The 196,413-nt window shown below is 62.6% G+C and carries 164 protein-coding genes and 1 pseudogene; 107 read left to right on the forward strand and 58 right to left on the reverse strand.

The genetic code is table 11. From position 1 onward, the window contains the following. Window positions 1–238 precede the first annotated feature (238 nt). Window positions 239–1,348, forward strand: coding sequence for a tyrosine-type recombinase/integrase (locus tag Q0L25_RS14315; RefSeq protein ID WP_296615345.1), 1,110 nt, complete (start codon window positions 239–241; stop codon window positions 1,346–1,348). A gap of 841 nt (window positions 1,349–2,189) precedes the next feature. Here Q0L25_RS14315 and Q0L25_RS14320 read toward each other — a convergent pair. From Q0L25_RS14320 to Q0L25_RS14340, 6 genes are all read right to left on the reverse strand, one after another. Next, window positions 2,190–2,369 carry an AlpA family transcriptional regulator gene (locus Q0L25_RS14320; RefSeq protein ID WP_296615346.1) on the reverse strand — a complete coding sequence of 60 codons (180 nt, stop codon included), beginning with the start codon at window positions 2,367–2,369 and terminating at the stop codon, window positions 2,190–2,192. Between the two features lie 285 nt (window positions 2,370–2,654). Then, complete coding sequence (locus tag Q0L25_RS21810) at window positions 2,655–3,299, reverse strand: SOS response-associated peptidase family protein (protein ID WP_367184143.1); 645 nt, start codon at window positions 3,297–3,299, stop codon at window positions 2,655–2,657. A 380-nt stretch (window positions 3,300–3,679) separates the two neighbouring features. Then, complete coding sequence (locus Q0L25_RS14325; protein ID WP_367184144.1) at window positions 3,680–4,171, reverse strand: helix-turn-helix transcriptional regulator; 492 nt, start codon at window positions 4,169–4,171, stop codon at window positions 3,680–3,682. A 170-nt stretch (window positions 4,172–4,341) separates the two neighbouring features. Next, window positions 4,342–5,205, reverse strand: coding sequence for a fructosamine kinase family protein (locus Q0L25_RS14330; RefSeq protein WP_296615350.1), 864 nt, complete (start codon window positions 5,203–5,205; stop codon window positions 4,342–4,344). A gap of 92 nt (window positions 5,206–5,297) precedes the next feature. After that, the gene (locus Q0L25_RS14335) at window positions 5,298–6,602 is read right to left on the reverse strand and encodes a TIM barrel protein (protein ID WP_296615351.1); all 1,305 of its coding nucleotides are present in this window, start codon (window positions 6,600–6,602) and stop codon (window positions 5,298–5,300) included. A 57-nt stretch (window positions 6,603–6,659) separates the two neighbouring features. Further along, window positions 6,660–8,774 (reverse strand): bifunctional rhamnulose-1-phosphate aldolase/short-chain dehydrogenase, encoded by a 2,115-nt coding sequence (locus Q0L25_RS14340; protein WP_296615353.1) that lies wholly within the window; start codon window positions 8,772–8,774, stop codon window positions 6,660–6,662. Between the two features lie 138 nt (window positions 8,775–8,912). Here Q0L25_RS14340 and Q0L25_RS14345 point away from each other — a divergent pair, with 138 nt between their 5' ends. The 3 genes from Q0L25_RS14345 (at window position 8,913) to Q0L25_RS14355 (ending at window position 12,408) form a co-directional block, all read left to right on the forward strand. Further along, window positions 8,913–10,337, forward strand: coding sequence for a carbohydrate kinase (locus Q0L25_RS14345; RefSeq protein ID WP_296615355.1), 1,425 nt, complete (start codon window positions 8,913–8,915; stop codon window positions 10,335–10,337). After that, the gene (lldD, locus tag Q0L25_RS14350) at window positions 10,334–11,476 is read left to right on the forward strand and encodes an FMN-dependent L-lactate dehydrogenase LldD (RefSeq protein ID WP_296615356.1); all 1,143 of its coding nucleotides are present in this window, start codon (window positions 10,334–10,336) and stop codon (window positions 11,474–11,476) included. Before Q0L25_RS14345 ends, lldD begins: the two co-directional genes overlap by 4 nt. 143 nt (window positions 11,477–11,619) lie before the next feature. Beyond that, the gene (locus tag Q0L25_RS14355) at window positions 11,620–12,408 is read left to right on the forward strand and encodes a DeoR/GlpR family DNA-binding transcription regulator (protein ID WP_296615358.1); all 789 of its coding nucleotides are present in this window, start codon (window positions 11,620–11,622) and stop codon (window positions 12,406–12,408) included. Window positions 12,409–12,432: 24 nt separating this feature from the next. Here the strand turns inward: Q0L25_RS14355 and Q0L25_RS14360 are convergent, their stop codons facing one another. Beyond that, the gene (locus tag Q0L25_RS14360; protein ID WP_296615360.1) at window positions 12,433–13,593 is read right to left on the reverse strand and encodes a metallophosphoesterase; all 1,161 of its coding nucleotides are present in this window, start codon (window positions 13,591–13,593) and stop codon (window positions 12,433–12,435) included. A gap of 259 nt (window positions 13,594–13,852) precedes the next feature. Here Q0L25_RS14360 and Q0L25_RS14365 point away from each other — a divergent pair, with 259 nt between their 5' ends. The 4 genes from Q0L25_RS14365 (at window position 13,853) to Q0L25_RS14380 (ending at window position 19,911) form a co-directional block, all read left to right on the forward strand. Continuing rightward, window positions 13,853–15,334 (forward strand): leucyl aminopeptidase, encoded by a 1,482-nt coding sequence (locus tag Q0L25_RS14365; protein WP_296615362.1) that lies wholly within the window; start codon window positions 13,853–13,855, stop codon window positions 15,332–15,334. Window positions 15,335–15,563: 229 nt separating this feature from the next. After that, window positions 15,564–18,227, forward strand: a complete 2,664-nt coding sequence (locus Q0L25_RS14370) for a hypothetical protein (RefSeq protein WP_296615364.1) — start codon at window positions 15,564–15,566, stop codon at window positions 18,225–18,227. 183 nt (window positions 18,228–18,410) lie between these two features. Then, window positions 18,411–18,734: a hypothetical protein gene (locus tag Q0L25_RS14375; protein WP_296615366.1), complete on the forward strand. Its 324-nt coding sequence runs from the start codon at window positions 18,411–18,413 to the stop codon at window positions 18,732–18,734. A 304-nt stretch (window positions 18,735–19,038) separates the two neighbouring features. Further along, window positions 19,039–19,911 carry an energy transducer TonB gene (locus Q0L25_RS14380; RefSeq protein WP_296615368.1) on the forward strand — a complete coding sequence of 291 codons (873 nt, stop codon included), beginning with the start codon at window positions 19,039–19,041 and terminating at the stop codon, window positions 19,909–19,911. A gap of 46 nt (window positions 19,912–19,957) precedes the next feature. Here the strand turns inward: Q0L25_RS14380 and Q0L25_RS14385 are convergent, their stop codons facing one another. Next, on the reverse strand, window positions 19,958–20,428 hold the full coding sequence (locus Q0L25_RS14385) for an Lrp/AsnC family transcriptional regulator (RefSeq protein WP_296615370.1): 471 nt from the start codon (window positions 20,426–20,428) through the stop codon (window positions 19,958–19,960). Window positions 20,429–20,767: 339 nt separating this feature from the next. Between Q0L25_RS14385 and Q0L25_RS14390 the strand changes: the two genes are divergently transcribed. Further along, window positions 20,768–21,430, forward strand: a complete 663-nt coding sequence (locus Q0L25_RS14390; protein WP_296615372.1) for an RNA polymerase sigma factor — start codon at window positions 20,768–20,770, stop codon at window positions 21,428–21,430. Here the strand turns inward: Q0L25_RS14390 and Q0L25_RS14395 are convergent, their stop codons facing one another. The 3 genes from Q0L25_RS14395 to Q0L25_RS14405 all read right to left on the reverse strand — a co-directional run bounded on the left by Q0L25_RS14395 (window position 21,431) and on the right by Q0L25_RS14405 (window position 24,159). After that, window positions 21,431–21,916, reverse strand: a complete 486-nt coding sequence (locus tag Q0L25_RS14395) for an Lrp/AsnC family transcriptional regulator (protein WP_296615374.1) — start codon at window positions 21,914–21,916, stop codon at window positions 21,431–21,433. Window positions 21,917–22,031: 115 nt separating this feature from the next. Beyond that, window positions 22,032–23,210, reverse strand: coding sequence for an aldose epimerase family protein (locus Q0L25_RS14400; protein ID WP_296615376.1), 1,179 nt, complete (start codon window positions 23,208–23,210; stop codon window positions 22,032–22,034). Next, on the reverse strand, window positions 23,200–24,159 hold the full coding sequence (locus tag Q0L25_RS14405) for an SMP-30/gluconolactonase/LRE family protein (RefSeq protein WP_296615379.1): 960 nt from the start codon (window positions 24,157–24,159) through the stop codon (window positions 23,200–23,202). The genes Q0L25_RS14400 and Q0L25_RS14405 overlap by 11 nt, the downstream gene beginning before the upstream one ends. A gap of 221 nt (window positions 24,160–24,380) precedes the next feature. Between Q0L25_RS14405 and Q0L25_RS14410 the strand changes: the two genes are divergently transcribed. The 4 genes from Q0L25_RS14410 (at window position 24,381) to Q0L25_RS14425 (ending at window position 28,096) form a co-directional block, all read left to right on the forward strand. Next, window positions 24,381–24,917 (forward strand): sigma-70 family RNA polymerase sigma factor, encoded by a 537-nt coding sequence (locus Q0L25_RS14410; protein WP_296615380.1) that lies wholly within the window; start codon window positions 24,381–24,383, stop codon window positions 24,915–24,917. Between the two features lie 55 nt (window positions 24,918–24,972). Continuing rightward, window positions 24,973–25,911: a FecR domain-containing protein gene (locus Q0L25_RS14415; RefSeq protein ID WP_296615382.1), complete on the forward strand. Its 939-nt coding sequence runs from the start codon at window positions 24,973–24,975 to the stop codon at window positions 25,909–25,911. A gap of 359 nt (window positions 25,912–26,270) precedes the next feature. Next, window positions 26,271–27,017: a LuxR family transcriptional regulator gene (locus tag Q0L25_RS14420; protein WP_296615384.1), complete on the forward strand. Its 747-nt coding sequence runs from the start codon at window positions 26,271–26,273 to the stop codon at window positions 27,015–27,017. Between the two features lie 200 nt (window positions 27,018–27,217). Beyond that, entirely contained in the window at window positions 27,218–28,096 is an 879-nt protein-coding gene (locus tag Q0L25_RS14425) for a phytanoyl-CoA dioxygenase family protein (RefSeq protein WP_296615386.1), read from the forward strand. A gap of 50 nt (window positions 28,097–28,146) precedes the next feature. Here the strand turns inward: Q0L25_RS14425 and Q0L25_RS14430 are convergent, their stop codons facing one another. Beyond that, window positions 28,147–28,389, reverse strand: a complete 243-nt coding sequence (locus Q0L25_RS14430) for a helix-turn-helix transcriptional regulator (RefSeq protein ID WP_296615396.1) — start codon at window positions 28,387–28,389, stop codon at window positions 28,147–28,149. A 536-nt stretch (window positions 28,390–28,925) separates the two neighbouring features. Here Q0L25_RS14430 and Q0L25_RS14435 point away from each other — a divergent pair. Then, complete coding sequence (locus tag Q0L25_RS14435; protein WP_296615398.1) at window positions 28,926–29,666, forward strand: LuxR family transcriptional regulator; 741 nt, start codon at window positions 28,926–28,928, stop codon at window positions 29,664–29,666. Between the two features lie 39 nt (window positions 29,667–29,705). On the opposite strand, the gene Q0L25_RS14440 is transcribed toward Q0L25_RS14435, so the two are convergent. Continuing rightward, the gene (locus Q0L25_RS14440; protein ID WP_296615400.1) at window positions 29,706–29,972 is read right to left on the reverse strand and encodes a helix-turn-helix transcriptional regulator; all 267 of its coding nucleotides are present in this window, start codon (window positions 29,970–29,972) and stop codon (window positions 29,706–29,708) included. Window positions 29,973–30,231: 259 nt separating this feature from the next. On the opposite strand from Q0L25_RS14440, the gene Q0L25_RS14445 reads away from it, so the two are divergent. Both Q0L25_RS14445 and Q0L25_RS14450 read left to right on the forward strand, forming a co-directional pair. Continuing rightward, entirely contained in the window at window positions 30,232–30,594 is a 363-nt protein-coding gene (locus tag Q0L25_RS14445) for a co-chaperone YbbN (RefSeq protein WP_296615402.1), read from the forward strand. 12 nt (window positions 30,595–30,606) lie between these two features. Then, a complete protein-coding gene (locus tag Q0L25_RS14450) occupies window positions 30,607–31,860 on the forward strand; it encodes an aminotransferase class V-fold PLP-dependent enzyme (RefSeq protein ID WP_296615404.1) in 1,254 nt (417 codons plus the stop codon). Window positions 31,861–31,983: 123 nt separating this feature from the next. Here Q0L25_RS14450 and Q0L25_RS14455 read toward each other — a convergent pair whose 3' ends face one another. Continuing rightward, a complete protein-coding gene (locus tag Q0L25_RS14455) occupies window positions 31,984–33,324 on the reverse strand; it encodes a TldD/PmbA family protein (RefSeq protein WP_296615405.1) in 1,341 nt (446 codons plus the stop codon). Window positions 33,325–33,436: 112 nt separating this feature from the next. On the opposite strand from Q0L25_RS14455, the gene Q0L25_RS14460 reads away from it, so the two are divergent. The 32 genes from Q0L25_RS14460 to Q0L25_RS14615 all read left to right on the forward strand — a co-directional run bounded on the left by Q0L25_RS14460 (window position 33,437) and on the right by Q0L25_RS14615 (window position 81,688). Further along, window positions 33,437–34,858: a metallopeptidase TldD-related protein gene (locus Q0L25_RS14460; protein WP_296615407.1), complete on the forward strand. Its 1,422-nt coding sequence runs from the start codon at window positions 33,437–33,439 to the stop codon at window positions 34,856–34,858. A 5-nt stretch (window positions 34,859–34,863) separates the two neighbouring features. Next, on the forward strand, window positions 34,864–35,784 hold the full coding sequence (locus Q0L25_RS14465; protein WP_296615740.1) for an alpha/beta hydrolase: 921 nt from the start codon (window positions 34,864–34,866) through the stop codon (window positions 35,782–35,784). 181 nt (window positions 35,785–35,965) lie between these two features. Next, window positions 35,966–39,640 carry an EDR1-related protein gene (locus Q0L25_RS14470; RefSeq protein WP_296615408.1) on the forward strand — a complete coding sequence of 1,225 codons (3,675 nt, stop codon included), beginning with the start codon at window positions 35,966–35,968 and terminating at the stop codon, window positions 39,638–39,640. Between the two features lie 128 nt (window positions 39,641–39,768). Further along, entirely contained in the window at window positions 39,769–40,395 is a 627-nt protein-coding gene (locus Q0L25_RS14475) for a hypothetical protein (RefSeq protein ID WP_296615409.1), read from the forward strand. A gap of 54 nt (window positions 40,396–40,449) precedes the next feature. Beyond that, a complete protein-coding gene (locus Q0L25_RS14480; RefSeq protein ID WP_296615410.1) occupies window positions 40,450–42,252 on the forward strand; it encodes an ABC transporter ATP-binding protein/permease in 1,803 nt (600 codons plus the stop codon). A 270-nt stretch (window positions 42,253–42,522) separates the two neighbouring features. Continuing rightward, a complete protein-coding gene (locus Q0L25_RS14485) occupies window positions 42,523–43,134 on the forward strand; it encodes an RNA polymerase sigma factor (RefSeq protein WP_296615412.1) in 612 nt (203 codons plus the stop codon). A gap of 308 nt (window positions 43,135–43,442) precedes the next feature. Further along, on the forward strand, window positions 43,443–44,201 hold the full coding sequence (exbB, locus tag Q0L25_RS14490; RefSeq protein ID WP_296615413.1) for a tonB-system energizer ExbB: 759 nt from the start codon (window positions 43,443–43,445) through the stop codon (window positions 44,199–44,201). A gap of 30 nt (window positions 44,202–44,231) precedes the next feature. Then, window positions 44,232–44,660, forward strand: coding sequence for a TonB system transport protein ExbD (exbD, locus tag Q0L25_RS14495; RefSeq protein ID WP_296615415.1), 429 nt, complete (start codon window positions 44,232–44,234; stop codon window positions 44,658–44,660). Next, window positions 44,657–45,403, forward strand: a complete 747-nt coding sequence (locus tag Q0L25_RS14500; protein ID WP_296615416.1) for an energy transducer TonB — start codon at window positions 44,657–44,659, stop codon at window positions 45,401–45,403. Before exbD ends, Q0L25_RS14500 begins: the two co-directional genes overlap by 4 nt. Window positions 45,404–45,556: 153 nt before the next feature. Beyond that, window positions 45,557–46,516: a FecR domain-containing protein gene (locus Q0L25_RS14505; protein ID WP_296615418.1), complete on the forward strand. Its 960-nt coding sequence runs from the start codon at window positions 45,557–45,559 to the stop codon at window positions 46,514–46,516. Window positions 46,517–46,701: 185 nt separating this feature from the next. Beyond that, window positions 46,702–47,040 carry a hypothetical protein gene (locus Q0L25_RS14510; protein ID WP_296615420.1) on the forward strand — a complete coding sequence of 113 codons (339 nt, stop codon included), beginning with the start codon at window positions 46,702–46,704 and terminating at the stop codon, window positions 47,038–47,040. A 2-nt stretch (window positions 47,041–47,042) separates the two neighbouring features. Next, a complete protein-coding gene (locus tag Q0L25_RS14515; RefSeq protein ID WP_296615422.1) occupies window positions 47,043–47,897 on the forward strand; it encodes an SGNH/GDSL hydrolase family protein in 855 nt (284 codons plus the stop codon). A gap of 183 nt (window positions 47,898–48,080) precedes the next feature. Beyond that, window positions 48,081–50,753, forward strand: a complete 2,673-nt coding sequence (locus Q0L25_RS14520) for an alpha-L-rhamnosidase (RefSeq protein WP_296615424.1) — start codon at window positions 48,081–48,083, stop codon at window positions 50,751–50,753. A gap of 72 nt (window positions 50,754–50,825) precedes the next feature. Continuing rightward, the gene (locus Q0L25_RS14525) at window positions 50,826–51,968 is read left to right on the forward strand and encodes a YdcF family protein (protein ID WP_296615426.1); all 1,143 of its coding nucleotides are present in this window, start codon (window positions 50,826–50,828) and stop codon (window positions 51,966–51,968) included. Window positions 51,969–52,261: 293 nt separating this feature from the next. Then, window positions 52,262–55,015 (forward strand): TonB-dependent receptor, encoded by a 2,754-nt coding sequence (locus tag Q0L25_RS14530; RefSeq protein ID WP_296615428.1) that lies wholly within the window; start codon window positions 52,262–52,264, stop codon window positions 55,013–55,015. Window positions 55,016–55,177: 162 nt separating this feature from the next. Further along, window positions 55,178–55,690, forward strand: coding sequence for an RNA polymerase sigma factor (locus tag Q0L25_RS14535; protein WP_296615429.1), 513 nt, complete (start codon window positions 55,178–55,180; stop codon window positions 55,688–55,690). 58 nt (window positions 55,691–55,748) lie between these two features. After that, on the forward strand, window positions 55,749–56,711 hold the full coding sequence (locus Q0L25_RS14540; protein ID WP_296615432.1) for a FecR domain-containing protein: 963 nt from the start codon (window positions 55,749–55,751) through the stop codon (window positions 56,709–56,711). A gap of 118 nt (window positions 56,712–56,829) precedes the next feature. Continuing rightward, the gene (locus Q0L25_RS14545) at window positions 56,830–59,613 is read left to right on the forward strand and encodes a TonB-dependent receptor (RefSeq protein WP_296615434.1); all 2,784 of its coding nucleotides are present in this window, start codon (window positions 56,830–56,832) and stop codon (window positions 59,611–59,613) included. A gap of 505 nt (window positions 59,614–60,118) precedes the next feature. Continuing rightward, window positions 60,119–61,423: an ATP-binding protein gene (locus Q0L25_RS14550; protein ID WP_296615436.1), complete on the forward strand. Its 1,305-nt coding sequence runs from the start codon at window positions 60,119–60,121 to the stop codon at window positions 61,421–61,423. 227 nt (window positions 61,424–61,650) lie between these two features. Further along, window positions 61,651–63,024: an ATP-binding protein gene (locus tag Q0L25_RS14555; RefSeq protein ID WP_296615438.1), complete on the forward strand. Its 1,374-nt coding sequence runs from the start codon at window positions 61,651–61,653 to the stop codon at window positions 63,022–63,024. Between the two features lies 1 nt (window position 63,025). Further along, window positions 63,026–64,606: an AAA family ATPase gene (locus Q0L25_RS14560; protein ID WP_296615439.1), complete on the forward strand. Its 1,581-nt coding sequence runs from the start codon at window positions 63,026–63,028 to the stop codon at window positions 64,604–64,606. Further along, window positions 64,606–66,144, forward strand: coding sequence for an AAA family ATPase (locus Q0L25_RS14565; protein WP_296615441.1), 1,539 nt, complete (start codon window positions 64,606–64,608; stop codon window positions 66,142–66,144). Before Q0L25_RS14560 ends, Q0L25_RS14565 begins: the two co-directional genes overlap by 1 nt. An 85-nt stretch (window positions 66,145–66,229) precedes the next feature. Beyond that, window positions 66,230–67,744, forward strand: coding sequence for an AAA family ATPase (locus tag Q0L25_RS14570; protein WP_296615442.1), 1,515 nt, complete (start codon window positions 66,230–66,232; stop codon window positions 67,742–67,744). 14 nt (window positions 67,745–67,758) lie between these two features. Beyond that, complete coding sequence (locus tag Q0L25_RS14575) at window positions 67,759–69,363, forward strand: ATP-binding protein (protein WP_296615444.1); 1,605 nt, start codon at window positions 67,759–67,761, stop codon at window positions 69,361–69,363. Between the two features lie 99 nt (window positions 69,364–69,462). After that, window positions 69,463–70,011 (forward strand): sigma-70 family RNA polymerase sigma factor, encoded by a 549-nt coding sequence (locus Q0L25_RS14580; RefSeq protein WP_296615446.1) that lies wholly within the window; start codon window positions 69,463–69,465, stop codon window positions 70,009–70,011. A 3-nt stretch (window positions 70,012–70,014) separates the two neighbouring features. Then, complete coding sequence (locus Q0L25_RS14585) at window positions 70,015–70,959, forward strand: FecR family protein (RefSeq protein ID WP_296615448.1); 945 nt, start codon at window positions 70,015–70,017, stop codon at window positions 70,957–70,959. 156 nt (window positions 70,960–71,115) lie between these two features. Beyond that, on the forward strand, window positions 71,116–73,827 hold the full coding sequence (locus Q0L25_RS14590; protein WP_296615449.1) for a TonB-dependent receptor: 2,712 nt from the start codon (window positions 71,116–71,118) through the stop codon (window positions 73,825–73,827). A 219-nt stretch (window positions 73,828–74,046) separates the two neighbouring features. Further along, window positions 74,047–76,533 carry a GH116 family glycosyl hydrolase gene (locus Q0L25_RS14595; RefSeq protein WP_296615451.1) on the forward strand — a complete coding sequence of 829 codons (2,487 nt, stop codon included), beginning with the start codon at window positions 74,047–74,049 and terminating at the stop codon, window positions 76,531–76,533. Between the two features lie 162 nt (window positions 76,534–76,695). Then, window positions 76,696–77,217: a sigma-70 family RNA polymerase sigma factor gene (locus tag Q0L25_RS14600; RefSeq protein WP_296615452.1), complete on the forward strand. Its 522-nt coding sequence runs from the start codon at window positions 76,696–76,698 to the stop codon at window positions 77,215–77,217. A gap of 98 nt (window positions 77,218–77,315) precedes the next feature. Next, a complete protein-coding gene (locus tag Q0L25_RS14605; protein ID WP_296615454.1) occupies window positions 77,316–78,257 on the forward strand; it encodes a FecR domain-containing protein in 942 nt (313 codons plus the stop codon). Between the two features lie 119 nt (window positions 78,258–78,376). After that, on the forward strand, window positions 78,377–81,133 hold the full coding sequence (locus Q0L25_RS14610) for a TonB-dependent receptor (protein WP_296615456.1): 2,757 nt from the start codon (window positions 78,377–78,379) through the stop codon (window positions 81,131–81,133). A gap of 243 nt (window positions 81,134–81,376) precedes the next feature. Then, the gene (locus Q0L25_RS14615) at window positions 81,377–81,688 is read left to right on the forward strand and encodes an RES domain-containing protein (protein WP_296615742.1); all 312 of its coding nucleotides are present in this window, start codon (window positions 81,377–81,379) and stop codon (window positions 81,686–81,688) included. Between the two features lie 51 nt (window positions 81,689–81,739). Here Q0L25_RS14615 and Q0L25_RS14620 read toward each other — a convergent pair whose 3' ends face one another. Then, on the reverse strand, window positions 81,740–83,572 hold the full coding sequence (locus Q0L25_RS14620; RefSeq protein ID WP_296615457.1) for a right-handed parallel beta-helix repeat-containing protein: 1,833 nt from the start codon (window positions 83,570–83,572) through the stop codon (window positions 81,740–81,742). A gap of 191 nt (window positions 83,573–83,763) precedes the next feature. Here Q0L25_RS14620 and Q0L25_RS14625 point away from each other — a divergent pair, with 191 nt between their 5' ends. From Q0L25_RS14625 to Q0L25_RS14650, 6 genes are all read left to right on the forward strand, one after another. Next, the gene (locus tag Q0L25_RS14625; RefSeq protein ID WP_296615459.1) at window positions 83,764–86,454 is read left to right on the forward strand and encodes a glycoside hydrolase family 78 protein; all 2,691 of its coding nucleotides are present in this window, start codon (window positions 83,764–83,766) and stop codon (window positions 86,452–86,454) included. Window positions 86,455–86,668: 214 nt separating this feature from the next. Then, window positions 86,669–86,905, forward strand: coding sequence for a hypothetical protein (locus Q0L25_RS14630; RefSeq protein WP_296615460.1), 237 nt, complete (start codon window positions 86,669–86,671; stop codon window positions 86,903–86,905). A 153-nt stretch (window positions 86,906–87,058) separates the two neighbouring features. Beyond that, window positions 87,059–87,286, forward strand: coding sequence for a hypothetical protein (locus Q0L25_RS14635; protein WP_296615462.1), 228 nt, complete (start codon window positions 87,059–87,061; stop codon window positions 87,284–87,286). Window positions 87,287–87,623: 337 nt separating this feature from the next. Beyond that, the gene (locus Q0L25_RS14640) at window positions 87,624–88,595 is read left to right on the forward strand and encodes a hypothetical protein (RefSeq protein ID WP_296615465.1); all 972 of its coding nucleotides are present in this window, start codon (window positions 87,624–87,626) and stop codon (window positions 88,593–88,595) included. A 164-nt stretch (window positions 88,596–88,759) separates the two neighbouring features. Then, a complete protein-coding gene (locus Q0L25_RS14645; RefSeq protein ID WP_296615466.1) occupies window positions 88,760–89,128 on the forward strand; it encodes a type II toxin-antitoxin system RelE/ParE family toxin in 369 nt (122 codons plus the stop codon). Beyond that, window positions 89,125–89,469: a helix-turn-helix domain-containing protein gene (locus Q0L25_RS14650; protein ID WP_296615468.1), complete on the forward strand. Its 345-nt coding sequence runs from the start codon at window positions 89,125–89,127 to the stop codon at window positions 89,467–89,469. Before Q0L25_RS14645 ends, Q0L25_RS14650 begins: the two co-directional genes overlap by 4 nt. A 231-nt stretch (window positions 89,470–89,700) precedes the next feature. On the opposite strand, the gene Q0L25_RS14655 is transcribed toward Q0L25_RS14650, so the two are convergent. Next, window positions 89,701–89,901, reverse strand: coding sequence for a type II toxin-antitoxin system RelE/ParE family toxin (locus tag Q0L25_RS14655; protein ID WP_296615470.1), 201 nt, complete (start codon window positions 89,899–89,901; stop codon window positions 89,701–89,703). Continuing rightward, window positions 89,898–90,149 (reverse strand): type II toxin-antitoxin system ParD family antitoxin, encoded by a 252-nt coding sequence (locus tag Q0L25_RS14660; RefSeq protein ID WP_296615472.1) that lies wholly within the window; start codon window positions 90,147–90,149, stop codon window positions 89,898–89,900. The genes Q0L25_RS14655 and Q0L25_RS14660 overlap by 4 nt, the downstream gene beginning before the upstream one ends. Window positions 90,150–90,224: 75 nt before the next feature. Here Q0L25_RS14660 and Q0L25_RS14665 point away from each other — a divergent pair, with 75 nt between their 5' ends. Next, window positions 90,225–90,569 carry a DUF1778 domain-containing protein gene (locus Q0L25_RS14665; RefSeq protein WP_296615474.1) on the forward strand — a complete coding sequence of 115 codons (345 nt, stop codon included), beginning with the start codon at window positions 90,225–90,227 and terminating at the stop codon, window positions 90,567–90,569. Beyond that, entirely contained in the window at window positions 90,566–91,093 is a 528-nt protein-coding gene (locus Q0L25_RS14670; RefSeq protein WP_296615476.1) for a GNAT family N-acetyltransferase, read from the forward strand. The genes Q0L25_RS14665 and Q0L25_RS14670 overlap by 4 nt, the downstream gene beginning before the upstream one ends. Window positions 91,094–91,158: 65 nt before the next feature. Here the strand turns inward: Q0L25_RS14670 and Q0L25_RS14675 are convergent, their stop codons facing one another. Continuing rightward, window positions 91,159–91,344, reverse strand: a complete 186-nt coding sequence (locus tag Q0L25_RS14675; RefSeq protein WP_296615478.1) for a hypothetical protein — start codon at window positions 91,342–91,344, stop codon at window positions 91,159–91,161. Window positions 91,345–91,607: 263 nt separating this feature from the next. On the opposite strand from Q0L25_RS14675, the gene Q0L25_RS14680 reads away from it, so the two are divergent. The 3 genes from Q0L25_RS14680 (at window position 91,608) to Q0L25_RS14690 (ending at window position 96,021) form a co-directional block, all read left to right on the forward strand. After that, window positions 91,608–92,117, forward strand: a complete 510-nt coding sequence (locus Q0L25_RS14680) for an RNA polymerase sigma factor (RefSeq protein WP_296615481.1) — start codon at window positions 91,608–91,610, stop codon at window positions 92,115–92,117. A 62-nt stretch (window positions 92,118–92,179) separates the two neighbouring features. Further along, window positions 92,180–93,097, forward strand: coding sequence for a FecR domain-containing protein (locus Q0L25_RS14685; RefSeq protein WP_296615483.1), 918 nt, complete (start codon window positions 92,180–92,182; stop codon window positions 93,095–93,097). Between the two features lie 125 nt (window positions 93,098–93,222). Further along, window positions 93,223–96,021 carry a TonB-dependent receptor gene (locus tag Q0L25_RS14690; RefSeq protein ID WP_296615485.1) on the forward strand — a complete coding sequence of 933 codons (2,799 nt, stop codon included), beginning with the start codon at window positions 93,223–93,225 and terminating at the stop codon, window positions 96,019–96,021. 135 nt (window positions 96,022–96,156) lie between these two features. Here Q0L25_RS14690 and Q0L25_RS14695 read toward each other — a convergent pair whose 3' ends face one another. The 6 genes from Q0L25_RS14695 to Q0L25_RS14720 form a co-directional block, all read right to left on the reverse strand. Next, window positions 96,157–97,119 carry a FecR family protein gene (locus tag Q0L25_RS14695; RefSeq protein WP_296615487.1) on the reverse strand — a complete coding sequence of 321 codons (963 nt, stop codon included), beginning with the start codon at window positions 97,117–97,119 and terminating at the stop codon, window positions 96,157–96,159. 62 nt (window positions 97,120–97,181) lie between these two features. Then, window positions 97,182–97,808 carry an RNA polymerase sigma factor gene (locus tag Q0L25_RS14700; RefSeq protein WP_296615488.1) on the reverse strand — a complete coding sequence of 209 codons (627 nt, stop codon included), beginning with the start codon at window positions 97,806–97,808 and terminating at the stop codon, window positions 97,182–97,184. Between the two features lie 141 nt (window positions 97,809–97,949). Next, on the reverse strand, window positions 97,950–100,733 hold the full coding sequence (locus Q0L25_RS14705) for a TonB-dependent receptor (RefSeq protein ID WP_296615490.1): 2,784 nt from the start codon (window positions 100,731–100,733) through the stop codon (window positions 97,950–97,952). Between the two features lie 103 nt (window positions 100,734–100,836). Further along, complete coding sequence (locus tag Q0L25_RS14710) at window positions 100,837–101,808, reverse strand: FecR family protein (protein ID WP_296615492.1); 972 nt, start codon at window positions 101,806–101,808, stop codon at window positions 100,837–100,839. A gap of 68 nt (window positions 101,809–101,876) precedes the next feature. Beyond that, the gene (locus Q0L25_RS14715; RefSeq protein ID WP_296615494.1) at window positions 101,877–102,467 is read right to left on the reverse strand and encodes an RNA polymerase sigma factor; all 591 of its coding nucleotides are present in this window, start codon (window positions 102,465–102,467) and stop codon (window positions 101,877–101,879) included. Between the two features lie 192 nt (window positions 102,468–102,659). Beyond that, the gene (locus Q0L25_RS14720) at window positions 102,660–105,383 is read right to left on the reverse strand and encodes a TonB-dependent receptor (RefSeq protein WP_296615495.1); all 2,724 of its coding nucleotides are present in this window, start codon (window positions 105,381–105,383) and stop codon (window positions 102,660–102,662) included. Between the two features lie 345 nt (window positions 105,384–105,728). Here Q0L25_RS14720 and Q0L25_RS14725 point away from each other — a divergent pair, with 345 nt between their 5' ends. Beyond that, on the forward strand, window positions 105,729–107,498 hold the full coding sequence (locus Q0L25_RS14725; protein WP_296615497.1) for a glycoside hydrolase family 2 protein: 1,770 nt from the start codon (window positions 105,729–105,731) through the stop codon (window positions 107,496–107,498). A 642-nt stretch (window positions 107,499–108,140) separates the two neighbouring features. Here Q0L25_RS14725 and Q0L25_RS14730 read toward each other — a convergent pair. The 4 genes from Q0L25_RS14730 to Q0L25_RS14745 all read right to left on the reverse strand — a co-directional run bounded on the left by Q0L25_RS14730 (window position 108,141) and on the right by Q0L25_RS14745 (window position 113,919). Continuing rightward, on the reverse strand, window positions 108,141–109,172 hold the full coding sequence (locus Q0L25_RS14730) for a glycoside hydrolase family 172 protein (protein ID WP_296615498.1): 1,032 nt from the start codon (window positions 109,170–109,172) through the stop codon (window positions 108,141–108,143). A gap of 177 nt (window positions 109,173–109,349) precedes the next feature. Continuing rightward, window positions 109,350–112,358, reverse strand: a complete 3,009-nt coding sequence (locus Q0L25_RS14735; protein ID WP_296615500.1) for a hypothetical protein — start codon at window positions 112,356–112,358, stop codon at window positions 109,350–109,352. Then, window positions 112,355–113,335: a CsgG/HfaB family protein gene (locus Q0L25_RS14740; protein ID WP_296615502.1), complete on the reverse strand. Its 981-nt coding sequence runs from the start codon at window positions 113,333–113,335 to the stop codon at window positions 112,355–112,357. The genes Q0L25_RS14735 and Q0L25_RS14740 overlap by 4 nt, the downstream gene beginning before the upstream one ends. Before the next feature lie 14 nt (window positions 113,336–113,349). Continuing rightward, complete coding sequence (locus tag Q0L25_RS14745; protein WP_296615504.1) at window positions 113,350–113,919, reverse strand: hypothetical protein; 570 nt, start codon at window positions 113,917–113,919, stop codon at window positions 113,350–113,352. Between the two features lie 259 nt (window positions 113,920–114,178). Here Q0L25_RS14745 and Q0L25_RS14750 point away from each other — a divergent pair, with 259 nt between their 5' ends. The 4 genes and pseudogenes from Q0L25_RS14750 to Q0L25_RS14760 all read left to right on the forward strand — a co-directional run bounded on the left by Q0L25_RS14750 (window position 114,179) and on the right by Q0L25_RS14760 (window position 116,218). Next, window positions 114,179–114,883 carry an acyl-homoserine-lactone synthase gene (locus Q0L25_RS14750; RefSeq protein WP_296615506.1) on the forward strand — a complete coding sequence of 235 codons (705 nt, stop codon included), beginning with the start codon at window positions 114,179–114,181 and terminating at the stop codon, window positions 114,881–114,883. Next, window positions 114,880–115,041: pseudogene (locus Q0L25_RS21815) on the forward strand (DUF6499 domain-containing protein); the annotation flags it as partial. The gene Q0L25_RS14750 and the pseudogene Q0L25_RS21815, both read left to right, overlap by 4 nt. Then, the gene (locus Q0L25_RS14755) at window positions 114,992–115,654 is read left to right on the forward strand and encodes a DUF2285 domain-containing protein (RefSeq protein WP_296615508.1); all 663 of its coding nucleotides are present in this window, start codon (window positions 114,992–114,994) and stop codon (window positions 115,652–115,654) included. The pseudogene Q0L25_RS21815 and the gene Q0L25_RS14755, both read left to right, overlap by 50 nt. A gap of 210 nt (window positions 115,655–115,864) precedes the next feature. Further along, complete coding sequence (locus Q0L25_RS14760; protein WP_296615509.1) at window positions 115,865–116,218, forward strand: UrcA family protein; 354 nt, start codon at window positions 115,865–115,867, stop codon at window positions 116,216–116,218. 110 nt (window positions 116,219–116,328) lie between these two features. Here Q0L25_RS14760 and Q0L25_RS14765 read toward each other — a convergent pair whose 3' ends face one another. Genes Q0L25_RS14765 through Q0L25_RS14775 form a run of 3 tightly spaced genes read right to left on the reverse strand, consistent with a single transcriptional unit; the run spans window position 116,329 to window position 116,961 of the window. After that, the gene (locus Q0L25_RS14765; protein ID WP_296615511.1) at window positions 116,329–116,508 is read right to left on the reverse strand and encodes a hypothetical protein; all 180 of its coding nucleotides are present in this window, start codon (window positions 116,506–116,508) and stop codon (window positions 116,329–116,331) included. Window positions 116,509–116,531: 23 nt separating this feature from the next. Further along, window positions 116,532–116,819 (reverse strand): hypothetical protein, encoded by a 288-nt coding sequence (locus tag Q0L25_RS14770; protein ID WP_296615513.1) that lies wholly within the window; start codon window positions 116,817–116,819, stop codon window positions 116,532–116,534. After that, complete coding sequence (locus tag Q0L25_RS14775) at window positions 116,809–116,961, reverse strand: hypothetical protein (protein ID WP_296615515.1); 153 nt, start codon at window positions 116,959–116,961, stop codon at window positions 116,809–116,811. Before Q0L25_RS14775 ends, Q0L25_RS14770 begins: the two co-directional genes overlap by 11 nt. A gap of 202 nt (window positions 116,962–117,163) precedes the next feature. Between Q0L25_RS14775 and Q0L25_RS14780 the strand changes: the two genes are divergently transcribed. After that, window positions 117,164–118,015 carry an SGNH/GDSL hydrolase family protein gene (locus tag Q0L25_RS14780; protein ID WP_296615517.1) on the forward strand — a complete coding sequence of 284 codons (852 nt, stop codon included), beginning with the start codon at window positions 117,164–117,166 and terminating at the stop codon, window positions 118,013–118,015. 122 nt (window positions 118,016–118,137) lie between these two features. Here the strand turns inward: Q0L25_RS14780 and Q0L25_RS14785 are convergent, their stop codons facing one another. After that, window positions 118,138–119,925: an ABC transporter ATP-binding protein gene (locus tag Q0L25_RS14785; protein ID WP_296615519.1), complete on the reverse strand. Its 1,788-nt coding sequence runs from the start codon at window positions 119,923–119,925 to the stop codon at window positions 118,138–118,140. Between the two features lie 291 nt (window positions 119,926–120,216). On the opposite strand from Q0L25_RS14785, the gene Q0L25_RS14790 reads away from it, so the two are divergent. The 9 genes from Q0L25_RS14790 to Q0L25_RS14830 all read left to right on the forward strand — a co-directional run bounded on the left by Q0L25_RS14790 (window position 120,217) and on the right by Q0L25_RS14830 (window position 130,330). Beyond that, entirely contained in the window at window positions 120,217–120,771 is a 555-nt protein-coding gene (locus Q0L25_RS14790) for a sigma-70 family RNA polymerase sigma factor (RefSeq protein WP_296615521.1), read from the forward strand. Window positions 120,772–120,784: 13 nt separating this feature from the next. Next, window positions 120,785–121,726 (forward strand): FecR domain-containing protein, encoded by a 942-nt coding sequence (locus tag Q0L25_RS14795; protein WP_296615523.1) that lies wholly within the window; start codon window positions 120,785–120,787, stop codon window positions 121,724–121,726. A 156-nt stretch (window positions 121,727–121,882) separates the two neighbouring features. Next, complete coding sequence (locus Q0L25_RS14800) at window positions 121,883–124,651, forward strand: TonB-dependent receptor (RefSeq protein WP_296615525.1); 2,769 nt, start codon at window positions 121,883–121,885, stop codon at window positions 124,649–124,651. A gap of 264 nt (window positions 124,652–124,915) precedes the next feature. Then, on the forward strand, window positions 124,916–125,098 hold the full coding sequence (locus Q0L25_RS14805) for an antitoxin Xre/MbcA/ParS toxin-binding domain-containing protein (RefSeq protein WP_296615526.1): 183 nt from the start codon (window positions 124,916–124,918) through the stop codon (window positions 125,096–125,098). A gap of 5 nt (window positions 125,099–125,103) precedes the next feature. Further along, complete coding sequence (locus Q0L25_RS14810; RefSeq protein ID WP_296615528.1) at window positions 125,104–125,235, forward strand: RES domain-containing protein; 132 nt, start codon at window positions 125,104–125,106, stop codon at window positions 125,233–125,235. A 52-nt stretch (window positions 125,236–125,287) separates the two neighbouring features. After that, window positions 125,288–125,611: an RES family NAD+ phosphorylase gene (locus tag Q0L25_RS21820; protein ID WP_367184148.1), complete on the forward strand. Its 324-nt coding sequence runs from the start codon at window positions 125,288–125,290 to the stop codon at window positions 125,609–125,611. Between the two features lie 288 nt (window positions 125,612–125,899). Next, complete coding sequence (locus Q0L25_RS14820) at window positions 125,900–126,412, forward strand: sigma-70 family RNA polymerase sigma factor (protein ID WP_296615532.1); 513 nt, start codon at window positions 125,900–125,902, stop codon at window positions 126,410–126,412. Between the two features lie 81 nt (window positions 126,413–126,493). Then, window positions 126,494–127,441 (forward strand): FecR domain-containing protein, encoded by a 948-nt coding sequence (locus tag Q0L25_RS14825; protein WP_296615534.1) that lies wholly within the window; start codon window positions 126,494–126,496, stop codon window positions 127,439–127,441. Window positions 127,442–127,534: 93 nt separating this feature from the next. Then, a complete protein-coding gene (locus Q0L25_RS14830) occupies window positions 127,535–130,330 on the forward strand; it encodes a TonB-dependent receptor (protein WP_296615536.1) in 2,796 nt (931 codons plus the stop codon). A 423-nt stretch (window positions 130,331–130,753) separates the two neighbouring features. On the opposite strand, the gene Q0L25_RS14835 is transcribed toward Q0L25_RS14830, so the two are convergent. Beyond that, window positions 130,754–131,155 (reverse strand): helix-turn-helix transcriptional regulator, encoded by a 402-nt coding sequence (locus Q0L25_RS14835; RefSeq protein WP_296615538.1) that lies wholly within the window; start codon window positions 131,153–131,155, stop codon window positions 130,754–130,756. A gap of 431 nt (window positions 131,156–131,586) precedes the next feature. Beyond that, complete coding sequence (locus Q0L25_RS14840; protein ID WP_367184149.1) at window positions 131,587–132,708, reverse strand: Fic family protein; 1,122 nt, start codon at window positions 132,706–132,708, stop codon at window positions 131,587–131,589. A gap of 919 nt (window positions 132,709–133,627) precedes the next feature. On the opposite strand from Q0L25_RS14840, the gene Q0L25_RS14845 reads away from it, so the two are divergent. Continuing rightward, complete coding sequence (locus Q0L25_RS14845) at window positions 133,628–133,807, forward strand: hypothetical protein (RefSeq protein WP_296615541.1); 180 nt, start codon at window positions 133,628–133,630, stop codon at window positions 133,805–133,807. Further along, a complete protein-coding gene (locus tag Q0L25_RS14850; RefSeq protein WP_296615543.1) occupies window positions 133,804–134,409 on the forward strand; it encodes a hypothetical protein in 606 nt (201 codons plus the stop codon). Before Q0L25_RS14845 ends, Q0L25_RS14850 begins: the two co-directional genes overlap by 4 nt. Before the next feature lie 178 nt (window positions 134,410–134,587). Here Q0L25_RS14850 and Q0L25_RS14855 read toward each other — a convergent pair whose 3' ends face one another. Both Q0L25_RS14855 and Q0L25_RS21825 read right to left on the reverse strand, forming a co-directional pair. Then, window positions 134,588–135,688, reverse strand: a complete 1,101-nt coding sequence (locus Q0L25_RS14855; RefSeq protein WP_296615545.1) for a hypothetical protein — start codon at window positions 135,686–135,688, stop codon at window positions 134,588–134,590. Beyond that, window positions 135,640–135,801: a DUF6471 domain-containing protein gene (locus tag Q0L25_RS21825; RefSeq protein WP_367184151.1), complete on the reverse strand. Its 162-nt coding sequence runs from the start codon at window positions 135,799–135,801 to the stop codon at window positions 135,640–135,642. The genes Q0L25_RS14855 and Q0L25_RS21825 overlap by 49 nt, the downstream gene beginning before the upstream one ends. Before the next feature lie 225 nt (window positions 135,802–136,026). Here Q0L25_RS21825 and Q0L25_RS14860 point away from each other — a divergent pair, with 225 nt between their 5' ends. Further along, complete coding sequence (locus Q0L25_RS14860; RefSeq protein WP_296615547.1) at window positions 136,027–136,347, forward strand: hypothetical protein; 321 nt, start codon at window positions 136,027–136,029, stop codon at window positions 136,345–136,347. A gap of 655 nt (window positions 136,348–137,002) precedes the next feature. Here the strand turns inward: Q0L25_RS14860 and Q0L25_RS14865 are convergent. Next, window positions 137,003–138,163 carry a fumarylacetoacetate hydrolase family protein gene (locus Q0L25_RS14865; RefSeq protein WP_296615549.1) on the reverse strand — a complete coding sequence of 387 codons (1,161 nt, stop codon included), beginning with the start codon at window positions 138,161–138,163 and terminating at the stop codon, window positions 137,003–137,005. A 510-nt stretch (window positions 138,164–138,673) separates the two neighbouring features. On the opposite strand from Q0L25_RS14865, the gene Q0L25_RS14870 reads away from it, so the two are divergent. After that, a complete protein-coding gene (locus tag Q0L25_RS14870) occupies window positions 138,674–139,888 on the forward strand; it encodes a mandelate racemase/muconate lactonizing enzyme family protein (protein WP_296615551.1) in 1,215 nt (404 codons plus the stop codon). Further along, window positions 139,879–140,640, forward strand: coding sequence for an SDR family oxidoreductase (locus tag Q0L25_RS14875; protein ID WP_296615553.1), 762 nt, complete (start codon window positions 139,879–139,881; stop codon window positions 140,638–140,640). Before Q0L25_RS14870 ends, Q0L25_RS14875 begins: the two co-directional genes overlap by 10 nt. 275 nt (window positions 140,641–140,915) lie before the next feature. Here Q0L25_RS14875 and Q0L25_RS14880 read toward each other — a convergent pair whose 3' ends face one another. From Q0L25_RS14880 to Q0L25_RS14890, 3 genes are all read right to left on the reverse strand, one after another. Further along, on the reverse strand, window positions 140,916–141,779 hold the full coding sequence (locus Q0L25_RS14880; protein WP_296615555.1) for a hypothetical protein: 864 nt from the start codon (window positions 141,777–141,779) through the stop codon (window positions 140,916–140,918). A 45-nt stretch (window positions 141,780–141,824) separates the two neighbouring features. Continuing rightward, window positions 141,825–143,033 carry a phospholipase D family protein gene (locus tag Q0L25_RS14885; RefSeq protein ID WP_296615557.1) on the reverse strand — a complete coding sequence of 403 codons (1,209 nt, stop codon included), beginning with the start codon at window positions 143,031–143,033 and terminating at the stop codon, window positions 141,825–141,827. 161 nt (window positions 143,034–143,194) lie between these two features. Beyond that, window positions 143,195–144,103, reverse strand: a complete 909-nt coding sequence (locus Q0L25_RS14890) for a LysR substrate-binding domain-containing protein (protein WP_296615558.1) — start codon at window positions 144,101–144,103, stop codon at window positions 143,195–143,197. A gap of 82 nt (window positions 144,104–144,185) precedes the next feature. On the opposite strand from Q0L25_RS14890, the gene Q0L25_RS14895 reads away from it, so the two are divergent. The 14 genes from Q0L25_RS14895 to Q0L25_RS14960 all read left to right on the forward strand — a co-directional run bounded on the left by Q0L25_RS14895 (window position 144,186) and on the right by Q0L25_RS14960 (window position 159,645). After that, entirely contained in the window at window positions 144,186–144,962 is a 777-nt protein-coding gene (locus Q0L25_RS14895; RefSeq protein WP_296615561.1) for a TSUP family transporter, read from the forward strand. Beyond that, a complete protein-coding gene (locus tag Q0L25_RS14900; RefSeq protein WP_296615563.1) occupies window positions 144,959–146,053 on the forward strand; it encodes a D-cysteine desulfhydrase family protein in 1,095 nt (364 codons plus the stop codon). Before Q0L25_RS14895 ends, Q0L25_RS14900 begins: the two co-directional genes overlap by 4 nt. Then, a complete protein-coding gene (locus Q0L25_RS14905) occupies window positions 146,050–146,958 on the forward strand; it encodes an amino acid ABC transporter substrate-binding protein (RefSeq protein WP_296615567.1) in 909 nt (302 codons plus the stop codon). Before Q0L25_RS14900 ends, Q0L25_RS14905 begins: the two co-directional genes overlap by 4 nt. Before the next feature lie 3 nt (window positions 146,959–146,961). Beyond that, on the forward strand, window positions 146,962–147,699 hold the full coding sequence (locus Q0L25_RS14910) for an amino acid ABC transporter permease (protein WP_296615569.1): 738 nt from the start codon (window positions 146,962–146,964) through the stop codon (window positions 147,697–147,699). Continuing rightward, the gene (locus Q0L25_RS14915) at window positions 147,696–148,391 is read left to right on the forward strand and encodes an amino acid ABC transporter permease (protein WP_296615571.1); all 696 of its coding nucleotides are present in this window, start codon (window positions 147,696–147,698) and stop codon (window positions 148,389–148,391) included. Before Q0L25_RS14910 ends, Q0L25_RS14915 begins: the two co-directional genes overlap by 4 nt. A 62-nt stretch (window positions 148,392–148,453) precedes the next feature. Then, on the forward strand, window positions 148,454–149,179 hold the full coding sequence (locus Q0L25_RS14920) for an amino acid ABC transporter ATP-binding protein (RefSeq protein ID WP_367184154.1): 726 nt from the start codon (window positions 148,454–148,456) through the stop codon (window positions 149,177–149,179). Next, complete coding sequence (locus Q0L25_RS14925; protein WP_296615575.1) at window positions 149,179–150,036, forward strand: kinase; 858 nt, start codon at window positions 149,179–149,181, stop codon at window positions 150,034–150,036. Before Q0L25_RS14920 ends, Q0L25_RS14925 begins: the two co-directional genes overlap by 1 nt. Window positions 150,037–150,048: 12 nt before the next feature. Then, a complete protein-coding gene (locus Q0L25_RS14930) occupies window positions 150,049–150,570 on the forward strand; it encodes an SgcJ/EcaC family oxidoreductase (RefSeq protein WP_296615577.1) in 522 nt (173 codons plus the stop codon). A 312-nt stretch (window positions 150,571–150,882) separates the two neighbouring features. Continuing rightward, the gene (locus tag Q0L25_RS14935) at window positions 150,883–153,039 is read left to right on the forward strand and encodes a TonB-dependent receptor (RefSeq protein ID WP_296615579.1); all 2,157 of its coding nucleotides are present in this window, start codon (window positions 150,883–150,885) and stop codon (window positions 153,037–153,039) included. Between the two features lie 167 nt (window positions 153,040–153,206). Continuing rightward, window positions 153,207–155,033 carry a CocE/NonD family hydrolase gene (locus Q0L25_RS14940; protein WP_296615581.1) on the forward strand — a complete coding sequence of 609 codons (1,827 nt, stop codon included), beginning with the start codon at window positions 153,207–153,209 and terminating at the stop codon, window positions 155,031–155,033. After that, a complete protein-coding gene (locus tag Q0L25_RS14945; protein ID WP_296615583.1) occupies window positions 155,034–156,245 on the forward strand; it encodes an MFS transporter in 1,212 nt (403 codons plus the stop codon). Next, a complete protein-coding gene (gene bla / locus Q0L25_RS14950; RefSeq protein ID WP_296615585.1) occupies window positions 156,242–157,111 on the forward strand; it encodes a class A beta-lactamase in 870 nt (289 codons plus the stop codon). Before Q0L25_RS14945 ends, bla begins: the two co-directional genes overlap by 4 nt. Window positions 157,112–157,139: 28 nt before the next feature. Further along, a complete protein-coding gene (locus Q0L25_RS14955; RefSeq protein WP_296615587.1) occupies window positions 157,140–158,603 on the forward strand; it encodes a M81 family metallopeptidase in 1,464 nt (487 codons plus the stop codon). Between the two features lie 145 nt (window positions 158,604–158,748). Further along, window positions 158,749–159,645, forward strand: coding sequence for a LysR family transcriptional regulator (locus tag Q0L25_RS14960; protein ID WP_296615588.1), 897 nt, complete (start codon window positions 158,749–158,751; stop codon window positions 159,643–159,645). Between the two features lie 4 nt (window positions 159,646–159,649). Here the strand turns inward: Q0L25_RS14960 and Q0L25_RS14965 are convergent, their stop codons facing one another. The 3 genes from Q0L25_RS14965 to Q0L25_RS14975 form a co-directional block, all read right to left on the reverse strand. Beyond that, window positions 159,650–160,456, reverse strand: a complete 807-nt coding sequence (locus Q0L25_RS14965; protein ID WP_296615590.1) for an aspartate dehydrogenase — start codon at window positions 160,454–160,456, stop codon at window positions 159,650–159,652. Between the two features lie 109 nt (window positions 160,457–160,565). Further along, a complete protein-coding gene (locus Q0L25_RS14970) occupies window positions 160,566–161,588 on the reverse strand; it encodes an asparaginase (protein WP_296615591.1) in 1,023 nt (340 codons plus the stop codon). A gap of 5 nt (window positions 161,589–161,593) precedes the next feature. Then, window positions 161,594–162,838, reverse strand: coding sequence for a glutamate carboxypeptidase (locus tag Q0L25_RS14975; protein WP_296615593.1), 1,245 nt, complete (start codon window positions 162,836–162,838; stop codon window positions 161,594–161,596). A gap of 187 nt (window positions 162,839–163,025) precedes the next feature. Between Q0L25_RS14975 and Q0L25_RS14980 the strand changes: the two genes are divergently transcribed. The 4 genes from Q0L25_RS14980 to Q0L25_RS14995 all read left to right on the forward strand — a co-directional run bounded on the left by Q0L25_RS14980 (window position 163,026) and on the right by Q0L25_RS14995 (window position 167,343). Next, the gene (locus tag Q0L25_RS14980) at window positions 163,026–164,330 is read left to right on the forward strand and encodes an MFS transporter (protein ID WP_296615596.1); all 1,305 of its coding nucleotides are present in this window, start codon (window positions 163,026–163,028) and stop codon (window positions 164,328–164,330) included. Window positions 164,331–164,454: 124 nt separating this feature from the next. Next, window positions 164,455–165,708, forward strand: coding sequence for a D-amino acid dehydrogenase (locus Q0L25_RS14985; RefSeq protein ID WP_296615598.1), 1,254 nt, complete (start codon window positions 164,455–164,457; stop codon window positions 165,706–165,708). Window positions 165,709–165,733: 25 nt separating this feature from the next. After that, on the forward strand, window positions 165,734–166,090 hold the full coding sequence (locus tag Q0L25_RS14990) for a RidA family protein (RefSeq protein WP_296615600.1): 357 nt from the start codon (window positions 165,734–165,736) through the stop codon (window positions 166,088–166,090). Beyond that, window positions 166,087–167,343: a D-serine ammonia-lyase gene (locus tag Q0L25_RS14995; RefSeq protein ID WP_296615602.1), complete on the forward strand. Its 1,257-nt coding sequence runs from the start codon at window positions 166,087–166,089 to the stop codon at window positions 167,341–167,343. The genes Q0L25_RS14990 and Q0L25_RS14995 overlap by 4 nt, the downstream gene beginning before the upstream one ends. 16 nt (window positions 167,344–167,359) lie before the next feature. Here the strand turns inward: Q0L25_RS14995 and Q0L25_RS15000 are convergent, their stop codons facing one another. Continuing rightward, window positions 167,360–168,076: a thioredoxin domain-containing protein gene (locus Q0L25_RS15000; protein WP_296615604.1), complete on the reverse strand. Its 717-nt coding sequence runs from the start codon at window positions 168,074–168,076 to the stop codon at window positions 167,360–167,362. Window positions 168,077–168,191: 115 nt separating this feature from the next. Beyond that, window positions 168,192–170,252 (reverse strand): M13 family metallopeptidase, encoded by a 2,061-nt coding sequence (locus Q0L25_RS15005; RefSeq protein ID WP_296615606.1) that lies wholly within the window; start codon window positions 170,250–170,252, stop codon window positions 168,192–168,194. Between the two features lie 88 nt (window positions 170,253–170,340). Between Q0L25_RS15005 and Q0L25_RS15010 the strand changes: the two genes are divergently transcribed. Beyond that, window positions 170,341–170,835 carry a MarR family winged helix-turn-helix transcriptional regulator gene (locus tag Q0L25_RS15010; protein ID WP_296615608.1) on the forward strand — a complete coding sequence of 165 codons (495 nt, stop codon included), beginning with the start codon at window positions 170,341–170,343 and terminating at the stop codon, window positions 170,833–170,835. Window positions 170,836–171,359: 524 nt separating this feature from the next. After that, window positions 171,360–172,217, forward strand: coding sequence for a PAS domain-containing protein (locus tag Q0L25_RS15015; protein ID WP_296615610.1), 858 nt, complete (start codon window positions 171,360–171,362; stop codon window positions 172,215–172,217). Between the two features lie 22 nt (window positions 172,218–172,239). On the opposite strand, the gene Q0L25_RS15020 is transcribed toward Q0L25_RS15015, so the two are convergent. Beyond that, complete coding sequence (locus Q0L25_RS15020) at window positions 172,240–172,779, reverse strand: topology modulation protein (RefSeq protein WP_296615612.1); 540 nt, start codon at window positions 172,777–172,779, stop codon at window positions 172,240–172,242. Window positions 172,780–172,912: 133 nt separating this feature from the next. Continuing rightward, complete coding sequence (locus Q0L25_RS15025; RefSeq protein WP_296615613.1) at window positions 172,913–174,949, reverse strand: M3 family metallopeptidase; 2,037 nt, start codon at window positions 174,947–174,949, stop codon at window positions 172,913–172,915. 430 nt (window positions 174,950–175,379) lie between these two features. Here Q0L25_RS15025 and Q0L25_RS15030 point away from each other — a divergent pair, with 430 nt between their 5' ends. Further along, window positions 175,380–176,198 carry an aldo/keto reductase gene (locus Q0L25_RS15030; protein WP_296615615.1) on the forward strand — a complete coding sequence of 273 codons (819 nt, stop codon included), beginning with the start codon at window positions 175,380–175,382 and terminating at the stop codon, window positions 176,196–176,198. 249 nt (window positions 176,199–176,447) lie between these two features. Here the strand turns inward: Q0L25_RS15030 and Q0L25_RS15035 are convergent, their stop codons facing one another. From Q0L25_RS15035 to Q0L25_RS15050, 4 genes are all read right to left on the reverse strand, one after another. Then, entirely contained in the window at window positions 176,448–177,203 is a 756-nt protein-coding gene (locus Q0L25_RS15035) for a hypothetical protein (protein ID WP_296615617.1), read from the reverse strand. Next, window positions 177,197–178,219: a hypothetical protein gene (locus Q0L25_RS15040; RefSeq protein WP_296615618.1), complete on the reverse strand. Its 1,023-nt coding sequence runs from the start codon at window positions 178,217–178,219 to the stop codon at window positions 177,197–177,199. Before Q0L25_RS15040 ends, Q0L25_RS15035 begins: the two co-directional genes overlap by 7 nt. A gap of 448 nt (window positions 178,220–178,667) precedes the next feature. Next, window positions 178,668–180,299, reverse strand: coding sequence for a hypothetical protein (locus Q0L25_RS15045; RefSeq protein WP_296615620.1), 1,632 nt, complete (start codon window positions 180,297–180,299; stop codon window positions 178,668–178,670). Beyond that, window positions 180,275–181,354: a hypothetical protein gene (locus Q0L25_RS15050; protein ID WP_296615621.1), complete on the reverse strand. Its 1,080-nt coding sequence runs from the start codon at window positions 181,352–181,354 to the stop codon at window positions 180,275–180,277. Before Q0L25_RS15050 ends, Q0L25_RS15045 begins: the two co-directional genes overlap by 25 nt. Before the next feature lie 404 nt (window positions 181,355–181,758). On the opposite strand from Q0L25_RS15050, the gene Q0L25_RS15055 reads away from it, so the two are divergent. After that, entirely contained in the window at window positions 181,759–183,051 is a 1,293-nt protein-coding gene (locus Q0L25_RS15055; RefSeq protein ID WP_296615623.1) for a metallophosphoesterase, read from the forward strand. Window positions 183,052–183,320: 269 nt separating this feature from the next. Here Q0L25_RS15055 and Q0L25_RS15060 read toward each other — a convergent pair whose 3' ends face one another. After that, entirely contained in the window at window positions 183,321–184,517 is a 1,197-nt protein-coding gene (locus Q0L25_RS15060) for a hypothetical protein (protein WP_296615625.1), read from the reverse strand. 235 nt (window positions 184,518–184,752) lie between these two features. Here Q0L25_RS15060 and Q0L25_RS15065 point away from each other — a divergent pair, with 235 nt between their 5' ends. Further along, window positions 184,753–185,136, forward strand: coding sequence for a hypothetical protein (locus tag Q0L25_RS15065; RefSeq protein ID WP_296615627.1), 384 nt, complete (start codon window positions 184,753–184,755; stop codon window positions 185,134–185,136). A gap of 287 nt (window positions 185,137–185,423) precedes the next feature. On the opposite strand, the gene Q0L25_RS15070 is transcribed toward Q0L25_RS15065, so the two are convergent. The 3 genes from Q0L25_RS15070 to Q0L25_RS15080 are packed head-to-tail and all read right to left on the reverse strand — an operon-like array spanning window position 185,424 to window position 188,947. After that, window positions 185,424–185,921 (reverse strand): PIN domain-containing protein, encoded by a 498-nt coding sequence (locus Q0L25_RS15070; RefSeq protein WP_296615628.1) that lies wholly within the window; start codon window positions 185,919–185,921, stop codon window positions 185,424–185,426. Between the two features lie 3 nt (window positions 185,922–185,924). Continuing rightward, complete coding sequence (locus tag Q0L25_RS15075; RefSeq protein WP_296615630.1) at window positions 185,925–188,429, reverse strand: N-6 DNA methylase; 2,505 nt, start codon at window positions 188,427–188,429, stop codon at window positions 185,925–185,927. Next, complete coding sequence (locus tag Q0L25_RS15080; protein WP_296615632.1) at window positions 188,426–188,947, reverse strand: hypothetical protein; 522 nt, start codon at window positions 188,945–188,947, stop codon at window positions 188,426–188,428. The genes Q0L25_RS15075 and Q0L25_RS15080 overlap by 4 nt, the downstream gene beginning before the upstream one ends. A 166-nt stretch (window positions 188,948–189,113) precedes the next feature. On the opposite strand from Q0L25_RS15080, the gene Q0L25_RS15085 reads away from it, so the two are divergent. Beyond that, window positions 189,114–189,236: a hypothetical protein gene (locus tag Q0L25_RS15085; protein ID WP_296615633.1), complete on the forward strand. Its 123-nt coding sequence runs from the start codon at window positions 189,114–189,116 to the stop codon at window positions 189,234–189,236. A gap of 57 nt (window positions 189,237–189,293) precedes the next feature. Here the strand turns inward: Q0L25_RS15085 and Q0L25_RS15090 are convergent, their stop codons facing one another. Then, window positions 189,294–190,103, reverse strand: coding sequence for a hypothetical protein (locus tag Q0L25_RS15090; RefSeq protein ID WP_296615635.1), 810 nt, complete (start codon window positions 190,101–190,103; stop codon window positions 189,294–189,296). Between the two features lie 613 nt (window positions 190,104–190,716). On the opposite strand from Q0L25_RS15090, the gene Q0L25_RS15095 reads away from it, so the two are divergent. From Q0L25_RS15095 to Q0L25_RS15110, 4 genes are all read left to right on the forward strand, one after another. Then, entirely contained in the window at window positions 190,717–191,247 is a 531-nt protein-coding gene (locus Q0L25_RS15095) for a GNAT family N-acetyltransferase (protein ID WP_296615636.1), read from the forward strand. Window positions 191,248–191,865: 618 nt separating this feature from the next. Further along, complete coding sequence (locus tag Q0L25_RS15100) at window positions 191,866–192,801, forward strand: zincin-like metallopeptidase domain-containing protein (RefSeq protein WP_296615637.1); 936 nt, start codon at window positions 191,866–191,868, stop codon at window positions 192,799–192,801. Next, window positions 192,798–193,232 carry a DUF2958 domain-containing protein gene (locus tag Q0L25_RS15105; RefSeq protein WP_296615639.1) on the forward strand — a complete coding sequence of 145 codons (435 nt, stop codon included), beginning with the start codon at window positions 192,798–192,800 and terminating at the stop codon, window positions 193,230–193,232. The genes Q0L25_RS15100 and Q0L25_RS15105 overlap by 4 nt, the downstream gene beginning before the upstream one ends. Before the next feature lie 92 nt (window positions 193,233–193,324). After that, the gene (locus Q0L25_RS15110) at window positions 193,325–195,085 is read left to right on the forward strand and encodes a ParB N-terminal domain-containing protein (protein WP_296615641.1); all 1,761 of its coding nucleotides are present in this window, start codon (window positions 193,325–193,327) and stop codon (window positions 195,083–195,085) included. Between the two features lie 162 nt (window positions 195,086–195,247). Here Q0L25_RS15110 and Q0L25_RS15115 read toward each other — a convergent pair whose 3' ends face one another. Both Q0L25_RS15115 and Q0L25_RS15120 read right to left on the reverse strand, forming a co-directional pair. Then, the gene (locus Q0L25_RS15115; protein ID WP_367184152.1) at window positions 195,248–195,631 is read right to left on the reverse strand and encodes a GFA family protein; all 384 of its coding nucleotides are present in this window, start codon (window positions 195,629–195,631) and stop codon (window positions 195,248–195,250) included. Between the two features lie 42 nt (window positions 195,632–195,673). Continuing rightward, window positions 195,674–196,210 carry a hypothetical protein gene (locus tag Q0L25_RS15120; protein WP_296615642.1) on the reverse strand — a complete coding sequence of 179 codons (537 nt, stop codon included), beginning with the start codon at window positions 196,208–196,210 and terminating at the stop codon, window positions 195,674–195,676. Window positions 196,211–196,413: the final 203 nt, after the last annotated feature.

Raw genomic sequence — 196,413 nt, forward strand, 5'->3', positions numbered from 1 at the left:
AACCGATAATACTGTACGGATACTGTACGGAATCGCGATGCCGGGTGGCCTTAAAGAAGCAAAGCTGACGACGCGAAGCGCTCGTGCGGCACTCGCCACAGGCCTGCATTGGCGGGCACTCGATGGGGACCTGCACTTGGGATACCGCAAGCGTGCGAAAGGCGGCGAATGGCTGGTGCGCTGGTATATCGGTGAGGGCAATTATCGCCGCGCGACGATCGGTCTTGCCGATGATCACATGGCCATGGGCACCTTTTCCTACAACGAGGCCTGCAAGCGCGCGCGCGAGCTGGTCACCGAGCTGCGCGCAAAAGCCGAGCGCAAGGCGAGAGGCTTGCGCCAAACCGTCCGGACGGTCGTCGAGCATTATATTGCCGTCCGCGACGCGCGTTTGCGCGAACAGCGTCCGGGCACCCGCCAGCGGTCCGATGCCGCATCGCGCCTGACGAAATACGTTCTAGAGGATGCCATCGCTGATATCGAGCTAGCGGACCTCAGCGAAGACGCGCTGGTCGCCTGGAAGGAAACCGTCGCGCCCGACTGCACGCCGGGCGCCCGTGTCCGTACCATGAACGACTTCAAAGCGGCGCTCAATCTCGCTCACCGGCGTCTCAGGCGACGCTTGCCGAGCGATTTTTCGGAGCGCGTGCGCTGGGGCCTCTCTGCCGAAGGCATGCTGCCCGAAGGGCACAAGAAGGCGCGCGAGAACCAGATTCTGGATGACGCGACCGTGCGTCGGATTGTCGCGGCAGCGCTGGATTACGATGCCGACGGCGATGTCGGTCGGATGGTCCTGCTCCTGGCGGCAACGGGTGCCCGCTTTTCCCAGCTGCAGCGCTTGACGGTAGGAGATGTGCAGGCCGACCGCCAACGGCTGTTCATTCCGCTCAGCCGCAAAGGGAAAGGAAAGGCCGAGGCGCACTATCCCGTGCGGGTAGGCGAGGACGTCATCGACATACTTCGGCCGGTCATCAGCGGTCGCCGCTACGATGAACCATTATTGAGCCGTTGGCGCATGAAGCAGGTCCGCAAGACCGCTGGCAAAGGCCTGATCTGGGTGCGCGACTATCGTGGCCCGTGGACCGCTGCTGCCGAGATTACCCGGCCCTTCAACGAGATTTGCGATTCGATCGGCTTGGCCGGGACCATACCATATGCACTTCGCCATTCGTCGATCGTTCGCGCGATCCGCGCAGGCCTTCCCATCCGGCTCGTCGCCGCCATGCACGACACGAGCGTCGAGATGATCGAACGGCATTATTCGCGGCACATAGTCGATGGCTTGGAAGAGTTGACGGCCAAGGCGATCGTGCCGATCGTGGGCACCAGGCTGCGGGCAGTAGCGTAACAAAGGTCCGTTCCGGCAGGCGCGGCGTTAATTCTTGATCGCTGCATGCGATAGCCGGAATCTGGTTTCCGTTCGTCTCAATCCCTTTGATGCGACAAGTTGGGCATCCACTTCCTCGCCCAGGTGCAAAACGCCGGCTCGAAATGGGTGGTCGATGATGGATCACGGCGAGGGAGCCCGGGTCGGTCTGTTGCAGCTGACTAACCACTTTCAGGGAAACGAGGGAGTGCTCTGATTTTGGACATAACGGGTGAGGAGCGAGACCAAGCGGTCGCATAGCGATGAGTGCAGTTGAAGGTGGCGCGGTCTTGGCTTCGAGCCCGGAAAAATATTGGCTTGTCCGATGGCGGTCCCCGGGACCCTGGCGCGTTATTCAGACAGGTCCGCATTGCATCCCTTGCCGATTGCGGCCCGCTCGGTTTGTCACGCTCGCCTATTCCACAGGCGAGCGCTCTTGCGTCACAGGGCTCCTTCGCTGCTTGCCGCAGGATCGACCGGCCGATGTCCACGTTCCCTGCCTCCGGGACGCGGATCTGGGGGCTTCCTCGCCCTGTTCCTGGCCTCGGCATTGCCCCGACGAGTGGCTGCCGAGGCCTTTTTTTCCGACCAGTATCAGATTGGTAGCGACCCCTGCCGCGATGATAATAGGTGATCATTGGAACCCGCACTCACTTGTCGTTCGCCGGACATGTTACGCGCAGCCGCCGCAACCTGGCATAGGCTCGCCGGTTTCCGGATCCGCCATCAGCCTACCGAGCGAAGAATTCCCGGCATACTCGTTCATGCCCGCGTCTTTCGCGGCGGCGCCATCTCTCTCCGGCGGAGCTCCCCGAGCTCGACTTCACCCGCGCAGGCCCGGCTGGCGATAGTCGCTGGGGTTATTGATCCAGCGATCCAGTTCGTCTCGCCGGAAAGCGATACGGCGTCCTCCCAGATCGACGAGAGGCGGGAAGCGTCCTTCTGCGATTCGGCGGTAGATCGTCGCTCGAGATAGGGATGTCAGCCTGATCGCGAGCTTCATGGGAATGAGCGGTGACGGATCGTTCACGGCGAAAGGCCCTTGCGCGATTGACGCCCCCTTGAGACGGCACACCCCCGAAAGAGCAGGATATCGAGAGGTGCTGGAGCTTTCTACCGCCCGACGTGCGTCCCCGCACTCAATGTCGGCGCGTGGCGCTGCGAGGCGGTGTAGGAAAGGGGCTATCCTAGCTTATCGGTCCCCCTAACTATCCTCCCAACGAGGCTTTGGGCGTCAGTCGGCCACGGAGGGATCGGTTCCGACCCCAAAGCTTTATCCGGCGATCCATTAATGCCGAGAGACGCTGCCCCCTTGCCCTGGCATCTTGCGTGGCTTCGATATGGGCCGCGGCCACGGATCGTCGGTCCATTCGGCATACATGGAATCGGCATCATGCGGACGTCTGCAATTTCCGAGTTCGGCAAGCGGCGCGGTCAACCAGGTTTGGTCTTCAGCCGGCTCGAGCAAAGCCGGCATGGTCGGCGATAGGGGTGCAATGAGGTCATTGGCGGGTGCCGCAATCCCTGCGAAACACGGGCCGCGTCCCGGCATTTCGCGTAGGATGCCGGCCCATCCAACAAGGGGCCGGTCGCTCAGTCCGAACCAGCTCTGGGTTCTCGAGCGTGGCGCACCTGCAGGCAAGGCGAAAGACTCGAGGACGATAAGGCATCGCTCGGGCGGATCGCTGCGATCGCCGAACCCGATCGGCGCCATCATGTCGCGAAGGCAGGTGGCAAGGCGTTCGGTGCCAGGCTGCCAGGGCAGCCCCCAGGTTGCGAGCTCGATGCGTCGGCGATCGCCATGCGCGCGGACGATCAGGGCTCTGCTTCCCGGCCAGACGGTCGGCTGCCAGAGCGTGCCCGCAATAGCATCGGCGCCGAAGGTTGCGGCTACTTCCGAAAGCGACGCGCGGCATCGGTACAGCCGCGTCATCGGCTGGGGCGCGGGCGCGCAGCCGGCCGCGATCCGGGTGGCCGGACGTGCTCGCCCAAGCGTGGCAAAATAATTTTCACTTCGATGGCGGTCCCATTGCCATTTATGCGTTCATTCCACGGGCACGAGGTGCATTCCCCATTTGCACCCCCTGCCTGTAAGGTTTGTCACGATCGCCTCTTTCCGCAAGCGATCGATCATGCGTCACGGGCGCCATCGCTGGATGCCGCATCGACTTACCGCCGATCCGCTCGTCCCTCCGGCGCGCGGATTTAGGGGGCTTCCTCGCCCTGACACTGGCCTCGGCAGCGCCGTAGTTGGGCGGCGTTGCCGAGGCCTTTTTTGACATGGGGCGAGGCGTTTTCGCCAAGCCGGTTAGCTCACCGAATTAGCCACAGGACGAGTGCGATTCCAAGTGTCAGGACGATCAGGCAAAAAAAGCCAATCGCCGCAATTTGGACTATCGCGAACAATTCGGCGCGCGTGCTCTGCTGCCGTCGTTCGCCGCCCAAAGGGGGCACCAGCGATGCCCACCAAGTCGATCGACGCTGTCCTAACGGCTGATCATGGGGGGCAGGCGCCTCTACCGCGCTCGCATCGTACGCGATCGGCGCACGGGGTAACCCAGCCTCCCAATCCACCAACAGCCTTGCCGCTTCGGCGCGACTCTGAACTTGCAGCGTCGCCAAGGCGTCTCTCACGTGATTATCGACCGTTGCCGGGCTGATCGCCAACTGGCGGCCGATCTGTTTCGACGTGTAGCCGCGGCCGACCAGGCGCAGGCAAGCCTTTTGGCGTTCGGTCAATCGCAAGATTGCCTGGTCCAAGCTGATCCCCCCGATCTGGACGTATAGTCGGGGGATTATACGCAAGGCGCTAAATCAGACGAGATTTATTTAAACAATTTATGCACTTATCACGCTTACGGCAAATCGTCCGGTCAGTCGTTCTACGTAATTCGTCTGCAAAATGTGTCGCACGCTTATCGGGTCGGCGCGCGATTACATCCGATGCTTGGTCCGTTTGTTCTTGCTCCGGTTATCTAGACATAGGGGGCGATAACTGAACGAATGTTGTTCACTACCGGATTGGGGCCGAACTGGGCCAATATGGCCAACCATTCACGGACGGCCAGCAGGGGAAACCGCTCCATATAGCCTGGCTCCAGCGGATTGACTTCGTTGTACGCGTCGAAAAAGTCCGCCGGCACGCCGGGATATAGCCAGGACGCGGTAAGGTCAGCCTCTGCCCACCCGAAATATACGGCGGGATCGATCAATCCAGCCTGACCGTCGCCGAGCGGGATGATGTTACCCGACCACAGATCTCCATGGAGCAAGGACGCGGGTTGGCTTGGAATGAAATCGGCGAGCTTGCTGGCAAATTTGCCGATGTTGCGCCGGTCATCCTCTGTCGTCGCCAGTTCGCATAGCGGCAGCGACAGATAGGCGTGGATGCGATGTTGGGCGAAGAATTCATGCCCATTCGCCGTCCGGCTGTTCGTTTGCCGTAGCCGGCCGATATAATTGTCGTGGGCAAAGCCGAATAGCGGGTCGTGCCACTGGTGCAATCGGGCCACGGCACGACCGAAAGCGCGCCAGTCGACCTCTTCTGGAGGGTGCGTTCCCAGATCTTCCAGCAGGATGAAATCGGCGGAGGTGGCAATGACGTCCGGAACCCGAAATCCCGTCCCGCGCAATTCGGCGAGCCCCTGTGCCTCGATCGCATAGAAATCGGCCGGAATATCCGCGGCGAATTTGGCGATGCCCTTAAAGCCGCCTGTTGTCTCGATCCGGCGCGTCTGGTTGATCGTGCCGCCCGGCACCCCGTCACACGTCTTGAGTGCGCCGCGCCCTTCATTCTCCAGATAGGAGAGGAGCGATGGCGGAAGGTCGTGGTCGATCACAAAAATACCATCCTCTCGGGATTTGCGTGCCGCCAAGAACGTGCCGGCCGTGCGTCCACCACACGGCCGGGCCAAATTTTCGCTAACCTCGATCAGACGATCCCCGAACCCGTGCCGGCCGGCGTTCGCTCCTGTGCCTTGCGGCGGCGCCAGGCCGATGCCCGGTAAGCGGCAAGCACGTCATAGGCACCGCCCGCATCAACCCTGGCCTTCGCCACGAGCGGGGACACGTCGACATTATAGGCGCAGCGCAGCGCCTGATATGCCATCATCGCATCATTCCTGGCCTGCGCCTCGTGGAGAGCGTCGCGGTCGACGATGAGCGCTTTGGCATAGGCCTGTACGATGGCTTCGGCCGACGACAACATGCTCTCGATGGGATCGGTGACGTTATGCGACTGATCGATCATATAAGCAGGGTTGAAGCCCGTGCCGGGCTTCTGTGCCGCCTCGATCAATTCGTTGAAGACCAGGAATAATTGGTGCGGATTGATCGATCCGGAATCAAGATCGTCATCTCCATATTTCGAGTCGTTGAAGTGAAAGCCACCCAGCTTGCCGAACCGGTGAAGACGGGCAACGATCTGCTCGATATTGGTGTTGGGCGCGTGATGGCCGAGATCGACCAGGCATTTGGCCTTCGGGCCGAGTTCCTGCGCGGCCAGGATCGACGATCCCCAATCGGCGATGACCGTCGAATAGAAAGCCGGCTCGAACATCTTGTGCTCGATCAGCATCCGCCAGTCGTCGGGAAGTACAGCATAGATCCGGCTGGCTGAGCCGAGATAGCGGTCGAACTGGCCGGCGAGATCCTGCTGGCCAGGGAAATTGGTCCCGTCGCCGATCCATACGGTCAGATCATGGCTGCCCAGCTGGCGGCCGATCTCGATACATTCGATATTGTGCTCGATCGCCTGTTCGCGGGTCGCTTCGTCGGTCGATGTCAGCGAACCCGTGGCGTAGCTGTTTGCCTGGCCCTGCTGGTCCTGGAAAGTGTTCGAATTGACCGCGTCGAAGCCGATGCCGAGAGCGCTCGCCTCTTCCTTCAGCGCCCCATAATCGTCAACCTTGTCCCAGGGAAAATGCGGACTGACCCGGGGCGTGACCGTCGCGAGCTGGTGGACGACGGCACAATCGGCGAGCTTTTCGTGAATATTGGTGGGTTCGCCCGGTATCGGAAATTTGGCAAAGCGCGTGCCGCCGCGACCGGCTCCCCAGGTGGGAATGGCGACCTCGAACCGCGCGACTGCAGCGAGCGTCGCGTCGACATCGATGCCCCGGCGATCGAGCTGGCCGGCGAGATGCTCGAAATCCCTGTCCAGGTCAGCGGCATGGAGTGCGTTCAGGCCGGCGATCTGATCCGCATTGAGCGGCGGCTGCGTTGCCGTGATTGTCATTTCTGTCATCCTCTCGTGTTGGGCCGGGACGCTCGAGCATCCCGGCCCCTTGATCGATCAGCGCGTGAAAGCCTGGGCGTTGCCCGCATCGACGTTGATCATGTTACCGGTCGACTTGCTGGCGGCGTCGGACGCCAGGAAGTAGATCGCCTCGGCGACGTCCTCGGGCAGGACGTCGCGCTTAAGCATCGAACGGCTGCGATAATGTTCCTCGAGTTGCGCGCCGGGATCGATGCCATGGGCACCGGCACGCTCCTGGCGCCAGTCGCCGTCCCAGATGCGCGACCCGCGGATCACGGCATCGGGATTGACCGTATTGACGCGGATGCCCGCGCTCGCACCTTCGAGCGCCAGGCAGCGGGCAAGGTGAAGCGACGCCGCTTTGGCGGAGGCGTAGGCAGCTGCGTTCGTCGCTGCGGCGATACCGTTCTTCGATCCGACGAAGACGATCGAGCCGCCCTTCTGCGCCTTCAGAAGCGGAAAGGCCGCCCTGGCTGTCAGGAAATAGCCCTCGGCGAGCACATCGTAATTCTTGCGCCACAAGTCGACGGTCGTTTCCTCCAGAGGCGCGGAGGATGCGATCCCGGCATTGGCGACCAGGATGTCGATGCCGCCGAACTCGCGGGCGGCAAAAGCGAACGCGGCGGCGATTTGTGCTTCGTCGGTCACGTCGCAGATCGTGGCGCGGACCACGTCCCGGCCGAAGCGGGCGGCAAGTTCGTCACGCCGCGTCTCGAGAACGTCGGGCGAGCGGTCGAGCAACACGACACAGGCTCCGTCGCGTAGCATGCGCTCGGCCGTGGCGACGCCGATGCCGCCCGCGCCGCCGGTGACGACGGCGATCTTGCCCGCCATCGGCTTCGGCTTGGGCATGCGCTGGAGCTTGGCTTCCTCGAGCGCCCAATATTCGATGCCATAGGCTTCGAGTTCAGGAAGGCCTTCATAGGTACCGATCGCCTCGGCTCCGCGCATCACGTTGATGGCATTGCCGTAAAATTCGCTCGCCAGCCGGGCCGTCGTCTTGTCCGCGCCGAACGCGATCCGGCCGATGCCCGGAATCAGCACGATGACCGGGTTTGCATCGCGCATGGCGGGGTCTCCGTCCTTTGCGCAGCGCCCATAATAGGCCGCATAAGCGGCTCGATAGTCCGCGAGTGCCTGGTCGAGATAGGCGTCGTCGTCGATCGACGCGGGATCCAGCGTGAGAGGCGCGATCTTGGTCCGCAGGAAGTGATCCGGGCAGGACGTGCCGATGCGCGCGAGACGTTCGAACTCCGCCGATCCGATGAACTCGAGCGTTTCCGGGCTATCGTCGAAATGGCCGAGCTTGCCGGCTCCGGTCATCAATCCGCGCAGTCGGGGCATGATGCGCGCCGCCGCTGCGGCGCGATCCGCCGCCGATTGTGGCGCCACCACCTGTCCGCCAAAGGCCGGACGGCCCTTTAGCCGATCATTCAGATAGGCGGCGGCATCGGCGATCAGGCCGATCGTGTTTTCGTAACATGCTTTGTCGTCGTCGGCCCAGCAGATGATGCCATGGCCGGCCAGCATGATGCCGCGCAATCCCGGGTGCTGGGCCGCATAGTCGCGGATCATGACGCCGAGCTCGAAGCCCGGGCGTTTCCACGGCAGCCAGCCGATCTTGCCGCCCCAAATTTCTCGGGTCGCTGCCTCGCCGCCGCTCGAAGCGGCGAGCGCGATAATCGCGTCGGGATGGACATGATCGACATGCGCAAAAGGCAGGAGGCCATGGAGCGGGGTGTCGATCGAGGCCGCCCTGCTGTTCAGATTGAACGTGCAGTGCGGGAGATAATCGACCATCTCGTCTTCGAATTCGACGCCGCGATAAAGCCGCTCGGTCGCGCGGAACTTGTCGAGATAAAGCGTGGCGAAGCCGTCGAGCTTCATAGAGCCGATATCGCCGCCTGATCCCTTGACCCACAGCACGTCGACCGTCTCGCCGGTGAGCGGGTCCGTGCCCTTGAGCTTGCCCGAAGTGTTGCCACCACCGAAATTGGTGACCGTCAGATCCTCGCCGAGCAGGTTCGACCGGTAGAGCAACAGCTCTTCGGGCGTCTTGGTCGCCGCGACGGCATCGTCCCAGCGATTCTCGGGAATAGCGAACAGGAGCGCCTCGGGCGCGGTTCGGCTGGCGGTAATCACGTCGTCCATTCGTTTGTGTCCTTGAACCTTGGCTGCGGTTGGGCCGGTCGGCCTCCTAGCGCTGCGGGTGTTCACAATCAATCTAAAAAGATTATAAACAATCAAAATCAATCAACAGCGATCATTGCTACGATGTGAGGAGGGTGCGTGACAGGCGAGCTGGTTGTGGTGCTCGACATCGGGAAGACGATGTCCAAGCTCACCTTGTGGACGAAGGAGGGCGAGCTTCTCGCTCGAGAAACCCGGGTCAACGAGCGGATCGACGCTGGCGCTTATGCGGCACTCGATGTCGCCGGAATCGAGGCCTGGCTCGCACTGGTCCTGTCGGATTTCGGTCGGCGCGGTTCCATCGGCTCGATCATTCCCGTCGGCCATGGAGCGGCGGCGGCGATCATTCGTGGCGGTGCCCTTGCGTTGCCGCCAATGGACTATGAGCAAGCCATTCCAGCGGAGGACCGCGAGCTTTATGCCGGGCAGCGTTCGCGCTTTTCCGAAACCGGGTCTCCCTTTCTCGCCGACGGGTTGAACCTTGGCGCCCAGCTGCACTTTATCGAGCGGTTGAAGCCCGAAGTCCTGGGGCCAGGCGCGCTCATCCTTCCTTGGGCGCAATATTGGGCGTGGCGGCTGAGCGGCGTGGCGGCGAGCGAGGTCACCAGCCTTGGCTGTCACACTGACCTGTGGAATCCGCGTGCGGGCAAGCCGTCTCAGCTCGCCTGGTCGCGCGGCTGGGCGAGCCTGATGCCGCGTTTGCGCAAGGCCGGCGACGTCCTTGGCCCGCTGTCGCCCGAATGGGTCGAGCGTACCGGGCTATCGGGCGCAACCAGCGTCCATTGCGGGCTCCACGATTCCAACGCCGCCTTGCTTGCCGCTCGCGGGTTCGATGAGATAGCAGGACGCGACGCCACGATCATGTCGACCGGGACCTGGTTCGTGGCGATGCGGACGCCAGGCGCCGGTTGTTTCGTCGATCCGGTGCTGCTGCCGGCCGCGCGCGATACGCTCATCAATGTCGACGTCTCGGGACGGATGATCCCGTCGGCGCGGTTCATGGGCGGCCGAGAGATCGAGTTGCTGACGGGACGCGATACCCGGCGCATCGATATCAAGGCCGATCAGGCCGACATCGTCGCGGCCACGCGCTCGGTGCTCGAACAAGGGGCTCGTGTCTTGCCGACCTTCGCGCCCGGCTTTGGCCCCTTTGCTGCCCATTGCGGCCGATGGATCGACAAGCCCACGGATCAGGCGTCGCTCCGGGCGGCCGTGTCGCTTTATGCCGCCCTTGTCGCCGATGTCTCGCTTGGACTTATCGGCGCGGGCGGGTGCCTGCTTGTGGAAGGGCGCTTTGCCGAGGCCGAAGTATTCGTGCGCGCCTTGGCGGCCCTTCGCCCGAACGATAAAGTCTACAGGGCCAATGCCCATAACGACGTCTCGTTCGGCGCGCTGAGGCTTCTCCAGCCTGGCCTTCGTCCATCGGGCGGTCTCGAGCTGATCCAGCCGCTGGCATTGCCGATCGAGAACTATCGCGAGCGTTGGCACGATGACGTCGCGGGTGCGCTGGAGGCCGTGTCGTGAAGGCTGCCTCGGTATCCGATTTCCGCGCGCTCGCCCGCCGTCGCCTGCCGCACTTCCTGTTCGAATATATCGATGGCGGCAGCTATGACGAAGTGACCCTGCGCGCCAATATGCGGGATCTCGGCAGCATCGCCTTGCGCCAGCGCGTGCTCGAGAATGTGTCGGCGATCGACCTCGCCACCGATCTGTTCGGCCAGAAGATGGCCATGCCCCTAGCGCTCGCGCCGGTTGGCCTAGCCGGTATGAATGCGCGGCGCGGGGAAGTTCAGGCCGCGCGTGCCGCGGCTGCCGCCGGCATTCCCTTCTGCCTGTCGACGGTCTCGGCCTGTCCGATCGAGGAGGTCGTGCGCGAGACGCCGCAACCTTTCTGGTTTCAACTCTACATGATCCGCGACCGCGGTTTCATGCGCGACCTGCTCGCCAAGGCGCGGGACGCGCATTGCTCTGCCCTGGTCTTTACCGTCGACATGCCGGTGCCGGGCTCGCGCTACCGCGACTATCGCTCGGGTCTTGCCGGTGCCGCCGGGATCGCAGGCAGCATCAGGCGTACCATCCAGGGCGCGCTACGTCCCGGATGGGCTTGGGATGTCGGCATTCGCGGCCGACCCCATAGTCTCGGCAACGTCGCGCCTGTGCTGGGGCCCCGCACCGGGCTGGAAGACTTCTTTGCCTGGATGCGAGACAATTTCGATCCCAGCGTGTCCTGGCGCGACCTCGATTTCATCCGGTCCGAATGGCACGGCCCCCTCGTCATAAAAGGTATCCTCGATCCCGAGGACGCCAAGCGGGCCGTCGCCCTGGGTGCCGACGGCATCGTGGTGTCCAACCATGGCGGCCGCCAGCTGGACGGTGCGCTCTCCACGGCCCGTGCCTTGCCGCCGATCGCGGACGCCGTCGGCGACAAGCTTGCCATTCTGGCCGATGGCGGCGTTCGCTCCGGCCTGGATGTCGTGCGCCTGCTGGCGCTCGGCGCCAAGGGCGTCCTGCTTGGCCGGGCCTGGGCCTATGCCCTGGCCGCAGGCGGCGAGGCGGGCGTACGGCAGATGCTCGGTCTCATCGAGGCCGAGATGCGGGTCGCCATGGCACTGACCGGCCTCACCCGGATAAGCCAGATCTCGCGCGACATTCTCGTTCGATAGGCACTTTGGTGCTCGCCATGCGGCGCGGCCCGCGTTGACCGCGCGGCTTCGCCCCGGCAAGACGGCCGAACTGCACCGGGTAGGCGCGCTACGCGGCACCCGTCATCGCCTGGCTCGCATAAGGAAAGGAATCGATCGTCTACATGCATGGCGAGGAGCGCGAGCGGTTGATCCTCGACGCCATCGGCGAACGGGGGTTCGTCACGTATCAGGCACTGCAGTCCAGGCTTTCGGCGTCGCCTGCCACGATCAGGCGCGATCTCGCCCGGCTGGCCGAAGCGGGGCTGATCGAGCGGGTCCATGGGGGCGCTCGCCTGGTGTCCGGGCGCCCGGACGGTAAAGGCGACGCGGGCTTAAGACTGACCGGCGCATCGTTCGAACAATCCCTGCTGGACCGGATCGATCAGAAGCGCGCAATCGGCAAGGCAGCGGCCGGCCTCTGCCGTGCGAACGAAGGCATCATGGTCGATGGCGGGACGACGACGTTCCAGATGTGTCCCCATCTCGCCGGCCTGGGCCTCCAGGTCCTGACCAACTCGCTCCACATCGTATCGGCGCTCTTGCCCCAGACCGGTACGCAGATCCTCGTGCCCTCGGGATCGGTCTTTCGCGACCAGAACATCATTCTGGCCCCCGAAGGCGAAGAAAGCATGCCGCGTTTCCACGCTCCCCGATTGTTCATGGGCGCGGCAGCCATCGGCCCGCAAGGAATCATGCAGGCGGATGTGCTGCTTGTCGCCGGCGAACGCCGGTTCATCGATCGCGCCGAAGAGATCGTCATCTGTGCCGACAGCAGCAAGTTCACGCGCTCGTCGGGCAATGTCGTCTGCCCGCTCGATGACGTCGACATCCTCGTCACCGACGAGGGCATCGGGAAGGACAGCGTCGACATGATCGAGGCCGCCGGGATCAAGCTCGTCATCGCGGTCTGACCGGCAGTAGGGACGGTGGCTGGCTCAGGAAGGCGGCGCGTCGGGAGCCGGCTTCTTGACTGCGCGCAGCGCCCAGCGCTGACCCGTCGCATCGCCGCCTAGGAGGCGCCCATTTACGCGCAATACCGCTTCGATTTGCGGTTGCCCCGTCGCCTTGTCCCGCGCCGGATAGACGTGGGCTGCAATGACGCGGCCCCGGAACTTGGGCGCGACGCGGTCCACTGGCGTGTGGCCGACGAAGATACGGCGGACGCCGAAATGATCGAGCGATCGCCCGACATCGGCGTCGCTCACTCGTTTGTGGCGCCGCCGGAAATATCCGCGATACCATAAAGGTCCCTCGCGATCGGCACTCATGTCGCCGGGTAAGGGCGGCGAGCTCAGCGGCATGTCGATACCCGCGCGGACACGATCGTTGATCTCCGCAATGTCCGGGGCTTCGTCGATCAGGCCCGGTGACAGGCCGCCATGGACGAAGAGGTTGTCACCGAGCTTGAGCATGGCGTTGCGGCTGCGCAGCCACTGGCCGAGCACGTCCTTGGGGCCCAGGAGATCGGCGTAGCGGTCCCGGCCGAGTATCGCGCCGGTGCGGTGATAGCGCGGGTGGAGATAGCGTTTGTCTCCCTGCAGCATCAGCGCTTCGTGATTGCCCAGAATGAAGTGAAGCGCGCCGCCCTTGGCCGCTGCCTGCGCCTCGAGCCCGTAGAGCAGCCACAGGATTTCGATCTGATACGCGCCGCGGTCGACGACGTCGCCCAGCACCACCACCTGACCCGTGCCGAACGTCCAGGAAAGCGCCGCATCGATAATGCCTTGTGCCTGCAACAAGGCAATCAGGATGCCGAATTCGCCATGCGTGTCGGCAACCACCATAAGCGGTACGTTGTCGGCAAGTGCCTGGACGGCGGGCGGCGGCGCCTCGACCGGATCGCGCAAGGGCACCGTGAATCCCAGCACGCCATCGGCAGGCGCGATGGCGAGGAGGTGGCCGGCTCCCGACGGCGCTGTTACCGCACGGCCATCGGCCGATACCGAGCGCGCTATCCAACCGCTTTCGGCCATCTCGACATAGGGGCCGTCTGCAACCGGCTCGATTTCCTGCTCCGATGGCGCGATGGCCCCGCAGGGCTCTTGCGCGAGAACGGTCGCTTCTGGGACTTCGGCGCTCGACGCGGTCAGGCTCACGGGATTTCCCTCTTGGCGATGCTTTGGACAGGTGTGACCGGACCGACCGGCCTTCGCTTGTTGGGAAACGTGTCTGCCGGCCGATTGCCGCACCGGACGACGTCGGCCGTTACGGTATCGACCGCCTTTGCGCGTTTCGTCGCGGACCACCAACGGCCGGGCCGGTGGCTCAAGCAATGACATCCGGCGAGAAAAGGGTGGGGAAGAAGATGACGAGTGTGGCGTTCCGCAAGGCCCCGCGTCAGGCAGTGGCTGCCTGATGCGGATCGATTATGGCAGCGATCTTCGCGGCGATGCGCTTGTCTGGTGCGCGGTCGAGGCCGGCGATGACAAATCATCCAATCGTCTGACCAACCAGCTGGCCTCGACCAGCGAAAAGATTTTCGCGCGGGCGGCCGCCGCCGCGCGTTTTTCCGGCAAGGCGAAGCAGTTGCTCGAAGTGCTGGCGCCGTCCTTCTGCGAGGCCGACCGCGCCTTGCTGCTCGGGCTCGGCAAGGCGCCCGGCACGAAGGATTGGCAGGAAGCGGGTGCCACCCTGGCACGCCATCTCGTCGCGAGTGGCGTGCGCGAGGCGAGCGTGTCGGGCGTGCCTTCGGATATGATCGGCCCATTCGTGCTCGGCGCCCGGCTCGGCGCCTATCGGTTCGACACCTATCGTCCCAATCTCCCCGCTGACCAGCGGCCGCGGCTCGAGTCGATCCGGCTGGTGTCCGATACTGGCACCGCACTGGCGGGGGCTGACCCGGCGCTCGACGCCCTGGCCGAGGGCGTCATCCTTGCGCGCGATCTCGTGAGCGAACCCTCCAACATTCTCCATCCCGAGGCGTTCGCTGCCCGGGCAAAAGACCTCGAAGCATTCGGCGTCGAGGTCGATATCCTTGGGCCGGCCGAGCTCGAGGCGCTGGGGATGGAGGCCATGCTCGCTGTCGGGCGCGGCAGCGCGCGCGCGTCGCGGCTCGTGGTGATGCAATGGCGCGGCGCTGCTGAGCGCGATGCGGCGCCGCTGACGCTCGTCGGCAAGGGCGTGACGTTCGATTCAGGGGGCATATCGATCAAGCCCGCCGACAATATGGAAGCTATGAAAGGCGACATGGCGGGTGCGGCCGCGGTGGTCGGGGCGATGCGGGCGCTTGCCGGCCGCCAGGCGCCGGCCAATGTCGTTGGCCTGGTCGGGCTGGTCGAGAACATGCCTGATGGCGATGCCTTCCGGCCAGGCGACATCCTGCGCTCGGCATCAGGCAAGACCATCGAGGTCCTCAACACCGACGCCGAGGGCCGCCTCGTCCTGTGCGATGTCCTCCATTACGCCCAGCAGAAGTTTAGGCCCAAGGCGATCATCGACCTCGCAACCCTGACCGGCGCGATAGTGGTCGCGCTAGGCAACGAGCGGGCGGGGCTTTTCTCCAACAACGACCTGCTCGCAAACGCTATTGCCGCGGCAGGGCAGGAGAGTGGCGAGCCGGTCTGGCGGCTGCCGCTCGACCCCGCTTATGACAAGCTGCTCGACAGCGAGATCGCCGACATGAAGAACCTGAACACGGGCGGTGGCGCGGGGTCGATCACGGCCGGGCAGTTCCTGCAGCGGTTCATCGCCGACGACCTGCCCTGGGCGCATATCGATATTGCCGGTGTCGCCTGGAAGGCGAAGAGCAACGTTGCCTGGGAGGCCGGATGGGCGACCGGGTTCGGCGTGCAACTGCTCGATGCCCTGGTGCGACGGAACGATTATCTGAGCGCCTGATCGGCCAGGTAAGTGTTGCTCCGCCTCGGGCGCGGAAGGTGCGGGCGGGGACTCTCCCGACCGTCGTCTTCCGGCTCGCCACGCCGTCGCGGCATCGTGCCCTTCGGGCAGGCACCTCCCTCAAAATACGCGAAAATGTTCGGGGTTTGCGCCGTCTCGCTCGTTTGAAAGCCATCGAACGGGAAAGGCATGGGAGCGATCGGCGCTCCCTCGGGCGGGAGCATCGGCGATGACACGCAGCCAGCTGGCAGAGAGGTCGGTGCGATGCCGCCCATTCCCGGCCTGGCTCTGCGGTCGCTCGGCCGTCTTGGGGCTTGCCGTCTGCGGCTGGGCGGTAACGGCCGGGCGCGCGCAGACGCTGCCTGCGGCACTTCCGGCCCAGGAGCAGGCGGATAGCGAGCGTCCGGACGCGCCGCTTTCGGAACAGCCGCCCGACATCGTCGTGACGGGCAAACGCTATGGCGCTGCGGTCATGGATCCCGAGCGCGAGCTCGACGAAGACGAGATCGCGGCCTACGCTCTCAACAGCATCCGCGAGGTGATGTCTGAAGTCGGCCCCCAGATCGACGGCAATAGCGATCGGCCGATCCTGCTCGTCAACGGGCAACGCATCGCCGATCCGCGCGACATCACCAGCTATCCGCCCGACGCCCTGCAACGGCTTGAAATCCTGCCTCCGGACGCAGCCCAGCGTTACGGCTATTCCGCCGGCCAGCGGGTCGTGAACCTCGTGCTCAAGCGCCAGTTCGACAACGGGACGGTCGAACTCGGTGTGGCGGCGCCGACCGCGGGGGGGAGGGTGTCGTCAACCCTCGGGCTGGGACGGGTTGGTATCAGGGACGCGACGCGGTGGAACCTCAGCCTCCAGGCGCGACGCGAGACCCCGCTTTATCAACGCAGCCGCTCGATCCCGGCGGGCACGGCGCCAGCGTCGGCCGGCAATAGCATAAGCGCGGTCGGCGGCGGGGAAATCGATCCGCGTCTGAGCGCGCTGGCCGGCACCATCGTCACCGTGGCGGGCATACCGGCCGTGGCCGGGGGTGGCATGCCGTCGCTGGCCGATTTCGTCGCTACCGCCAATCGTGTCGGTGGTGCCCAGCAGGATGACGAGCGGACATTGCTCGCAGGATCCCAAGGCCTGTCGCTCAATGCCGGTGCGAGTGTCCCGCTCGGACGGTTCAATGCCAGTCTGTCGCTGCGCGCGGACGCGAGCGGCAGCCGGCAATTGACCGGACTGCCCACCGTCTCGCTGGTGCTCCCGGCCGGCAATCCATGGTCGCAATTCGCGGTGCCCATCTCGTTGACACGAGTGCTCGCGGGACGTCCGCTGGCAACGCGGCAATATGCGGTCAGTACGGGTCTATCGGCGAGCCTCAACGGGGAGGTTCGCGGCTGGGCGCTCAGTCTTGCCGGTAATATCGATGCCAGTCGGTCGCGCTCGACGACCGATCGTGCGCCCGATGCCGAGGCATTGCAGACGCGGTTGGACGCGCTCGACATCAGCTTCGATCCCTGGGGAACGCTACCCGCCTTGCCGGTCCGGCGCGACCTCGCGCGCTCGTCGAGCCTGTCCGCAACCATGCGGCTGACGGCCGACCGGGGCCTGGCGGCCCTCCCCGCGGGTCGTGCATCGATCAATATCTCGGCGGGACTTGCCGGCGCGCGGTCTACGGCGCGGGCTGGATCGGACGATGGCCTGGCGACGATGGCGACAAATCGGCAAGCCGATGCGCGGGTCACGCTCAACATCCCGCTGACGGCCAATGGCAAGGCGTTGGGCTTTCTTGGAACCTCGTCGGCGTCGCTTGGGGCCGGCCGCTATCTGTCGACCGGGGCGAGCGCCCGAACCCAGCTCACCGGCAGTGTCGATTGGACACCTTTCGCCGCTTTGCACCTGAGCGCCGGCTATGGCCGTGACCAGTCGGCGCCCAGTAGCGAACAATTGAGCGCGCCGCGCGTCGAAACCGCCAATGTCCCGGTCTATGATTTTGCCCGTCAGGAGGTAGCGACCATCGTCCAGATTACCGGCGGCAATCCGGCGCTCGGCAAGGGTATCAGGCAGAACCTGCGGCTCGACGGGTCGCTGCGGCCGTTCGCCAAGGCCCGCGTGCAGCTCCACGCAAGCTATACGGTGAACGAGGCGGTGGACGGGATCGGGGCATTTCCGAGCCTGACGGCAGCGGTCGAGAAGGCTTTTCCCGATCGTGTCGTGCGAGATGCCGAGGGCCGGCTCCTGTCGATCGATACCCGGCCGATCACCATCGCAAGCGATCGCTCTTCGCAGCTGTCGGGCGGTCTTTCGCTGGGGCTGCCGTTCGGCCCGATGCGCGCCGTCCCGTCTCCGAACTCGCCGGCGCCGCGGGCTTCCTCACCGACCGGTTCCAAGGGTGCGCCGACTTCGCGCCTGGCTGCCCGGCGCGAAGGCTCGCTCCAGCTCAATCTGACCGAGACCCTGGCGCTGACCAATCGCACGCTCATCCGCTCCGGCCTGCCGATATTCGATCGCTTGGCCGGTGACGGGGGAGGGGTGTCGCGCACCACGCTCGGCCTCCAGGCAACCGCCAGCTACAAGGGAGTGGCAATGGCCCTGAGCGGACGCCGGCGTGGCGCGAGCCGCACTCGGGCTGCCGCGCTCGATGGCGCGGGGGACTTGCGTTTTTCGCCTTATGCCGCTGTCGACCTCCGGCTGTCGCTTGATCCGGGGCGGTTCGGGCGCCGGATGCAGCCTGTCGCCTGGTATCGCAAGATCAGGGTTTCGCTCGATGTCACCAATCTGTTCGATGCGCGCCAGCGCGTTCGCCTCGCCAATGGATCGCCGGCACCAGGCTTTAGCCGGGACGAGAGCGACCCGCTCGGCCGCATCGCGAGGCTGAGCCTGACCGGCCGGTTCTAACGGGCCCAAGATCCGTGGCCCGGGGACGTCACGGGCAGCGGACCGGCTAGCACTCCGGTTCGGTCTCCAGCCGCTAAGGTGGCGGCAGGCCGCCCGCGGCCATGGCAAAGGCTCGGAGTGCGGTGGACGCCGATCCTGATCGTTAGCCTTGGTAACCCGACTGCATCGGCGACAAGGAGATGTATGAAAGGGCGACCCGACCCGGACGATCGGCTCCCTGACAAGCCGCACAATGCGAGCGAGGCGGATGCGGCTTCAGGGAGCGCCGCCGCGCGCGAGCCGGGTGCTCCTGATCCTCGCGGTTTCCCACGCGGGACGGTCGCCTTGCGCCACGCGCGCATTCGGGGCGCGGTCGAACGGGGCGAGGATTGGCGGCCGATCGCCCGGACCTGGCTCGGGGTCGATCCAGCGATGAACGAGGCAGCGGCCTGGGCCTGCTGGTGCCAGGCGGTCGCCGAGGCGGAGCTGTTTTGGGAAGGACGCACCACGGCGCCCAGGACGCCATGACGCTAGCCCGGGCGATGCTGCAGCTCTGCGGACAATTGCCTGGGTCATGGCCGATGGGGCTTATCTTCCATCCTGTACCGGCAAGCGGCCTTGTACGATGGAAAGGCTCGTTCAGGCAAAACGCTCTACGGCCGGTGGGGGCCACAAGGCGTTCGCGCTCCTCTCGCCGGTTGTGCCGCAATGGTACCCAGGTTGGGCGGTCCTTGGTGACAAGACGGCCATGGCCTGTCATCCTTGCCGGTGGAGGGAGCGGCCGACCGGCCCCGTCGGGCAGGCGGTACGCTGATGGTGGGGCGTTGTCCCGGTGAGTGTTGCGACCCGCTTCCTGGTTTACGGTAAGCGCGGACTGCGAGCGATCGAGCAGCCGGGCGATGGCGGCGCTACGCTTTATTATGGTGATTTTGGCAAAGGCGTCCGGCGGATCTGGGCACCGCCGCCGGACTTTTCGTCGCTCGAGGAACGCGATCGGCGCCGCGCCTGGCGGCCGCTCCTCCTGTCGGGCGCGATGCATTTCCTGCTCTTCGCTATTTTATTGATTTCGGCCTGGCGCGATGACGCCGTTCGGCCCAAGCCCGACGGTGCGCCGGGCATGGAAGTGACATTTGCCGAGGATGGCGGGCAGCGCCGGATGACGCAATCCGAGGTCAGTCCCGACCCGGCGCATTCGGGCACGGGCCGCGACGAGGTCACCGAGGCGCCGACCTCGTCGCTTGCAACGCCCATTCCCGCCGATGCCTTGCGCGCGCCGAGCGATGTTCCGGTATCCGATGCCAAGGTCGACGCCGGTCCGGCCCCCGCGCCCAGGGCGCCCGTCGAGAGCGATCCCAGCCCCACCGATACCGATAAACCCCGCGCGCGTCCGGCAACCACCGATCGTGCCGATGAGGACCGCTGGGAAGGCGAGGTCCTGGCGCGCCTGCAGCGCAAGCAACGTTATCCCGCCGAGGCGCTGCGTCTTGGCAAGAGCGACGTCGTGATGATCCGCATCACGATCGACCGGCACGGTAAACTCCTCCTTGCCGAGCTCGTGAAAAGCCAGGGGATCAAACCGCTCGATGACGAGGCGATGGCCCTGGCCAAGCGGGCACAGCCTTATCCCGAGCCGCCAAGCTCAGTGGTAGGGGATGCGATCCAGCTGCTCGTGCCGGTCGACTATGAGATCAACAAGAAGAAATAGCCGTGCCGGCGGCATCTATGAGCCGGCGGCACGCGTCTGTCGTCGTTCAAAAGTCGAGCGGCAATTCCGTCGTGAATTTGAGCTGCTCCATCGAGAAGGTCGCGCTGACATCGGTCAGGTCCGCGACCCGGATGATCGCGCGATAGATCTGATTGTAGGCGCTGAGATCGGGCGCGACGATCTTGAGCAGATAATCGATCTCGCCCGTCATGCGGTGAAATTCGACGACCGCGGGCAAGGCGGCGATCTCTTTCGAGAAGCGTTCGAGCCAGGCTTCGGAATGGTTGTTGGTCTTGAGCATCACGAAACCGGTCAGCGACAGGCCAAGGGCTTCCTGCGACAGGAGATGGACCCGCCGCAACAGGATGTCGCCGTCCTTCAGCCGCTGGATGCGCCGCCAGCAGGCGGTCGGCGACAATGCGACAGCGTCGGCGAGGTCGTTCATCGTCTCCGAAGCGTCGTGCTGGAGACGGCCCAGAAGCCTTTTGTCGATCTGGTCAAGATTGATGCGTTGCAAGCCGAATATCCGGAATGGTTTGAGCGCAGGGCCGGTAATCAGGCGAACGATTTGCAAGATACTTTACCGCAATTCAGGGCATTATCAGTCGAAGGCGCCTGCCATCGAATCGCGGGATTGGGCAGGCGCCGATCGACCCATTGCGGACATCCGACCTGGCCGGATGTCCGTGGCGAGGACGGCGATCATGGGTCGCTGCCCGGTCGATGGGGTGGGGATACGGACTTTCGCGTTGAAGCCGTTTTGCGCAATATATTTTTCGGTGTGGCTCGGTGCGTGGTTGTTCGTTCTATTGGGTGACATGTTTATGCACGACGCAGGACCCGGGAGACGATTGCGATGGGGTCGGTCATCGGCCCCGGGGTCGCGGGCCCGAGCCGGGGTGGCTGCCACGTGACGGCGGTCGAGCCCATCGATGTCGGTGCGCTTTTCATTCGCCGGCGCGCGGCGATTGAAAATCATATCAGCCGCTATGTCCGGTGCCGGCAGACGGCCGCCGATCTGGCGAGCGATCTTTATCTCAAGCTCAGACGGGTCGACGCGACCTTCACCAGCGAGCGCGAGGCGGTCACCTATCTCTATCGGATGGCCCGGACCATGTCGATCGACCATGTCCGGATCGAGGCGCGGCGCGGTCAGATCCTCGCCGAGTCAGGAGACGCGCTGGAAACCGATCATTCGAGCGGCCCGGAAAATGTGGCGGCGGCCCGGAGCGACATGCAGATCGTCGAAGGAGCGCTCGGCGAGCTTCCGGAAAAATGTCGCGAAATCCTTTATCTGTCGCGCGTCTATGGCCTGACCCATAGCGAAATCGCCGAGCGGATGGACGTATCGCGCAGCCTCGTCGAGAAATATGTCACCATGGCGCTCGCCCATTGTCGCCAGCGATTGAAGGAAGTGTCCGAACTCGAGGTCATGAGCTCGAAATTGACCGAGCGTGTCCGGCGCGATCAGGCCGCCAAGGCCGGCAACGTCCTGCGCTGGGGACGGCGCAAGGGCTGATCACGCGGCGTCACGCTTGTCCTCGCCCTCATCCTCGTTCGGCAAGGGAATGGCGGTCGTCTGCTTGAACGTCGCCATGGCGAAGGTGGCATTGATTTCGGTAACAGGGGCGACGGCGATCAGCCGGCGATAAAGGCGATCATAGTCGCTTACCCGGCCGATCTGGGCTTTCAGCATGAGATCGCCGCCGGTCACGCGATGGACCTCGGTGATCGCCGGCAGCGCCGCGATCGCCTCCCCGACCCGCTCCGCTTCCTCTTCGCTCGAGCACGCCGTCTTCAGCTTGATGAAGACGAGCGTCCCGGCGCCCAGCTTGGCCGGATCGAGCAGCGCCACCCTCCCGGTGATGACGCCTTCGCTCTCCATCTTGTTGATCCGGCGCCAGCATGGATTCGGTGACAATTTGACGGCCGCGGCGATCTGCGCGAGCCGTGCATTGGCGTCACGCTGCAGGATCGAGAGAATCCGAAGGTCGATCGAATCCATCCTAGATGCTATGCTCCATGTCGGTCGCGCGTCCGCCGGGCGGTCGAGCGAGGTGGGGATCGGTCGATCGCCTCGTCGAGACTGTAACGCGGCAGCAGCGCCAATGTCGCAATCCTCACGGCCTATCATCTCTAATGGGATCGCATGATTGCGCCGCACCGCCCAATGCGAGGCGATATTCGATGCGATTGTGATAGACTTGGCCCGGCTCGAGCCGAGCCGATCCGAGGCCCGGCTGATTGACGCAGTCGGGCAGGCGTTGCGGTTCCAGCACCAGGGCATCGCCTTGGCGATAGAAGCGGCCAGCCTTGCCTATGAGTGTGCCATCGAGAAAGTTTCCCGAATAGAATTGCAGGCCGGGCTGGTTCGACCACAGGCTGAAACCCCGCCCCGAGACGGGCTCCGTGACATCCGCCATCCGGTGGAGATGGCCGCTATCGAGGGGGTCGGTAATCCAGCAATGGTCATAGCCGCGGCCGTTGACGATTTGCGGATCGCGCGCGTCGCGCAGATGCGTGCCGATCGGGCGGCCGTTGCGGAAATCGAACGGTGTCGCGCCGACATCGGCGCGGGCGCCGGTCGGGATGAGGTCGCTCGTCACCGGCAGGAAATGATCGGCGGCAAGCGTGAGGATGTGGTCCATCGCGCTGCGCGACGCGCCCTCGCCTGCCAGGTTCCAGTACGTGTGGTTGCTCAGATTGACGACGGTCGGGCGATCGGTCGTCGCCCAATAGTCGATCGCCAATATGTTCGCCTCGTCGAGCGCGTAGCGGGCGACGACCCCGAGATTGCCCGGAAATCCCTGATCGCCCGCCGGGCTGAAATGGCGCAATTCGACCGACGGCATACCTGCCGCATCGATCGCGGCCACGTCCCAGAGCGCGCGGTCGAAACCGCGAGCGCCGCCATGGAGCGCGTTGCGCCCGTCATTGGCCGGCACCGTGTAACTCTTGCCGTCGATTACGAAGCTTGCGCCGGCGATGCGGTTGGCAACGCGGCCGACCGTCGTGCCGAAAAAGGAGCGATGGCCAAGATAGCCGGCGAGGTCGCCATGACCGAGCACGACATCGACCGGCGTGCCGGTCTCGCCCGGCAGCAGCAGCGACTGCAGGCTCGCCCCATAAGCGATGATGGTCGCCGAGACGCCGTGGCTGTTGGCGAGCGTTACCGCCTCGACCCGGCGGCCATCGTCGAGATGGCCGAAAACGCTGCGGCGCGACGGTGCATGGCCTCGATCGATCTTGCCGCGAAGATCGCTCGCCGGCGATGTCGCCGTCGTCGTGCTACCCCGCATAACGGCACGCGCCGAGGCCGCGCCGGCCTGTCGCGATTTCGAACAGCTTGCCGGCCTCGGGGTCGTCGAGGCCATCATGCGCCGACGTTACGAACAGCCTGTCGAGATTGGGACCTGCGAACAGGCAATTGGTGATTTGCGAAGCGGGCAGATCGATCGCGAGCTCGCGTGTGCCTTCGGGCGTGAAGCGGCTGACGCAGCCCGCACCCCAATGGGCGATCCACAATCCGCCGTCGCTGTCGCAGGTCATGCCGTCGGGCTTGCCCCAATCGGGTTCGAACTGGATGAACGGTTCGCGCGGGCCGAGCACACCGCCATCGCAAGCGAAGCGATAGACCGTCCCGAGGCCGCTGTCGGTGTGATAGAGCCAGGCGCCATCGGGGCTGAAAGCCGGCCCGTTGGTGATGACATAGCCGTCGTCGACCCGCTCGGCGCCGGTTTCCGGGTCGCACCGATACAGGGCGCCGGTCGGACGGTCGCAGTTAAAGGGCATCGTGCCTGCCCAAAGCCTGCCGTCGAGATCGGCCTTGGCGTCGTTCATCCGATTGCCGTCGCGATCGGGCTCGGGGTCGAACAGGACGGTGGTCCGAACGGGGTCGAGCGCGAGCGACACGATGCGCCGGCCGAGGCCGGCGATGAGGCCGCCGCCCCGGCGTTCCAGGACCCAGCCGATCGTGTCGGGCATGTCCCAGCTGCGGACCTCGTCGGTAGCAAGATCGAGGCGATGGAGGCGGCGGTCGAGAATGTCGGTCCAATAGACCGAATTCTGGGTTGGCGACCACATCAACCCTTCGCCAAGCCGGTCGCGATACGTCCGCTCGATCGTGCGCACCGGAAAGCGCGCATGCGTCGCTATGGTGTGCGGGCGCACGGCGTCTTGGGCCTGGCTCGGCTGCCCGCCGCCCGGGGTGCCGGTCATCGTCGCGAGCTCAAATTCCTGGTCGATCATATCGGCTTGATGCGTCCCATCTTCGTCATTGGCCCGGTCAAGGCGGCGCGGCGTTCTTCGTCGGCGCAGCCCGGTTGCGGGCTAGAACGTGCTATCGGCAATCCTGCCGCAATCGGAGCGCCGGCGCGGGACGCGCGCGGCCAATTCGTGCCGGCAGTGTGAGTTTCGCGGGGCTTGGTCGTTTATCCTGCCGTCAAGGACACGCGCGGGAGACCCGAGAGATGCCCGTGATGAGTGAGGCAATGCCGATCGAGCGCGTCGAGGACGCCACCATCGTCCGCGCCCTGATCGACAGCCGTCACGACCTCGTCCGGTTCCTCACCAGCCGGCTCTTCTGCCGCGCAACCGCCGAAGACATTGCCCAGGACGTCTTCATCCGTCTGTCGACCGCCGAGGTCGATGCCCTTCATCCGCGACGCCTCATCTTCCGGACGGCAGCGAATCTTGCCTCCAATCATTGCCGCGATGAGCGGCGCCGGGCCGAGATCCGGCGCGACGGCTTGGCGCCTGAGCAGCCGGTGGTGAACGACCTTCATCCCGAGCGCTTCGCGATCGCGCGCGACGCCTTGTGGCGGCTCGCCGAGGAACTGGCGACCTGGCCCGCCCGGACCCGCGAAATCTTCATCCTCAACCGCTATGACGGCCTCACCCAGCGCGAGATCGGCGAGCGCCTGTCCTTGTCCTCGACGTCGATCGAGCGTCATCTCGCCCGAGCGATCCTCAAGCTGGCGAGCTGGGCCGCGCGAGAGCAGGCCTGACCATGGCCGATAGAGGCTGCTTTGCAGCTTTCCGGATTGGGCTATGCTGTCGGCCATGACTGACGCCCGATCCAGGCCGTCTCGCACGCTCGAGCGCGCCGCGTCGCTCTGGGTGGCGCGGCATTCGCTGGGCCCGCTGTCCGACGAACAAAGAGCGCAGTTCCTGCGCTGGCAGGAGGAAGACCCCGCCCATGCGCAGGCTTTCCAGCGCATGTCCTCGACGCTTGCCGCGTTCGACCAGGCCGGGCCGGTCGTCCGCGATACGCACAAACGGGCATTGGCGACCGAACGGCGCCGACGGCGCGCCGTGGCCGGATTGGGCGTGACGGCCGTTGCCGTCATCGTTACCGTGGTCAATCTCGACGTGCCGGCCCGCTTCGCCGACTTGCGTACGGGACGTGGCGAATCCCGGCAGATGGTGCTCGCCGATGGCAGCAGGCTCTGGCTCGATGCCGACTCGGCGGTCGACATCGCCTTCGACGCCAGGCAGCGTCACCTCCAGCTCGTGAGAGGCCGGATCCATGTCGAGGTCGCGCACGAAGCACGGCCGTTCGACGTGGCGGCCGGTGGCGGCGTGGTGCGCGATATCGGTACCGGTTTCGATGTCGAGCGTGGCGACGGACAGTCGCGCGCGATCGTGACCAACGGGCTGGCATCGGCGCGCGCGAACGGCACGGCGGTCATCCTCCATGCCGGCGAAGGGGCAAGCTGGACCGGTAACGGAGCACCCAGCCGCCTCGAAGGCTCTGCCCTTGGCGACGCCATCTCCTGGCGCGACGGGCGCCTCAGCTTTTCGAGGCGGCCGCTCTCAGAAGTGGTTGCCGTTTTGGACCGGTATAGCAGCCGAAGGCTGGTGCTGCTCAACGCGGCTGCCGGCCATCGTCTCGTCAGCGGTGTGGTGCGCACCCGGCAAGCCGATCGCGACATTGCAGCCCTTGCCCAAAGCCAGGGTCTTTCGACCACGGACATCGGGATCGCGATCCTGCTCCGGTAGCGACCGATCATTGCCTGCCGATGCGCTCCTAACCGGGCCGCGAACATCCCGAGCTCTTGCGCATTCGGGCGCGGTCGCTCGTTTTCATCCCGTCATGACAGTCAGTTGCCGGACAATTGAGCGCGTTTTAGGGTGTCGGACTGGTCATCCCGCATTCGACGTATCGCCCGAATGCCGGTGCCGGCCGATCCTGTTGTGGTGGCCGGCCTAGCGGCGTCGACCTCACCTTTTGCCGTCGCCATCGCCGGCCTCAATTTGTGGAATATAGGCGACGGCCGCCGGGGGCGGCTGTTGGCCGCAATGGGCGAGCAATTGGCCTGCCACGGGCAGCCACTCGCGTGCGCTCGGGATGCCACCCGATGCCGCTGAACCGGCTGATCGAGCAATTTTCCGAACAAGCGGCCCGAACGGATAGCCCGGCCGAGCTCTTCGCGCTCACCGAAGCGGCCGCCCGCGAGCTCGGCTTCTCGCGCGTCGCGCTCGTCCATGGTCTTTCCTTCCGTTGCCCGCGCCGCGGGCTCATCCATCTGGAGAATTTCGGTGAATGGTCCAACGTCTTCATGGAGCGCCGCTATTATCTCGACGATCCGGGATTGCTCGCGGCACAACGGATCACGCACGGCTTCGACTGGTCGGCCATCCGGCAGTTCCTGCCGCTTTCCCCGCGCCAGCTCGCGATCCTCGGCGAAGCCGGCCGGCATGGCCTGCGCACGGGCTATACATTGCCGGTCGGGGTGCTGGGTGAACCGCATGGCTGTTGCTCGTTTGCGACCGAGCGGGCGGTGTTGCCCTCGCGCCTGGAATGCCTGGCGGCATCGCATATCGGGGCGGAGGCGTTTCGCGAGGCTCGCCGGCTGCACGGCTTTCCGGGACGCGCCATGAAGGCGCCGCGTCTCAGCCGCCGCAAGCGCGACTGCCTGCGCTATGTCGCGATGGGCAAGACCGATGCGGAGATCGCCACGATCCTTGGCCTCAGCGCCTCGACCGTCCGCAGCTACATGGCGCTGTTGCGCCGCGACTTCGATGTGGTGAGCCGAGCCCAGCTCGCAGCCGCCGCCTTGCGGCTCGGTGTCATAGACTATGACGATGCAATACCACCGTTTTGACGAATAGTCCGGTCGCGTCCTCGCTGCTCTTTTGGCCCCCGCGACAACTCAAGCGAGGACCATGCGATGACGTTCCCAACTCAATTCCACCCGCCTCTCGAGCACGATCGACAGGCCGCGAGCATGTTTGTCATGACGGCCTTGATGGCCGGCGGCGTCGAACCCGGCGCGCCTTCCATGCCCCGGGCACGGTCCGCGCGATGACTGAGGATATCGGCAATCTCACGGCCGATCTGCTCGGCCAGGGCTATTGCATCGTTCGGGGTGCCGCCTCGGCCGAGGTCATCGCCGCGCTCGACCGGGACATGGAAGAGCATTTCGCGCGCGCTCCTTTCTGCCAGGGCAATTTCTACGGCGAGAAGACCAAGCGCTTTGGTGCGCTTCTGCGCCGGTCGGCGCTTGCCGCGCTTATCGTCCGGCATCGCAAGGTGCTGGCGATCGTCGAGGCGGTGCTGGGCCGCGCCTGCGACCGGATCGTCCTCAACCTCACCCAGGCGATCGAGCTTCATCCCGGCGCCCTTGCCCAGGTTCCCCATCGCGACCAGGATCTTTGGGGCGTCGCGCGCGGGGATGTCGAATATCAGGTCAATGTGATCTGGCCGCTGACGCCGTTCACGGCCGACAATGGCGCCACCTTGCTATGGCCGGGGAGCCATCGCGCCGAGGCCCCCGATCAGCCCGAGGGTGTGCCCGTCGCCGCCGAGATGGCGCCGGGCGATGCATTGCTGTTCCTCGGCTCGATTGTTCATGGCGGCGGCGGCAACCGGACCGAGGAGCGCCGGCGATGCCTCCTGACCGGCTATTGCCTGGGATGGCTTCGCACGTTCGAGAACCAGTATCTCGTCTATCCGCCCGATATCGCGCGGACCTTCGATCCCGAACTCGCGGCCCTGGTCGGCTATGCCCAGCACCGCCCCAATCTCGGCAATGTCGAAGGCCAATGCCCTTCGCGTCTTTTGCGCGAGGGTACGATCGACGGAATCGCCGCCATCGATGCCTTGCGTCCCGACCAGGAGGAAGCGCTCGCGCGCTATGTGGCCGAGCAACATGCGGCCGGGGCGGGGCTGCTCGGCGGATGATCGAGCACGGCAGCGACGCCTTGCCCCAAGCGGCACGCAGGCCCGGCCGATTACCGCCTCGGGCTCGCGTCCCGGGCGGTGTCCGGATCGAGCATCCGGTGGACCGGCAATCCGAAGGCACCGGCCAGGCGCTCGACCATGTCGAGCGAGGCGGAGAAGCGCTGGTTCTCGATTTCGCTCACATAGGAGCGATCGATCTCGGCGACGCCTGCGACGTCTTCCTGCGTCATCCCGCGCGCCTTTCGCAAGGCGCGCAGGTTCACCGCAAGCAGTCGTCGCGCTTCTCCCGCCATGCGCGCGTAGCGAGCGGGCGGGGGTTCAAAAGCCTATAGGATATGTTCCACAAAGGACGGGAGGCGTCGGCAACGTGGATAATTCTTGCAGCGCAAGGCTTCTTTCCGCGCCCAACGCAATTGGACCGGATCGGGATTATTATTTCGGATCAAGCTGTTACGTATTCACCTCGACCAGATCGTTACTGCGGTGAGCGGCGACGCTCATCTCGCATTTTGCGCTCAACCCGCATCGCGCACGACCGGTCGTATCGGCCCGGCCAGGTAAATTCGCTGCGGGACAAGGAGATTGTGGGTGACCTGCATGGCTAGGCTGTCGATCGGTGCGGGCAAGCGAGCGCTGCCCCCGGTGACGTGCCCGGCACAGGGCGGGGCCGCCTGAGCGGCCAATGCCGCCGACACACGCCGTCACCGACCGACTGCCCGATTTTGTGGAATATGTGCGGCGCGCCTGGTTGCGGCGTGCGGACAAAGGCCGTGTTCCCGCAAAGGCCGGCGCATCCCTTGCTGTCGGTCGGCAAGGCGCAGGAGGCATCATGCCTTTCGCGCTGATCGAACATTTTGCCGAGCTCGCAGCCCGCACCACCCGCGCGGCCGACCTGTTCGCGCATACCGAGGCGGCTGCGCGCGAATTGGGCTTTCCTCTTCTGGCACTCGTGCACGGCCTCGCGTTCCGCTTGCCCCAGCACGGGCTGATCGATCTCAACAATTTCGGCAGTTGGGAAGAAACGTTCGTCAGGCGCAAATATTATCTCGACGATCCGGCTCTGCTCGCCGCGCAGCGCACCAACACGGCTTTTGCCTGGTCCGCCATCCGCAAGCTCGTGCCCCTCGGCGACCGCCATCGCCACATTCTTGAGGATGCCGCGCGGCATGGCTTGGGCAATGGCTATACGCTTCCCGTCGGCGTCATCGGCGAGCCGCATGGCTGCTGTACCTTCGCAACCAAGGGGCCCGACCTCCCGCCTGTCGCCAACCGCCGTGCCGCGGCGTTGCTCGGCGCCGAAGCCTTCAACGCCGCGCGGCGACTGCACGGCTTTCCAGCGCGCTCGGCCGCCGTGCCTCTCCTCAGCCGGCGCAAGCTCGAATGCCTGCGATACGTCGCGATCGGCAAGACCGATGCCGAGATCGCCATCATCCTGGGGCTGAAGGAAAGCACGGTCAGGACCTATATGGCGATGCTGCGGAAAGACTTCGACGTCGTCAGCCGGTCGCAATTGGTCGCCGCCGCGTTGCGGTTCGGGTTCATCGGCTATGACGACGCCATCGCGCCCTGACCCAAGGAGCCGTCCTGGCCGGGGGAGGGCTGTCGATCGTCACCGCATTTCGGTTCGGCCGGCTGTCCGATCCTCCAGGAGCCGGGCGGCAAGCGTTCGGTCGAACAATTCGGCAAAATCGATACCGAACGCCTCGGCGAGCTTTTCGACGAGATCGATCGATGCCGAGAAACGCGCATTCTCGATTTCGCTGATATAGGATCGGTCGATTTCGGCGGCGCCGGCAACGTCTTCTTGCGTCATCCGGCGCGCTCTTCGCAAGGCGCGCAGGTTTGCCGCAAGCAATTGTCGCGCTTCTCCCGCCATGCGCGCGAGGCGAGCCGCGGACGCCGATTCTGACTATAGGATATACTCCACAATGCGCGCGGCGAGGGCGATTGAGATCAGGCAGGCCGTCCGACTTGGGAACCTTGAGGGCACCATTTTGCTGTTCGCGTGCAAGGCTTCGGTACCGCCTTTTCGTGCCCGGTGCGGTCGCCGCGCGTCTTGACCGTTCAATACACCGCAAAGAGGCCGTCGGATGCGAGCGGTCTTTCCTGGTTCGAAACACGATGCGAGGTTCTGCGTGACCCAAACAGCCCGACTGCGCGATATCGAGGCCAATGAGCTCAATGAGCTCATCCGTGACAACAAGCCGGTGCTCGTCGAACTCTGGGCGAGCTGGTGCGGGCCCTGCAAGGCGATGCTTCCCGTGCTGGAGACGCTCGCCGAGGAATTTTCCGGGCAGCTCGACATCGTCAAGCTCGAGATCTTCAATCCCGAGATGCCGGGCAACGACGATTGGGCGAAATTGTTCGGCGTGCGCTCGGTGCCGACCTTCATCCTGTTCGACCGCGGCACCGACATTGCCGGCTTTGCCGGCCTGGCGGGGCAGGGCGAGATGAAGGCCTGGCTCACCAAGCATCTTGGCGGCGCCGAGGCGGGCTGACGGATGGTCGCCATGCTCGATGTCGAGTCCGCGGTGCGGGCGCCGCTTGGCGTCCCTCCGCCCGGCTGGGCTCCCGTCGAGCGGGCCGACCGGGTCGCCCGGCTAGGCGCTTCGGCGCGCGACCTGTGGTGGCTGGAAAAGGATGCGATCCATCTCAACCACGGGGGATATGGTGCGTGCCCCAGGATCGTCGGCTACGCCCAGGACATCGAGCGCCGCCGCATCGAGACGCAACCCGATCTCCATTTTGCCACCCGCGTGATGCCAGGGTCCATAGCGAGCCGCGTGCGGGAGGCGGCCGCTGCACTCGCCCGGTTCGTCGGCGCCGAGGCGGGGCGGATCGCCCTAGTAGAGAATGCCACGTCCGGGATCGAGGCGGTGCTCCGCTCCATGCCCTTCAAGGCTGGCGACAGGATATTGCTGACCAATCACCACAATTCGGCGGTTCTGAGCGCGGTCGAGCGCCGCTGCCGGGAGACCGGCGCCCAACCAACCTTGGTCTCGTTGCCCATCCCGTTGAAGCCGGGCCAGGTGCTCGACACGATCGAAACCGCCATCCACCGCCATCACCCGGCACTCGCGATCATCGACCATATTACCGCTCCGACCGCCATCCGCCTGCCGGTCCGCGCGATCGCCCATCTGCTTCATGATTATGAGGTGCCGATCCTGGTCGATGGCACCCATGCTCCGGGACAGATAGCGCTCGACCTGCGCTCGATCCGCGCCGACTGGTATGTGGGCGACGCGCATACATGGCTGTATGCACCCCGCGGCACCGCCTTCCTGCACTGCGCGCCGCATGCCCCAAACATTCCTCGGCCCCCGGTGACCGGGCAAGCCGCCGATTGGGGATTTCCCCAGAGTTTCGATTATATCGGAACGCGCGATTATTCGGCCTGGGCGGCGCTCCCGGCAGCGCTCCAATTCTGGCAGCGGATGGATGCCGCCGGCCTCGACGCGCATTGCGCGAAGGTTCTCGAGGACGGCAGCGTCCATCTCGAACGGATCGGGCTTGTCCCCGCGGCTCCAGCCGGCTGCAGCGCGTTCATGCGGTCGTTCATTCTGCCGCAGCGCGGCCGGACCAGCCGCGCCCAGGCCGACCAGCTGAAGGAAACGCTCTGGCGGACGGCACGCATCCAGGCGAACAGCTTCGCCTTCGGCGACAAATTGCTGCTCCGCCTTTGTGCCCAGGCCTATGTCGAGCCGGACGAGGTGGCGGCTCTCGCGGACGTGCTCGACCGCCGCGGTTGGCCTGGCCGTTGATCCTTTCCGAACCTGCTTGCGGGCCGGCGCGCAGGCGCCGGGGAAGGGCGCGGACCCGCAATGTTTAGCCACGCCGGCGGTACGCCGCGTGGCCTTGGCAAAGGATCAGAGTAGGGAAGGGGGCTATTGGCCGCCGATCGCCATCTGCGGGACGAGCAGGGATGGCGCATTGGCCGCGCCGCGAAATTCCAGATCGGAGCCTGCGACAAGCCCGGCATAGAGGTCGAGGAGATTGCCCGCGACCGTGACTTCGCTCACCGGATAGGCGATCTCACCTTGTTCGAACCATTGCCCGGACACGCCGACCGACCAGTCGCCGGTATGCGGGTTGAGCGACGGACCGAACAGCGCATCGACGAGCAGGCCTCGGCCCGCAGCGCGCATCAGTCCCGCCTGGTCCGTGTCGCCCGGAAGTATCGTCAAGTTGGTCGGGCCGCCGGCATGGCCGGTGCTGGCGAGGCCAAGCTCGCGGGCGGCGGCAAGGTCGGTCATCCAGCCAGTCAGTACGCCGCGGTCGACCAGGGCGCGGCGCTGGGGCGGGATTCCTTCGGCATCGCATGCGCGCGAGGCCTGGCCGCGCACCACGAACGCGTCGTCGGTGAGCGTGATGCCCTTGGCGAAGACCTGGTCGCCCAGGCGATCCTTCAGGAACGACGTGCCGCGCGCGATATTCTCGCCGGTAATCGCGCCAAGCATCGGCTCGATCAGGCACATTGCGATCCGGCGGTCGAAGATCACCGGATGGTTGCCGCTTGCGATCTTGCGCGCGCCGAGCTTGGCGGCCGCATCCATGCCGGCTTCGGTCCCGATCGCGGCACAAGCGGGAAGGTCCGAATGCCACCGTGCGCCCCGGCCCGCGCCGGCAACTTCACGGGCATCGCCGCGTGCCGCCATCACCCCGACGCCGACCCCGAACCGGGTGCCGTCGGAACGGCGGTCGAGTCCGGCCGTGTTGATCGTACGCCCCGTCGCTGCCTCCCAGCTTGCGCCTGCGCTGTCGGTGCTGACGACACCCTGTATCGCGCGCGCCGCCTCCTCGACCTGGCCGGCCCAGTCCTCGAGCATCTCGGGCGTCGGCTCATAAGGGTCGTATAGGGCCAGAAAGGCGTCGTTGCCGGGCCCGACGATCTCGTCGCGGCCGGCCAGGCCATAGAAGGGATTTTCCGGGGCTAGGCGGGTCATCGCGATCACGCGGTCGATGAGCTGGTCGATGTCGGCGCGCGCGAACTTGTTGGTGCCAAGCGTCGCGCGCCGCTTGCCGACATAGGTCGTGACATTGATTGCCGCGATCTCGTCGTGGCGGATGTCCTGGAAGCTTCCGTCGCGCACGTCGACGCTGAGTGAGCGGCTCGCCCGTCCGTCGACCTGGACGTCGCTCGCCCCGGCCTTGAGCGCGCGTGCGGCGACGTCGTGGAGAAAATCGGCGTCGGTCGCCGGCTGCGCTTCGATGATGGTCTCGGTCATGCCGCGACAAACGATCCTTGCGCCGCGATGCCGCAACCAGGGCTTTCGAGTGCGGGGCGAAGGGGTGTCGCACGTTCTGGGCGGAGACGGACAAGACCTTTGGAGTGATCGAATGAGCAATATCGCGCCCGATGGGGCCGATCAGGGGCTGGACTGGGCCGAAGCGCAACGTGTTCTCGCCGACGCCATGCTGGGCGCCGATGATGGCGAGCTCTATTTCGAGGATGGGCGGTCCGAGCATCTGGGCTGGGACGATGGCCGGCTGAAAGGCGCTGGCTACAGTGCTGGTGCCGGTTTCGGGGTGCGCGTCGTGCAAGGGGAGCGTACCGGCTATGCCCATTCGTGCAATCTCTCCAGGTCGGCGCTCAGGCGTGCCGCGGGTGTCGCCGCCCAGGCCAAGAAGGGACGCGAGGCCACGCTCGAACTCTCTCCGGTTCGCGCCAATCGGCTGATCTACCGGAATGTCGACCCGCTCGAAGGCTATGATTTCGAGACCAAGACAAGTTTCCTGGGCGAAATCGACGCCTATGTGCGCAAGCGTCATCCCGAGGCGGTGCGCGTCGAGATCGGCCTCAATGCCGATCGCCGGGCGATCACCTTGCTGCGGCCGGATGGCGAGCGCTTCGAGGACATGCGGCCGATGGCGCAGCTTGGCATCTCGGTGACGCTCGAGCGCAATGGGCGGCGTGAGACCGGCTTTGCCAAGATCGGCGGCCGGCACGATTATGCGCCGTTCTTCGAGCCCGAGCGCTGGCAGGCGCTCGCCGACGAGGCGTGCCGGGTGGCCGGTGTCAATCTGTCGGCGATCGCCGCACCAACCGGCGAGATGGATGTGGTGCTGGGGCCCGGCTGGCCGGGGGTGATGATCCATGAAGCGGTCGGCCACGGCCTGGAAGGGGATTTCAACCGGAAAGGCCTTTCGGCTTATTCCGGCCAGATCGGCGAGCGGGTGGCAGCCCCCGGCGTCACCATTGTCGACAATGGGGCGATCGACGATCGGCGGGGGTCGCTCACCATCGACGACGAGGGCACGCCGACCAGGCGTACGGTGCTGATCGAGGACGGCATCCTCAAGACCTATATGCAGGACCGGCTGAACGCGCGGCTCATGGGAATGTCGCCGACCGGTAATGGGCGCCGCCAATCCTACCAGCATCGCCCGATGCCGCGCATGACCAACACCTATATGGAGAATGGCGACCGCGATCCGGCCGAGATCATTGCTAGCCTCAAGCGCGGCCTATACGCCGTCAACATGGCCGGCGGCCAGGTCGACATCACCAATGGCAAGTTCGTGTTCCAGTGCACCGAGGCCTATCTGGTCGAGGACGGCAAGATCGTGGCGCCTGTCAAGAATGCGACCCTGATCGGCGACGGGCCGCGCGCGATGCGGGGCGTCGAGATGATCGGCAACGATTTCGCGCTTGATCCCGGCGTCGGCGATTGCGGCAAGGATGGGCAGAACGTGCCCGCCGGGATCGGCCAGCCGACCGTCAAGATCGCCGGCCTGACCGTCGGCGGCGCGGGCGCCTGACGGTGATGCTGGGGGACGCGAGCGGGAGCGAGCCGGAACGGCTGTTCCTCTGGCGCAGGGGCGATATCGAGCGACCGGGGACGCTGCCCGATTTTACCATTCTGGGCGATGCGGACGGCAAGAACCGGTGCGTGCGCGGGATCGCCGACCCCTGGCTCGCGGTGTTCACGCCCAAGCGTCCGAACAACATGGCGGCCCTGGTCATTCCAGGCGGCGCCTATTCCGTCGTGATGATGGACAATGAAGGTTATGAGGTCGCCGCCTGGCTTGCGGAGCAGGGGTATCACGCTTTCGTCCTGTTCTATCGTCTGCCGGGCGAAGGCTGGGCCGATCGTGCACGCGTGCCGCTCGCCGACGCCCAGCGCGCGATGCGCGTGATCAGGGGCCAGGCCGAACGGTGCGGCTTCGACGCCGAGCGAGTCCTCGCCATCGGGTTTTCGGCCGGCGGGCATCTGTGCGCGACACTCGCCACTTGTCACGCGCGTCCGGCCTATCCCGCTTTCGATCGCCTGGACGGACTGCCGGCGAGGCCGTGGCTGTCGGCGCTCGTCTATCCCGTCATCACCATGAGCGGCCCGCATGCCTTGCCGGTCTGTCAGCAGCTGTTGCTCGGCGACGTTCATGAAGAGGCCCGCCATGCGGCGGGCGCGCACAACAATGTCGGGCGCGATACACCCGATCATTTCATCGTCCATGCCGAGGATGACGGGCTGGTCGCGGTCGAGCATTCGCTCCTGTTTCGCGATGCGTTGCGCAAGCGGTCGATCGCGGTGTCCACACATCTCTTTCCCGAAGGCGGCCACGGCTTCGGGCTGCAACGGATGGCCGATCCCTCGCTCGCGCTCTGGCCCGAGTTGATGACGCGCTGGGTGGCGGCCGCGACCGAGCGCCTGGCGGTACGCGAACGCGAAGCGGCGTGCGGCTGACGCGCATTGCGGTCGGAGAGATTGCGGCACGTTTTCCCAAAAGTTTCCCGGGCGGTCTGACCGGGCCGTCGCTGCGATGACCGGCGCATCTCGGTGCGCTGTTCCTCCGGCATGGCGTCAGGCGCCGCTCGGATCGGCGCCTCGCGAGGATCGCGGGGCGTCTTCGATTTTGGAGTGAGTTATGGCGTCGGACTTTATCGAGCAGTCGCTCGCATTCAATCATTCGCATCGCATCGCCGAGGATCAGCCGATCCTCTTTGGCATGCGCGACGGCGGGCGGCACTTGCAGTTCGGCAATGATGGTGAGCCTGTCGGCATGCCCTTTCGCGAGATCGTGGTTGCGCGATCGCCGGACGAGGATCCCGATCTGAAAGCGGCAATCGACACGGCAGTCGCCGCGACGTCCGAGCTTTCGAGTCGGCTCGAAAAGGCCGATTACCTGGCCGATTACGTGGCAGGGCTCCTCGCGGAGAATGACATAGGCCGGAACGTCGAGCTGATCGCAGGGCTGGGCGGGACAGGAGAACTGGCCGGCACGGAAGTGTCGCTCGGTGCCCTGATCAGGGCAGGGACGGGTGTTTGCCGTCATCGTTCGTTATTGTTCAAGGTCCTTGCCGACGCTTGCGGTCTGCCCAGCGCGCTCGTCCGCGGCAACTATATGCTGCCCGATGGTTCGGCGGGCGGCCACGCCTGGAACGAGGTCGTGCTCGAAAATGGCGATCGCATCGTCGTCGACGTCATGGGGCATTTCATCGCCGATCTCGCCGACCCGGAACTGCGCGGCTATGCTGACCTTGCCGGTACATTGCTCTACGCGGGCACCGACCAGCCTGTTGGATTTCCGCCCCCCGTCGCCGATCCGGACAGGGCCGATCTCGATGTCATAAGATCGCACCAATGGGTGGAGATCGGCGGTTCCGCCGGCCGGGCGGCCGCAGTGTTTCTTTCGGAAATCGACGAGGCTGAGCGGGCCGCCTTGGTCGCCTCGCTGGCTCGCCTGTCGATCCGAGCGGATGTCTGTTCCCTGCGGCAGCGCGACGAGCCGTCTGAGGTGTTCGAGGTCCTTCGCGTGCGTGGCGCGTCCTATCTCCTCTTGTTGAGGTGTGGTGCAACCACAACGGCACCCGGGGCGTCCGACGGTCCGGACCGGGCGCCAGTGGACTGGCCCGCGCAATCGCTCGAGTACAATCGCTCGCATCGCATTTCCGAGGACCAGCCGATCCTGTTCGGCCTGCGCGATGGGGGCCGGCATCTTCAGTTCGATGCGAATGGAGAGCCTCTCGGCGAACAATTCCGCGAGATCATGATCGCGCGTTCGCCGGACGAGGATCCCGATCTGAAAGCGGTCATGGATCAGGCGATCGCCGGAACGGCGGGCCTGGGGTCGCGGCTCGAGCGAGCCGACTTCCTGGCCGATCTCGTGGCCGACCTGCTGGCCGAGGGCGACCCCGAGCGCAACACGGCGATCCTGGCCGCAATGGGCGGCGAGAAGGGATTGGCGGGCGTACAGGTCTCGCTTGGCGAGCTGATCCGGGCAAGAACCGGCGTATGCCGCCACCGGTCGCTCCTGTTCAAGGTGCTCGCCGATGCCTGCGGGCTGCCCGCGGCGCTCGTGCGCGGCAACTACATGCTGCCCGACGGATCGGCCGGCGGCCATGCCTGGAATGAAATTGTGCTCGAGAATGGCGACCGAATCGTGGTCGATGTCATGGGGCGCTTCATTGCCGATCTGAGCGATGGCGCGCTCAAGGACTATGTCGATATGACGGGGCGGTATCTTTACCGCGATGCACCCCGCCCGGACGGCTTTCCGCTTCCCGTCGAGCATCCGGACGAAAGCGATCTCGAGCAATTGCGATCGCTTGATTGGGTCATGGCCGGCAGCCCTTCGGGCCGCGCCGCCTGCATCATCCTGGACAAGCTCGCCGAGGACAGGCTGGAACGGGTCGTCGCGGCGCTCGACCGGCTCGGTATCAAGCATGACCGTAGTGCGCTCGGCCATCGCGATGGCGATCGCTCCGCGCGCGACGTGCTTCGCGTGACCGGTGCCTCCTATCTCATCCTTGCGCGTACCGGTGCCGCGATCGATGAGCCTGCCGCGCCGAGCGCGCCCGAGCCGGTTCGGTTTCCGATCGAGGCTGCCACGCTCCCACCTGCTTCCCTGCTCGAGGCGCCGGGCGAGCCGCTCGCACAACGCATTCGGATCGTCGCGCCGGCGCGCATCTTGTGGACGAGCAAGGCAGGCGTCTTCAACGTGGAGCAATTGCTGTCGGGTGAGAAGGTGGGACCGGTCGAGCCCGGGATCGAATTGCCGTGCATCCTGCTCGAGGAGAGCGGCGAAACCGGATCGGTGCTGCTCGATTTCGGCCGTGAGCTCAATGGCTCGCTCGAGATCGGCGTGACCGCACCGATCGTGCCGGTCATGGCCTTGCCGCGACTGCGCGTTCGCTTCGGCGAATCCGTCTCCGAGGCGATGAGCGAGCTCGGCGATCGGGCGAGCGGCAACGATTATGCCGTGCGCGATCAGATCGTCACGCTTCCCTGGAAGGGGGCGACTTTGGTGGGGCCCTCGGGCTTCCGTTTCGTGCGCCTGGACCTGGTCGATCCGGTCGCGCCGGTGCCGCTGCGCCATGTCCGGGTCCACGCGGCCTATGCCGATCAGGAGCCGGTCGGCGCCTTCGAATGCAGCGATCCGCAATTGAACGCGGTTTGGGAAGTCGCCGCGTACACGGTCCAGCTCAATTTCCAGACCTATTTGTGGGACGGCATCAAGCGCGACCGGCTGGTCTGGGCAGGCGATATCCATCCGATGGTCGGGACGATCCAGGCGCTGTTCGGGCCGAACGCTGTCCTGCCGCGCAGCCTCGATTTCATTCGCGACAAGTCGCCCCTCGACCGGTGGATGAATGGGATATGCGCCTTTTCCTTGTGGTGGATCATCGTCCAGGAGCGCTGGTGGGTCTATTCCGGCGACCGCGCCTATCTTGAGCGCCAGGGCGATTATCTCGAAGCGCTGATCGGCAAGATCGCCGGCCATGTCGGGGAGGATGGCCGTGAACGCTTCGATGGCGGCATGCGGTTCATCGATTGGCCGAGCTTCGGCGACGAAGAAGCCCTGACCGAAGGCCTCCAGGCGCTCCTGGTGCTGGCATTGGCTGCCGGCGAACGCCTGTTGCGAGCATTGGCGCGCACGGCGCCAGCCGAGCAATGCGAGCAATTGCTCGCTCGCGCCCGATCGGTGCCGGGCGGTGCGAGCGAGGTCCGGAGCGTGCGGGCATTACGGCTGCTTGCCGGGCTTGTTCCCGAGGGTGAGGAGCCGGGGCTTGGCGGTGACGATCCGCGCGGCCTCACCGCCTATCTTGGCTATTACGTGCTCGAGGCCATGGGACGGTCCGGAGACATGACCTCTGCGCTCGCTTTGGTTCGGGCATTCTGGGGAGCGATGGTCGATCGCGGAGCGACGAGCTTCTGGGAAGAATTCGATGTCGAATGGCTCGAAGGTTCGGGCCGGATCGATGAACTGACGCCCGAGGGCATGCGGGACATTCATGGCGACACCGGCCGGTTTGGACATGCCGGTTTTCGCAAGAGCTTGTGCCATGGCTGGTCGGCCGGGCCGGCGGCTTTCCTGACCGAGCATGTTCTCGGCATCCGGCCGCTTGAGCCGGGATGCGCGCGGGTAATGGTCGCGCCCAAGCTCGGCGATTTGGACTGGGCGCGCGGCCGCTATCCGACGCCTCATGGCATGATTTCGGTGCATCATCGCCGCGGCGCCGACGGCACGGTGATTTCGCAGATCGAGGCGCCCGAAGGTGTCGAGATCGTCCGGGAGGAGCAGGCGCCCGAGTACCTCTAACCCATTCGGCCGGGTGGGGTTTCCCTCACGCGTGCCGATTGCCGCAGCGAAGAGGCGGATTGCGGTGAGCGCGCTCGCGGCTCGTTCCTCCTTGGCAAAGATCAACCCCGTCATGGTGAGGTGGCGAAATGTTCGTGACACGTGCGCTCGTGGCAGTGCTGGTGCTGGGCTTGATGTCGGGATGCGACAACAGTCCCAATCCGAACTTCCAGAACGCGCTCGATGCCCAAGCAGCGGCAAAGGCAGGCGATCCCTACGCAGATCTCGACAATGACGATCGCCGCTGGGGTCTGCGCAATTATTCGAGCCAGGAGCCGGCAAAGCAGCTGGGCTATGCGCAAAAGACCGCAGTCGGCATCCAGGGAAGCTATTCCGGCCTGTTGAGCAAATTGGCCGATGACAAGAAGATATTGGGCGCCAAGGCTCTCTATGCCTTTTGCCGCCCGAAATTCGATGCGGCGAATACGCTTGCCAATGCCGACAGTATCACTGCCGCCGCGCGTTCGGCGCAAGCGCAGCAGCTCTTCGCCGGCCTCGGTCAGTGTCGCGACAAGGCGATCGATGCTGAGGAGCATGGCGACAGCGACGCAGGGCCGGTGATCAAGCGTTTCGCCTCGGTCGGCATGGTGCTCGTGGGCGCCTCGACGGTCGCGAAGGGTGATCGTGCCGCTGGCGAGCAGCTTTGGAAGCGGGCGTCCAAGCTTGCCGACGACGATACGCCCGGCTTCCAGATCAAGCTCGACAATTTCCGCTGACGTGACCGCGCGGCGAGGAGTCGCGCCTGTATCCCTTGCAACCCAGGACTTCCAATGAGCGACGCGCTATCGATTCAGATCGATCCCAAGGAATATCGGCTCGATGGGCGGCTGATGCGCCGTATCGGGATGCTCTTGAAGCCCTATTGGCTCAATAAGGCGCATTGGAAATCCTGGCTACTCCTGACCTTTTCGATCCTGGTGGGGCCGGCCTGGGCCTATTACAATTACAAGATTGCCTTCGTGGCTTCCGATCAGGCCAATGCGCTCGTCGGGCGCGACAGCCATCAATGGTTTTTCCTGTTCTGGCTGCTCGCGGCGCTGGGCTTTGGCCAATGGGTCTATGGCCAGGTCATGGACCTGCTCAATACGCTGATGCGGATGCAATATTATCGCTGGATGACCGAGTGGATGGTTGACCGGTATATGCGCAACAAGACCTATTACGACATCGCGATGAAAGGCGATATCGACAATCCCGACGAACGCATCCAGGACAATGTCGAGCCGTTCATCGGGGCCTTTGTCGGGCTGCCCGGGCAGGTTCTCGGGACCATATTGGGGCTGATTACCGGCGGCGTGCTGATGACCCAGGTGACGACCGGCATGATGTGGTTCGTGATCATCTATTCCTTCGCCAATATGGCGCTCCAGACGCTGATCGTCATTCCCTTGATCCGCAAGAATTTCGAGCGCGTTGCGGCCTTTGCCGACTTCCGGTTCGGCCTGCTGCGCATCCGTGACAATGCCGAAACGATCGCGTTCTTCCGCGGAGAGGAAATGGAGAAGCGGCAGATCAGCGACCGGCTCAGCCGCAATATCAAGAACCGGATGGATATCTATTATTATAATCTGAAGATGGGGTTCCTGACCTTCTTTACCGGCAAGGTCTGGGAATGGGCGCCGTTGGTCTTCATCTATCCGCTCTATTTCAGCGGCAAGATCGAGTTCGGCATGATCGCGCTCGCGACGGGTGCGGCGGGCACGTTGGCCGGCGCCATCCAGTCGGTTCAGGGCTATTTCCCCATGCTTGCAGGCGTTGCGCCGACTGTCGTCCGCTTGTCGCAGATCGTCGAGCGCTTCAATGCCATGGAGGAGCAGGCCGCCAAGCTCGAGGAGCATATCCATATCGACCAGGGCGACTATGTCGAATTGGACGATGTCTGCTTCGAGACGCCGGGCGGCGAGCAGAAGCTTGCCCAGCACGTCTCGTTGCGGGTCGATCCCGGCGAGAGCCTGATCATCATCGGGCAGACCGGCGTCGGCAAGAGTTCGATCCTGAGGTCGATGGCAGGGTTGTGGATCAGGGGATCGGGGCGGATGGTGATGCCGCCTCCGCGCGACACCATGTTCGTGCCGCAAAAGCCCTATATGATGCTCGGCAATCTTCGAGCGCAGCTCCTTTATCCGCATGGGCGCGACGATATGTCCGAAGCGGAGCTCCAGAAGATCCTGGAAACCGTCTGTCTTCCGGACCTGATTGCCAATAATGGCGGACTTCAGGCTGAATGCGATTGGTCGAAAGTCCTGTCGCTGGGCGAGCAGCAGCGCGTTTCCTTTGCCCGCATCCTGATTTCCAAACCCAAGTTCGTCTTCCTCGATGAATCGACCAGTGCGGTCGATATTCCGACCGAGGCGCGGCTCTACCAGGCGCTGAGCGACGCCGGCGTCACCTTTATCAGCGTCGGGCATCGCGAGACGATCCTGCGCTTTCATGATCGCGCCCTTCGTCTGGTTCCAGGCGGTAGTTGGGAAATCCTCGAATCGCGAATGATCGAGACGACTCCCGTTGCGCCGCTTGGCGCGGCGCGGCCGCGGATGATCGTTCACGCCGTGGCGGAAGGAGAGGCGGGGTGAGGGGCGCTTCGTCCATGTCGAACAAGGCCATGCACTGGCCGCGATCGGGTCGGACGGTTGCTCATTTTGGTAATTTAAGTGGCGGCCGGCAGATGCGGTTCGGGGAGTTCCATCCGAATTGGGTCTAATTCCCGCGGCTTGCACGCAATGAAATTTCGATTGCGGTCCCTTGGCTGGTGGTTCGTTCTATCAGCTGGAGGGACATGTCATCGTGGTGCAATGCGCGGGCGAACTATGCGTATTTTTGGTCCATAATGGATGTAAATCTCCATGGACCGGAGTCGCGTCGCGGTGAGTGCCGAGGGCGATCCGATCGATATCGAAGCCGAGTTCATCCGCAACCGGCCGCAACTCGAATATCAGATCGCCCGCGTCGTACGCTGCTCCGAAACCGCCGCTGATCTCGCGAGCGATCTCTATCTGAAGCTTAGGCGCGTTAATCCGCTTTGCTACACGCATGGTGAGGCCTGGGCTTATCTCACCAAGATGGCGCGCAGCACTGCCATCGACCACATCCGGACCGGCGGCCGCCGCCGCCTCCTCCTCGACGAGGCATCGGATTGCCTCGAGCCCGAGCCTGAGATCAACGCGGAAGCGATGATGGTCGCACGAAGCGAGATGCGTCTCGTCGAGGGCGCCCTTGCCGAATTGCCCGAAAAGGCGCGCGAGATGCTCTATCTCTCGCGCGTTGTCGGCTTGACGCATAGCGAGATCGCCGAGCGGCTCGGCGTGTCAAAAAGCCTGACCGAAAAATATATCGCCCGCGCGCTCATCCATTGCCGTCTGCGCATGGCCGAGCATGCGAGAAACGAAGAGCTTTGCGGACACGGATTGGGCGCCGCAGCGCCCAGGGCTCCCGGCAAGCCCGCGGTGCTGGGATGACGAGCGAGGCGCTCGCATCCGGCCAGAGCGCGGGCGATGCCGATCTCGGCCGGGCGAGCCGTTACGCGATGGCGTTGGGCTGCCGATATTCGATTGCGGGGCTTGGGCCTCTGGGTCGTTCTAAGGCCACCATAGTTTGGGCGTGGTTCGTGAAGGGCATTTCGGGAGCGCGCTGCTCTTGCAAATGGCCGAGCCATGCGCCGCATTGCAGAGGAGATATGCACGTGACTGCCCTTTTCCCTCCCAACTCCTCTGCAGCTGCCAGTCGACGAATGCGCGTTTTGGGCTATCTGGGGGCGGTCGCCTTGATGTCAATGTCGGCTTCGGCATTCGCGCAGACGGTCAAGTCCGTGCCGATGAGTTCGCTGGTCGTGCCGCGCAACGTCACGTATTGGGAAATGTTCACGCACGCGACGCTTATCGTGAAGGCGGTGATGCTGCTGCTATTGGCGGCGTCGCTCGTGACCTGGACGATCTGGATCGCGAAGCTTGTCGAACTGCGTTCGGCCAAGAGCCGGCTGAAGGCTGATATCGCAACCCTAAACGCCGCGCCGTCGATCGAAAAGGCGGGTGCGATGCGCCTCGAGGCTTGCGGTGCGATGCTCAAGGCGGTGCGCACCGAAATGGCGCGCCTCGGCAAGCTCGCATCGTCGAGTGTCGCCGAAGGGATCAAGGAGCGGGTGGCGGCAAGGCTCGTCAATGCCGAGACCAATGCGGTCGACCAGGTCATGAAGGGAACGGTGGTGCTCGCGACGATCGGTGCGATCGCACCGTTCGTCGGTCTGTTCGGCACCGTCTGGGGCATCATGAACAGCTTCATCGGCATCAGCCAGTCGAACACCACCAACCTTGCCGTGGTGGCGCCCGGTATCGCCGAGGCGCTCCTGGCAACCGCGATGGGCCTGGTGGCGGCCATTCCCGCCGTCGTCATGTACAATGCGGTGGCGCGCGCGATCGCCGGCTATCGCCGCCAATTGTCCGAGGCATCGACCCAGATCGCCTGCCTTCTCAGCCAGGACCTGGACGGCGCGCAGCGCGCCGATACCGTGTCCGTCAAGGCCGCCTGAGCGGCCGGCCCCGAGGAGAGGAGACAGGCCATGGCCATGAAACTGGGGCACACCCATGACGGGCTCGACCTCAATCACGACATCAACGTCACGCCGTTCATCGACGTGATGCTCGTGCTGCTCATCATCTTCATGGTGGCAGCGCCGCTCGCGACGGTGAACGTGCCGATCGATCTGCCGGTGTCGACCGCCCAGGCGCAGCCGCAGAATGACGATCCGATCATCCTGACCTTGAGCAAGAGTCTGACGCTGACGATCGGCAACGACCCGGTCGCGCGAACGGAGCTTGCGACAAGGCTCAAGGAGCGCACCAAGGGCGACGCCAATGCGCGGCTGTTCTTGAGGGCCGACAAGGGCGTCTCCTATGGCGACCTGATGGGGTTGATGAACGACCTTCGGGATGCCGGCTATCTCAAGGTCGCGCTGGTCGGGCTCGACGACAAGGGAGCGGCACAATGAAAGTCGCACTCGCTCAGCGCAGGGTGTTCGCCTGCGGCGCCGTGTCACTAGGGCTTCATGCAAGTGCCGCCGCGGCGATCTTCCTGGGGTTCGGTCAGGCTGTGGCGCGGCCACCTTCGGCGGCGATGGTAGTCGAGATGGCAAGTCTCCCGTCGGCGCCGCCCGCACCACCCAATCTCGCGCCGCCGACGCCCCAGCGTCAGGAAGCGACTCCCAAGCCCGTCATCGACAAACTCAAGATTCCGCCGCTTCCCAAGCTCGCGCTCGACATCAAGCCCGAAGTGGCGGTGCCGATCAAGCCGCCCGAAGAGCAGAAGCGCAAACCCGATCCCAACCAGAAGCCGGACGATGTGACGACGCCCCAGTCGGCACCGCAAGCGCCCAACAAGGACGCCCCCAAGGCGCCGAGCTTCGGGGATCCGGTCCAGTCGGCGACCGCCGAGCAGAATTGGTACAGCAAGGTGTTGGCCGCGCTCGAGCGCAAGAAGCGTTATCCTGGCGAAGCGCAGCGGTCCGGCCAGGAAGACGTCGTCTATGTGAAGATCTTCGTCGACCGTAGCGGCCGGGTGATGCAATCGAGGATCAGCAAGAGCCATGGCTTCGGACTGCTCGACGATGAAGTCATGTCGCTGGTCCGCCGGGCAAGCCCGCTCCCCGCGCCGCCCAAGGAAGTGACCGGGCAGACGATCGACTTGCTGGTGCCGGTCGAGTTCTTCCTCAAGCGGCAGACCGCGAGCCGATAAGATGGAGGGCGAGATGCGGGAAAGGAACGGCCGGCACGGCAGCTTGTCATCGCAGGCCAGAAAGCCTAGCGAACGGCAGGTCGCCTTTCCCCTATCGTCAACCGTTTTTGCACCTGATTGCGGTACTTTGGTCTTTCGGACGTTCTTAAGCGCATGATCAACGACAACGAGCCTTCGCCAACCATCCGCATGGGCGCCGATCCGGCCCAGGAGGCTGTCGATTGGCTAGTGCGGCTGACGTCGGGAGAGGCGAGCGATCAGGATCGGGCAGCGTTCGCTGCCTGGCACGCAAAACCCGCTCATGCTGCGCATTATGCCGAGATCGAGCGGATCTGGGATATGGCCGGGCCGGCGCTCGAGGCGCCGCCCAAGGTCGTCCCGCTGCCCATCGTCCGTCCGCGTCGATTTGCCTGGGCCAATCGCCGCAACCTTGCTGTCGCGGCGTCGCTGGCGCTCGCGGTTTCGCTCGGTTTCCAATACGAGCACAATTGGCGCCACGACCAGGTGGCGCCGGGCAGTGCGCAAAAGGTAGCCGAGCTTGCCGACGGCTCGCGGCTGGTTCTCAACCCGGGCGCGGCGATCGACGTCGCTTATAAGGATGGCGTCCGGCACGTGACCCTGGCGCGGGGCGAGGTCTTCTTCGACGTCAAGCACGACCCGGCACATCCGTTCATCATCGATGCCGGTGCAGGCAATGTGCGCGTGCTCGGTACTGCGTTTTCGGTGCGCCGTGACGGCGACGATGGCGTGGTCATGGTCGAGCGCGGCAAGGTCCGCGTCCAGGCCGGCGATGCCATGGTCGATCTCGTCCGCGGCCAGAGCGTCACCTATCGGCCCGGCGCGGAAGGCAAGGTCACTTCAGTCGACCCCGATGTCGATCTGGCCTGGTCGCGAGGGCGCCTGATCTTCGAGAACAAGCCCCTGGGTGAGGTGATCGAAAAGCTCGATGCCTATTATCCGGGTCGCCTCATCCTGGTCGACCGCCAGGCAGCACAGCGTCGCGTCAATGCGGTGATCGACCTAGCTCGGGTCGATGCCTGGCTCGACGCGCTCCATCGCTCGCAGAATGTCGCGGTGCATCGCGTCCCGGGTGTGGTCACCATTCTCGACTAAATGGCCTGCCCGGTCCTGACAGGACGACCGCGGGGGTGGAGGTTGATCGCGCGCGTCATCTGGCGCGATCTTTAATGTTCTTGCGCACCATAGCCGAGCGTTGATCCTGCCGCGACGCCGTTGCGGATTCGGGTGTTGCTGATCGTTGGTCTCCAGTCGGCGCATGGTGCGCTGGAGAACCGATCATGCTTCAAAAAAGTATCACCCTCATCGTTGCGGCAGCGGCCGCGGTGAGTGTTGCCGCCCCGGCCTGGGCTGAGGATGCAGCTACCAAGACATGCAAGAAGCCCGAGTTGCGCGAGCGTTTCTCGATCGGCCAGGAAGACATGCAGATCATCGCGGCCTCGGTGCAGGACTATATCAACTGCCTCCAGCCGCAGATCGATGCCAAGCGCACCAAGGCGCAGAAGATGCTCGACGATGCGCGAGCCGAAGCAGAATCGGCCAATGCCGATATCGTCGCGCTCAACACCTTCATCGACGACTTCAAGAAGTTCCAGCTGAAGCACAAGGACGACAAATAAGCATGTTTCGTGACCGGCGCTCGCCCGCCATCTGGGGTGCCAACAGTCTCAGGCGCCAACCGCGCGCCAGCCACCCGCCGAGCCCTTCGGGGATAGGACAATTGATCGTGTTCGGCGACAGCTTCAGCGATACCGGAGCAGGCTATGTCGACAGTAACGGTCCGACGGCCGTCTTTCACCTTGCTCGCGGTTTCGGGCTCGATCTCCTCCCCGCCGGGGCCGCTGCGGTCGGCAAGAAGGCAAGCCGCAATTATGCCGTAAGCGGCGCCGGGTCCGATGCCTCGCCAGGCGGCCTCGTCAAACGCCATATCCTGGGAAGGGGCCTTCAGATTCAGGTGCAGGATATGAAGGACGATCTTGAAGGCGGGCGGGTGATGATCGACGCGCATACCGTTTTCTTCATCGCGATCGGCTTGAACGAAGGGCAGCGCCCGACGGACGAGACGATTGGCAACCTACTGGTAGCTATCGAGGCGCTGTACGCGATGGGTGCGCGCTATATCGTCCTGGCAACGGTGCCGGAGCGATTGCCGGAATTTCCCGATGTCGGCCAGCGCCTCAATCCGGCCTATCGCGCGCTTGCCAGCGAATTGCCCGCGCGTCTTCCCGGCCTCCGGTGCCTGATCAGTGAGTGGGGCGCGTTTTTCGATGCCATCCGCGAGGCTCCGCGCCATTATCAGATCGCCAACGTGACCGATCCCTGCTGTTCCGGCCGCGCCTTGTTTGGCGAGGTCGTAGCGCCGCGCGCCGACCCCGATCGCTACTTCTATTACCATCCCGGCCATCCCTCGGCGGCTGTCCATCGCCTGGTCGGCGAACGGCTTGCAGCGGAAATGAACGCCTGGCTGCGCGGCTGACCACCCGCGGGCCTTCGGCTCCGAGGAAGTTCGAGCCCGCTCCTTTTCCCCCCTTTCGCAGAACTGATCGGCCCTGGCGCCCCGGGTGGACGGTGTGGCCAAGCTGACCGTCGCCCGTTTGATGCGCGACTTGCCATCACTGGCGGCTGCTCAGGCCCTTCTTCAATACAGGAACCCGTCTTCATGGAAATCCGCGACCTTCGTATCGAGATGCGCACCGACCCCCTTGGCCTGGATGTGCGCGAGCCACGCTTCAGCTGGAAGCTCCGATCGGAGACACGCGGTGCCCGTCAAACCGCCTACCAGCTTCAGATCGCCGGGTCGCCCGCGGCGTTCGACGGGAGCGCACTGCTGTTCGACAGCGGCAAGCTCGCGTCCGATCAGTCGCACCTCATCGATTATGAGGGGCCCGCCCTGGCGTCGCGCGACCGCCGTTTCTGGCGCGTCCGCGTGTGGGATGAGACCGACGCGCCGACGTCCTGGAGCGACATCGCCCAATGGGAGATGGCACTGCTCGAAGCTGAGGACTGGAAAGCGTGCTGGATCTCGCCGCCCGGTCAGGAACGGGGCAGGGTGGCCGAGCCGCCCACGCTTTTCCGCAAGGAATTCGAAGTGCGGGCCGGCCTTGTCTCCGCCCGCCTTTATGCAACCGCGCAGGGGCTCTACGAGGCCGAGATCAATGGCGGCGTCGTCGGCGACCTCGTCCTGGCGCCGGGCTGGACCAGCTATCGCCATCGCATCCAGTACCAGATCTACGACGTGACGGCCCAGATCCGGCAAGGCCCGAACGTCATCGGCGCGACCTTGGCCGATGGCTGGTTCCGGGGGCCGCTCTTTGCCGACAAGCGCTGGAATTGCTTCGGGACGCGGACCGCGCTTCTGATGCAGCTCGAACTCACCTATGAAGACGGTACGAACGAGGTCGTCGTGACCGACCCGAGCTGGAAATGCTCGACCGGCCCGATCCTGATGTCGGAAATCTGTGCCGGCGAGACCTATGACGCGCGGCTCGAATTGCCGGGCTGGTCGGCGGCTGGTTTCGACGATGCCGCCTGGCAGGCCGCGGACGAGCTCGGTCCCAATCTCGTCGAGCTCATCGCCCAGAACGGATCGCCCCTGCGGCGGATCGGCGAGATACAGCCGGTCGAGGTGACGACCGCCCCTTCGGGCGCAACCATCGTCGATTTCGGCCAGAACATGGTCGGCTGGGTAAAGGTCGCCGCCCAGGGTGAGGCGGGGCATGTCATCACCCTGCGCCATGGCGAAGTGCTCACCCCCGAAGGCGAACTCTATACCGCCAATCTCCGTTCGGCCGAGCAGACCTGCACCTATACGCTTAAAGGTACGGGCGAAGAGGTGTTCGAACCCCGTTTCACCTTCCAGGGTTTCCGCTTCGTCGAGGTTGCGGGGATCGAGGCGGCCGACGTCAAGTCGGCCCTGAGGGGCATCGTCATGCATTCGGACATGGCGCATGTCGGGCATTTCGAGACGTCTGATCCCCTCCTCAACCAACTCCAGAGCAACATTCTCTGGGGACAGAAGGACAATTTCATCGATATTCCGCTCGATTGCCCGCAGCGCGACGAGCGGCTCGGCTGGACCGGCGACGCACAGGTGTTCGCGCCGACCAGCGCCTTCAATATGGACGTCTCGCACTTCTTCGCAAAATGGCTCGCCGATGTCGCGCTCGAACAGGCAGCCGACGGTGGCGTTCCCTGGGTCGTCCCCAGCGTCTTCGGCAATAACGGCGCTTGCGGCTGGGGGGATGTCGCGACCTTCGTGCCGATGGTTCTCTACCGCCAATATGGCGACAAGCGCTTGCTCGAAGCGCATTATCCGATGATGCAGAAATGGGTCGGCTACATGGCCGAGAAGGCGGGTGCCGAGCATATCTGGAGCGGCGATTTCCAGTTCGGCGACTGGCTCGATTTCTTCTCCTCGACCCGCGGCACCGATCACGGCATGACGTCGGAAGACCTGATCGCGACCGCCTTCTTCGCCCGCTCGACCTGGCTCACGGCCGAGGCGGCAAATGTTCTCGGCCGCGACGAGGAAGCCGAATCCTATCGCCGGTCGTTCGAGCGGATCCGTGCGGCCTATTGCGAGCGGTTCGTCTCGAGCGAGGGCCTGATCGGCGAGGACACGCAAGCCGCTTATGCCATCTCGCTGCAGTTCGACTTGCTGGAGGACGAGGAACTCCAGCGCAAGGCCGCCGCGCGGCTCGCCGGCGACGTCAATTATCGCGGGCATCTCACGACCGGGTTCCTGGCGACGCCGCTCCTGCTCGATGCGTTGATGCGCTACGGCTATCAGAAGGAGGCCTTCTATCTCCTCCAGCGCCGCGAGTTCCCCTCGTGGCTCTACCCCGTCACCAAAGGCGCGACGACGATCTGGGAGCGATGGGACGGGATCAAGCCTGACGGCAGCTTCGGCAAGGTCCATATGAACTCGTTCAACCACTACGCTTATGGTGCGGTGGGCGACTGGATGTACCGGACGATCGGCGGGCTCGCGGTCGATCCGGCCCAACCCGGCTTCAAGCGCTTCCTGGCTGCACCCCGGCCGGGCGGCGACCTCAGTTCGGCCGAGCTTCGCTATGCCGGGCCTTATGGTCAGATCGAACTCAAATGGCGGGCCGATGAGGGCCGGATGACGGTCGCCCTGCTGGTCCCGCCCAATAGCGTTGCAGGATTGCGCTTGCCGGGTGCGGCAGGCGCTCTGGTCGAGGAAGGCGGGCGTCCGATCGGCGAGACCGGCCTTGCCGGTCGGGCCGAGGAGGTCGGCGGCGACCTTGCCTTCGAGCTCGAAGCGGGGCGTTACGCCTTTTCCTACGCCCTCAGCGCTCTGGCCGGTTGAATCGGTGGCAGTTCGTCTCGGCGGGCTGCCACTCCAATCACCTTGCTCCCTTCCCGAGCGAAAGGATTCCGGATGGATCGTCAGATGTTGAACGCGGCGCTTGCACCGATGGCGCAGACGATATTTCCGCAATTATGTGCTATTGAGCAGAATGGCGGGCTGCCGCCCTCTCTGCTGGCGGACGCGGCGACGGTTGAGGTTGCGCTGTCGCCGGCGCGGCTCAGTCTGTTGCCGCCCATGTTCGGGGCTGAGCGGTCGGTAGGTGATGCGCTGCAGGCGAGGTTCGAGGCGCTGCAATTCTCGCCCGAGCGGATCGACGATCTGGTCGGGCAGATGGGCGAGGCGATTGCTGAAGGGACAGTGGCGGTCCCCGCGAATTATTCCGGGGAGGCGCTCGCGCTCGAACTGTCCGCGATCACCTATGTGATCGCCTCTTATGGACTGGGTCAGCCGGTACGGTGTCCGCATACGGATGGTCCGGTATTCGAGGCGGGCAGCTGGCAATATGTCGACGCGGCCGCCGCCGCACTCGAGATCGCGGATCAGGCGGCTCAGAGCGGAGAATCCGTTTTTGCCGCCTCGCTTCGGACGGCGCTGGCCTTGCTCGACGTCAACGATTTTCGAGGGCATTTTGCGCTCGAGCCGACTATCGAGGGCATCAACAAGGCCGCCAAGGCGGCGGCCGCCTCGACCGATTGGTCGCATCATCCCTATTCCGCGATCGTCATTCCCGGCTTCGGTCCGTTCGACAGCGGCCTGGCCGTCAGCCCGCGCGGGCGGCTGCAGGTGCAGCTCGCGGCCAAGCATTTCGAGCTGGGCCTGGCTCCGTTCATTGTCGTGTCTGGCGGACGTGTCTGGCCGGCGCGCACGCGCTATCGCGAATCCGAACAGATGCGCACGGCCTTGATCGAGGATTTCGGCATCGATCCGGCTGCCCTCATCGTCGAGCCTTATGCGCGCCATACGCCGGCCAATCTCAGGAACGCGACCCGGCAATTGGTGTCGGTCGGCGTACCGCTCGACAAGGATGTGCTGGTCGTCACCAACAACGATCAGCTGGATCATATGATGTCCGAGATTTTCGGCATGCGGTGCATGCAGGAGCTCGGCCACTTGCCCGGCGCCTTTGGTGCGCGCGTGTCGGCGGTTGCGGCTGCGTTCCGGCCATCGCTGGAAGCGCTCAAGCGCAATCCGATGGATCCGCTCGATCCCTGATCGAGTCCGCCGGCGAGCCGGTTCGTGGGACCGGCTGCCGGCATACACTGGGGTATGGCTTGGACTGCCCGGCCCAACCGGGTGATGCTTCATCCCCTTGGCTTGCAGCAAAAGCGCAGGCGGCCGGTCGAACCGGCATTCCTATCGACATGTGCTGTCAGCGGCGTTGCCGGCGCCTGGCATCGAGGCCCTGTATAATTTTCTCGATTCCGGTGTTGGGAATTTCCAATGGTGACGTGTCTTCTTCCGACGGTCGAACGGGCCGTGTACCATGAAGAGGGGGAAGACACGTAATGCACAGGTCGAAAAGAGCGTCGGGGAAGATCGTCGCGCGGATACTCGCCACCACGGCGATCGGTTTTGCGCTCGGCGTTGCTTTCCCTGCCACGGCCATGGCGCAGGCGGTCAGCAATCAGCAGGCTTTTGATATCGATGGCGGCGACCTCGGCTCGGGGCTAAACAAATTCGCCTCCGTGACCGGATACCAGCTGCTTTATCCGAGCTCTCTCGTGCAGGGAAAGACCACCCAGGGTGTCCATGGGTCGCTGAGCGTCGAAGCGGCGCTCGCCCAGTTGCTTGGCGGAAGCGGCCTGACCTTCCGCGTCCTGCAAGGTCGGACGATCCAGATCGAAGCTCTTCCCGAGGGTGACTCTGGCGAGCGTGTTCTGGGAGCGGTGCGGGTCCAGGGCTCGCAGGATAGTGGAGGGAGCCTGGCCGGCTCGACGCCGGTTAACGGAATCAACGGGTCGCGGGACGTGACGGCGACCGAGGGCACCGGAAGCTATACGTCCAACGCCTTGACGGTTGGATCGAAAACGCCCGCCAGTATCAAGGATACGCCGATGACTGTGTCGGTGCTGACCGACCAGCGGCTCAAGGACCAGAACATCACCGATCTGGACACCGCCATGCGGAATCTGCCTGGCGTCACGGTCGTACATAATGGAACGGTCGGTTCCGAGCTGCAATTTTACTCGCGCGGCTTCCAGATCACGCAGTTTCAATTCGATGGCGGCGCAGCCATGGATGGATCGGCGAATGGCTATTATCGGCCGATCATCGATCTATCCCTGTATGATCATATCGAACTTGTGAGAGGTGCGACGGGGACGTTCAACGCCTTCGGCAGTCCTGGCGGCGTCGTCAACCTCGTGCGTAAGAAGCCGCTCGACCATCAGCAATTCACCTTCGACTTGCAATTGGGATCGTGGGACTGGCATCGGGCTAGCGTCGACGTGACAGGGCCTTTAGGGTTCGATGGCAAGTTGCGGGGGCGGTTCATCGCTACGCATCAGGACAACAATTACTTTTACGACACGGCCAAGGCGAACACCAACGTCCTTTCCGCTTCGCTGGAATATGATCTGGGTCCTGCCACTCTCCTCAGCGTCGGCGCGAACTATCAGGACGTCCATGACGTGCCCTGGGCGGCCGGCCTGCCGCGATATCTTGACGGACGGTCGCTGGGTTTGCCGCGATCGACTTGCTTATGTTTTGGTTTCGACCGGGACGATGCAGAGAATAAGGAATTCTTTGGGCAGATAGATCAGCGTATCGGATCGAATTGGAATTTCAAATTTAAGGCGACGCGCATCAATCAGTCGCGTATAAATTATGTGTCATCTATCGCGGGTGCGGTCAATCCTTACTCGTTGCAAGGTGCTAGTGCGCAGCCCGGATCCCTTAGTGAGGCCCGGGTTCGTCAATCTATGTTTGAGGCAACCCTAGATGGAAGGTTTCGGTTATTCGGACAATATCAAAAGATACTGCTGGGCGCCAACTACTCGATGGCCAACCCGTCGGGGGCCGTCGCATATTCAAACTATGATATTTATACGATGACGGTTTTCCCCTTCCAGGGAGTGAATGACAATAGTGTGAACGTGTTCGATTTCAATTCGGACGAATGGGGAAGGCCGGCAGCATCATCCGTGATTGGAACTATCCGACCATTTGCCGATAGCCGCGTTCTGAACTCCTATGCAAGTTTCGAATTATCTCCCTTGAAATGGATGCATATAGATTTTTCACTCCGGTATTCTCAATACCGAAATCGAAGCCTTATATTACAGGCGTGTAACGCAAGAACGATTAGGTTTCCATTTTATAAATGCTTCGGACATTCAATTGGTGAATATCTACCATTTTCTGCCGGCAATAAGCTTCAGGGGTCCAATTTCTCCTGGCCACCAACGGTTCAATTGAGATTTGATATTAATAATAATTTAAGTGCATCAGCAATATACACTGATATATACGTAAATCAGTCGAATTATCTCAACAAAGACGGATCGCCAATGCCGCCCATTACCGGTGGAAACTTAGAGGGAGAGTTAAAATGGCAGTCGCCGAATCAGAAATTCAATGCGACCATTTCTAGCTATTATACGAAGCAGCATGGCGATGCCTTCTTCGATTGCGGATATGATGGTGGACCAGCTTGTACGACAACCAATTCAACATCAGACCCAAATCAGCTAAATCAACAAACGCAATGTTGTTACAAGACGAATCCTGCATACGCAAAAATAAGTTATGGATTGGATTTTGAGCTGTCCGGTGAGATTCGTCGAAACTGGCAAATTTCATTTAGCTATAACTATAACAAAAACTTTATAAAAGGAGATGACGTACTTTTTAACGGTCAACGCAAACCATTGGATTCCTTCGAGCCGCGGCACAAATACCAAATTTGGACTACATATACCGTCGGCAAGACTTCCAAGCTTGCTGGAGCAGTCGTTGGTTTTGGTATCCGTGGCCAAAGTAAGACATTCGTTTCGGATGGATATTGCAAATCATTCGTATTGAATCAAGATACTGGTGAGCAGGATTGCGGAGAATTCCAGTCCGTATTGTTTACAGATCCCGGCCATATCGTGTTCAGCGGGAGCTTGGGATTCAAGTTAAACTCTAAGATGGGCATTGATGTTCAAGTGGAAAATATCTTGAACTCGACCTATTATGAGACCGTTGGTAGACTGGGCTCCGGAAATTGGTATGGCAGTCCGCGAAGTGTCAAGGTGACGCTTCGCAGCAAGCTCTAGACTCAAGGATCGCGCGGTCGGGCGGCCTCGGCTACTCGACCGCAGCCCCTGAAAGTCATGGCTGGCGGGCTCGCGTAGACCCTCAGACGTAATGATGCCGATGATCGGGTGCGGTTCGATCGTCGATTGATCGTTCGATCTTCCGACAAGGGAAGTTGGCCGATGACGACCGCGCTCCAAAGCCGCCTCGAAATACATTGGTGGCCGCTATGCCGCTTCATCGCAGGCCGTGTTGGCGATGCGTCTGCGGCGGCCGACATCACGCAGGAGGCCTTTGCGCGGTTTGCCGGGCTCCCGGAGGACCGTTTCCCGGCAAACCCCAAGGCCTATCTCTTCGCCGTCGCTTCGAACCTGGCGGTCGATCATCTGCGCGCGCGTGGCGGCACGACGGCGTTGAGTATCGATGAGGACGGTGTGGATGCGGTCCCGGATCCGGCGCCGCGTGCTGATACCGCGCTCATTTCCAAGGAAGAGTTGCAGATCCTTCAAGCGGCCATCGATGATCTCCCGCCACGCACCCGCGAAGTGTTCGTGATGTGCAAATATGACCAGCTTTCTTATGCCGAGATCGCTGATCGCCTGGGTATCGCCCGCAACACGGTCATGGTTCATATGACACGCGCCTTGTCTCATTGCCGGGATGCCCGCCGCCGCTATCGCGCCGAAAGCGAGTGATGTTCGTGCGGGCGATTTCGTCTAGTCTTCTCGAGATGTCGATTGGGGTTCCGGGCAAGTGACAGGCGATCCCATTATCGAGGACCAAGCGGTCGAATGGTTTGCGCGGTTGCGCGACTTGCCCGTCCAGGATTCGGTGAAGGCCGAGTTTGCGCAATGGAAACTCGCCGACCCCGCGCATGCCCGTGCTTATGACGAGATCTGCGCCTTATGGTCGGATCTGGACGGTCTCGACCTGTCCGCCGACCGTGAGCCGGTCGGTGCGGGGGCCGCTGACGAGCAAATCAAGGTGGCCGCGCGGAGCGGATGGACGTGGCGGTTGATGTCGATGGCCGCCGCGATACCGTTGCTGGCGCTGCTGGGAACGGCGACGCTCCTTCCCGAAGGCGGGCCAGCGGCGCTGCTCGCCGATGCGCGCACCGCACGAGGCGAAATTCGGACCGTGGATTTGCCGGATGGGAGCACGGCCGTCTTGGACGGTTCGAGCGCGCTGTCGTTCGACATGTCGGGACCCGAGCGCCGCGTCACATTGGTGGCCGGCCGCGCCTTCTTTCGGGTGCGTCATTTGCCGGCGCAGCCCTTCTCGGTTTCCGCGGGCGATGCGGTGATCCGGGATATAGGAACGGCTTTCGAGGTTTCGCGATTGCCCCAGGGCAATCTGGTCTCCGTGCAGGAAGGGCGGGTTGAAGCTCTCCTTTCCGGAAAAGCGCCGCATTTGCTCGGGGCAGGCGAGGCCTTGTCCGCGAATGGTGCCGATAGCACCCGAGTGCGAGAGAATGCGGTCGCATCCTGGCGATCGCACCGCCTGGTGTTCGAGAACATGCCGCTTGGCCAAGTGCTCGGCGAGCTTGGGCGTTATCGTGGCGGCTGGATCGTCGTCACCGATCGTGCCGCGCGGGATCGGCGCCTGACCGGTTCCGTCGATACCGCTCAGCCGGACGAGGCGCTGCAGGCGATCGCCGGCATGGCGGGACTCAGCGAAACGCGATTGGGACCGGTGACTCTGCTCCAGCGCGACTGACCGCCGGCTTTTCGAGAAAAATTGATTCAGCCCGATTTGGGTGTAATTCATCTTCCGGGAAATTCCGTCTTGATCCTGACGCGAAAAGGTTCGCGTCTTATCCTTAGGGGGGTCATTGATGGTTCCGCGGACGAGAATCGGGTTTCTTTGTGCTGGCATCGCGCTGTCGGCGTTGGCGTGGTCGCAGCCGGCATTCGCGCAGGACAGCTCCACCGCCGCATCGCGGCAGGCAAGCTTTTCCATCGCCGAGCAGCCGCTCGGCCAAGCTGCCATCCAGTTTTCGCAGCAGGCCGGCATCCAGTTGGTCATCGATGCGGGTGTCGCTGATGGCGTGGTGGCGCGCCCGGTATCGGGAACGATGTCGATCGCCGAGGCTGTATCGCGGATGCTCTCTGGCACCGGCTTGACGTGGCGCTATCTCAATGATCGCACGATTACGATCGAGCGCGTGTCGGCGGATGGCGGCGAGCGCGTGCTCGGCGCGGTGCGGGTGCAGGGATCGCAGGACGGCGGCAGCAGCCTGGCTGGGTCGACGCCGGTCAATGGGATTAACGGGTCGCGGGATGTGACGGCAACAGAAGGCACCGGGAGCTACACCTCCGGTGCGCTGACGGTAGGCTCCAAGGCCGCGGCGAGCATCAAGGATACGCCCTTCTCCGTTTCCGTGCTGAGCAGCCAGCAGCTCCAGGATCAGAATATCACCGGTATCAAGGATGCCATGGAACGGCTTCCTGGCGTCATTTCGCAATTGAATGGCGACACAGCGCACCCTCAATTCTTCTCTCGTGGTTTTGAGATTACGACGTTTCAGATCGATGGCGGTGCCGGTCTGCAGACGTCCAACAACAGCGCAAGCCCTTATGGAATGGTCCAATATTATGGGGGTACGTTTATCCCACAGATGGACATGTCATTATACGACCATATAGAAATCATCCGCGGGGCTGCAGGAACGTTTAACGGTTTTGGTGATCCGGGTGGGGTCGTCAATCTTGTGCGCAAGAAGCCTCTGGATCACAAGCAATTGCTGGTCGACGCGCAGACTGGCTCGTATGGCCTGCTCAGGCTGTCGGTCGATCTAGCCGGGCCGTTGGGTCTGGATGGCGGGCTTCGCGGGCGAGTGATCGCCACGCATCAAGATAACGGCTACTTTTACGATGTCGTCAAACATCGCACGGATTTGGTGTCCGCGACAGTTGAAGTTGACTTAACGCCGACCACCCTTCTTTCGATAGGAGCGAGCTATGACAAGCAAGACGGTGGAATTTGGAGTGGCGGCTTAGTTCGCTATATCGACGGCACCAAATTGACGGTACCCCGATCTACCTGCCTTTGCCTGCCTTGGGCGCATTTTAATACAAAGACAGCCGAGTTATTTGGCCAGATTGACAAAAGAATAGGGAAAGACTGGACACTCAAATTCAAGACCACGTATCAACGACAGGTTCAAGATCAGGTGAGCGCATTTGTCGGCGGGCCTTATAATCCCGATTCACTATCGGCTGATCACACATTGCTTACTTTGGACGGATCGCAACATAATCCTATCGTTCGATGGGTGAACGAATTCACGCTCGATGGACGCTTCAAATTTCTTGGACAAATACAGAGCTTAGTGATTGGCGGAAACATCGCTACGAATACTAGGACTGGTGGGAGGGAATATGCCGGAGCAAGTTGGTTGCCGGATGATCCATACGCAAACCAAATAATAGTCAATCCATTGACTTTCAATCCATATGATCCAGCATATTCATACCGAGGTAATGGCGATCTACAGTATAAATACAACGGCGATATGATAAGAACTGTTACTATATTTGCGAGGGGAGATTTTTCGCCATTCAAGAAATTTCATATAACATACGGTATGAATTTCACATCAACAAAAAATAACTTTAAGCAAAATGAATATTGTACGACTCTTGATATCCAAGGCGGGTTAGATTGCGTAAGAGGGGATCTTCTGCCGATCGGGTTAAATCGCCATTTCAATAATCCAGGAAAGTCGACAATTTCCTGGCCGCCAAGTCTTTCATTTCGGTACGATCTGCGGCGTGATATGGCGGTCTATGGAACGTACGCTGACATATATGTTGATCAATCCCAATCGCTGGATCGTAACAACAATCCTCTCGGCCCGGTAACTGGTGGAAATTTTGAGGGCGGTTGGAAATGGTCGCCACGAGGTGGCAAGATTAACATAAATATCTCTGGATATTATATCCGGCAGAAAAATTTTGCTATAGCGGACTGTCATAATTCGTGGGAGCCGGATAACGGCACTCCATTGTGCACATACGCGACGCAGGGCGGTGTCGAGACGGTGGGCTCTCTCACAAGCTGCTGCTACAAACAGGATCCTTCGGTGGAGCGCTTGAGCTACGGCACAGATTTTGAGATATCGGGCGAAGTCGCGCGCCGTTGGCAGGTGGCGGTGAGTTATTCCTTCAACAAGAATGAATATCGTGATCCCAATCGTCAATTAGACCCAGTGACGGGGCGGCCCGATCCTTTGCAAAGCTTTTCGCCTAGGCATCTTTTCAAGATTTGGTCGGACTACGAATTTTCAGATGAGTCAGCCCTGCGTGGATTGCGTTTGAATCTAGGCGTGCAGGGGCAGAGCATCACCTTCGTGTCGACAAGTTATTGTTCTGTCTTGGCTAGGACGGATTCTGGGGTGCAATATTGTGCTCGGAACGTTCCGGTCCATTTCACGGATCCCGGTCACGTGGTTTTTGCGCTCGGTGGTTCGTACAAAATCAACCGGACGTTGCAATTGCAGTTCAATGTCGAGAATCTGTTCGACAAGAATTACTATGCCCAGGTCGGAGGCACGGGCGGAGGGAATTTTTACGGGGCGCCACGAAACTTTTCGCTTACGTTGCGCGGCAAATTCTGAGGCCTGTCTGGCGCGATATAAACGGCCTCCGAGGCGTTGCCTCGGAGGCTTTTTCTCGTTGAGTGCGCTCAATTTGATTGCTCTTTGGCGCTAGCACTGTGGCTCTTCTTCGTAATGATTTGCCTCCAGAATTGATCTTGAATTGAGGTTGTGGCCATTCAGGTGTCGTATATGCTGGCTCACAGTCACTTCTGCGTATAATGCTCAGACGCGCTGCGTGTGCTCCGCCATTGTAAGGTGGTCGTCGAAAAATCGTTTTTCTCTTGCGGCGGGGCACTCGGCTGCCCGTTTCTCATCGTCACCATCAAAACGGCGACGTTGAAGGATGAGCGAAATGACCTCTCAGAGCGTAGTCCCTGCGCTGTTTCCGAATTATCGGCCGGCTGCGCCGATCGCCGACTTTTTGCCTTCGCAGCAGCGCGCCTTGGAGCGTCTCCGGCGTGCCGGCCAAGTGGCGCCGCTCGTGTCCGTTTCCGGTGGCGCCGCAATGGGAAAAAGCGCGATTATGCGGCGCTATGCGCGAGAGACACGGGCGGCGTTTCTGGACGGCGATCTCTACATAAATCGTGCCGAACGCAGCGATCCCTCCAAATTCGATCACGTGCTCTATGATTTGATCGACGTCCGGCTTCGGAAGGGCGTGCCCGTCGTCGTAGATGGGATCAGAGACTTCATGCCGCGGCCGGTCTTCGGGCTGATGATGCATCACTTCAAGGACGTGGCTCTCAAGCGGGGCGTGCCGCTGGTGATGGAATCCGTCGACGACGAAGCCGCTATCCAGGTCAAGATTCCCGCCTTGTTGGCAGAAGATTATGAGGCCTATTTTGCGGCGCGGTTCGGCGGTAAAGCTGTTTCGGGGATCGATTTTCCGCTGGTGCATGAGGCGGCTGCCGGTCTCGATCTCTACCAGCTCGACTTCCTGGCCAATTTAATGGAAGTCGAGGGGCTGACGACCGCCCAAATGATCGCTTGCTTGGAGCGTGACGTCTTGAAGGCGAATTTGCGCCTACGCGAGGTGGAGGCGTTGAGCTTCGACAGCTTGCCGGGATCGGAGCATATTGCCGAGGCGCTCGAAACCCACATTATCCTGCCGTTCGAGAACAAGGTGCTGGCGCGCGAGCTCGATCTCAAGCCGCGCCGCGGCGTCCTGCTCTATGGACCTCCGGGCACCGGCAAGACCAGCATCGGCCGGGCACTCGCGCACCGCATGCAGGGCCGTTTCTTCCTCATCGATGGTTCGGTCATCACCGAGCCGCCGTCATATTTTTTCGGGGGTGTCGAGGGTATCATCGCGCAGGCGAAGAAGAATGCGCCGTGCGTGTTGTTCATCGACGATGCGGACGTGCTGTTCCAGATCGAGCATATCGCCGGCCTGCAGCGGTATCTTCTGTCGCTGCTCGATGGTCTCGAAAGCGAGACGGCAAGCCATGTCTGCGTGATGATGACGGCGATGGACGCCAAGAAGGTGCCCGAGCCGCTCCTGCGCTCGGGCCGCGTCGAGCTCTGGCTCGAAACCAAGGCGCCTGACGAAGTTACCCGCGGACGCATCCTGGAACGCTGGATGGCAGCCGACATGCCCGGCCGTGAGGATATCGACTATCCTGCGCTCGCCAGGCTGACCCAGGGCTTCACGCCGGCCGACCTCCGGCGCCTCGCGAGCGATGCCAAGCTGCTCTACGCATCCGACCTCGTCGCCAAACGCCCGATCGCCGACGCCAATCGCTATCTCGAACTGGCGATCGACGACCTCATCACGCTGCGCGCCACCATGGCCGAGCGACTGGACGATGCGACCCTCAAGGTCGCCTGAAGAGGATTTCTCCCATGAACGCTCACACCCTTGTTCGCGAGGAGCCGCCGGCTGCCAGCGAGATCGTCATCAACGATCCCCTCGCCGCTCTCTCCCCCAGCCAGGCCGCTGCCCTCGCGGAAATCGAACGTATCGCCCAAGCCTCGCCGGTTATCAGTCTGTCGGGGCGTGGGGGTAGCGGCAAGTCGACGATTATCCGCGCGTTCCTTCAGAAATATGAAGCCGAAGTGGTTTCGATCTCCGACTTCCTCGATGAAATGGAACTCGTGGAGCCCGGCCAGATGGGCGACCGCGCCTATGTCGCGGTGAACTCGGCGCTTGACCGGTCGGATCTGGTCGTAGTGCCGGATGGAGCGATCTTTCGGGGCGGGCTGCTCATCACGCAATTGCGGGCGATCCATGCCCGCGTCAGGCGGGAAGGGAAGCGCCTGATCTGCCGCGATCTTGCTGCGATGGGGCCTAACGGATTTGGGAACGGTGCGCGTCAGGTGGACGTGCCTGCCTTTACCGCGGACGATTATGAAGCGATCATCGACAACATCCTCGGCGGAGGACGTGTGGCGGGAGTGGATTTCGATCTGGTCTTCCGGGATGCTCCGCTGCTTTCGGGATACGATTTGCGATTGCTGTCGGGGCTTCTTCCCCAAGAGGGGAAGATAAACACCGGACAGGTCGTTGCCGTGCTTCATCAGCATATCTTGCGGTCCAATGTTCGGATCAAGGAAGTCGAAGAATTGACCTTCGACTCATTGCCAGGTGCCGAACATATCGCTGCCAAGCTCGAGACGCACATCATCCTGCCGCTCGAAAATGCCGAATTGGCGCGCAAGCTCGATATCCGGCCCAAGCGCGGTGTTTTGCTCTACGGTCCTCCCGGGACTGGAAAGACCAGCATCGGTCGCGCGCTGGCGCACCGGATGAAGGGGAAGTTCTTCCTGATCGACGGAAGCTTTCCCACCGAGCCGCCGCTCAATTTCTTCGGTGCTGTCCAGAGCGTCGTCCGTGAGGCGCTCGAAAACGCGCCGTGTGTGCTCTTCATCGACGACGCGGACGTGTTGTTCGGCATCGAGCATATCGCCGGCTTCTCGCGCTACCTTCTCAGTCTGCTCGACGGCGTCGAGAGCGAGGCCATCAACAAGGTCTGCCTGATGATGACTGCGATGGATGCGCGCAAAGTGCCGGCGCCGATCTTGCGCTCCGGGCGGGTCGAGCTCTGGCTCGAGACGCGGCCGCCGGACGCCAATGTGAGGGCGGCGATTCTCAAGCGTTGGATCAATCCTGCGCTGCCGGGTGTCGACGACATGGATTATCTGCCGGTGGCGGAGCGGGCGGAAGGATTTACGCCCGCCGACCTGCGGCGGGTCGTCGCCGACGCCATGGCCTTTTTCGCTGCCGACCGACTCAGCGGACGGCCGATCAATGAGGCCGCGGGCTATTTGGTCCGTGCCATCGACGAAATCCGCGATAGCCGGGGACGCATGGCCGACAATCTCGGCGATGAAAGCCTCAGGCTCGCCGATACGCCCATGCGGGGGAAGTATGCGGCCGGGATTGGTGGGCTCGTCGAGACGAACAGCACCTGCCAACTGATTGGGTGGTAAGATGACATCGGTACAATCGCATATCCTGCCCTTGGTCGAGGGCATGCCGCTATACCCTGCTCAGCGTTCGGCGCTGGAGCAACTGGAGGAGATGAAAACCCGGTTCAACGTCTTCGCGTTCATCGGATCGCGCGGCTTTGGTGTTTCCCGCACCCTGACGGAGTTCGCTACTCGTCATGGTGCGACGCTCCTTGACGCGGGAGACTATTTCTCCCGTTTCCAGAAGACGGCGGAAGATCGTTGGGACGAGCGGGTCAAGCAATTTATCGACGAAGCATTCGATCGATCTGACATCCTTATTTTGGACGATTTTCCGTTCCTGGAACACCAGGTTGCACAACGAGTCGATCGAGAAGGCTTCATCGCCAGCGCGATCCCTGGGTGGCGCCGTCGCGCGACCGAGGAAGGCAAGACACTCATTCTTGCCGGTGGCTATGGTTCCAACAGGGGCGAGAGCGAGTTCGAGATTCAGTGGAGCCTGGAGAATACCTATATTCTCGACCCCGGTCAGATCGTTACGCTCAATCAAGATTGTCTCGGCCTTGGTGACTTCAGGGCAATTATCGAAAACCATGCCGGGGCCGAACTCTGTGCCGGCGTCGATTTCGAGACCTTGTTTTTCTCCTTTCCCGGGCTGGCGCCGCGGCAATTGGCGCTCGCTGGTAGCCTGGCGAAATTGGCCGGTGCCTCGGACACGGCCGCCTTTGCCGATATCATCGGCAATTCGGTGACGCGTTCCAACGTCCGTCTGTCGGAAGTCGAGAATCTCGCCTTCGAGGACTTGCCCGGATCGGAACACATCGCAGAAACACTCGAGACGCATGTCGTCCTGCCGTTCGAGCGGCCGGAGGTGGCGCGCAGGCTCGGTATCAAGGCACGGCGCGGCGTGATGTTGTTCGGGCCGGCCGGGACGGGCAAGACCACGATGGGGCGCGCACTTGCTCACCGGATGAAGGGGAAATTCTTCGTCATCGATGGGACAGTCGCGACCGAGCCGGGGCATGCCTTTGCCGCGCGCGTCAATGCGATCATCGATCAGGCGAAAAAGAACGCGCCGTCCGTCCTGTTCATCGACGACGCCGACACGCTCTTCACCATCCCGCATGCGGTTGGAATGGTGCGGTCGCTCCTCTCGTTGCTCGACGGCGTCGAAAGCGACACCGCGGGCAAGGTGTGCGTCATGATGACGGTGATGGATGCGCGCAAAGTTCCCGACGCGATTCTACGCTCGGGTCGTGTCGAGCTCTGGCTGGAAACGGAATTTCCGCAAGCCCCGCTGCGTGCACGCATCCTCGCGCGGTGGATCGAGGCGCGGGGGGAAGGAGCATTCCCGCCGGGAGCTATCGATTATGACGAGTTCGCCGGCCTGACCGAGCGGTTCAACCCGGCCGACCTCAGACGCGTCGTCGGTGACGCGGCCCTCCTCTACGCGGCCGATCTGGCGGCTGGCACCCAGACCGGTTCGGCCAGCGACTATCTGCGGTCGGCAATCGACGAGCTGATAAAGGTCCGTCGGCGGATGTCCGACGTGCTCCAGGATCCATCGCTCCTGGCGGGCAAAAAGATCGAGGAATATCTGTGATGACCGTTGCTGAAAATAGCGTTCTGGCGCGCATTGCCAAGGCCGAGCCGGCCGGTGATGTCGTTCTTACGCCCGGCCAGGCCGGAGCGCTGGCCGAGCTCGAAAAGATGGCGGCGGCGTCGGCCGCGGTCGGCCTCTGGGGATTGCCCGGTGCAGGCAAAAGCACTGTCTTGCGGGCCTTTGCCGAACGGCATGGCGGGCAACTGGTCACCCTGGAAGAGATTGTCGGAGCGTTTCGATTGGCGCCGGGCGACGATCTCGATCGCCACATTTTTCTCTATGTCGCCAAGCGCCTCCAGGAAACGGACTTGCTCCTCGTCGACAGTGCCGAACTGTGGTCTGCCGAACTGGGGGCTCAGGGCGGGCTGATCGGTCGCAACTCCAACGTGGATTTGCTGTTTCGGCTCGCCGAGACCACTGGGCGTCGCCTGGTCCTCGCCGTGCGTCCATTCCCGGTCTCGGATGATTGGGGATTGGCGGCCCGCTTCAAACGAGACCATGTCGCCCTCGTCCAGGTGCCGCCCATGCGCCCTGCTGACTATGCAGCGTTTGCCGAGACGTATCTCGGGGAGCGAGTGGATCGGATCAACTTCCGGCAGGTGTTCGCCCAGTTCGGCTCGCTCACCGGATACCAGCTCCGGGCGATTTGTCGGACCGCGGCAAGCCATGACACGATCGATACACCATCGTTCATCGAAATCGTCGAAGAAATGGCGGTGCGTGACAGTCTCAACCTTGGCGAGGTCGAGCAGGTCACGTTCGAAAACATGCCTGGCACCGAGGCCTTGGCGCGCGTTCTCGATACGCATGTGGTGTTGCCGCTGACCAATGGCGAGCTCGCCGATCAGCTCGAACTGCGGGCCAAAAGGGGCGTGCTTCTCTACGGTCCGCCTGGGACGGGCAAGACCAGCATCGGGCGTGCGCTCGCACATCGGCTGAAGGGGCGGTTCTTCCTGATCGACGGGTCGGTGAAGACCGAGCCGGCTTATGCCTTTGCCGCCACCCTGCAATCGATCGCAGCCGAAGCAATGAAGCATTCTCCGTGCGTGCTGTTCATTGATGACGCCGATCTGCTGTTCGGGATTGCGCACGTAGCCGGTCTCACGCGTTACCTGTTGACGCTGCTCGATGGCCTTGTCGGCGACACGGCGAGCAAGGTCTGTGTGATGATGACGGCGATGGATCCACGCAAAATCCCGGAAGCCGTCCTGCGCTCCGGCCGCGTGGAGCTGTGGCTCGAGGTAAAACCAGCGGATTGCGAAACGCGATCGAAGATCCTGCGTCGTTGGATGAGCGATCTGCTGCCGGGTGTCGAGGACATCGATTACGAGCAGTTGGGCAGCCGCACCGAGGGATTCACGCCGGCCGACCTGCGACGCGTGGCTAGCGATGCGCGGACTTTCTATGCCGCCGACCGCGTCGTCGGGCGGCCGGTCGAAGAGGCCGGTGTCTACGTCGAAAAAGCGATCCAGGACTTGGTGGAAACGCGCCGGGCCATGGCGATCAATCTGTCGGATCCAAGCCTTCGCGTCGGGTGAGTATTTCCCGAGGCGAGGGCGGCGTTTGATCTCATATTGGATCACATCCCGGACATCTCGAAATTTGTCCCGAAGGGGAAGCAGAATGGAAATTACGTTCAAACCGCTTATCGCGGACCACGGCGTCGACGACAATCAACCGCAGCTGCTGCCGGCGCAGCAGCGTGTCTATGACAAGCTGGCTGCGGTGGCGAAGCCTGGCTCGGTGACCGCCCTTATCGGCAATGGCGGGTGCGGCAATACGACCGTCCTCAAGAAATTTGCGGACGACAACGGTCTCAATTTTCTCGACAAACAGAACCTCATCGACCTCTTCGAGGGTGAGACGTTCCATAAATATGGGAACGTGGTCCTCGAATATCTCAACGAGGAGCTGCGCCTTCACGGCAACCTCGTCATCGATTCCTTTGGCGAATGGGGCCCGCAGATCGGAAGCGTGTTCAAGCTCTTCCAACTCGGGATGGCCGATCTGCAAAAACGGGCGTTGCTCGAAGGCTACCGGCTGATCTTCGGTGCGGACTTTTCTGCCTGGGAATGGGCGCTCGACGGACGCGAAGTGTCGTCCGTTCAGCTCTTTGCGGAACCCTTTGGCGAAGAGGATTATCGCGCCTATTTTGCCGAGCGCTTCGGAGCAGATGCGATCACCGCGATCGATTTCGGTGTGGTGCACGACGCGGCCCCGGGGCTGGATCTTTACCAGATCAGCTTCTTGGCCAATTTGCTCGATGGCGCGGACTTGTCGACCGATAGCGTGATTACCAGTCTCGAGCGTGACGTGCTGAAGGCGAATTTGCGCCTTCGTGAGGTCGAGGCATTGAGCTTCGACAGCTTGCCGGGATCGGAGCATATCGCCGAGGCGCTCGAAACGCACATCATCCTGCCGTTCGAGAACAAGGTGCTGGCGCGCGAGCTCGACCTCAAGCCGCGTCGCGGCGTCCTGCTCTATGGACCGCCGGGCACCGGCAAGACCAGCATCGGCCGGGCGCTTGCGCACCGTATGCAGGGCCGCTTCTTCCTCATCGACGGTACCTTCGTAACCGAGCCGCCGGTCGCGTTTTTCGGCATGGTCGATCGTCTCATCGCGCAGGCGAAGAAGAATGCGCCGTGCGTGTTGTTCATCGACGATGCGGACGTGCTGTTCCAGATCGAGCATATCGCCGGCCTGCAGCGGTATCTTCTGTCGCTGCTCGATGGTCTCGAAAGCGAGACGGCAAGCCATGTCTGCGTGATGATGACGGCGATGGACGCCAAGAAGGTGCCCGAGCCGCTCCTGCGCTCGGGCCGCGTCGAGCTCTGGCTCGAAACCAAGGCGCCTGACGAAGTTACCCGCGGACGCATCCTGGAACGCTGGATGGCAGCCGACATGCCCGGCCGTGAGGATATCGACTATCCTGCGCTCGCCAGGCTGACCCAGGGCTTCACGCCGGCCGACCTCCGGCGCCTCGCGAGCGATGCCAAGCTGCTCTACGCATCCGACCTCGTCGCCAAACGCCCGATCGCCGACGCCAATCGCTATCTCGAACTGGCGATCGACGACCTCATCACGCTGCGCGCCACCATGGCCGAGCGACTGGACGATGCGACCCTCAAGGTCGCCTGAAGAGGATTTCTCCCATGAACGCTCACACCCTTGTTCGCGAGGAGCCGCCGGCTGCCAGCGAGATCGTCATCAACGATCCCCTCGCCGCTCTCTCCCCCAGCCAGGCCGCTGCTCTCGCGGAAATCGAACGTATAGCGCAGGCCTCGCCGATCGTGGGGCTTACCGGCCCAGCCGGCATCGGCAAATCGACGATCCTGCGGGCATTCGTTCAGAAACATAATGCGACGGTGATCGACGTCGAACATCTGCTTGAAGCGCTCGAACTGCGCGACGTAGAAAGCGGTTCGCGCGCGGTGTTTCGCGAGTTCGAGGCCCGGCTCGCCGAAGCGGATATTCTCGTCGTCGACAATCTGCGGACATTCACGCGTTTTGTGAACGGGCTGAGCGGGTCCTTGGTCGGCGTATTCCTGCGGCTTTTCATGTCCAAGGTCAGGCTCTCGGGCAAGCGCTTCATTTTCACCGCATCGACCTGGGATCTCGACCAATATGGCGCGAAGGTACAGCGGGTCGCGATCGAACCGTTCGATGTCGAGGATTATCGGGCCATCTTGGCGAGCCGAATGGGTAGAGACGCGATCGCTGGCCTCGATGTCGAAACCCTGTTCGAGACCGCCGGCGGATTGAATGGGCGTGACCTTGCGATCTTGGCCGCTGCTCTGAGAGAGCAGAAGGCGCCTAGCACGCAAGATGCTGTTGCAGCGCTGCTGAAGCATGTCTTGCGCACCAACGTGCGCACCGAGCAGGTCGAAGCCTTGTCGTTCGCGTCCCTTCCGGGCGCCGAACACATCGCGGCCAAGCTCGAAACGCATATTATCCTGCCGCTCGAACACCCCGAGCTGGCACGTGAGCTGGATATTCGCCCGAAGCGCGGCGTGTTGCTGTATGGGCCGCCGGGCACCGGCAAGACCAGTATCGGCCGCGCGCTTGCGCACCGGATGCAGGGCAAGTTCTTCCTGATCGACGGCAGCTTCTCGACCGATCCGCCGACCGCGTTCTTCGGGCGGGTCAAGCAGATCGTCGAGGATGCGATTGCCAATGCGCCCTGCGTGCTGTTCGTCGACGATGCCGATGTCCTCTTCGACATCGTCAACATCTCGGGCTTCGCGCGCTATCTGCTGAGCATGCTCGACGGCATGGAGAGCGAGAGCGTCGACAAGGTTTGCCTGATGATGACCGCCATGGACGCCAGCAAGGTGCCTTCGGCGATCCTTCGTTCCGGGCGGGTGGAACTTTGGCTCGAGACGCGTCCGCCTGACGTTGCAACCCGTGCGGAAATCCTGAAGCGTTGGCGCAACGACGAACTGCCCGGCGCGGCTGCTATTGACTATATGGCGGTCGCCGAGCGCGCGGAGAATTTCAATCCGGCCGATCTGCGGCGCGTGATGGCTGATGCCATGGCCTATTTCGCGGCTGACGAAGTTGCCGGACGGCCAACCCAGACCGGTGACGCCTACCTGGTTCGGGCGATCGAGGAACTGATCGCGACGCGCAAGCGGATGGCCGAGTTGCTCCACGACGACAGCCTGCGGCTCGGCGGTTCGAAGAACCGTGACAAATATGCCATGGGGATCGGCGGCCTGGTTGAGGCAAGTTCCAGCTGCAGTCTCATCGGCTGGTGAACGAGCACACGCGGGGCGCCATAGCGCCCCGCATGATGCGGTTCTAGCAGACCTTGTGCGTTCCTATTGCGGGTAGAGCCGATCTTTAGGGGGCAAGGCATGAATGCGAGCCGCGGTGCAACCGTCCAGGCGCTCCATCTGTCCCGGGAGCTGGAGGCAGCGTACACCGAAAGCCATGCCGGGCTGGTGCGCTTCCTGGCTACCCGTCTCGATAGTCGGCATCACGCGGAAGATCTGGCGCAGGACCTGTTTCTTGCGCTTCCACGATTGTCCTGCGCCGAGCCGGTGCGCAGTCCCAAGAGCCTGCTGTTCCGGATCGCGCGCAACCTGGCGATCAACTTCAACGGCCAGGAAACGCGCCGCGCGGAAATCCGGGCAGCCAATGCCGATGTGCTTTGGACCGCCGTCGACGAGGTTACCCCGGAACGCCATCTGCTCGGTCAGGAGGCGCTCGATGCCATCAATGCCGCTATCGAGGCGCTCCCAGAGCGTACCCGGCAAATCCTCGCCTGGCGGCGCCTGGAAGGGTGCCGCAACGTCGACATCGCCGCGCGCTTGGGCATCTCCACGACTGCGGTGGAAAAGCATTTGCGGCATGCGATGACCGAGCTGGTCGCCGCCATCGATGCCTTGTCGAGCGAAGGATAGCCGTTGGCGGTTTTTCGATGGCATAAGGACGATCGCACTGGCTCGGGAATGGCGATGGGTGAGGATGACGACAAGGCTGCGAATGCGCGTCTTGCCGCGGCCGCCTGGGTCGAGCGCCTGACGTCGGTCAAGACACCTCGTACGTCCGACATTGTCGAACTCAAGGCGTGGCTTGCAGCCGATCCTCTGCATCGCCCCGCTTACGAACAGGCGCGCGCCTTGTGGGTGGAACTCGATCGAACCACGCTTGCGCGCCCGCGGCGGATGCCGCGCATGGCGGGCATGGCGATGGCGGCGAGCTTGGCGGCGGTCATGTGGTGGGGATGGCCCGCCGGCGATCTCGTGACGCCCCAAGGGCAGCTTCGGCAGGTTCGCCTCTCCGACGGAACCCAGGTCTGGCTCGACAGCGCAAGCGCGCTCGATGTGCGGATCGATGCCACGTCCCGCTCGATATGGTTGTTGAAAGGGCGCGCCGCGTTCGATGTCGCCAAGGATACGCGGCCATTTTCGGTTGTCGCGGGCGATGCGCGGATCACCGATATCGGAACCATGTTCTCGGTGGATCGGTCGGACGGCCTCACGGTCGATGTCAGCCGCGGCGCCGTCGACGTCGCGCGCGCCGGGCGCCATGTCGTGCTGAGCGGTGGCCAGGGGGCCGGGTTCGGCGACGGTGACGTTCGATTCTATCGCGTCGTCGACGATGCCTTCACCTGGCGGGATCATCGCCTGGTTCTCGACAATGTAAGGCTGAAGGACGCGCTTGCCGCGCTCGATCGATATTATCCGGGCCGGCTCATCCTTACTGCCAGCGATCTGGCCGGCAATCGCGTGAGCGGCACGTTGCGGGTCGACCGGCCTGAAGCCGCGCTCGAGACCTTGATGCGCAGCCAGCATTTGCGCGCGACCAAACTACCATGGTTGACCTTGGTTTCGCGCGACGACGAATGATTTTTAAAGGCCGCGGTTAGGTTTTTGGCGGCTCATCTGACTCCCCCATGACGTCCGATACAGGATCGGGCAGAATAAAGGGATTGGGGGGTTATGAACGTCGCAAGGAAAGCCTGCATCTCGTCATGCGTGTCGGTACTCGCGCTCGGAGGAGCCATGGTCGCCGGTGTCGCGATGCCGCTCGCCGCGCAGGCCCAGACAGATGCCGAGGCTGTGGTGACGGTCGATATTCCGGCAGGGAGCCTGGCCGAGGCGCTGAAGGTCTATTCCGCGCAGACGGGCGTCCAGCTCGTTTATTCGAGCGCGTTGGTCGATGGCATGCAGTCCTCCGGTGCGTCTGGAAAGATGTCTGCCAAGGAAGCGCTGTTTCGTATCCTCTCGGGGACCGGCCTGACCGCGCAGATGAACGGCGGCAGTGCGACCATCATGAAAGCCGATGCGTCGGCGGATGGCGGCGAGCGCGTGCTGGGCGCGGTGCGGGTCCAGGGATCGCAGGGCGGCGGCAGCAGCTTGGCCGGCTCGACGCCGGTCAACGGGATCAACGGATCGCGTGATGTGACCGCGACCGAGGGGACGGGGAGCTATACCTCCAACGCGCTGACGGTGGGGTCGAAGACGGCTCAGAGCATCAAGGACGTGCCGATGTCGGTGTCGGTGCTGACCGATCAGCAGATCAAGGACCAGAATATCACCAACCTGACCGACGCGATGCAGAATATGTCGGGCGTGACGGTCGCCAATGCGACCATCCCCGGGCAGGAGCAATATTACTCCCGCGGCTATCAGATCACGCAGGTCCAAATCGACGGCGGAGCGCCGCAGATCATTTCTGCCAGCGGAAATGTTGGTATAACGACTTATCGCCCGATCATTGACATGTCGCTTTATGACCATGTCGAATTGGTGCGGGGGGCGACCGGCACGTTCAACGGCTATGGCGATCCGTCAGGCGTGATCAATCTGGTGCGCAAGAAGCCGCTCGACCACCCGCAATTGCTACTCGATTTCGAGCTTGGTTCCTGGGGCCGGCACCGAGTGTCAGCTGACGTCTCGGAGCCACTCGCTTTCGGCGGCAAACTACGTGGGCGCTTCATCGCGACGCACCAGGACAACAATTACTTTTTCAAATACGTCCACAGCAATCTCAACATTCTGTCAGGCACGGTAGAATACGACCTGACACCCACGACCTTGGTCAGCGCCGGCGCGAATTATCAAACGCAGCGCCAGGATGGTGGCCGCACCGGTATTCCCCGCTATCTCGACGGGGCCCTCCTCAACGTGTCGCGTTCTACCAACTGGACCTTCCCTTGGGTCTTCGGCACGCAGGAGAACGTCGAATTCTACGGTCAGATAGATCAACGCATTGGTGATAAATGGACTCTGAGATTCAAGGGAACGCGTATTCGGCAGAAAGCTGTGAGCTACGATGCGCAAGTATCAGCAAGCTATATACCTCCTTCGGACATCGACCATTCGGTCTTTGCTCAATATCGCGGCGCTTCCTCGCCACGAACGAAGCAGACGCAGTTTGAGGTTACTGTGGATGGATCGTTCAGGCTATTCGGTCAGACCCAGAAGATTGTGCTCGGGGCCAATTATTCGATGGTTGATCAAGGAGGGAGTGCGACATATAATGGAGAGCAAACAACTGTTAATGGAGAAGTGGTCGGTATATTCGGTAAATATTATTTCGATCCATTTAATTTTGAACCGAACATTCTAGCCGAGCCATCAAACTATATGAATGTTAAAAGCAAAAATAGTTATATAGAAAAAAATGACATACGTAACATCAATGCTTACGTAAATTTTGAGATAACGCCGTTTTCGCGCTTGCATATCGTGTCTGGCATTCATTATTCTGCTTACCGTAGTCGGAGTTACGACTATAATCTCTGCACCCAACGCCTGGTCGATATCGGATTTTGTGCCGCGCTCGGGCTACAGCCAGATCCACACAATGGCGTGCTCTACAAAGGCAGCCAGTTCAGTTGGCCACCTTCAGTGGTTGCCAAATTCGATTTCTCATCTGATTTGGCGGTCTATGGCGGCTATACTGACATATATCAGGATCAGTCTTACCTGCGCACCAAAGATGGCTCGCCATTACCGCCGCTCACGGGTGGCAATTTCGAAGGTGGTCTGAAATGGCTTTCGCCGAGCAAGAAGCTCAATATCGCGTTTTCGGGGTACTACATCAGGAAGAAAAATTCGGCGATAGCGGTGTGCGACTATGACTCGTCGACCGATCTGCCACAATGCACCGGTTCGGGGTCAGGGCCGGCTTCGGGCGGAGCGCTCGTTGCTCAATCGAATTGCTGCTTCACAACAGATCCAAACTGGCGCGAGATCAGCTACGGCGTGGATTTGGAGGTATCCGGCGAGGTCCGCAAAGGTTGGCAGATCAGCGCCAGCTACAATTGGGGTCGGACGCTCGCCGCGCCCACGGCCGTGTATCCCGATGGAAAGCGGCAACCGCTTCAGAGCTTTCTCCCGCCCCAGCAGTTTCGCTTGTGGTCGACCTATGCATTTGACGATGGGTCCGCCTTAAAGGGACTGGTGCTGGGCCTTGGCGCCCGCGGGCAGACCAAGACCTTCGTGCAGACCTATTATTGTCCCATGGAGAGCGTCACGCCAACCGGGTGCGCGGTATCCGTATGGGACCATCCGGTTTATTTCATCGACCCCGGGCACGTCGTGCTCAACGCGAGCATCGGATACAGGATCAGCGACAAGCTTAGCCTGAATGTCGAAATCGAGAACCTGTTGGACAGGACCTACTTGGCGACCATTGGCGGACTTTCAGTCTCCAATTTCTACGGTACGCCTCGCAGTGCGATCCTTACGTTGCGCGGCAAGTTCTAGGGCGAGGCAAGCAAAGCGCGCCGGCGGGAGCCGGCGCGCTCCTTTTTTGTCAATGGGCGCGAATTTCGCGGCAATCACCAATCGGCCGCTTTCGATTCTTATGGTTTCCCATCGGTCAGCTCGTTCCTCATGATCGCTGCATAGGTTCGATGATTAGGCTGACGCACTCGATTGTCGGCCGCCAGGCCCTTGTTCAGCACCACCTCAGGGCAGCTGCTGATGTCTATCGATCAAAGCCAACCATCTTCCGCTCGCCGATACTCGGGCGCGGCCCTGGATCGCATCGCTTTCCCTCTTGGCGGCATCGGCGCCGGTATGGTGTGCGTCGAGGGCGGCGGACGCCTCTCCAATGTGTCGCTTCGCAATCAACCGGCGCTCTCGAACGAGCCCCCGCTTTTCGCGGCGCTCTGGATCAGGGGGCAGGGCGCGCAGGTGCTGGAAGCGCCCTTGCCGGCGCACAAGTTCGACGAATCCTACTCGAAAAAGGCATTGCCCGGCCTCCCGCGCTTCGATGGCGCGAGCTTCGAAGCGAAATTTCCCTTTTGCCGGATCGAGCTGGAGGATGCGGGCTTGCCGCTTGCTGCCAGTATCACGGCATGGAGCCCGTTCGAGCCGGGCCGTTCCGACGATTCCAGCCTTCCGGTCGCGACGCTCGAATATCGCTTCGTCAATCGCAGCGGGGTGCCTGTCGAGGCTGTCTTTTCGTTCAACGGAACCAACTTCCTGGGCGCGACCCGCATGTTTCGGGAAGGAGATGCGATCCTCGATGGTGTGCGGCGTATCCCGCGCGGTTTCGTATTCGAAAGCGGCCCAGCGGACGATCCCGATCCCCAAGGTGGGGCCTTTGCTGCCTGGACCGATGATGCCGCCACGCTTGTCGACGCTTCCTGGTTCCGGGGAAGCGAATGGGCGCAGGACGCTTTAGCGGTCGCCTGGAAGAATGTTGCCGATGGCTTTTGTCTTGCGCGGGAGGCGCCGGAAACCGGCCCATCGTCTCCCGGAGCATCGCTTTCGGTCCCGTTCCGGCTCGCGCCCGGTGAGGAGAAGACGGTCAGCCTGAGATTTGCCTGGTATTTCCCACGATCGCGGCTGCGCACCCCTTTGTGGAAGATCGAGAAGGGCCGGTTCGTGGTGCCCGATTATTCATCTTGCGGACCGAACGACTATTATGCGCCCTGGTATGCGGGGCGCTTCGCGAGCGTGGACGAGGTCGTCGGCTATTGGGATGCCAATTACGATCGCCTCCGCATTGCTTCCAAGCGCTTCAGCGATTGCCTCTTTGCGTCCACTATACCCGAAGAAGCGCTGGACGCGGTGGCGGCCAATCTCTCGGTCCTCAAGTCGCCGACGGTGCTGCGGCAAATCGACGGCAAACTCTGGGCCTGGGAAGGAAGCTGGACCGACACGGGGTCGTGTGACGGTTCCTGCACCCATGTGTGGAATTACAACCAGGCGATCGCGCACCTCTTTCCCGATCTCGAACGATCCTTGAGGGAAACCGAATTCGGTCCCTCGCAAGACGCGGCCGGGCACCAGTTCTTCCGCAGCCGGCTGCCGATCCGCCCCGCGGACAAAGCTAGCGACCATGACAATGAGCCGGCCGCGGCCGATGGCCAGCTCGGCGGGATCATGAAGGTCTATCGCGATTGGCGGATATGTGGCGACGATGTCTGGCTGCGCGATCTGTGGCCCGCCGTCCGGCGCTCGCTTGATTATTGCATCGAGCATTGGGATCCGCGGCATACGGGTTGCCTCGAAGAACCCCAGCACAACACCTACGATATCGAATTCTGGGGCCCGAATGGCTTTTGCTCGAGCTTTTATCTGGGCGCCCTGAAGGCTGCCGTCGCGATAGGCGAGTTTCTCCATGACGATGTCGAGCCTTATCGCGCGCTTCTTGGGCGTGGCCAGCGGCGGATGAGCGAAGAGCTCTTCGATGGCGAATATTACGTCCATCGCGTCTCGACCGAAGGGCTGCGGCAGACGCCACTCGCCGTGGAGGGACTCGCGCGGCCGATTTCGGAAGAGGATCGCGCGCTCTGCGCACGCGAGGGTCCCAAATACCAATACGGCATCGGATGCCTGTCGGATGGCGTACTCGGCGCCTGGCATGCCGATCTCTACGGGATCGACGATGTCTTGCCGGAAGACGAGGTCGCGAGCCATCTGGCGGCGGTCTACCGCCACAATTTCAAGCGCTCGCTCAAGCATCACGTCGCTATCATCGGCGGCACCACGAGCAGCGCGATCGGCAGCGAGGGTGGCCTCCTGACTTGCACCTGGCCCAAGGGCGGCCAGCCGACGCTCGCTTTTCCTTATGGCGGCGCGGTCTGGACCGGTATCGAATATCAGGCCGCGTCGCACATGATTCTGCACGGGATGGTCGCCGAAGGTCTGGACATCGTCCGGACCGCCCGGGGGCGTCAGGAGGGTATCAGGCGCAATCCCTTCGACGAAGTCGAGGCCGGCCATTGGTACGGACGCGCGCTATCGAGCTACGCTCTGCTCCAGGCCTTGGGCGGTGCCAGATACGATGCGGTCGATCGGACACTGTACCTGCGCCCGGCATTGGAGGGGGATTATAGCTGCTTCCTCGCGACCGCGAGCGGCTATGGGCAGGCCGGCGTGCGCGACGGCATGCCATTCCTTGTCGTCTGGTCAGGCGACATCGATTGCCGACGCATCGATTATCTCCCGGCGGCTTGACGACGCTCCTCGTCATTGGGGAGGCGATTGCCAAGGACCATCCCAGTTTGCCGGGATACCGATCGCGTCTGCCGTTGGATATTGGCGCCGTGAGTGCCGTTGCGGGTCTTGCCGGGGGTGCGCGTTTCTTGATGGAGCAATCGCTCAGGAACGCACGAGGACATGCCGATCATGCCGGATGCCGCCGCGAAGACCCCGGGCATTTCACCGCAGCCTGGTGGCATGGATCGCTCGCTGATGTCCCGGTTGCGGGCGCGGTTGGTTCGGCGCACGGGATGCGCCGAGGAAGCGGCCGATATCGTGCAGGACAGTTTTTTGCGCTACGCGCAGCGCTCGCCCTCCGTGAGCAATCCTGAAGGCTATCTCTGGCGCGTCGCGCGAAACCTCGTCGTCGATCGGCGCCGGCGCGCCGCAATCCTCCCCTGTCTCCCGCTCGACGACGATATCGTGTCGTCCGCGCCTGCGCCGGACCGCGTTCTTGTCGGGCGGCAATCGCTCGACCAGGTCTTGCGGATCGTCGACGGATTGCCGCCGCGCTGCCGCGAAGTGTTTCACCTGCGCAAGATCGAAGGCTGGGAGCAGCAGGAGATCGCCGCCCATCTCGGCATCAGTCTCAACATGGTGCAAAAGCATTTGCGCAAGGCGCTGGCGGATATATCATCGGCGCTGGATGAAGATTGCTGAGGAAAGTCAGGCGGGGCGCCTCCTCATATCCGTCCGTCGACCGTCTGGACGTTGAGAAGCTGTTGCGCTGGTCCATTATGCCGATCGAGCAGGTCCGGATGTTTGTTGCGCGTTGGCAAGACGTACGCCGGCGCCGTGCGGCGCAGGCCTGGGTCGTGCGCCTCGATGCCGGCGCGTTGAGCTCGCGGCGCGAACGCGCCTTGCAACATTGGGTGGCGACCCCTGCCAATGCCGACGCCTTGCGCAAGGCTGCGCGCTTTTGGGAAGGAATGGACGACATCCTCCTGGCGCAGCGGTTACGCTCGACGCGGCCGGCCGCCCAATGGCGAGGCACGCCGTCGCTTAGGATGAAGGTCGTCCTGCTGGGCGGCGTGTTGATCGTCGCTCTGGGCGGCTTGTCACAAACCGACTTTCTGATTGCGCTTCGCGCAGATGCGCGCACCGATACAGGCGAGACGCGGCTGGTGACTCTGGAGGATGGCAGCAGGGTCCTGCTCGACAGCCATAGCGCGGTCGATATCGCCTATACGCGTGGAGAGCGGCGCGTACGGTTGCTCGAGGGGCGCGCGCGCTTCGACGTCGCGCCCGCGCCCGACCGGCCGTTCCTGGTTCAGGCAGGGGACGGCGTGACGCGCGCTTTGGGGACGACGTTTTCCGTCGATGCCGATGGCGCCGCCACGCTGGTAAGCGCGATCCGGCACGACATCCGTGTATCGCTGGGCAACAAGGCCCAAATCCTCCATCCCGGCCAATCGCTGCGATATGCGGGCCAGCTCGGATCGCCGGAAGTCTCCGACGCGAGCGTCGATGCCTGGACGCGGGGGATGGTCGTGTTCGACAATGCGCGTCTGGCGGACGTCGCCGCGTCGCTCCAGCGCTACAGCGACCGGCGGATCCTGATCTGGGGCGCCGCACGCGACCGGCGTTTCAGCGGTGTCATCAAGTCGGCCGATCCGCTTGGCGGGCTCGCTGCGATCGCGAAAAGCGATGGCCTGGAATTGCGGCTGTTGCCCTGGCTGGCGGTCGTGACCGCCCGCTGAAACATTTCTGAAGCCCCCGACCTCCTCAAAATCGAGCGCTCTTCGTCAAGGTCATATGGACCTCGGCATGGTGCCGGTCCACAAATGACCTCGAGGGGGGAGATATGGGAATACGTGCAATGGCGCTCTTGGTGCGCGCCAGTGCCCTGGCTGTAGCGGGCGGGCTGTTGATGCCGGCGGTCGCCCAGGCGCAGTCGGTCTCGGGTGATGAGCGGGTGACGGTGAATGTCCCGGCAGGACCGCTCGGGCCTGCGCTCGAGGAATTCGGGAAGCAGGCAGGCGTTGCTCTGGTCTATCCCGCCGAGCTCGCCCAAGGGCTGTCGACCAATGGCGTCAGCGGCACGATGAGCGTCCAGGACGCGCTCGTGCGGCTGCTGTCGGGAACCGGGCTCACGATGCAATTCTCGGGCGGGGCGATCAATCTCGTTAGGGCCGGGGGTGAAGGTGGCGAACGCGTGCTGGGCGCTGTGCGGGTGCAGGGCTCGCAGGACGGTGGCAGCAGCTTGGCTGGGGCCACGCCGGTCAATGGGATCAACGGATCGCGTGACGTGACGGCGACCGAAGGGACGGGGAGCTATACGTCCAACGCGCTGACAGTGGGGTCGAAGACGGCTCAGAGCATCAAGGACGTGCCGATGTCGGTGTCGGTCCTGACCGATCAGCAGATCAAGGACCAGAACATCACGACCCTGACCGACGCGATGCAGAACATGTCGGGCGTGACGGTGAACAACGCCGGTATTCCCGGCTCGGAAGAATATTATTCGCGCGGCTATCAGATCACTCAGGTTCAGATCGATGGCGGGGCTGCTCAGATTCTCGGCTCCAGCATGGGCGCTGGGATTCAAAGCGGTCGCTATACTCCGATCATCGACATGTCGCTCTACGATCATGTGGAACTGGTGCGTGGAGCGTCCGGTACCTTCAACGCCTACGGTGATCCTTCAGGCGTGATCAATCTGGTGCGCAAGAAGCCGCTCGACCACGCGCAACTGTCGCTGGAGTTCCAGCTGGGGTCTTGGGCGCGCCATCGGGTGTCGGCGGACGTGACAGGCCCGCTTGGCTTCGGCGGCAAGCTACGCGGGCGCCTGATCGCGACGCATCAGGATAACGACTATTTCTTCGACATAACCCACAGCGACCTCAATATTCTATCGGGAACGCTGGAATATGATCTTACGCCGACAACGCTGCTCAGCGCCGGTATCAATTATCAAACCCATCGGCAGGACGGAGCGCGGACGGGAATTCCGCGCTACTTAGACGGCACACTGGTCGATTTGCCGCGCTCGACCAATTGGACTTTTCCTTGGGTTTTGAGCACGCAAGAGAATCTCGAATATTTCGGGCAGCTCGATCAGCGGATCGGCAATAACTGGACGTTAAAGTTCAAGGGAACGCGTATCAGTCAAAAGGGCCTCAGCGAGGGGGTTTCTGCTGGGTCGGACTACGTGTTGACCAGTGACCTAGCACACTCGGCATTTGCAAAATATGGATTGGGAGCGATCGCGCCGAGAACTAAGCAAATGCAGTACGAAATTACGCTCGACGGCGCCTTCAGGCTTTTCAGTCAAACGCAGAAGGTTGTGGTCGGCGCCAATTACTCAATGGCAGATCAGGGAGGGTCGGCAGAGTACTATGGAGGAAGCTTGGCTGCGAATGGAATTCCAACAAACCCCTTCGCCCGATATTATTTCAATCCATTTGCATTTGATCCAAGCATTCTGGTTGATCCAACGGGATGGATGGATCCATCCAGTAAATCTTTTTATGTCTCGAAGCAGGATGTTCGCATCGTCAACGCCTATGTTAACTTCGAATTTACGCCGTTCGCGCGCGTTCGCATAGTATCTGGAGCGCATTATTCCGCGTTTCGATCTCGTGGATACAGCTATGATCTGTGCACGGGAGCGATGGTTACGAACGGTGTACCAGGGTGTACCGCAGTCGGCGTGCAGCCCAATCCTCGGAATGGGCAACTCTATAAGGGGCAGCAGTTCAGCTGGCCGCCGTCCGTGGTTGCCAAGTACGATTTCTCTTCGAACCTGACAGGATATGCTGGGTACACCGATATCTACCAGGACCAGTCATTTTATCGGACACAGGATGGAGCTCCGTTGCCGCCTCTTACCGGAGGAAATTTCGAAGGAGGGCTGAAGTGGCTTTCCCCGAACAAGAAATTCAACATTGCTTTTTCCGGCTACTATATCCGCAAGAAGAATCAGGCGCTCGGCGTTTGCGATTATGATCCGTCAACAGATGTTCCGGACTGCACTGGCCCGGCGTCGGGCAGTCCGTCGGGCGGAGAGTTGGTCAACCAGACCTATTGCTGCTACGCGATCGATCCAAACTGGCGCGAAACCAGCTATGGGGTGGATTTTGAGGTGTCGGGCGAAATCCGCAAGGGCTGGCAGGTCAGTGCGAGTTACAATTGGAACAAGACGCTATCTGCGCCTGGGGGGCTTCTTTTCGATGGAAAGCGAGCACCTCTCCAGTCTTTCATTCCCCCTCAGCAATTCCGATTCTGGTCGACATACAGGTTTGATGAAGGTTCACCTCTTGACGGAGTGGTACTTGGCTTTGGTGCGCGAGGGCAGACAAAGACCTTTGTGACGACTTATTATTGCCCAAGGGAAAGCGTAACACCCAACGGGTGCAGCGTATCCATATACCTTCATCCGGTTTATTTCACTGACCCTGGGCACGTCATTTTCAGTGCGAGCCTCGGATATAAAATCAATGACCAACTCAGTCTGAATGTCGAGCTTGAAAATCTGCTCGACAATACTTATTTGTCCACGATCGGTACTTTGGGTTCGAATAATTATTATGGGTCTCCTCGTGGTGCGATCGTAACCCTGCGAGGAAAATTCTGAATTTCTTTGAAATATGTATACTTCAGCTCCGGGGCCTAGCGGCGCCGGAGCGCCTTTATGTACGGCGGCAGTATAAATGGTTCAGGGCGCGCCAAATTGGTTGGCGTGGCGCCTTGGTTAAGCCGCAGCCTGAATTGCCGATGATGCCCGCTTGGCCGCAATGAGAAGCGTGCTTGTTGCAAACCGCAGGGCTGCCGATCGTCTCCTTCGGCCAGCCATGTCCGCACCACCGCGGACCTCAAGCTGGTCAGCATCACGGCGGCCGGCCAGCGCAAGATCGGGGTGAACGCCAATGCGCTTCTCGCAGGCCCACGGAGCACCTATCCGGTCACGCGGAGCTGGGCCGAGCGCATCCACGATACGTGTCCGGCCGCCCAGGGCCTCTATTACATCTCCTACCAATATGGACCCGAGTTCGCGCTCGTCCTGTTTGGAGATCGTGTCCCTGGCGATATCCTAGAGGCCTTAGACAAGCGCGCCGTCGCCGATCCTCTCTGCCACGAAGACATTCGGCAACTCGCCGACACGCTCACGATCGATTACGCGGATGTTTAACCCGTAGACTTACCTGTCTCGTCAGACGGGTGTACCTGGCGATGTCTTCGATCAATCGACCGGCCAGACTTTCAGCTTCGTCGTTTCCATCGGATCGCTGAACGGGCCGGCCCGCAGGCTATCTGCCGACCGCCCCTTGCCGAAATAATCGGTGTCGATCGTGAAGCTCGTGCCGTTGGGCGCTTCGAATGCCGGGGCGGGCATGGCGGGGCGACCGAAGCGCGGTTGCTGGATGGCGCCCAGCCGCTCCGATGTGACAAGGTCCGCCGCGGGAGCGGCATCGGCAGGCAGGTCGATGGCGAGGTACCAGCCGTCTACTTCCCGGACGAGGACCGGTGTCGCAAACGCCTGCGTGATGTAGTGCGGTGTTTTGTCACATGTCGGCGGAATGGCGAGGGCGCCGTAGACATTGCCCTCCGACACGACCGGTGCCGATGCCCAGTCATAAGGCTGCATGTCGATCGGCCCAAGCAGCAGGTTGTTGTACCAACGATCGTCGCCGATATGGACAGGCCCGAGACACGTCACCTCGGTGCCGTGCGGTTCGAGATAGGGCGTCTGGCGGCCATGGCCACCCGATTGCGACATCATGCCCGTCACGAGATTGTGCACGAACGCGCCCCCGGTCGATTCCACCTTGAGCCCCCGGTGCGACAGCAGGATGTTGCTCGCGACCAGATGCGGCCCGTGATTGACCTCGAGATAGATGTCTTCGGAAACGTTGTCGTGCAGCAGATTGCCGGTGACGCTTGCGCCCTGCGCCATCCAGTCGAGCCAGATGCCGCGGCGCGTGCGATAGACATGGTTGCCGCTGATCTCCATGTCGATCGCGGCGTGGAACTTGATACCGCCTTCCTCGGCGCCGCTGAAATGCTCCATCAGATGGATGTCGTGTATCTCGTTTCCAGTGACGGTCGAGAAGGCGCAGCCCATGCTACCGACGATGCCGGCCTGGCCGCAATAAGAGACGTGGTTGCGGCGGACCACGTGGCTGCCGATCGTCTCCTTCGACCAGCCGCGGTCATGCGCGCGCTCGATCGTGACCACATAGCCTTCGGCGGTATTCGCGGACATGTTGTCGAACTCGTCGCCATGCTTGCCGAGCGTGATGCCGACGCAGCGCGAATGGCTGATCCTGTTGTCCTCGATGATCCAGCCCTTCGACCAATTGGTGCCGATCAGGCCGATCTGTTCGGCGGTCGGCGGCGCCCAGGGCGTGGCGGCGTGCCGCATCTCGAAGCCACTCACCGTCAGATAGTCGATATGGTTCCGGCTCGGGTAGAAGACGCTCTGGCGGACATTGACCTCGACCAGGCCCTGGTTCGGATCGCCCTCGAATTGCGCCCAGACGATCGTTTCCTCGTCTCCGACCTCGGCGAACCATAAGGGGCGGCCCTTGATGGGCTCCAGCACTTCCTCCTTGTCGCGCGCTTCGACCCGCGGTTCACCGTCGAGATAGACGCGGGCGGTGTGGAAGGTCCGTCCGCGGCCATTATACCAGTCGCCCTTGATCTCATCCGCGAACGGATTGAAGTCGCCGAACACATTGTTCGGGATGGCCGCCTTCCAGGTCGAATTTTGTTCCTGCGTCCAGCCCGTCACCACTTCCGAACCGGTGATGACAGGGCGAGCGCCCTGCGCCGCCCGGTAGACGATGCGGTCATCGTCGCCGGTGCCGCCACGCGGCGGATCGACGCGCTCGCGATAGACACCGGCCCCCACTTCGATCGTGTCGCCAGGCTGCGCCAGCTCGGCTGCCGCGCTGATCGTGCGCAGTGGCGCGTCGGCGGTGCCTGGATGCGTGTCGTCTCCCTCGATGGAGACTTGGAAGACCCGGCCCGCCGTCTGGATGGTGGTCTCGATCAATTGGCTGTCTGCGGTCACGAAACGCCTCGTCGTTATTGGTTTGGAAGAATACCGTCGAGGAACGTCTCGGAACGCGCGGAACCGCAGACAGCCGATATACTTTGGCGCGGGTTTGCGGTTCCAATCTTCCTGCCCCGTTTCTGATCGTTGTCGAGCGCGCCGCCTCTAGTGGCGTTTCAATCGATTCACCTTCTTATTTGGGAGCGCGCATGGAACTGGTTGATCTGACCGTGGAAGGAGAGCGCAACCCATTGGGCATCGACGACCTCGCCCCACGCTTCAGCTGGCGACTGGCAGACGATGGCAGGGGGATCAGGCAGGCCAGCTATCGCATCCAGGTCGCGGCCGATGAGGCGCGGTTGATCACCGGTATCGCGCTCCTGGTCGACACCGAAGAATGTCGCTCGCCCCACTCGCATCTGGTGGAATGCCGGTTGCCCGTGCTTGGCTCGCGCCGTTCCTATGCCTGGCGCGTCCAGGTACGCGACACGCAAGGGCGGCTATCCGAGTGGAGTGCTCCACAGCGCTGGGAAATGGGGCTCCTCGACAAATGCGAGTGGAGCGCTCGCTGGATTTCCCCGCGAGAATATCGCGACCGCGATGTGCCGTCGCCCGCGCCCTATCTTCGTCGCTCGTTCAACGTGCGGCCCGGCCTGGTGCGGGCTCGTGCCTATATGAGCGCGCAGGGACTTTACGCGGCGCGTATCAATGGCGAGCGTATCGGCGACGCCGTCCTCACGCCCGGCTGGACCAGCTATCACGACCGCATCCAATATCAGACTTATGACATCACCGACGCGCTCGTCGTCGGCGAGAATGTCGTTGGCGTGATGCTGGGCGACGGCTGGTTCCGGGGCAGTCTGTGGCCGGGGCCGCGCAATCGCTATGGCGAGCATCTGGCGCTTCTTTGTCAGATCGAGCTCTTCTATGCGGACGGCACGAGCGAAACGATCGGTACCGAGCGCGACAATTGGACCTGCTCGACGGGCGCCATATTGTCCTCGGAGCTCTATGCCGGCGAGGTCCAGGACGCGCGCCTCGAACCGATCGGCTGGGATCGGCCTGGATTTGATGCGTCCGAGTGGAGCAGCGTTATCGAGGCGCCTGAGCCTCGCGGCCGCCTCATCGCGCAATCTTGTCCGCCTGTCAGGCGCATCGAGGAACGCGCGCCCATTTCGGTGGAGCGGCTGGCCGACGGTCAGGTCATCATCGACATGGGGCAGAACATGGTCGGGTGGACGCGGCTTCGCGCGTCGGGGCCTGCTGGCACGACGATAACCGTGCGCCACGCAGAATTGCTCCAGCCGGACGGCAGCCTTTATACCGAGAATCTTCAAGCCGCGGTCCAGACCGACCGGTTCACGTTGCGGGGCGAGGGCGAGGAGATTTTCGAGCCCCACTTCACGTTCCACGGCTTTCGCTATGTATCGGTCGAGGGTTATCCCGGTGAGCTGACGCCGGACGCGATCACCGGCATCGTCTGCCATTCGGACCTCACGCTGACCGGCGAATTCGAATGTTCGGAGCCCCTCGTTAATCAACTCCAGAGCAACATCCTCTGGAGCCAGCGCGGCAATTTCGTCGATATTCCGACCGATTGCCCGCAGCGTGCCGAACGCATGGGGTGGACCGCCGACGTTCAATTGTTCGCGCCGACCGCCGCCTTCAACATGGACGTCCGGCGGTTCCTCTCGAAATGGCTGGAAGATCTGGCGGCCGACCAGCAGGACGATGGTGCCGTTCCCTGGATCGTGCCGAGGATCGAAGGGCAGGAGGGAACGGCCGGCTGGGGAGACGCGACCACTATCGTTCCCTGGACGCTCTACCAGCATTATGGCGATCTGCGCGTTCTGGAACGTGCCTATCCGAGCATGAAGCGCTGGGTCCAGTATATCGATCGCCGCGTCGGGCCGGACCTCATCTGGGCGCGCGACTTCCAGTTCGGCGATTGGCTCGACTATCTCTCCGTAACCCAGAACGAAGCGTTCGGAGCAACCCCGCCGCCTCTGGTCGCAACAGCCTATTACGCGCGTTCGACCAACATCCTCGCCAGGTCGGCGGTGTTGCTCGGGCGCGACGCGGATGCCGCTCATTATGCGGCGTCATTCGAGCGCATCCGTGAGGCGTTCGTCGCGCGGTTCGTGGGCGAGGATGCGACTGTCCGGGGCAGCTCCGAGCGTGCGCCGTCCCAGGCAGGCTATGTCGTGGCGCTTGACTTCGATCTTCTCCCCGAGGCCTTGCGGCCTCCTGCGGCGGCAAAGCTTGCCGCCGAGGTGCGCGCATCCGGCCATCTGACCACCGGCTTTCTCGGCACGCCGCGTCTGCTCCCGGTGCTCAGTCGGTTCGGCTATAACGACGAGGCGTATGCGCTGCTCGAGCGGCGTGACGTGCCGTCATGGCTATATCCCGTTACCAAAGGGGCGACGACCATCTGGGAGCGCTGGGATGGGCTCTTGCCGGACGGCTCGCCCAAGCCAGACACCGACATGAACTCGTTCAACCACTATCTCTACGGCTCGGTCGGCGCCTGGCTGTACGAAACGGTCGCGGGGTTGGGGCTCGATCCAGAACGGCCCGGTTACAAGCATATCCGCTTCGCGCCGCAGCCGGGCGGTAGCATTACGAGGGCCAGCGCTCGTCATCTTGGTCCCTATGGACCGATTGCGATAGCATGGGAGCGGTACGACGAGCATTTCTCTTGTAGCGTCGACGTGCCTCCCAACAGCAGTGCGACGCTGCGTTTTCCCTCGGCGGATCCAGCGCGCATCCGCGAGGGCGGCCGGCCGATCGCATCGTCACGAGACATCAGGGCGATCGTGCCGGGCGTCGATCACGTCCTGATCGAGTTCGGGTCGGGGAGCTTCGCATTCGACAATGAGCCGGGCAACGACCAGCAATGATGGCCGATGCGCTGCCCAATGCGCCACGTTCGTCGCCGGGAGCGACGGCCGAGCGATACGCGTGACGAGGGCGGGTGGCCGCCTCGGTCAAATTTGAAAGGCGTGCCGCCATGCCTATCTTCACCTGTTCGGCCTTGCCTTGGCTTGCGTGTGTCGTATTTTTTGACGGCAATGATTGATGCGCAATCATTGATGGAGGCGCTTTTCGGCCCGCATGACGATCCGCAATCTCGATAACGCACTCAAGGTGCGGCTATGCGTGCGGGCGGCCGTTCATGGCCGCTCGATGGAAGACGAGGCGCGGGATATCCTGCGCTCGGCTCTCGTGACCGAGGAAAGGGCTCAGGGGCTGATCAGTTCGATCCGAGCGCGGCTCGGGGCCGTGGGCGGCGGAATCGACTTGGCCTTGCCGAAGCGAGAGGCAATGCGTGAGCCGATCGAGTTTGATTGATGATCGTGCTCGACACCAATGCCCTGTCCGAATTGTTGCGCGTTCGGCCAGATTCGCGGGTAGCCTCTTGGGTCGAGGCACAACCTGCAGCATCGATGTTCACTACGGCCATCACCGGCGCAGAATTGCGGTTGGGCGTAGCGATATTGCCTGATGGCGCGACGCCAGGCGTTGGAGAAGGCTATTACCGGCCTTCTGCGGGAGTATCTTGCCGGCCGGGTTCTTGCATTCGACGACGACGCGCCCGATCACTATGCAAACATCGCCGCGGCCAGGCGCGAAAGCGGACAGTCGATCAGCCAGATCGCCGCGATCGCGCGTTTGCGTGGCGCCCGCCTCGCCACCCGGAAACGTTCGCGACTTCATCGGTTGCGGTCTTGAGATCGTCGGCCCTTGGCTTGTTTTCCCCGCTTTGGCGCCACAGGTGGTCAAGAGCCCGTGCTTTGCCTCGACTGTCCGTGTCATCGGGATAATGCGGTTCTCGCTATCGGCTGATGATGTCGATCTCGAAAGGCGCCGCGGATAACAGGCTCGCGTGGTTGGCCAGAACCCGGCCCGGGCATGGTCCAAAACCCAATGTCAGGATCGAGGCGGCGATCGGGGCACTGCCCGGCGCGCCGGGACCGCTCAGCTCGGTGCAGGATGGCTATGAACGTCGCTCGATAGTGCGACATTTGCCGACATGCGCCGTTCGATTCCATTTAAGGATCGAGCTCCCATGACCGCCATGATTCCCCAACTGACGATGCCCTGGCCGCAGGCTCGCCAGATCGTCGATCCGCAAGCCATTCCGAGGCGACCCGATGCGCATCCGGATCAACGGCTCGGGGTCAACGATTTTTGCCTGGTGCAGGATCGCCAATCGCGCTGGCACTGCATGGGTATACTGAGCGACGAGGGAAACCGGACCTTGTTCCATGCCGTGAGCGATACGCTCCAGGGAGATTATCGCTTTCTCGAACGCATCGGCTCCGGAGCAGCTGACGACGGGCCGGCAGACATGTGGGCGCCCTTCGTCACCTGGGCTGGACAGGACGAGGCTTTCCTCTTCTACGCGCATCTGCCGCGCCGGGAGGACGGATCGGCGCCCGACGTCACCTTGCGCCGCTTGTCGAGTGACGGAAATCTTGCGCGTTGGGCCCCGCATCTTTTCGCAGGCGAGAAGGACAATATCGTCTTTCGCGAACCGCACGTCCGCGATCCGCAGGTCTTCTGGGACGACGCGTTGGCCTGCTATCTCCTCTATTATGTGATCGGTGACGGCTGGGTCGATCCCGAAGCCGGTAATGTCGTTCGCGTGCGGACCTCCACCGATCTACGGACGTGGAGCGCGCCGCGGACCGTGCTGGCCCCGCCGCCCGGCTATCGCGCCGCGGAATCGATCTTCGTCCAGGTTCGCGACGGGCTCTACTACATGTGGGTATGCGGGTTCGATTACGGGCGGATGTCGCTCTACGTCTCCGATAATCCGTTTTGTTTCGGTGATCCCGTTGACAACAGGATGGTCGAAACGACCGGTCACGCGCCCGAGATCGTAACGATCGACGGCGTGGATTGGATGGCGTGCGTCTCGATTTCGAGCCAGGCGGGCTTGCCGCCGGCGATGCACGATTTGCCAGGTGTCTGGATCCAGCCATTGGAGTGGCGGCCGATGTCCGACGATGAGACGCAGCGCGTTTATCGCGGTTGAGCAATTGCCGGCCGGGGCTCGGTCTGGCGGCTTTGGCGCGTCGGTCAGGAGCGCTCGATCGAGCGCCAGGGCAACCATTATTTTGGCGTGCCGCCGCTACGCATGTGCCTTGTTGACTTATGATATCAATATTGATATCAGCCTTGGAAAGGAGCCACATCAAGATGGACAACAAGAAGGTCGAGTTTCTCGGGTCATCCTATAAGGATCTCCTGAGCATGCCCGAGGAGATAATTGATCAATTCGGTTATGAGCTCGGTCTCGTCCAGAATGACATGACGCCCGACGGCGCCAAGCATCTTACCAGGACGTTCGAGAATGGCGTGTGGGAATTGCGGGATAGCTACGACGGTGATGCTTATCGGGCCGTCTACTACCTTAAGCATGAGGAGGTCGTTTTCATCCTGCATTGCTTCAAGAAGAAGTCGACAAAGGGTGGAGAGATTCCCGCAGCCGACAAGACCACGATCGATGCACGGCTGGCGGCGGCCAAGCTCAGGATCGTGCAGATGAAAAAGGATCACGGAAAATGACCACCAACATTGGATATACCGTACCTGCTGGCGAGAGCGTTCTCGATCATCTTGGTCGTAGCCCCTCCTTTGCCGCCAAGGCGAAACTCGCGGTCATCATTACCAAGACCATCCAGGAGCTTGGGTTGACCCAACGTCAAGTGCAGCAACGCACCGGCATCCCCCAAGCCAGAATTTCGGAGATCTGTCGGGGAAAGCTGAAGGACATTTCCCGTGAACGTCTGGAGGATTGTCTACAGCAGCTTGGGCATGACGTGATCATCACCGTCGCCACAGACCGTCACGACGGCGTCGGTGAACTTCGCGTAGAGCGATCCGATCGTATTCCGGAGCTTGCATAAGCGAAACCCCCGCCGAGTTCTTGGTGCGTCAGGATGATCGCCCTGGTACCGGCCGCGAAAACGTGGCCGCTCGGTGGCGCAGGCCAAACTCGATTGAGGCGGCTCTTATCCTGATGGGAAGGACAGCCCGGGCGGGATCGTTGACCATAGGTGCCGTTCCACATCCTGCCTGCCGTGCAGGACGCGCATGATCTCCAATCGGTCGCCGTAGTCACGGGAATAGATCATGTGCTAACCACTGGAAAGTTTCCAATATTCGGCCCGCTCATCGGCCACCATCCCTTGTCGCTGTCCAGCAGCCACCGCACGGGAGGCGTTGGGAATTTCATCGGTGTAACGGTCGGCCTGATCCGGTCCCCAATTGTCGGCGCTATAATCCCAGATACCTTCGACATCGGCTTGCGCCGCTGGCGAAAAGGCGAGGGTCTTCACCTGCCTTCATACCCTGCCCGCTTGCGGGCCTTGAATGCCTCGAAATCAAAGGGGCGGGGTTCTCCGGATTGCTCCCCGGCGATCAGGGCATCGCGCAACGTCGTCACCTTCGCTTCGAGCTCTTCCAAAAGCCGCAGCCCGGCCCGCACGACATCGCTCGCCGAGCCATAGCGCCCTGCTCGCTGATGAAGCTGGTGAAGTGATCTCCGATCGTCACCGACGTGCTGCGGGGCATTGCCACTTTCCATTTTTCGGTACGGCGCAGTGTATGCCAAAAAAGTATCACTTTGCAGTCGCCTTCCACTTTTCTGTACGTCCTAAAGATGTACCGAGTTGACGAGCTGAATGCGCTGGCGTACATTTTCAATGCGTACAAGAAGGAGCTTGCGATGCCGCGTGCCACTGTGGAAGACAACAAGCGGATGAGCTTGCGGGTGACGCCGGAGGCGAAGTCGATGCTCGTCCGCGCCGCGGCGCTTCGCAGCGCGGACCTCACCTCGTTCGTGACGCAAGCTGCACTTCGCGAGGCGGAAACTGTATTGAGGGAAGCCGACAGGATAGAGGTTTCGCAGCGCGATCATGCGCGTGTCCTCGCGTTGCTCGAGAATCCTCCGAAGCCGAATGCCAGACTCAAGGCCGCCATCACGGCACTGCCTGACACGCTGTGACCATCCTGCCTTGGCGTGAAGAGCCGATCAGCAAGAAGCATGATCGGCAAGCGTTCGACTGTGGCGACCGGGATATGAACGCGTTTCTGCTACGCTATGCGCGCCAGAGTCATGAACAAAATGCGTCGAAGACATTCTGCGCGATCGATGCTGCCGTTCCCGGCAAGGTGTTAGGATTCTATACAATCACACCGTCTTGCGTCGCGCATGAAGATGTTCCGGCGGGAATGGTCAAAGGACTCGCACAGCACGAGGTGCCTTGCTTCAAGCTGGCCCGTATCGCAACCCATCTCGATCTCGCCGGACAGGGGCTTGGCGGTCAGCTCCTTGTTGCCGCGGCACTGCGTTGTCTGCGTATCGCGGCAGAGGGCGGCGGCGTACTCCTCGTCATTGATGCCAAGAATGAGCGCGCGGCCAAATGGTACGCAAGCTATGGAGCGGAGCCGTTGCGCGACAAACCTTTGACCCTAGTCATGCCGTTGGCGACTTTCGCCGCCGACCTCAAGGCTAAGGGGATGCTCTGAAAGCGTCACCAGCCCTGGCCGGCGCGATCGGTGGAGCCAGCTCTCTCGGTGCGTCTTGACGCCCTTCAATACAGAAACGTCGGCCCGGCCCGTAACGTCACGCTCTGCGCGCCGAGTGTCTGGTCGATAATGCGGATCGCGCCATCGGAGTCATTGGTCTTGAACACGCCTGTTACGATGTGCTCGCCGAGCTTGCGATCCACGATGTAGATCGAGGCGGAACGGGGCCGGTTGAGTTCGTGGACAACCATGCGGAGCGTGGCGCGTAAAACGACCTCGTTGCCGTTAGTCGAGATGCAAGCCATGCCGAACCGGGAGTGGCTTGGTTTGGCCCACGCTCGCATGGCGAACGCGCATCCATGCCGCCCGAGGCCGGCCCAAGTTGGTATCTCTGGTAAATCGGCGTCTCCGCCTCCTTCTCTCAGCGCCCGCGCGCCGGCCAGTGCGGGAATTCAGTCGCTCAGGCGTTCAAATTCCCGAAAGCCTGCGCGGGCAGGGATTCGGGGAGCGGCTTATGAACGGCGTCGATGGCGCAGGGCTGTTGGACTGGACCGACATACGCCCGGGCCTTGTCCGCTTCCTGACCAGGCGCACCGGCTGTCCGGCGGCCGCCGAGGACCTGACCCAGGATCTCTGGCTTCGCCTGCAGCGCTCGAGCGACCGTGTCGCCAATCCGGTCGCCTATCTGTTCACCGCCGCGGCCAATGCGGCGTTTGACTGGCGCCAACGCGAACTGCGTTCCCATTTGTGCGACGCAATCGAAAGCCACGAGGCAGTCCGCGATGAGGCGCCGTCACCCGAGCGCATCGCCAGCAGTCGCCAGACGGCTGACCTGCTTACCTCGGCGATCGCCGAGCTGCCGCCCAAATGCCGGACCGCCTTCAGGCTCTGCCGGATGGAAGGCCTGACCATGCGCGAGGCCGGCAAGCGCATGGGCGTTTCCGAGCGAACGATCGAGAACCACCTCGCCAAGGCAACGGTGCATTGCCGCAACCGGCTGCTCGATGCGGGCGCCTGGCCCTGAGGGTGCGAGGGTGGCGGGGCAGCGGATATGACCGGCGATCGTTATCGTTTATGACCCGGCCGGTGGACGATTCCCCGATGCCGGTCAGCGACGCGTTGCTCGAGCAGGCCACGCGTTGGCATGCGCGCCTCGCCGACGCGCCGGACGATGCGGGTCTGCTCCGCGCTGTCGAAGACTGGAAGGGTGAGCATCCCGATCATGTCGCGGCGTTCCTGGAAGCTGGCAAGCTCTGGGCCTTGCTGGGGCCGGTGCCCCGAACGCGCCGGCCGCCGTCGCGTCGCGCGATAGGGTTGGGAATGGCGGCGGCCGCCGTCTTAGCGGTATTCCTCGTGCCTGGCTTCGGCCATGCCCTCGAGAATTGGCGCAGCGACGTCGCGACGCCCGTGGGGCAGGTTCGTACGGTCGATCTGCCCGACGGTAGCCACGTCACCTTGAGCAGCGATACCGCACTTGCGTACGAGGCCGGGCCCGGAGGGCGCACGGTGCGTATCCTTCGCGGAGAAGCGTTTTTCGCGGTCGAGCATGACGAGGCTCGCCCGTTCCGGGTCGATGCCGGCAATGCCCAAGTGACCGTGCTCGGGACGCGCTTCGACGTCGACCTCGCCGGCGATCGGACGCGCGTCACGGTCGAAAGCGGCAAGGTGCGTCTGGACGGACCGAGCGGCCGGGCGTTCCTGTCCGCCGACGAGCAAGGTGTCGCCGATGCGGTGCAAACCGTCAGCAGATCGGTCAACGCCGCCGACGCCACCGCGTGGCGATCGGGACGGGCGGTCTTCTTCGACGCACCCTTGACCGAAGTGGCCCGCGTGCTGTCGCGCTATCGTGCCGCCGGCATATACGTCCTGGGCGCGAAATTGCGCGCGCAACACGTAACCGCCTCGTTCCGGACCGATGACGACCAGGGCATGATCGCGGCGCTCCAGGTCGGTACCCGGGCGCATGTCACGACGCTCCCCGGCGGGATCGTCTTGCTGTATTGACCTTGGCGGGCATTCGGCCATGCAGGGTCGGAAATATTTCCGGGCGGACTAGGGGACGAGCCGCCTGAATCGAGTCACCCCCATGGCGGCCCAACGAATGGCCGTGCCATTTTGAGGGGGTTTTGATGTACAAGACGAGCCGTGCCACGCAATTCAAGCTGGCCTTGCTCTCCATGAGTGCGCTCGGCGCGCTCGCATTGCCTGGCGCCGCCTGGGGCCAGGCTGCCGCTTCGGCGTCGCAATCGACCTACGACTTCAACATTCCAAGCCAGTCGCTCGCGCGCTCCCTGAGCGCGATCGCCGAACGCGCGAACATCCAGGTCATCTATCCTGACAAGCAGCCGAACGATATCGTCGCGCCAGCCGTCAAGGGCACGATGACCGTCGAGCAGGCGCTGGCAACGGCTCTGGCCGGCTCGCCTTATACGTTCAGCTTTCCTCGGCCGGGCGTGGTGACGCTGGTTGCCGCCGGTGGTGATGGTGCCTCCGGCGAGCGTGTCCTCGGAGCGGTGCGCGTCCAGGGATCTCAGGTTGCCGGCGGCAGCCTGGCGGGATCGACGCCGGTCAATGGGATCAACGGATCGCGTGACGTGACGGCGACCGAAGGAACGGGGAGCTATACGTCCAACGCTTTGACGGTGGGATCGAAAACCGCAGCGTCGATCAAGGACACGCCTATGTCGGTGTCGGTTCTCACGAGCCAGCGCTTGCAGGACCAGAACATCACCGACCTCAATTCGGCGATGCGTAACATGCCGGGCATCACCGTCTACAACCAAGGCTCTACCGACAATTTGGGCTTTTACTCGCGCGGCTTTCGGATCACGCAGTTCCAATTCGATGGCGGCGCGCCGATGAACATCAATCCGAGTGGCGCCGGCTATAGGCCGGTCATCGACCTGTCGCTCTACGACCACATCGAGCTCGTTCGCGGAGCAACGGGAACCTTCAATGCCTATGGTGACCCCGGAGGCGTGGTCAATCTGGTGCACAAGAAGCCGCTCGATCACCAGCAATTCACCCTCGATATGCAAATCGGCAGCTGGGATTGGCATCGGATCAGTGCGGATTTGACCGGTCCGCTCGCCTTTGGCGGCAAGCTGCGTGGTCGATTGATAGCAACGCACCAGGACAATAATTTTTTCTACAAGGTAGCCAACTCAAACCGTAACGTGGTGTCTGGAGGCCTCGAATATGACCTCACGTCTTCGACGTTGATTAGTGTTGGGTTAAATTATCAGAAGAACAACGAGCTACCATTTATCGGCGGGTTAATGCGATATAGCACCGGAGAGCCGCTCGGCCTGCCGCGCTCAACCTGTTTGTGCTTCAACTTCGCCAAGACAGATACCGAAAATAAGGAATTGTTCGGCCAGATCGAGCAGCGAATCGGCGCAAAATGGACAGCAAGGCTCAAGGCAACTCGAATCAAACAGGACGCTATCTCGATTTATCCGACAGTTACCGGGGAGCTCAATCCGAATACGCGCGACGATCCGAATGCTCTAACCGGCATCTATGCTGGCACAGATCAGTATTATTATTTACATGATCGGCAGACCATGCTCGAGGCGACATTGGATGGTTCATTCCGCATGTTCGGACGAGGCCAGAAGATAGTAGTTGGCGCGAACTATTCCATGGAAAACCCTGCGGGATCCGCCAAGGGCATCGGCTACGATATTTACACCGGCGATTTCATTCCCTTTCCAGGAAAGCAGCCGTACGCCGGATCAGATGTTGATGTGTTTCATTTCGACCCAAATGAGTGGTTGGAGCCTACATTCCCAGCAGGATTTTCTGGCAAAACAATCTATGGCGATTATCGCTATCTGAATGTCTATGCGAATTTAGAGCTAACACCGATAAAGAGACTACATGTTTCAACCGGTGTGCGCTATTCTGCTTATCGGCAACGCGGGCTCAAGCAATTTGTCTGCGATTTATATTCAGTGCAAGACTCGTCTGGCCCCTGCTTTGGCAAGCAAATCGGTGAGCTGACGTTCTTCAAATACGGTGAGTCGATTGGATCCCAATATAAGGGTCACTCCTTTTCCTGGCCGCCATCGGTGCAATGGCATTATGATATCACCGACAACCTGAGTGGTTCTGCGATCTACACCGACATCTATATCGACCAGTCGAGCAAGCTCGACAAATCAGGCGCACCTATGCCGCCGGTCACGGGCAAGAATTTCGAGGGTTCTCTTCGATGGGCTTCGCCAAGCGCCAAGCTCAATGCGGGCTTATCGGTATATTATACCAAGCAAATCGGATATGCCGCTGACGATCCAATTTGCCAGGGCGACCAGCGCGATCGCCGTTGCACCAATGGGTCGACACGGAACTCCGGGCAGTTGAACGACCAGAAGAGCTGTTGTTATATTTTCAATCCTAATCAGCAAAACATTAGCTATGGCGCTGATTTCGAGATTTCGGGCGAAATCAGTCGTGGATGGCAACTTTCGACAAGCTATAACTATAATTACACTTATGTTAAGAACAGCCAGCTACCTGACGGCCGGCCCGCGCCGCTCCTGTCTTTCGCACCGCGGCATCGGTTCCAGCTATGGACGAGCTACAATTTTTCCGAGACCTCACGGTTTAATGGCCTGTATTTTGGCTTCGGAGTTCAGGCGCAAAGCGAAACCTTTCAAACCGGTAGCTATTGCGCATCATATGTTGTCGATCCCAGCAACGGCTATTCCAATTGCACCGCGTGGGTGGATTATGCATTCACGGATCCGGGCCGGGTCGTCCTTAGCGGGGCGGTGGGGTATAAAGTCAATAATGTGCTGCGGCTCGACCTGCAGATGGAGAACCTGCTCGACAAGACCTACTATGAGCAAGTTGGAGGTACGACCGGGGGTAACTGGTATGGTAGTCCTCGCAGTTTCAAGCTGAGCTTGCACGGTAAATGGTAGTCAGCTTCCCTCGCGCCAATTCTTAGACGCGGTCAGGAGTCCCGGCGTTGAGGCGCCGGGGCTCTTTCTCATGTGTGATCCTCGTCTATGGACGACTCTTGCATTCTTCCAAATGCCCAGCGCCTCTCACTCTGTTCAGTAAAGAAATGTATGGCCCGTCGGCAGCGTTACGCTTCGCGCGCCCAATGTCCGGTCTATGATGCGCACTGCCCCTTCGGGATCGTCGGTCGCGAAGACGGCGGTGACGATGCGATCGCCAAGCGTGTTGCTCATCAGGTAGATCGGAGTGCCACGATAGCGATTGAGCTCGGCGACCACTTGGCGGAGCGGGGTTCGGCGAAACACGATCCGGTGCTGCCGCCAGCTGTCGTTGATCAGCGCGTCCGCGGGCAATTGCTGTAGCTTGCCATTGGCCACCACCGCTTCCTGGCCGGCGCCAAGCACCACCGCGGCGGCAGGCTTGCCCGCTGGCGTAACGCGGACATGCCCTTCGGTCACCGAAACGACCGACTGCGCGTCGTTGAGGCGGATGTTGAACTTGGTGCCGAGCACCCGAACCGTGGCATCGCCCGCCCGGATCGTGAACGGCCGGTTCGAGTCATGGGCGATCTCGAAATAGGCCTCCCCATCGACCAGGCGCGCGCTCCTGCCCATCCGGTTGATCGTGAAGTCGAACGCCGTTCGGCTGTTGAGCGTTACCAGCGAGCCGTCCGCCAATCGGATCTTGCGCATCGCGCCCGCGCCCGTGACCTCGTCGACGCCCAAATAACGGATCCACTGCATGGTCGGGGGGGCGAGCGCCAGCAACAGGCTGGCTGCGATCGCATAGCCGATCCAGCGCCGGGACCGGGTCTGGCCGGGCAGGTTCCAGCGGCGATGATAGTGACTGGACGCTTCCTGCGCCGGGCCGGCCGACGCTGCGAACATCGCCTCGGCCTCCGCGAAGGCGAACTCGTGCGCCGGGTGCTGCCGTTTCCATTCCTCGAATGCGGGGTTCGTATCCTTCTCGGCCTCGCGCAGGCGCATCAGCCAACCGATCGCGGCTTCATAATGCGCCGGCGTCGGTTCGAACCGCTCGGGCCCCATCAGCCAATCCACGTCGGGCGAGGCATCGCCCGGCCCTAGGGGGAGGGGGCCAGCTCCCTGTCGATCGTCACCGTTCATGGCCATAAGCCAGCTTCGCCCATCCGGTCGCGCAGAAACAAGAGGGCAGCGGCGATCTGCTTCTTGGCGGTCGAACTGCTCACACCCATCCGTTTGGCGGTTTCACCGAGCGACAATCCTTCGCCACGATAGAGGAGGAAGGCCGTACGGCGCCGTGGCGGCAATTCATCGATCAGCTCGCGCAAGTAAGCGAGACTCTGCCGCGACTGGACGAGGCGGTCATGATCGGGGGTGTCGTCATGCGCGTCGTGCTCGTCGCCGCCGGCGATCATGTAGCGCGCCTGGAAGCGATGCTGGCGCAGCCAATTGAGCGCGAGATTGACGACGATACGCTGGAGCCAGGCATCTGGGTTGTCGAAATCGCCTTCGTCCGCGCTCTTGGCGATGCGCAGCCAGACTTCCTGCGTCAGGTCGTCGGCGGCTTCCTGACTGCCGGTCCGCCGCCAGAAGAACGCCCGGATGCGGGCGCGGCGCCGGTCATAGGCTTCGGCCAGGGTTCGGGATGAGGGAGCTGTATCGGAGGGGCATTCCCGCGGAATCGGCGCCCGCGCGACATTGCTGCGCGCAGGCGCACCAGGGAACAGGATGAGGTTTTTGGCCGGCTCTCCCATCTCGTAAGCCAAGAACGCGTTCCGATTGGATCGACCGCAATGGGGTGAGGCATTGCCGCCGGGGAGGCTGGGTTCGATCGAGGGGCAAGAGGGGAGGGAGCCGCGGACAGGCCGCGGCTCCCGACGTCAGCACTCATAAAGATGGCGAATGGCCTACCACTTCCCATGCAGCGACAGCTTGAAGCTGCGCGGGCTGCCGTAAAAGTTGCCGCCGCCGATGCCGCCGACGGTTTCGTAATAGGTCTTGTCGAGGAGATTCTCCATCTGAAGGTCGAGGCGCAGCGTGTCGTTGACCTTGTAGCCGATCGAACCGCTCAGGATGACACGGCCTGGATCGGTGAAGTTGACCGGCACCGACGCGTTATCGGCGCACCTCTGGGCGCCTGGGATATCTGAATTCGGGTCTGGAACGTAGGCAGTGCAATAGCTGTCGGTGACGAAAGTCTTGCTCTGCGCCTGCGCGCCGAAGCCCAGATAAAGCCCCTTGAAGCGCGAACCCTCGTCGAAAGTATAACTGGTCCAGAACTGGAAGCGATGCCTAGGGGCGAAGGCCGTCAATGGCTGCCGCTGCCCGTCGAACAGCTTGCCGCCCTTCACGTAATTGTAATTGAAATTGTAGCTCGCCGATAGCTGCCAGCCCTTTCGAATTTCGCCTTGCACTTCAAGATCGGTTCCATAGCTGATGTTCGCCCGCGTCGGATCGAAAACGAAGCAGCACGACGTAGGGTGATCGAGCTCCCCCGGTGTTGTGGTCGTCGAGCTGTCTGTGCACCTAGGGTCTCTCGTTGAGCCGGAGCAGGCGGGATCAACATATAGATAGCCATTTTGCTTCGTATAGTAGCCGGATAAAGTGGCATTCAACTTCCGACTGGACGGTTGCCATTTAATCATCCCTTCGAAATTACCCCCCGTAATGGGTGGGGTCGGATTCCCATGGATGTCTAGTTGGCTCGACTGATTGATATATATGTCGGTATAAATTGCTGAAACGGTAACATTGTCGGACAGATCGTAACGCCACTGAACGGAAGGGGGCCACGAGAAATTTCCACCGCCAATCTGAGTGCCGACCCGGGACACGACAAGATCGCCCGTCTTTTTAGTACCGCACCCATTTCTATTCAGCGTCACAAAAATCGCATAACACACAGAAGATCCCAGACCTCTGTTACGGTATTCAGAATAGCGTATGCTCGTAGATAAATGTAGGTGCTTGATTGGGGTTAGTTCAAGGCTAACGTAGGTATTAAGATATCGATTGTCTCCGTAAAGTATTTTGCTACTATACCCGCCAGGAATTATGGGATCTCCCCATTCATTGGCGTTAAAATGAAATGCGTCAAATTCTGCACTATTTCTGCGAGTGAACTGAAGCGGCTGTAAGGTGTACAGATCGGCGTAGAGTCCATTGGTTGTTCCGGCAGGATTCTCCATGGAGTAATTTCCTCCGATAACGATTTTTTGATCTTGTCCAAATAGCCTGAATTTTCCGTCGATAGTTGCCTCGAATAGCGTTTGCCGTTCATGTCCGTAGTAAAATGACGACGGATACGCACCAGCGCCTAGCAGTGTATAGGGGTTTACGGAACCTGTTACGCCTGGACGTATCGTAACTTGAGTTTGGGTAATGCGCGTGCCCTTAAGTTTTAGAGTCCATTGATTCCCTAATCGCTGTTCGATTTGACCAAACCATTCCTTGTTTTCTGTATCGGCCTTCGCGAAGTAAAAACAGAAGCAGGTCGAACGTGGTAAGCCAAGCGGTTCGCCATTCTCATAGCGCATCAGCCCGTTTGAGAATGGCAAATCGTGGCTATCCTGATAGTTGAAGCCCGCGCTAACAAGCGTCGTCGACGTTAGGTCATATTCGAGCGTTCCGGACAGTACATTGCGATTGGCCTTGGCAATTTTGTAGAAGAAATTGTTGTCCTGATGCGTCGCGATGAACCGTCCACGCAACTTGCCGTCAAAGGCAAGCGGGCCGGTAAGGTCGACGCTGATTCGGTGCCAGTCCCAACTCCCGATCTGCATGTCGAGCAGGAATTGCTGGTGATCGAGCGGCTTCTTGCGCACCAGGTTGATCACGCCCCCCGGGTCGCCGTAGGCGTTAAACGTACCAGACGCACCACGTACCAGTTCGATATGATCGAACAGCGAAAGGTCGATGATCGGCGTGTAATTGGTGGAATATCCGCCGGCCAGCATCGGCGCGCCACCGTCAAACTGAATCTGAGTGATTTGAAACCCACGGGAAAAGAATCTCAGCTCATCGGCGGAGTTGCCGGTTGTGATCGTTACGCCCGGCAAGTTGCGCATCGCACCGTTGAGATCGGTGATATTCTGATCCTGCATCTGTTGATTGGTCAGCACCGATACCGACATCGGCGTGTCCTTGATGCTCGCCGCGGTCTTCGAGCCGACCGTCAGCGCATTCGAGGTATAGCTGCCAGTGCCTTCGGTCGCGGTCACGTCTCGCGAGCCATTGATGCCGTTCACCGGTGACGAGCCTGGAAGCTCGCTTGCGCCACCCTGCGCCCCTTGCACGCGTACGGCGCCGAGGACGCGTTCACCACCTCTGCTGGCATCGGCTGGCAGTTTGACGAGTGTGACGACGCTGGCCGCGGTGAAACGATAGGTGAAGCCGGTTCCCGCCGTCAGTCGCGCGAGGGCTTCGTCGATCGTCATTCGGCCCTTCAACGCGGGAACGTTCACGGCAAGGGGCTCATTGTCGGTGTAGACGACCTGAAGACCCGTGGCCGACGACAATGCGGTCAGTGACGTCGCCAGCGATTGCGCGGGAATGTCGAGATCATAGGTGCGATCGGGAGCGGATTGCGCGAGCGCCGGGGTCGCTACGATCAAGCCGGGCGTCAGCGCGGTAAGGGCGAGCGCCGCAATTCGGATGGCGCGGCGCGACTGGCCGCGGGTCGAGGTTATCATTGTAATCCCCCCAAGATGGTCGATTGGTATGGGAGCCGCCGGTTCGCGGTTGCTCCGATACGATCGACGTTCGAGAGGGGCAGGGGGCCTATCGGGTCACCTGTCAGTCATAGATGATCGTGATACCGCCGGGTAGATCGAGAACGCGGGCGCCGATGGTCCTCGCCACATTGGTCAGGGCAAGATCCGGCGTCCTCGTACTGAATGTGCCGGAGATCGTGCGGGCGCCCAATCCGGAGCTCAGCACCAGCACATTGCCCGAACGGTAACGCGCGATCTCGGCGATCACATCGCGGACCGGCTTGCGGTAGAAGATCATGCGGCCGCGGCGCCACGCCAGGGCTTCGTTCTGATCATAGACAGGCTGGCGTTGCGATGACGTTCCTTCCGAAAAGGCTTGCTGGCCGTCGGTCAGCAGAATTTGGGCCGCAGGGTTGGAGATCGGGCCGAAACTTACCCGCCCATGTGCGACCGTTACCGTCGTGCGCGCTCCATCCATTCGCACGTTGAAGTGCGTGCCTAGGACGCGGATGCGTGAATCACCCGCTGTGATGACGAAAGGACGCGAGGGGTCCCGGGCCACGTCGAAAAAAGCCTCGCCCTTCAACAAGCGGACTTCCCGCTTGCCGGATGCGAAACTCGTGCTGATCGCCGATCCCGTGTTGAGTGCGATCCGCGAGCCATCGACGAGACTGACCTGCTCCATGTCGCCGGGCCGCGTCATGGCGTCCGCTTGCATGCGCAGCGCGAGATCAGGGCCCCAGGCGAGGCCAAGACCAAGTACGGCGGCGGTCGCCGCTACCGTGTCGATCCGGCGGCGCACCCTTTGACGGCGAAGCGCGGTTTCCTGTCGCTCGCGAGTCGCGGTCATTTGCGCGGTCGGGGCGACCGCCTCGCGCAAGGAGCGCATTTCGGCATAGGCATATTCGTGTGCGGGACGTTCGGCGAGCCAGGCATCGAACGCCGCGCGCTTCTCCAGCGCGTGCGGTCCGGAGAGGTGTTCGATCCATTCCGCCGCGCGCTCAAGCGTGTCGAAATCGGGTTCCTCGAATTCAGGGACGATCGCTGCCGTCATGCCATCTCGACGCGCGGATTCTTCACCAGGCCCATCGTCATTTGCCCCATTTCGGATGTTATCGTCGATCACGGCCAGAGTCCTGCTTGTACCAGGCGCTCGCGAATATGCGCCATCGCCGATGCGAGCTGATGTTTGACGGTCTTCTCAGCGATCCCCAGGCGCTTGCCAGCTTCCTTGGCGGTCAGCCCTTCGCCGCGGCACAGCAGGAAGACCTTGCGGCGTCCTTCCGGCAACTCGTCGACCACAATCCGCAGATAATCGATAGCGCGCCGGGCGTTGTAGATACGTTCGGCGTCGGGCGCCGGGGTCGCGACGGCCGTCGCGTCGGCTTCGGCATCGTAGAAGGTCGAGCGGAAGCGGTTGCGGCGTAGCCAGTCGAGCGCAAGATTGCCGGTGACGCGCTGCAGGAACGCATCGGGATTGTCGATCGAGCGGTCGTCGGCGGCATGGGCAACGCGCAGCCACACATCCTGAAGCAGATCCTGCGCCGCCTGGTCGCATCCGGTGCGGCGCTTCAGGAAGGACGCAAGTGCGGGACTGAGGCGTATATACGCCTCATAAAGCGGTCCGCCGGGGTCGCCGCTCGCCAACGCGCGCGCCGCCCGCGCCCGCGCGATAGGGACCAGCCTTTCAGGATCGTCTGCCTGACCCACCACGTGTTCAACCCCGGTTCGGGGCCATTCTACACGAAAATGCCAGTCGGCCCCTTTCTTCGACGCGCGGGGAGGGGAAAGGGCCTATCGGGAGAGGAGATTTTTCTCGAACGCGGCTGGCTATCCGAAGAGGCAATCGCAATTGGAGAAGCTGCCCGGGGATTGTTACCCGGGCAGTTCCCCATGCGGCGCTGCTTACAGCTTGACGCGCATGCTCAGTTTGAAGCTGCGCGGCGAGCCGTAAAAATTGCCCCCCCCTATACCGCCGACCGTCTCGTAATATGTCTTGTCGAGCAGATTCTCCATCTGCAGGTCAAACTGCAGCTGGCTGTTGATTTTGTAGCCGATCGCGCCGCTTAGGACGACATGACCTGGATCGGTGAACGAGACTGCTTGCCGTGCTACGCAGCGGGGAAGTCCGGTTACCGGATGGGGCGCAAAGGTGGTGCAGTAGCTGTCAACCCTGAAGGTCTTGGTTTGCGCTTGCGCACCGAAGCTGACGCTCAACCCCTTGAAGCGCGAATTTTCGCCGGCCGTGTAGCTAGTCCACAATTGCAGCCGGTGTCGTGGCGCGAAAGCGGTGAGCGGCTGGGCGCTCCCGTCGAAAATCTTGGCATTCTTTACGTAATTATAGTTAAAGTTGTAGCTCGCAGAAAGCTGCCAACCCCTTCGGATTTCGCCGGAAATTTCAATATCCGTGCCATAGCTGATATTCTCGCGCGTTGGATCGAAGATGTAGCAGCAGCTCTTCAATACCGCTACTTGGCCTGGGTTTGATGTCGAAGTGCTCGTGCAGCGCGCATCGGGAATGTCGCCGGAGCAAATCGGATCGCCGGCGGCATAACCTAGCTGCTTGGTGTAATAGACCGACAGTCCCGCATTAAGCTTGCGGCTTGGCGACGTCCATTTGAGCTCGCCCTCGAAATTTTTGCCGGTAATCGGTGGCATGGGATTGCCATTTCGATCGAGGCTATTTGATTGGTCAATATAGATATCGTTATATACGGCCGATCCGGTTAAATTATTTGTGATGTCGTAGCTCCATGAAATGGAAGGTGGCCATGAGAAATCTGATCCCTTAACTACGATATTTGATCTTGTTGGGAGCTGGTCGCCAACGGAATGATTAAAGCAAACGCTATTATTGTCAATTATGTCCCACAAATAGCAAGTTCTATTAATGAGATCTCTATTTCTATATCCAGAATATCTAAGGCCAGTATTGATATGTAAATGCTTTATAATATTTAGAGATAAATTTAAGTACGAATTCAAGTACCTATAGTCACCGTAAATGACTTTGGATGAATATCCAGGTGGAAATGGCGGCTCAATAAACTGGCTAGAATTGAATGTTAATATGTTGACAGTGGGATACAAATCCATTCCGGGAAAGGTCGAGGTGGCTCCAGTGTATGGGTCGCTGGTCTGTCCGGCCAGCGTGCCGGCCGGATCGCTCATTGAGTAATTGGCGCCGAAGACTATTTTTTGATCTCGGCCAAATAGCCGAAAGCTTCCGTCTAGCGTCACTTCGAGCATTGTCGCCCGAATGTGATTAAACAGGTAGCCGCCGGTGTCAGCGCGTGACCCGAGAAGAGTATATGGGTTAACTGATCCGAATATGCTTGGGCCTATGGATGCTTGCCGCTGTTGAATGCGGGTGCCCTTGATCTTTAGCGTCCATTTGTCACCGATCCGCTGATCGATCTGGCCAAAGAATTCCCTATTTTCGGCGTTGTTCTTGGCATAATCGAAGCAGAAGCAGGTCGAGCGTGGCAGCCCGAGGGAGCGCCCGTCCTGATAACGAACGAAGCCGTTGACGAATGGAAGGTCGTGGCTGTCCTGGTAGTTGAAACCGATGCTGACCAGCGTCGAGGGCGTCAGATCATATTCCAGCGACGCGGAGAGAACGTTGCGATTGGCTTTCGCGATCTTGTAGAAGAAGTTGTTGTCCTGATGTGTAGCGATGAAGCGACCGCGCAATTTCCCGCCGAAAGCGAGCGGGCCGGTGACATCGACACTGACCCGGTGCCAGTCCCAGCTGCCGATCTGCATGTCGAGCAGGAATTGCTGGTGATCGAGCGGCTTCTTGCGGACCAGGTTGATGATGCCGCCGGGATCGCCGAAGCCAGTGAACGTACCAGCCGCTCCACGCACCAGTTCGATGTGATCGTAAAGCGATAGGTCGATGACTCGGTTGTATGCGGTCCCGGCAGTATTCATCGGAGCGCCGCCATCGAACTGGAATTGGGTGATCTCGAAGCCGCGCGAATAGAATTTCAGCTCGTCCGCGCTGCTGCCCTGCGTCACCGTGACGCCGGGGAGGTTGCGCATCGCGAGATTGAGGTCGGTGATGTTCTGGTCCTGGAGCCGCTGGCTGGTCAGCACCGATACCGACATCGGCGTGTCCTTGATGCTGGCGGCCGTCTTCGAGCCGACCGTCAGTGCATTCGACGTATAGCTGCCTGTGCCCTCGGTTGCGGTCACATCCCGCGACCCGTTGATGCCATTGACCGGTGACGAGCCCGGAAGCGCGCTCGATCCACCTTGCGAGCCTTGCACTCGGACAGCGCCCAGCACGCGCTCACCGTCGGGGCTGCCAGCCGGCGTTGCCGCGATGATCGTGATGACGCCGGGCTGCGTGTAGCGGAAGGTGTAGCCGGTGCCGCTGAGCAGCCGCGCGAGCGCCTCGTCGACGCTCATGCGTCCTGACAAGGCCGGTGCCTGGACGCTGGGTGGCAGTTCGTCGCTATAGAGAACCTGGATGTTGGCCGTGCTGGCTACCGCGACGATCGATTGCGAAAGCGGTTGGGCCGGAACCTGGAAGTCATGGCCGGTGTCGGCAGTCGATTTTTCCTGGGCGGCCGCGTTCGTGCTCGCGCACGCTACGGCGATCGCGCTCAAGGCGGTCAGGGCCATCAGGCTCGATTTCAACCGCGTCCCGAATTGCGTTCGATAGTACATTTTCCCCCCTCATTCTTGGCGAAGGCAGGGTGCACTTGAGTGTGCACCCGATACCTTCCACCCGCGAGGTCCCCGAACGGACCATCGGCCGAACCAAAAAAACTTTGCAAGCCTGTTGGCGGATCGGGTGGAGCGCGATGCTTTGCGGTGTGCGTCGGCGACGCGCGTTTCTTCCCGGCAGCCTCGCTTGGGCGAAGGCTGGGTCGGCCCGCCGTCTCTCCACTCCTTTGGCGGGCCGATCGTCTCTCGCAATCAGGTGGCCCGCTTCGTGCCCGGCGCCTCTCCAGCTAGGAGCTTGGAATGAAGACACGTTGGTCGGACGAGGCGTTGGTCGACGTGCCTCTTCCCGAATATCCCCGCCCCCAATTGCGGCGCGAGGCCTGGACCAACCTGAATGGCGCCTGGGACTATGCGATCCAGCCGCGCGCGGCTGCGGCTCCTTCTGAATTCGAGGGCAAGATCCTCGTACCCTTCGCCGTCGAATCCGCTTTGTCCGGCGTCGAGCGCCGCGTCGGGCCCGATCAGCGGCTCTGGTACCGCCGGACCTTCGCGGCGCCTGACCTGGAAGAAGGCGGTCGTCTCTGGCTCCATTTTGGCGCGGTCGATTGGGAAGCCGAGGTCTGGCTCAACGGCAAGCCGCTCGGCATCCATCGCGGCGGCTATGACCCGTTCCGCTTCGACATCACCACCTCACTCGTCGAAGGCGAGCAGGAACTGGTCGTGGCCGTCTGGGATCCCAATGACGCCGGCGCCCAGCCGCGCGGCAAGCAGATCAACGACCCGCATGGCATCTGGTACACGCCGGTCACCGGCATATGGCAGACCGTTTGGCTCGAAGCCGTGCCCGCCAGCTATATCGAGAAGCTGCGGATCCAGCCCGACTATGATGCCGGAAGCTTCAACGTCTCGGTGTATCTCAACTGGACGCGCGCCGATGCCGCGTTGAAGATCCGCGTGCTGGCCGATGGCGAAGAGGTCGCCCAAACCGTCATCGACCGCTTCGATTGCATGACCGATTATTGCAGCCCGGTCGAAATCGCCATTCCCCATCCTCGTGCCTGGTCGCCCGCCGACCCGTTCCTCTACGATTTCGAACTTATCTATTCGGCCCCCGGCATCGAGGATCGCGTCACCAGCTATGCCGGCCTTCGCAAGGTCGAGGTGCGGCGCGCGACCGACGGGCGCGACCGCATCTGGCTCAACAACAAGCCGATCTTCCTCTACGGCCCGCTCGACCAGGGGTGGTGGCCCGATGGCCTCTATACCGCGCCCACCGATGAGGCTTTGCGCTGGGATATCGAGACGACCAAGGCGATGGGGTTCAACATGACCCGCAAGCACGTCAAGGTCGAGCCGGCGCGCTGGTATCATCATTGCGACAGGATCGGTCTCATCGTCTGGCAGGACATGCCGTCCGCCATCAAGACTGGTGAACCCGGGCATCTGCCGCAACGGCTTCAGCCGCTCGACGGCGTCTTCAATCCCGAGGACGCGGCGCAATGGCGTGCCGAGCTGTTTGCCATGATCGATGCGCTGGAACATTTCCCCTGCATCACGTCCTGGATTCCCTTCAACGAATGCTGGGGGCAGCATAACACCAATGCGACGCTGGCCGCGGTCAAGCAGCGCGATCCGTCGCGCCTCGCCAACGGACCCAGCGGCTGGAACGATCTCGGTTATGGCGAGACGTTCGATCAGCATATCTATCCCGGACCCGGCATGTGGGACCCGCAGCCGGGGCGGGCCTCCGTGCTCGGCGAATTCGGTGGCCTCGGCGCCCGGCTCGAGGATCACAAATGGCAGGAGACCGGCAATTGGAGCTATCGTGACAGCGCCAATCTCGAGGAACTCGCTGTCCATTATCACTCGATGATGCTGCAACTCGCCCAGCTGATCCCCGACGGCCTCTCGGCCGCCGTCTATACCCAGTTCACCGATGTCGAAGGCGAAGTGAACGGGCTCGTCAGCTACGATCGCGATGTCGTCAAAATTCCCGCTGAGCGGCTTGCGGCAATGCACGCGCCGTTGACGACGGCGCTTGGTGCCAGGGCAGCGCGCGTTTCGGGATAATATTCTCGACAATGCGCAAAGGCAGCTGCGGGGCCTTGCGCCAGTTCGAGACAGAAAGGCCGTTATCCGACTCGTAACGGCCTTTCCCGCCCGGCCGGACGGATGTCTGGCCGGGCGGTTACCCGCTACTGAACCGTCCATCATTCTGTACCGCGGTGACTTCGAGCCGCACCCTCCTTATGATCTGTTGGCGGTTTGTTTATCGAAGGTCGTCTTCTGTCGACCGACACGCCGCGGAATGCTCGCAATCCGAAATGTCGCACCGCTGCTCTGACGCTGCAAAGAAGGGGCGTGCCATCCCGTTTGGCGAGCCCGCCGTGACCACCTCGACGAGACTGCCGTGTTGCCGGCCGGCGTTCTGGAGATTGTGATTGCGGCTTCGATCCCGCCCGGTCGTTCAGGTCCGAGGTCACTTGGTATCGCCATCCGCGCGCTTACGCGTGGCGCTGGATGAAAGGCCGTCCACTTGGCCGTGACGGTCTTTCCCGCCCGGCGGGTCTCTGGGAGGAGAAGGCAACCCGCCGGGCGGACTTGGCACGGACCCGCTCCAAAGGAACGGATGTATAGGCGCCCTCGAGCTGGCCATTTCTTGGCCCAAGAACCTGCTGGCTGCCCTGATCGGTCACCGGGCCGATAGCATCCTCAGCCGATCAAGTCCGCCACGCGCTCCTTGACGCCGACCGGTTTCCATAAAGGCTGAAGGGCGCCGCGTTCATACCAGAAAGCGGCTGCCGACCAGTCGTCGGCGCGCTCGTAAAGCATGCCGCTGTCGATCCCGATCTGCTGGATTGTTACCCGGATCGATTCTGCACAGACGATCGGGTCCGCCAGATGCCAGCGATAGAGCGAGACGCGTCCGGTATCCTCGTCATGCTCCTGCTCGCGAAAGTTGAGGCCGTGATGGAGAAAGGCCTGGTCCTGAACTCCATAAGCGCAGCCGACATAATCCTCGGCACCCGTCCCGCAGATGGTCGGGAAGGCTTGGTCGCCGTCGATATAGACCTTGACCTCGCCTTCGCCCCACCAGCGGGGTTCGCTGGGGCCTATCCCGAGGATCGCGCCGAGATAGCGGATCGCGCCGGTCCGCCGGGGCAGGATCTCGAAGTCGGTCCCGATCCGGGTCGGGCTTTCGCGCCTGAAACCCGCATGCAGTCGTCCGAGATCGGCGGGATGGTCGTCGCCCAGTGTATAGTCGATCTGATAGAAGAGCGCGAAGCGCCAGTCGGTCTCGTTGACGAGCTCGACCCGTGCATGACGCAGGAAGGGCATGGGGAGCCAGCAATTCATGCCATAAGCGGATGTGACGCTGTGCATGGCGGATTGGAACGCTTGGCAGCGGCCTTGGGCGAAGCCGAAGAATTCGCCCAAGGGAAGCTCGACCGAGGGAAAGGCGCTGTCTTCCCAATAGATCCGGATCATCACGCCACGGGCCAGGCCGGGATGCAATCTGGTCGTCATCCACCAATGCCTCAAGCTCCCGGGACCGGTGATATCGGCAAGGGTTACGGCTGATTGCGGCTCGACGAAACGCCAGGCCGATCCCTTGCGCCCCGGCCCGAGCGGCGACGCCGCCTGGCCGCCCATCCCGGGCGTACCGGTCGGATTTTCGAACGATATCGCGCGCGACACGAGCTTGGGGTTCCAGAGATAGGGCTCAAGACTATCGCCGTGCATGAAGTCGCTTCCGATTGCTTGGTTGGGCGCGTCGGATGACGCGGGTCGATGAAAAAACGGGCTGGCTGTGCCGGGCCCGCAACGAAAAGGCCGCCACGCTGATGCGTGACGGCCTTCCCCCGTCCGAGAGGGCGGGCTTGGGAGGAGGACAGCTCCGTCGCGCCCGGACGGCTCGCGTCAGCGGGAGGCAGCGATCGCGCTGCTCGCCTGGTTGCCCACCGCCGTTGCTGCGAGCTGATTGCCGGTGATCGCGACGGTGCTCGCTTGCAGGGCTCCCGTCGCCATCCGGTAGCCGCCCGAGATTTGCGCGCTCACCGAACCGGTATTGACCTGACGGCTGGCAAGGCCGAGCACGTCGCTTGTCGCCGCAATGCTGTTGGTCGCGCTGTTGCCATAAGCAGTGGCCGACTTGACCGCAGCTTTTTCGGTAAGGACTGAATTCGTCACGATGCCGTTGAGCGGGGCGGCAAGTCCCGTGACCGACGCCGCGATGGCGGCGCCATTATACTGCGCACTCGCCAGCGCGACATCGCCTGTGACCGTATCGTTCGCGATTCCGCCCGGTACGGTGGCAGCGGTCCCTGCATCGATGCTGTTCTCCGCCGTGTTGCCGCGCGCCAAGGCCGTCGTGCCATTGCCTTCCATATCGATCATTGAACCCGTCACCTCTGTCGCGGTCGCAGGGTTTGGAGCCGAAGCCGAAGCGGTCACCGTCGCAAGATTGGATTGGCTGTTGGCCAGCGCCAGGCTGGCGCGCGTGATGGCCGATCCTGCCTCCAGCGTGTTGAGCGCGCGATTGCCGGCGGCTTCGGCGGCCTCGCGATTGTCACTGATGGTCAGCATCGAGCCCGCGATCCGGCCATCGCTGCCGGCAGCGCCGAGGCTCGAGCCGCTATCGGCCTCGACTCGCCCTTCGGCGAATTGCTGGTTGGCAAGGGCTGCATCCGCCTGCGCGAGTGGAGCGACCAAGGGAGCTGCCGAAGCGCTCGCGGATGCGGCAGTGGCCGGTTGCGCGCCGACGCCGGTCAGGATGTTGGTGGCGTCGTTCATGACCGCGAGCGCGCGATTGTCGTTGCCGGTGATGGTAATATTGGCATCCGCGGCATTGGCCGGGAGCACGGTCGCCGCCTCCGAAGATGCCGCGACCAAGGCATTGCCATATTGGAAGGACGACAGTGCAGCGCCGCTGGTGCCGCCGGCATCGAGCGCGTTCGCGGTCATGTTGCCGAGCGCCTGGGCGCCCTGGTTGTTGCCGGTTATGGCCAGCGTGGATTGGGCGGTGTCCGGTGCGTCGATGCCGCTTCGCGTCGCGACATCGGCCGACACCGCCGTCCTGATCACGCCTGACGGGTCGGGTTCCCCCAATGTCTGGTGGTTGCCGATCACGAGATCGCCTTCGGCGCCATAAGAGTCGCCGGTCGGGCCTGCCAATGCGGGATGTGAGGCGCCTAGCATCGGAATGGCATCCGCCGATGGGGCCGGGTTGCCTTTTGCGGCCAGCGCGTTGGTGGCCATATTGCCGGTCACATAGCCTGCCACCACATTATCGCCGATCGTAAGCACCGATCCGGTCACGGTATCCCCCGCCGTCACTCGTTCGCCGGCGGGCAGGCCTGGCGCGCCGAGTGCTATTGTCACATAGCCGTTGCCCGACTGAAGATTGGCCAGCGCAGCGCTGGGCGCCGTGCCTGCCGAGGTCAGGGTCAGCGCATTGTCGGTGTCGTTGCCCACGCCGCTTGCGACCGTGCTGTTGCCGGTCAAGGTCGCAACCCCGTCCGAAAGACCTTGGCCGAGCGAGATTTGTTCGCCGGCAGCGGCGATCGAGGCAGCGATGGTGCTGCCATCAAAGCTTTGAGCAGCCTGGATCACCGCCTGGCCATCGGCATACGCGTTCTCGTCCGCCGAGACGAGGGCGGACGCTGGACGTGCGCTGCCCGACCCCGTTGCCGTCTCGAGGTCGAGCCGGCTTTCGGCCCTGTTCGCCGCCGCGGTAGCGGCAACGCTGTTGTCGGCAAGCGAAAGGCGCGAATCCGTCGCCGCGCCCCCTATGTCGATCCCGACGCCTCCCAGCGTGTCGGCCCGGATCTGGGCGCCGCCCGCATGCTGGACCTGGGTCAAGGCGGCCCCGGGCCCGTCGCCTTCGAGCGCCGCAGCGGTCAGATCGAGCGCTGCGGCTGCGCGGTTGCCCGTGGCCGCCGCCGTCAAGCTGTTGGTATTTGCCACGATGTCGCTTGTTGTCGCGCTGCTGGACGAAATTCCGAAAGTGGGACCCGCGACCTGACCATCCTCGGTCATGTTGCCGGTTCGCGCCTTGATGAGACCGGTTGCCTGCTGGACGCCGAGCATGGCGAAACCTGCAGTGCTCGAAGCCGATCCGTCCGCCGTTCCTACCATGCTGGCTGTTACGCCGCTCGTGGCAGAAGGCGCCAGGACTGCACCTTGGACAGATAGCGTCAGGGTCGCATCATTGCCCAAGGCCTCGCCGGCAATGGCGTTATCGGCGAGCGAGACCGATGAGTCCGTCAGGGCACCGGTGCCGATCGTCATGTCCTCGAAGATCCGTGCCGCGGTCACCGCAACGTTGGAAAGCGGGGCCGCGGACTGGGTCGAGACCATGCCGGCGCTCGCGGATGATGCGGCACCCGAAAGATCGAGCGAGGCGCTCGCCGCATTGGCGATCGCCGATGCCGTCGTGTCGTTGGACTGAAGGGCGAGGCTGCTGGCCGTCACGTCGCTTGCAGCAATTGCGATGGGCGTATCGAACGCGTCCGCGGCAAGGCTTCCGGCCATTCGTTGGGCGTTGGCGACGAGCATATCCGCTTTTGCGTCAACGGAAGCGGGTGTCGCGGCGAGGCCGGCCGGGCCGAGCGCAGCGTCGCTGGTGCCGCCGGTCTCCAGCGATTGCCCCGCGTCATTGCCGCCTATGGCGGCCTTGATGTCGTTTCGTGCGACCGTGACGGTCGATCCCGTTACCTCTCCATGGTCGCTCGCGACGGGCGCGCCGTCGATGTCGGCAAGCGAGAGCGCGGTCGACAGCCTCTGGTCGTTGCGGAGCATCTGTTGGCCGCTCGTCAACGTCGTGGTCTGCCCATGAGCCGGTGTCACCGCGAGGATGCCGGCCAGGGTGAACCCCGCCTGGGCCGAAAGCCGGCGGCGCATCTTCGAGAAGGGGCGTGTGTAATTCATCGGATTTCTCCAGTCGTGAGGGGAGGATGAGGAGTGCCATTCGAACCCGCCAGCAGGAGGTTTGACGGTTCCGGCCGACGGGCAGGCTTATTGGAGGCCGGGGCAGGGGCCCTGTCCCACCAGTCCTGCCGCGCAAGGCAAGGCGCGGGGTCGCTCTGGGTCGCGGCCGCCACCAGCTGGAGCGTCGCTTCCTCGAGCGCGGTGCGAATGCCGAGCTGGAGCGGTTCCTGGCCCTTGGCCCCGAGATTGATGTCGAAATGCGTCGAGCCGAAGAAGCGGAACAGGTCGAACCCGACTTCATAGCCGGTGAATTGCTTGGTCAGGCTCACCGTCTTCACGACGAGCAGCGAGCGCGTGTCGACGATCCTGAGGTCGATCGCGACCGACTGGGTATAGGTGCGTGCCTTGGGACCGATCTGTCCGGCCCGCGCCTCGGCACCCTTGGAACGAATGTCGTAATTGAGCTCGGTGATGCCGCCGACGATGAAATAGTCAGAGGCTGCGATACTGCCGCCATAATAAGGCAGCCAGGCAACCGGCGCCGCGCCTGGACCGGGTGTGTGCCTGGCCCCGTCGCCCAATTGGCGATGGTCCATATAGGCGAGTTCGCGCTCGGCGACCGCGGGATCGAACCGCTCGGCGATCCGGATGCCGGGCGCAAGCTTGCCGAGCGCCGAGCTCACCATCAAGGCGCCGCCCTGGGTGATCGCAGCACCCTCGTCGATCGCATATTTGCCGGTATAGTCGCGCACGTCGCCCACCGCGATGACCGGCGGCCTTACCGAGCGGGCGGCAAGCCGGCTCGCCAGGCAATCGAGTGCCGGATCCATCGGTGTGCGATTGTCGCGCGCAGGTCGCCCGATCGGGGTCGGCGCCTCGCCGGGCGCCAGCCGTACCTCGTGAAGGCCCGAGCAACCCGGGGCGATCGCGCAGACGATGAGTGCACCGACGGCGCGCGCAACGCGCGCCCTCGGCATCGAGCGGGGCGCCATCAATTGAGCACCCCAAAGGCGCAGGCGCTGGCATTCTCGACCCGCGATTGCTGGTCGCCTTCATTGGCTTGCTCGGAATTGAGCGCTTGCCAGGCGGTGCCCGTCACCGACGTCCTGGTCGATCCGGCAAGCGTGGACGAGACGGCGCCCAAATTGTGCTGGGCGCTTCCCATCGAACTCCCGGTCGTGCCGCCGTCGATAGTGGCCGCGTTCGCATTGCCCGTCGCGGTCGCTGTGGCGCCGGTCGTGCTCGGCGAATTGGCGAGCGCTGTCTGGCTTCCCTGATTGCCGGTCGCCGTCGCGCTCAGCGAGCAGACATATTGGCGATCGATATTGGTCGTGTAGCTGGGCGTCGCATAGGCGCCGCCGCGCTTGCGCTCGATGAGGTCACTGAGCGCCGCCTTGGCGGCAAGCTCGCTCGCGGTCGCGAACTGCCAGGCCCTGTTCTCGTTGAGATTGTTCGCCGATGCGGTGCGCGGAAGCGTCGCGACCGCAAGCGCGACGATGATCGTGAAGGCGAGGGGGCGGGATCGGACATAGCCGGTCGCCGGCATGAGATAAGAGCGCATGATCGTACAAAAGCCCTTCTAGCTGCGAGACCGGTCTTGGCCTCGACCGGCTGCGGCTTCTGCTCGAGCTTGGTGGATCGCGGCACTGGCCCTTGATCGACGGACGCCGCCATGCGCCGCCTTTCCGCCGTGCTGCTGCTGCTGGCTTGCGCGCGGCAGGGCCGCACCGGCCCGGTCAATACCTCCAATCGGTCGAATGGCGGGCGAGCCGCCCAAGTGCTCCTTTGCGCGCATCCATTATCGATGCGGGGAACAGGAATTGATCAGGGTCTTGCCCTTCGAGGATCGCGCGCGTGCGCCGCGCACTTTCGACACGATGTTCGAGGATCGCAAGCGGCTGTTCGTCGACTTGCTCGGTTGGGACGTGCCGGTCGTCGACGGCCGCCTCGAACTCGATGCCTTCGACACGGACGGTGCGCTTTATGTGATGGCGCTCGATGCCGACGGGCGCCACCAGGGATCGCTGCGCCTTTTGCCGAGCGACCGGCCGCATCTCCTCGGCACTGTCTTCGCGCACCTGTGTCCGCTCGGCGTGCCGCAAGGATCCGGCATTTATGAGATCACCCGGCTGTGCCTGCCTTCGCGCCTCGGCGCCCGCTGCCGGCTGGCGGTTCGCAATGCCCTCATCTCGGCGATGGTCGACCACGCCCTTCGTGCCGGCGTCACGCGATTGACCGGCCTGGTGGAAGAATCGTTTCGCAAGCATGTTCTGACCATGGGCTGGCTTGCCGAACCCCTGGGCCCGGCGATCGCCTCGGACGGTCAGCTGCTCGGCGCCTTCCAGCTCCACCTCGATGACGACACGCCCACACGGCTCGGTTGGACAGGTATCTATCGTGAGGGCGAGGGGCCGCATTTCGCCCCTCTGCCTGACGGTTCGGGCATGATCGGGCTGCTTCCCGAAGAGGGCGACGATGGGCCCGAACACTCGGGGGGCCAGGGCGCCGACGAGGATGCGAGGTGAGCGCGCCTGCTTTCGACTGGCGCGATCCCCGGCCCTATCGTGCGCTGCTCGCCTGCGGTCGCCCCGGGCTCGCCTGGGAAGTCCTGCGCCGCGATCCGGCCTATCGCGATGCGGTACTCGGGTTGGCGCGACCGGGTTCGCGTACCGAATTGCGGCTGGTCCGGGCAGCAGCACCCGACTTCGTCGCGCGCTGGGGGCTTCATTTTCGCCGAGGACCCACTTTGTCCCGCCTGGGGCGCACTGCCGCTCTGGTCGGCAGCTGCCGATCCGGCGGTGCTCCAGGCGACAACCACGCGCCCGACCGGGAATACGGCGCTCTCGGCAGAACTTCTCCGGCACCACGATTGGCGGATCGCACGCGGAACGAACGACCATCTGGTGCTCGATGTCGGAAGCTTCGCGCTGCGGATCGATATTGCTGGCGGCAATGTTTTGGCCGCACCGCGGGATCTCTCTTTCCACCTGGGGCCGGCCAGAGGCTGGCGCGATCGGCTGCCGAGAATCCGCTCGATCCTGTCGGCTGCCGAGGCGGGGCGCGCCATTCTCCCGCCGCCACCCGAGCCAGGGCTTTGGCGCGCCATCATGGCGCTGCGCACGCTCGATGCACTGGCTGCGGGTGCGAGCCTCCAGACGATCGCCCGCGACCTGCTCGAAATCGACGATTGGCCAGGCCCCGGCGAGTCCGCCAAGTCGCGCGCCAGGCGACTGGTGTCGCGCGCCGGGCGCTTGCGCGACGGCGGAAGCTTGGCGGTTCTTGCCGGACGGCTGTGACGAAGCGGGGCGTCCGGGAGCGGAGTTGGGAAATTATGCTGACGAGAACTATTTCAAGGACAGAATTATAGAAAAATGAACCAATAATAACGCCAATTTGGCTTAATATTTGAAATTTTCGCCGAGCGAAAAATATTAACTATTGGGATTGCGGGAAAAGAAAAGTTGGATCGTTTCTGGCATGACTTAATTTATCGGGGATTATTTGAAATGCGTTACCTGATCGGGTTCGTTATTGCTTCCTGCGCCCTTGCGGCGTCGGGGCCTGCCGTGGCCAATGCGGCCGACGATGTTCTCACTCGCTCCACGACGGTCAAGGTGAGCGATCTCGACCTGACCAAGCCTGAAGGCGTGGCGATGCTCGATGGGCGGATCAAGATTGCCGTGCACAAGGTCTGCATGGAAGTCGATTCGAGCCTGCACGCGCGGGCGCTGTCGTCCCGTTGCATGCGTGAGGCCAAAGTCATGGCATTCCGGCAGCGGGATCTCGCCATTGCCCGCGCCGAAAATGGCGCGGGCGCGACCAAGCTTGCCTCGGCGAACGGCAGCGCAGCGTCGCGCTGACGATAAGCGGACAAGCAGCCGGCCGGACAGCATCAAACCGGCCGCTTGCCGTTTTTCCCTGGCGTCCGCACCGGCTGGGTGCGGGCGCCAATTTTTGCCGATTGCGTCGTTCACAAACCCAGCTTGCCGTTCATTTCGTCAGCCGCTCTATTCGCTGCGTCTTCGCTCTCGAAGTGATCGGCCAGGATATCGCGGCGCCAAACGCTGCCATTCCTATGGTGATGCACGATAAACCAGTCGTTCATCGCTTTGTTGGACCTGACTTCAAATCGTTCGCGTTCCTCGGTCATCGCAAATCCTTGGCCAGCCAGCGTCATCCGTTCGTCAGAACAGCAATCAAGGTCGATGCCGCTCCAGCAACCACAGACAATGCTGTCCAGACAGCGGCGCGCCGGTTCAAGGCGCTCGACTGTTGCATGGTTTGGTACGTGGCGATGATCAGGTGTTGAGACGCGCGCGTCGGATCGATCGGCTCGATCTGCCCGTCATGCTCCCAAATGGGAGCGACATTCACCTTGCTCGCCCGGTACCACAGAATGGCGGCTCGCATGCCGGCCACGAACGACACGATAGCGACCCATAAAGCGGGGCTATCCGCCATGTGCACCACTCATATCCAGAACGCGCTTGTGCTCCACCAGGCCCCCTTCGAAGCGTTCCGGGCTCTTGTCCGTCTCTGCTTCGCGAAGAACTTCCTCGAACTTGTCGAGCTGCGATTTGGCATAAGTCATCTTCGTCGTCATCCAACATCCGGCGTTGCGCGCAGCGGCCCTTATCAGTTTTTCCTGTGTCCATGACATCCATCTCCCTCGTGCCGCTTGGCCAGTTTCGAGCAGTTCGACTTGGTGGTTCGACAGAGTTGCGGCCATCGGCCGCCGCGCCCGTTTCCCGTGCGTCGAAATGCGGTGCCGGACGCGGCCTCGCCCAGCGAACGAGGACCCGACCATGGCAACAAGCACCGCGGCCATCTCCCAGGTCATCGCCTTCGGCGACAGCCTGAGCGATATCGGCCAGGGCTATGTCGACGGTAACGGCCCAACCGCCATCGCGTGCATGGCCGACCGGCTCGGCATCGACCTCTTGCCCGGCCGCATGGCATCGAGCGATTGTCGGGCCAGCCGCTGTTATGCCGTGAGCGGCGCGGGGTCCGGAAGCGGCGAGGGCACGGCCATCAAGTCAGCGCTGTTCGGGCGGGGACTTCTCGCGCAGATCGGCGATTTCGAGGAGGCCTTGCGTTCGGCAACCCTTGCGATCGACGCTGGCACGCTGTTCTTCATCGCGATCGGGCTCAATGATCGCCAGTTATCCTCCGAGCAGATCATCGCTCATTTCGAGATCGCGCTTGCCCGGCTTCATGCCTGTGGCGCTCGCCGCTTCGCCATTGCCCGCCTGCCGGAGATCAGCGCCGGCTATGTCGACGTGGCGCGGCGCATGAATGCGTTGCTGCCGCAGATCGTCGCAAACGCGGTCGCCGCTTATCCCGACGCCCGCATCCATCTGAGCGACTTCGGCAGCTATTTCGACGAAATCCGGCGCAATTCCATCGAATTGGGGATCGACAACGCAGACGAACCCTGCGCGCCGGGGCGCGCCTTGTTCGGCGAAAACCCCGAGCGAAACGGAGATCCCGCGCGCTATTTCTATTATCATCCCGACCATCCTTCCGCGGCTGTCCACGCGATTGTCGGTACGGTGCTCGCAGTCGAGATGCGTGAGGCGTTCGATGTGCCTTCGCAGCCGATCGAAGCCGGTAAAGGGTGGATGCGCCCGCCTGCCCCTCGCTCGGCCCACGGCTGAGGGTCGAGCCGCATCGGCAAACGGTTCGAGAAGAAAGCTGGTTTGCCCGGGGCGAGGGGGGACGTCCTAGCGGCGCTCGTCCAGTAACCCCCTCGGCAGGATATGTGGTGCGCCCCGGTCGCTTAGGCAGCCTTTCCGCGCCGCTCTTGCTGATGGTCGGACAGCGCTCGATAGCGTCCTCCCGGAATGGCCATCAGTTCTTCGTGCGTTCCATCCTCGACGATGCGGCCGCGATCGAACACCAGGATCCGGTCGAGCGCGCGTATGGTCGACAATCGGTGTGCGATCACGATCGCCGTGCGTCCCTGCATCAGGCGTTCGGTCGCCTTCTGGATGAGAAGCTCGGACTCGGAATCGAGGCTCGACGTCGCCTCGTCGAGGATCAGGATCGGCGCATTGGCGAGGAACGCCCGGGCGAGCGCGATACGCTGGCGCTCGCCGCCCGACAATTTGATCCCGCGTTCGCCGACAAGCGTGCCATAGCCAAGCGGCAGGCGCGTGATGAAGTCGTGGGCATTGGCAAGCGTCGCCGCCAGCTCGACCTCCGCCCGCGTCGCGCCGGGCCGGCTATAGGCGATATTCTCGGCCACGCTGCGGTGGAACAGGATAGGCTCCTGGGCAACGACGGCGATCTGCTTCCTCAGGCTCGCCTGCGATACGTCGCGAATGTCCTCGCCATCGATCGTGATCCGCCCCTGGGTCACATCATAGAGACGCTGCACCAGCTTCACGAAGGTCGTCTTGCCCGAGCCCGAGCTGCCGACGAGCGCGATCCGCTGTCCCGCCGGGATCGTGACGTCGAGCTTGTCGTAAAGCGGCGTCCGGTGTCCGCCATAGTGAAACCCGACCCGCTCGAACCGGATCTCGCCCGACGTGATCGCGATCGGCCGCGCATCGTGCGCGTCGACGATACCAAGCGGCTCGTCGTTCAGTCGCACCATTTCCTCCATATCGTTGAGCGAGCGTTGCAGCTGGTTGATGTGAAAGCCGATGTCGCGAAGATAGCCCTGGATGACGAGATAGGTGGTAAGCACGTAGAGGACATCGCCTGTCGTGGCCTTGCCGCTTGCCCAGAGCCAGATGGCCGCGCCCGTCACCAGCGACCGTACCACCCAGAGCAGCGCCAGCTGCGCGATGTTGCCGAGCGCGCTATAGCCCCAGGTCCGGCGGATACGACGCTTCCATTTGACCACCAGACGCTCGACACGACGGTCCTCGCGCTCTTCGCCGGCAAAGCCCTTGACCACGCTGATCGCGCTGATCGCATCGGCGATCGCACCACCCATCGCGGTGTCCCAGCGGTTTGAGCGCCGTGCCGCGGGAACGACGATCTTCGCCGAAATATAGACCGCAAGCACGATGTAGAGCGCAGCACCAATCGTCATGGCGATGCCGAGGACCGGCCAGTGCGCGGTCAGAAGCACGATCGTGCCTCCCAGGACGAGCATCGCCGGCAGCACGCCGAGCAGGGCAGAAGCGGCGAGCGCATCCAACGCCCACATGCCGCGCGTGATCTTGCGGACGACCGAGCCCGCGAAATTATTGGCATGCCAGTCGGTCGAGAAGCGCTGCAGGCGATAGAAGGAATCGCGCACCACATCCTGCATCACGCGGATGGTGAGTTCATTGATGCAAATGAGCGCCGGACGGCCGAGGAGGAACGGAGCCACGGTCAACGCGGTAATGGCGCCGAACGCGGTGAGCGCGGCATGCTTGCCCGCCGTGCCGAGCTGCAAGGCGTCCGTGAGCTTGCCGACGAAAAGGGGCACGAGGACCTCGGCGGCCGTGCTCGCCAGCACCATCGCGATCGAGATGATGAGCCAATGCTTGTAGCGGCCCCAGCGGGTGAACGTGAAGCCCAGCCCGAGCCGCATCGCGTCGCGCCTGTTGAGCGATCGATCTTCCTTCATGGTAACGCGTGCCGCACCGCGCTTGCGCGCGATGTCTCCCCTGTTCGATGGTATGAATTGCGCTGGACCTCGAGGTTGCTCGCTTGTCCGCTGCTCTTGTGAAACGTCCGGATCGATGCTGCACCGCAACGAAGGCCGGAAAACTTCCAGGTGCGCCGCGTAGGGATTGATAATCGGGCGCCGTCAGGAGGGCGCGGCGAATACTCCCTCAACCGTCAAACGGGGGCCGCCTGCGGTGGTGCAGGCTCTTGCGCGTTCTCTTTTAAAATGCCTCGCTGTTGGGAGCCCGAAGTGGGTTGGACGGTCGCTGAAGAGATATCGGCAAAAGGCGCGCGAGCCGACGGCGTGGAATACCGCTCGTCGCTGCTGCGCTTCCTGACCAGCCGCGTCGGCTGCCGGGCAACCGCGGAAGACCTCACCCAAGAAGCGTTCCTGCGTTTCGCGCGCACAGAGACCGTGCGCAATCCCAAGGCGTTTCTGTTCCAGACCGCGGTCAATCTCGTGCGGACCGCGGCGCGTTCGGAAAGCAGGCGAGCGAGGCTGTCCGATTACGCCCACCTCGTCATGCCCGACGATATCGACATGCTGACGCCGGAACGGGCGCTTCTCGCGTCCGACGAATTGGCGCGCATCCGGATGGCGATCGAGAGCCTGCCGCCGGTGTGCGCGCAGGTCTTTCATCTCCATCGCAACGAGGGCCTGACCCAGCGCGAGATAGCGGCACGCCTCGAGATCTCGACAACGGCGGTCGAGAAATCGATGCGGCGCGCGCTCTCACGGCTGGCCGCCGCGGCCAATGGTGCGGTCGAGCAACGTCATTCTGGTCAAGCGGCGCCAGAAGAGTAAGTCTCGGCTCGTCATGAGCGATCTGCCGTCAACCGATGCCGAAGACGTGGAGGAAGCCGCGCGCGGCTGGTATCTTCGCCTGGTCGGCGGAGATGCCCGTCGTGGCGAATTGGCGGCACTCGAAAAGTGGCTCGCTGAACGCCCGGACCATCGCGCGGCCTTTGCGCGTGCGCGCGCTATCTACACCTCAGCGGTCGCCGACCCGCTCGCGGTCGCGCGCAAGGTCGAGCGCCGGTCGCGTGATCGGCGCCGCTATGCCATGGCGGGTGCGGCGTGCGCGGGCGCCTTGGCACTGGCCGTCCTTCCCAATCTGCCTTGGTTGACGGCGGATCAGGCAACCGCGACCGGCGAGATCAGGCGCCTGGCCTTGCCCGATGGCACAATCGCCTATCTCGATACCGGCAGTGCGCTCGACATGAGTTTTCAGGCCGATGGACGTACCATCGAGCTGAGACGCGGCCGCGCCTGGTTCAAGGTCGCGCATGAAAGCCGGCCATTTCGCGTCCGTGCCGCTGGCGCGGATATCTCCGATGTCGGTACGGCATTTTCGGTCGAATTGCGGGACAAGGGCGGCGTCGAGGTCAGCGTCGAGGACGGCCTGGTCGATGTCCGCATCGACGGTGTGACCCGGCGCCTCGCCCGGGGTTCGCAAGGGACGTTCGTGCCCGGCGCGCCGGTACGCATGGCCAACGTCGACCATGACGTCTTCAGGTGGCGCGAGGGACGGCTGTCGTTCGACAATCGTCCACTGGGCGACGTGCTCGCGGAGATCGGTCGCTATCGTCACGGATATATCTACGTGACCGATCGCGAGGTTGCCGCCCGGCGCGTGTCGGCAATGCTGTCGGTCGACGCCTTGGACAGCGGTCTGGCGGCGTTGGCCGAAAGCCAGCATCTGCGCATTCGCCATGTCACGCCATGGCTGCTCGTGGTCTCAGCCGGCGAGGCGCAATAGCTGCTATTGGCGACGCGACGGCGCGCCATCGAAATTTTTTTGTAGTGCCGGGTTAGGTAGGCGGCACGTCCTGAGTCTCACCCCCAGCGCATGGTGATGCGGCGAGAAGCTGCACGCGGTTGCGTTTTGGTTCATATGATCTTGGGGGGAATATAGATGCACCCGCATTCGGCGCTCAAAAGGGCTGTTTCGCATACGGCATTGAAGATCGCTCTTGCCGCGATCGCCGGCGGCATGGTCGCCGTGCCCAATCTGGCCCAGGCGCAAGCCGTAGCTGCTACCGAAACATTCCAGATCCCGGCTGGCAGCCTTGCCGCCGCGTTACGCGCCTTCTCCGACCAGACCGGACTCCAGATGGTCTACGGTGCCGGTATCGTCGAAGGGAAGGCGAGCGGTGGCGCGTCCGGCACCATGTCGCGGAGCGAGGCGCTTGCGCGTATTCTTTCCGGGACGGGCCTCACGTTCCGGTTCAATGATGCAAAGACGGTGATCATCGAGGCGGCTGCTTCGGGAGATGACGGGGAGCGTGTATTGGGCGCAGTGCGGGTGCAGGGTTCACAAGATGCGGGCAGCGCCTTGCCAGGGGCGACGCCGGTCAACGGGATCAACGGGTCCCGAGATGTGACGGCGACCGAAGGGACGGGTAGCTATACGTCCAACGCCTTGACGGTGGGTTCGAAGACGGCGGCGAGCATCAAGGACACGCCGATGTCGGTGTCGGTGCTGACCAGCCAGCGGCTGCAGGACCAGAATATTACCGACCTCAATACCGCGATGCGCAATCTGCCGGGGGTGACAATCCAATATAATGGCAACCCAAACGATCTGGCCTTTTATTCGCGCGGGTTCCGGATCACGCAATTCCAATTCGATGGCGGTGCGCCGCTCAACGTGAACCCCGGCGGTGTTGTTGGCTACCGCCCCATCATCGACCTGTCCCTCTACGATCATGTCGAACTGGTGCGCGGTGCCGCGGGGACGTTCAACGCCTATGGCAATCCCGGCGGTGTGGTCAATCTGGTCCGCAAGAAGCCGCTCGATCATACGCAGATGCTCCTCGACATGCAGATCGGCAGCTGGGATTGGCATCGGATCACGGCTGACGTCACCGGTCCGCTTGGCTTTGGTGGCAGATTACGTGGGCGGTTTATCGCGACGCATCAGGACAACAATTTTTTCTACAAGATTGCGAAGTCGACGCGCGACGTGTTGTCGGCCTCGCTCGAATATGATCTCACGCCCACCACCTTGGTCAGTATCGGCTTCAATTATCAGAACGAGCGCGATCTGCCGTTCAACGGTGGCCTGATGCGGTATGAGAATGGCGATCCGCTTGGTCTGCCGCGTTCGACGTGCCTGTGCTTCAATTTTGCTAAATCCAATAGTGAGAACAAGGAATTTTTCGGACAGATAGAACAGGAGATCGGCGACGACTGGACGATCAAGATCAAAGGAACGCGTATTAGGCAGGAAGGGGTAACTCTCACGCCATCATTTGGTGGCACCGTCAACCCTACGACATTGACAGGTGCCTACGCTGTAAACTCTGGCTATGGGTATGTGCACGATCGACAAACGATGGCAGAGGCCACGTTAGATGGCGGCTTTTCCGTATTTGGTCTGAAGCAGCGTATAATACTGGGTGCCAATTATTCTATGGAGGATCCTACAGGATCCGGTACCGGCATCCAATACGATATCTATACTGGGCAAAATATACCTTTTCCCGGATTGGGTTACTATGATGACTTCCCAGATATATTTCATTTTGATTCTAACAGATATCTTGAGGCGGTGTATCCGCCGGGGCGTCAAAATTTATATCTATATGCCGATTTCAGATATCTGAACGCCTACGCAAACCTCGATTTAGAGCCGGTAAGGGGGCTGCACGTTACGACGAGCCTGCGATATTCGTCGTACAGACAGCGCTCTCTTCAGCAGAATGTTTGCACGTACCGGACCGTTATTCGACCAAACGACGCCTGCTTTGGCAAGCAAATAGGAGATTTGGCGTTCACCGGCTTTGGTCTGATCCGCGGTCAGCTGAACAAGGGCAGTAGTTTTTCTTGGCCTCCTTCCATTCAGTGGCGCTACGATGTTACGAAGTATATTTCCGTGTCCGCTATTTACACGGATATCTATATAGACCAATCAAACAATATCGATAAGAACGAGGTGTCTCTTCCTCCGATAACTGGCGGAAATTTTGAGGGAGAGTTAAAGTGGGCGTCCCCTAACCAAAAGACGAACGCTTCGCTTTCGATCTTTTACACGAGACAGCTTGGATACGCTGGCACCGATCCGATCTGTGAAGGCGCAACGCCGGACGTCAAGTGCACAAATCGATCGACCAATGACGTGGGGAAGCTCAACCTGCAAAGGGCGTGTTGCTTCATATGGAATCCTGACCAAGAGAATATCAGCTACGGCTTCGATACTGAATTTGCCGGGCAAGTGGCGCGGGGTTGGCAACTGTCGGCGAGCTACAATTTCAACTACAATTTCATCCGAAATCAGAAACAGTTTGATGGATCTCGTACCCCTCTGACATCCTTTGCGCCAAGGCATCGCTTTCAGTTGTGGACCAGCTATATCGTACCTGATTCCTCGATCATTTCTGGAGCTAATTTTTCATTGGGTATCCAGGCGCAGTCGAAAACATATGTTGCGGGACTTTATTGCAAGACCTTCAACGATACTGGGGATCGCTGCTTAGAAAATGTCGATTACGCGTACGTGGGTCCAGCGCGGGTGATCTTGAGCGGTGGGATCGGATACAAATCGAAGAGCGGCTTGAGCTTCGATTTGCAGGTCGAAAATATCCTCGATAAAAATTATTATGAGCAGTTTTCTAGTACGACTGGTGGAAATTGGTATGGAGCTCCACGAAGCTTCAAGCTGACGCTCCACGGAAAATGGTGACCGTTGCGCCTGGGCCGGACCTTGCGTCCGGCCCCGCTTAGCTAGCTAGCGCCGTATGGCCGTGAGGGGACCGTCGATCGATCATGCCAACGCCTGGAATCCTCGCTTTGACAGGCGGAGTTCGGCTATGTTGTGACCTCGCAATATCCTTCCGGTTGTCCTCTATTTCGTCTAAATATCGGATGAGACATGGGACGTGAGTAAATCTGGGCATAATGCTAAGGAACACGGAGGGCCCGGCGCGCGCAGACGCGCCTAACCGAAATGCTGGAGATCATCAGCCGCATTCGCGACTGGGCCGGCGGCGAGGCGCAGGTGATGGCCTGGTATCGTTCGCAGCCGATTCCGGCGCTCGATGGCCGTACGTCCGAGGTCCTCGTCAAGTCCGGACAGGTCGACGCTATGCGCGACTATCTCGATCACCTGGCACTTGGCGGCTTCGCTTGAGATATATGGGCCGTTGCTATCGCGGTCACAATCCCGTCTGTTCCTTTTCGCCGATCTCCGGCGAGGGCTCGGCAATCACGGGCGGGCGGTTCAACCGCAACGGCGAGGCGACGCTCTATCTGTCGCTCGACATATGACCCCGATCGCAGAATGTACTCAAGGGCTCAGCAATCGGCTGAGCCGCTGACCATGTGCGAATATGACGTCGATTGCGATCCAATCGCGGATCTTCGAGACGATGCCGGTCGGGCGCACCATGGAATGGTTATGGGCGAGCTCGACTGTGCTTGGCTCACCGCCCTGCGAGAAGGGCGGGATCCGCCATCCTGGCTTGTTGCCGATCGCCTGCGAGGTGAGGGTAGTGCAGGCATTCTGGTGCCGAGCTTTGCGCCACAGGCTACCGCTCACGGCTTTAACCTCGTGTTGTGGCGTTGGGGTCCCGATCTGCCCCACCGGGTCATTGCTTACGATCCCGCCGGGCGCTTGCCGAAGAATCAGCTGTCTTGGTCTTAACCGCGATACGCGTTGATGCTGGGAGTGGGGCCGATGACGATCGAGGAAGTCTCCCGACGCACAGGCGTGTCCTTGGGGCTGATCGTCCAGCGGCTACGCAGTCTGCCGGGTTCAACCGAACAGGCCGGCAGAGCATCGGCTCGCTCTGATCCAACGTTATGCCGTTGCGGTTTCTATCGTCGGTGTTCGTTGATCGAGGGGAGGTGAAGGTTGGCAAGGAACGCCGGTTGCGCGGCCGACCTATATTGACCAGCCGCATGTCGCCTCGGACAGGCGGGTCGGCTTATCGTGCAACAGGGTTTGAACCTCGAAGGCAAGAACGCACGGATGGCGCTGGCGTGCGGCTATTCGGGCGAGTTGTTGCGCTTCTTGCGGCATCGTGTCGGATCCCCCGACGATGCGAGCGACCTGCATCAGGAGACGTTCGTGCGGCTCGCAGGCGGGGATGCCACGCCTATTCGTGACTTTCGCGCCTATGTGTTTCGGGTCGCGCGTAACCTTTCGGCTGACTTTCTCCGCGCCGAACGCCGCCGGCGCGACCGCTTCGTTGCGGAAATCCCCGAGAATCTCGCGGCAGACCAGGTCAGCCCCGAGCGCGCCTTGCTCGACAAGGCGGAACTCAACCATCTCCTTGGTGCCCTGTCGACGCTGCCCGAGCGCCAGCGCGTGGCCTTGTTGCTCTACCGCCTCGAAGGACTGTCGCTGAAGGAAATCGGGGTGCGGCTCGGTGTGTCGGAAAGCATGGCCTGCCGCTATGTCGCCGCAGCCTTGGGGCATTGCGCCGGAGTGCTGGAGCGTTAGCGTCTCGGATCATGGCCTGGGTATAGACCGCCAGGTAAATGGAACGGCAAGCGCGCCTGGTCGTGTCGAAAGCGGAAATCGATGACGGACATCCTGCTCGAGCAAGCGAATGAATGGCTCGTCCGCCTGCACGACAATCCCGTGGCCGAGGATTGGGTGGAGCATGCCGCCTGGCTCGAACGCAGCCCGGAGCATCGCCAGGCCTGGGATCGGGCCGAGCGCAACTGGTCGCTCTTGGGGGCGCTTGGGGCGGATGCGGACGGGGCCAATGCCAGGGTGAAATCCTATGTCCGCCGCCGGCGGGCGGTCCGCACGGCCAGCGTGACCGCGGTGCTGGCCGCATTGCTGGCCGGCAACTGGGCGTATCGTGTCGTCTCGCCTGCGGATCTTCTGGCCGACGCGAGCACGCGGCCGGGGACGGTCCGCGCCTTGAACCTCGAGGACGGTAGCCGCGTCACGATGAACGGGGCGACGCGGCTCGACTGGAAGTTGCTCGCCGACCGGCGTGAGGTGGCGCTGGGGAGCGGCGAGGCCTTTTTTGAAGTGGCCCATGACACCGCCCGGCCCTTTTATGTCAGGGCAGGCGACGCGCAAATCCGCGTCACGGGCACGCGTTTCTCGGTGCGGCGCACCGGCAACCGGGTCTGGCTCGAGCTTGAACAGGGCAGGGTCCAGGCTTCGTCGGTGTCGGCGACCTCCGGGCAGGGCATACTGGAAGTCTTGCCCGGTGAAAGTGTGATCTGGGACGATACCGGCAAGATGTCGAGTGCACCTGTCAGGGTCGAGGAAATCGCCTCCTGGCGCCGGAATTTGGTGACATTCCGCTCCAAGCCTCTCGGCGACGTACTGGATGAGCTGAACCTTTCCTGGGGCGCGCATATCATCGTACGGGGCGAGGCGGCGAAGCAACGAGTGACCGGCGTATTCCGGCCATCGGACGAGGCGCGCGCGCTTCGGGACCTCGAACAATCCTTGCCGATCCACATCACTCGGATCGGGCCGTTGATCATCGTTACCAAGCGCGAGTGAAAATTTTTCGGGCCGTCGGTTCAGAATTGCATTCCCCCATCGTCTCCAATTGTGCCAGCCCCATGACGGGCGGCCTCAGAATTGGGGGAATCCATGCAAGTCCTTTCCTGTCGAACGAAGCGTGCCGCCCGCCTGTTGTCGATCGCGTCGGTCGGTGCGATGGCGGTCTGCTATTGCGCGCCTGCCGCGGCGCAGACCGCCGCTGCCACTTATTCGTTCGATATCCCTGCCCAGTCGCTCGAAAATGCCCTTCTGCAGTTCAACAAGGCGACGGGCCTGCAATTGGTCTATTCGGCCGCGCTGACGCAGGGGCTTTCCAGTCCCGGCGTGCACGGAACCATGTCCGCGGATGAGGCTCTCGTGCGGATACTGTCGGGCACCGGGCTGACTTTCCGGAGGCTGGGGTCGGGATCGATTACGATCGAAGCGGTCTCCAGCGATAGCGGCGAACGTGTATTGGGCGCGGTGCGCGTGCAGGGCTCGCAGGATGCGGGCAGCACCTTGCCTGGCTCTTCGCCTGTCAATGGCATCAACGGGTCGCGGGACGTGACGGCCACCGAAGGCACGGGCAGCTATACCTCGAATGCGCTGACGGCGGGTTCCAAGACGGCCGCCAGTATCAAGGATACGTCCATGGCGGTGTCGGTCCTGACAAGTCAGCGACTGCAGGATCAGAATATCACCGATCTGAACACGGCGATGCGCAACCTGCCGGGCGTTACCGTTTACAACCAGGGAAGCACGACCGATCTTGGCTTCTATTCCCGCGGATTCCGGATAACGCAGTTCCAGTTCGACGGCGGGGCGCCGATGAATATTAACCCCGGAGGCGCTGGCTACAAGCCGGTGATCGATCTCTCGTTGTACGACCACATCGAATTGGTGCGCGGGGCGACGGGTACGTTCAACGCCTATGGTGATCCGGGCGGGGTGGTCAACCTCGTGCGCAAGAAGCCGCTGGACCATACCCAGTTCCTGCTCGACATGCAGATCGGCAGCTGGGACTGGCACCGGATCAGCGTCGATGTAACAGGACCGCTCGCTTTCGACGGCAAACTGCGTGGCCGGTTCATCGCAACGCACCAGGACAACGAGTTTTTCTACCGGATTGCCAACGCCAACAAGAACCTGCTGTCCGGCACGCTCGAATATGACGTGACGCCGACCACACTTCTCAGCGTGGGCTTCAACTATCAAAAGAGCCACGAACTTCCCTTCACGAACGGCTTAATGCGCTACCAGAATGGCGATCCGCTTGGTGTGCCGCGTTCAACCTGCCTCTGCTTCAATTTTGCGAAGTCCGATACCGAGAACAACGAATTCTTCGGGCAGATCGAGCAGAAGCTTGGGCAGCGTTGGATCGCAAAGCTCAAGTTCACCAAAGTCAAGCAGGACGCAACGACTTACACTCCCTCCTTGGGCGGGTCGCTTAATCCAGATTATGCAGTTGATCCCGCCAATGCAATAGGAGTTGTTGCTGATCCCGCTGCACCATATTATTTGCACGACCGCCAGACAATGGTAGAAGCAACATTGGAGGGATCATTCCGTTTTTTGGGGCATGATCAAAAGATAGTATTTGGCGCTAACCATACGATGGAAGATCCCGCGGGCACTGGGGTTCGGCTTGGTTTTGACCCTGTTACACGGCAGCGTGTCAATTTTACCGGAAATGCTCCGGCCGGCAACAATGTAAATCCGCTTTTTTTTAACACAAATGATTGGGGTGAACCGAATTTCGATTCCTTGCCAAAAAAATATCAGATTCTAACAGTTGAAGGAAGTTACAAGTACAATAATATTTACGCAAATATTGAATTGACTCCCTTTAAAAGGTTGCACCTTACCACCGGGCTGCGTTACTCCCAATATGAAAAGAAGACCTTGCAGAAGCGGATTTGTGACTCATTTTATTCCATGTTCGGCCTGTGTGGCACAGATCAAATCGGACAAGAGGTTTATTTAACTAACTTCGGCCCCGCGATTGGCAATCTTTACAAGGGGCACGCCTTTTCCTGGCCACCATCGGTTCAGTGGCGATATGACATCACCGACAGACTGACAGGGTCGGCGGTGTACACCGATATCTATGTCGATCAGTCGCAGTATGTCGATAAATCCGGCAATCCCATGCCGCCAATTACGGGCAAGAACTTCGAAAGCTCTCTCAAGTGGCTTTCGCCAAATTCGAAGCTCAATGCCAACCTCTCGGTGTACTACATCAAGAAAGTCGGCGCTGACCTAACCGACCCGATCTGTCAGGGAGATAGCCCGGACCCGATTTGCACCAATCAGTCGACCCAGACAACGGGCGTACTTAATCTTCAAAAATACTGCTGCTATGTTTTCAGTCCCGATCAGCAGAACATGAGCTATGGCGCTGACTTTGAAATCTCCGGAGAAATCCGCAAGGGATGGCAGATTTCATTCAGCTATAATTTCAACTACACCAAATACAAAAATGCAACAGATTTTGACGGTCGGCCCATCCCACTGCTTTCCTTCGCACCACGGCACCGGATGAATCTGTGGACAAGCTATAATTTCGAGGATGGTTCGCGTTTCAAGGGCCTATATCTGGCATTCGGGGCGCAGGCTCAATCCGAGACCTACCAGGTCGGGAATTATTGTAAGGAGTTCATTTTAGACCCCAATAGCGATCAACATACTTGCGCGCCGGACGCTAACATTCCTTACGCCTTCACCGACCCCGGCCATGTGGTTTTCAGCGGTGCCGTGGGCTACAAGCTCAACGATACGCTGCGGCTCGATGTCCAGTTGGAGAACCTGCTCGACAAGACCTACTACGATCAGGTGGGCAGCATTTATGGCGGAAACTGGTATGGCGCACCGCGCAGCTTCAAGCTGTCGTTACACGGCAAATGGTAGTCTGACGTTTCCGTCGGATTAACCTGCCGCATGAAGAGCCGCGAGCCAAGGGCTCGCGGCTCTTGCAGTTGAGCCGCCGCGAAATCGCTGTGGATCAAACGTGTGCCACGCAGGATTAGTCTGACGCGAGTCTTCACATCCAAATTTATATATTATCGGTGACCTGTTCTCCCGACTGTTGCCGTTCAACTTATGCCGCCCCTGAATCCGCAAAACCACCACTCTAGGAATCCCATTCATGGTTCACGGCGTATTTCAACGTCGGTCCTGAAACGGCCTCCACACGGGACCCAAAACCGAATGCTTTGGCCGTGTCGACACGGCGTGCGGCATTATCGGTCGGTGCCGCTCAACTCGCGCCTGGTCAGCTGGAGGAAGGTTCGGTCGCGCCATCGTGCCAGACGTCGAGTGTCAATCTGACGGTCACGCGATGAAACCGATCTTGATGCCCGCAGCTTGGCAGACGGCAAGGACGCGACCGATCTCGAGCGTCGGCTTGCCTTTCTCGAGTTCGATGAGGAAGCGGCGTCCGACCCCAGCGAGATCGGCGAAACGCTGTTGCGTCATGCCCATCGCGCGGCGTGCCCCGCGTACCTGGCGGCCGATATCGGCCGCCGAGCCGATCACCTTGGCCGAGCTGCTTTTCTCAGCCGGCTTGGTCACCGCTCGCTCGCGGTTGACCGGTTTGAGATCGCGGGGCGCTGCGCCGATCTGGTCGAGAACATCGCGCGCCGGTGAGCGATAGGCCGGGTTGAGTTCCGGCATGCTCAATTGCCGCTTGGTCTCGGCTGCCAGCCCCGCGGTAGCCGATGAGTTTTCAGTCAAGTTGGTCAAGCCCCGGGAGCTTGCGGCATTCGCGCGTGCCGCCGGTGCGTCGCCGACTATCGCACTAGGCGCGGTGAGACCGAGCGCCTTTTGAGCCTGGACGAGCGGATCCCTGGCCATGGCATCTGCCAGACGATCAAGAGGGGACTGAGGAGCGCGTGTCACTTAAGTTGTTCCCGTTCGGGCACTTTTAGAAGTGGCCGCCAGTAAAGAAATCAAGAATGTTCCTGATCGGGATCATTGCAGGGATAAACCAGCAATAGAGTTGAGTAGTCCCCGTTCGGGAACATCGAATTGGAGGCGCTCGGCAACCGCCATTGGTCAGCAACCGTCCGTTCGCCCCTGCTTGGTCATCGACAATGACTGGCTGAGACTTGGCGGTGCTTGGGAATTCTCTTTCGCCTGACTCATCGGTCACCGGCCTCTTGGCACTATGCCGGGTCCGCTTTGACTAGCGAATAGCTCGTGCTGCGCCCGCCGGCCTCGTCTCGTACGAGCACGCCTTTCTTGACTAGATCAACTATGTCTCGCGAGGCCGTATCCTGGGAAGCCTTGGTGAGCTTGGCCCATTTGCTGCTGGTCAGTTTTCCCTCAAACCCGTTCAGCACGCGATTGAGGACTTTGCGTTGCCGGTCGTTCATCACGACTTGGGCGTGCTTTTCCCAGAAGTGCGCTTTCTCGAGCACGCCGCCGAGCAATTGGTCGGCCTGAGCGATGGCGCGAGCGAGGCAGTCAAGGAACCAGTCGAGCCATGTGGTGATGTCGAGATCGCTCTTCTGGGTGCGTTCCAGCATGTGATAATAATCGGCGCGCTCAGTCCGGATTTGTGCGGACATGCTATAGAAGCGCTGCGCGCTATTCTCCGACCGCGCGAGTGCCATGTCGGTGATGGCACGCGCGATGCGCCCATTTCCATCCTCGAACGGATGGATTGTGACGAACCATAAGTGCGCGATGCCCGCCTTGAGCACTTGGTCGATCCCCTGGTCTGCTTCGAACCAGGCAAGAAATGAGGCCATTTCCGCCGGGATCAGACCTGCAGCAGGCGCCTCGAAATGGATTTTTTCCCGGCCAAAGGGGCCCGAGACGACTTGCATCGGGCCGCCTGCGTCCTCGCGCCATGTTCCGACGACAATCTTGTTGAGGCCGCTGCGTCCTGTTGGAAACAGCGCTGCATGCCAGCTGAGCAATCGTTCCTCGGTCAAAGGCTCGGCATAACGCTGGGTTGCGTCAAGCATCATGTCGACGACGCCCTCTACGTCGCGATCGGCCGGGACCAGGCCCACCACGTCCATTCCCAGCCGCCGGGCAATGGACGATCGGACTTGGTCAAGATTGAGATGCTCGCCTTCGATTTCGGAGGATTTGAGCACGTCCGCAGTCAGTGTTTCCAGGACGGCTTCGCTGCGCAACTGGAAGCCGAGCGATTCCATTCGGCCGAGTAGACGACCCTGGCTATGACGCACCCCGGCCAGGCGCGCGGCAAGCATGTTGAGGTTCCACCGCAGGTCGGGCCAGGCACCTAGTTCATGGATATAGGTCATTCTCCGCATCCTTTGCGGAGAATATAGTCAATATTCTCCGCATGAAAAGCGATATTCACCGCAAAATCTGCGGCGATAATTCCTTATATTCTCCGCATGACACGATCGGGCCTCGCTTGTCGCGCGCCGGGGCATCGGCGAAGCCGGCTGGCGGCGCAGGCTATCATGTTGGGACCAGAGATCACGGCCCGAGCTGCACGGCTTGAGGGGGGGCGAGCTTTCCGCAACCAGGAACAGAGCGGGTGAGTAGTCCGCGCTCGGCGAGATTAGCCGTCAATTGCATGATGCCCAACGTCCATCGCAATGCTACGGCCGAGCTGGTCACGCGACTTCCCAACGTGCCGAGCTTGAGTCTTGCGATCCGGGCGAAGTGGCGTTCCTTGGGGGTGAAGCCTTTGCCAGGCGCGTTCCTATCCTTAGTGGGCACGAACAACCTGCCCAGGAAATGCTGCGACGCCATCGGGATAATCGAGCTCGCTCATTGTCTGGCGGACCGGTCTTGGGGCGACCGGCTGATCGCATGCATCGAACCCGTCCGCTCGCCCAATAATCTTTTATCTACGATGTCTTGCTGGGGTTCGGCGGCGCTCGGGCGTCTTTCGGTCGGAAGTGAGAGCCGAAGTGACATGACGGACATATCACCGCGGCCGAGCTACTGGCTATTCTCGCGCAGCCAAATCGGAAAAAAGCAAATCGCATCGCATAGTCGGGAAACCGAATTTTTCAGCTCGCGATCATCGATTCCGGGCTTACATCGTCATTTGAATTCGGGCCCTGAAACGCCACTCAGATCGAACGCAAAAAATGCCGATTGCGAAAAAGGAAATTTTCCGCGAAAAAATGAGGGCATTTTAAACGCCCGTTCAGGCGCATCCCGATAGTGCGATCGTGCGTTGGAAAAATGCTACGGCAAAAGGAGGCCGGAAAAATGACGCTCGCGCAGCGCAACGCAGAAATCCTCAAGCTCCTTGAGGAACAGACGAAGCGCAATTCCGCTTCGCCGGCCGCCGCGCGCGCGTCGCTGATCGCCGAAGGCATCTATACCAAGAAGGGCAAGCTGCGCGTCGAATATGGCGGCAAGTCGAAGAAGGGCGCCGTCGCGGCTTGAGCCGTCTCGCCACGTCGTTCGTCCTCGCTTATCATGGCTGCGACGCTCGCGTCGCCGACAAAGCGGTTTCTGGCGACATCGATATCCTCAAAAGCGAAAAGGCCTATGACTGGCTCGGACCGGGTGCCTATTTTTGGGAATCCGATCCCCAGCGCGCGCTGGAATGGGCGAAGGAAAAAGCCGCGCGCGGCGATTACCGCAAGCCGGCGGTGATCGGGGCGGTGGTCGATCTCGGGCATTGTCTCGATCTCGTTGCCCGCGAAAATCTCGAACTGGTGCGAGGCGCGTTCAAGGCCTTCAAGGCCGAGCAGAAAGCATCCGGCCTCCAGCTCCCCGAAAATAAGAGCATCAAGGGGAAACGAGACGACGACCGCATCCTGCGTTTTCTCGACTGCGCCGTGATCCGCCACCTGCATTCGGCTATTGAACGCGTGGAAGAGGATAAGCGTATCGTCCAACCGTTCGATACGGTGCGCGGCATGTTCACCGAAGGACGGCGCCTTTATCCGGGCTGCGGATATCGGGAGAAGACACACGTCCAGATCGCGGTTCGTAACCAGGCCTGTATCAAGGGCATCTTCTATCCGCGCAATTCGATGTGAGCCTTGCCTCGGTTGCGAGGCGTGAGGTGAAATCGCAGGCGCGCGATCCGTTGTCCTTATCTCAGGGCATATCTGCGAGGGACCCTGGCGAGTCGATTCTAACTCTGCCGACCTGATTGCCGCACCAAGCGACGCAAAATTGCGGAACTATGTAGCAAATGCACCGACGCGCAGATGGTTATCCGTCTGCGCGCTGGTCGTTGCCATCGTTCGTTGGGTGCTCCTCGTGAACAAGATTGGCACGATACGTCTGGGTGCACAGGCGATCTTCTTCCCAACGCCGCTCGCTTTTGCTGAGGGACGGGGTCCGCGTTCCATCATCGGCATAGCTCTGCAAGAACCACGATCGCCAACTAAACTGCACGATATCATCTCTGTTGATCGTCCTATAAGTTACGGCAGCAAGCAAAATAGGATGACAGAATTCAGGGTGTTGCGGCGCGCTCCACCAAGAAAGCTCTTTAGCGTTGAACGTTTCGTCGAAGGTCTCGATTTCTATATCAGCGGGCAGCAGTACGTTTGTAGGCTGCATGGGTGCCTCGTTCCGCCATTCCTCGATGATTTTGTTTACCCGCGCGCGAATCTCCTCGTAGGGTTCGTCTTGCTTCCAGAATAGGACACGGTAATGCAACTCGAAATGGGTCGCTGGAGTTTGGCCAATGTTCTCAGCGGAGAACTCGATGTTGAAGCGCAGGGATCCCTCACGAGGCTGAGTAACCAGGATTGGTTTGACCGTCAGCCTAACCCAAGCGCGTTGTGCGGCGCTAAATTGGGCAGCTTGCGCGGTCGCAGCCTGTGCATTGCGCTCAGCTATCCCGAGCGCTCGAGCCTGATCAGCATCGGCTTTTCGGGCTTCGCGACGCGATCGGCGTTCAAACAGCAGGTTCAGGCGATTTCCGCGACGCGCCTCGCCGAGCGCGCCATTCGTCTGCCAGATAGTGACGATAAGTCCGCCAACGGTAATCAGGCTAAGGACGGTCCCGACGATCGCTGCTATCGTTGCAAGTCTGGCTTCGTCCGCCGCTTTCTCCGCGGCGATGGCGGCGCGCCATTGGGCGCACAGGTCGGCAGTATCGTGGTTCTGTGCGGAATAGCAGCCGTCGGAATATCGATCGCGATACGGCCGATAAGGGGGCGACTCTGAGGGTGCGGGTCGTGGCGCTGAGACAGTATTCTGAGTGCCGCTGGGGCTACCGGGCTGCTCGGCTGGTCGTTGAGCACCGCATAGCGCTAGCCATCCGACAACCGCAAAGACGATGCTCCGATAGCCTCTAGGCATTGGATCAAGAATACCGCTGTCAATTTGCCCCGGCTGGCCTTGTTGCGCACGTTGGGTTCGGAGTCCATCATGCCAATGTTCGCGAGCTTTGCGACCAAGTCGGCATTGGCCATCCCATCGCGGGCCAGCTTGGGCCTTGAGGAGCCGTTTGACCTCGACCCGAGCTAATTGGGGTACCCGCGCGGCGTCAATTCCGCCAATCCGGACGCAAGCGGTTGCATCCGGGGCCGTGGAGGGCTTACACCCTACGCGTGAGAGCATGCTCCTGCGTCCGGCCACACCCCTCCGCTGGCCGGACGCGGTTGCAGTAACGCACAATACGTCTGGGAGGGGCGCGAATGATCGGCTTGGCAATGTTGCTGGTGGCAACGGCGCCACAGCAAGAACCGGCGATGATGTACGGTTTTCCGTCGGCGCAATCCTGTGGAGATTGGATCGCCGAGCGGCGTGGCAGCGGTCAAGCGCTGCAAGCGTGGGTTCTCGGGTTCATGACCGGGTTCAACTTCTATGGCCCGGCTGGCTCTGGTGCCAACGATGATATGAGCGCCCAATCGATCATTTCTTATGTCGATGGGTATTGCGACAAGAACCGGCTAGATTCTGTCCTTCAGGCGACGGTGGCGCTCGTTAAAGACGTGCGTAAGCGCCGCGGACGCTAGCGCACGATCTCCCAAGGCTGCCAGTATCTGCAAGGAAATCTGACAGTTTGCATCATGACCTGATACTCTGAAAAGGATCGGCGGGTTTGCAGTCCCGTCCGGTTGGCATCGAACGACGGGCCCTTTCGCGCGGATCAAACTACGCGAATTGAGGGCACTTCCGATGAAGAAGCCGGCTACGGCGGCCCGAATCCTATAGCTCTTGCGCCCGGTCCGCTTGAGCTTCCAATTCCGCCACTGAAAATTCTCGAAGTGTCTGAAGAGACACTTCGAGAATGTCTATAGCCGAACTCCGTGCAGTTTCCTGCAATTCGATCATTGTTGCGTCGGGGCGCTTTGGGACGACCATGTTTAGAACGGCTCGCAAGATTGGACCGCAATCGCCTTCTCGGAATCCGAGAGATAAACTAGCCCATTGCTGGGTAGGGTCATTCGTGGGTGCGCCAATCCCGGACAACTGCGCTTCGTATAGAGTTAACATTCCCGCTCCCGCCTCATCTAAACAGGCGCAAGGCATACCCAAACGTCTTTCGCCATCCTAGGCTGGCAAGTTACCTTACGATCTCATTGCAGCAAAGCCGGGCTTCCTCGATAGACCGGACTAGCACCGTGGCGCGCTTGGGCGAGCGTGATACCCGCCAGCTATGGGCGATCGTCAAATCGCACTGAGAGGAGATGGGGCTGGCGAGGCGAGTAATCCTCGCTCCGCTAGGTTCGCCATCAATTGAGTGATGCCGAACCGCCATCGGGGGGCTTTCGCAGAACTCGTCACGCGATTTTCGAGCATGCCGAGCCTGGCGCTCGAAATCCGCACGCAATCGCCTTCCTTGTGGGTGAATCCCATGCCCGGCGCGTCGCGGTCTTGGGTGGGCGCGAACATCGTACCGAGGAACAGGGCAAAGCCGTCGGGATAATCATGCTCGCTCATTGTCTGGCGAACGAGCTCCCGTGGCGATCGGCTGATCGCACGCATCGAGCCCGTCTCCTCGAGGTAAAAACCGTCCTCGCCGCGAATGGTGAGCGAAAGCTCGGCATCCAATAGGTCGTCGAGCGAGAAGTGCTCGTCGAACAGCCTGATGAAGGGGCCGATCGCGCAAGAGGCGTTATTGTCCTTGCCCTTGCCGAGGAGGAGCGCCGAGCGGCCCTCGAAATCCCGCAGATTCACGTCATTGCCCAAGGTCGCGCCGATGATCGCGCCGGCGGAGTTGCAGACGAGCACGATCTCGGGCTCGGGATTGTTCCAATGGGAGTCCGAGCGCACGCCGATCTCCGCGCTATGCCCGACCGAGGCAAGCACCGGCGCCTTGGTGAAGATCTCGGCATCGGGCCCGATCGCGACTTCGAGATATTGCGACCACAAGCCTTCGGCGATCAGCACATCCTTCAGCCAAAAGGCCGTGTCGCTTCCGGGCACGACAGTACCGAGCTCGCCCCCGAGTTTGGCGCCGATCCTCGTTTCGATCGTATGGCGCAGTTCAGTCGCCTTGCTCGCGTCGCCGCGCGCACGCTCCTCGATGACACGTTCGATCATCGACGCGGCGAAAGTGACGCCCGCCGCCTTGATGCACTGAAGGTCGATCGGTGAGAGAAGCGGTTGGCTCGCGAAATCGAACTCCGAGACCGGGCCGAGCGAGCGTCCTCTACCCTGGCCAGGATTGACGGGCTCGAGGAGTGCGGAAACCGTCGGTGCGATCCCCGAACAATCGAATACATTTTCTCCGATCACGGCGATCGGACTAGGACCGGCCTCGGTCAGAATGCGCCCAATCAAGGCGGCACGACCAAGGTCGGTTGGCAGATGATCCATGATGTTCATGTGCTGTCGTTCGGCTCCCTGGTGCCTGGCCCCCCGGAAGGGGAAGCCCCTGCCGTTCAGTGGAGGAAACGTGTCGCGCTGGCGTCGCCCTCAAGCGGCGCGCTGGTCGGGTAAGGGGCATTAGAAACCGACGGCCGTCAGTCGCGCACCGCACAGACAGGATCGGGCGTCCCAGGCAATCGACCAGCATCTTCGCATGACGAACGTCCAGCAGTTCAGGGGCAAGCGGAGCCAAGTATCGCCCGCCTGTCACGATGATGCGGTCGAGCGGAATTCCGCTCATATAGGCCGTTATGAGCGGAATTCCGCATCACGCGGCTGGCAAGGAAAATTCTCAAAATCGACCAAAGTACGGTTACCAGGCCCGGCAAACGTTCCTGCCCCAAAGAACAAATCGCAGGAGGGGCGCGTGCCGATCATTTCATCCGAGCTTCAAACAGGCCGCCTTGCCGATGGCGGCGGAAGCGTGCTGCATGCCGGCCGCAAGGACGTACCGCGAGCACTGGCGTCGTGACGCGCATCACCGCGATCGAGACGCTGCGTCTCGCCGAACATCCCAACGTCTTGTGGGTGCATGTCGAAAGCGACGACGGCGCCAAGGGCTTGGGCGAGACCTATTTCATGCCCAGGGCTGTCGAGGCCTATATCCATGAATGGGCAGCGCCGCGGCTGATCGGTCAGAAGCTGGATTCGATCGAGCGGCTGGTGCGGACCCTGCGGCCCTATCTCGGCAACCGGTCCGCCGGCGTCGAAATGCGCGGCAACAGTGCGATCGACATCGCCTTGTGGGACTTGATGTCGCGCCTCGACGGCAAGCCGCTGGTCGACATGCTGGGCGGCCGGATGCGCGATACCCTGCGCATCTACAATACCTGCGCGGGCCCCGCTTACATGCGCGGTGCCACCGGCCAGCGCAGCGCCAATTGGGGTCTTGGGGCGGGAGGCGATTATGATGACCTCAACGCCTTTTTGACCCGTGCCGGCGATCTTGCCGAAAGCCTGCTCGACGAAGGCATCACCGCCATGAAGATCTGGCCGTTCGACCAGGCGGCCGAGGCGCATGACGGGTTCGACATCGCGCCAGACGAATTGCGGGCCGCGCTCGAGCCGTTCGAGGCGATCCGTGCCCGTGTCGGCGACCGGATCGATATCATGGTCGAGTTCCATTCGCTCTGGACGCTGCCCCCTGCGCTCAAGATCGCGCGCGCGCTCGCCCCTTTTGCGACCTATTGGCACGAGGATCCCGTCCGGACCGACAATCTTTCGGACCTGCGCCGCTATGCCGAGGCGAGCCCGGCCCCCGTCTGCGCGTCCGAGACGTTGGCCGGTGTCGCGGGATTCCGCGATCTGCTCGAGACCGGCGCCGCCGGGATCGTCATGCCCGACCTTTCCTGGTGCGGCGGGCTCGGCGAAGCGCGCAAGATCGCTATCCTGGCCGATGCCTGGCGACTGCCGATCGCGCCCCATGATTGTACGGGACCCGTCGTCCTTGCCGCCTCGACCCATCTCGGCCTCGCCAGCCCCAATGCGCTCATCCAGGAGACCGTCAGGGCCTATTATCGCGGCTGGTATCGCGACGTGGTCACCGCCGTTCCTCCAATCGCCGATGGCAGGATCGGCGTCCCCGACGGACCCGGCCTCGGCCTCGAGCTCGATCCCGATCTGGCCCGCAAATTCACGCTCACGCGCCAGCGCACCGACAAGGAGGGCCACCAATGCCTGTGACGATCGATCTTGGCGGGCGCGTCGTCCTCCTGACCGGCGCCCTCGGATCGCTGGGCAGGGCCCAGGCCAGGCGCCTCGCCGAAGCGGGCGCATCGCTCATCCTTCACGACCATCCCTCGAAGGCGGATCCGTCCTTCGCCAGGGAGCTTGCCGACCGATACGATACGCCATGCGCGTTCGTCGCTTTCGACCTCGGGGATCTCGCGCGCTCGAAGGACGAGGCCGCGGCGCTTTCCGACGCGCACGGCGGCATCGACATCCTCATCAACAATGCGGCGCTGATCGAGAACCGGCTGTTCGCCGAAACCACCATCGAGCAATATGAAGAGCAATTGCGCGTCAATGCCGCGGCCGCGTTCGCCTTGGCACAAGGCGTTGCTCCGGGCATGCGTACCAAGGGGGGCGGGCGCATCATCAATTTCTGCTCGATCACGCTTAACGGACGCTGGACGGGCTACGCTCCGTACGTGATGTCCAAGGCTGCCCTGCACGGTCTGACCAAGGCGCTCGCGCGCGAGCTTGGTCCCGACAACATCCGGGTGAACGCGATCGCACCGGGCGCGGTCGTCTCGGATGCAGAAGCCCGCGTGTTCGGAGACCGCGCCGAGGAATATGCCTCCTGGGTACTCGACAATCAGTGCCTCAAGCGGCGCATCGAGCCGCACCATATCGCCGATGCCATCCTGTTCCTCGCGTCCGACCTTTCCGAAATGGTGAGCGGCACGATGCTCGACGTGACTGCTGGCTGGTGACGGCACACGAGCTTTAGTGCCGTCCTGGCGGGGTGTGTTCGATCGGGTACAAGTTGATCTTTTCTCGCTCGTCTTATGGGTAAGGCAGCGGAGACCGGCTGGCTGCGGTCGTGCGCGCCAGGGCGCGCGTGATCAAATTTCGCAATTCTCGAAGCAGCGTGATGGATTTTCGCAGTCGGTGAAGGATTTTCACACGATGCGATGCGTGTCTGATGGCGTGGGCAGAGCGTGCTGGCGATGCGGGCGACGTTGGCTTCTCTCCGGCATCGGCTCGCCTATCCGCGTCCGCAGCGGACATAGCCGCCGAGCGCGGCGATAAGGCTGCGGCCGATCCGGTAGCTTGCCGCAAGATCGCCTTCGGCGGTCATCAGTCCGTCGAAATAGCTGGCGAGGCTTGCGATCTTGAGATCGAATACTTGCCGCAACTGCTTGTCGGGATTGCTGATCCAGCGGCCGTCATGGTCCTTGGCGACGACATAATAGCCAACGATCATCGCCCCGTAACGAAAGGCGAGGCGATTGACGATGTCGTTCCTGTCTGCCGTTGCGACCAATGGCGCAAGGCCGGCCGCTTGGGTCAGCTCCTGGGCTAGGTCGAACGCCATCGCGCAGGTCTTGCGCTGCAACGGACCCGACATCGGACGCCGGTTCGACACCATGCCGCGCAACTCGCGGCGCTCGCCCGCGGTCAGGATGTCGTCGGCTTGCTTCAACCGCACGATGAGATTGGCGGCCGATCGCGCTAGCGCGTCGCGCAATTCCCTGGCCTGGACCTCGAGCGGCGCGACGTGATCCACGATCTCGCTGGTCGGCGCGACCTCGATCACCGTGCGGCAATAGGCCCCGAACTGACGTGTCTCGTCCGGGCTGACCAGCCGGTTGACGAGACCCTTGCCGCGCCCGGTGAGTGCGATCAGCTGGTCGGTGCTGCGCAGGATGACGACCTGCCGGCTATATTGGCAGCAGATCCGCAACGCTTGCTGGATGGTCCTGAGCGCATCGCGCCGGTGGAGTTCGATCATCGTCGGATGCGCGATGACCGCGATGTTGGTCTTTCGCGCCCCGAGCCATCGCGCCAATTCGGGCTTTTCCAGGTAATTGGTGTCGATCACCCGGCGATCGAGATCGCGTTGGCTCATGCGCGGCCGCTTTCGCCGATCGAGGCGGCGAGCGCCGGCCTTCCTTCAGGGGTTGTAGAATATCGCATCGAGCATGGCCGCGCGGCATTCCCATAACGGGCCGTCGCCGGTGTCGGGCTTGTCGACATTATACCAGTCGGCGGCGCGGATCGCCCCGACGACAAGGTCCCAATAGTTGTCGAGATCGAGTGCCCGCTTGGCGAACCCCAATTGCTTGGAGGCGGCCGCGATATTGGGCCCGCATACGCACAGGAATATGTCCGGGCGCTTCATCGCGAGCAGCCTCGACGCCGTCGCGACCCCGCCCGTCCGCTGCGAATGATCGAATGCCTTGCGGAACAATCGTACGAACCGGTCGTAATGCGCGCGCTCGACCTCGCCGCGTTGCGGGATGCTGTCGAGCGCACGCGCAAGCGAGCGGTCGTTCACCACTATCCGGTTCTTGAAATCGCCGGCGCCGCGCATCGACCCGAACCATCCCCAGTCGCGGTCGAGCTCGGAATCGGTCTTGTCCTTCCTGCCGATGATCCCGGCGATCGCCTTGCGCCGCGCGACCGCAAGATCGTGGAACGACCTGACGCCGGCGAGCCAGGACTGGGCGATCGCGAGAAGATCGAGGCTGGCCTCGATATCGTGATGCTCCGAATTGCGGATAGCGTCGGCGTAATCCTTCCATGCCATGGCCGCGAGCGGGAGCGACAGCGCCTTGATCGTGCCGGCCGGCACATCCGCCAGCGGGTCGCGCGGCAGGCGGGGTTTGGCAGCCGCACGCCGGTGGGCCAGCCTATATCGTGCGGCGAGGGCAGGGGTGACCGCCTCGCCCAAGGCGGCGCTGCGCTCTGCAAAGGCAAGCGCGTCGGCAAGCGGGCCCTCGTCCGCTTTTCCGGATATAAGGACTGCTGCCTCATGATTGCTGCCAAGGCCGCCACGCGTGAAGTTCGCGCTCCCGACAAGGGCCGCAGCGCGTTTGCCGGTGCGAAAGCCATAGACTTTGGGGTGATAGGTGCCGCCCGGAAACGCCGTCACGACACTCGCGCCCTTGATGCCGGTGAGCGCGTCGACCAGGTCCGGATCGGTCTGGGCGAAGGCGAGACCGAACGTCACGGCACGAAATTTGGCGCGGTTTGCGAGGAGCAACGGGGTCAGATCGTTGGCCGTGCCCCAGGCAACGGCCCAATGATATTCGTCATGCTCCGCCATCAGCCGGGCGAGCGTCCGCTCGACCGCCTTTCCGTCCACAAACTCGATTTCCATCCGCTCCTGCTCCCCCTTGCATCACTCCCGCCCTATCCCTCTAGACGGGCGCTCGTGGTTCGCGCGAACTATCTGGTCCGAAACGGATGGAAGCCGGGACCTGTCGCCCGCCGCGTGCGAGCCGCATTCCATTGCCTGCCAGGATGCGGGCACCGGCCGGCTTAGATGCCGGGCAAATCGATGGACGTCTTTTCCGCTTGCTGGCGCAGAAGATCGCAAAATGCCTCGTCCGGGACCGGCTCGGCGACCAGCGTGCAGATCGCGACTTCGCTCATGAGCTCGAATGCGAGCGGCCGTATCGCCAGCGAGCGCCGGTATCGGGCGGCGATCGCCTGGTCGACGATCGTGATCGCCTTGCAGCCCGAAAGCATCATTTCGCAGGCCGCCAATTGCGTGCGCACCGTCGCCAGGACGCGCAACGGAACGGGCCGCGCTTGCGCCAAGGCATTCTGCAATTTCAGCCGATAGGGGCTGTCCGGCGGCAGCGCGATGACGTCATGATCCGCAAGATCGGCGGTCTCGATCGCCGGCCTTTGTGCCAATAAATGATCATGGGGCATGACCGCCACCATCGGCGTCGAGCGGAGCGATCGCCAGGCGATCGCCGCATCCGCATGGATCGGGACCGCGATGCCGAGATCGAACCGCCGGCGGCGCACGCCGTCGATAATGGCGGACGTGTTCAAGACGTCGAACTCGATCCCGGTATTCGGGTTCGCCGCAAGGTAGCGCCCGAGCGCGGGCGCCACGATGGTTTCGGCGAAAGCCGGCATCGCTGCCACGCGCAATTGGCCAAAGCGCATGTCGCGCAACATGATCGCTCGTTCGCGGACGGCCGCCATGCCGAGATAGACGCGCTCGATCTCGTCATAGAGCAATTGCGCCCGACGCGTCGGACGCACGCCGCGACCCACGCGCTCGAATAATGGAAACCCTATCTCGATCTCGAGATCGGCGACGAGATGGCTGATCGCCGGCTGGGTGACGCATAATTGCCGTGCCGCAGCCGACATGGATCGCAGCGCAACGGTCGCCCGGAAAGCCTCGATCTGCCGATCGTTCAATCGCATAAGCGCTATATGCGAACTTCTTATAATAACATGTCAAGGAATAAATTGTCCTTAGATATTGGTCGGCGCTACCCATGAGTTCATGGCTGCGCCGCTCTTCCTGCCGCTCCTTGCGATCGCTTTCGCCGGCGCCTTTGCGCAGTCCTCGACCGGCGTCGGGTTCGGCGTGGTTGCAGGCCCCTTTCTGGTCAGGGCGCATGGCTATGAACGCGCCATCGCCGAAACCGTCCTGTTCAGCCTGCTCGTGGCCCTTATCTCGGCCGCGCGGCAATTCGCGCACCGCGACACCCGGGCGACGCGTTCGCTGCTGCTGACCTTGCCGGTGGGCGTGCTGCTCGGCGGCATTGCCCTTCGACTGGTCCCGCAGCGGCTCATCACCCTGATCTTCGGACTGATATTGTCCGCGCTTGGCTGCCTCCTGCTGGTGCGTTCGGTGGCTGGCACGCCGCGCGCGGCACTGGACGAGCGTTGTGAGGCGCGTGGCGCCGGTACCCGGCGGCTCGCGATCGGCGGTGTCGCGGCCGGGGCGGCGGCCTTGCTCTTTGCCGCACCCGGCCCTGCCGCTGCCTGGGGGCTGGCGGGCAAGGGGCTGCCGGCGGATGCCGTGCGAGGCACGCTTGCCGCCTATTTTGTCGCCGCATACGGCCTCATCCTCGTCACCCTTGCGGCGACCGGCGCGATGGCGGGGCTGGACTGGATCTTCATCGGCGCGGCCGCTGGCGCGAGCGGCCTCGGCGCGGTCGGCGGTCTCATCACCGGCAAGCGATTTTCCGCCGGCCTCCTCGATGCCGCGATCGCCCTGGTCGTCGCTGCCTCCGGGCTCATGATGCTCAGTCCCTTGTTGCGGGAGGTCCTATGACATCCGCGACACTCGAGGCGCGGCTCGCCGCCCTCCCGCGCGTCCGGTTCCTGCCCTGGGCGACGCCGATCGAACCGCAGCCGGGCCTGAGCCGCCTTCTCGGCATCGATCTCTTGATCAAGCGCGACGATCTCACCGGCCTCGCCTTTGGCGGCAACAAGGTCAGGCAACTCGAATTCTATTTCGGCAAGGCCATCGCCGAGGGCGCCGATACCGCGCTCATCACCGGCGCCGTCCAGTCCAATTATGTTCGCGTCGCCGCGGCCTGCGCGGCGCGGCTCGGCATGCATTGCCATATCCAGCTCGAGGAACGCGTAAGCGGCGTCGACCAGACCTACCGCTCCTCGGGCAATGTCCTGTTGAGCCGGTTGCTGGGAGCTGTCCTCCATAGCTACCCGGCGGGCGAAGACGAGGAAGGCGCGGATCGCCGGCTTGGCGAGATCGCGGCGGAACTCGAGCGGGAAGGGCGCCGCCCGTTCGTCATCCCGCTCGGCGCCGGGCAGCCGCCGACCGGCGCGCTCGGCTATGTCTGCTGCGCACTGGAACTGCTCGGCCAGGCGCGCGACTTCGATCGCGTCGTCATCGCCTCTGGCAGTGGCCACAGCCATGCCGGCCTGTTGTTCGGGTTGCGCTTCCTAGGATGGCGCGGTCCCGTCCATGGGATGTGCGTGAGGCGCGGCGCGGCGCTCCAGCAGGAGCGCATCCTTCGCCATTGCAGCCAGCTGAGCGTGATCGTCGGTGACGGCGCGACCATCGGGCCCGAGGACGTTCTCCTCCATGACGACGTCCTGTCGCCCGGTTACGGTGTCGTGAACCCCGAGGTCGAACGCGCCATCCGTGCCTGCGCGTCGCTCGACGGCCTCCTGGTCGACCCGGTCTATACCGGACGCGCGATGGCGGGGCTGATGCATTGCGTCGCCGATGGCACGATCACGTCCGGCGACCGTGTCCTCTTCGTCCATACAGGGGGTCTCCCGGCCTTGTTCGGCTATGCCCGGGACCTCGGGCCGCTGCTTACGCCAAGGGATGGCGCCTTCCTCAGCGCCGGACGGTCGGGTCCGCCTCTTCCGATGGGTGCCGCGTCACGATGAGGCCGCTCCTTCTCGTCCTTCTCTTGTGCTCGGGTTGTGCGAGCGCGGATGCGGGCGAGACGGCGATCGCCCGCATCCGGCGCACCGGCGTCGTGACCATCGGGTATCGCGAAGCCGCCATTCCCTTTTCCTTTCGCGACCGCGATGGCCAACCGGCCGGTTATTCGGTCGATCTGTGCCGGCGCGTCGTCGATCGGCTGCGCCACGCGCTCGCCATGCCGGCAATCGGCATCCGCTACACGCCGGTCACGCCGGCAACGCGGATTCCGCTGGTCGCCAATGGCGGCATCGATCTTGAATGCGGAACCACGACCAACACGCCACAACGCGCCCGGCAAGTGGCGTTCGCCTATACGCATTTCATCGCCGGCATGACATTCGTCGCGCGTGCCGATGCCGGCCTCGCCTCGCTTGGCGACCTGCGCGGCAAGATTGTCGCAAGCAACGCGGGCTCGACCAGCATCGAGCGGCTTTACGCGCTCAACCGGACGGCGGGGCTCGGGCTCACCATCCTGACCGCACGGGATGTCGGCCAGGGCTTTCTCCTCATGACCACCGGACGCGCGGCGGCTTTCTTCAACGATGATGTCGTGCTGGACGCGCTGGTCGCCAATGCGCAGGATGGTCATACCTATCGCATCTCGGCCCAATCGCTGTCGGTCGAGCCCTATGCGATCATGCTCCCCAAGGGCGATCCCCAATTCCAGCGCCTGGTCGACGACGCGTTGCAGCGGGAATTTGCCAGCGGCGCTGCCGCAGCCCTCTATCACCACTGGTTCGAGCGGTTAGTCGGGCCGCGCCGGATCAATCTCGCCATGCCGATGAGCGCGGCACTGCGCCGCGCCTTTGCCAATCCGGCGGCCGTGTCGCGGCGGTCTGACATGCCTGTCGAACAGCGGCCATAGGCGATGCGATACCAATGGAACTGGTCGGTCTTCCTCGAAGCCTCTCCCGAAGGCACGCAGACCTATGCCGGCCTCTTGATGTCCGGCCTTGCCTGGACGGTGCTGACAGCGCTCGTCGCCTGGGCGATCGCCTTCGTCCTGGGGTCGGCGATCGGCGTCGCCCGCTCGCTGCCCCGGCGCCCGATATTGGCGTCGGCGGCTGCCGCCTATGTGGAATTGTTCCGCAACGTCCCGCTCCTTCTCCAATTGTTCCTCTGGTATTTCGTCCTGCCCGAGCTCTTGCCCGAACCGTTGGCCGGATGGGTCAAGCACCTGCCCTATGGTTCCTTCTGGACGACGGCTCTGGGCCTCGGTCTCTACATGGCCTCGCGCCTAGCCGAACAGGTACGCGCCGGTCTCGCCGCGGTGGGCGCAGGGCAGTTCGCGGCAGCGCGCGCGCTCGGGCTTGGCACCGCGCAGATCTACTGGCGCGTCGCCATGCCGCAAGCGTACCGGATCATCTTGCCCACGCTCACGTCCGAGTTCCTGAACACGATCAAGAACAGTTCGGTGGGGCTCGGCATCGGTCTGCTCGAACTGACCGCGCGCGCCCAATCGATCCAGGAATATTCCTCGCAAGTGTTCGAGGCCTTTGCCGCGGCCACCATCCTCTATCTCTTGCTCAACGCCCTTGTCACCGCCGCCGGGCGCGCGCTGGAGAAGAGGATCGCCATCCCGGGGATGGAGGCGGTGCTGCGATGACGCTCGATTTCTCGATCATCGGGGTCTCCTTTCCCTATCTGTTCCTCGACGGGATGCGGCTTACCCTCGAGCTGACGATCGTCGGCGCCTCGGGCGGGCTGGTGCTCGGCACGCTGGTCGCGCTGCTGCGCGGCTCGCGCCGTCGCCTGGTCCGGTTGGGAGCGACGCTCTACGTCGACGTCCTTCGGGCACTGCCCCTCATCCTGATCATCTTCTGGTTCTATTTTCTCGCGCCCTTCGTCGCGGCCGCCCTGATGGGCGGCGGCACGCCGCCCGCCATCGGCGCGTTCACGTCCGCCATCCTCGCCCTAATCCTCTTCGAAGGCGCTTATTTCTGCGAGATCGTGCGGGCCGGCATCCAGGCCGTCCCCAGCGGCCAGGTCCGGGCCGCGCTCGCGCTTGGGCTGTCGCCGGCAAGAACGATGCTGCTCATCGTCCTTCCCCAGGCCTTTCGCCACGTCGTCCCGATCCTCCTGACCCAGGTGATCGTGCTGTTCCAGGACACGTCGCTCGTCTCGGTCATTTCCCTCACCGATTTTCTCGGTGCGGCCTCCAATGTCGCCGAGCGTGACGGACATATCGTCGAACTCTATCTGACGGCAGCGCTCACCTATTTCACGATCTGCCTGTCGCTCTCCCTCGTCGTCAGGCGCCAGCAGCGGCGCCTGGCCGTTCGCGCCCGCATAGGATGACGCCGATGTCCCGACCGTCCCTGACCTATCCGGGCAAGACAGCCGCCTCGGCAGAACGGCCGATGATAGAATTGGCCGGCGTCGACAAATGGTTCGGTACGTTCCAGGTGCTCAAGGGGTGTTCGGCAACCGTGGCGCGCGGCGAGGTCGTCGTCCTGTGCGGCCCTTCGGGCTCCGGCAAATCGACCCTCATCAAATGTATCAACGCGCTCGAGCCGGTGAGCGGAGGGAACATCACACTGGACGGAGAGCCGGCGACCGGCGCAGGCGACCTGCCCCGGTTGCGCGCGCGCGTCGGCATGGTCTTTCAGCAATTCGAACTCTTCTCCCACCTGCGGATCATCGACAATCTCTGCCTCGCCCAGCAGAAAGTGTTGAAGCGCAGCCGCGCGGAAGCGGAAGCGCGGTCGGACGACCTCCTCCAAAGGTTCGGTCTCCTCGATCATCGCCGCAAATATCCCGCCCAGCTTTCCGGAGGGCAGCAGCAGCGCGTCGCCATCGCCAGGGCGCTCGCCATGGATCCCGTCGCCATGCTGTTCGATGAGCCCACCTCCGCGCTCGATCCCGAAATGGTCGGTGAGGTGCTCGATGTCATGGTCGGCCTCGCCACGAGCGGCATGACGATGATGGTCGTGACTCACGAAATGGGGTTCGCTCGCAAGGTCGCCGACAGGATCCTCTTCATGGACCGGGGCGAGATCGTCGAGGAGGCAACCGCGCAGGACTTCTTCGAACGGCCCAAAAGCCTCCGGGCGGCGGAATTCATCAAGAGCATCGGGGCGGGATGATGGGCGGGCCCTGGCAGGACGATGCGGCTTTCGCGTTTGGCGATCTCGTGGCCGCGGGCGCCATCGCCGAGCAATGGCGGCGGAGCGGCACGTTCCTTCTTGCGGGGCTGTGCGGCCCCCAGGGGTCGGGCAAATCCACGACCGCCGCGCGGCTGGTGGAGCGTCTTGGCGGACACGGCCTGCGTGCGATCGTATGCGCACTCGACGATTTCTATCTCACGCGGTCCGAACGCGGGTCGCTCGCTACAAAAGTCCATCCGCTATTGGCGACGCGCGGTGTCCCGGGGACACACGACCTCGCCTTGCTCGGCGATACGATCTCGGCCTTGCGCAGTGCGACCGGCGACACGACGATCCTCCTCCCCATATTCGACAAGGCGCTCGACGACCGCCTCGACCGGAGCGACTGGCGCGTGCATCGCGGACCCGTCGACATCGTCATTCTCGAAGGCTGGTGCATCGGGGCGCGGCCCCAGAGCGCCGCCCAATTGGCGGAGCCGCTGAACGCGCTCGAGCGCGACCGCGACGCCGACGGCGTCTGGCGGCGATATGTCAACGAGCAACTCGAGACGGGCTATGCGCCCTTGTTCGGCACGCTCGACTTCAACCTGCTCTTGCAGCCGCCGTCCTTCGATTGCGTCCTTTCGTGGCGTGCCGAACAGGAAGCCGGCCTGTCGCGGCGCGCCGGAGCGCGCGCGCCGATGACGCGCGCCGAGCTTGCGTTCTTCATTGCCCATTACGAGCGATTGACGCGATGGCTGCTCTTGGACCAGCCGGCTGACTTGATCGTCGATCTCGATATGCGCCGCGCCCCCTATGCCTGGCGGCTGGGCGCCGGATCGGGACGGCACGCATGACGGGAGATAGAGATGCGGTTGCGGACATTGCTCCTTTGCCTGTGCCTTCTCGGGTGCGCCGTCCCAGCGGCCGCGCGGACGCCAGCGGAGCGGGACGTCGAGGCCCTGGTCTCGGGGTTCTGCGACAGCTGGAACCGGCACGATGCGACAGCACTCGCGGCGCTCATGGCGCAGGACGGCGACTTCGTGACCGTCGCCAGCCGCTGGTTTCACGGCAGGCACGACATCGAGCTCTATCATCGCCGCCTGTTCGCGGGGCGCTACCGCCAATCGACCTTCCTTTCACGCGCAGTGCGGTTCCGCTTCGTGACCCCGCGACTGGCCGTCGTCCATTGGATCTGGCAACTCTCCGGCAATACCGACGCGGCCGGCGCGGCCCGTCCGCCTTCCTGGGGCATGATGTCGATGGTCGCGGCCAGGCGGGGAAAGCGCTGGTCGATCGTGACCGCCCACGAATCCACCGGGCGCAAGGCGCCGGCCGGCGAGGAACTGGGCATCGACCTGCCGATGCCGCTTCCCGACGATCTGCCCTGATCCAGGATCGTTGCCCGCCGGCTCTTGCCGGCCGGGGCGGTCAGTGGTCCGCGCCGAACGCGCACTCCGTTTTGCGTGCCGGAACCAAGCGTCGCGATCGCCTCAAGCGTTGCGCTTTGCGCAACACAGCCGAATGCACATTGATCTGTGGGAGGGCGGCACCATGCTGTAGCTTTCCCCATCGACGCCAAGGTCGAACAGCGACAGCGTGCAACACTATTTCTCACATGACCGTGAAGGTTTGATGACATAAAGGGGAATTCGATGCGAAATATCTCGCGAAGCCGCAAAGTAATGCTGGCGACTATCTCCATGGCTGCGATCGGCTGGGTCTCGGCTGCCGCGGCCCAGACCGCTCCGCCGTCGACAGATGTTCCTGCCGCAAGCGACGATATGTCGAACGATATCGTCGTCACCGCGCAGAAACGCGCCGAGCGTGTTCGCGATATTCCGCTGTCGATCACCGCGGTGTCGGGCGCGGACCTGGCGCTGCGCGGCCTGTCGGATGCGCAATCGCTCTCTTTCAACGTGCCCGGCCTCAGCGTCTTCAACCAGGGCGGCGGACAATTGGACATCTCGATCCGCGGCGTCCAAAGCTATCGCGGCAAATCGTCGCTCACCGGCGTCTATGTCGATGACGCGCCGCTCTCCGGCCTCCAAAGCGGCTTCATCGCAGGCTATGTCGATTTCGCGGCGGTCGACCTGCAGCGCGTCGAAGTGCTCAAGGGGCCGCAGGGCACCTTGTTCGGCGAAGGTGCCGTGGGCGGGGTGCTTCGCTATATCACCAACGATCCCGCGCTCGACAAGGTCAGCGGCAGCATCACCCTTTCAGGCTATACGACCCAGGGCGGAGACCCGTCGGGCGAGGCCACGGGCGTCATCAATCTCCCGCTCACTGACAAGCTCGGTGTGAGGGTCACCGGCCTCTACAAGACGCTCGGCGGCTGGATCGAAAATGTCGGCACCGGCGTCTCCAATTACAATGACGAGCAGGTCGGCGACGTCCGGGTCAAGGCGCTGTGGCAGCCCACCGCCCGGCTGACGATCAAGGCGCTCGCCAACGTCCATCGCGACCGCGGCGACGGCAACAATATCGTCAATTATCCGCTGCTCACCACGTTCCGCAACTATGAGGGAACGTCGTTCCTCCAGGCCTTCGATCCCAAGTTCCCGACCAACTACCGCAACGACTTCGAGCTCTACAACTTGTCGGCCAGTTACGATCTCGGCTTTGCGACGCTGCTGTCCTCGACCTCGCGGCTCAACACCAATTCGAGCGGTCAATACACGCAGCTTTATGGCGGTACGCCGCCGGCCGGCAATCCCTATCCCCTGTTCGAGCAGGTCCAGCTCGGGTTCGGCAATCGCCTGCGGATGACTACCGAGGAACTCCGCCTGACCTCGGCCTCGACCACGCCGTTCAAATGGGTGCTGGGGGCCAGCTACAAGGACCAGAGCCTCGATGCGATCCCGGGGAGCCGCTACGCCCGGCTGACCTATGGTGCCCGCGTCCAGCAGGGGATCAACGCCGGCGTCGTCAACAATACGCTCAGCAAGTCATGGGCGGTCTATGGCGACCTTTCCTACAAGATCGCCAGCATGCTCGAAGTCGGTGGCGGCCTGCGCTATTTCGACGACAAGCGCCACGATTCCGACAATGTCGCCGGACACCCCTCCTTTTCAGGATCGTTCGGCAAGCTCACCTATCGCGCCTTTGCCCGGCTGAAGGTGAACGACAATATCAATATCTACGGCAATATCGGCAGCGGCTTTCGCAGCGGCGGCTTCAATGCCGCCAACAAGGTGGCGATGGGGGCGCCTGCCCATATCGGCAACGAGACGTCGATCGCCTATGAAGTGGGAACCAAGACCAGCTTCCTCGACGGCGCCGTCGCGTTCGACTTCGCCGCCTTCGAAACCCGATACCGCGATCAGCAACAGGACGTGACGCTGATCAACAGCTCGGGGGTCCTGGTGCAATATACGACCAATGCGGGCAATGCGAACATTCGCGGGCTGGAATGGCTGCTGTCGCTCCGTCCGGTGCGCTCGTTCAAGCTCAATTTCAGCGGCGACGTCTTCGACAGCAAATATACCAAGGTCTCACCCGTCGCCGCGGTATATGTCGGCGATCCGATGTCCTTCGTGCCCAATTTCGACCTTCAGGTCTCGGCCAACTACCAGTTCCACTGGGCGTCCGACCTGCCTGGCTTCATCGACATCGACCTGACCCACCGCGGCAAGCAATATTCGATCTGGCGCGGATTGACGCTCGGCTCGCAATATGACGTCTCGCATCCCTTGACCTTCCTCCAGGCGAGCGTCGGCATCTCCTATCAGGGTTTCCAGTTCACAGTGTTCGGAAAGAACCTGCTCAACGAACGCCACCCGCTCGTGCCCAATCCTACCGGCGTCTATGCCCAGGGCAGGCCGCGCCAGATCGGTGTCACCATCGGCAAGAGCTTTTGAGTGAAGGAGGCGTGATGAGGGGCACGCCTCGCATCGGATCCGCCCGCCCGGCCGTTCCTCCCGAGCGGAGGCCGGCCGGCCGGCGAGGCCATGCGGCCGGGTGCCGGCATCCGGCGCACGGCGCCGGTTGGCGGCACCCGCTCGCGCTCTTCCTCGCTGGAGCGCTGATGGCGGTCCTGTCGCCGGCGGCCGCCGCACCGCCTCGGGGGGAGGATGGTACGGCGGCCGCGTCCGCTTATGAGGGTGCTGATCGGGCGCGGGTCGCGCTCGACTGGAAAGTCGACGTTCCGATGCGCGACCAGGTGGCGCTCGCGGCAACGCTCTATCGGCCCAAGGCCGGCGCTGCCGATGGCTGCATCGTCGCGATCACGCCCTATACCCGCGACAAGCTGACCCGGTTTGGCCAATGGTTCGCGGCCAAAGGCTGGGCGTTTCTGGCCGTCGACGCTCGCGGCCGGGGAGACTCGCAAGGGCAGTTCCGGCCGTTCCTCCAGGAAGCCCGTGACGGATATGACGTCGTGGAATGGATGGGCGCGCGCGCGGAATGCGCGCGCGGCGTCGTCATGTGGGGCAATTCCTATCTCGGCTACGCCCAATGGGCCGCCGCCCGGGAGCGGCCGCCGCACCTCAAGGCGATCGCGCCGGCCGCCGCGCCGATGATGGGCTACGACTTCATCATGCGCGGCGGCGTGCGCACGCCCTATCTCATGCGCTGGCTCGTCAATACGGCCGGCCACGCCTCGCAAGCCAATCTCTTCGGCGACCTCGATTTCTGGGCGCGGCACTATCGGGACTATTTCATCTCCGGCATGCGGTTCGAGGATTTCGACCAGGCCGTGGGCCTGCCGTCCCCGACCTTTCGCGAATGGATTTCCCATCCCTCGCTCGACGCTTATTGGGACGCCTACAGCCCGACTGCCGACCAATATCGGCGGATCGATATACCGGCTCTCACCATCACCGGCATGTATGACGACTGCCAGACCGGTGCGCTGCGTTATTATCGCGAGCACGAGCGATTGGGCAGTGCTGTCGGACGCGCCGGCCAGTTCCTCGTCATCGGTCCCTGGGATCACCGCGGGACATCGGTTCCTCATCTCGATATCGGCGGGGTTGCCGCCGGTCCCCGGGCAATGCTCGCGCTCGATCAGCTCCATCTCGACTGGTACCGCTGGGCGCTGGGAGAGGGGCCAAGACCCGCCTTTCTCGAACGCCGCGTCGCTTATTACGTTCTGGGCGCCGACCAATGGCGTTATGCCGATACGCTCGATGCCGTAACCGCAGCCAATGTGCCTCTTTTTCTCGGTTCCACGGCAAACGCGACGGCGATCGACGGAAGCGGTACGCTTGGCGCCGCTGCGGCAAATGGCCCCCCCGATCATTATCGCTACGATCCCAACGACCCGAACGGCCCGGAAATCGATGCCGAGTTCAAGGCGGATGGCGGATCCTTTGTCGACGAGCCCCTGCCGATCGCCCTCCAGGGACGCGAGCTCGTCTATCAGACCCGCGCCTTTGCCGCCGATGTCGACCTTGCCGGCTTCTTCCGGCTGAAGGCCTGGTTGCAGATCGATCGACCGGATACCGACATCTATGTCTCGGTCTATGACGTCTCGCCCGAGGGCAGGACGGTCCGCCTCAGCAACGACCTGGTTCGCGCGCGATATCGCCAAAGCCTGCGCACGCCGACGCTCCTGCGGCCGGACGAAATCGCGCTGTTCGACTTCAACCGCTTCACCTTTGCCGCCGCGCGCATCGCCAAAGGCCATCGCCTGCGCCTCGTGATCGCCCCCATGGGCCGGTACGACGGCAATACCGGCATCACTTTCGCGGAGAAGAATTACGGGTCGGGCGGCGATGTCGCGCGCGAAAGCGCGTCCGACGGCCGTCCTGTAACCGTGAAGCTCTATCATGACCGGCAGCGGCCGTCCTTCCTGTCGCTCCCCGTCAATCGCGATGCCGACCGCGCCGCTTTGGCAGCGGAGGGCCGCTAGATGTCTCTTCGGGGCAAGAAGCCGGCTATCCTGGCGATCCTGTGCATCGCCTATTTCCTGTCCTATATGGACCGTATGGTGATGGCGACTGCCATCCCCGGGATCGCTGCGGATTTCGGGCTGACGCCGGTTGCGATGGGCGGCGTCCTCAGCGCCTTCTTCCTCGGTTATGCGGCGATGCAGATCCCGGGCGGGATGCTCGCAGACCGGTTCGGCCCGCGGGTCACCATCTTCGGCGCAATTCTGTGGTGGTCGCTGATGACGCTCGCGACCGGCCTCGCCGGTTCGCTTGCCGCGATGCTCGTCATCCGTTGCCTGTTCGGCCTGGGCGAGGGGCCCTTTCCACCCGCCGCGTCCAAGACCCTTTCGAGCTGGTTCGACCCGGGTGAGGTAGGCCGCGCCAACGGATTGCAGATGGCCGCCTCCGCCGCCGGCGCGGCCGTCGCCCCCGTGCTGGTGAGTTCGCTGACGGGTGCCATCGGCTGGCGCGCGGTCTTCTTCCTCCTGTTCGTCCCGGGCCTCGCAGTCGCGTTGTGCGCCTGGCTCGTGCTGCCGGCCGCCCGGCCCACCACGAGCGCGCCGGCCAGGCGGCGCGAGCGCCTGGCACTCCCTGCGCCCCTCGAAGCATCGCTTCGCAACAAGAACGTCGTGCGCTGCGCCCTGGGCTTCCTCCTCGTCAACATGGCCAATTGGGGCTTGCTCAGCTGGCTCCCGACCTATCTGCTCTCCGCGCGCCATTTACCGGTCTCGCTGATGGCCCTGTTCTCCGGCATCAGCGCGCTGGCCTTCGCGGCCGGCCTGGCAGGCGGCGGCGTGATCTGCGATCGCTATTTCAAGCATCGCCTCAAACGTCAGATCATCGTTGCCGTCGCCTGTTGCAGCCTGCTCACCGCGTTGGCCGCCTATGTCTCGGCTAACGCGCTTGCCGTGACACTCGTGACCGGAGCCTTCTTCTTCATGGGGGTGGGGAACGCGGCCATTTTCTGCGTGCCGCTCGCCGTCATGCCACCTTCGTCGACCGGTACCGCGTTCGGCGTTATCAACACCGCCGGACAGATATCCGGCGTGGTATCGCCATTGCTCCTGGGAGCCGTGGTCCAGAATACCGGGCGGTTCGACCTCGGCCTCTATGTCCTCGTCCTTTTGGCGCTCATCGGCCTCTTACCGATTTCCGCCATGAAACAATCCGCAGACGATGGGAGCGAGCGATGAACGACCCCCGCCCGACCCGCCGCGCGGTACTCGCCGCGGCTGCCGGCCTCGCCGTCGCGAACGCGCCCGCGGCCGACACCGAACTCCAATCGCTCGAGCGACGCGAGGCGCTACAGATCGGCGTGTTCGCGCAAAGGCTCGGCGGGCGCACGATCTGGAGCCATCGCGCCGACCAACGCTTCCTGATGTGCTCGACCTTCAAGATATTCCTCGTCGCCGCGGTCCTTCGCGAGGCGGACCGCGTGCCGGGGCTTCTCGCACGCGACGTGCCGCTGGTCCCGGCCAAGCTCCTTGCGAACTCACCCGTCACCGGGCGCCAGCCGCTCCCCGCCTCGCTGAGCGTCGAGCAATTATGCGCCGCCGCCATCGAATATAGCGACAATAGCGCCGCCAATTGCCTTCTGGATATCGTCGGAGGACCGCCGTCCGTGACCCGGATGTTCCGTCTCCTCGGCGACCCTGTGTCGCGGCTCGATCGCATCGAGCCCGATCTCAATACCGGTGCGGTCGGCGACACGCGCGACACCACGACGCCGAGAGCGATCGCCGGCGCCCTTTCGCGGCTGATCGAGGGATCGGTACTTGGCGAGGCCGCGCGCCGGCGCCTGCTCGGCTGGATGGCGAACGAGCATAATGGCGTGCGCCGCATCCGTGCCGGCATGCCCGCCGGCTGGCAGGTCGCCGACAAGCCGGGCACCAACAATAGCGGCAGCGTGAACGATATCGCGATCCTGCAATCGCCCTCGGGCCAGCGGTTCCTGCTCGCCATCTATGTCCGCTCGCCGGTGGCCGACGTCGCAAGGCTGGAACGCATCATCGCCGGGCTGGCGGCGTCGTTCGCGCAGCGGGCGATTCCCTTAGCCTAATTCCCGACACGTCCTGACAGGATCCAGCATGAAGATCTTCACCGGTGGGATCGTTACCGAAACCAACACTTTTTCCGTCATCCCGACGTCGCTTGACGACTTCGTCTTCGCCGCGGGCGCCGGCGCGCACCATCCCTTCGCCGAACTGCTGGCGATCTGGCGCCGGCAGGCGGCCGCCATCGGTGCCGAGCTGGTGGAAGGCATGATGGCCTGGGCCCAGCCCTCCGGCCTGACCACGGCGGCGGCCTACGAGCGCTTGAGCGACCAATTGCTCGACGACGTCGCGCGCGCGATGCCGGTCGACATCGTGCTGCTCAAGCTGCACGGCGCCATGGTCGCGGCGGACTGCGAGGATTGCGAGGAGGATATCGTCACCCGCATCCGCGCGCTGGTCGGTCCCGGCACGATCATCGCCGCCGAGCTCGACCTCCATTGCAATCTGAGCGACGCACTGGTCGACCAGGCGGATATCCTTGTCGCCTACAAGGAATATCCCCATGTCGACATCAACGCGCGGGGGAGCGAGCTGTTCGATCTCGCGGTCGCCGCCTGCCGCGGCGAGATACGGCCGAGCATGGCCTTGTTCGATTGCCGGATGATGGGCCTTTATCCGACCTCGGTTGAGCCGCTGCGCGGCTTTGTCGATGCCATGCAAGCGGCCGAAGGGACCGACGATATCCTTTCGCTGTCGTTCGGGCACGGCTTCCAGTTCGCCGACATTCCGCATGCCGGCGCCAAGATGCTCGCCCTGGTCGACGGAGACCGGACGCGCGCCGCCGTCGTTGCTGAACGGTTCGGCCGCCAGGTTTATGCCCTGCGCCACGACATTGCCTTCGGCGCCAAGTCGCGGCCGATCGACGAGGCGTTGTCGCGCGCGATGGCGGCGGCGAGCGGGCCGGTCGTCGTGGCCGATCAGTCGGACAACCCCGGTACCGGGGCGCCGGGCGATTCGACCGCGGCGCTGCGATGGCTGATCGACGCCGGCGCTCAGGACGCCGCCCTTGCGGTCCTGCACGACCCCGAAGCGGTCAAGCTTGCGCGCAAGGCGGGGGTCGGAAGTTCGCTGCGCGTGCGGCTTGGCGGCAAGCTGTCGCCGGCATCGGGCATGCCGCTCGACCTAGAGGTAGAGGTGAGGGGCCTCCTCTATAATTATGTCATGCCGTTCAACCAGGGAAGCGGAGGCGCGGGTGGCTATCCGGTCGGTGACACGGCATGGCTGCATTGCCGCGGGATCGACATCATCCTGGGCAGCATCCGGTGCCAATGTTTCGGTCCGGAAGTGTTTCGCGCATTCGGCATCGAGCCTGCGTCGCGCCAGTTGCTGGTGGTCAAGTCCACGCAGCATTTTTTCGACGCCTTCTCGCCTCTTGCCGCCGAGATCATCTATATGGCGGCCCCAGGCGCCGCGCCGCCCGACCCGCGTCTCACCCAATATCGCCGGCGCGATACGAGCGGTCTCTATCCATGGGTCGAGGATCCGCTCGCTGCCTAGCCCGTCCGCCCGCGGCCGCGCTGCCGGCGACGCCGCGAGGACGGTGATGCCGGGCCGGCACGCTTTTCTCCGATTGCGGCCGGACACGATATCGCTCACGCCAGGGAGTGTGGCGCGGCATTGACCTGAACGGGAGGGACGCACGATGTTCACCAGCGGCCTGAAGGCCTTCGATGCGGCGGTTCGGACGGGCTCGATCCGCAAGGCGAGCGATTCGCTGGGCGTCGCTCCCTCGTCGGTCAGCCGGCATGTCGCCTTGCTCGAGCGCGAAATCGGAACCGCGCTGTTCGATCGCAAGGCAAGGGGCGTGAAACTGACCTTCGCCGGCGAACTTGTCGCCGATTATGCGCGCTCGGTCCTTATCGGCTACGATACGTTGCGCTCGGATCTGAACGACCTTCGGGGAACGCGGCGGCGGCTGATCCGCGTCGCGATGATCGAGAGTATCGCAACGACCGGCCCGATGGATGCGGTCAAGCAGTTCAACCAGAAATATCCCGAAGTCTCTTTCGAGCTCAAATTGCTGCCCGCCTTGCGCGTGGTCGAAGCCGTACGGGACGATGAATGCGATATCGGCCTCACCTTCGGCGCCGAGCCCGATCATCATATCCTGACGCTGGCCCGCTTCCACGAGCCCATCGTCGTGCTCGCGCCGCTCGACCACCCGCTCGCCGGACGGGAGCGCGTGCAGCTTGCCGAAGTCGCCGAATTCCCGCTCGCCTTGCCTGATGAAAGCTTCGGTGTCCGCCGGATCGTCGAACGCGCGAGCGCGCGAAGCGCCGTGCCGCTTGCGCCGACCCTGTCGACCAATGTCTTTGAACTGCTGCGCGAGTTCGTCCGGTGCGGCATCGGTCTCGCCTTGCTTCCGCAGCGCGCCTGCCGGCTGGCGACCCAGCCGGGCCTGTGCAGCATCGCTCTCGCCGATCGCGCCTTCACCGACGTGACGATCGATCTGATCGTTCTGCGCAAGCGCAAGCTCCCCCGCGTGGTCAAGGCCTTTGTCGACTTGCTATCGCGTGAGATCGAGACGGCCGCGTCATAGCCCGTCAACGGAACGCGACCGGCTCGCAAAGATCGTGCAGGGCGCCGATCACGCTCAACGCCGTGATCCGCGACGATTTGGGATTGGCGGCGAAGCCCGCGCCGACCAGACGGACATCGAGCTCGCCTGAATCGGCCGTCGCGTGAAGATGGCCGATATTGTCGGTGATGGTCGGGTCGGCGACGAGTTCGACCTCGGTCCGCTCGAACCCGATGCCGGCGATTGCTACCGCCGCCGCCAAATTGGCATTCTTGGGAAACAAGCGGCAGACTTGGGCGGCGCTTCCGCGAAAAACGACCACCGGCTCGCCTTGCTCGGCCGCGGGGAGGAGCGCTTCGGCCGGGGTCCCGCGCCACGCGGAGAATGGCTTGGTCGAAATATAGCGCACCGACTGTATCTCGCCCGCGCGCATGCTCACCAGACCGTCGAACCCGGCAAGCGCGCCGGCCAGGACGACGATGCGGCTGCCATGAGCGGCAGCTGTCGCGGCGAGCGTCGAGCGCAGGCCTGGATCAGCCAGCGCCCCGACCGAAAGGATGTGAAAGTCGCGCCCCTGGGCGAGCACCTTCTCTCCCAGGGCGGCGACCGCCCCATGGCCGGCCGCCTCGACGACGATATCGGCGTCCTTCGCCAGAAAGGCATCCGGCTCGTCGGTGACGAACGTCTCTTTGGGCGCGCGGGCCCGCGCTTCGGCAAGCTGATAGGGTCTGACCAGCAAGGCCCCCAAATGCGAGCGGTTGGAGAGCGTCGGCCAGAGGTCGACGACCGAGGCGCCGATCGCGCCGAACCCGATGAGAGCGATGTTGCGCATAGCGTTCCAAAAAAGGCACCCGAGCAAGGGACTTGCCCTTGATCTGCCGAATTCCTGCAGCTGCCGCGATGCCGATTTGGTGATGGAGGGGTTGCGTCAAACACAACGCTCAGGCGTGGTCGAAGGCTGTTTGCGCTATTGCCGGATCGAGGCCAGGGGAAAGCAGCAGCAATTGAAGCAACAGGCGGCTCTTCTGCGGATTGAGATCGCCCGCCGCGACAAATCCCGCTTCGTTGTCGTCGATCTCGACATTGCGGTCGACCGCTCCCTGATGAACCCTTGTCGACCGCACCACGATGCAGCCTGCTTTTGCCGCGAGGCGCAGCACGCTCATTACCGCGTCGGGGGCATTGCCGTTCCCGACGCCGGCCAGGACGATGCCGGCAGCACCAGCGATATCGCGCTCGACCGCAACCGGATCCATGTCGGCATGCGCATAGACGATCGGCACGGGCGGCAGCGGGCCGGCCGGCGGCAGCGCATGGCGCCGGCCGGCAGGGGCCAGCGGGCTCGTGAAGAATCTTACGCCGCCCGCATCGACGATACCGGCCTGCCCGCCCGGAAAGGACGAGAGCCCGTCCACGCCGCTGGTTCTGGCCTTGCGAACCGCGCTTGCCATATGGATCGCGCCGTTCATGACCACCAGCACGCCGCGCGATCGCGACTTGGGGTCGAGCCCGACTCGCACGGCATCGATCAGGTTGCCCGGCCCGTCGGCGCTCGGCGCGTCACTGGGACGCATGGCGCCGACCAGGATGACCGGCTTGGCCGGCTCCAGGACCAGGTCGAGCAGGAACGCGGTCTCCTCGATCGTGTCGGTCCCGTGCGTCACCAGGATGGCCGTGATCGCTGGGTCGGCGAACCCTGCTTCGATGCGCGCCACGAGCTTGCGCCAAACCGCCAAGCCCATGTCCTGCGATCCGAGCGAGGAAATCTGCTCGCCTCGATAGGAGGCGAGGTCGGCCAATATCGGCACAGCCGAGACGAGCTGTGTGATCGCCACTTCTCCTGCCCGATAGGCTCGGTCCGCCATCGGATGCGTACGGCCGGCGATCGTGCCGCCGGTCGCCAGGATCATAAGGCAAGGCGCCTCCTTGGCGGAAACTACCCCGGCCTTCAGGTTCGCGTCCATCGACGTCAATTGGGGCCTGTTCCAGGTGCGGCGCCAAGGCGCTGCAGAAGGCGCGCGAGAAGATAGATGCGCGGGCCGACCGTATCGAGGTGGAGTGTCTCCTTATCGGAATGGAAATCGTCGCCGATCGGGCCCAGGCCGTCGAGCACCGCGCTGCCCGCCTCGAACGCGACCGCCGATTCGGACGCGCCGCCATTGCCGTCTGCCCCGAGCGTCCTGCCGATCTCGGCATAGGTTGCGATCGCCATCGCCCCGAGCGCATCGCTGCGCGGATTGGGCGGGAGCGGCGGCGCGCCGTTTTCGACCGAGACGGTGATGCTCGTATCCGCGATCCGCGGGCGGGCGGCCGCCGCGCGAACCGCGGCATCGACACGGTCGAAGTCCTTCTTGTCGCGCGCCCGGACATTGAGCTTGGCGAACGCCTGGTCGGGAATGATATTGACCCTGCTTCCCGCCTGCAAAATGGTGAGATTGGCGGTAAGCCCGTCGCCGCTGCGGGGCAGCGTTTCGAGCTGCTGGAGCTGGTTGAGAAGTTCCTCGGCCGCGTTGCGGCCGTCCTGCGGCGCGACGCCGGCATGGGCGGCGCGTCCCTTGACGGTGATGGTGTAGATGCGCGTCCCCTTTCGCCACACGACGACGCTGTCGGGATTTTGACCGGGCTCCATGCTGAGCGTAACCTCATGCTCGCGCGCCAGCCGGGCGATCAATTGCCGTGATCCGATCGAGCCCTTTTCCTCCGAACTGTCGATCAGCAAGGTGATCTGGCCAAAATCGCGAAATCCGGCTTGCCGCAGCACGCCGATCGCAGCGATGGCGGTGACCAATCCTGCCTTTTCGTCGCTGACGCCCGGACCGTAAGCGCGATCGCCCGCAACCCGATAGGGCCGTTTTGCAGCCGTGCCCGGCTCGAAGACCGTGTCCATATGGGCGATGATCAGGATGCGCCCGCGCCCCGACCCGGCAATCCGGGCGACGATATTGTCGGGCAATCCCGCTTGTTCCGCGGGCACGGTGCTGAGCTCCATGCCGAGCGCCTTGAGCTTCGCGGTCACGACGTCGGACGCCTTGCTCCAGCCCTCGAGGTCGCCCGTCCCGGTATCGATGTTGACCAACCGCTCGAGCAAGGCGAGCGCCTCGGGCGTCGCCTTCTCGACGAGTGGGCGAAGCGCCCGGGATTGCGCGCGCTCCGCGGCCGGCGTCGGGCTCGCGATCAACAGGCAGGGGAGCGTCGCGAGAAGAGCGTAGCGCATGGGAACTTCCTTGGGATGCCGCTGGCGGTGGCCGATCCTAGAGCGTCATCGATGGCTGGAAAGGGCGAATCCGGCATCCAAGCGTTGCGCGGGGCGCAACGGGGAGGTCGTGCCTTAGCCATTTGCTGACGCCGTTCCGCCGTCTAGCTATCGTTGCCGTTGCCGCCCTTGGGCCAAAGGATTTCGCATGGCCGTTCCCTTCGATCCTCGTGACACAGTGCGGCTGGGGGCGATGTCCGGGTTTCAGGTCCTCGCCGTTGTGCTGTGCATCCTGATGAACATGATGGACGGCTTCGATATCCTGGCGGCGGGCTTTACAGCACCAGCGATCGCGCGCCACTTCGCGCTGGGATCGGAGGCGGTCGGCCTGTTTCTGGGGGCAAGTCCTGCCGGCATGATCCTGGGCGCCTTGTTCCTCGCACCCCTCGCCGATCGCTGGGGGCGACGCGCGACGGTGCTGGTCTGCCTCGCAACCATCGCTGCCGGCATGGGCGCGACGGCAAGCGCTGCGTCTCTGGCGCCCTTGCTGATCGGCCGCCTGATTACCGGCATCGGGGTCGGGGCGCTGATGGCGGCAGTCAACACCGTGGTCGCGGAATTCTCGAACGAGCAACGCCGGGAAATGGCCGTCTGCCTCCAAGCCGCCGGCTTTCCTGCCGGCGGTGTCGTCGGGGGACTCGCTTTCTATTTCCTCGGCGGCATGGACTGGCGGCTCGTTTATGCGATCGGGGCGCTGATCTCGCTTCTCTTCGTCCCCGCTGTCCTCGTTGCCTTGCCCGATTCGCTCGATTTTCTCATCGAGCGGCGCCCCCCCAACGCGCTCGTTCGCGTCAATGCGCTGCTGCGCCGCATGAACCGGCCGCCCGTGGCGGCGCTGCCCGTGCCCAAGGCGTCGATAGTCGGTGTGGCCGCCGCGCTGCGCAGCCCGGGCGCGCCCGGCATCTGCGCCGGCTTCTTCCTGATGATGCTGACCTTCTATTTCTTGTCGAGCTGGATTCCCACTATCCTGACCGGCGCGGGCCGCTCGATCCACATCGGAGTCTCGGCGTCGATCCTGATGAGTCTCGGCGGCGTCGTCGGCGACATCCTGTTCGCGCTCGGCACGACGCGCTGGAAGGCAAGGGCGCTGGGCGCGGTCTTTTGCCTGCTTACCTTTGCTTGCGCGCTGCTGGTTGCGATGACCCTTCACCTCGACGCGGTTCTGTTGGTTGCGGCGCTTGGTCTCGGCATGTTTCTCTATGGTGCGATGGCGAGCCATTATGCCGTCGTGCCCGCGCTCTTTCCCGCAACGGCACGCGCATCGGGAACCGGCCTGGCGCTCGGGATAGGCCGGATCGGGGCGACGCTCGGGCCCGTCCTTGGCGGCGTGCTGTTCGCGCACGGGGGCGATCCGGTCGTCACCGTCGGCGTAATGGCATTGCCGCTCGTCATCTGCGCGGCGCTGTTGAAGGGCATGGGAAAGCGCGCCGAAGCCGGCATGCGCGGGCGGTGATCGGAGCCATGGCGCCGTCAACCTACCCCCTCAGTCGCACGCCAAACGGGCCTTTCCGGCTCGCGCGGGTACCGGCGATTGGCTTTCGCTTCGCAGGCGATCTCCGTCCTGGCCAGGATCGACAATGAGGATCTTGATCGTCGGCAGCGGCGTCATCGGCGTGACCTCGGCTTATTATCTTGCCGAGCGGGGTCACGAGGTGACCGTCATCGATCGCCAGGCCGGGCCGGGCCTCGAGACCAGCTTCGCCAATGCCGGACAGATATCGCCGGGCTATGCCGCGCCCTGGGCTGGCCCGGGCATTCCCCGGCGAGCGATCCGATGGATGATCGCCAAGCATCCGCCTCTCATCCTGCGCCTGGCTCCCGACCGGGCGCGCTGGGATTGGCTGCGCTCGTTCCTCGGCAATTGCACGGCGGACCGCTACGCAACCAACAAGGAGCGTATGGTGCGGTTGGCGACGTTCAGCCGCGACCGGCTGCGCGATTTGCGCGCCGACACGGGCATTGCCTATGACGAACGCAGTCTTGGCACGCTCCAGCTGTTCCGCACTCAAAGGCAGGTGGATGCCTCGGCAAAGGACGTCGCTGTGCTCGCGAGCGCCGGCGTTCGCTTCGAGGCCTTGACCCCTGCGGCCTGCATCCGTGCTGAGCCCGCTTTGGCGAATATCGAACACAAGATCGCGGGCGGCCTGCGATTGCCCGATGACGAGACCGGCGATTGCTTCAGCTTCGTCAATGCCTTGCAGCGATTGGCCGCAGCCCGTGGCGTCACCTTTCAGTTCGAAACGACGGTAAACCGGGTCGAGCTCGATGGCGGGGCGGTTTCCGCGGTCAATACCAGCCGCGGCACGATGGTCGCTGACCAGTATCTTTTGACCGCGGGCAGCGACAGCACAGCGCTTGCCCGCGGCGTGGGCCTCAGGCTGCCGGTCTATCCGGTAAAGGGCTATTCGCTGACAGTGCCGGTCGGCCGGGCTGAACGGGCGCCCCGTTCGACGGTGATGGATGAGACTTTCAAGGTCGCGATCACGCGGTTGGGCGACCGGATTCGCGTCGGTGGCACCGCCGAGATTGCCGGCCATGACCACAGCCTTCCCGGTCGGCGACGGGCAACGCTCGAACATTGCCTGGATGATCTGTTTCCCGGCGCGGCCGACCCAGGATCGGCCGTCTTCTGGTCCGGGCTGAGGCCGATGACCCCGGACGGGACACCGGTGATCGGCCCGACCTCGATTGCCAATCTCTGGCTGAACACGGGCCATGGCACCCTGGGCTGGACCATGGCGTGCGGGTCAGGCCATGTGATCGCCGACCTGATGAGCGGCACGCGTCCGGCAATCGACGCCGATGACCTGTCGATCGCCCGCTATCGCTGATCCACCAACCGCAAAGGGAAATGTTATGACAATCAGGCGGATACAGCCGGGTGCCCGGATGAGCCAGGCCGTCGTTCATGGCGACACCGTTTATCTGGCAGGTCAGGTCGGTGCGCCTGGCGAGAGCGTCGCTGACCAGACAGCTCAAATCCTGGCGTCGATCGAGGCCTTGCTCCGCGAGGCGGGAAGCGACAAGGCGCACATCCTGTCAGCGACGATCTGGCTGGCCGACATGACCGACTTTGCTGCGATGAATGCCGTCTGGGACGAGTGGGTCGATCGCGACCATCCGCCGGCTCGGGCAACGGGAGAAGCGCGGCTTGCGACGCCCGGCCATAAGGTCGAGATCATCGTCGTGGCGGCATTGGCTCAAGCCTCGTGATCGGCCAGGCGGCCGGTCCGATCGATGAGGGCGCGGCGCCGTTTCCACGATCGCTGCGCGAGGGACGGCAGACGGTCTGGCTGCGGCCCGCAATCTCGCGTTCGAGCGAGGTTCGCGAGATCGTTTCGTCAGCCGAAGTCGAGGCCGCCGTCCAGCGTTTCCGGCGCTTCGAGCCGGTCCTGGCGGGCTTGTTCGGCGAACAAGAGTGGGACGGTCGAGTGCGGTCCGCCCTCATCCCTCTGTCCGCCGATCGGCATTGGGTCAAAGGCGATCATGCCTTGCCGATGACCGGGTCGATCAAGGCGCGGGGCGGCGTCCATGAAGTGCTGCGGCTGGTCGAGGAAAGGGCCCGCGCGCAGGGTCTGCTCGGCGGCGATGATTATCGCTGTCTCCTCGACGCCGGATCGAGGTCGGCCATGGCCGGCCGCAAGGTGGTCGTCGCCAGCACCGGCAATCTTGGCTATAGTGTCGGCCTCGTCGCCCGGGCCTTCGGACTTCGCGCCGAGATTCACATGTCCCGCGATGCCAAGCTCTGGAAGAAGGAGGCCTTGCGCGCGGTCGGCGCGACGGTCGTGGAACATGATTGCGACTATACATCGACCGTTGCCCGTGCGCGTGCCGCGGCCGCGACCGATGATGCGCACTTCATCGATGACGAGCGCAGCCGCGATCTGATGACCGGCTATGCAGCGGCGGGCGTCGAACTCGAGGAGCAATTGCTCGGGGCAGGGCTGGAGATCGGGCCGGCGCGGCCGCTGGTGGTCTACCTTCCCTGCGGCGTCGGCGGCGCCCCGGGCGGCATCACGCTTGGCCTCAAACGCCGCTTCGGGGATAGCGTCATCACCGTCTTTGTCGAACCGGTGGCCTCTGCATGCGTCATGGCCGCGATGATCCAGGGAGGGTGCGAGCCAGTGGATGTCGCCAGCTATGGCGGCAATAACGACACGATTGCCGATGGCCTGGCAGTGGGAAGGGCGTCCGACCTCATGCTTTCGGCCTGCGGGAATCTCGTCGACGCGGTCGTCGCGGTGACCGATCAGGATATGATAATGGCCATGCGCGACGCCTGGCTGACCTACGGCCTGCGCTTCGAGCCTTCGGCTGCGGCGAGCATGGCAGCCCATTCGCCGTTGATGGCAAGCGCCGCACGATCGCACGGTTGGCCCGATCTTGCACACGCCCATCACCTGTTCTGGGCGACGGGGGGATCGCGCTTGCCCGCCGACGAATTTTCAGCCCTTTTAGCCCGTTAAGGCCGGCGCCGGCGCGCTAGGGCCGAGCTCCTCGCGCGAGCAGGCCGGCGAGCACCGGTTGAAGCCCTGCCCAATCCATGACCCCGGCAACGGGCTTGCCGTCGATCAGGAATGTCGGCGTGCCCTTGACGATGGGGCGCGCCCGCGATGTCTCGGCGACGATCCGCCGGATGCCGCGTGGATCGCTGAGGCAAGCAAGCAGCGCCGCGCGATTGAACCCGTCGCGCTGCATCAGGTCGAGATAGCCGAGTTTTTCCGCCAGCTGGAGCGCGACCATGTTGGGCGACGCCTTGCGATCGATCGTGTCGGCGACCTGTTCGGCATTGGCCAAGAGCCGGTCCTGTTCCGCGAACATGCGGTCGAGCACCGGGAAATAACGCTGCGGAGCGACGCAACGGCCAAGGAGGATCGGAGCGAGATCGAGGATTCCCGCCACCGGGAAGTCCCGAAACTCGTAGCTGAGCTCGCCGCTTGCGATATCGCCGGCCCCGAGCATTGGTAACCCTTCGGCGGCGAACCGCGCGCAATGCGAACAGACCCGCGAGCCATATTCGACGAGCTTCACGCGGGCGTTGGGATTGCCCATCCGCATTCCGCCCTCAGGCGTCGGCGCGATCGCCTTGGTCCAGTCGACGGATCTTTCTGGCCGGCCATCCGGGACCGGCACGCCGGCTGTCGCGCTCGCGCCCAGGACAAGCGATGCCGCGGCTGCGATCCACACGATCCTGGTCATTGGAGCACCTCCTCGAACCCTTCGATGCCGGCTCACCGACAAGCCGGGCGGTCACGGCATCGAACGACCGGGAGCCGGCTGCGCCGCATCCGCCGCGTGGTGCGCGGGTCCGTTCCTACCAGATGGTCACCCGGTCGGCGGGTGCGCGGTACATCTTGTCTCCCGGACGAATCCCGAACGCCCCATAAAAGGCGTCCTGGTTGGTGAGCGCACCCGTCACCCTCAGCCGGTCGGGCGCGTGGGTGTCGGTGAGCGCCGCATTGATCTCGGCTGGCGTCCGGACCGGCTCCGACGCCCAAATGCGGGCAAAGCCCAGATAGAAACGCTGCAATCCGCTGAACCCGTCGAGCGCCGGCGGCTGCGCGCCGCCAAGCGCCAGCCGGTAGGCGTCGAGCGCGATTGCCAGCCCGGCCGTATCGGCGATGTTCTCGCCGATCGTGCGCTTGCCGTCGAGCGGATGGCCCGGGGCGACGTCATACCCGCCATATTGGTGCACCAGAGCATCGGCGCGGCGCTCGAATTCGTTGCGGTCCTCCGGCGTCATCCAGTCCACCCGCTTGCCCGATCCGTCATATTGGCTCCCCGCACGATCGAATGCGTGGCTCAGTTCATGGGCGATGAAGAAGCCGAGCGCGCCGCAATTGGCCGCTGGGTCAGCGGCGGGATCGAAATAGGGCGGCTGCAGAAGCGCTGCGGGCAACACCACCTGGTTGCGGCTTACCGAATAATAGCCGTTCACCGATTGTGGCGACATCGTCCATTCCTCGCGGTCGACCGGCCGCGAAAGCTTGGCGATCTCGCCTGCTTGCAGCAATGTGCGGGCCCGCAACCAATTGCCGACGGGATCCCTCGGATCGATCGCGAGCGCGCCATAGTCGCGGCCGTGATCGGGCGCGCCCATCCGGATCACCAGCCGATCGAGCTTGTCGAGCGCCGCTTTCCTGCTTGCCTCGTGCATCCAGGTCGAGGCGGCGATCCGCTTGCGAAAGGCGGTGACGACATTGTCCAGGATCGCCGTCGCGCCGCTCCTGGCGCTCGCCGGGAAATGGCGTGACACATAAAGACGCCCCATCGCGTCGCCCATCGCGTCTTCGATCATCGTCATCGCCCTCAGCCACCGCGGCCGGGCCGCGGTTGCGCCTGCAACCTCGAACGTCCAGAACTGGTCGGCCTCGTCGCGAAAGCCCCGCGGCAGGAAACGGGCGAGGTGATCGAGCAGCCGATAACGCAGATAGGCGCGCCAGACCGGCGCGGGCATTTCGGCAAGCGCCTTGCCGAAGGCCGCGGCATAATCGGGCTCGGCGAGGTTGAAGCGATCCTGCGCGCGCGGCACGCCCATGCCATCGGCGTATAGCGAAAGGTCGAACGGCGAGGTGGCCGAGCGAAGCTCGCGCCGCGTCATGCGATGCGCCGTGGCGCCAGGCACACGCGTCGCGGTGTCGCTCCATTGCGCGCCGGCGAGGCGCGTCTCGAGATCGAGGATGGCGCCGGCCAGCCGGTCGCTCTGCGCCACGCCCGACAGCTCGAGAAGACGGGCGACATGGTGCCGATAGGCCGCGCGCACGGTCGCGATGCGCGCCTCCTGCCCGAGATAATAATCGCGATCGGGTAGCCCCAGATCGGACTGGACGATATCGGCGATGTAACGGCTGGGGTCGCGATCGTCAGGGTGCACCCAGATGCCGACACCGATATCGATTCCTTGTGCGCCGAGGCGCGCGATGGCCCGGACAATATCGTCGGGCGTCGCGACCGCGTCGATCGCGCGCAAGGCAGGCGCAATGGGACGAAGCCCCGCGGCGTCGATGCGGGCGACATCCATGTAAGTGCGATAGAGGTCGGCGAGCTTGCGCTGGTCGCCCGACACAGATGCGGTCCCGGCAATCGCGCGTATGTCCTTGTCGAGTCCCTCATAGACACGCAGCTGGAGATCGCGGCTGGCGCTCCAGCCCGCAAAATAAGCCGGGGCGTCGACATGGGCGATCCAGCCGCCGACCGCATAGCCGTAGAAATCGTCCTGTGGACGAACGGCCGGGTCGAGTGCGGCAGGATCGATTCCTGATTTAGGCCTTCCGGCAGCTTCTGCCGATCGCGATGGGGCTGGAAAAGCTGGCGCCGCCAGACTGGCCATGATCAGACCGGCCGCCGCCACGATCAACCCCACCCGCCTCGCCATTCCGCCGTCTCCCGAAAATAATGTCAATATTTACGTAAATAGTGACGTATATTGCAACCCGGCGATAATTGCGTAATGATCTGCGACCATGGACGATTTCATCCAGTCCCAGGGCGTGATCTGGCTGCCGCATATCCTGCGGCGCCTGGCGAACCGCTTCACCGATGCGTGCGACCTTCTCTTCGAGCGCTACGATATAATGGTGCCGGCGCGCCTGGTGTCGGTCGTGCACCTCCTGCACGATCGCGGGCCGTGCGGCGTGACCGCGATCGCGGCGATTACCGGGCAATCGCATCCGCTCATCAACAATTACCTCAAGCGGCTGGGCGCGCTCGGTCTGGTGACCACCGCGCCCGATACTATCGACCGCAGGCGGACATTGGTGGCCCTGACCGACGCCGGCCATGCCCAGGCCGAACGGCTGCTGGCGATCCGGCCGGTCCTGGTCGACACATATCGCGACCTTCTCGCCTCCGCCGATGCCGATATTTTCGATGCCTTGTGGCGGATCGAAGCTGCACTCAAGCGCCAGGGATTTGCCGAGCGGGTGACGGCAAAAGAAGAGGCCGAGCGTGCAAGTTGAGCGCGCGCCGGCCTGGTTGACTGGAGTGTCCGGACCGTTTGCACGCGTCGCCAGCCCCCCTCGGGCTCGTCGGCATGCGCGCGCGCTCACCGGCATGAACGCGCAAGCTTCGCGATCACCGCATAGGCAGGCGCGCGGCTAGGCTGCCGCCGCATAAATCTTGCGCGCGCGTGCGCAGAGAGTGGCGGGAGCTGGTGCGATCGTCCCGGACGACAATATGGCCGGCAACGACTGCGGAGCGGCGACTTCGCGTTTCATGATGCTCGTCGCCGACGCGTCGAGGCATGCCCAGCCGAAATATCCAAATGCTTCTTATTCGACGCTCGTCAGCGGCAAATGTTACCCGCGTTGAGTTGAAGGAATGTCAACGGGCGATTGGCGCAATTGCCGCAATAAATGCAGCCAACTTTCGCGGCCGGAACGGATATTGTTGTCATGGACCCAGAATATGCCCCGCCTTAGCCTCGCATCATCGACGCCGGGCGTGACTGCCCGGCGACACTTGGGCGGAGGAGCGGCGGGACGTGGGACAGATATGTGTCAGGGCTTCCGAATTGCCTCGCCGGTTCGGGCAATTGAGCCAGGCCGGAACGACCGTTCTCGTGACGCATCATGGTCGCGAGACGCACGCGTTGCTGCCGATCGCCAGCTATCATGCGATCGTCGCGGCCAAGGACGAGCGTGGCTCGCCGCTCGAAGAGGATAGCCTCATCGACCGTCTCCCGATGTTGCTTCTGGTGGTCGACAATGCGGCGCGGATCGTCACTGCCAATCGCACCGCGCATGCGGTCCTGCGCAAGCCGCTCGGGCGCCTCGTCGGGGGCCGCCTGCTCGATCACTTGCCGCTGCTCGAAGGCAGCGTCTTTCAAAGCTATTTCAACCGTACCGCTCAATCGGGCGAGCCGTCCTCGTTCGAGTTGTCCGGCTTGTTCGGTGCCGAGACCTGGCACCGCATCGAGACCTACCGCACCGTGGAGGGCGTCGTCATCCTCGCCCATGACATTACCGAGGACATAGCGGCGCACCGCCTGGCGGATGGGAAAAAGGCGTTGATCGATGCCTTGGCCATGCATGGCGGCATCGGCCATTTCTGGCTCAATGTCCGGGGACGGATCGACCGGTGCGATGCCGCGGTCGAACGATTCCTGCAATTGCCCGCCACGCGGCTGGCCGGCGTCGCGATCGCGGACCTCGTGCCCGTCGGTCAGCGCGTCAATTTGCGTCAGGCGATCGAGGACGTGCTGTCGGGGGCAGGGGGACGGCGCCTCGAGACCGAATTCCTGCGGAACGATGGGGAAACACTGCCGATGATCTGCGCGATCACCGAATTGCGCGGTTCCTTTCGCAGCGAAGGGGCAGTGATGGTCGCGACCCGGCAATAGCGCCGCGCGATCTTCCGGCCGCTTATCCGGGACCGGTGGGTCCGTCGCCGCGGATGATCTCGGCGACGAACCGCGCGACCTGGCGGTTCGAGCGCAAGACGACCACCCGGCAGCTGGCGGGCGCACGCCCGACCAGGTTCGCCATCCGCTCGCGCGCGCTCAGCCGTGATCGCCAGATATATCGGAGGAAGTCCGGCAACATCGACCATCTTTCCGGGCAGCCCTGGGGAAGGTCGGGGCGTGTCCTCCCGATATGGAGAGCGGCTCGCCAGATGACCCGACATATGCGGATAAGGGTACCGCGATCGAGCCAGATGAGCATGTCGGCGCGCGAGATCCGGTTTTCCCAGGTCGCCGAATGCCCGCCTTCGAATATCCAGCGATCGCCCATTTCGACATCGAGGCACAATCGGGTCTTTTCGGCCGCGGCGCGCTCGATCCATCCCGGCCGCCAATGGATGGTGTCGATATGGATGACCGGCAGGTCGGTGATACGGCCAAGGGTTCGGGCGAGCCTGCTCTTGCCAGAGCCTGGCTGCCCGATGATCATGATCCTCTGCATCGCTCACCTTCCCGCTGGCCTCTCGGGATGACACCGATTGATCGGGGAAACGGGCGAGCGCTGGTCGATCCGCAAAAATCCAGGCCGGACACGGGCGGCGCATTCGCCAGGACCCCCCATTTCCAGGCGCCTTTCAGCCGGCCGGCGTTCCGGCAAGCCCGCGGCGCCTCAAGATCGCCGCCGGATCGGGATCGCGGCCCCGAAAGGCGCGAAAGCTCTCGGCTGCCGGCCGCGTCGCCCCGCGCTCCAGCACTTCCCGGCGCAGGAGCCTGCCGGTCGCCCGGTCGACCAGCCCGGCTTCCTCGAATCGCTCGAACCCGTCCGCCGCCAGCACCTCGGCCCACAAATAGCTGTAATAGCCCGCGGCATAGCCACCGCTGAAGATGTGCTGGAACGCATGCGGGAAGCGATGCCAGTCCGGCGGCCGCGTCACTGCCACTTCGTCGCGGACCCGTTCCAGCACGGCCATGGGGTCGCACCCTTGCGTGCCCTGATGAAGGACGATGTCGAACATCGAGAATTCGATCTGGCGCAGAAGCTGGAGTCCGGATTGGAAGTGGCGCGCTGCCACCAGCTGGTCGAAGAGATCGGGCGGTAGCGGTGCGCCAGTCTCGACATGACCGGACATGGCGGTCAGAACATCGCGATCCCAGGCGAAATCCTCCATCAGCTGGCTCGGCAACTCGACCGCATCCCATTCGAAGCCCGCGGTCCCGGCAACGGATGGCCGGTTGACGCGGGTGAACATGTGATGGAGCGCATGTCCTGTCTCGTGCAGCAGGGTCACGATGTCGTCATGACTCAATAAGGGCGGCAGCGCGCTGCCGGTCGGCGCGAAATTGCAGACGATGAACGCGACCGGGACCCGGCTCATCTTGCTGTCGTCGAGCCGCGGCCGGGCCTCGGCCATCCAGGCACCGGCATGCTTGCCCGCGCGTGCATGAAGGTCGAGGTACAGCCCCGCAATCTGCGTGCCGTCCTCGTCGGCGACATCGAAATAGATCGCGTCGGGATGATAGAGCATGACGTCCTCCCGGCGCGCGAGGCGGATCCCGAACAACCGTTCCAGCAATCGTTCCCAGCCCGCCATGACGCGCTCGGCCGGGAAATAGGTCATGATCTCGGGCTCGTTTATCGCGTAGCGCGCCTCGCGCAACTTGTCGGCCGCAAAGCCCACGTCCCAGGGCTCGAGCGTGTCGATACCGAGCTGATCCTTGGCGAAATCCTGCAGCTCGGCGAGATCGCGTGCCGCTGCAGTCTTTGCCCGGCTGGCGAGGTCGCGAAGGAAGGCGAGCACGCCGTCGCCATCCGGCGCCATCTTCGTTGCCAACGAATGTTCGACGCTGTCGGCATAGCCAAGCAACATCGCCGCTTCCCGGCGCAACTCGAGGGTACGGGCGATTCGCGCGCTGTTATCGAATTGGCCGGCATGCGGGCCTTGATCGGACGCGCGCGTCCCGGCGGCTTGGTAGACCGAAGCGCGCAGGGCGCGGTCCTCGGCGAAAGTCAGCACAGCCTGGATGCTGGGCTGCTGGAGCGTGACGACCCAGCCCTCGAGCGAGCGCGCGGCGGCGGCAGCGGCGCACATCGCCTTGGCTGGCTCGGGCAAGCCAGCAAGCCGCTCGGCATCGGTAATATGTTCGTACCAGGCCTCGGTCGCGTCGAGGACCGCGCTCCCGAACGCGGTGCCCAGATCGGAAAGTTCGAGCGAAATCTCACGGAACCGCGCGCGTGCGTCGGGTTCGAGCGCGACGCCGGCCAGCCGAAAGCTGCGGATGGCATGGTCGAGTGCCGCTTTGTCCTCGTCGGCGAGGCTGAGCATCTCGGGCGACAGCGCGATATCACGCAGCAATTCATAGAGCGCTCGATTCTGGCCGACGGCCATGCTGTTCTCGGTCAGGAGCGCCTGGCCCTTGGCGTGCGCGTCGCGCAGCGCCGGCGTGTCGGCTACCGCGCGCAAATGCGATGCGGCCTGCCACAAGGCATCGAGCCTGGTTTGTGCCCGCTCGAGCGGCAACCACGCTTCGGCAAAGCTTGTAGGGCGCCTGTGGACGAGGTCCGCGACAACCGCCCGGTGATGATCGAGCGCCTCGTCGAGCGCCTCCGCTATGGCTTCCGGAGTGAGCCTGTCGAAATCCGGAAGCTGCAAGGGGTCGAGAAGCGAGTTCATCCAATACTCCGTCAAGAAGGACGCCAGGAAACGCGCCGGCCGCAGTGCGGCGGCTTGCGCGCACGAGCGCCGCGCCAGCTGTCCGAAATCCGCGCGGCGCCACGTCCGACCGGCAGCAGTGCGGCAAGCTTACGATGCTCCGTGAACGTGCGGTCGCAGCCATCGCCGCAATGGTTTTGGCGACGGGATGGTCGGGTCTGTCTGAAGGCGCGGTATATTCTCTTGGCCTGAAGAAACAGGTGAGCGGCAAGACTTGCCGGCCCGCGGCTTGTTGCCCGGTCCCGATCGGAAGGCGGGGGAGGACAAGAGACGCGCGAAATCGAGGAATGCGCGGACAAGCGCATGGCAAGGTTGTGGCCGACGCGACGGTTGCGCGTTCGATCTTCCGATAGTGTCAGGGTGCTTGGCGCCCGAAAAATGGGGGCGCGCGATGACTATCCATGAACAATCTCTGGTGTTGAGGAATGGCGTCCTCATGCCGGTATTGGGTCTGGGGACCTGGCTTATTCCGGATGGCCAGCCAGCCTATGCGGCCGTGAGCGCGGCGCTCGATCTCGGCTACCGGTCGATCGATACGGCACGCGTCTATGGCAATGAGGCTAGTGTCGGACGCGCCGTTCGCGATAGCGGCCTGGCGCGCAACAGTCTCTTCATTACCTCCAAGCTCCCCGCGGAAATCAAGGAACCCAATGCGGCCCGGGCAAGCTTCGAGGAAACCATGGCCCAGACGGGCCTCGATTATCTCGATCTCTATCTCATCCACGCCCCCTGGCCATGGGACGATATCGGCCGCGATTGCACCGAAGGAAATCGTCAGGTCTGGCGCGTCCTCGAAGAGATTTGGGCAGAAGGCAGGGTGCGGGCCATCGGCGTTTCGAATTTCAACGGGGCCGACCTCGACGCCCTGTCGGAGACGGCGAGGATCATCCCGATGGTCAATCAGATTCCCTTTGGGATCGGCAGCGATCAGGACGCAACTATTGCCTATTGTGCGGCCAAGGAAATCGTCCTGCAAGCCTATTCGCCGCTCGCCCATGGGCGCCTGCTCGCAAGAGCGGAACTCCCGACCGTGGCGGCACGATATGGCCGGTCGGTGGCTCAGCTTTGCAATCGCTATGTGGTCCAGAAAGGCCTCGCGCCATTGCCGAAGACGACGCATCCCGAGCGCATGAAGGAGAATGCCGACATCGACTTCGTCATCGGGCCGGACGACATGGCGTATTTGGACAGTCTGGCCAGAGCCCAATGATTGCACCCGTCCAGGCAATGCTGGAATTCCTGAAACGGGGCTGTTTGACCTCATAGCTGATCAGGCTACCTGAGAGGGGCGCCGATGCCATCACCGGGCGGACGCCATACCGCGATGAGCGACCTTGCTGGGCGGGCATGCCCGCCCGCTTGGCTGCGTATTTCGAACGTCTGGCAATAATCTGGCGGCAGATCGTCAATGCACGATCGCTCCGCACTATGTTTGTGGACTAGGCGTCCGCCATCCGAACTAGAGCTGATAGGCTGCGCGCAGGCGCTCAACCGCAACGTCACGCGTCATGGGCACCCCGAATTGCTTGGGCTCGAAGTCGGCCTGGCCGGTAAGCGCATGCGCGAACACTTTCATGTCATCCCTGACAACCGGGGGCAGGTCATAGCGCGCGTCGGCGCCAAGCAACTGGAGCAACCGAGCGACATCGTTGCGATGCTTCTTGATGTCTTTCTCATCGACTTTGTCGCCTCCATCGCGCCGTCTCACCATGTCGATCCACGCCCGCGCCTTGAACGGAATGATCGCGGCTGCGTCGAGCACCGGTATACCGTCGATTGTTCGCACCATAGCCGTCAGGAAGTCATAATAATCCGCGTCGAGCAGGATCGCCGAGAGGCTGGCGGCCTCTTCGTCGATCGGTAATGGGGTCAGATGGCTGCCCTCGGCGAGCGTCAGACCCTCGGGCATTCGCGAGAAAAGTTCTAGCATAGCCGGGTAGCCGGGATTGGTGGGCTTCTGAAACCGGTAGAGGACGCGCTTACCCTCGCTGTGCTGACGAACTTGATACCGGCCTGCCTCGACAAACGCCCAAAACCGATCGGCGAACGCGGCGTCGAGCGCTTCCACGATCAGAACGATGTCGAGATCCTTGGTCGCCCGGAAATCAAGGCCGGCATCTGCCATCAGCAAGTCGCTGGCAGCTCCACCGATCAGGACATATTGATGTTCATGCCCGGCAAAATGGGCTCGGAAGCGATCGATGCCGACTACCATCCAATAGACTCCAGCAATTGTTGTGCCGCCTGCGCAATCCGTTCGTCGGGATCGTCTCGTGCGCTGAGGTACAGCGACAGCGGATCGACGACGCCAGCTCGCGCCAGCGTGCTCGGGTCATAACGCCAGGTCTCAAGCTCGATTTGCTCACTGTCATCGAAGTCGAACCCGACCTTGAGCGCGAAGACTGATTGGACGGTTTTCCACCGCGCGGCGGCAAGTGCGCGCTGCGCGATGCGCGGTTCCGCCAGCATGGTATAGTGCGCCAGCGCACTTTCGCCGGCGAGCGGCGCCACATCATTCGGTAGAACACCTCTTACGGTGCGCACTTTGCGCACGGGCGACTGCAGCCGCGGCTCCACTGCGCGCCACAGTTCGGCGCCACCGAGGATGAGATGAAGGTGCCGGTCGCGACCCGCGGTTTGCGGCTTGGCCAAACCGCTTGCTTCAAGTTCGTCGAGTGCACGGCTCACGCTCATAATCGACACGCCGTATCGCTCGGCAAGCGCGGTCTGATTGGCCTGACTGAGATCATCGCCCAGCAACGTCGCGATTACGAGGAGCTGTGCTGTCGGGCTGAGATGGTCGCCGGGCGTCGCGCGCGGCCTGCGTGTGCGCTCGCGAAAATCGACGAGCGCCTCCGGAATGTAAAGCTGCGCTCCAGGTGCGATGAAGCCAATATGGCGCTCGATCATCTGGCGACGGATCGCGGTTGACACATGATCGAGGAGTAGCAGCACCACTTTTGCGCCGAGCTCGGTGCGCAACGTATCGCGATGCTTGATGAACTGGTGCGTAGCGCCTTGTCCGGGCATGTGCTCGCGAACGGCGACGACGAGCAGCGGCTCGCCGTTCAGCTGCCCCAGCCACAAGCGGTAGCGATCGAGCAAATAATGTGGCAGCACCGTGGGTGTCGTTGGCGCCAGCCCGAGATGGAGAGCGAAAGCCTCGCGCACATAGTTTTCCGCTTCGACGGCAAGGGCGTCCAGCGCGCTATCGGTTTCTCGGTTTAACATTAGGCAATACATTTAACATCGCTGCTGTTAAAAATCTACCTACTGTTAAATAGCAGGTTCGCGATATTTGCTCTGGAAGCTGCGGATGTAGTGCCGCAGCGGCAAGTCTACGCCGGCACCATCCTGCGCCTTAAGATAGGATGTTGAATCCGGACCTCAGCTTATGAAGGCTTGTCATGACCGCTCAAACGCGTCGCAGCTATGATAGCTGCCAGATCGCTGGCGGCCCGATAAATGCTATGTGGTGACGCTTGAAACGAGCAGAGCTTCCAGTTTAAGAGACGCCAGTACAAATCCTAAAGCGATTGTTTCGTCGAGGCGGCGATCATTGCCCGTCCTGTTAGGATTTAGGGCTGCCAGAATTCCTGCCCTCTGACGACCGCCAGCCGACAATGGATCGAAAATATTAATCGCTCGCCGCGACGACCGCCCAAGATAGCGGCGCGGGTTAATCATTATCATGCTGTATCCCATAGGGGTAGATGAGCTTTGGTGACTTACCGTTAACTGCGCTCGGAAATACGGCGTTGAATAGGGGATGGACGCAAAGCATGTCCTGCGTGGAGATGACCATCTCGCCAGGCACGGTGTATTCAAACTGGCACTCCCAGAACATTTCGGTCTCATCGATCTGCTTGCCTAGGACACCAGTTTCGACAAGCATGCGCTTGAAGTCGTGATAGCTCATCTCGGCGTCACCACCGGCATCGCCGATACGCTTGAGCACACCCTTCACAGATTGATTGAAGACTGTGTGCAGGTCACCGTCATTGAACCGGCGCCGCAATTCGGGAATGGCTGAAGCGCAAATCTCGTAAAAGTGCGGATATCGGTAATAGAAGGCGCTTCGAATGCCGCCGGCGATGATCGGCTCGGCCTCGCCAACGCCTTCGACAACCATCTTCGGCGTGATCTCGCCAAGTATGTTCGACGCCGGTGCAATCGCCCGCGAGATAATGCGGTTCAGGATGTGAATAAGATCGCGCGGTAATAGCTGCGTGTGCCGGGCGATATGCGTCAACGATTGCTCTACATGCGTCTCGCACGCGATCGTGCTTGGGAGCAACTTTAGGAAGAACGCGATGGCCCCTGCTCGGTCATTGGAGGCGTGCTCTGCGCCTAGACGTTCGAACGCCGCGGGGTCGTGGATCTCTAGATATAGGGCGAGGCGGTGCGCCGCAATTCGCCATAGCTCACCGGCCGACCAGTGCAGCACTGCCTGTGTTCCAAAGTCCTTAGCTGAGTTGGAGGACGCGCGCCGGAACGTTTCATACAGCTCAGCGGGGAGGCAGAAGCGAACGTCGATTAGCTGTTCCGTTTGCGCGTGTACGCCGAGGTACCGCACGAGTCCCCCAAGCGCGTCGTTCGCAACGTCCTGCGCAAGCCGATAGTCCTCCATTGTGTCCATCAGCACGAGGATCTCGGCCTTCCGGCGCGCAATGGCCGGTGAACTGATGATCTCGCGCGCGGCTTGCAGCGCGTTCGAGTAAATCTCCTGCGGACCATCGGCGAGTTCCAGCAGATCGAGCCGGGAATCGACTGAACTTCCCGACGCCGCGGAGCGCGCGGTCAGGTTTTTCACGACCTGTCGAATGACTTCGGCGGGCGCATCCGCTTCGGAGAAACCGAAGTCATTCGCGAAGCGGCGAATTCCAATCAATCGCGCATCGCTCTCGCCGCGCAGCAGCGTTGCGAAGACCGCCGACCAGATGAGCAACTCCCATAGGTGAGCCACCACCTCGACCGGCGGCGAATTGACGCCAAACACGCCGCGGATAGACTTGAGGATCGAAGGAAAGACATCAGGCGCATTCAGATAGACCACCTCGTTGGTCGCGCGTGACGCTCGCAGGTGGTCGAGAAAGGCGGTCTTGCCGGCGCCACGGCGGCCAATCACGATGCCTGACGTGCTGAAAAGCTGCGAGTGAATGTCGTTCTGCCGCTCAAACAATCTCCTCGCCGCAAGATCGTGATTTATCATGCGTTCGGCAGCGATCGGGCCAAGTGGCTCGCTGCGGGTCAGGAAGCGCGCCAGCTCCCCCTTCTCGAGCTCGTTCAACCGTTTGTCTTCCTTCGCCATCGGGAGACGCTCGCATTCTGGTTGATCCGCAACTCTATCGCCAGACGCCCTATCTGCGAACGCCCAAGCGATACGACCGATTCGATGTCGGCTTTTGGCCAGCTTACCAGCTTCTTGTCTTCCTCGTTGAGAATTACGTCCACGTTTAGATCGGCGGCTTCCGGGGAGCGATACATCAGCCTGGTGATCATGGAGATGATCAGGAGGTTATAGACATAGACCCGCCAAAGCACGGGCAATTTTACCGGGTCGAGGTAGCGTACGACGTGGTCGACGCCATTCGCCGCTTTGCGGACCGGGCTGTCCAGTTCGCCATACGCCTTAACGAAGGCGGGTAGCGGGACCAAAGCGCCGTCGACGATCATCGCGCTTGTTAACGTGTCGAGTTGCTCGTAATTGAGGCCTTGGTGCTGATGGATGGCTGGATCCGCGCCGCCTAAGCCGTCAATCTGATTGGGCTCGTACTTGAGGGCACTAGTCGTTACCCGGCTCGCCAGTTGCTGATCGCTGGTAAATGCGTCACGCAGCAATCTGCCAAGGCCGAATATGGCGTGAATCCGGGGAGCGAGCGTCAGGTCGTAGGCGGTCAGCGTGTTGCTAATTTGGTTGTAGGTCGCGACCGGCGCGAACAGTCGGTAGATGGTACTTACCCTACTGTCCTCGTTGGATAGCCAGGTAATAAGCTGTTCTTCACGTGCTAACGCAGCGATCAGCACGATGCGGTTGCGTGCTAACTCGCACTCGCGGATGAATCTAAAAACTGCTGGCTCGCATTGCTCGTAGAGCCGCTTGCGGGCCTCGTATTCGTAGTCGAGCTTCGCCTTGCGTAGTGCCTGCCGCTCGGCCAGCTCTGAACGCAGCCGCTCTAACGCGCGATTTCCGAACAAGGTCGCGATCGTCCCAACCAAGCCGGCGCAGGCGCCGGTGACCGTCGCGATTGCTGCAATGCGAGCTACCGTCATGCTCGCGAGCGCGGTGGCCTGCGCTGCAGCGACCGCATCCGGCGTCACTCGTGGAGTTACGACCGCGACCAGCTCGATCCAGCGGTTTATCATGTCCAGATGAACGCGGGCGGTCCCGCGACAAATTCATCCCGGTGGACCAGGTCGAATCCGGCCGCGCCCAAGTCAAGTATCTTGAGTGACATCAAGATGAGCGCGCAGAGCAACCTTTTCCCCCCAAATGAACGGGCCGTAGCAAGGCTCGCCCGCGTGATCGAAAGTCAATAGGGCGACAAACGAGAGTCAAGCGGAACTGCAACCAGATTGGGTGTAATTTGAGCCAATCTATAGAAATGAATAGCTTACAAGTCAGATTCCTCTGGATAGTAAGGTCATCTGTCGGCGATCAATCCAGAATGGCCGCAATTGGACATGAAGAACAACTCATTCTCGCATAGAAATTGAATTCTGCGGCACGACTCTGAAAGGCTGCGATCCATTTGGTGCGGGAGGTCGATATGGGGGAGAATTACAAGGGCACAGATAGGCATGTGTTCGGTCGGCGTCGTCCGATCCTTCAGGCCCATTTTCCGGTCAGCCTCGATGTCGGAGAAGAACATCGAGACACCAAATTCCGGCCCTTGCCGGAGCCGACGGGCAGCGCCCCATTTCGGCTCGCGCTAGAGAGTATCCTTAGCCCGGCTGAGATGACGACAATAAATGCGAAAAAGCAGCTCACTTTTCATCTCAATGGTGACATGGGCGGCATCAAGGACGCAGTGCCGCAGGAATTAGTCGCCAAAGGGATGGAGAAGAGCTTCGACCCAGCGGCCGACGCGAGCATCAACCCTTCATTCCTCTACATCACCGGCGACTGCGTCTATTTCAACGGCCAGAAGGCCGAATATTATCGGCAGTTTTACGAACCCTATGAATTCTATCCGCGTCCGATCTTCGCCGTCGCCGGCAATCACGACGGTGAGAATTTGGATGATGACGGATCAACCTCACTCGACGGCTTCATGCGCAATTTTTGCGCGCCTCAAGCGGTCCATCTGCCCGAGGCTCTCGACTCGCACCGAACCGCAATGATCCAGCCCAACGTCTACTGGACGCTGACGACGCCGCTTTTCAACATCGTAGGCCTCTATTCAAACGTTCCCGAGGGTGGCCAGATCAAGGAGCCCCAACTCGACTGGTATGTAAACGAACTCAAAACGCTACCGACTAACGTGCCGTTGTTCGTCGCGCTTCATCACCCGCCCTACTCGGCCGACGACCATCATTCAGGCAGCAAGCGAATGATCCAGGTATTGGACGATGCCGCGGCTAAAGCTGGCCGGGCGCCCGATATGGTTCTGGCTGGCCATGTTCATAACTATCAGCGGTTGTCGCGCACCAACGCGACTGGCGACGTCACGCCCTATCTGGTGACCGGCGCGGGCGGCTACCACAATCTCCATCACATCATGAAGGTCAACCACCAGGCGATGATCACGCCGGTCGTGCTAGATCGCGGCGATGATCAGACGGTCACGCTTCATAGCTACATGGACGATCATCACGGCTTCCTCGTGCTGAGCGTCACGCCCGACCGGATCGTCGGTGATTATTATCACGTGCCGCGCCCGCAAGAGCCCTACTCGAAGGGCAATCAGCTGGTCGATCATTGGGAGTTTGACTGGAAGGGGAAGCGCTGGCTGACCAACGACCTAAGCGGTCCGGTCGGGAGCACCGTCGATCCGGCGGAGCCTGTGCCGATGGCGCCGCACGGCCGTAGCCATAAAGCGGCGGCTGACAATCCATTCTAACAGCCGAGCGGGACTTATTGCTTCGCTGGAATCTTTTACGATACGAAGAAGACCACGTTCCGATTCAATATAATATCGCTCAAATCAGGTATTAACCGTCCTAAAAGGCTTGGCGATATAAATAATACTCAACTCTGAGTGTGATTACCTTAATTAATACCGTTAAGCGGCTCTGTGCCACATCTACAGCCATTTAGTGCGACTCTGAGGCTGCCTCGAAAGCGGACCTTCGAATAGCCGCTCGCGCTTCATAAATGAGGGTAGCTTCCTCAATTGGGAGCAACAGCTCCTGCGACCAAGAGTTGATCGATTTTGACCCTTTCTTCGGCGCTTAGGTCAAATTCAAGGAGCGCCTGCAGTGCCAGCCTTTGAGCTTCCCCGGCCGTTCTCGCTGGAAAAACTTGAGCGCCGCCCGACCCGTACGGATTGCCAGGGAAGACCGCGTACCGCCATCGATCGTTACTTACACCTTTCTGAGCCGACCTGTTCCGCTCCACGTACGCAAACATCCCTCCAATCCAAGGCTGTCTGAAGGTCTCCTCAATCACTATCGGTTGATTGCCGGGTCGAACCCAGAACTCCTGGTATGGAGAATGCGCGTTGAGCCACCTGAACAACGGAATTGGCTGGTTTCGTCGGTATCGCCTTTCATAAGGCGCCGCCGGCGGAAGTAGTTCAAGCGCTTGTTTGACAGATCCAAGGTCTGGTGAAGGAAAGCCCTTTTGGTTGGCAAGAACCGCGATCATTTCATCATATTTTGACGCAAGATTGTGGCGATGCCGAACGCGGCGCTGGATTTTGATCACATCTTCTGGAAATTGGTCGTCGTAGCGAAGCGCGACAAGGCCATCGTTGGATACGAAGAGGTTCGAACCGTCGAAACTCACTGTTCTATAGGGCGTCATTATGTGTTCGAGCGCTGATCGCGACAGTATAACCCGCGCTGTCTTTGCGATTTTCGACTCGGCCTCATAGGCATCGAGGAAGGCTGGCCCGATGATTTCCGCGCCGTCGATATAGACGTCACCCGCAGCGAGTGCCCCGCGTACGGCGAAGCCATAATTTACTGCCCGATACATGATGCTGAGGCATGCCGACACGACGGCGCTAAACGCAGTAAAGAACGTGTCGGGCATTGCCCGATCCCACGTCGCTGCAACGACAAAGCTATCAGACATCGACACCACGTAGGGTGCGGAGACGAAGTGATAGGGCGCAGACAGAGGTTCATCCGGATAATAGTGCAATGATGAATGGATACTCTGGCTTTTAACTGCTTGTGCCTTTAGATCCATAATAACATTTAAGGGTGAGATGGTTCTTTGCCACTTTTCACGGATATAAGACGAAAATCCCAACAGATCGAGAAAAGCAATAATTGCCTTGCCCTCGAAAGGGGCATTTCCTAACGGAAAAGTGACGTCGCTTTCGTGGCATACCTGAAAACCTTGCCAGTTGTATTTCATGTCACGAGTCCGACGACGAGAGCGATTAACACTAACTCGGTTTAGCCCCTTTTGTAGCTTTGCACCCAAAAATTCGCCATTCGCAGCGGTGACAGGCTTTCTAAAACCGGCCGTTCATTGTGCTCTGCCGCGGCCGCTCACTCAAACGATTAGTATAACCACCTGGCCCTGGGTTGTAGACGCTCAAACACCATGATACCGAACCGAAACGAATATAGGCGGTAGAGCTAGCAGGATGGTTCGGCCTTTTTTCGCTTTGGTCGTCCTACTCGTGGCGGCTGTGGCGGGTCACGGCGCTAACTCTACTCTCGCCAAGATTGACGCCGTCAAGTTCGACGCGGCAGTGATCGCAGGTCGCACGACGGTCCTCTCGCTCGCTGGGCGCACTCCGGTGCTTAAGGCCACCACCATCGATTGCGTCACACATCTTAAGACGGCGAAGGATGACTTCGAAGTCGATTGGAGTAGCTCCACGATCAACGGTGCCCTTACCAAGGGGCCGACGCTGATGATCAGCGAAGGGTCGACGCAGGATTTCGCGATAGACTTTGGCGTCCGTGCTCAAATTCCGATCGCGCGTGCTGCAGGCGAGCATCTGTCGGCAGCCTGTGCAGCATAGCCTGAGCGCTTCGAGTTCTATATGAGGTTAGCTTCGATCGGGTGGTCGACCGCGCTGCAAACAAGATGCTGACACAGGGGCCGATGCATCGTCGCCGTAATTGATAGCGCCTAACTGCGGTAAAGCGTCCTGCTGCGGGCCCGAACTAAGCCTTCAGCTATGCGCCCTATAAACGGTCATTCGCTGCAACCGTCGATGCTCGCGAAAGCGGCCATTCGTTCATCATTGCCAACGCCGGGTCGGCAGCTAGGCCTTGGTCTCGAAGAGCGAGTTAATCGCGGTGGGTCTCACACGAGCAGTACGCGCAATCCTGGGACCGCGGGCGCGATAATCTGTGTGAAGTCCTTGTCGCAGGTTACTACGACGTAATTGCGCTCGAAGGCCTGCCCGGCGATCCAGAGATCATTCTCGTCTATTTGCAGCAGCTGACCACTGACGCGGTCGGTCCAGCCCTCCACCCAGCGTGGAATCCGGCGGCGAATGTCGATCCGCGCCAGCGCGATGCTCGACTTGACCGTCGCGAAGGCGTCGGCGGTATGCCGCGTGACTTCGGCAAGAGGATGCGTCTCGGATCGGGCGACGCAAGTCTCAATATGAGTGAGCGTTTGTCCTGCGGCGCGGGCCAGCGCCAGCCCGAACCGCAACTCGCCGACCGTCACGACGGAAACTAGCTGAGCGGCCCCGGCAGGGAGCGCGGCGACGGCTTGGCGGACCGCGTCATGGTTGGGCCGCCGCGCGTCATACAGCACGGACACCAGGTTCGTATCGAGCAGATAGGTATCCATCCGCTAGTGGACGTAGAGCCTGAGCCGCTCGACCTCGTGCTCAGGGGCAGGTGTAAAGGTATCGAGCGCCCAGGCTCCGATATTCTCGCGCAGCAACGGCCCGATATATTCGTACAGCGGCACATAGGCCGTGAAATCCTCGGGGAACCAACCCTTGAAGGGACTCGCGACGCGACGCTCGAGTTCGTGCCCGCGGAACGCTTCGAGGAGTCGGCGCTCCAGGCGCGGCGGCAGATCATAGGCCTTGAGGAGCTGCGCATCGATATCGATGAGCAATGTCTCAAGGTGGTCGTCGATCTCGGGGGTCCGCAGTGCATAAGCCGCGGCGGCGGCAAGCCCGTCATGGTAGCGCAGCACTGCAGCGACTACGTCGGCGAACGCACCGCGCTTCGGCAGCGGTAGCTTCTTCATGATAAGGTTGGTGAGATGCTGGTTCGAAGCCCGCTCGAGCACGAAGGCGCTCGCCAACGGGCTGTTAATCAGCGCTTCAATCACTTCCAGCGGGAGATCGGCAGTTGTCGGCCAGATGCCGAAAAAGGCTTGCGACGGCACCAGCCCGCTCAGATCGAGCGCGCCGTCCAGCCGCCAGGGGCCGCGCGATCGCCGCGCGGCATTGACCAGCACCTTGGGCTTGTCCCAGGGGCGCGTGAGTGGGCCGAGCCTGTAGGCAGACTCCCCGCGCTTATCGACATAGCCCGTCGCGGTGACGCGATATTGAAGCAGCGAATCCGCGGGCCTGAAAACCCCCCTCACATATCCCTCGCGGGGTAGCGCGCTCCAGCCTGCCGACTGACTGATCCATTGGAGGCCGCGATGGACCTCGGCTTGGCAGCCCAGCGTGGGATAGTCCGTCAGATATTCCCAGACCTCATCGAGTGCACCGATCCAGAGATCGCCCGAGCAGACCCGCTTGGCGCGGCGACGCTCCGTGCTGATCGTGCCAGTCATCAGGAAATCCGGACGGCTCCGGTCGCTGACCTCGACAGAGCGCAGCTGGTTCGGAAGGCCCTTAGCATCATCGCGCCAGTCGGTCGCGATGATGACGGCCGATTCAAGACCCGCGCGCTGGAAGATGCGATCCGGAAGAGAGGTCAACTCGATGCGGCCGTAGCTGTCCGCGAGCAGCTGCCGCAGCTCGACATATTGTTTCTGACGGAGGAAGCCCTGCGGCAGGACGAAGCCCAGGGCTTCGGGCTTAGCCTCGATCAAGGTGCGCAGGACCGCCATGGGCTTCGAGAAGGACTTCGCCGCCATTTCCGGGTAGCGCTGCCGCTCGTCGGCGTCGAAATCTTCCCAGGGCGGGTTGCACAGGATGATGCGCTTGCCGGCCGCGTCCGCGGCGAGCTCGCTCTTCTCGAACAGGTCTTTCGACGCGATCTTCCACCCGTTGGCGTTGGGATAGTCGGCCAGGATCAGCGACAACGTCGCGACCTCGCAAGCGAAGCTGTCGAGCTCCGCGCCGCTAATCCGCTTGACTAGGAAGGCGTGTCGCTCTTCGTCGGAAAGTGTGTCGGGTAACCTGTCGCGCAGGTGGCGTAGGGCCGCGACAAGGAAAATGCCCGCGCCGGCGAACGGCTCGTAGATTTCGATGTCATCGAGATCGAACCGGCTCAGGTCCAGCTGGCTTACCACATATTCAGCAACTTGGCGTGGCGTGCTGTGCGTCCCGAAGCGCTTACGCGTGTCGGCGGTTACCAGCGTATTCTCGTATACAAAGGCGAGACTGTCCGACGAGATGTTTCGGAAGTTGATGGCGCCGCGTAGCGTCATCCATGCCGTCTCGACGGTCGCCGTCGGCAGGGCCTCGACTGCGGGACGCGCCATCTGATCGAGGTGATAGTAGGTCTCGATCCCGGCGAGGACCTCCGCCACCGGCGCGGTTGACCAGGATGCGGCATCGGGATGCCGGCGATCGATTAGGATCTTGGCCGCCAGAAGCCTGAACGTCGTGCGGAAAGCCGCTTCTTCGCGCTGCGGATCGTCGATACCGGTTAGTAGCTTGGCGATGACCTCACCGAGTAGCCGGTCAAGCTTCACTTCGATTTCGTGCTCGATCACCGGCATTAGTCCGAGATCGACGAAGTCGAGCTGATAGGCGACTTGGGTCTGACCGAGCGACTTGGCGCGGTGGACCGCGTGCGGGCTCCAATCGTCCGCGTTGCGCGCGAATAAGGCGCCGAGCTGATCTAGCGGAACCCGTTCGATTAGGCGCGGTTTGCCCTCGACGCCGACGCGCCAGACGCCGACATCATCATGGCCGACCGAGAACAGGATCGGCGCCCCGAGCGCGCGACGGCGTGCCACCGCATCCGCATCATGGGCGCCTGTGATCACGCCAAAGGCGGCAGAACGGAAGGACTCGGGAACCTGGGTAAACGCCGCGAGTGCAACGCACAGTTCCTCGCCCGTCTCCGACAGAACATCGGCGAAGCTATAGTCGTAGATGAGCGACTCCGGCCGGTAGCCGATCGCGCGCAATCCCGCCTCGATTCTCGCGAGCGCGGTCACGCCGCATCTCCGTCGGAGGAGCGCAGCACGGCCCTGCTCTCCGCATCGGCGGGCACTTCGCTTCGGCGCAATCCGACCGCGGGGAAGAGCGGTAGCTGCGCAATCGGCTCCGCGACGCCGAAGCCTTGCGACAGCACTTCGAGATGGCCGTTGAGCGCAAGCAGGATCGCGTCTTCGTCCGTCGGCAGCGAATCGCCGGCGTTGAGCAGCGCGCAGCGCTCCAGCCCAAAGATCGCGAGCCGATGGCCCCAGAGGCTAGGAAAGGAGCGACCGCTCAGCAGTCCGCGCGCGCGCGCCAGCAGGTCCCGGTGCACCTGCAGTTCGACATGAAACCGGCTGCGCATAACGACGGCGAGACGCAACATAAGCACCGTCTGCCAGCCAAACTGCGCCTGCTGACCTCGGCGCGACGCCGGGACATCGGGATGAATAAGTCCGCGCCGCACGGTCCATTCGCGCAACTGGTCGCCCGATAGCCCGGTCAGTTTCAGGACGGCCCGCGATCCGATCAGCCGCATTAGCTCCTCCAATTCGGGTATGACACCCGAACTCAGATCGGGTATCATACCCATTCTCGTAGGTAAAGCGCTTCCCTCCCGGATCGACCACTCCCGTCGGCGACTTTTGCAGGCGCCGCGCATGATGGGACCGATTGGCGACTTTAGGCGAGTCCAATGACAAAAGATGATCGACGGCAGGCGGCCGCTGCGCCTGCTGCTGCCGCTCTTCCGCCACGTGGCGGATTCGTGGCGCTCCAAAGACCTGGCCACCATGTCGATAGATCTCTTCGAGAGCCGCCCAAGTTGACCGAGGTGCATCGGGAAGCGGCTATCTATTGGGTCTCGGCCGTTGCGCCGTTGTCGGCTAGAACGGGAATCCGATGTTGGCTGCCCAAGAGCCAAGTGTGCTTACAATCTCTGAGCCAACGCTAACGATCTCTGCTTGGTGGCCGGTCATATAGTTGAAGAGCTTCGCGCCGGCTGCGGTGACAGCCCCGCTGGCAAGCAACATGGGCGACTTCTTTGCCAGCTCCTTGACCCATTCCACGAAGCGCCGGAAGCGGTCCTCTGCCACTTCCACGACCTTCTCACTCGCCTCCTGAGCGAAATTTGGCTTGGCGAGTTCGTCCCGGATCTGTTGGATACTCGCGAGGACATCGCGAAGGTCCGGTTCGTCCTCGGCAATCTCTGGCGGAGGGTTGTTATGACCGATGCCCGGCTCTTCCTGGAGATCGTCTAGACCATCGCCGCGTTGGATGGTCAGTATCTGTGCGACATGAGCTTCGATCGTATCCAGCTGCCCGGCTAGCGCGTTGAGCCGCTCGTCCAGCGTGGGCGGCGGCGGCCCGTCAAAATCGTCTTGCTCTTCCGGGTAGCGAATGCGGGCGCCTGCTGGAGCGAAGTCAGGACCATCGGCGTCGATGCGATCAATCGCCTCAATCTGCTCTTCCTCGGTGGCGTCAGGGAAAGCGTCTGGAATGTAGTCTTGCGCCTCGAACGGTCCACCGTAGATGTAAAGGTAGCCGCCTTCACGACCATTGTAGGGTGTCTCCTCCGCCGGGTCTTCGAAGTTCTCGAAGAACCAATCGACCATTGCTTGAATGCGCGCTTCCCCCTCAACGCCGTCGAGCGGCGGCGCAGGTGTTAGCGGATCTAGGCCGGGGTGACTGCTCATCCGCCGAGAATATCGTGATACTCCGTCATGGCAACGGCCCGAGCTTTCACTTCGCTCCGAGCCGGAGCAGCACAGCTGCGAATCGAGCCAAGTAGAATGGCTAATTGCGGTTCCGACATCGGCCGACCATCCCCGCGCTTCATCGGAACGATGCACGATGGTGGTAAGCCGCCGTTCAATTATGTCCGCGACAACGGCAGCTCTCTCGTGTCGGAGGCTCAAAAGCCGACTAGCCCCTAGCGGCCCGGTTCCTGTCGTTGGCGGCTTCGTCGGCGGGGCCAGTGATCCCTGCTCACTGGCGACGTTCTCGTTCGGCTTATACTACTTGATGATGCACTTGCGTGCAGCCTCTTAGCTCGCTTCGAGACCGGCAATGCTCTTGAGCGGAAAGGTCTTCAATCACTTCATCGTGCGATGATGTAATCTCAAGGGCGCGAGGGATTGGCGATCCTTCATGCAGATGCATGCGGTTCCGACTTGGCCGTACAGGGTCTGGCGATATCCAATCGCAGGGCCGCAGCTATCCTGCGGTCGGGACTGCTGCCGGCCGTTCATCCTCCGGGTCGAGCTGCGCTTCTCGTCGCGTAGCGCCCGAAGAGGGACCGTGTCGGTCATGATCGAAACCAGTGTTGCTGCCTTGCAGATTCGGCCTTGGCAGGAAGATGACAATGTCGCCGCGCTGACCGACCTCCTTCATTGTGCCTATGCTCGGCTCGGACGATTGGGCTTCAACTATACAGCGGTCGACCAGAGTGTTGCGGTGACGCTCGAGCGGATTCGGTCGGGCGAGTGCATCATCGCGCTCGATGGCGCCGGCCTGTGCGGCACCTTGTTGTTCAAGGATTGCGCCCGGACTTCGGGCTGCGCCTGGTATGACCGTCCCGATACAGCCTCGGTGAGCCAGTTTGCCGTCGCGCCCGATCGCCAAGGGCTCGGCATCGGCGGGGCGCTTCTCGGTGTCGCCGAACAACTCGCCAGGCGAGCAGGGGCCGCCGAACTCGCCCTCGATACCGCCGAGGGTGCGCATCATCTCCTCGGCTTCTATCAGCGTCGGGGTTACCGGCCGGTCGATAGCCTCGGCAGGGACGGTAAAACCTACGATAGCATTGTCCTGAGCAAGTGCCTGGCAATGAGCGAGGCATAGGCGAATACGACTTTGCCGCGGCGGGGGCCACAGTCTCTGACCACGGTCGAATCGGTTCCGGCTCCTCGTCGGAGACGTTACATTCTCGAAGCGCGCGAATTCGGGCGTCCTCTGGCGAACTTTCTGGGCCTCGAGCGGGCGCGCGTCGTTTAAAGGCCTCGCGCACGGCATCTGACGTGAGCGCTCGGGGGCGGCATGTGGCCGCTGGCCATAAGGACCTGAGTGCCTCTTGCCGAACGGCGACGGCCAGCATCATTTCCTGCGCTCGAAGCATTGTCCATTGTCTTGGGTGACCGGACTCTCGCATCGGCTTGCTCCGCCGGGCCGCGGTGCGCCCCAGCCCCTTTGCGGCATGGAGACTGGCTGAAAAGCGGACGGCGCGGATGCGCCGGCGCTTTCGGTTGGGCCCGCGACCAAAGCGCGGAAGGTGGCCGGCGCGCCCTCCTAGGCCCGCGCGGGCGCACCGCAACCCGGCTGCGCCGGGTCCTTCACTGACGTTGCGGCCGCCGGTGCGGTCCGCCCGCTGACGCGGGCCTCTTGCGGGCTTCCTCGCCGCCCACCTCCCACGCTTTTTGCGCCGGGCCGTGGTGCGGGAGGACAGTGAAGGAGGCGAGCGCCATGGGCATCAAAAACGGCAGGGCATCGGGCGGGCGAGGGGAGGCGGGGCCGCGCGTGTCGCTCTATGACGAAGTGACCACCCGCATCATCGGCGAACTCGAGCAAGGCCGCATCCCTTGGGTCAAGCCATGGGCAAGCGGCGATGCGAGCCCGTGCCTGCCCCGCAATGCCGCGTCCGGGCGCCGATATTCCGGGATCAACGTCCTGCTGCTCTGGGCAGCGAGCGCCGCCAACGGCTGGGCGCAATCGTGCTGGCTGACCTTCGCACAGGCCCTCGCGCTCGGCGGCAACGTCCGCAAGGGCGAGCGCGGCACCATGATCGTCTATGCCGACGCCTTCGTGCCCAGGAATGATGGAGGCGAACATACTGGCGCGGCTGGCGAAGACGCCCGTCCCGTGCGCTTCCTCAAGCGCTTCATCGTCTTCAACGTCGCGCAATGCGAGGGCCTGCCCGAGCAGGTCGCGCCCGGCCCGGCAGACCCCGTGTCCGAACCCGTTCCCGCCGCCGACCGGCTGATCGCGGCCAGCGGGATCGACTATCGCGAAGGCGGCGACAGGGCCTTCTACGTGCCCTCGGTCGACATGGTGGTCGTACCGCCGCGGGCCGCCTTTTTCGAGCCGCTCGACTATTATCGTATCCTGCTTCACGAATTCGTCCACGCAACCGGCCATCCGAGCCGCGTCGGCCGGACGCTCACCACCGATTTCGGCAGCCGGGATTATGCCCGCGAAGAATTGATCGCCGAACTCGGTTCAGCCTTCCTGTGCGCCGCACTCGGTATCGCGCCCACCCTTCGTCACGCCGACTATCTCGCCCATTGGCTCGATATCCTGAAAGCCGACAACAAGGCGATCGTCCGGGCCGCCAGTGCCGCCAGCCGCGCCGCCGACTGGCTGCTCGCGCGAACCTTGAGCGAGGGGAGGGCCGAGCCATGAGCCTCCTGTCTCCCGCCGACCGCGCTGCCCTGGCGGCCAACCATATGACTGCCGCCGACGCGACTGCGCGCGGCGCGCAATTCGACCCGGTGCCGCTCGTCAAGTTGTTCAATCCGTTCGGCGCCGCGACCTGGCTCGCGACCGAGCTCGCCGCCGATGGCGATACCCTGTTCGGACTCGCCGATCTCGGTATGGGGTCACCCGAACTCGGCTATTTCAGCCTCGCCGAGCTCGAAGCCGTTCGCCTGCCATTCGAGCTCGCCATCGAGCGTGATCGCCACTTCACGAGCGATTTTCCGCTCTCGGTCTGGGCAGGCTGCGCCCGGACCGCCGGATCGATCCTCTGGGCGGAAACCCTTCTTCGTCGCGTCGCCCAAGGGCGCCGCGCGCGCCAGCTTCCGTCCGATCCCGCCCCCGGGACCGGCGGATGACGCGGGCGGCCGTTTGCCGCCCAACCCAGCAGCCGGTGCGCCATTTTCGTTCGATCGCGACGCGGACCGGCCCATTCAAAAGGAGCAGACCCATGAATCTCGACTTCATCGCGCTCGACAAGCTTTGCGTGAGCAAAGCCAATATGCGCCACTCGAAAAAGGCCCCCGACGTCTCGGACCTTCTGCCGACCGTCCGCACGCGCGGCGTGCTGCAGTCGCTCATCGTCCGGCCATCGGGCGAGCCCGGCCAATTCGAGATATTGGCGGGGGCTCGGCGCTATCATGCAGCGCGCATCGTCGCTGCGGAAACCGGCACGGCGCCCGAGGCCTGCCTCCTTCCCTGCGCGATCCTCGACCCCGGCGACGATGCCGCCGCCGTCGAGGCATCGCTCATCGAGAACATCGCGCGGCTCGATCCCGACGAGGTGACCCAATGGGAAACCTTCACGCGCCTCTGCCGCGAAGGGCGACAGGTCGACGAGATCGCGGCCACGTTCGGGCTGGCCGAAGCCGCCGTGCGCCGCGTCCTCGCGCTCGGCAGTCTCGTCCCACGCCTGCGCGACCTTTACCGCGCCGATCGCATCGATGCCGCCAGCATCCGCTTCCTCACCATGGCGACCAAGCGCCAGCAACAGGACTGGCTGGCCCTGTTCGACGATCCCACGGCCCATGCCCCGACCGGCCATCGCCTGAAGGACTGGCTGTTCGGCGGACAGTCGATCAAGGCCGAATTTGCCCTGTTCGACATTGAAGCCTCGGGTCTTGCCCTTGTCGCCGACCTGTTCGCAAGCGACCGCTATGTCGCCGACCCCGCGGCCTTCTGGAGAGCGCAAGACGCGGCGATCGAAGCGCGCCGGCAGGCCTATCTCACCGAGGGTTGGGCCGACGTCGTGATCCTGCCGCCCGGCGACGCCTTCCACTCCTGGCAGTTCGACAAGACCTCGAAACGCCGCAAGGGCCGGGTCTATATCGACGTGCGCGCCACCGGCGAGGTGGTATTTCATGAAGGCTATCTCGGCAGGCGCGAAGCCGAGCGCGCCGCGCGGGGCGACGGGGCCACGCCCGAGGCGCGCGGCGAAGCGACGCGGCCGACCCAGACCTATGTCGATCTCCAGCGCCACGCCGCCCTCAAGGCTGCCCTTGCGACCAGTCCCCAAGTCGCCCTCCGGCTGCTTATCGCCCATCTGGTAGTCGGGTCGCCGTCGGTACGCGTCACACCCGATCGGCAAGCCGCTCCCTCGCCCGAGATCGCGCAATCCGTCGAGACCTCGCGCGGTGCGGTGGAGTTCGCCTGGCATCGCCACGCCGTGGCCGACCTTGTCGGCGTCGATCCCGAGTGCGAACGTATCGTGCGCGGTCATGGCGACGAGCATGACCTCGTCGCCCTGTTCCATCGCCTGCTCGACCTGCCCGATCCCGCCGTCCTGGATGTGCTCGCTGTGGTCATGGCCGAGGGGCTCGCCTCCGGGAGCGTCGCGGTGGAAGCGGCGGGCCGCTATCTCGGGCTCGACATGGCCGAGTGGTGGGATGCCGACAGCGCGTTCCTCGACACGTTGCGCCATCGCGAGGTGCTCGGCGCGATGGTCGCCGAAGTGGCGGGCGCGGCTGTCGCCGCCGCCAATGCCGAGGAAAAGGCCAAGACGTTGAGAGCGATCCTTGCCGACAGTCTCAACGGCAGCAATGGCCGCGCGGTTTCTGTCCCCTGGGCTCCACGCTGGATGCGGTTTCCCGCTACCGCTTATACCGGGCGGGGCGGTATTGGCAGCGTTCGCGCGGGCGCCATCGTCGATGCAGCCCTGATGACCCCCGTGCTCGATGAGGGACAAACCGAGGAGCATCGGCTGGCTGCCTGACCACCGTTTGGGGAGCGCTCAATTCCGGGCGCTCCCCTGCGGTATCGCAGGCGCTGGCTCGTACGTTAGCTGGCACGGTGGACCGCTGTGTTGCGATCGGCATCCCACGCCAAAGCCAGCGGGACGGACTTAAATAGCACCAGCACTTGGCTGACGCTCAACCTAGAAGCGGTCGACTTTAACTTCATCGTTTCCAATGCGGTAATAGTCGCCTTTATCTTTTAAGAAGATGTGTTTTCCGGTTAGTAAGCCGGTCGGCATGTCGAGGGAGCCGGCCGCAATGGCGATTTCTTGTCCCTGCAGCGCGCGATAAAACAGGCTCGACCCACACGAGCCGCAAAAACCCCGCTGAGCGAATTCCGACGAAGAATACCATTGCGGTTGTTCGTCACCGGTGAACGTAAGGCTTGTTCTGGGCGCGGAAACGCAAGCCCATAAATGGCCGCTAAGACGCCGGCATTGACGACAATGGCATATCGTGACCTCCAACACGGCTGGCTCGGCGGTGAAACGGACTTTCCCGCACTCGCAACGACCGGAAATCACTGTGTGATTTCCTCGGCTAGTGCTCCGATTCGGTTCGGACTCTCATACATATCCGAGTATTTCCTTCACGCGTACGGCGTCGGCTAGCGGCAGGTCTGCTTCGGAAAAACACCGACCGCAGCGACGGTCAACGTCCTGGGAATATTGCATGTCGAATAGTAGGTCTTGTCTACTGCTCGCAGCGTCGAGCGTGCGTTGGAGCGCTTCTCCATAATCGATTGGAGCAGAGGCTTGGCGATGGTCGAACCAAATCGATCGGATATCGTAAGATTTGAAATCCAGCAGAGCGTGGAGATACTTGCGCGCGATCGGGCGGCCCTCGGCAATTGGCCAGCACAGTCTGGCCAATGCTCCAATATAGTCCAATATATTGATCACACGCTCTTCCGTCCGCCCGAGATTGAGAGTTGTCGACCGCCGGATGACGTCGGTGGGACAGCGGAAGAGATCAATCCTCAGGGAGTATTCTGGATCGACCAGTTGCAGGATCAGGTCGCTCGGCCCCGCGGACGGATGATAGTGGCGAACTAGGAGGCGCGAGTCCCGCAGGTCGGGAAGCACCACCGGGTCGCCGATCACCAAATCGAGGTCACCCGGCCCTCCAAAATTGGCTTGGAAGCGACATCGAAGGTGCCTAACCCACGATCCAGCCACGGCATAGTGCCCGAGGCCACACCTTCGAAGTTCCCGTAACGCTGCCGATGTCCCGGTGGCCGAAACCGTCAACGTTTCTGACCCTCTACTAGTGATATCACGGGGGTCGCCGTTCGACATGGTCTTTC

It is taken from the genome of Sphingomonas sp., assembly GCF_024508665.1.
Taxonomy (GTDB): domain Bacteria; phylum Pseudomonadota; class Alphaproteobacteria; order Sphingomonadales; family Sphingomonadaceae; genus Sphingomonas.

What these genes read in the sequence shown, in the direction of transcription:
- Q0L25_RS14315 (WP_296615345.1), top strand. Translation starts at nt 239, where the DNA reads ATGGCCATGGGCACCTTTTCCTACAACGAGGCCTGCAAGCGCGCGCGC.
- Q0L25_RS14320 (WP_296615346.1), bottom strand. Translation starts at nt 2,369, where the DNA reads ATGAAGCTCGCGATCAGGCTGACATCCCTATCTCGAGCGACGATCTAC.
- Q0L25_RS21810 (WP_367184143.1), bottom strand. Translation starts at nt 3,299, where the DNA reads ATGACGCGGCTGTACCGATGCCGCGCGTCGCTTTCGGAAGTAGCCGCA.
- Q0L25_RS14335 (WP_296615351.1), bottom strand. Translation starts at nt 6,602, where the DNA reads ATGACAATCACGGCAACGCAGCCGCCGCTCAATGCGGATCAGATCGCC.
- Q0L25_RS14340 (WP_296615353.1), bottom strand. Translation starts at nt 8,774, where the DNA reads ATGGACGACGTGATTACCGCCAGCCGAACCGCGCCCGAGGCGCTCCTG.
- Q0L25_RS14355 (WP_296615358.1), top strand. Translation starts at nt 11,620, where the DNA reads ATGCATGGCGAGGAGCGCGAGCGGTTGATCCTCGACGCCATCGGCGAA.
- Q0L25_RS14365 (WP_296615362.1), top strand. Translation starts at nt 13,853, where the DNA reads ATGCGGATCGATTATGGCAGCGATCTTCGCGGCGATGCGCTTGTCTGG.
- Q0L25_RS14370 (WP_296615364.1), top strand. Translation starts at nt 15,564, where the DNA reads ATGACACGCAGCCAGCTGGCAGAGAGGTCGGTGCGATGCCGCCCATTC.
- Q0L25_RS14375 (WP_296615366.1), top strand. Translation starts at nt 18,411, where the DNA reads ATGAAAGGGCGACCCGACCCGGACGATCGGCTCCCTGACAAGCCGCAC.
- Q0L25_RS14390 (WP_296615372.1), top strand. Translation starts at nt 20,768, where the DNA reads ATGGGGTCGGTCATCGGCCCCGGGGTCGCGGGCCCGAGCCGGGGTGGC.
- Q0L25_RS14395 (WP_296615374.1), bottom strand. Translation starts at nt 21,916, where the DNA reads ATGGATTCGATCGACCTTCGGATTCTCTCGATCCTGCAGCGTGACGCC.
- Q0L25_RS14400 (WP_296615376.1), bottom strand. Translation starts at nt 23,210, where the DNA reads ATGCGGGGTAGCACGACGACGGCGACATCGCCGGCGAGCGATCTTCGC.
- Q0L25_RS14405 (WP_296615379.1), bottom strand. Translation starts at nt 24,159, where the DNA reads ATGATCGACCAGGAATTTGAGCTCGCGACGATGACCGGCACCCCGGGC.
- Q0L25_RS14410 (WP_296615380.1), top strand. Translation starts at nt 24,381, where the DNA reads ATGCCCGTGATGAGTGAGGCAATGCCGATCGAGCGCGTCGAGGACGCC.
- Q0L25_RS14415 (WP_296615382.1), top strand. Translation starts at nt 24,973, where the DNA reads ATGACTGACGCCCGATCCAGGCCGTCTCGCACGCTCGAGCGCGCCGCG.
- Q0L25_RS14420 (WP_296615384.1), top strand. Translation starts at nt 26,271, where the DNA reads ATGCCGCTGAACCGGCTGATCGAGCAATTTTCCGAACAAGCGGCCCGA.
- Q0L25_RS14425 (WP_296615386.1), top strand. Translation starts at nt 27,218, where the DNA reads ATGACTGAGGATATCGGCAATCTCACGGCCGATCTGCTCGGCCAGGGC.
- Q0L25_RS14430 (WP_296615396.1), bottom strand. Translation starts at nt 28,389, where the DNA reads ATGGCGGGAGAAGCGCGACGACTGCTTGCGGTGAACCTGCGCGCCTTG.
- Q0L25_RS14435 (WP_296615398.1), top strand. Translation starts at nt 28,926, where the DNA reads ATGCCTTTCGCGCTGATCGAACATTTTGCCGAGCTCGCAGCCCGCACC.
- Q0L25_RS14440 (WP_296615400.1), bottom strand. Translation starts at nt 29,972, where the DNA reads ATGGCGGGAGAAGCGCGACAATTGCTTGCGGCAAACCTGCGCGCCTTG.
- Q0L25_RS14450 (WP_296615404.1), top strand. Translation starts at nt 30,607, where the DNA reads ATGCTCGATGTCGAGTCCGCGGTGCGGGCGCCGCTTGGCGTCCCTCCG.
- Q0L25_RS14455 (WP_296615405.1), bottom strand. Translation starts at nt 33,324, where the DNA reads ATGACCGAGACCATCATCGAAGCGCAGCCGGCGACCGACGCCGATTTT.
- Q0L25_RS14460 (WP_296615407.1), top strand. Translation starts at nt 33,437, where the DNA reads ATGAGCAATATCGCGCCCGATGGGGCCGATCAGGGGCTGGACTGGGCC.
- Q0L25_RS14465 (WP_296615740.1), top strand. Translation starts at nt 34,864, where the DNA reads ATGCTGGGGGACGCGAGCGGGAGCGAGCCGGAACGGCTGTTCCTCTGG.
- Q0L25_RS14470 (WP_296615408.1), top strand. Translation starts at nt 35,966, where the DNA reads ATGGCGTCGGACTTTATCGAGCAGTCGCTCGCATTCAATCATTCGCAT.
- Q0L25_RS14475 (WP_296615409.1), top strand. Translation starts at nt 39,769, where the DNA reads ATGTTCGTGACACGTGCGCTCGTGGCAGTGCTGGTGCTGGGCTTGATG.
- Q0L25_RS14480 (WP_296615410.1), top strand. Translation starts at nt 40,450, where the DNA reads ATGAGCGACGCGCTATCGATTCAGATCGATCCCAAGGAATATCGGCTC.
- Q0L25_RS14485 (WP_296615412.1), top strand. Translation starts at nt 42,523, where the DNA reads ATGGACCGGAGTCGCGTCGCGGTGAGTGCCGAGGGCGATCCGATCGAT.
- exbB (WP_296615413.1), top strand. Translation starts at nt 43,443, where the DNA reads ATGTCAATGTCGGCTTCGGCATTCGCGCAGACGGTCAAGTCCGTGCCG.
- exbD (WP_296615415.1), top strand. Translation starts at nt 44,232, where the DNA reads ATGGCCATGAAACTGGGGCACACCCATGACGGGCTCGACCTCAATCAC.
- Q0L25_RS14500 (WP_296615416.1), top strand. Translation starts at nt 44,657, where the DNA reads ATGAAAGTCGCACTCGCTCAGCGCAGGGTGTTCGCCTGCGGCGCCGTG.
- Q0L25_RS14505 (WP_296615418.1), top strand. Translation starts at nt 45,557, where the DNA reads ATGATCAACGACAACGAGCCTTCGCCAACCATCCGCATGGGCGCCGAT.
- Q0L25_RS14510 (WP_296615420.1), top strand. Translation starts at nt 46,702, where the DNA reads ATGCTTCAAAAAAGTATCACCCTCATCGTTGCGGCAGCGGCCGCGGTG.
- Q0L25_RS14515 (WP_296615422.1), top strand. Translation starts at nt 47,043, where the DNA reads ATGTTTCGTGACCGGCGCTCGCCCGCCATCTGGGGTGCCAACAGTCTC.
- Q0L25_RS14520 (WP_296615424.1), top strand. Translation starts at nt 48,081, where the DNA reads ATGGAAATCCGCGACCTTCGTATCGAGATGCGCACCGACCCCCTTGGC.
- Q0L25_RS14525 (WP_296615426.1), top strand. Translation starts at nt 50,826, where the DNA reads ATGGATCGTCAGATGTTGAACGCGGCGCTTGCACCGATGGCGCAGACG.
- Q0L25_RS14530 (WP_296615428.1), top strand. Translation starts at nt 52,262, where the DNA reads ATGCACAGGTCGAAAAGAGCGTCGGGGAAGATCGTCGCGCGGATACTC.
- Q0L25_RS14535 (WP_296615429.1), top strand. Translation starts at nt 55,178, where the DNA reads ATGACGACCGCGCTCCAAAGCCGCCTCGAAATACATTGGTGGCCGCTA.
- Q0L25_RS14545 (WP_296615434.1), top strand. Translation starts at nt 56,830, where the DNA reads ATGGTTCCGCGGACGAGAATCGGGTTTCTTTGTGCTGGCATCGCGCTG.
- Q0L25_RS14550 (WP_296615436.1), top strand. Translation starts at nt 60,119, where the DNA reads ATGCGGCGCTATGCGCGAGAGACACGGGCGGCGTTTCTGGACGGCGAT.
- Q0L25_RS14560 (WP_296615439.1), top strand. Translation starts at nt 63,026, where the DNA reads ATGACATCGGTACAATCGCATATCCTGCCCTTGGTCGAGGGCATGCCG.
- Q0L25_RS14565 (WP_296615441.1), top strand. Translation starts at nt 64,606, where the DNA reads ATGACCGTTGCTGAAAATAGCGTTCTGGCGCGCATTGCCAAGGCCGAG.
- Q0L25_RS14570 (WP_296615442.1), top strand. Translation starts at nt 66,230, where the DNA reads ATGGAAATTACGTTCAAACCGCTTATCGCGGACCACGGCGTCGACGAC.
- Q0L25_RS14575 (WP_296615444.1), top strand. Translation starts at nt 67,759, where the DNA reads ATGAACGCTCACACCCTTGTTCGCGAGGAGCCGCCGGCTGCCAGCGAG.
- Q0L25_RS14580 (WP_296615446.1), top strand. Translation starts at nt 69,463, where the DNA reads ATGAATGCGAGCCGCGGTGCAACCGTCCAGGCGCTCCATCTGTCCCGG.
- Q0L25_RS14590 (WP_296615449.1), top strand. Translation starts at nt 71,116, where the DNA reads ATGGTCGCCGGTGTCGCGATGCCGCTCGCCGCGCAGGCCCAGACAGAT.
- Q0L25_RS14595 (WP_296615451.1), top strand. Translation starts at nt 74,047, where the DNA reads ATGTCTATCGATCAAAGCCAACCATCTTCCGCTCGCCGATACTCGGGC.
- Q0L25_RS14600 (WP_296615452.1), top strand. Translation starts at nt 76,696, where the DNA reads ATGCCGATCATGCCGGATGCCGCCGCGAAGACCCCGGGCATTTCACCG.
- Q0L25_RS14605 (WP_296615454.1), top strand. Translation starts at nt 77,316, where the DNA reads ATGTTTGTTGCGCGTTGGCAAGACGTACGCCGGCGCCGTGCGGCGCAG.
- Q0L25_RS14610 (WP_296615456.1), top strand. Translation starts at nt 78,377, where the DNA reads ATGGCGCTCTTGGTGCGCGCCAGTGCCCTGGCTGTAGCGGGCGGGCTG.
- Q0L25_RS14625 (WP_296615459.1), top strand. Translation starts at nt 83,764, where the DNA reads ATGGAACTGGTTGATCTGACCGTGGAAGGAGAGCGCAACCCATTGGGC.
- Q0L25_RS14630 (WP_296615460.1), top strand. Translation starts at nt 86,669, where the DNA reads ATGACGATCCGCAATCTCGATAACGCACTCAAGGTGCGGCTATGCGTG.
- Q0L25_RS14635 (WP_296615462.1), top strand. Translation starts at nt 87,059, where the DNA reads ATGGCGCGACGCCAGGCGTTGGAGAAGGCTATTACCGGCCTTCTGCGG.
- Q0L25_RS14640 (WP_296615465.1), top strand. Translation starts at nt 87,624, where the DNA reads ATGACCGCCATGATTCCCCAACTGACGATGCCCTGGCCGCAGGCTCGC.
- Q0L25_RS14645 (WP_296615466.1), top strand. Translation starts at nt 88,760, where the DNA reads ATGGACAACAAGAAGGTCGAGTTTCTCGGGTCATCCTATAAGGATCTC.
- Q0L25_RS14650 (WP_296615468.1), top strand. Translation starts at nt 89,125, where the DNA reads ATGACCACCAACATTGGATATACCGTACCTGCTGGCGAGAGCGTTCTC.
- Q0L25_RS14660 (WP_296615472.1), bottom strand. Translation starts at nt 90,149, where the DNA reads ATGGAAAGTGGCAATGCCCCGCAGCACGTCGGTGACGATCGGAGATCA.
- Q0L25_RS14665 (WP_296615474.1), top strand. Translation starts at nt 90,225, where the DNA reads ATGTACCGAGTTGACGAGCTGAATGCGCTGGCGTACATTTTCAATGCG.
- Q0L25_RS14675 (WP_296615478.1), bottom strand. Translation starts at nt 91,344, where the DNA reads ATGGTTGTCCACGAACTCAACCGGCCCCGTTCCGCCTCGATCTACATC.
- Q0L25_RS14680 (WP_296615481.1), top strand. Translation starts at nt 91,608, where the DNA reads ATGAACGGCGTCGATGGCGCAGGGCTGTTGGACTGGACCGACATACGC.
- Q0L25_RS14690 (WP_296615485.1), top strand. Translation starts at nt 93,223, where the DNA reads ATGTACAAGACGAGCCGTGCCACGCAATTCAAGCTGGCCTTGCTCTCC.
- Q0L25_RS14705 (WP_296615490.1), bottom strand. Translation starts at nt 100,733, where the DNA reads ATGATAACCTCGACCCGCGGCCAGTCGCGCCGCGCCATCCGAATTGCG.
- Q0L25_RS14710 (WP_296615492.1), bottom strand. Translation starts at nt 101,808, where the DNA reads ATGACGGCAGCGATCGTCCCTGAATTCGAGGAACCCGATTTCGACACG.
- Q0L25_RS14720 (WP_296615495.1), bottom strand. Translation starts at nt 105,383, where the DNA reads ATGGCCCTGACCGCCTTGAGCGCGATCGCCGTAGCGTGCGCGAGCACG.
- Q0L25_RS14725 (WP_296615497.1), top strand. Translation starts at nt 105,729, where the DNA reads ATGAAGACACGTTGGTCGGACGAGGCGTTGGTCGACGTGCCTCTTCCC.
- Q0L25_RS14730 (WP_296615498.1), bottom strand. Translation starts at nt 109,172, where the DNA reads ATGCACGGCGATAGTCTTGAGCCCTATCTCTGGAACCCCAAGCTCGTG.
- Q0L25_RS14735 (WP_296615500.1), bottom strand. Translation starts at nt 112,358, where the DNA reads ATGAATTACACACGCCCCTTCTCGAAGATGCGCCGCCGGCTTTCGGCC.
- Q0L25_RS14740 (WP_296615502.1), bottom strand. Translation starts at nt 113,335, where the DNA reads ATGCCGAGGGCGCGCGTTGCGCGCGCCGTCGGTGCACTCATCGTCTGC.
- Q0L25_RS14745 (WP_296615504.1), bottom strand. Translation starts at nt 113,919, where the DNA reads ATGCGCTCTTATCTCATGCCGGCGACCGGCTATGTCCGATCCCGCCCC.
- Q0L25_RS14755 (WP_296615508.1), top strand. Translation starts at nt 114,992, where the DNA reads ATGCGGTACTCGGGTTGGCGCGACCGGGTTCGCGTACCGAATTGCGGC.
- Q0L25_RS14760 (WP_296615509.1), top strand. Translation starts at nt 115,865, where the DNA reads ATGCGTTACCTGATCGGGTTCGTTATTGCTTCCTGCGCCCTTGCGGCG.
- Q0L25_RS14765 (WP_296615511.1), bottom strand. Translation starts at nt 116,508, where the DNA reads ATGACCGAGGAACGCGAACGATTTGAAGTCAGGTCCAACAAAGCGATG.
- Q0L25_RS14770 (WP_296615513.1), bottom strand. Translation starts at nt 116,819, where the DNA reads ATGGCGGATAGCCCCGCTTTATGGGTCGCTATCGTGTCGTTCGTGGCC.
- Q0L25_RS14775 (WP_296615515.1), bottom strand. Translation starts at nt 116,961, where the DNA reads ATGACGACGAAGATGACTTATGCCAAATCGCAGCTCGACAAGTTCGAG.
- Q0L25_RS14780 (WP_296615517.1), top strand. Translation starts at nt 117,164, where the DNA reads ATGGCAACAAGCACCGCGGCCATCTCCCAGGTCATCGCCTTCGGCGAC.
- Q0L25_RS14785 (WP_296615519.1), bottom strand. Translation starts at nt 119,925, where the DNA reads ATGAAGGAAGATCGATCGCTCAACAGGCGCGACGCGATGCGGCTCGGG.
- Q0L25_RS14795 (WP_296615523.1), top strand. Translation starts at nt 120,785, where the DNA reads ATGAGCGATCTGCCGTCAACCGATGCCGAAGACGTGGAGGAAGCCGCG.
- Q0L25_RS14800 (WP_296615525.1), top strand. Translation starts at nt 121,883, where the DNA reads ATGCACCCGCATTCGGCGCTCAAAAGGGCTGTTTCGCATACGGCATTG.
- Q0L25_RS14805 (WP_296615526.1), top strand. Translation starts at nt 124,916, where the DNA reads ATGCTGGAGATCATCAGCCGCATTCGCGACTGGGCCGGCGGCGAGGCG.
- Q0L25_RS14810 (WP_296615528.1), top strand. Translation starts at nt 125,104, where the DNA reads ATGGGCCGTTGCTATCGCGGTCACAATCCCGTCTGTTCCTTTTCGCCG.
- Q0L25_RS21820 (WP_367184148.1), top strand. Translation starts at nt 125,288, where the DNA reads ATGTGCGAATATGACGTCGATTGCGATCCAATCGCGGATCTTCGAGAC.
- Q0L25_RS14825 (WP_296615534.1), top strand. Translation starts at nt 126,494, where the DNA reads ATGACGGACATCCTGCTCGAGCAAGCGAATGAATGGCTCGTCCGCCTG.
- Q0L25_RS14830 (WP_296615536.1), top strand. Translation starts at nt 127,535, where the DNA reads ATGCAAGTCCTTTCCTGTCGAACGAAGCGTGCCGCCCGCCTGTTGTCG.
- Q0L25_RS14840 (WP_367184149.1), bottom strand. Translation starts at nt 132,708, where the DNA reads ATGCGGAGAATGACCTATATCCATGAACTAGGTGCCTGGCCCGACCTG.
- Q0L25_RS14845 (WP_296615541.1), top strand. Translation starts at nt 133,628, where the DNA reads ATGACGCTCGCGCAGCGCAACGCAGAAATCCTCAAGCTCCTTGAGGAA.
- Q0L25_RS14855 (WP_296615545.1), bottom strand. Translation starts at nt 135,688, where the DNA reads ATGCCTAGAGGCTATCGGAGCATCGTCTTTGCGGTTGTCGGATGGCTA.
- Q0L25_RS21825 (WP_367184151.1), bottom strand. Translation starts at nt 135,801, where the DNA reads ATGGCCAATGCCGACTTGGTCGCAAAGCTCGCGAACATTGGCATGATG.
- Q0L25_RS14860 (WP_296615547.1), top strand. Translation starts at nt 136,027, where the DNA reads ATGATCGGCTTGGCAATGTTGCTGGTGGCAACGGCGCCACAGCAAGAA.
- Q0L25_RS14865 (WP_296615549.1), bottom strand. Translation starts at nt 138,163, where the DNA reads ATGAACATCATGGATCATCTGCCAACCGACCTTGGTCGTGCCGCCTTG.
- Q0L25_RS14875 (WP_296615553.1), top strand. Translation starts at nt 139,879, where the DNA reads ATGCCTGTGACGATCGATCTTGGCGGGCGCGTCGTCCTCCTGACCGGC.
- Q0L25_RS14880 (WP_296615555.1), bottom strand. Translation starts at nt 141,779, where the DNA reads ATGAGCCAACGCGATCTCGATCGCCGGGTGATCGACACCAATTACCTG.
- Q0L25_RS14885 (WP_296615557.1), bottom strand. Translation starts at nt 143,033, where the DNA reads ATGGAAATCGAGTTTGTGGACGGAAAGGCGGTCGAGCGGACGCTCGCC.
- Q0L25_RS14890 (WP_296615558.1), bottom strand. Translation starts at nt 144,103, where the DNA reads ATGCGATTGAACGATCGGCAGATCGAGGCTTTCCGGGCGACCGTTGCG.
- Q0L25_RS14895 (WP_296615561.1), top strand. Translation starts at nt 144,186, where the DNA reads ATGGCTGCGCCGCTCTTCCTGCCGCTCCTTGCGATCGCTTTCGCCGGC.
- Q0L25_RS14900 (WP_296615563.1), top strand. Translation starts at nt 144,959, where the DNA reads ATGACATCCGCGACACTCGAGGCGCGGCTCGCCGCCCTCCCGCGCGTC.
- Q0L25_RS14905 (WP_296615567.1), top strand. Translation starts at nt 146,050, where the DNA reads ATGAGGCCGCTCCTTCTCGTCCTTCTCTTGTGCTCGGGTTGTGCGAGC.
- Q0L25_RS14910 (WP_296615569.1), top strand. Translation starts at nt 146,962, where the DNA reads ATGCGATACCAATGGAACTGGTCGGTCTTCCTCGAAGCCTCTCCCGAA.
- Q0L25_RS14915 (WP_296615571.1), top strand. Translation starts at nt 147,696, where the DNA reads ATGACGCTCGATTTCTCGATCATCGGGGTCTCCTTTCCCTATCTGTTC.
- Q0L25_RS14920 (WP_367184154.1), top strand. Translation starts at nt 148,454, where the DNA reads ATGATAGAATTGGCCGGCGTCGACAAATGGTTCGGTACGTTCCAGGTG.
- Q0L25_RS14925 (WP_296615575.1), top strand. Translation starts at nt 149,179, where the DNA reads ATGGGCGGGCCCTGGCAGGACGATGCGGCTTTCGCGTTTGGCGATCTC.
- Q0L25_RS14930 (WP_296615577.1), top strand. Translation starts at nt 150,049, where the DNA reads ATGCGGTTGCGGACATTGCTCCTTTGCCTGTGCCTTCTCGGGTGCGCC.
- Q0L25_RS14935 (WP_296615579.1), top strand. Translation starts at nt 150,883, where the DNA reads ATGGCTGCGATCGGCTGGGTCTCGGCTGCCGCGGCCCAGACCGCTCCG.
- Q0L25_RS14940 (WP_296615581.1), top strand. Translation starts at nt 153,207, where the DNA reads ATGGCGGTCCTGTCGCCGGCGGCCGCCGCACCGCCTCGGGGGGAGGAT.
- Q0L25_RS14945 (WP_296615583.1), top strand. Translation starts at nt 155,034, where the DNA reads ATGTCTCTTCGGGGCAAGAAGCCGGCTATCCTGGCGATCCTGTGCATC.
- bla (WP_296615585.1), top strand. Translation starts at nt 156,242, where the DNA reads ATGAACGACCCCCGCCCGACCCGCCGCGCGGTACTCGCCGCGGCTGCC.
- Q0L25_RS14955 (WP_296615587.1), top strand. Translation starts at nt 157,140, where the DNA reads ATGAAGATCTTCACCGGTGGGATCGTTACCGAAACCAACACTTTTTCC.
- Q0L25_RS14960 (WP_296615588.1), top strand. Translation starts at nt 158,749, where the DNA reads ATGTTCACCAGCGGCCTGAAGGCCTTCGATGCGGCGGTTCGGACGGGC.
- Q0L25_RS14965 (WP_296615590.1), bottom strand. Translation starts at nt 160,456, where the DNA reads ATGCGCAACATCGCTCTCATCGGGTTCGGCGCGATCGGCGCCTCGGTC.
- Q0L25_RS14970 (WP_296615591.1), bottom strand. Translation starts at nt 161,588, where the DNA reads ATGGACGCGAACCTGAAGGCCGGGGTAGTTTCCGCCAAGGAGGCGCCT.
- Q0L25_RS14975 (WP_296615593.1), bottom strand. Translation starts at nt 162,838, where the DNA reads ATGCGCTACGCTCTTCTCGCGACGCTCCCCTGCCTGTTGATCGCGAGC.
- Q0L25_RS14980 (WP_296615596.1), top strand. Translation starts at nt 163,026, where the DNA reads ATGGCCGTTCCCTTCGATCCTCGTGACACAGTGCGGCTGGGGGCGATG.
- Q0L25_RS14985 (WP_296615598.1), top strand. Translation starts at nt 164,455, where the DNA reads ATGAGGATCTTGATCGTCGGCAGCGGCGTCATCGGCGTGACCTCGGCT.
- Q0L25_RS14990 (WP_296615600.1), top strand. Translation starts at nt 165,734, where the DNA reads ATGACAATCAGGCGGATACAGCCGGGTGCCCGGATGAGCCAGGCCGTC.
- Q0L25_RS15000 (WP_296615604.1), bottom strand. Translation starts at nt 168,076, where the DNA reads ATGACCAGGATCGTGTGGATCGCAGCCGCGGCATCGCTTGTCCTGGGC.
- Q0L25_RS15005 (WP_296615606.1), bottom strand. Translation starts at nt 170,252, where the DNA reads ATGGCGAGGCGGGTGGGGTTGATCGTGGCGGCGGCCGGTCTGATCATG.
- Q0L25_RS15010 (WP_296615608.1), top strand. Translation starts at nt 170,341, where the DNA reads ATGGACGATTTCATCCAGTCCCAGGGCGTGATCTGGCTGCCGCATATC.
- Q0L25_RS15020 (WP_296615612.1), bottom strand. Translation starts at nt 172,779, where the DNA reads ATGCAGAGGATCATGATCATCGGGCAGCCAGGCTCTGGCAAGAGCAGG.
- Q0L25_RS15025 (WP_296615613.1), bottom strand. Translation starts at nt 174,949, where the DNA reads ATGAACTCGCTTCTCGACCCCTTGCAGCTTCCGGATTTCGACAGGCTC.
- Q0L25_RS15030 (WP_296615615.1), top strand. Translation starts at nt 175,380, where the DNA reads ATGACTATCCATGAACAATCTCTGGTGTTGAGGAATGGCGTCCTCATG.
- Q0L25_RS15035 (WP_296615617.1), bottom strand. Translation starts at nt 177,203, where the DNA reads ATGGTAGTCGGCATCGATCGCTTCCGAGCCCATTTTGCCGGGCATGAA.
- Q0L25_RS15040 (WP_296615618.1), bottom strand. Translation starts at nt 178,219, where the DNA reads ATGTTAAACCGAGAAACCGATAGCGCGCTGGACGCCCTTGCCGTCGAA.
- Q0L25_RS15045 (WP_296615620.1), bottom strand. Translation starts at nt 180,299, where the DNA reads ATGGCGAAGGAAGACAAACGGTTGAACGAGCTCGAGAAGGGGGAGCTG.
- Q0L25_RS15050 (WP_296615621.1), bottom strand. Translation starts at nt 181,354, where the DNA reads ATGATAAACCGCTGGATCGAGCTGGTCGCGGTCGTAACTCCACGAGTG.
- Q0L25_RS15055 (WP_296615623.1), top strand. Translation starts at nt 181,759, where the DNA reads ATGGGGGAGAATTACAAGGGCACAGATAGGCATGTGTTCGGTCGGCGT.
- Q0L25_RS15060 (WP_296615625.1), bottom strand. Translation starts at nt 184,517, where the DNA reads ATGAAATACAACTGGCAAGGTTTTCAGGTATGCCACGAAAGCGACGTC.
- Q0L25_RS15065 (WP_296615627.1), top strand. Translation starts at nt 184,753, where the DNA reads ATGGTTCGGCCTTTTTTCGCTTTGGTCGTCCTACTCGTGGCGGCTGTG.
- Q0L25_RS15070 (WP_296615628.1), bottom strand. Translation starts at nt 185,921, where the DNA reads ATGGATACCTATCTGCTCGATACGAACCTGGTGTCCGTGCTGTATGAC.
- Q0L25_RS15080 (WP_296615632.1), bottom strand. Translation starts at nt 188,947, where the DNA reads ATGCGGCTGATCGGATCGCGGGCCGTCCTGAAACTGACCGGGCTATCG.
- Q0L25_RS15085 (WP_296615633.1), top strand. Translation starts at nt 189,114, where the DNA reads ATGATCGACGGCAGGCGGCCGCTGCGCCTGCTGCTGCCGCTCTTCCGC.
- Q0L25_RS15090 (WP_296615635.1), bottom strand. Translation starts at nt 190,103, where the DNA reads ATGAGCAGTCACCCCGGCCTAGATCCGCTAACACCTGCGCCGCCGCTC.
- Q0L25_RS15095 (WP_296615636.1), top strand. Translation starts at nt 190,717, where the DNA reads ATGATCGAAACCAGTGTTGCTGCCTTGCAGATTCGGCCTTGGCAGGAA.
- Q0L25_RS15100 (WP_296615637.1), top strand. Translation starts at nt 191,866, where the DNA reads ATGGGCATCAAAAACGGCAGGGCATCGGGCGGGCGAGGGGAGGCGGGG.
- Q0L25_RS15105 (WP_296615639.1), top strand. Translation starts at nt 192,798, where the DNA reads ATGAGCCTCCTGTCTCCCGCCGACCGCGCTGCCCTGGCGGCCAACCAT.
- Q0L25_RS15110 (WP_296615641.1), top strand. Translation starts at nt 193,325, where the DNA reads ATGAATCTCGACTTCATCGCGCTCGACAAGCTTTGCGTGAGCAAAGCC.